Origin of the sequence: Marinilactibacillus sp. Marseille-P9653, assembly GCF_916618885.1 — a bacterium.
Classification (GTDB): domain Bacteria; phylum Bacillota; class Bacilli; order Lactobacillales; family Carnobacteriaceae_A; genus Marinilactibacillus.
In genome coordinates this window covers 57,672-288,357 of record NZ_CAKAKH010000002.1, presented here as the reverse complement: position 1 = coordinate 288,357, position 230,686 = coordinate 57,672, and the positions used below count along the sequence as shown (strand labels likewise).

Sequence of the window (230,686 nt, the reverse complement as noted above, 5' to 3'; positions counted from 1 at the left end):
ATCTTTTGCGTATATCGCAGCGATGCAAGTGGCCATTGAGCAAATGGGCGGAGATATTAGTGCCGCTCAGACTGGTATCGTCATGGTTGGTCTTGTCTACATCGTGATAGCGGGTGTAGTAAAAGTGATTGGAACGAACTGGATTGATAGACTCCTTCCACCAATCGTTATTGGACCCATGATTATGGTGATCGGTCTAGGATTGGCTTCTAATGCTGTTTCAAACGCTGGACTCGTAGCCGATTCGGATTGGAAAACGATTCTTGTAGCCGTTTCTACATTTTTGATCACAGCTTTTATCAATACAAAAGCTACCGGCTTCTTTAAAATCATTCCCTTTTTAACTGGGATTATCTTCGGTTACCTTGTAGCAATCATGTTAGGTCTAGTCGACTTTATGCCTATCATTGAAGCGAACTGGCTGGCAGTACCGGAATTTTACGTGCCTTTTGAAAATAATTTATTTAATTCTTATACGTTCTACTTCGGACCAGAAACATGGGCCATTTTACCAATCGTCCTTGTGACTGTAGCGGAACACATCGGAGATCATACAGTGCTTGGAAAAATCGTCGGACGTCCATTCCTGAAAAATCCTGGCCTTTCTAGAACATTAATTGGAGATGGAGCGGCAACAGTCGTGTCTGCATTTTTCGGAGGACCGGCGAATACAACCTATGGTGAAAACACTGGCGTTATTGGCATGACGAGAATTGCCTCGGTCTCAGTGATTCGAAACGCGGCGTTCATTGCTATCGGATTGAGCTTTTTCGGGAAATTCACGGCACTGATTTCGACAATCCCCAATGCTGTACTAGGAGGGATGTCCATTCTTCTTTATGGAGTTATTGCCAGTAATGGGCTGAAAGTTATGATTGAAGATAAAGTGGACTTCAATCAGTCACGTAATTTAATCATAGCAAGCTCGATGCTTGTTATCGGTCTGGGTGGAGCAGTGCTGGATATTGCTGGATTCGTCACTTTGTCTGGAACGGCGTTAAGTGCGCTGACCGGTATTGTGCTGAACTTGATTTTGCCACGCGAAAAACCGTTCAAAGCGGAAGTATAAGTTTCTTCTAAAATAAACATGCTTGAAATAAAAGAGGTGCGAAAGCGCCTCTTTTTGTTGTTTCAAACAAAATTTGAGAATATTTTTTGATTATTTTTTTTATTACGGTAAAATATAAAGTGGTTTGAAAATAAAACTGATAGAAAAAAAGAAAACAATCAGGAAATGATGACCTTAACCCAACCAATATACTAGAAAGTGTGTAAATAAATGAACCAGAGAACTGAAAGAGACGCAATCGGAACGGTGAACATTGCTGCTGAGAAAAAGTGGGGCGCACAAACACAGCGAAGTCTGGAAAATTTCCCAATCGGAAATGAGAAGATACCGATCGAAGTGATTCAAGCTTTGGGACTAGTAAAAAAAGCGGCGGCTTTGACGAACGAAGAAATCAGCCTTCTGGATACGAATAAAGCAGAAGCTATTTCTGAAGTGTGTGATGAGTTAGTATGGGGAATGTTTAATGAAGAGTTCCCTTTGTCTGTCTGGCAGACAGGTAGCGGGACACAAACCAATATGAACCTGAATGAAGTCATCTCCCATATTGCCAACGAGAAAAGAACATCTAATTTAATCCATCCCAATGATGATGTCAATAAAAGTCAGAGTTCGAATGATACATTTCCGACGGCAATGCAGATAGCGGTTGTTTTGAAAGTTAAAGAACGTCTTCTGCCTATACTGGTAGAAGTTAAACAGACGTTAAAAAAACTTGCGGAGACATACAAAGATACAATTAAAATCGGACGGACACATCTCCAGGATGCAACGCCGCTAACGTTTGGACAAGAGATTAGTGGATGGATCGGTATGATTGAACGAAACGAAAAAATGATTGAAGAATCTACGGAGATGATGTATGCATTACCTCTTGGAGGAACAGCTGTAGGAACGGGATTGAATGCTGAGCCGACTTTTTCTGGAAAAGCAATCCAAAAAATTATGCGTTGGACAAATGAACCTTTTACTCAAATGGAAAACAAGTTTCATGGATTATCCAGTAAAGATAACTTTGTCTTTTTCCACGGTGCCCTTAAATCACTTGCAGCAAACGTGATGAAAATGGCAAACGATATCAGATGGTTAGCTAGCGGGCCACGATCAGGTTTTTCTGAAATCACTATACCAGCGAACGAACCAGGTAGCTCGATCATGCCGGGGAAAGTTAATCCAACGCAAGTAGAAGCATTGACGATGGTTTGCGTACAAGTTATGGGAAATGATACAACGGTTGGCATAGCTGCATCGCAAGGAAACTTTGAATTGAACGTCTATATGCCTGTCATTATCTATAACACGATCCAGTCCATTACGCTTTTAGCGGATGGTCTGCAAAGTTTCAACAAAAGGTGTCTGGCTGGTCTGACAGCAAACGAAGAGCAAATGCGTACTTACGTCGATCAATCGTTAATGCTGGTAACGGCACTGGCACCGGTGCTAGGATACGACACAGCTAGTGCTTTAGCGAAACAAGCATACGAAGAAAACAAAACATTAAAAGAGGTTGTCATGTCTGCTGAACTCATGAGTGAGCAAGACTTTGATAACTATACAGATCCTAGAAAGATGGTTTAATCATGAGCGATCACTATTATACAAATGACCCACAATCAAAAAGCGATCAACAATCCTGGACGACACAACTGAAAGGATTCGACTTTACGTTTCACACGGATTCTGGAGTATTTTCAAAAGAAAAAGTTGATTATGGTTCCAAGGTATTGCTTGATGCAGTCTATTTAACAGAATTTCCAGAAGGTTCGCTACTAGATGTTGGGTGTGGGTATGGCCCAATCGGATTAACGCTGGCAAAACTTGATCGCGATAGAGTAGTTGAAATGGTAGACATCAATGAACGTGCCCTTTCACTTGCGAAGAAGAATGCTGCAACCAACGGTGTGAATAACGTTTCGATTCATGCATCTTCTTTGTATGAAACCGTAACGCATAAGGTATTTGCAGGAATTTTTTCAAACCCGCCAATAAGAGCAGGCAAAGAAACAGTTCATAAAGTGCTGGAAGAAGCGGTCAATCATCTGGCGGTTGGAGGTTACTTGGTTATTGTTATCCAGAAGAAACAGGGGGCACCGAGTGCACAGAAGAAAATGGCCGAAGTATTTGGAAATGTAGAACGAATTGCGCTAGACAGAGGGTACTGGATTTTAAGATCTCAAAAGGTCTCTTCATAGATAAATCCACTATAAAACGGGCGTTTAGAAGAAGGATGTTTAAAGTATAAAAATATGCTTGACACCCTTCTATTTGTCGTGTAAACTAAGTAGACGCTAAACAATGTATACAGTGGAGCGCTATGCGAAATATTGTCCGTATAGGGTTTTGAATGCTAAACAAAAGAACGTGAGAATGAAATCTATCGATTCTTCACATATCTTTTGTATTTTTTTTGGTCTAAAACAGGAAAACATGAGATGATTTAAACGAATCGTCATCATTGTAATCTAAATGTAATATTTAGATCAGGTTAACTAATTAGTCTATACATTGAATATTAACGAGGGGTGAAGAGGTTGGCAGGCCATAATGTGAATTACGGTAAACACCGTATAAGAAAAAGTTTTTCACGAATCAACGAAGTGCTGGAACTCCCGAATTTGATCGAAATACAGACAGATTCATACGAATGGTTTTTAGAAGACGGATTGAGAGAGATGTTTAAAGACATTTCACCAATCGAGGATTTTTCTGGAAATCTTTCACTGGAGTTTACAGATTACAAACTACAACAACCAAAATATACAGTGGATGAAGCAAGACAACATGATTCAAACTACTCTGCTCCACTGTACGTTAAATTACGCTTGATCAACAAAGAAACAGGAGAAGTTAAAGAGCAAGAAGTATTCTTTGGCGATTTCCCGCTAATGACAGAACAAGGTACATTTATCATCAATGGTGCGGAACGTGTTATCGTTTCTCAATTAGTTCGTTCGCCAGGTGTTTATTTCAGCCCTAAAGTTGAAAAGAACGGTATGGAAGGCTTTGGAACAACTGTTATTCCTAACCGTGGAGCTTGGTTAGAATATGAAACGGATTCTAAAGGTTTGTCTAACGTCCGTATTGACCGTACACGTAAGATTCCGTTAAGTGTCTTAGTACGTGCATTAGGATTTGGATCAGATGATGAAATCATGGATCTTTTCGGAGCCAACGAAAGCCTTAAAGCTACATTAGAAAAAGATATTCACAAAAACAGTGCAGATTCTCGAGTAGAAGAAGCCTTGAAAGATGTTTACGAACGTCTACGTCCAGGTGAGCCGAAAACAGCAGACTCATCAAGAAGTTTACTGACAACTCGTTTCTTTGATCCTAAGCGTTACGATCTAGCTCGAGTAGGACGTTATAAAATCAATAAAAAACTAGATCTTAAAATTCGTTTGATGGGACTGACTTTAGCAGAAACATTGGTAGACCCTGAAACAGGTGAAATTCTAGCTAAAGAAGGTACAATCGTTACACGTGATGTAATGGATAATCTTGGAGAGCACATTGATAACGGACTTGGTGGCATTACAATTCACCCTTCAGATGAAGGGGTTGTACCAGAGCCAATCGATCTTCAAGTTGTCAAAGTATACTCACCAATCGATTCTGACCGTATAATCAACATCATTGGAAATGCGACGCCAGATCGTGAAATCAAATACGTGATTCCTGCGGATATGATTGCTTCAATGAGTTATTTCTTCAACCTTCAAGAAGGTGTTGGCGAAACAGATGATATTGATCACCTGGGTAACCGTCGTATCCGTTCTGTTGGAGAATTACTACAAAATCAATTCCGTATTGGACTATCTCGTATGGAACGTGTTGTACGTGAACGTATGTCTATTCAAGACACGTCTACAACAACACCTCAACAACTGGTTAATATTCGTCCAGTCGTTGCGTCGATCAAAGAATTCTTTGGATCTTCACAACTATCACAATTCATGGATCAAACGAACCCACTTGGAGAGTTGACACATAAGAGACGTCTATCTGCACTTGGACCCGGTGGTTTGACACGTGACCGTGCTGGATACGAAGTTCGAGATGTTCACTATTCCCACTATGGCCGTATGTGCCCGATTGAAACGCCTGAGGGACCGAATATCGGTCTGATCAATAGTTTGTCGACATACGCTAAAATCAATGAGTATGGATTTATCGAAACACCTTACCGTAAAGTAGACCGTGAAAACTTGCGAGTAACAGATGAAATTCATTATCTGACAGCAGATGTGGAAGATTTATATGTAGTAGCTCAGGCTAATGCACCACTTAATGCGGATGGCACATTCACAAATGACATCGTGCTTGCGCGTACGAAAAACAAAAACGAAGAAATCGATGTAACAAAAGTTGATTACATGGATGTATCTCCTAAACAGGTTGTTTCTGTAGCGACTGCAAGTATTCCTTTCTTGGAAAACGATGACTCCAACCGTGCTTTGATGGGTGCAAACATGCAACGTCAAGCAGTGCCATTGATGCAACCGGAAGCACCACTTGTTGGTACAGGTATCGAACACCTTGCCGCGCGTGATTCTGGAGCTGCGATCATTGCAAAACATGACGGAGTCGTTGAGTATGTTGATGCAAAACAAGTTCGTGTTCGTAGAGAAGACGGAACGTTAGATCAGTACAATATTGCGAAATTCAAACGCTCAAATGCTGGAACATCTTACAACCAGCGTGCCTTAGTGAGTAAGGACGAAAAAGTAGACAAGGGAGACATTTTAGCGGATGGCCCGTCTATGGAAAATGGAGAAATGGCTCTTGGCCGTAACCCACTGATTGCCTTTACAACATTCGACGGTTATAACTTTGAAGATGCGATCATCATGAGTGAGCGTCTGGTTAAAGATGATGTCTACACATCTATTCATATTGAAGAATTTGAATCAGAAGCACGTGATACAAAACTCGGACCTGAAGAAATCACACGTGAATTACCAAACGTCGGAGAAGATGCTTTAAAACATCTTGATGACCGCGGAATTATTCGTATCGGTGCAGAAGTAAAAGACGGAGACATCCTAGTTGGTAAAGTAACGCCTAAAGGTGTATCTGAATTATCTGCAGAAGAAAAACTGTTGCATGCAATCTTTGGAGAAAAAGCACGTGAAGTTCGTGATACATCTCTACGCGTGCCACACGGTGGCGGCGGAATTGTACACGACGTTAAGATCTTCACTCGTGAAGCTGGAGACGAATTATCACCAGGCGTTAACTTCTTGGTACGTGTATTCATCGTTCAAAAACGTAAAATCAACGTTGGAGATAAAATGGCGGGTCGTCACGGAAACAAAGGGGTTATCTCTTTGATCCTTCCTGAAGAAGATATGCCATTCATGCCAGATGGAACACCAGTAGATATCATGCTGAACCCACTAGGTGTACCATCACGTATGAATATCGGTCAAGTTATCGAACTTCATATGGGTATGGCTGCACGTAAACTTGGTATCCACATTGCCTCTCCAGTATTTGATGGGGCGCATGAGGAAGATATCTGGGAAACAATCAAAGAAGCTGGCATGGACGACGATGCAAAAACGGTCTTATATGATGGACGTACAGGAGAAGAGTTTGACAATAAAGTATCTGTCGGCGTTATGTACTACATCAAACTGGCTCACATGGTCGATGATAAACTTCATGCTCGTTCAACTGGACCCTACTCTTTAGTTACACAACAACCGCTGGGTGGTAAAGCTCAGTTCGGTGGACAACGTTTCGGAGAGATGGAAGTTTGGGCACTGGAAGCATATGGTGCAGCTTATACCCTACAAGAGATTCTGACATATAAATCAGATGATGTAGTGGGTCGTGTGAAAACTTATGAAGCGATCGTTAAAGGCGAGCCAATTCCACGTCCAGGTGTACCAGAATCATTCCGAGTACTTGTAAAAGAGTTACAGTCACTAGGACTGGATCTTAAAGTACTTGATAAAGAGAGCTTAGCAATCGATCTTCAAGACACAGAAGAAGACGATGACTACGGCAATGTAGATTCTTTAGAAGAAATGAAAAAAGAACAAGACATCAAACGTGCTGAAGAAGCGCAGCAACGCGCTGACGAAGAAGCATTAACTGAAACACAAGAACAAGAAACAGAGTAAGCAGTTTTAACAGAAACACCATAGAAGGGTAAGACAAGCTGAGCAGTTTGGATACGGGGAGGCCACCTTTGAGATGATACGCATCATCTTGAGCTGGTCTTGCCTCGTTCTCTCAACTGCCCGGCGCCGTCTTGTTCTGGAGCTTTAGGGCAGCTCACAATCTAATAAAGGGAGGTCGCCCCTTTGATCGATGTTAATAATTTTGAAAGTATTCAAATTGGATTAGCTTCACCAGATAAGATCCGCAGCTGGTCTTTTGGAGAAGTTAAAAAACCAGAAACAATCAACTACCGAACACTTAAACCTGAAAAAGATGGACTATTCTGTGAGAGAATCTTTGGACCAACTAAAGATTATGAATGTTCTTGTGGTAAATACAAACGAGTGCACTATAAAGGCATCGTCTGTGACCGCTGTGGCGTAGAAGTAACTAAGTCTAAAGTACGTCGTGAACGTATGGGACATTTAGAACTTGCTGCACCAGTAACACACATCTGGTACTTTAAAGGTATTCCAAGTCGTATGGGTCTTGTGCTTGATATGAGTCCTCGTGCGCTGGAAGAAATTATCTATTTTGCATCTTACGTTGTAACAGATGCGGGTGATACACCACTTGAGAAAAAACAATTGATGACAGAACGCGAATACCGTGAGCGTCGTGCACAGTACGGAAATGATTTCCGCGCTGAAATCGGAGCTGAAGCAATCAAAACATTATTAAATGATGTTGACCTTGTGGAAGAAGTCGCAGAACTTAAAGAACTATTACAGTCTGCAACTGGACAAAAACGTACAAGAGCGGTTCGTCGTCTAGATATTCTAGAAGCTTTCCGTAACTCTGGTAACCACCCATCATGGATGGTTATGGATGTTGTTCCTGTTATCCCTCCTGAACTTAGACCAATGGTTCAACTTGAAGGTGGACGTTTTGCAACAAGTGATTTAAATGACCTTTATAGACGTGTAATCAACCGTAACAATCGTCTGAAAAGATTATTGGACTTGAATGCACCGCACATCATCGTTCAAAACGAGAAACGCATGCTACAAGAAGCGGTAGATGCTTTAGTAGATAATGGTCGTCGTGGACGTGCTGTAACTGGACCAGGTAACCGTCCGCTTAAATCTCTTTCGCATATGCTTAAAGGGAAACAAGGACGTTTCCGTCAGAATCTACTGGGTAAACGTGTAGATTATTCTGGACGTTCCGTTATCGTAGTAGGACCAAGCCTTAAGATGTATCAATGTGGTCTTCCAAAAGAAATGGCCATTGAGCTCTTCAAGCCTTTTGTAATGAGAGAACTTGTTGCAAGAGATATTGCAAACAATATCAAAAACGCTAAACGTAAAGTAGAGCGTTTGGATGAAGAAATCTGGGAAGTTCTTGAAGACGTTATTCGTGAACATCCAGTTCTTCTTAACCGAGCACCTACATTACACCGTTTAGGTATTCAAGCATTTGAACCGATCTTAGTAGAAGGAAAAGCGATCCGTCTTCACCCATTAGTATGTGAGGCATACAATGCCGATTTCGATGGGGACCAAATGGCGGTTCACGTGCCTCTAAGTGACGAAGCTCAAGCAGAAGCACGTATCTTAATGCTTGGTGCGCAAAATATCTTGAACCCTAAAGATGGTAAACCAGTTGTTACACCTTCTCAGGATATGGTTTTGGGTAACTACTACCTGACTATGGAAGATGCAGAACGTGAAGGCGAAGGTATGATCTTCTCAAGCACTTCTGAAGCGATTCAAGCTTACCAAAGCGGTTATGTACACTTGCATTCACGTGTAGGAATCCATACATCGGCAATTCCAAACAAACCATTTACAGAATGGCAAAAAGACAAGTATTTGATTACAACTGTCGGAAAATTAATCTTCAACGAGATTATGCCTGCAGAATTCCCTTACTTGAATGAACCAACTCAAGCGAACCTAGAAAAACAAACACCAGATCATTACTTTGTTGCTTACGGTACAAACATTCCTGAGTACATTAAAAATCAAGAAATCGTTAAACCGTTCAAGAAAAATAACTTAGGAAATGTTATCGCGGAAGTCTTCAAGAGATTCCACGTTACAGAAACGTCTAAGATGCTCGATCTTATGAAAAACCTTGGATATAAATATTCAACTAAATCAGGGATCACTGTAGGGATCGCGGATATTTCTAACCTAAAAGAAAAAGAAGAAATTCTTGAAAAAGCACATGAGCAAGTAGATCGTATCGATGCTTCTCACAGACGTGGTCTGATCACTGAAGAAGAGCGTTACACTTCAGTTATCAATGTCTGGACGAAAACAAAAGATTTGATTCAAGATCACTTGATGAACTCTTTAGATGCACGTAACAATATCTTTATGATGAGTGATTCAGGAGCTCGTGGTAACATCTCCAACTTTACCCAATTAGCGGGTATGCGTGGACTAATGGCGGCTCCAAGTGGACGTATCATGGAACTTCCAATCACTTCAAACTTCCGTGAAGGACTTTCAGTTCTTGAGATGTTCATCTCTACCCACGGTGCTCGTAAAGGTATGACGGATACGGCCCTTAAAACAGCCGATTCTGGTTACTTGACTCGTCGTCTAGTAGACGTTGCGCAAGATGTCATCATCCGTGAAGACGATTGTGGAACAAAACGTGGACTTCTTGTTACAGCCATCAAAGATGGAAACGAAGAAATCGAGCCGCTTGAAGATCGTATCATCGGACGTTACGCTCGTAAAACGGTTAAGCATCCTGAAACTGGTGCAGTAATGGTTGCAGAAAACGAACTGATCACAGAAGATCTTACAAAAGAAATTATTGAAGCTGGTATCGAAGAAGTTACGATTCGTTCCGTATTCAACTGTAATACAAATCACGGTGTATGTAAGAAATGTTATGGTCGTAACTTAGCAACTGGCCGTCAAGTAGAAGTTGGAGAAGCAGTTGGAACAATTGCTGCTCAATCTATCGGACAACCAGGTACTCAGTTGACAATGCGTACATTCCATACCGGTGGGGTTGCCGGAGACGATATTACACAAGGTTTACCTCGTGTACAAGAGATCTTTGAAGCACGTCACCCTAAAGGGCAAGCGATGATTACTGAGGTTACAGGAGAAATTGCATCAATCGATGAAAATCCATCTGAACGTACTAAAGATATCGTAGTTAAGGGTGCAACAGATACACGTACCTATACACTTCCAATCAATGCGCGTCTGCGTGTTAAAGAAGGAAGCTTTATCGAACGTGGAGATGCATTTAATGATGGTTCAGTAGATCCTAAAGAACTGTTAGCGGTCAGTAATGTACTCAAATTACAAAACTACCTGTTACAAGAAGTTCAAAGAGCTTACCGTAGCCAAGGGGTAGAAATTGGAGATAAACACGTTGAAGTTATGGTTCGTCAAATGCTCCGTAAAGTACGCGTGCTGGATCCGGGGGATACAACGATCCTTCCAGGTAACTTGATGGATATTCATGATTTCAAAAATCAAAATAAAGCAACTTTACTATCTGGTGGATTACCAGCAACTGCTCGTCCTGTTTTACTGGGTATTACAAAAGCATCACTTGAAACGAATAGTTTCTTGTCAGCTGCTTCATTCCAAGAAACAACTCGAGTGTTAACAGATGCTGCCATTCGTGGTAAAAACGATAAACTGATCGGATTGAAAGAGAATGTTATCATTGGTAAGACGATTCCTGCCGGAACAGGTATGAAAGTCTATAACCAAATGAAACCAAAAAGCGTCGGTGTTGTAAGTGAGAATGTTTACAGCATCAACGATGAAGTCAATTCGTCTCCAGAATAATTGAACACTGATAAGACGAGCGGGGGAAGCTTTCTCCGCTCGCAACTTATCATTATATAAAAAAAGATCGACCGGGATGTTGACAGCTCATTCTAGACGTGGTACTATGCTAGAGGTGCTTTTGTGTACAGATTCCTGTTCTAGATCGTTTAAGCTCGATAGAGTCAACAGTCGTTCAGACTGGAATACAAGAGCCATTAATGTGCCACACGGTTAGGTACAGTTCCTCGTATTAGAGTTTAGATGTTCAGTCTAAAAGCTGATATAAGGCAAACGGAATACCATCGCTAACGAGCGATACTTTCTTTTGTCTAACGAAGAACCGCCTGGATGTGTGGGTCTAGAAAAACCATTATTTATAAGAAAAGACGGAAGGAGGAAACAGAAAATGCCTACTATTAATCAATTGATTCGTAAACCTCGTAAATCAAAAATCGTTAAATCTGAATCACCAGCATTAAACAGAGGATATAACACTCAGAAACGTAAACAAACGACTGTATATTCTCCACAAAAACGTGGTGTTTGTACTCGTGTAGGAACAATGACTCCTAAGAAACCAAACTCTGCGTTACGTAAATATGCTCGTGTTCGTTTATCTAACATGATTGAAGTAACTGCATACATTCCAGGAGAAGGACACAACTTGCAAGAACACAGTGTTGTCTTGCTTCGTGGAGGACGTGTTAAAGATTTACCGGGAGTTCGTTACCACATCGTTCGTGGTGCGCTTGATACTGCTGGAGTTACTGATCGTAAACAAGGCCGTTCTAAATACGGTACTAAAAAACCTAGCTAAAACAGGTTAACTAAAAAATGAAACTTAAATAATATTCTGTGAAAGGAGGAATTTACATGCCTCGTAAAGGTCCTGTTACAAAACGTGACGTGTTACCAGATCCAATTTATAATTCTAAATTAGTTTCTCGTTTGATCAACCGTTTAATGGTTGACGGAAAACGTGGAAAAGCTTCTACAATCTTATATGATGCATTCGCTGCTATCAAAGAACAAACTGGAAATGATCCAATCGAAGTGTTTGAAGAAGCATTGAAGAACATTATGCCAGTTCTTGAAGTTAAAGCTCGCCGTGTTGGGGGTTCTAATTACCAAGTACCAGTAGAAGTACGTCCTGATCGTCGTACAACACTAGCATTACGCTGGTTAGTAAGCTACGCGCGTCTTCGTGGAGAAAATACCATGGAAGATCGTTTAGCTAAAGAAATCATGGATGCAGCTAACAACACTGGAGCATCTGTTCGTAAACGCGAAGAAATGCACCGTATGGCTGAAGCTAATAAAGCTTTCGCTCACTACCGTTGGTAATATAAATCAGGAATGTGTTCAGCAGAGGTTGTTTCTTGTTTTCAAGAAACAATACTTACTGGCTCATTCTTTTATGCTGTATAACCGATTCATGTATATGCATGAACTGAATGAATTAAAGAGAGGTGTAGAGACAAGTGGCTAAAAGAAAGTTCCCTCTAGAAAGAACACGTAATATTGGTATCATGGCCCACATCGATGCGGGTAAAACAACTACTACAGAGCGTATTCTTTATTATACTGGTCGTATCCACAAAATTGGTGAAACACACGAAGGTGCTTCACAAATGGACTGGATGGAACAGGAACAAGAACGTGGTATTACAATCACTTCAGCAGCTACAACTGCTCAGTGGAATGACCACCGCGTAAACATCATTGATACACCTGGTCACGTGGATTTTACCGTTGAGGTAGAACGTTCACTTCGTGTACTTGATGGTGCCGTTGCAGTACTAGATGCACAATCTGGTGTAGAGCCGCAAACTGAAACAGTTTGGCGTCAAGCTACAACTTATGGTGTTCCTCGTATCGTATTCGTAAACAAAATGGATAAACTAGGTGCCAACTTCCTAGATGCTAACCATTCTATGCATGACCGTCTTATGGCAAATGCTCACCCAATCCAATTACCAATTGGTGCTGAAGATGACTTCTCTGGAATCATCGACTTGGTTCGCATGAAAGCTTTCATGTATGGTAATGACTTGGGAACTGAAATTTCTGAAGAAGAAATTCCAGCTGACCATATGGAATTAGCAGAAGAATGGCGTACTAAATTAGTTGAAGCTGTTGCTGAGATGGATGAAGATCTAATGATGCAATACCTTGAAGGAGAAGAAATCTCTGAAGAGCAACTAAAAGAAGGTATCCGTAAAGCAACATTAAGCGTTGAATTCTACCCAGTATTAGTAGGATCAGCATTTAAAAATAAAGGTGTACAATTGCTATTAGACGCGGTTGTTGACTACCTTCCATCTCCACTTGACGTACCTGCAATTCAAGGACACGCTCAAAGAGATCCAGAAGAAGTCATCGAACGTACTGCTGGCGACGACAAACCTTTCTCAGCATTAGCATTTAAAGTTATGACTGACCCTTATGTAGGTCGTTTGACATTCTTCCGTGTATACTCTGGTACTCTTGAGTCTGGATCTTACATCTTGAATGCAACAAAAGACTCTCGTGAGCGTGTAGGTCGTATCCTACAAATGCACGCAAACTCTCGTGAAGAGATTCCTGAAGTATTCTCTGGAGATATCGCTGCAGCAGTTGGGTTGAAAGACACAACTACTGGTGACACTTTATGTGACACTGACAGCCCGGTAATCCTTGAATCTATGGACTTCCCTGAACCAGTTATCCAAGTAGCGATTGAACCTAAATCAAAAGCTGACCAAGATAAAATGGGTATTGCGTTACAAAAATTAGCGGAAGAAGATCCTACTTTCCGTGCTGAAACTGATCAAGAAACTGGAGAAACACTAATCTCTGGTATGGGTGAGTTACACTTAGACATCATCGTTGACCGTATGAAACGCGAATTCAAAGTTGAAGCTAACGTTGGAGCTCCTCAAGTATCTTACCGTGAAACATTCACTAAACAGGTACAATCAGAAGGTAAATTTGTTCGTCAGTCTGGTGGTAAAGGTCAATTCGGTCACGTATGGATTGAATTTACTCCAAACGAAGAAGGAGCAGGTTTCGAATTTGAAGATGCAGTTGTTGGTGGGGTTGTTCCACGTGAATACATTCCTGCAGTTAAAGCTGGACTAGAAGCTTCTCTAGATAACGGAGTTTTAGCTGGATATCCATTAGTGGATGTTAAAGCAAAACTTTATGATGGTTCTTACCACGATGTCGATTCGAATGAGACGGCATTTAAAGTAGCGGCTTCTCTTGCACTTAAAAATGCAGCTCAAAAAGCCGGTGCAGTAATTCTTGAACCAGTAATGGCTGTAGATGTTACAGTTCCTGAAGATTACATGGGTGATATCATGGGTCACATTTCTGCACGTCGTGGAAATATTGAAGGATCTGAACAACGTGGTAACTCAATGATCGTTAGAGGAATGATTCCTTTAGCTGAGATGTTCGGTTACGCAACTACACTACGTTCTGCTACTCAAGGTCGTGGAACATTCTCTATGCAATTTGACCACTATGATCAAGTTCCTAAGAGTATTGCTGAAGAAATTATCAAGAAAAATGGCGGATCTGACTCAGAATAATTTATTCTGAGCAACCGCTCAAACTGATTGATTAATGTAATAGTAATCGGTATAATTATATGTGATAAAATGGTTTGAAAACTAAGTTTTCTTACCAATTAAAGGAACACAATCTAAGGAGGAAATGTTTAAAATGGCTAAACAAAAATTTGACCGTACAAAACAACACATGAACATTGGTACAATCGGACACGTTGACCACGGTAAAACTACTTTAACTGCTGCAATCACTACTGTATTATCTAAAAAAGGATATGCAGAAGCACAAGCATACGACAGCATTGACGGAGCTGCAGAAGAAAAAGAACGTGGAATCACTATCTCTACTTCTCACGTTGAGTATGAAACTGATACTCGTCACTATGCACACGTTGACTGCCCAGGTCACGCGGATTACGTTAAAAACATGATCACTGGTGCTGCTCAAATGGACGGAGCTATCTTGGTAGTTTCTGCTGCTGATGGCCCAATGCCTCAAACTCGTGAGCACATCTTGCTTTCACGTCAAGTAGGTGTTCCATACATCGTTGTTTTCTTAAACAAAGTTGATATGGTTGATGATGAAGAATTACTAGAATTAGTTGAAATGGAAGTTCGTGACTTATTATCTGAATACGAATTCCCAGGCGACGACATTCCTGTAGTTGCTGGATCAGCACTTAAAGCTCTAGAAGGCGACGACGCTTACGAGCAAAAAATTCTTGATCTTATGGAAGAAGTAGATAACTACATTCCAGCTCCAGAACGTGACGCTGACAGACCATTCATGATGCCAGTTGAGGATGTATTCTCAATTACTGGACGTGGAACGGTTGCAACTGGACGTGTTGAGTCTGGTAAAGTTTCTGTTGGTGACGAGATTGAAGTTATCGGTATCAAAGATACTGCTAAAACAACTGTTACTGGTGTTGAAATGTTCCGTAAATTGTTAGATTACGCTGAAGCGGGAGATAACATTGGAGCACTTTTACGTGGTATGTCACGTGATGACATCGAACGTGGACAAGTACTAGCTAAACCAGGTTCAATTACTCCACATACTGTTTTTGACGCTGAAGTTTATGTTCTTTCAAAAGAAGAGGGTGGACGTCACACTCCATTCTTCACTAACTACCGTCCTCAGTTCTACTTCCGTACAACTGACGTAACTGGTATCGTTGAATTGAACGAAGGTACTGAAATGGTTATGCCTGGAGACAACACAACTATGAAAGTTAGCCTTATTGCACCAATCGCTGTAGAGGACGGAACTAAATTCACTATTCGTGAAGGTGGCCGTACTGTTGGAGCGGGCGTTGTAACTAAGATCGTAGAATAATTTTTATTCTTTCGATATTCGCTTAACAATTAAATGGAGCGTCATTTCGGAATCGTCCGAAGTGACGCTTTTTTAATTTATTAATGATAAAGAGCGTGAGTATATTCTATAGAAGAAACACGTCAAAACGGTATGTTAGAAAAGAAAAAAGTCTCGTAAAAAAGAAATTTCCCTTTTTTTGAAAATGTTTTAAAAAAGGCTTGCTTCTTTATTGTATTGTATGTATACTTGTATAGGTGTCTGCGAGGTACTTATTTTTGTGTAAATCAGAAAGATTTAGTGCAAGAGGGGTAATAACTTCAGATCCAGGGCTTTGAAGCGAGAGGTTGCGACACACCCGGGTGCATTGCCATGGTGGGTGAGTTGGAAAAATTTTCGTGGAGCTAGGTTTATTTTTTAAATAAGCGAAGGAGGGAAAAACATGGCAAAACAAAAGATTCGTATTCGTTTGAAAGCATATGAACACCGTGTGCTTGATCAATCTGCTGACAAAATTGTAGAAACGGCAAAAAGAACTGGGGCAACTGTTTCAGGTCCAATTCCATTACCTACAGAACGTAAATTGTATACAATTATCCGTTCACCGCATAAATACAAAGATTCACGTGAGCAATTCGAAATGCGCACACACAAACGTCTAATCGACATCGTGAACCCAACACCGAAAACAGTTGATGCTTTAACTAAGCTAGACTTACCATCAGGTGTGGACATCGAAATCAAATTATAATACTAAAAAAATCATATAACGGAGGTGTACTCATGACCAAAGGAATCTTAGGTAAAAAAGTCGGAATGACACAAATCTTTAGCGAAACAGGAGAATTAGTTCCTGTAACAGTAATCGAAGCAGCTCCTAACGTAGTTTTACAAGTTAAAACAATGGCAACTGACGGTTATAACTCAGTTCAATTAGGATTCGACGACAAACGCGAAGTACTATCAAACAAACCGGCACAAGGTCATGTTAAGAAAGCTAACACGACTCCTAAGCGCTTCATTAGAGAATTACGAGATGCTGAGCTTGGAGACGTCGAAGTAGGAAACGAAATTACAGTAGCAACATTCGCAGAAGGCGACATTGTGGATGTTACTGGGACTTCAAAAGGTAAAGGATTCCAAGGTGTTATCAAACGCCACGGACAATCACGTGGGCCTGAAACTCACGGATCTCGTTATCACCGTCGTCCTGGTTCAATGGGTGGCGCATCTGATCCATCACGCGTATTCCCTGGTAAGAAATTAGCAGGACGTATGGGTGGGGACACAGTAACTGTTCAAAACCTTGAAATTGTACGTGTTGACGCTGAGCGTAACGTATTATTAATTAAAGGTAATGTACCAGGAGCTAAAAAATCACTTATTCAAATCCAATCTGCACTTAAAGCAGGAAACAAGTAATAGATTAGGAAGGGAGGACAAGCAGAATGCCAACTGTAGCGTTATACAAACAAGATGGAACGCAAAATGGTGAAGTAACATTAAATGATGCAGTCTTTGGTATCGAACCAAACGAAAGTGTCGTATTTGATGCAATTACCATGCAACGCGCTTCTTTAAGACAAGGAACACACGCGGTTAAAAACCGTAGTGCAGTACGAGGCGGTGGACGTAAACCGTGGCGTCAAAAAGGAACTGGACGTGCTCGTCAAGGGTCTATCCGTTCACCACAATGGCGTGGAGGTGGAGTAGTCTTCGGACCAACACCACGTTCATATGGCTATAAATTACCGAAAAAAGTTCGTCGTTTAGCGATTAGATCAGTACTTTCAACTAAAGTAACAGATCAAGAGTTAGTCGTAGTAGATGGTTTGAACTTTGACGCACCAAAAACTAAAGAGTTCAGAGCTGTTCTAACAAACTTAGATGCTGGCAAAAAGGTCTTAGTAGTGTTGGAAAACGACAATGAATTTGCAGCGCTGTCAGCTCGCAACCTTCCAGGGGTAAAAGTTGTTGCACCAAACAACGTATCTGTACTGGACGTAGTTGCTCATGACAAGCTCATCTTAACGAAGGCTGCTCTGGAAAAAGTAGAGGAGGCACTTCAATAATGAATGCACGTGACGTAATTTTACGCCCGATCATCACTGAAGCTTCTATGAATGCTATGGACGATAAAAAGTACACATTCGAAGTAGATGTTCGCGCTAAGAAAACTACAGTAAAACAAGCAATCGAAGAAATCTTCGATGTTAAAGTTAAAAAAGTAAACATCATAAATACTGCTCCAAAACCAAAACGTATGGGTCGTTACATGGGCTATACTAAAAAACGTCGTAAAGCGATCGTTACTTTAACGACTGAGTCGAATGATATTACTATCTTCGGAGAAGAAAACGAATAAGCACTTACTTCTGAAAAAGTAAGGTATATGATTATTACAAGGAGGGAATTTGCGTGGCGATTAAAAAGTACAAACCTACCACAAACGGACGTCGTAACATGACTGGGTCAGATTTCGCTGAAATCACAACTAGCACACCAGAAAAAACTTTGCTAGCTCCAAGCCCAAAACGTGCTGGACGTAACAATAAAGGTAGAATCACTGTCCGTCATCAAGGCGGCGGCCACAAGCAAAGATACCGTATAATTGATTTCAAACGTCAAAAAGATGGCGTTCGCGGTATTGTAAAAACAGTTGAGTATGATCCAAACCGCTCAGCAAACATTTCATTGATCCAATACGAAGATGGTGTTAAAACTTACATTTTAGCTCCTAAAGGTATCGAAGTTGGACAAAGCATTATGTCTGGTGAAGATGTAGATATCAAAGTTGGTAATGCACTTCCACTAGCAAACATTCCTGTTGGTTCTGTTATCCACAACATCGAGTTGAAACCTGGTAAAGGTGGACAATTAGCTCGTTCAGCTGGAACTTCTGCTCAAATCCTTGGTAAAGAAGGAAAATACGTATTAGTACGTTTGAGATCTGGAGAAAGCCGTCTGATTCTTGCTAGCTGCCGTGCAACACTTGGTTCAGTTGGTAACGAACAACACGAATTAATTAACATTGGTAAAGCCGGTCGTAACCGTTGGAAAGGCAAACGTCCTTCAGTTCGTGGATCTGTAATGAACCCGAATGATCACCCACACGGTGGTGGTGAAGGTAAAGCTCCAATCGGACGTCCAAGTCCAATGACTCCATGGGGTAAACCTACTCTTGGTAAGAAAACACGTAATGGTAAGAATCGTTCAGATAAACTTATCGTTCGTCGTCGTAAAAAATAATTTAAAACTTAAATGAAGAAAATTCAGGATTTATCCTGGAAGGAGGGCAATACATGAGCCGTAGTTTGAAAAAGGGACCTTTCGTCGATGCTCATTTGATGAAAAAAGTTCGTGAACTTGGTGAAGACAACAAACGTGTTATCAAAACATGGTCACGTCGCTCAACGATCTTCCCGAACTTTGTAGGTCACACCATTGCCGTATATGATGGAAGAAAACACGTGCCAGTTTATGTTCAAGAGGACATGGTTGGTCACAAACTTGGTGAATTCGCACCAACAAGAACATACCGTGGACACGGTAAAGATGATCGCACAACTAAACGTTAATAGCGAAGGGAGGAAATTTCCATGGCAGAAACAGTAACAGCCGCAAAAGCAACTGCTCGTACAGTTCGTATTGCACCTCGTAAAGCTAGATTAGTAGTCGATACTATTCGTGGTAAAAGTGCTGCAGAAGCTATTTCTATCCTTCGCTTCACTAACCGCGGAGCATCTGAAGAGGTAGAAAAAGTTTTAATGTCAGCAATTGCGAACGCTGAGCATAATTATGATATGGATATAGAAGAATTATTTGTAAGTGAAGCCTATGTCAACGAAGGAGCTACTTTAAAAAGATTCCGTCCGCGCGCAAAAGGTGCAGCTTCAAGAATCAACAAACGTACTAGCCACATTACAGTAGTGGTATCAGAGAAGAAGGAGGGGTAATCTGTGGGACAAAAAATAAACCCTAATGGTATGCGTGTTGGCGTCATCCGTGATTGGGACGCTAAATGGTATGCAGAAAAAGACTTTGCGGACACATTGCTAGAAGACTTAGCTGTTCGTGAATATATTGCAGAAAAATTAAGCACTGCTTCAGTTTCACGTGTTGAAATCGAACGTGCTGCAAACAGAATCAACTTGTCAATTCATACTGCTAAACCAGGTATGGTAATTGGTAAAGGTGGATCAGAAGTTGACTCATTAAGAAATAAATTAAACAGTATGACTGGCAAACGTGTTCACGTCAATATTGTTGAAATTAAAAGACCTGATATGGATGCTACTTTGGTAGCTAAAAGTATCGCTGAACAACTTGAAAACCGTATCTCATTCCGTCGTGCTCAGAAACAAGCAATTCAACGTACAATGCGTTCTGGCGCTAAAGGAATCCGTACTATGGTTTCAGGTCGTTTAAATGGGGCAGACATGGCCCGTAACGAAAGCTTTTCTGAAGGAACAGTTCCATTGCACACTATCCGTGCTGATATCGATTTTGCTAACGAAGAAGCAGATACAACTTACGGTAAAATCGGCGTAAAAGTATGGATTTACAAAGGAGAAGTTCTTCCAGGAAAGACTCAGAACATGAAAGGAGGAAAATAATCAATGTTAGTACCAAAACGTGTAAAACACCGTCGTGAATTCCGTGGTAAAATGCGAGGAGAAGCGAAAGGTGGAAAAGAAATTGCTTACGGTCAATACGGCTTACAAGCAGTTGACTCAACTTGGATCACAAGTCGTCAGATAGAGTCTGCTCGTATCGCTATGACACGTTACATGAAACGTGGTGGGAAAGTATGGATTAAAATCTTCCCTCACAAACCGGTGACAGCTAAAGCAATTGGTGTACGTATGGGTTCCGGTAAAGGAGCTCCTGAGGGCTGGGTAGCACCCGTAAAACGTGGTAAAATCATGTTTGAAATCGGTGGCGTATCTGAAGAAGTAGCCCGCGAAGCATTGCGTTTAGCTTCACACAAACTACCCGTTAAAACTAAGGTAGTAACTCGTGAAGAAAGTGGTGACTCACATGAAGGCTAATGAATTAAAAGGCTTATCCACTACTGAATTAATTGAAAAAGAAGCAGAGTACAAAGAAGAATTATTCAACTTGCGCTTTCAGTTAGCAACAGGACAACTAGAAAACACATCGCGCATCAAAGATGTCCGTAAAAACATCGCACGTGTCAAAACAGTTTTGCGTCAAGCTGAATTAGTTAAGTAATCGTGCCTGATCTGTATTCAAAGGAGGCTGGAAAATGGCTGAACGTAATAACCGTAAAGTGTATCAAGGTAGAGTTGTTTCTGACAAGATGGATAAAACTATCGTTGTAGAAATTTCTACGCAAAAACAACACCAAAAATACCAAAAACGTATGAAATATTCAACAAAATTCAAAGCTCATGACGAAAACAATGTTGCTAAAACAGGCGATATCGTTAGTATCATGGAAACTCGTCCATTATCTAAAGATAAACGATTCCGTTTACTAGATGTGGTTGAAGAAGCAATAGTATTATAGAAATAAAATGTAGTGCTAGCCTAACAGGCTACGCAGCGAAGAATATATCTTCGTGAGTTTGAAAGGAGGATCCTAACGTGATTCAAACAGAAAGTCGAATGAAAGTTGCTGACAACTCTGGTGCACGCGAAGTACTTGTAATTAAAGTATTAGGCGGATCAGGTGCAAAGACTGCTAATATCGGAGACGAAGTAGTTGTAACTGTTAAACATGCAACACCAGGCGGCGTTGTTAAAAAAGGTGAAGTTGTTCGTGCGGTTATCGTTCGTACAAAATCAGGAGCTCGTCGTTCAGACGGTTCATATATTAAATTTGACGAAAATGCTTGTGTTATTATTCGTGAAGACAAAGCACCACGTGGAACACGTATCTTCGGACCAGTTGCTCGTGAATTGCGTGAGAATGACTTTATGAGAATTGTTTCGTTAGCTCCGGAAGTTCTTTAATTCCGACAAATGTCATAAGGAGGTGCGCTAGAGAATGTTTGTAAAATCAGGAGATAAAGTTAAAATTTTAGCTGGTAAAGACAAAGGTAAGCAAGGTACGATCAAAACTGCTTTACCAAAGCAAAACAAAGTAATCGTTGAAGGTATCAATATCATGAAGAAACATACCCGTCCTACAGGTATGGGCCAAGAAGGCGGAATAGTCGAGATTGAAGCGCCTATTCACGTATCTAACGTTCAATTGATTGATCCTAAAACAGATGAACCTACAAGAGTAGGATATAAATTCGAAGATGGTAAGAAAGTACGTTACGCTAAGAAATCAGGCGAAACACTTTAATATAGTAGGGAAGGAGGGCATTCATAAATGACACGCCTTAAAGATAAATATCTTAATGATGTACGTCCATCATTAGTTGAAAAATTTGAGTATAATTCAGTTATGCAAGCACCAGTTGTAGACAAAATCGTCTTAAACATCGGTGTTGGTGACGCTGTATCAAATACTAAAAATCTAGACAAAGCTGTAGAAGAATTAACGCTTATTTCAGGACAGAAACCAATTGTTACTCATGCTAAAAAATCTATCGCTGCTTTTCGTTTACGTGAAGGTATGCCAATTGGTACTAAAGTAACTTTACGTGGTGAACGTATGTATGATTTCTTGGACAAATTAGTAACTGTTTCTCTACCTCGTGTACGTGACTTCCGTGGAGTTAGCAAAAATGCTTTCGACGGACGTGGAAACTACACGCTAGGTGTTAAAGAGCAACTGATCTTCCCAGAGATCGACTATGATGATGTTGATAAAGTTCGCGGAATGGACATCGTTATCGTTACAACGGCTAATACAGATGAAGAAGCTCGTGAATTACTTGGACAATTGGGAATGCCGTTCCAAAAATAACCACGACACCTTATTAGGAGGGAAAATGTAGAAATGGCTAAAAAATCGATGATTCAAAAGAATAAAAAACCAGCCAAGTTTTCGACTCGTGAGTATACTCGTTGTGAACGTTGTGGACGCCCACATTCAGTATATCAACAATTTAAATTGTGCCGTATTTGCTTGCGTGAGCTAGCTTATAAAGGACAAATTCCAGGCTTGAAAAAAGCAAGCTGGTAAAAATAGAAAACTTGTCACAAAGGAGGATATAACGAATGGTCATGACAGATCCTATCGCAGATTTCTTGACTCGTGTACGTAATGCTAATAATGCTCGTCATACGAAAGTAGAAATTCCTGCTTCAAACATTAAAAAAGGTATGGCCCAAATCCTGAAAAATGAAGGATTCGTAAAAGATATCGAATTCGTGGAAGATGACAAACAAGGAATCGTCCGCATTTTCTTGAAATATGGTCAAAATGACGAACGCGTTATTACTGGCTTGAAACGTATTTCAAAACCAGGATTACGTGTCTACGTAAAAGCAGAAGAAATGCCAAAAGTATTGAACGGTTTAGGAGTTGCGCTTGTTTCTACGTCTGAAGGCGTTGTAACTGATAAAACTGCTCGTTCTAAAAACATCGGTGGAGAAGTCCTCGCGTACGTTTGGTAATAAACATAAAGAATGAAGGAGGTGCCGTACTTTGAGTCGTATCGGAAATAAACCTATTACTATTCCAGAAGGTGTAGAAATCGACCTTAACGGAACAGAAATCACAGTTAAAGGTAAAAATGGCGAGTTATCACGTACATTAAGCCCAGTTATTTCAATTAACATTGAAGATAACGTAATGACATTTACAAGACCTGATGAATCTAAAGGAAGCCGTACTATCCATGGAACTACACGCGCTGTCGTGAACAACATGGTAGAAGGTGTTACTGAAGGATTCCAGAAAACACTTGAGTTAATCGGTGTTGGTTACCGTGCACAATTGCAAGGTAAAACATTAGTATTAAACGTTGGTCTTTCACACACAGTTGAATTCGAAGAAATCGAAGGCTTAACTGTTGAAGTTCCATCAAATACTACTGTAGTAGTTAAAGGTGCTAACAAAGAAAAAGTTGGCGCATTAGCTGCAAACATTAGAGCTATTCGTCCCCCTGAGCCATATAAAGGTAAAGGAATTCGTTACCAAGGCGAGCAAGTTCGTCGTAAAGAAGGTAAAACAGGTAAATAATGCATTCAAGTCGAACATAAACTTGGAATGTCTAAAATCAGTTGCAGATCATACCCTGCGTATGATCTTACTGCTCGGTTTGAAACTATTCCGACGTATTTCTGTGTCAGTTAGCTGACATCAGTCATTAAATCGTTCGACTTAACTTTGCGTTGACCTGAAGAACACAATACTCAATTTGAACTGAGTAATTAACTATGAAGAGGTGACAATTGTGATTACAAAACCAGATAAAAATAAGTTACGCCAAAAAAGACACAAACGTGTCCGTAGAAATCTTTCTGGTACTGCAGCGCGCCCACGTTTGAACGTATTCCGTTCTAATAAACACATCTATGCTCAAGTAATTGATGACGTAGAGGGTGTAACGCTCGCAAGTGCATCTACTTTGGATACTAATGTTTCAGGAGATTCTAAAGTTGCTTTAGCAGCATCTGTTGGAAAATTAGTAGCTGAACGTGCAAGTGAGAAAAACGTTACAGAAGTAGTATTTGATCGTGGTGGATATCAATATCACGGGCGCGTTAAAGCATTAGCTGACGCAGCTCGCGAAAACGGACTAACATTCTAGAGTAAAGGAGGAGTTAAGGTACATGACAACTCATATTGATGCAGCAAAATTAGACATTGAAGATCGCGTAGTAGAAATTAACCGCGTAACTAAAGTTGTTAAAGGTGGACGTCGTCTACGTTTCGCAGCGCTAGTAGTCGTTGGAGACAAAAATGGACATGTAGGATTCGGTACTGGTAAAGCACAAGAAGTTCCTGAAGCAATCCGTAAAGCGATTGAAGCAGCTAAAACTAACCTTGTAGAAGTACCAATGGTCGGAACTACATTACCTCACGAAGTTATCGGACGCCACGGTGGCGGAAATATCATCATGAAACCAGCCGTAGCCGGTTCTGGGATTTCTGCTGGTGGACCTGTTCGTGCCGTACTGGAATTAGCTGGTGTACAAGATGTTTCATCTAAATCAGTTGGATCTAGTTCTCCAATCAACATGGTTCGTGCAACTATCGATGGTATTAGTCAATTAAAACGCGCTGAAGAAGTTGCAAAACTTCGTGGCAAATCTGTAGAAGAATTACTTGGATAAGGAGGGATGACACAATGGCAAATCTAGAAATTACTTTAAAGCGTAGTTTAATTGGTCGTCCTCAAAACCAACATCAGGTAGTTAAATCTTTAGGTCTTAGAAAAACAAACTCTTCTGTTGTAAGACCAGATAATGATGCAGTCAGAGGCGCAATCAAGAAAATCGCTCATTTAATTGACGTAAAAGAAGTTTAGTAAGTCTAAGTTTAACTAAAGGAGGTGCCAAGATTTATGAAACTTCATGAATTAAAACCTGCAGAAGGTTCTCGTAAAACACGTAATCGTGTTGGACGTGGTTCGTCTTCTGGTAATGGTAAAACATCAGGTCGTGGTCAAAAAGGACAAAAAGCTCGTTCAGGTGGTGGAACTCGTCTAGGGTTCGAAGGTGGACAAACTCCATTATTCCAAACATTACCAAAACGTGGGTTCACAAACTACAACCGTAAAGAATTCGCGATCGTTAACTTAGATTCATTGAATCGTTTTGACGCAGATACAGAAGTAACTCCAGAATTATTGATTGAAACAGGTGTTGTTAAAAACAAAAAATCCGGTGTGAAAGTATTGGCGAAAGGAAACGTTGATCGCAAACTTACTGTTAAAGCACACAAGTTTTCAACTGCTGCGAAAGAAGCGATTGAAGCTGCCGGTGGATCAGTAGAGGTGATCTAATTTATGATCGAGCTGATTAAAGGTGCTATTAAAGAAAAAGATGTTCGAACACGAGTGTTGTTCACTCTTGGAATTTTAGTTGTATTTCGTTTAGGTACCCATATAACGGTCCCTGGCGTAAATGCAAATGCACTTAACGATTTGTCTTCAACAGGTTTGTTTAACTTGTTGGATACATTCGGTGGGGGAGCCTTAGGGAGTTACTCAGTTTTCGCTCTAGGTGTTTCACCATACATCACGGCTTCGATCGTGGTTCAGCTTCTTCAAATGGATGTCCTTCCGAAATTCAAGGAATGGGCAGAACAAGGAGAAGTTGGTAGAAAGAAGCTTAATCAGGTAACTCGCTATTTAACAATTGTATTAGCTTTCTTCCAAGCTATGGGGATCTCTTACGGGTTCAATGCATTGACTGAATTTGGATTGGTAAACAATCCAGGACCGTCAACATACATTGCTATCGCAATTATGCTGACTGCAGGAACGATGCTTGTAATGTGGCTGGGTGAAATGATTACAGTGCATGGTTTCGGAAACGGAACATCGCTGATCATTTTCTCAGGTATCGTTGCACGTCTTCCAGAAGATATGGTTCAATTCTACAATATTCAAATCCGTAATGCTGGTGATGAAATCGTTCAAAGTCTCTTGTTTACTCTTGGAGTAATCATAGCTATGATCGTGCTCGTTATCGCTGTAACCTATATGGAGAATGCTAAACGCAATATACCTGTACGTTATTCTAAACGTGCAAGTGAAACAAAAGACGGTGCAGTATTGCCGCTTAAAGTCAACTCAGCAGGTGTTATCCCGGTTATCTTTGCGAGTTCATTCTTATCAACTCCTCAGATTATCCTAGGATATTTTGCCTCAAGTCATCAAAATGCTGGATGGTTCAAATTCTTGAATGGTATATTCAATCTACAAGAACCAGCTGGAGCTGCTTTGTATCTTCTGTTGATCGTCATATTCACGTATTTCTATGCGTTTATTCAGGTAAATCCTGAAAAAGCTGCTGAAAATCTTCAGAAACAAAATGGTTATATCCCTAGTATTCGTCCTGGTAAAGCCACGGAAGAATATCTTGGATACATGTTGATCAGACTGAGCACGGTTGGTGCTTTGTATTTAGGCGTCATATCTATACTTCCTATAATAGCTTCAGCGCTTTGGAATCTTCCTAGCTCACTTGCTCTTGGTGGTACAAGTCTACTAATCGTAGTCGGTGTAGCACTGGATTCAATGAGACAACTAGAAGGACTACTCAGTAAAAAAAGCTATCAAGGATTTATTCAAAGATAAAGTTGAATCTTTTATCCTTTGTACGAAAATAGACGATTTGCCCCATAGGTATTTATAGCCTCATCGATGGGTAAATCGATCTTTTTTTCCTAAGAATGAAAAAGTTAGGAATTAGTCAAGGAGGAAACAACCATGAATCTGATTCTTTTAGGCCTTCCAGGCGCAGGGAAAGGAACTCAAGCTTCACGTATTACAGAAACCTACGGGATACCTCATATATCCACAGGCGATATGTTCCGTGCAGCGATGAAAAACGAAACACCCTTAGGTAAGGAAGCTAAAAAGTTTATAGATGCTGGAGACCTCGTACCTGACGAAGTTACCAATGGTATCGTGAAAGAGCGTCTTGAAGAAGCAGATGCTCAGAACGGATTCTTATTGGATGGCTACCCGCGTACGTTGAATCAAGCAGATGCTTTGAAAAAAGCACTTAGCAGCTCTGGTCGTACCTTGGATAATGTGTTGTACATCAAAGTCGACAGAGATATCCTAATGGAACGTCTAACCGGTCGCTTCATCTGCTCTAATTGCGGAGCAACGTATCACAAACTGTTCAACTCAACGAAGGTTGAAGGAACATGTGATCAATGTGGCGGTCATGATTTTTATCAGCGTGAAGATGATAAACCAGAGACTGTTGAAAGACGTATCGAAGTAAATGAAGCACAGACAAAAGAACTTGCTGCATATTACGAAGAAGAAGGAATCGTAAGAAATATCAACGGAGAACAAAATCCGGATTCTGTATTTGAAGATATTCGAAATATTTTGAAATAGTCATATAAAAAGAGCTTGCAACAGCTTTTTTTGCGTGGTATAATATTTCGAGCGTCGTGTTGGCATGACGGTTAAACAAAACATTTATAATCAAGAAAATGTGAGAGCAGTCTGCCCTCACAATTTCATGCGTACAAAAGAGAGTCATTGAAGGAGGAAACTCGACATGGCAAAAGACGATGTTATTGAGATTGAAGGAAAAGTACTAGAAACCCTGCCAAATGCAAGTTTTAAAGTTGAACTTGAAAATGGTCACGAAATTCTAGCACATGTTTCGGGCAAAATTCGTATGAATTATATCCGTATTCTACCTGGAGATAAAGTAACTGTTGAAATGTCTCCATATGATCTAACTCGTGGACGCATTACGTATCGATTCAAATAACTTAAGACTCCGTAAAACCAAGGAGGGAAAGTTTCATGAAAGTAAGACCATCAGTCAAAAAAATGTGTGACAAATGTAAAGTGATTCGTCGTAACGGCCGTGTAATGGTTATCTGCGAGAATCCTAAACACAAGCAACGTCAAGGTTAATAAAAGAGGAGGTGCTCATATATGGCTCGTGTAGCAGGAGTAGATATTCCACGTGATAAACATGTGGTAATTTCATTAACTTATATTTATGGTATTGGTAAAACAACTTCTAAAGGTATTTTAGAAGCTGCAGGTGTTCCAGAAGAAACTCGCGTACGTGAATTGACAAATGATCAATTGGACGCGATCCGTGCTGAAGTAGACAAACTTAAAATTGAAGGTGACCTTCGTCGTGAAGTAAACCAAAACATTAAACGTTTGATTGAAATCGGATCATACCGTGGTATTCGTCACCGTCGTGGTTTGCCAGTTCGTGGACAAAACACTAAAAACAACGCTCGTACTCGTAAGGGTAAAGCAGTAGCAATCGCTGGGAAGAAAAAATAATTACCTAAAGTTAGGAGGTCAATATACGTATGGCTAAAGCAAATAGACCCGCAGCACGTTCTCGTAAAAAAAGAGCTAAAAAGAATATTGAACACGGAGTGGCTCACATCCGTTCAACATTCAACAACACAATCGTAATGATTACTGATGTTCATGGTAATGCAATTTCATGGTCTTCAGCAGGATCTTTAGGATTCAGAGGTTCTAAGAAATCAACTCCATTTGCTGCTCAAATGGCTGCAGAAGCAGCTGCAAAAGGCTCAATGGAAAATGGCATGAAATCAGTTGAGGTTACTGTTAAAGGACCTGGTTCTGGTCGTGAAGCTGCAATTCGTTCATTACAAGCAACAGGTTTAGACGTAACTGCAATTCGTGACGTAACTCCGGTACCACACAACGGATGTCGTCCTCCAAAACGCCGTCGCGTTTAATAGTAGTGACATTTAAAAAATATTGCGTGAACTGAACGTTTTGAAAGGGGTAAACGACTAGATGATCGAAATTGAAAAACCGGTAATAGAGACAGTTGAGATCAGTGAGGATGGAAAATTCGGTAAGTTTATTGTAGAACCACTTGAACGTGGCTATGGTACAACTCTAGGGAACTCTTTACGTAGAATTCTTTTATCATCCTTACCAGGTGCTGCCGTCACAAACATTCAGATCGATAGTGTTTTACATGAATTCACAGCGATCGATGGGGTAGTAGAAGATGTGACTGCCATCATCTTGAACTTGAAAAAACTTGCACTTAAGTTGTATTCTGATGAAACGAAAACGATTGAAATAGATGTTGAAGGACCAGCAACTGTAACAGCAGCTGACATTATTTATGACAGTGATGTTGAAATAATGAACCCAGACCTTTACATTTGTACAGTTTCCGAAGGCGGACATTTACATGCTCGTATGGAAGCTCAAAAAGGTAGAGGATATGTTCGCGCTGAACACAACAAACATGAAGATATGCCAATTGGTGTACTGCCGGTTGATTCGATTTATACCCCAATCAGCCGTGTGAATTATCATGTAGAAGATACTCGTGTAGGAGAGAAAAACCAGTTCGACAAGTTAACGCTTGACGTATGGACTGATGGATCGATCTCACCTGAGGATGGCGTGAGTTTAGCGGCGAAAATCATGACAGAACATTTAAATATCTTTGTTAACTTGACAGAAGAAGCTCGCGAAGCTGAAATTATGGTTGAAAAAGAAGAAACTCAGATGGAAAAAATGCTTGAGATGACTATCGAAGAGCTTGACTTATCTGTACGTTCTTACAACTGTTTGAAGCGCGCTGGTATTAATACTGTTCAAGAGCTGACAAATAAAACAGAACCAGAAATGATGAAGGTTCGTAACTTAGGACGTAAATCACTGGAAGAAGTAAAATATAAACTGGGTGAGCTTGATTTAGGCTTACGCGAAGAAGAATAATCTTGTAGTTAAGGAGGGTTTCGACTAATGGGCTATCGTAAATTAGGACGCACTAGTTCTCAACGTAAAGCATTGCTACGTGATCTAACGTCTGACTTAATTATTAACGAGCGTATCACTACGACTGAAACTCGTGCAAAAGAAGTATCTAAAATGACTGATAAAATGGTTACTTTGGGTAAACGTGGAGACTTGCACGCGCGTCGTCAAGCAGCAGCGTTTGTTCGTAATGAATTAGCAACTGTTTCAGAAACTGATGAAGAAATCGTAGTACAAACAGTTTTACAAAAATTGTTTAATGATTTAGCTCCTCGTTTCGCTGAGCGTAACGGTGGATATACTCGTGTTTTAAAAACAGAACCTCGTAGAGGAGATGGCGCTCCAATGGCTATCTTAGAATTCGTGGTTAAAGCAGAAACTGCTGAAACTGAAGCAGAAGAAGCTTAATTTAATTCATAAAAAAGAATTAAACCAAATTCACTTTTGGATGTATGATGGGCGTTATGATGATGGAACTTGTTTCCAAGTGTCTAGCTCAAGTTTCTCCCTTAGGACGTGTGCCTTTGGGAGGACCATATATCGTTTAAAGTGTTTTTTTTATATTCTTTTTTAAAAGTGCGCTTCTGTAGACTTACATAGTACGGACAGATCTATATTCATACATAGAATCAGGAACTAGGTTTGTTTGAATCACCGATTTTTGTTATCCTTATAACGTCGAAGTCTGTCAAGACACCTTTAAATAAGGTATAATAATCAAGTGTGTCTGATATTAAAAGAGTTTAACTTAACTCGAACTCACTACTCAAAGATAGAGGTTAAAACAATGAGTGAAATCATAAAAATAAATCATATTTCATATAAATATACCGATGAACAGACTCAAAATGCTTTAAATGATGTATCATTTACCATTGGTAAAGGTGAATGGATTGCGGTCATTGGGCCGAACGGTTCTGGTAAGTCGACACTTGCGAAGACGATCAATGGATTGATTGAACCGATGAGTGGAGATGTCCTTGTGGGCAATCTGGAATTAAATGAGCAGAATATCTGGTCGATTCGTGAAATGGTTGGTATGGTCTTTCAAAATCCAGATAATCAGTTTGTTGGATCGACTGTCCAGGATGATGTTGCCTTTGGATTAGAAAATCTAGGTGTTCCTAGAGAAGAGATGGTCGAACGTGTACTGGACGCATTAGACAAGGTCAATATGCTGGAGTTTGCTGAACGTGAGCCGGCTCGTCTTTCTGGGGGGCAGAAACAGCGTGTAGCGATTGCTGGGATTGTGGCTTTACGTCCGGATATTATGATATTAGATGAAGCGACAAGTATGCTGGATCCTAAGGGACGCGATGAAGTGCTAAGAACAGTTAAAGAAGTGAAAGAAAAAGAGAATTTAACAGTGATTTCTATTACACATGATATTGATGAGGCAGCATCTGCTAATCGTATTCTGGTGATGAAAGCTGGAGAATTGATCAAAGAAGGTACTCCAGAAGAGATTTTTTCTTATGGAGATCAGCTGATTGAGATGGGACTGGATCTTCCGTTTCCGGAAAAACTGAAGTCTTCTCTTAAAGACATTGGAATTACAGTACCGACAGATTATCTAACGGAGGAAGGCATGGTGGACTGGTTATGGACATACGGTTTGAAGAAGTAGGCTATACGTATCAGAAAGGGACACCTTTTCAAAGCCGTGCTTTGTACGATATCAATCTGTCTATAAATGATGGAAGTTTTACTGCATTAGTCGGTCATACCGGTAGTGGAAAATCGACAGTGCTTCAGCACCTGAATGCGTTGAAGAAACCAACTGAAGGATCCATTACCATCGGGGATAGAGTTGTTACGCCAACGACCGATAATAAAGGGTTGAAAGCTTTGCGTAAAAAGGTAGGAATCGTGTTTCAGTTTCCCGAGGCTCAGTTATTTGAAGAGACGATTGCAAAAGACATTGCCTTCGGCCCAAAGAATTTCGGGGTTAGTGAAGAAGAGGCCATTGAACGCGCACGAGTGCTTCTACCTCAAGTAGGTTTAAATGAAAGTTTTATGGAACGCTCGCCCTTTGATTTATCTGGCGGACAGATGCGCCGGGTAGCAATTGCTGGTGTGCTGGCGTTAGAGCCTGAAGTTCTGGTTTTAGATGAGCCGACTGCTGGCCTGGATCCTCAGGGACGTAAAGAAGTGATGGATATGTTTTATAATTTGTATAAGACGCAGGGGCTGACGATTGTTCTGGTCACGCATCAGATGGACGATGTAGCGCAATACGCGGATCATATGGTCGTGCTTGAAAAAGGAACCGTTAAAAAAGAAGGATCGCCTAGAGAGCTGTTTAAAGAGTCTGAGTGGTTGACGAGTATGCAGCTTGGGGTACCATCTACGGTTGCGTTTACGCATCAACTAGAATCTCGCTTCGGCTGGACATTTGAGTCACTACCGATGACGACAGATGAACTCGCTGCTCAAATCAAAGAGAAATTAGATGGAAATGATGGTGAAGAGCTGTGATGGATAAACTGATTTTCGGTCGGTATATTCCCGGCGATTCACTGATCCACCGATTAGATCCTAGAACGAAGTTGATGAGTGCGATGTTTTTCATCATTATCATCTTTCTGGCCAATAATCTTTGGACTTATCTGGCGCTGGCTATTTTCGTAGGCTTGGCTGTTAGTTTGTCGCAGATTTCTCTGAAGTTCTTTATCAATGGTATCAAGCCGCTTTTATGGCTGATTCTGTTTACTGTGATCTTGCAGGTACTCTTTACGAGTGGGCAGACGATCTTCTTTAGATGGGGACCGATTATCTTGTCTCAAGAAGGTCTGATCAATGGTGGATTCATCTTTATGAGATTTGTATTGATCATCTTTATGTCGACATTACTGACATTAACGACGATGCCCTTATCTTTATCAGATGCGATTGAGTATCTATTGAGACCTTTTGGTAAAGTCGGTGTTCCTGTTCATGAGATTGCACTGATGTTGTCGATTGCCTTACGTTTCGTACCGACACTGATGGATGAGACAGAGAAGATCATGAATGCACAGCGCGCACGTGGAATTGATTTTGGTGAAGGCAGTATCTATCAACAAATGAAATCAATCGTACCGTTGCTGATCCCGCTATTTGTGAGCTCATTTAACCGCGCTGAGGAACTTGCAACAGCGATGGAGGCTAGAGGATACAAGGGTGGCGAAGGGCGTACAAAGTACCGTCAATTGAACTGGCAGACAAAAGACTCGCTTGCTATGGGCACAATTGGCTTGCTTGTTGTTGTTTTGATATTATTTAGAACTTAAGGTGGGAAAGGATAAGGATGAAGGTCTTTATCCTTTTTCTGTATAGAAAAGTAAAGGAAGCTGTTGGATTTGGAAAATACAAGATACAGACTAAAACTGGCCTATGATGGTACACATTTTTCAGGGTTTCAAGTGCAGCCAAATAAAAGAACGGTGCAGGGAGAAATTGAAAAGGCGCTGAACACCATGTCTAAAGGGACTTTCATTCGCATCAAAGGAGCCGGAAGAACCGATGCAGGGGTCCATGCTAGAGGACAAGTCATTCATTTCGACTATCCAAAAGCTATTCCAGCTGAAGGGATGCTGCGTGCATTGAATGCACTGAGTCCAGATGATATCGTAGTATTTGAGTCGGATATCGTTGATGATCAGTTTCATTCTCAGTATCTGGCTAAGGGGAAAACGTATCAGTACCGTGTAGACAATCATAAACTGGAAGATCCATTTACACGCTTATACGCGCATCACCATCCTTTTGAAATGAATCTGGAGCGGACACAGCAAGCCTTGAAGTACTTAGAAGGAACGCACGATTTTACGAGTTTTGCTTCTGCCCAGTCAGATAAGGAAGACAAAACCAGAACCATTTATGAAGCAAGTGTTGAAATCGATGAGCGGACGGAGGAATGGGTCTTTACGTTCCGTGGAAATGGCTTTCTCTACAATATGATTCGGATTATTGTCGGAACGGTCCTGCAAGTTGCGGATGGTAGAAGACCGGTAGAGGATATCCCTAAAATCCTTGAAGCGAAGGACCGTACAGTCGCAGGACCAACCGTTGCCCCAAAAGGTTTATGTATGATGGAAGTTTACTACGAAGCCTGAACGAATCTAGTAGAAAGGGAGTACGAGGCAATGAAAATGAAGATCAATGGTCTTGAAGTCGATGTACAGTATACAACTAGTGAACAAAAAGATGTGCTATTGCCTTTACTAAATCAACTTGTGGCTTTAAGAGAAAAGAAAGATAGGCGGATTGTCGTTTATTTGGCGGCACCTCCTGGAACAGGGAAGACAACGGTGAGTCAGTATCTGGAAAAACTACATAAAGATCGAGCTTATCCTTTTACCTTTCAATCAATTTCTATTGACGGGTTTCATTTTGACGGTGCTTATTTAGCCGAGCACACGATTTTGATAGATGGAGTAGACGTATTTTTAAAAGAGGTTAAAGGTAGTCCAGAGTCATTTGATCTGAAATCACTCAAAAAGTCGCTGTCATTGCTTAAACAGTCTGAAGTGATTAAGTGGCCGATCTATGACAGAAAGCTACATGACGTCAGTTTTGAGCATTTGAGCGTGGATGCTGATATTGTGCTTATCGAAGGGAATTGGCTGCTTCTGGATGAACCAGGCTGGCGGGACCTAAAACAATTAGCAGATTTATCGATATTTATAAAGGCAAGAGAAGCCGTACTGGAACCACGCTTAATCCAGCGGAAAATGATGGGTGGATTGGGTAAAGAAGCCGCAGTTGCCTTCTATAAAAACAGCGATCAAAAGAATGTGAGAAGAGTGCTAAAGCATCACAGTGAACCAGATATATACTGGCGGATGCAAAAAGATGGCACGCTAAAGGGGTAAGTAGAGAGCTTTCATGAGACTTTAGAGACGTTAACCTGTTACCATAGTAGTGAAAAAGAACGAGTCTAAGTGATCGGAAAGGAATCTTACTATGAGAGAATGGATCAATCAATATGCCGAAGCTTATCCATTGATTGCTAACATCCTAATCTTTGCAGTGATCATCGTGTGTCTATTAATAATCAGAAAATTTGCATTGAATCGGTTATACAAACGATTCAATGAATCAGAGAACTAGTATGTGACTCGAAAAGTAGCTAAATGGTTGACCAATGCCATATTGGTTATTGCTTTTGTTTATATATTTGGAACGGATCTTAGTGGATTTACGACAGCGATAGGGCTTGCTGGAGCGGGGATTACGTATGCGTTAAGAGAAGTCATCGTGAGTTTTGCCGGATGGTTTGCGATTATGTTCGGTGATTTCTTTAAAACAGGAGATCGTGTACTGCTGGGCGGAACCAAAGGTGATGTTGTCGATATCGGTCTTTTGCGGACAACTTTGATGGAAATGGGTGAGTGGGTAGAAGGAGATCAGTATACTGGACGAATTGTTCGAGTAGCCAACAGTTATATCTTCACGTCTCCCGTCTACAACTATACTGCTGATTTCAAGTTCTTATGGGATGAAATTCATATTCTCATTCGCTTCAAGTCAGATATCAAACTCGCTAGAAAACTGGTGTTAGAGATAGCGGAAAAAGAAATTGGAACCTACAACGCTAAGGCCGAGGAAGACTGGGGAAATATGAAGCGTAGATACCGTATCGAAAATGCTTCACTTGAGCCACAAGTCTTTATTTCTTTTGATGATAACTGGATCACATTAAGTTTGCGGTACATTGTAGATACAAGAAAGAGACGGATTAGCAGAGATCATATTTTTATGTCGATTCTTGAGCGTTTTGGAGAATATGAAGATAGAATTGAACTCGCTTCTGAGACATTTGAAATTGTTCATGAGGAAACACCTAAAGAAGACCGAAATAGCTAGTCTCAAGTTTCGGTCACAGAATATAAATAAAGCGATTTGGGAGGCGAGAAATCCGCAGCTTCTAGGTCGCTTTTTTAGGCTTCGTTAAATGACCCGTTCTATACTTTTGCACCATAAAAACAGAAACAATATTTCTTTTTTCGGTGTACTTGTAAGAACTTAAACTCTGTAGGATTGGACACTACCATTTTTATTAAAGTGATATATACTGTATGTATCATAAATTTGTTAAAGGTGGTTCAAAGATGAAAATGCTTATAGGGATGTCAACGAGTAGCAATAGCAATCTGTCAGAGCTTGGTATTGTCTTGATCTTACTAGCAGCAGTAGTGGGATTCAATCTGCTGTACAGTGTGTTTTTAAAGAATAAAGTTAAATCAGAGACGTATCTTTTATTGAATTCCTTTTTATTAGTGATCGCAGCTGGCACACTACTCTTTCAGAGCGGAGTACTCATTGACAGATTCGGGATATCGGGTGACGGGTGGTCATCATTGGTATTTCTACTTGTTTTTATTTTGGGTGTAATTCATTTATTTGTGCACGAACATCAAGCAAAGCGTAAGCGACAGCGGCAAGAGACTAATTGATCTGATTGACTTTGTAATAGCGAGAATAAATATTTACGAAAGAAAACATCACTAGAAGTATTGCCAGAATAAACATAGTAGTGAAAGAGCGTTTGAAAGGTTTATGCATGATTAAACGCCATTCTGTAAAAGCAATCATTTGATTTTATGTATATCGTTAGTATACTCGAAGGGTATAGGAGAAGCCTATGATTTTTTTAATAGAATGAACTAAATCGTTTGAGAAGAAAGTGTGTACTCAAACAAATTCGTCTAGTTTAAGAAAGAACCTGTTTAGTAAGATACAAGGAGGATATTAAAATCTAAAAGGAGAGCTTATCAATGAAGTATGGAGAGGATTATAAAAAGATTCCGGTTTACAGTAAAGATTCTGGAAAAGGGACAGAATTCTTACCTGACGTCTATGTCTATGTCGATCAAATCGTTAATGTGCTTTTTATTGGAGATCCAAAAGAAGACTCATTTGTCATTGTGGACACAGGTATGTATGGTCGCTCCGACAAAATCATTGAAGCAGCTCAAGAACGGTTCGGGTCTGATGCAAAGCCTAAAGCGATTATACTGACTCATGGACATTTTGATCATGTTGGAACGGTTATTGATTTGATTGAGAAATGGGGTGCACCAGTATATGCAGCTGAACAGGAACTGCCTTACCTAACCGGTAAAAAAAGTTACCCTGAACCAGATTATCAGGCAGAAGGCGGATTAGTTTTAAAAACATCTAAATTCTTCCCGACAGATCCTATTGAATTAGATGACCGAATTCAATCGTTGCCGAAAGATGGAACCGTACCGTTTTTGCCGGAATTCAGATGGCTCTCAGTACCAGGGCATACTGAAGGGCAAGTCGCTTTATTTAGAGAAAGAGACAGCTTTTTAATTGCAGCTGATGCGTTTGTCACGACCAAACAAGAAAATTTGTATGATGTTTTGACCCAGAAAGAAATCGTCAGCGGACCGCCGCGCTATTTAACACCGGACTGGACGGCTGCTAAGGAATCAGTTATTAAATTGAAAGATCTCAGACCAGAGCATGCCGTGACAGGACATGGACATCCAATGAGTGGACAAAAATTGACTGACGGATTAAAAAATCTAGTTGATCATTGGGAAGAAGAAGCGCTACCGAGTCATGGCAAGTTCGTAGAGGATACAGAAAAATATTAAACAAAGTAATCAAGGAGCAGGGGTTAATCCTGTTCCTTTTTTTATGCCTGAATAGATTGGATAAATAAAGGAAACTAAAAATGCTCAATAAGTATGCCCTTGAAAAATCATACTTAAGACTGATTTAATATCAACGGCGACATTTTATACTAAGATGGTGCGAAAAAAATTGGAAATGAGAACCAAGAAAAAAATATAAAATGGAGTGTTGATAAATGAAACGTTTTAAAAAACAAAGAATGACGCCCATGACACAGATCAAACCTCTGGTAACTTCATTATTTGATACGAAAATAGAAAAAAGAAAGAAATGGATCGTACTCGGGATTCTCCTTTATATCATCAGTCCCATCGATATAGTTCCAGATTTTATTCCGGTGGTAGGATATGCAGATGATATTCTGATTCCGATTTTATTAATCATCGCAGAAAGAGTCCTTTCAAAAAATCAGAAGAGTATCGTTGAACGTGCAGAAAACGAAGCAGAACGATTTGATTCATAACGACTTGTAGACTATGAAAGAAGTCTTTTCTATTGGAGAAAGGGCTTCTTTTTTTTATCTATAGGTGCTCAATAATCTATCTACTAAAACTTTGACAATTTTATTGGAAAAAGATTGATATGGAGTTGACTTATCTATCCATTCGCGGTATTATGTTAAATGGTATTGTTTGCCACCATGATAAGCCCCGGAAACTTGTTAGGTCACAAACAAAACGAAGCTCTGATCAAGAAAGTTCTGGTACTATTCACAAGACTAAATACATTAGAGCAAGATTGAAATCACAATAACTGAAATCGAAAATGAATTTATGGAGGTCAAGATCGTGCGTACAACTTTTATGGCGAATGAAAGCAACATTGAGCGTAGATGGTTTGTAGTTGACGCTACAGATATCCCATTGGGACGTCTTTCAGCAGTCGTTGCATCTATTCTTCGCGGAAAAAACAAACCTACGTATACACCACACGTCGACACTGGCGATAACGTAATCGTAGTAAATGCTGAGAAAATCAAATTGACAGGTAACAAAGCTAGTGACAAGATCTATTCTCGTCACTCAGGATTCCCAGGTGGATTGAAACAAGTATCTGCTGGAACTCTACGTGCTGAAAAACCTGAAAGACTTATTGAATTGTCTATTAAAGGAATGCTTCCGCATAACTCTTTAGGACGTACTCAAGTTAAAAAATTACATGTATACGCTGGACCTGAGCACAAACACCAAGCTCAACTTCCAGAAACACTAGACATCACGAACTTAATTTAAGGAGGGACATTCATTGGCTCAAGTACAATATTTCGGAACTGGCCGTCGTAAAAACTCTACAGCTCGAGTAATCATGACTCCAGGTTCTGGTAAAATCACATTCAACGGTAAAGATATTACTGAATATTTAAACTTTGAACACTTGCACCTAATCGTAAGACAACCACTTGCTCTTACTGATACAGTTGAAAGCTATGACATTAAAGTCAACGTTCATGGTGGAGGATTTGCAGGACAAGCAGGCGCTGCTCGTCACGGAATCTCTCGTGCACTATTAACAGTAGACCCAGATTTCCGCGGAGCTCTTAAAGCGGCTGGACTATTAACGCGTGACCCTCGTATGGTTGAGCGTAAAAAACCAGGTCGTAAAAAAGCCCGTAAATCACCACAATTCTCAAAACGTTAATTTTTGGACCTGTTGCGAACTTGTTCGTTTACAGATACAATACAGAACGAAGAAAAAGCATTGGCATCTTGCTGATGCTTTTTTCTTTTATCAATAAAGGCGGTGGAAACAATGAGTCCAAAGGAAAAAATGTTAGAAATTATCAAGAACAAAAAAAGTGGCGGAAAAGCCGAGTACAACCGTACACCTAAAAACGACCAAAAATATATGCGAAAAGCTCCAGTTATTCATAAGAAATAACGGAGCAAGTTAGAGTTCGATCTATTATAGGACGCTTTCCTTTTGGGAAGTGTCTTTTTTGTAGGGTATGAAACCAAAATTTGTTAGTAACAGTTTATTCTTTGAACCAGGTCATCACATATTCTTCTTCAGAAGTTTGTTGGTCGATAGATTGTTCTTTAATAGAAAAATGATTCTTCAAATAGAAATCTACAGCATTCTGATTCTTTTTATAAACGGTTAATTGGATAAAATCTCTTTGATCTTTAACAAAATTGAGTAATGCTTTCCCATATCCCTCGCCTTGAACATTCAGATCAATAAACAGTGCAGCCAAATAATCGTCTACCAAGGAGACAAATCCTACAATGCCGTTCCCTTCTGATATAACATACGTTTCAGATAGCGGTAGGTACTTCTCTTTCATTACGACCTGCTGTTCTCTCCAGTAATCTGGTGCAATGAAATCATGGGCGTCAATCGAAGCCTCGTACCAGATATTTACTAGGTAATCTAGATCTGCTTGATAGTTTTCTCTAATATGCATAAGATGATTAAAGTCCTCTCTAAAATTTAAATTAGGTGCTTTACAAATAGTATAGCAAGTTAAGCGATGATTGAGTATACTAAAGAAAAAATACTGCGAGGTTAGAGATAATGATAGAATATGAGATAACAGAAGAAGATTACATAAATTTTAATTTACATCATGTACAAAACTCTCCTTCTCAAAAGAAACTCTTTAATTTAGTTGCATATATACTACCAGTACTGCTTGTACCAGGGGTTTATTTTCTTGGAACTGAAATATTTGAACAATCAGGTTTGTATTGGGCGATAATGGCAGTAGGGATTTATGTGTTATGGATATATGTTTATCCAAAAATTTATAGGAAAACACTTAAAAATCAATCTTTAAAGTTACTGAAAGAAGGAGATAATTCTTCACTTTTTGGGAAAAAGAAACTGAATATTATGGAAGACCCATGGCTTGTCATAGAAGAAGATATGACATCATCATTACCTAAATCTAGAATCAAAGAAGTTAAAGAATATGACGACATGATTCTGCTTTATTTAAGTGCTGTTTCTGTGCATATCATTCCTAAAAGATATTTAAGTGAAAAAGATATAAGTAATATACGTACTATTTTAGAATAAACATTGAGGAATCCTATCTGTTGATTACCCTAAATTCGTTGAAGCGCAAGGTTTTACAGTTAAAGAAATCAGTGAGTTATAAGAACGTTATGAAGCACAAGACCTTATTCCTTTCAGCCAATTCCTAGAAGAAGGATTAGAGGCTAAAGTATACGAGCGTGGAGGAAAGTCGATACAAGACGATTCAATCGTTAATACGGAAGGTCAAATTTAAGGAAAGTCTTTAAAGAACCTCACTCGTTGGGGTTCTTTTCTTATAATTAGAGCACATGTTTATACTGAAGAAAACTTTTGAGTGTAATTACAAAATAATAAATCATTAAATTTCACTTCTATTTTTTGAATCCGTTAAGTTTAGCGTGCACTTTTCCACGCAGCCGTTGAAAAAGCAAAAACTGACGGCGTGATTGTTCCATACTTTTATATCGTTTACGATTCTTTTTATAGAATTGCTGGTGATAGTTTTCTGCAGGCCAGAAGGTACTGGCTGGTTCAATTGCAGTAACGATTGGCTTCGTATATTTGTTCGAGTCGATTACACGTTTTTTGGATTCCGTTGCAATTTTGTGTTGTGCTTCATTGCGGTAAAATATAATTGGACGGTAACGTTCACCACGGTCTGCGAACTGGCCATGTGCGTCGGTAGGGTCTGTTAGCTGCCAGTAAAGGTCCACAAGATCGGCGTACTGAATCATGCGTGTATCAAAAATAATTTCCACAGCTTCTACATGTCCTGTATAATCACCGCTGACTTGGTCATAAGTAGGGTGGTCAACGTTTCCACCGGTATAGCCAGACAATACGGATAGTATACCCTCACGTGTTTCAAATGGTTCTACCATACACCAGAAACAACCACCAGCAAAAATGGCACTGTCCTGATTATTTTTATCGTCAACGGTGTGTTTATCTATATCAAACAAAGTATCTGTTTTTAAATTACCAGTGATCAGGTTATAAAAATCCATCACGTCAGGTGTAAGGTTACTTCTCAGCGCTAAGGGACGTAGATCGGCTTCAATTTGTGAAAGATGACTCTCCACACTTCTTCCATCATCCAGGCGATCTTTTGTTTCTGACAGCAAGGAACGTTCCCAATCACGTGTCGCTGGATTAAGGATCAGGTTATAAAGAGTAGTAATTAAATCATTAGTAGTTATTTTCATAGAGAAATGCTCCTTGTTATGAGATGAAGTATTTTCTTATTTAGGTAATTTATATACCTTTATAAAGTTATTAAATAATTCTATAATTTTAGTCAAGTCCAGACTTCTGTGTAAAATGTACGATACTTTGTTTTAGTCCGATCAGTTTGATTCAAACTGGATATATTTTCTCGGAGAACTGATCCAGTTTTCATGCACGTCCATCAGGACGGCTCCAATTAAACGATTAGCTGAAGCCCTGTTGGGGAAATACGGATGACTTTTTCTCTCCGTCTGACTTCCTCATTCAATCGTTCGAGTAGATTCGTGCTCTTCAATCGGTTGTGGCTTTTGCCTAAAACAGTGTACTGGAAGGCATCTTCGAAACCTTCATCTAGTGTTCTACAGGCCTTTTGATACTTTACTTGATCAGCGTATTCTTCAATCAACGCATTTTTAGCCTTACGGGCTAAATGAATATCTGAGAATTTGAAGATCGTTTTGACTGCTTCTCGAAAGGGTTTAGAACCTTTCTTAGGAACGGTACTTAAAATGTTTCGCATAAAGTGAACCTGACATCTCTGCCATGAAGCGTGAGTGAAGGAAGTTTGAATAGCGGACACAAGTCCTTTATGCGCATCAGAAATCACGAGCTTGATTCCTGATAGTCCTCTATTTTTCAGATAGTCGAAAAAATTCGACCAGGTTTCATGACTTTCTTCATTTTGAAGCATAAAGCCAATGATCTGGCGATCACCTTCTTCTGTAATCCCTATAGCGATATGGCAGCTTTGAGATAGGACACGCTGTTCTACTCGTGCTTTTATGTAGAGAACGTCTACCATGAGGTAAGGGAACTTCGTTCCTGTCAGTGTTCGATTCTGCCATTCTTTAACGATCGGATCTAATTGAGTGGTCAGAGAAGAAACAAAAGACTTAGAGACTGATTTTCCACACAATTCTTCTACGATCTGAGAGACTTCTGACACATACATCTCTAGCATAGAAGCTAGCAAGGCCTTTTCATTCCGTTGATACCGCTCAAAAACAGTCGGAGAAAAGACACCGTCTCTTGTCCTTGGAACCTTAAGTTCCAATGTTCCTACGCGTGTTGTCAATGCTCTTTCGTAGTAGCCATTTCGCTGTCCCGTTCGATTCTCGGATCGTTCGTAACCCTCAGCCTGAATAAATTCCGTTCGTTGGTGCTCCATTAATTGATTAAAGACGGTCGTTAAAATCAGCTTTGAAGCATCGTCTTTCACACTACTGTCAATTAATGCTTGTATCTGTTTCGGTTCTAGGTTAATCTGTAGATGTTGGGTCATATGATTGCCTCCAGGTATGTTTTTAGTGGTTAAAAACATTGTACCGTACAGGCGATCATATGGCCTTTCTTTTTACACAATTATATGGACTTTATCATAATTTTGAAACACTATTTAAATTTAGCAATTACTAGATAGTTAAAATTTAAAAATCAGGAAAAGCGTTTGTTTGTGTATCGCAATATGCTAGTATTAAAAATAAAATAGTTGATGGGAGAGTGTTTTATGGATGAAAAATTAAAAGAAACGGAAGAGCTTTTTTTAACTAACTATTTTACGTCTAATGACAAAAAATTATTTCAAGGTTCTCATATGGTATTTTATGAAGATGACATTACCAATAGACTAGTTGACCCCGAAACTAACGAAAATATCTCACAGATTGAATTTAATGAAAAAATAAAATTAGAAGTAAGTAAATTTATGAATGAACCTTTTGAAAATGTAGTAGTACTAGCTGGAGCAGGGGCATCTGTTGTTAGCAATGATACAGGAATTGACTCTGATTTCGGGAAAACTGTAGCAATGATTGCAGAAGATATTGCTGGAAAACTAAATGTGGAAGATGATCTTTTTTCGCTACAAGAATTAGCTTTTATGAGTAACTACAAGGAAGCTGTTTTTTGTGAAGAATGTGGGCAATTCAATAACAAGTTTGACTTAGAAGAATTTCTGTCTAATTTGTTGACGTTTGAGCAATTTGTTGATAAAAAAGATGAAGATAAATTAATTAGCTCCAAAAACAAGATTTTTGACTGCATAATTGAAAACACTAACTATGGATATGATAATGAAAAGATGAGACATGCTGCATTGCTAAAAGTCCTATCTAAAAGGGTAAAAGATTCTAATAAACTTACAGTTGTTACTACCAATTATGATACGCTGTTTGAAGAGGCATCTGAGTATTTGGGATTTACAGTAATTGACGGGTTCACTTTTTCATATAACCCTTACTTCGATAGTGACATATTTGAGTGGAATTTGGTGAAAAGTATACCACATAAGAAAACAAACGAGTTAGAATATAAAAAAAATATTATAAATTTGTTAAAAATTCATGGGTCTCTTACTTGGGAATACTCCGAATATGAAACAAGAATAAATAGAAAAGATAAGTTAGAGGTTAAAACTCCTATAATGATATTTCCTAGTTCTAATAAATACATGCAAAGTTACGAAAATCCATATTTTGAATTGTTCTCCAAATTTCAAGAATTACTTAGAAGACCTAATACTTTACTTGTAACTACAGGGTTCAGCTTTGCTGATAATCATATTGCTAAAATGGTTATCCAAGCACTCAAGCATAACACAGGCTTAACAGTTTTGGTTAGTGACTACGATATTCAACAAAATCACCAGAATTGGAAGGATCTAGATGGATTAAGAAGAGAGCATTTTCGTATTGCATTTTTAAAGGCGAGTTTGAACGATAAATTGGATGAATATCTGAAGTAGAAAGGAGGGTAAATCAATGATAATTGATAACTTTTACACAGAGTTTGATAAAAGTCACTTTTATATGGGAATGGTATCTCAAGTTTATAGGGATAGTAGTATTATTCAAGTTGAAAATTTATCTTGGCTAGAGTATAGAAAGACTAAACTAGAAACCTTAGTTCCAAATACAATCAATTTTCTTGTACTAGTAGATTCACCGCAAGGTTTATTCATAGGTGAAATCTATCAATCAAGAGTTTCGAATTCTGACAGTGTACATAATTCAATGAACAATGGGATAAATGAAAAAGTTTATCCAGAGATAGGGATTGATGTAGTTGGACTCATGGAACAAGGAGAAGACAGATTTAAATTGCCAGGATTTAAAACAGTAGGGATAACTGACAAAGTTTATATTGCAAATAAAAAGACAATTAAACAATATTTAAACTCTTTAGAGCTTCAAAAAGAGTTAAATGAAAAAGTATTATCATCTTTTGCAACTTTCTCTAACTTAGAAAATCATGAAGTTAATTTATACCCGAGTACACTATTTGATAGACATTTGCTGACAGTTGGAACTACAAATAGTGGGAAATCAACTTCTGCCTTATCCATTATAGATAAATTATTATTAGATCAAAAAAAAGTAATGATTGTAGATCCTACGGGAGAGTATAGCGAGTCCTTCAATGACCATGAGGTTATTAAATTGAAATTGGGAACAGATACTGCAATTTCAGTAGGTGACTTATCTATGCAACAGTGGTGTTTATTATTTGAGACGAATGATGCTACGCAACCGGCAGTATTGTCAGATGCTATAAGAAGCTTAAGGTATCAGAAAAAAAATATGTCATCCGGTATTTACGAAAAAGTCAATAAATCTGTCTCAGATGTTGCTTCGGATATGGCTAGTTTACTGCCAGCAGATAAAGATTTTATAATAGACGATTTACCTCAGCAAATAGCGTCGGAAACCAACCAAGTGAGTAACAAAGAAGTATACGTTAAAAATATTTTTCAATTTAATTCTCAACAATGGCTTGTTCAAAAAGTTCAAAATAAACTAGAAAATACTAGTTTTAGAAATTTTTTTAATAACGAAGAAGATCTGAATGAATTAATGGACAAATTAGATCAATTCATTACAACCCCTAATCAAAGTATATACATTGATACTTCCCAGATTGGAACGAATGATGGCATTGGAGGTATGATTATAGATCTGGCAAGTAACTATATAATCAATAAAGATAGGAAAGTAATTGAGCCATTTGTAATGTTTATTGATGAAGTTCATAGATATACAAAGATACTGGGGAGAGAAAGTGACTACTATACAGGGTTAACAACAATTGCAAGAGAAGGTCGTAAAAAAGGAATTTTCCTCTTCCTAACTACACAAAATCCTCAAGATGTTTCAGCTATTCTTTTGGGTCAAGTTGGGACATTTTTGGTACACAGATTGACTCATATGGAAGAATTAAGATCTCTTCAAAATCATTTAAGTACAAATAATTTGAAGCAAGTAAAAAATCTAAACAAGGGAGAAGCAATATTGACAAGTATAAATTTATTGCAAGATATACATCTTAAAATCAAAAAAAGTAAGAGGTTACATTCAAATAGTACTCCTAGTCTGTAAGTCTGAAGAGAATTCTTTAGTAGTTTAACAACTTATTATATTAGGATAAATTGGATTCAATTATCTGTTTTTTTAAATTCTCTTTCAATGAGTCATAGTTTTCCCAAATGACGAACTGAGTTTGCTTGATATCAAAATGTATATTTTCGAAATGTTTACGACTACATGTGAATATCACAGTTTTTCCTAATGCTTTCGCGTATCCAGCTTCATAATAAACACCATTATTCTGATAAGAAAACTCTGCGACAAGAAATTTACAATCTCGAATCTCTTGTAACATTTTTATACTAATATTATCATTGTGAGGATCTTTATCTAAAAAATAAGGAATGTTGTTAGTGTTTTTTACAGCCTCGTTTATGGAATTGCGAATATCTTCAACATCATTATATAAAGTTTTGTTCATAGGCATCGATATAAATACTTTCTCGCTTGATTGGCTTTCTATTGAAGGCTCTGGTATCTTCGTACCCTTCGTTGTTATTTGACTAATATATGCTAGTTGTTCGTCACTGGCATTATTGTCAATAAAATATTCCAACTTCCGTAGGTTGTTAAGATGCATTTCATTAATAAAATGACTTAGTTCGAAGTCAAGACCGAAGTAAGCCAATAATTTTTCTATTTCTCCTACTGGAGATGGTTTTCCCCATTTGTAGTAGTCAGAATTCGATTGCACTTTTTCTACAAAATTAACGTACACCATTTTTTTATTCATCTTATACACCCTCTCCGAAATTGATGGTAAACAAAGTTGTTAAGCTACTTGATTCTACGTATTGAGTGAAAATTTAAGTATCTATAACCATAAGATAGCAATTCTAACATGTATAAGTCAATAAAATTCGTGGTATCTAAAACGAATTCATTTTTCACTAATAACTAAACAACTTTTAGAAATATAAAAATGGAAAATTTTAAATGTTTAGAGTTAATTTCAAAAAATTAATTCCTTGTAGTCCCATCAAAAAAAGTGTGCTATACTCTAATCAATTGAAAAGAACATTTGGGGTGCTATTTAGCTGAGATTATACCCATTGAACCTGATACAGTTAGGACTGGCGCAGGGAAATGTAGTTGTAGACTGATTTTATGCAATCGTTTTTGGATTGTATGACTTTGTCTGTCTCAGACCGCACTCCTTTTGCTTTTCGCAGAAAGGAGTTTTTTTACGTGGAAAAAAATCGAATCCACAGATTGACCTTACTAGCATTGATGATTGCGTTGGACGTGGTGTTATCACCATTGATGCGAATCGAAGGAATGGCGCCTATGTCTAGCGTTATGAATATTATCGCGGGTGTTTTACTCGGGCCGCTCTATGGAACGCTGATGGCGCTGATTTGCGGCCTGATCCGTATGTTACTTTTAGGCATTCCTCCACTTGCTTTAACGGGTGCCGTGTTTGGGGCTTTCTTAGCGGGACTATTTTATAAATTCGGCCGAAATATGTACTGGTCGATGGCAGGAGAGATTGTCGGAACAGGCATCATTGGTTCACTACTTTCTTATCCCGTGATGGTTTGGTTTACCGGTAGCCAACAGAGTTTGTACTGGTTTATTTACACGCCAAGATTTGTTGGGGCGACTTTGATTGGTTCTGTGATGGCATTCTTAGTACTGGTCAAATTAAAAGAAACGTCTACTTTCAAACGCACTCAGAAATTGTTTATGGGAGGTTCGCTTCATGGCGTTAAATCATGACCTTTCGAATCAGTTTCCATTAAAACAATCTCCATTAGTACAATGTATTACCAATGAAATTACTTGTGAATCGATGGCGAATGCTCTGCTTTACGTAGGCGCTAAACCAATCATGGCAGATGACCCGAGAGAGTTTAAACAGCTTTTCACTCAAACGGATGCTTTGCTTTTAAACCTTGGTCATCTTTCAGAAAAACGTCAGATTAGTCTGCTGGAAGCAAGCCGCTATGCGAATGAAACGAAGAAGCCGACAGTTGTTGATCTAGTTGGTTACGGCGTTAGTGATATCCGTAATCAAGTGAGCCTTGCGCTAGTTGAGAATCATCCAACTATCGTAAAAGGAAACACTTCAGAACTCAGAAACTTCTGCGAACTAACGAGCCACGGACGAGGGGTTGACGGTAACGAACTGGATCAGGGAGAAGAAAGCATGAATGAATTGGCCGATGCCTTGAAAGGGATGAGTCAATACTATCCCTATACGACTTTCTTAGCGACCGGACCAAAAGATATCGTCGTATCGCATGACCGCACTGTGATGCTTTCTAATGGTGTCGAAGAACTCGATCGATTTACAGGAACCGGTGATATTGTTGGAGCACTGATCGCGGCACTTTTAGGAGACGGTCAGGATCCATTCGATGCCGCAGTCGGCGCAGTCAACTACTTCAATCTTTGTGGTGAAAAAGCCAAAACAAAAAGCAAAGGACTAGCCGATTTCCGCTTTCAAACATTAAACCATCTATCGCTATTGATGGAAGAAGACTGGCATGAATTCGTGAAAGGATGGGAAACATGAAAGAACTAACCCTTTACCTTGTAACTGGAAGATACGATTTTGACGAAGCATCCTTTTTAACTGTAATCAAAACCGCCTGTGAAAATGGCGTAACACTTGTACAGCTGCGTGAAAAGGAAGCAACAACAAACGATTTTTATAGACTGGCTCAAAAAGTGAAAGACCTAACAGATCAATTTGCAGTACCCTTGATCATCAACGACCGAGTCGATGTCTGCCTAGCGGTTGATGCTGCGGGCGTTCACATTGGTGACGACGAATTGCCAGTAGAAGTCGTTCGCAGACTGATTGGGAAAGACAGAATACTAGGTGTTTCTGCAAAAGATGTTGAACGTGCAAAAGAAGCAGAAAAAGCTGGCGCAGATTACTTAGGGGTTGGTGCAATCTATCCAACTAAGACAAAGAAAAATCCAGAACGTACATCTATTGAGACACTAAAAACAATCGTTTCATCCGTCAACATTCCGATCGTAGCGATTGGTGGACTCAAGGAAAATAATATTGATTCACTGCGTCACACAGGTATTGCCGGGGTCTCTGTTGTCACAGAACTGATGCTGGCCGAAGACGTCGCTCAGAAAACACAACGACTTAAAAAAGCGGTAGTAGAAATCACAGAGTCCTAATAGAAGCGAGTAGTCTAAATAGTACATCACTGGAGGTTTCTTATGTCTTTTACACTCAATGCCAAAAAAGCCGCTTCTGCCTCATGGGAAGGGAGTTTTAACCATCCTTTCATCACAGAATTACAAGCGGGAACCTGGATTCAGAGATCTTTCGTTATTATCTAATTCAAGATCATTATTACTTGAAGCATTTCAGCGAACTCTACGCACTGATTGCTGAGAAAACAATGCCTCCAGCATTAAAAGCTTTACTTGTGGAAAATGCGGAGAATCTGGTTTTAGGAGAGATTGCGATTCGAGAAACGTTCTTCTCTGAACTCGGTATCACAGACGAAGAAGTCTGTGATACACCGATTGCACCAACTGCCGAACAAGCCCAGATGATGGAAGCTTTTGTCCTCAGCAGTGAGATGGAATATGCTTTTTGGGAAATGGCATATAGAAAAGAAACATGGTTGAAAAAAGATTGGTGATTTAACATATAAGTCAGGTTGAATATATACTTCTGAAAATAGCAAATGCCCCTCTCCGGTAGTCGGAGAGGGGCATTTCTAATAGCTAGGATTAAGCCGTTTGTAGTCTTGTTTTAAATGCTCGAGATACTTGCAGACCGTACTGTGTAACGGTCCATAAACAAAACAATGTAAAAGGTACAAAGAACAAAATAGAACCTCTAATAGGTGCTAATGAAGCAACGTGATAATAAACCAAAGTCGTTCCACCCACCATCAAGCCGTTTACATATAAAGTGAGCTGTGACAGGAAACGTACTTTGCTGACGACATAAGCTGCACCAGCTAGTAAGAAAGCACCGATAGCAGCGTATCCGAATGGATTAGTTACACCAGATACTCCTATAGAAGAGAATAAACGAGCTTCAATAAGGATATGAGTTAATACAAAACCTAGAGTAGTAATAAGGCCAGCTTCTCCTAATTGTTCGTTTTTGAATGAAGAAAGAATGACTATACCACCCATAGTGATGTATGCTAGTGTACCAACAACCATTGAACGACCATGATCTGCATAAGTAGGTAAGATATCTTTTAAAAGTGCAATCAGCATCATCGAAGCAAGTGCTGTAAAGATAAGTGCAAGTAAAGCGGAATTTGATTTTTTCATATATACCAATCTCCTTAAATTTATTTTAAAACAAAAGTATATAACTTTAAGTTAACATATGTTTGTAGTCAATTCAATACAAATAGAAAATCAAAGTAACTTTTAAATCTACGGTTGCATTTCCTAGATTATATCTCTTATAATATAAAAGTTAGTAAAAAGTAGGGAGAGATACATAGTGATAGAACGCAACAATAAATTAACAACTTCTACTGGTGCTCCGGTTGGAGATAATCAAAACTCAATAACAGCTGGTAACAATGGACCTGTTTTAATTCAAGATATTCACTTATTGGAAAAATTAGCTCACTTCAATCGTGAACGTGTTCCTGAGCGTGTCGTACATGCTAAAGGTGCGGGAGCGCATGGTCGATTTACCGTGACAAACCCAGATATTGCCCAATATACTAAAGCTGATTTTCTTGCTGAAAAAGGCAAAGAGACACCAATGTTTATTCGTTTTTCTACAGTGGCTGGGGAATTAGGATCATCAGATACAGTACGTGACCCACGTGGTTTTGCCGTTAAGTTTTATACGGACGAAGGAAACTACGATATCGTAGGAAACAATACACCGATATTCTTTATTCGAGACGCAATAAAGTTCCCTGATTTTATCCATACGCAAAAACGAAATCCACAAACAAACTTAAAAGATGCAAATATGGTCTGGGACTTTTGGTCATTATCACCAGAATCGCTACATCAAATCACCATACTGCACACTGACCGCGGTATTCCTGCTACCTTGCGCCATATGCATTGATACGGTAGTCATACCTTTAAGTGGGTAAACGCTGAAGGAGAATCTTTCTGGGTGAAATATCACTTTAGATCAGACCAAGGGGTTAAAAACATGGACCCTGAAGTTGCCGGAAAAATTGCCGGAGAGCATCCGGATTACCATACGGAAGACTTATTTAATGCGATTGCTGAAGGAGATTATCCTTCTTGGACATTAAAAGTACAAATCATGCCTGAAGAAGAAGCTGCTCAATATGCTTATGATCCGTTCGATATTACCAAAGTCTGGTCTCATAAAGATTATCCGTTGATTGAAGTAGGTAAAATGGTATTGGACCGTAATCCAGAAAATTATTTTGCGGAAGTAGAGCAGTCAGCATTCTCACCAGGAAACTTTGTACCGGGAGTCGAAGCTTCTCCAGATAAAATGCTTCAAGGAAGACTGTTTGCGTACTCGGATGCGCACCGTTACCGTATAGGTGCAAATCATAACCAACTACCGATTAACGCGCCAAAAGAAGAGGTTAAAAACCACCAGCGTGGAGGAAATATGGCCTATACAAATGGTGGAAGTGCAGTGAACTATGAGCCAAATAGTTACGACAATATAAAAGAATCTAGAGAAGATAACATGAAGCCTTTTAAAGTTTCAGGAGAAGCGAATAGTGTTCCTTACGATAATGATGATCATTATTCACAACCAAGACAACTGATTATGGATGTATTAGATGAGGAAGAACGTAGCCGTTTGTATAAAAACTTTGCAGACCATTTAAGTGGCGTACGAGATCAGCAGATCGTTGAACGTCAGCTGAAGTTGTTTGAGCAAGTTACACCTGAATTAGCAAAAGGTGTTGCAAAGCATTTAGATATAGACGTTTCAACACTTTAAGTAAAACTTTTAAAATTTAAAAGTTCCTTATCCATAAAACAGTTTAGCACTGAAAGAACTAGTCATTCATGAAACGTTCTTTAATGATTTGACCATCACAAATGTTGAAATCTTTTGTCCTTAGTGGTGAGATGGAATATATTTTTTGGGAAATAGTTTACCAAAAATAACAGTGGCAAAAAAATTAATAATTAATCAAGACAGCGATCCTTTTAACCATCAAAGGGTCGTTTTTTTGTACAAGCCAGTAGCAGAATCGGTATGATAGGTATACTTAAAGTGATTTAAAGAAAAGTTGAACTAGGACTTTGGTCTGAGGTTAAATAAAAAAGAATCGCGTATGCTATAAAAGGAACGGTGTTTACTAGTTTGGTGTACATAAGGAGAAGATGGAATGGCTGAAAAAGTAGAATATGTAGGATTGAGTTATGCAGAAGTAGAAACACGAAAAGTACGCGGAGAAAGCAATGAAGCCTTACCACCTATGACACGAAGTTTCAAACAAATCTTCTTGGAAAATAGCCTAACACTATTTAACCTCATTAATATTATTATCGCCGGATTCGTTATTTATACCGGTAGCTACAAGAACTTGCTCTTTCTTGGCGTCATCCTCGTCAATACTGCAGTGGGAGTTTTTCAAGAATTACGCGCAAAGAAAAACACCGATGAACTGACCCTGCTAAACCAAGCCAAAGCGACCGTTATTAGAAATGGTCAGCAAGAAGAGATCTTACAAGAAGAAATCGTGAAAAATGATTTAATTGTCATCAAACGTGGCCAACAGATTGTTGTCGATGGAATGGTGATTCAAACAAGCGGTATCGAGTGCGATGAGTCTCAATTAACAGGAGAAGCTGATCCAATATTGAAACAGACTGGAGATACGGTTTATTCAGGCAGTTTTGTGGTCAGTGGACAAGCCTTGGTGGAAGCGACAAAAGTCGGAAGAGAAAGCTATAGTTCTAAACTAACATTAGAAGCAAAAGGTGAAAAAAGTATCTACAGCGAATTACTCCAGACGATGAAAAAAGTGATTCGAATTTTGACTTTTGGCATTATCCCAATAGGTACGGCGCTGTTTATGTCCAGTCTACTTAGTGATATGTCTGTGAATCAAGCGATTCTGGGATCGACTGCAGCAATGATCGGCATGATTCCCGAAGGACTGATCTTGCTGACCACAGTCGCTCTAGCGGTCGGTGTGATTCGCTTATCTCGAAAAAAGGTCTTAGTGAAGACAATGGGGTCAATTGAAACTTTGGCTCGAGTAGATATTTTGTGTCTAGATAAAACGGGCACGTTGACGAGTGGAGAGTTAAAAGTCATTCAAACCAACGTGACTGGTGGACGAACTGAAAAAGCGTTCAAAGAACTGGTGGGTCGGTTTGCTCATGACTTGAAAGAAGACAACGCAACAGGGCTTGCTTTGATGGAATCATTCCCGGAAGTGGACGAATCCTATCCTATTACAAAAACGATTCCCTTTTCTTCTGTTCGTAAATGGAGTGCCGTAGAGTATGACCAAAAAGGCACGGTTGTCATGGGCGCACCAGAATACTTATTTGATACCTTTACACCTGAACTGACAGAAAGTATGCATCTAGCAACAACACAAGGACTGCGCGTATTAGCGATTGCTTCAAGTGAAGCGCCGCTGATTGATCAATCCTTACCGAGTGGGCTTAGACTTGAAGGGATCTTATTTTTGGAAGATGAGATCCGTGAGAATGCACCACAAACCTTACAGTATTTCAGAGAACAAGACGTTGAAATCTGCATCATTTCAGGAGATCATCCACAAACCGTGGCCCAGATTGCAAAACGAGCAGGGGTGAAAGGTAGTGATCAGCTAATCGATATGAGTAAGGTAGAAGATACCGCTGATTATCAGTTATTAGTGCAGGAGAACCGCATATTTGGACGCGTTAGTCCGGAACAAAAACGTGCATTAGTAGAAGCCCTTCAGGCGAACGGACGAACCGTTGGGATGACAGGCGACGGAGTCAATGATATTCTCGCGCTCAAAAAAGCGGATTGTAGTATCGTTATGGCAAACGGAAGTGATGCAACAAAAGGGATAGCCGATTTTGTTTTACTTGATTCTAATTTTGATTCCATGGTGGGTGTCGTTTTAGAAGGGCGTAAAGTCGTAAACAATATCCAGCGTGTGGCTTCTTTATATTTAACCAAAACCGTTTATTCTATCTTGTTGGCAGCCCTGTTCATTTTTATTAGTTCACCTTACCCATTTCAACCGATTCAACTTAGTCCAATCAGTACGTTGACTGTAGGAATTCCGTCATTCTTTTTAGCGTTGAGACCGAACGTTTCACCGATTAAAGGTCGTTTTTTCCAGAATATTCTAGAGCCGGCTCTAGCTAGTGGGTTAAGCGTTGTGTTATTCGCGTTAACAATTCTATTTTTCGGTACTCGATTGAACTGGAGCTATGAAGAAACCTCAACGATTACTGTCTGGATGACCGGTATCGTCTGCTTTGTTGTACTTTACCATATTTCCAAGCCCAGCAACTGGAAGATCTTACTCATGATTGGTGTTCTTTCCGGAATCTTCTTGATTCTCTTCCTTTTCTTCGGACAAATTTTCTCACTAGTCAGCTTATTCCAATGGCATCTGGCACTGGTATACGTTCCATTGATGTTAAGTGTGATCCCGCTGTTCTATGGACTAAAGCAAGTCATGCACCGACTTCTGGGGAATCATCGACATGCGAGTGACTGATCAGAGCAAAACTGACGAGGATAGTAAACAAGTAGTAGTGAAATTTACTTACTAAAAATGAGAAAACACCTTTTTTTTATTTATTGTAAGTGAAACATGATAAAATAAAGAAATCACATCTATAAGGAGATCATGAGTAAATGACATACGCACTAGAAATAAAAGACTTGAAAAAAGTCTATGGTACAGGTGTTGAAGCCTTACGTGGAATCGATCTGACAGTAGAAGAAGGCGACTTCTATGCTTTGCTAGGTCCAAACGGTGCCGGTAAATCAACGACGATTGGGATTATTACATCACTAGTCAATAAAACCTCTGGTAAAGTAAATGTCTTTGGCTATGATATTGACACAGACCTTGTTCGCGCCAAGCAACAAATTGGACTTGTTCCTCAAGAATTCAACTTTAATCCCTTTGAAACGGTTCAGCAAATTGTTGTTAATCAGGCTGGTTATTATGGTGTTTCTCGTAAAGAAGCATTAAAACGAAGTGAAAAATACTTGAAGCAATCTGATTTATGGGAAAAACGCGATGTTCGTGCCCGTATGCTTTCAGGTGGGATGAAGCGTCGACTGATGATTGCACGTGCTTTGATGCACGAACCGCGTTTATTGATTTTGGATGAACCGACTGCAGGCGTAGATATCGAATTGCGACGCGAAATGTGGACATTCTTGAGAGAGTTAAACGAAAACGGTACGACCATCATCTTGACAACGCATTATCTAGAAGAAGCAGAGATGCTTTGCCGAAACATCGGAATCATTCAAACCGGTGAACTGATAGAAAATACTAGCATGAAGTCATTGCTTTCGAAACTTCAGTTTGAAACGTTTATCTTTGACCTAGACCCTTCTGATAAGAAACCGGAAATCACTGGATACCAAAGCCAGCTTGTGGACGAATCAACGTTAACAGTAGAAGTTGAACGAAATCAAGGTGTGAATGACTTATTTGAACAACTCAGCAGACAAGGAATCAAAGTATTGTCTATGCGCAATAAGTCTAACCGCCTAGAAGAACTATTCCTGAAAGTTACGGAAGAAAAACTTCAAGTGGAGGAAACCAATGTTTAATCTTTATTTTACAGCCTTAAAAAGTCTGGCAGTCAAAGAAACAAATCGGTATCTGCGTATCTGGGTACAGACTTTAGTACCACCTGTTATTACGACGTCCTTATACTTTGTTATTTTTGGAAATCTGATTGGAGATCGCATCGGAGAGATGGAAGGATTCTCTTATATGGAATTCATCGTTCCTGGTCTAATCATGATGTCCATCATCACCAGTTCTTATTCCAATGTATCGTCTTCTTTCTTTTCGCAGAAATTTCAAAAGAATATTGAAGAAATCTTGATTGCACCTGTACCAACCCATGTAATCGTGTGGGGATTCTTAATTGGTGGACTTGGAAGGAGTATTTTAGTAGGGATACTCGTTACCGTTATTTCTCTATTCTTTGTGCCACTTCAAGTGTATTCTTGGGCTATTGTCATCATTACATTGTTCATGACCTCTACGCTATTTTCACTGGCAGGATTATTGAACGGGATTTTTGCTCAATCGTTCGATGATGTTTCAATTGTACCAACATTTGTTTTACAACCATTGACTTACCTTGGTGGGGTATTCTATTCAATCTCTATGTTGCCACCATTCTGGCAAGGCGTATCTAAAGTGAATCCAATCGTTTATATGATTTCAGGATTCCGCTATGGTTTCCTTGGCGTCATCGATGTACCGATCATGTTATCTATGGGGGTTCTGGTTGCGTTTGTCGTTGTATTATATGCAATTTGCTGGTATCTCATTGAAAAAGGTCGCGGATTAAGAAGTTAAGTTATAATAAAAAAGCTGGTTCAGGACAATTAATTGTCTTGCACCAGCTTTTTTAGTTTATCCTCGGAAATAAATAGCTTTGAATATTAGTTGACTAGTGTTTTTTAATACAATTTGATAGTCTTTACTACCTATCAAGTATATCATAGCGTGGTGGCTTTGCTTTCAGGACGGTCAATCAGCGGCTGAAGTCTTTTGATAATGATGCCTAACAAAGGTGCAAAAATCAGCATACCAATAATGGTTCCTTCCCTAACTGTCAAAGGGATATCTAATGTAAACGTGAGGGTCAGTGTCAAGATAACGGCAAGAATATCAACTGACTGTCGAATAATCGAAAAACGGGTTCCTATTTTCACGGCAAAAGCCATACAAAAAGCTTCTAAAGGAAAGGTCACGACATTTACGACCATCACCATACTCACGGCAAAAGCAGCTAAAAGCGTACCTAAAAAGAAAAGAATGGAAGCCATAAAATAATTTGGTAAAACCAATGTATCAAAAAGAGTGTAGTAAAAATAATTAACCAATACACCAATAAGGACGCTGGCAGGAATCTGAAGTAGCTGTCTGATTGGGAATTCTTTTCTCAAAAGAACTAATTGTCCGAAAACACATGAAATATTCAGTATCATTCCGATGGTCCCAACTTTAATCATTGAAATATGAGATAGAGACTGAGCGATAGCATCCCATGGAGAAAGTCCGATGGCTGCTTTTATAGTCATTGAAGCGGATAACGATACAAGTGTCATGGATAGAACCATCAATGCAATTCTTTTAAACTTATGCACACGCAAATCTCCTATAGTTAGTGGTTGAAAATCAGTTTAATGTAGTGAATAAAAAATTGAATTTATTTGATTAAAAATAGTATATCAAAGATAAGCGCTAAATAAATCGTTTCTGAGCAATAAATATGCAGATACTTTAAAAAAATATAGCCTCTTCAACATTAAACGGATAACACTAATGAAAAATATTTACTTATTTTTGTATAGTAGGTTTACAAATAAATTGTTTTCGTTTATAGTTGACTAATCAATGATTGATGAGTCAACTATTCAGAAGGAGGATGGAAATGGATCTTAAAGGATGTAGCAAGCTCTATTATCAGATCAAAATCGCAAATCAGGTGATGGTGTCCAGATTTGAGAAAAAAGTTGGATTTAGTCTGACTAGGTACGAATTAATGGCGTTTCTTAAAGAAACTGGAAAATGCTCGCAGAAAAAAATACAGTCTGAACTGTGTATAGACAGTGCCGCTGTTACGAGACATTTAAAGATTCTAGAAGAAAAAGGATACGTGATTCGTGAAAGAAACAAAGACAATAACCGCGAAGTCTTCGTAGAGATCACTGAAAAGGCGAAAAAGGAACTGATGAATTGCGAAAAACAATTTGATGCTTCGCAAAATGCTTCATGCCATTCACTGACTCCGGAAGAAGAAGAACAGTTAGCAACGTTGCTTCAAAAAATAATTAAACAAGAAGAGGATTAAGAATGACAAAGAATAATGATTTTTCAGATATCACTTATAACAGAAAATCCATCCGAGTTTACGATGAGAATGTGAAGATTCCTCACGAAGAAATGCTTGAAATGCTTCAGAAAGCAACGATTGCTCCCTCATCTGTTAATATGCAGCCTTGGCGTTTTGTAGTGGTTGAGAGCGATGAAGAAAAAGCGAAATTAAAACCATTAATCCGTTTTAATACTAGACAAAATGATACATCTTCAGCAATGGTGCTTATCTTTGGTGATATGGAATGTTATGAGTACGGAGAAGAAATTTACGATCAAGCAGTAGCCGAAGGCAAAATGTCTCAAGAAGTCAGAGATGAGCAAATTTCTGCCATCATCCCTTATTACAAAAATTTGACTAAAGCAGAAATGAACGATGTTGTAAAAATCGATTCAAGTCTAGCTGCTATGCAATTTATGCTGGTTGCACGTTCTTATGGGTACGATACAAACCCAATTGGTGGATTTGAAGCCGATCAGTTAGCAGAAGCATTTGTCTTAAGCAAAGACCGTTATGTACCTGTTATGATCTTATCTGTTGGAAAAGCAGTAGAAACTGGTTATAATTCTATCCGATTAAATGTAAAAGAATTTACTACTTTTAAATAAGAGAGGAAGATCATCAGATGAAAGTCATTAATGCGCAATTTTTTATTAAAGAAGATAAGCGCGAAGTATTTATAGAAGATACAAAAGCGTTAATTGCAGAAACTAGAAAAGAAGAAGGGTGTTTAGAATACCACCTTTATGAATCACTAGAAGAAAGAAATCTATTCATCATGGTAGAAGTTTGGGCAGATGATGCAGCAATCGAAATCCACAACCAAAGCCCTCTACTACAGAAATTATTTGGCAATGTAGCAGATTTCAGTGCAAAAGCCCCTGTATTAAGAGTTTCAGACTTGATTGAGAACGCCTAAACGATTGATCTTCAGTAGACTACTTCGATTTTAGAAGTAGTCTCTTTGTTTATTCGTTTTTTTAGTGAAATATCATTTTAAAAAGGATGAATTTTGAGAATAAGTTAGAAGAAACGAACTCTAAAAGTAGATTATACTAAAAACATCTGTTAATCGGCCCATGAATCTGTTATGATAATCTTTAAAAATATCATGAGGACAGCGAACTCGCTGGCTAGATTACTAGGAGGAAAAAGATGAATAGAACGCTGATACATAAACTTCCTAAAGTCGAACTGCATTGCCATTTAGATGGATCTGTTCCAATCAATCTGTTAAAAGAAATGGCTCTTGAACAAGGGATGGACGAAAAAATCATGGACAATGTTAGGGCGCCAGAAGATTGCGAAGATTTAAAAGACTATCTTTCTTGCTTTGATGTGATTTTATCCGTCTTACAGACTGAAGAAAACTTGAAGAGAGCCGTTTATGCGGTCATCGAAGAAGCCCATAAAGAAAATGTACGATACTTGGAAATCCGTTTTGCGCCACTACTTCATCTAGCAAAAAAAATGACACCAAAACAAGCCATCACAGCAGTCAGTGAAGGTGTAGCCAAAGCACAAGAAGACTTTCCGATTCATGTCAATATTCTTATATGCGGACTCCGAAAAGATTCAGAAGAAGAGAACACGCAGCTCTTTGAAGCCGTATATGAACTGAAAGCTGCGCACGTTGTAGGGGTGGATATCGCAGGAGATGAAGCACAGTATCCAAATGAGTATGTTGAGAAATCAATCGGATATGCAGGCGAAAACCACTTTCAGATCACCATGCATTCTGGAGAATGTGGATGTGCCCGAAATGTATTAACAGCCATGCACTTAGGAGCGACCAGAATCGGCCATGGTGTAGCTATCCAAAACGATCTCGAAGTGTTAAAAGAAGTTAGAGACAGAAATGTCTTACTCGAAATGTGTCCTACGAGTAATGTTCAAACACGAGCCGTAAAAAGCTGGGCTGACTATCCGCTCAGGTTCTTTCTTGACCAAGGTATCCCCGTTAGTATCAATACGGATAACCGAACCGTATCTAATACAACCTTGACGGACGAATTTATGCTATGTGTAAAACATTGTCAACTGACCCATCAGGAAATGAAAAAAATTACCTTAAACAGTGTTGAGCATTCATTCGCGAGTCTTGATTTGAAGAAAAAATTAATCGAGCAGGTAGAAAGTCAATACAATTAAAAAAGCATCCGATTCTAGAATCGGATGCTTTTTGACCACTTTTTATTACAAGGTTACAATGACAGGACCGTCTTTAGACACGATGATGGTATGCTCAATTTGAGCAACTTTACTTTGTTCAACGGCCAAAGTCCAGTCATCATCTTTTTGATAAATTTCTTCTTCAAAAGAGGAGATAAAGGGTTCAAAAGCAATAACCATGCCTTCTTTTAACTTTACATTATCCCATTTGTTTTTATAGTTGAAGATATGTTTTGGTGATTCATGGATGGAACGTCCCACTCCATGACCAGTTAGATTCATAATAACCGTCAAATCGTTTTGCTTAGCGGTTTTATATACGGCTTCTCCAAGATCACTTGTCGTAGATCCAGGCATCGCTTTTTTAAGACCAGCTTCAAAAGCAGCTTTTGCCACTTCACAGACTTTAGTGGATAATTCAGAGCCCTTTCCGACTACGAAAGATAAACCAGTATCCGCAAAATAGCCGTTTTTCGATCCGGAAACATCAATATTTACTAAATCGCCTTCTTGTATCACGCGGTCTCCAGGAATGCCGTGAGCCACTTCTTCATTAACACTGATACAAGAAAAGCCTGGAAAATCATAGACGCCTTTTGGTGCAGACACAGCGCCCGCTTCTTCAAATCGCTTACCTGCTATTTCGTCCAGTTCTTTTGTTGTGATGCCTGCTTTTGTTTGTTCGATCAGTTCATCTCGAATCGCTCCGCAAATTTTTCCAATCTCTTTTAATCCATTATAATCTTCTTCTGTTTTTGCAATCATTTTATAGCCTCATTTCTTCTATTCAAAAAGTGTAAGTAGTTATTCTACCTTAATCATACTCCCTTTTGCCACTTTAAGGAACTCCATTTCCTTAATAAGTGACAGAGTTAAGTAGAGGAGAGTGTGACTGCTCTGCTGGCAACGGAAGTAGCCGGAGGATTTACTGGAAACGTCTTTGGCTCTATTTATTTGTAAAACAAATTGATTCCATCAAGGCCACTTGTTCTAAAGAGAGCATCGAGTAAGCAATTTATGATGTTTATTTTCAAGAAATACATAAAGAGTATTTGACAAAATCTCTGTAAAAGATAAAATAGATAAAGTTAGTTTAAATGAGTTTCCAATAACTCATTTGATGCATAGGAACTGGATCGAGGACCTGATCAAGGAAGGAATTAAAGATTCAATATGGAAAATAACTTTTGGAATGAATTGCCGAAACCATTTTTTGTTTTGGCACCTATGGAAGATGTAACAGACGTTGTATTCAGACACGTTATCAGCGAAGCAGGTAGACCCGATGTTTTCTTCACAGAGTTTACGAATACAGTTAGTTATTGTCACCCAGAAGGACGTAATAGCGTACGCGGACGTTTGACCTTCACTGAAGATGAGCAGCCGATCGTGGCACATATTTGGGGAGATCAACCTGAACATTTCCGCGAGATGAGTATTGATATGGCTAAAGAAGGTTTCAAAGGCATTGATATCAATATGGGTTGCCCTGTACCCAATGTAGCTAAAAAAGGGAAAGGAAGCGGGTTGATCCTTCGCCCAGAAGTTGCGGCTGAATTGATTGAAGCAGCTAAAGCCGGTGGGCTACCGGTCAGCGTGAAGACAAGACTAGGTTACGCAAAACTGGATGAATGGCGCGACTGGCTAACACATTTATTGAAGCAGGATATCGCTAATTTGTCTATTCACTTACGTACTAGAAATGAAATGAGTAAATACGATGCACACTGGGATATGATTGCGGGAATCAAGGAATTGCGTGATGAGATCGCACCCAATACATTGCTGACGATCAATGGAGATATTCCTGACCGTAAAACTGGCTTAGAGCTTGTAGAAAAATACGGGGTCGACGGTGTTATGATTGGGCGTGGTGTATTCACAAATCCTTATGCTTTTGAAAAAGAACCAAGAGAGCATAGCGGTGCTGAACTACTGGGACTTTTAAGAATGCACTTGGATCTGTTCGATCAATATTCAGTTGGAGACGGTCGATCATTCAAACCGCTTCGTCGTTTCTTTAAGATTTATGTTCGTGGAATGAAAGGTGCCAGTGACTTGAGAGTTCAGTTGATGGAAACGACAACGACTGATCAAGTACGTGCACTACTGGATGCCTATGAAGAAGCCCATCAAGACGTATTAGAAGATGAAACAAATAGTGTTACTGTAGAACAATAAAAATAGACTTCGCCTTAATGATGAACTGGCGAAGTCTATTTTTTTGCTTTTCATCATTCAACATCTGGATGCAGAAGATCAGCTAGTTCGCCTTTTTCAATAATACGCTGCTTTTGTTTTAAGTTCATAAGATTCTTCTGATAGTCTTTAGCATAAAGAACGGAAAACACAGTATCTAAAATGTATTCAAAAGCGACTTGAGAAGAAAAGGTACCAACTTTCAGAAAATCATATTCATCTTGAGTAGCAACAATCGATAAATCAACTATTTTATGTAAAGAAGAAGTTGGATTGCCTGTCAAAAGAATGGTTGGAACACCTTCTTTTGCAAAGTACTTAATATATTGATCGTACTGAGGAATTTTTGCACTATAGGTAATAAAAACAGCACAATCATTCTTGGAAAGATTTGCGGCATTCCAAGCCTGATCGGCATAGTCTTCTGCAATCACTAAAAAACGGTTGAGCTTGACCATTTTATTTTGAAAGCTACGGGCTCTGATTTGAGAATCGCCTTGTGCAAACAGAAAAATCCGATCGGCTTTCATCAGTATTTCTGCAGCAGTATCCAATTTGCTGGGCGTTAGTTGCTCAGAAGCTCTTCGAATGGCTTCTATCGAAAGGTCCGCCATTTTCTGAGAAATTTGACTTGTTGTATCCGTTGAGTCAAAAGGGAAATTTGCATCGACTTTTCCCAGTTGATGTAAGTCTTTGTAGACTGTTTCAGAGAGTGCTAGCCGAAATTGTTTGTACCCGTCAAAACCTAACTTTTTGGACAGTCGAACAATGGCTGAGTGAGAGGAATAGGTCTGTTTAGCGAGTACCTCGATTCCAGTAGATGGAATTGAAGTGATATGTTCTAAAATATAATTTGCAATTTGTTTATCAGTAGGCGTTAAGCCTTCTTGGCGTTTCAATTTATCGATTAATAACATACGTTCACCTTTTTATCAGAATGATTTGGCTACCTTAAGTATACTATATAAGAAACTTGCGCCGCATACAAAGAAGTTCTAAACAAAATGTTCAACGCTTTTTTGAAAATAGCCGCTTTAATGGCAAAAAAAACCAGAATAGAAAAGAATCATACGAATCTAGTTTGAATCCTTTATAATGAAGATAACGATTATAGAGGAGGCAAAACATGCTAACGATTGCATATATAGGAAACGGTAAAAGTACGAACCGATATCATTTACCTTTTTCTACAAAATTAAAAGATAGAATTCATATCAAAACGATCTATTCCCCTTCTGGTAAAAAAGAATGGACACCACTTGAAGGCGTTCATTATACAACCGATATCAAAGATATTTACGATGATCCTGAGATTCAATTAGTGGTCCTTTCTACTCCAGTGACGACGCATTTCAAATTAGCTACCGAAGCTTTAGAAAATGGAAAGCATGTACTCGTTGAAAAGCCATTCACTGAAACGGCTGAGGAAGCTCGTACGTTGTTTGCACTGGCAAAAGAAAAAGGACTAGTGATTCAGTGCTATCAGAACAGACGGTACGATTCCGACTTTTTGACAACTCAAAAAGTAATTGAAAGTGGCGTACTCGGAGACATACTGGAAGTGGAGATGCATTATGACTACTACAGACCAGAAGTGCCTGAGCGTACGACTTTTTCTAAAGAAGAAAGCTACCTTTACGGGCATGCATGCCACACGTTGGACCAAGTTTTATCCTACTTTGGTGAGCCAGAAAACGTCCACTATGACGTTCGTCAACTTTTAGGCGAAGGCAGAATGAACGATTACTTTGATTTGGATCTTTATTATGACAAGCTGAAAGTATCTGTAAAATCTAGTTACTTCCGTTTAAAAGAACGACCAAGCTTTGTGGTCTACGGGAAAAAAGGTGTGTTCGTTAAACAGACAAAAGATAGACAAGAAGAGCACCTAAAGGTCTTTTACATGCCAGATCATGCAGACTTTGGAATAGACTTGCCCGAACATTATGGTGTATTGACGTATATGGATGATCAAGGACACTACCACGAAGAAAAAGTGATTTCAGAAATTGGCGATTACAGCCAAGTTTACGCAGATCTTTATGAAACGATTGTAAATGGGAAAGAAAAAGTCATCAAAGACAGAGAGACGATTCTACAGATGGAAATGCTAGAGGATGGTATAGAGCAGTTAAAGTAGTCCATCATAGCAATAGATCAGAAGAAAAGTGGGAGGCTCAGTATGAAATTAGGGATATTAGGTTCAGGGATGATTGTGAAAGACTTTTTGAGTATGGTCGTAGATTTACCACAAATTGAGCTCAAAGGAATCTTTGGCACGGAAAGAAGCTTAAAGGTTATGGAAGAGTTAAAAGAAACGTATAAAATTGAGCAAGTATATACAGATATCGATAATTGTTTATCAAACGATGCGATTGATACTATTTATGTTGCTCTGCCCAACCATTTGCATTATTCATTTACAAAAAAAGCGTTAGAAGCAAACAAACACGTGATCTGTGAAAAACCTTTTACATTAAGCTATGACCAGTTGGTTGAACTAGAAATGCTTGCCTCAAGTAAAAATCTGGTCCTAATAGAAGCCATCACGAATCAATATTTAACAAATTACAAAAAAATTAAAGAAGAATTGAAAACACTCGGCAAAATCAAACTGGTAGAGTGCAATTATTCTCAGTATTCTTCAAGATATGATGCATTCAAAGAAGGAACCATTCTTCCAGCATTCAATCCTAAAATGGGTGGAGGCGCCTTAATGGATATCAATATCTATAACATCCATTTTGTTGTTGGACTATTTGGGGAGCCAGAAGCTGTTCATTATTTTGCAAATGTTGAACGAGATATTGACACATCGGGCACACTCATACTCGAATATCCAGATACTAAAGTCGTTTGTATTGGAGCGAAAGATTCTACATCCGAGATCCAGTCTACGATTCAAGGAACAGACGGATCGATTATCGTTAAAGGCGCGACAAATGTTGTGGATGCTTACAAGAAAATCCTGAATAAAAAAGAAACAGAACTCGTTAACCACAATAGCCATCCACATAGAATGTATGAAGAATTTAAAGTGTTTGACGAAGTGATAAAAAACCGAGACACTGAGTTTGCAAAAAAACAACTGAACCATAGTAAAACGGTGATGAGTATCGTTGAAAAAGCACTACAACATGCGGGTATTTCACTAGGTTAAACCCAGATCAGCATAAAAAAAGCCATTTTTATCTGCTCTTGATTCAATCGAATCAGGAATGAGATTGGAATGGCTTTTTTCTTTTTGGATAAATAGGTAAAAACAGTCTAAACGTGATATTATATTCTGGAATCAAGCTATGTTATGCTATAGAAAATGAGAGGAGACTATCTAGTTAAATGACCATATTTGATGAAATCAAACAAGAAATTATGGAAGATCCATTGAATAGAGCATTCACGGATAGAGGGGTTCCACCTTTATTTAAAGCTTCTACCGAGGCAATAATCGCAATCGTGGGTCAAGCTCCGGGCCGAAAAGCTGAAGAAACACAATTGTTCTGGAATGATCCTAGTGGAGACCGTCTGCGTGAGTGGATGGGGATAACGAGAGAACAATTTTATACAACAGACAAAATTGCGCATCTACCAATGGACTTTTATTATCCAGGCAAGGCAAAGTCAGGAGATGTGCCGCCGCGCAAAGGATTTGCTGAAAAATGGCATCCCCGTCTATTAGAAGAGATGCCACAGCTGGAGACGATTATTCTAATTGGAACGTATGCCCAGAAATATTATTTAGGAAAACGACGTGAAAAAACACTGACAGAAACGGTCAGAAACTTTGAACACTATTTACCTGAATACTTACCACTAGTTCATCCTTCCCCACTGAATCATGGATGGCTAAAAAGGAACCCGTGGTTTGTGGAAGAAGTCGTACCAGAGCTCAGAAAGCTCGTAGCTATTGAATTATAAAGCTGTTAAACTCAGTTCTTTTAGTGTAGCGTCAATGAATTTCCGACGCATCAAGAAGTCGCTTCCGTGTTTTTTGACAGCTGTGACCGTTCCTTCATCTGAATAGACACCGGCATAAATTTCAGGATGTTCAACAGCTGAGATCACTGATTGGCTGCCTTGTTCGATCGTTACGAAAAAAGGTGCTAACAGGCCAAAAACTAAATCCCCAACTCTTTGGCCTACGTTGTTTTTCCCGATATTTGTTGAGACCATCCCCGGGTGAACCGCAGTCACTTTAAGACCTTTCTTGGCGTACATTTCGTGCAATTCTTGTGCCAGATAAAGGGTGCCCAGTTTAGAGCGACCATAACCGGTAATCGGATCAAAGTGTTTAGGATTAAAGAAAGGTTCTTTCATTGGAACAAATTTATAGGCTCCGGATGAGACAATCACAATCTGTTTTCGTAGACTATTCTCTACTAAGGGTAATAGTTCGTGTGTTAGTAGGAAAGGACCTAAATAATTTGTGGCCATCATCAATTCGTAGCCATCTACACTTTTCTTTCTACTTGTAGAAACCATACCAGCATTATTGATGAGACAGTCAATATAAGTATAACGATCACGAATCGTTGCCGCAGCCCCTTTGACAGAAGCTAAGTCGCTCAGGTCACATTCAATGAGTTCTACATATACCGAGGCATTGACCTCATTTAGTTCTTTTTTCAAACGTTCTCCTTTTTCCAGATTCCGACAAAGCAGAAGTATGCGATCAAATTTTGATGCGAGAACTTTGACCGTGCCTCGACCAATACCTGAAGTTGGACCTGTAATGGCTAAGATAGATTCAGACATACGATTCCTCCTATAAATTCATTAAAGACTTACTGTACTCGATAACTCTTCTAGTGCTTTGTAATCCAGAATCGTATAATGATTTTTGTGTTTCTCTATAATCTGCGCTTCTCGAAAGCTTGTAATGGTGCGCAGTAGATGGCGATAACTGACGTTCAAAATAACTGCACAAGTGGTTAATTGATAAGCGAAGGTGTGGTCTTTTTCATGTTCTAAAATGAATTTTGCAAGACGCGTTTCTACTGGCTCGGTTAGAGAGTTGGCCAGATTAACCCCAGAATTCAATCGGAAACTCAATATCTGACAGATGCTTTGAAGAAATTTGATGTCGTTTTGAAGAGTGTGACGATGCTGTTTCAAACTGACTGCCAAGCAAACGCAAGGCGTCATCGCTTTTACATTACTTTGAGGTGTCATTTCCCATAGAGAGGACGCTTCTCCAAGCAAGGTAGCTGGATGAGAGTAATCGATACAGATGTTTTGTGTATCAGAGGAATAAGAATAAATCATCACGGTTCCTTCGACCAGAAAATAAAGATAATCTGAACGACTATCCGTTTGAATTAAGTGTTCGTCCTTATCGAACGAATAGAGTGCAGCAATCGATAAAAGATCCGTGTCCATGTAGGACTGCAAGTCATGTTCTTTAATATAGTTCAGTAATTGTTCATCAAGATTCAGTTTAATCATTGAGATGAGAACTCCTCAAAGTGGTTTTATTTTTATTATAAAGGATTCGGTTATGCACCACAATGCGAACGAAGATAGATTACAGGTGTTAAATGTATGTTAAAATAGTGTAAATGTGACATGCGTCACTTCCAGATTAATCAACAATTGTTATGATAGAACAGTACTAGATACTAGTTCAAGCAGGAGGAGAAAAGAATGGCGTTCAAGCGATTAGCACAAGGGTTAGTTGGTTTGTCATTATTAGCAGTATTGTCAGCATGTGGAAACTCAGCGGATGAAACACTCATGGTTCAATTCGTACCGACAAATAACGATGGGACGATGGAAGCAAAGTCGGAACCATTTGCGGAGTATCTTTCCGAAAAACTAGATCGTGATGTCGAAGTAACGGTAGCGACAGATTATTCTTCTATTGTAGAAGCAATGGATGCAGGGCAAGTAGATATTGGCATCATGCCACCAGCTGCTTATGTTCAAGCGAGAGAAACGGATGGCGCTGAAGCAATTTTGACGTCGCAATTAGGGGATTATGATCAAGAAACCGGCCTTCCATTAGAAGGAGAGCTAACGAACACGTTTAAAGGGGAAATTTTAGTTCGTACGGATAGTGATATAGAATCTCTAGAAGATCTAAAAGGAAAGAACATCATTACCTTAAGTCCGACTTCCGCAAGTGGTTATATTTATCCAATTGCAGAGATGAGAGAAGCCGGAATCGATCCGACGAATGAAGTGACCATGACGCCAGTCAGTGATATTCCAAGCGAACTTTCAGCTGTACTAAGCGAACAAGCCGATGCTGCTTTTGTATTTGAAGGCGCTCGAAATGTGTTTGCCTCTTTCTTTACGGAAGATGATTTGTTTGAGGATTTAAGAGTTCTTTATTTAACTGAAGGAGATATTCCAAACGATGCAATCGCTGTGCAACCGGAAATGGACGCAGATCTGAAAGAAGAGATCAAAGCAGTCTTCTTGAACATGAAAGATGATGAAGAAGGCTCGGAAGCTATGGCAATATGGGGACACCAAGGGTATGAGGAAGCGGCTGATTCAGCGTATGATACCATTCGTGAATACACCGAAAAAGCCAGTCAATAAAAGTAATGATAGATAGTAGAGGATCGTTCGTTACTAGATTCAAGAAGGATCATTGAGAGGATTCTTTTTGAATCATCAGCCAGAGTAGAGGCTGGTCTGATTGTATATAAACATAAGGTAGAGTGTGCAACTGAAAGGCTTTTTGAGAGAAGTTTTTTAGTTGCCGTGCAAACGTAGACTAGAATAAATACCGTCTTGATGGAGATCATGGCGGTATTTATAGTTATTTCTAGCTACGTAATTTGAGGAAAGAAAATGAGTATAAATGAATATAGTACACCTATCTGATATCCACTTCAGAAAAACCTATGAACAAAGCAGTGAAGGATACAAAGGAATGTTGGCGAATATGCGAAGTCCCCTTATTCCGCTTAAAGAGTGTCTGGAAGAAATACGAAACAAACAGGAAATTGATCTTCTAATCATCAGTGGAGATTTAACAGATGATGGAGAGGCAGAAGATTATCGATTCCTGAAAAAAGCGATTAGAGAAGTCATCGGTGACACAAAAGTGATTGTTACATTAGGAAATCACGACATCAAAAGACAATTTCGAGAAGGCTGGTTAAACGAATCACCGTCTGACGAACCGTATAATCTTATCGAAACTTTTGAAGACTTTCATGTTATTTCGTTTGATAGTGCCGTTTACGAGAATTCCAATGGACACGTCTGTGATAACCAACTAAAATGGTTAGACCAGGCGCTAGAGCGTACACAGGATAAGCCAGTAATGTTGGTGACACATCACCACTTAATAGAGCAGCAAAGCTCTATCCCAAGTCTGCCAGAAGGTAAGCAAGTATTAGAAAGATTACAAGGCAACAATATATTGTGTATTCTAAGTGGACATACGCATCATGCTTATAAAACAAAACTGGAAAACGTACCGTATTTCACAGTTGTAGGGATGTCTTTTGTAGGAGAAGATATTGGGGAGTATCAGATCCAGTTTGAAGAAAAATATGGATACAATGTTTATCAGATTGAAAACGGTCAGTTCAAAGATGCGGAACACAAAACAGTCTCAACAGGCAAACAATTGAAAACAGTCAATATGAAACAATAAACGAATGAATCATTAAATAACCTAGTCGGTCAGCTTATATAGCTGTTGGCTAGGTTATTTGTTTTGAGTCGGTGTAGCTAATTAAATAGTATTCATTATTAACCGATTTATATACATTTATACAGTTTGTTTTTGTATGATAATAGAATATAATTGTGATTAAATTGTATATATGCTACGCTGATATTCGACTAAAATAGGAGGTTCCAACGAAATGGCCACTAAACTGAAATTTATTTTGTTATCATTGCTTGGTTTTATATTTTTTTTAGTACCGTTTACGATTAATGGTGAGAGTAGTATACTGATCTCTCATATCGTTACCTTTGTAAATACTCAGATTTTTGACGCATTTATCTTGTTTACAGTAGCTTGCTCATGGATTGTTCTACTTGGAACAATCATCTTTACTTTCTACACTTCGAAAAGTGAGTACTTGAATTCTGTTTTCAAAGCTTCTCCACTGAACATATTTTTGAGAATCGTAGGATCGTTTCTTTACTTAATGGTCATCAATGGATGGTTTGAACAATCCGCTATCGGGCAGGCAATTTTAGACGGTGGAACTGGAGGAACGATGGCTGGTGACGGTGGTTTACTGACCACACTCTATATTACGTTCTTTGTCGGAATCCTAGCTCTTCCATTATTAACGCATTTTGGAATCGTGGAATTTATGGGTGTCTTACTTGGACCGATCATGGAGAAAGTATTTAAGATCCCTGGGTATTCTACTATTGATGCCATTGCTTCTTTTGTTGGGGACGGGACGATTGGGATTGTTGTGACCGACACGCAATATCAAAGAGGATATTATAGTCAAAGAGAAGCATACATCATTTCAACGAGTTTTTCCATCGTAGGAATCGCTTTTGCGGCAGCAGTTGCGCAAGAGTTAGGTTTCGGATCGATCTTTCCAATATTTTATGGATCAATCATCATAGTGACGCTTATTATTGCATTCATTACGGCGCGTTTACCACTCAAAAAATTCAAAAGAACGTATTATGAGAACCAAGAACCCAAAGCAGCGGATGTTCCCGAAGGCAAATCTACCTTCAAACATGCCTATGACTCAGCCCTTGAACAAGCGGAATCTACTAAAATCGGAGAGGCTATTGTAGAAGCCTTGAAGCATGTAATCAGTATATTTGTTGGATTTTTACCCATCATCATGGCTGTTGGGACATTTTCTCTAATATTAGCTGAGTATACACCGATCTTTGATATTATCAGTGCACCACTTGTTTACGTATATGACTTCATTGGATACAGCACGGAAGTCGCAAGACAAATGGCACCTGCTTCTCTAGCAGGATTTGCAGACATGTACTTGCCCGCTTTATTTATTACAGATTCACCATCTGAGGCTTCTAGATTCTTTATTGGTGTACTTGCCTTTACACAACTTGTTTTTATGTCAGAGACTGGTATGATTCTAGTGAAAACAAAAATTGGTCTAAACTTTTTAGATATTTTGAAAATCTTCTTATTCAGAACGATTATTTCATTACCATTATTAGTCCTATTAACCAATATTCTGGCAGCGATGAATATCATTTCGTTTTAAATAGATTAAATTAAAAGCAAGCATGACTGAACGGTATTTTACGATACCAATCAGCTATGCTTGATTTTTTATTGTCTGAGATATTTTTTTATGTTACCGTTTTTTAAGAGGAGGGTTAGTATTAATAAAAATCGTAGACTGTTTATCACACTGATGAGTGTGGTTATGGGGTTCATGCTGTTTAGCATCACAGGACGTAACTACTTAAAGATGGATCGTCCATTATTCCTGAAATATGACCGTGATGAAACTCATTATAAATCAGAAGAAGCATACAGAGAGTATCGATTTAAATTAGAATACATAACGAACGATGATACCGATACTGTCGTTGAACAAATCGAATTTCCAGAGCACCCTGATCTTCAAGCGGTTGTTTCGGAAGTGAATTATCGGGACAATTTAAGTCAAGGCACGTATGATCGAATACATAATGGATCAACATAATTATCAAAGTGTTTTGATGTTGTTGGAGTTTACTACAGTCCACTACGTGTTTGTAATGGGGATAAACGAACTAGAAAGAAAACAGTTGGATGAGGCTGTTGAAAAATTTGTAAGAAAAGATAAAGTGTTTTTATGGTTGATGGGCTTAGGGATTTGTGGTGTGACGATTGGTGTAACAGCTAATACAAATTACTTTCAAATCGTGAGACTGGTAGGAAATACGCTAGCTTTAATAGCGGGAATGGTGCTTCTTTTTGCACTGAGCGATTTCAAGAAAACATTTTTGGAAAACGAAAGATAACCGTTAAGTGGCAAGTGTCGATTTGAAGCTTTCTTGTCGCTAGTTAAGAAGGTATACTAATACTAATGTACGAAAAGTTTCAGGTAATAGGAGAAACATCGCAGACAAGAGACATTGGAGGAAATAATGAATAATAATGATAGATTGGTTCGATTAAGATACGCTTTGGATATTAAAGACAATGATATGGTAGAAATCTTCAAATTAGGAGACAAAGTTGTAACGGTTAAAGATGTCCAACAACTCTTAACAAAAATAAAACAAAATCAAGAGGAAAGCGAAGAAGAGCACACAGCGAATGAATACGTCAAAGCTTGTGACAATCAGACATTGGAGTCTTTTCTTAATGGATTGATCGTATTCAAACGCGGTAAAAAAGAAGAAAGCTCAGGCGAGACGAAAAAACATCAAAGTATGATTAAGAATGATCGTAGTGTAAACAACGTTTTGCTAAAAAAAGTGAAAATTGCTTTAACACTAACAAGTGATGATATGCTAGATATTTTAGATGAAGCCGGAGTTTACATTTCAAATAGTGAACTGAGTGCCGTTCTTCGAAAAGAAGGACAGCGAAACTACAAAGAATGTGGCGACCGTTATGCTAGAAACTTTTTGAAAGGTCTAGCTTTAAGGTATAGAGGATAAACCACTAAAAATAGGCAGTCTCGATGTGCACATTGAGACTGCCTATTTTTATATAAACATTTTAGAATAAACTAGCTTAACTTTTTAGGGGCAGGTAAACTTTGAATTTTGAACCACGTTGTTTTGTACTTTCAACTTCGATAGAGCCTTCATTGATATCTATAATTCTCTTTACAATGGATAAGCCTAACCCCAGACCTTTTTGTGACTGATCTGATCCAACTTGATAGTATTGACGAAAAATCTGATCCACTTCTTCGTTAGTCATTCCTTTGCCAGTATCGGATATTTCTACAATAATATGTTGTTCATTTGAAGTTAGGGTTACTGAGATGCTTCCTTTTTCAGGTGTGAATTTAAAAGCGTTGTTCAAAAGGTTAATCCAAACATGCTTCATCAACTCTTCGCTACCATAGTAGTTGAGTTTTTCTAAATTATTTTCTAAGTGAATATTCTTATTGGCAGCCTCGTTCAGAAACAATATGACACATTTCCTTAACTGCTCATCAAGAGCATATTGCTTTTTATCTCTTACGATTTCTTGGGTATTCAATTGAGATAAAAGAATGGTTGTACTGGTCATATCGGACAAACGAGAAGCTTCTTCAACAATGATATTCAAATATTCTCTTTGCTGATCAAAATCAAGTTCATCTTCCAAAAGGAGTTCGGCAAATCCTTTGATTGATGAAATAGGTGTTTTAAATTCATGAGAATAGTGATCAACGAAATTGGTTTTCAATAATTCATTATTGGACAATTCTGCTGCAGCTTTATTTATATTGGAATAGACTACTGAAAATGGCCCCGCTTTTTTTGGGTTCAAACGAATAGAAAAATTACCGTCCGCAATTTCTTTTAAAGCATCTGCAACTGTTCCAATATATCTATAAACAATCTTTGTTAATGCATTGTTTAACATGCCCAAAAAAATGGCCATTGGAATAATCGTCCCACCGGATCGGAAAAGCATCTGAAAAAAATTAAAGGGTGAGTCTGTTTTATTGAAAAAGAAGTTTGAAATAACTTCTACAAATAAGTATGAAAGGATAGCTGCCGACATGATAATGAGTGTTTGCGCAACAATCCACGTTACAAGTTTACGTCTAGTAATGACATCGATATCTTCTATTTTATTGGTCCCCATTTATAATCACCGCTTTGTAGCCCAAACCTTTTACTGTAACAATTTCGAAATCATCTATTTGTTTCAGTTTATTCCTGATTTTGCTAATATGCGTTTTGATTGTGTCTTCACCACTATTAGAATCGTAACCCCAGATGTCGTCCAACAGTTGTGTCTTAGTAAAAACGATGTTCGGGTAAGAGAGTAGCTTGAAAATCAGGTTAAACTCTTTTTTTGAAAAATCGATTTCCTCATGATTATGAGTTACTTTTAGTGTTTGAGAATCTATTACTGTATGCGTAAGAACAATCTGATTATCGGAAGTGATTTTCGATCTCCTGAGCAAAGCCTGAATACGCCAAATCAATTCTTCATAGTTAATGGGTTTTGTTAGATAGTCATCAGTTCCTAGGGAAAATCCTAACCGTTTGTCATTTAATTCGTGCTTTGCAGTTAGTAATAGTATAGGTATTGAAAAAGCTTCGGCTCTTAAGGTTTTTAATAGTTCATAACCATCCATTTTTGGCATCATAATATCCGATACAATCAAATCAACTTTAGAACGATATAAAATCTCTAATGCTTCTTCTCCGTTCTGACAAGCGAGTACTCCATATTCTTTTTTTAACCTTGAAACTAATAATAGCTGTGTATTTGGATCATCTTCAACAACCAATATAGTTGCCATCTTATCCACCTCTTTTTGCTTTTATAAAATTAGTTTAACACGGAAGCGTGAAATAAAAGTAAACATTTTACGTCTATTTTACTTTAGAAAAGTATATTAAGGACACGAAGAGCAACAAAGAACAAAAGAGAGGAGAGTATTCCTATGAAAACCCCTCAGATTAATAGTTTTTCTAAAATAAAAAATATCAAAAGTTTAACAGTGGTAGCGTTATCTCTACTTATGATACAAATGATTGGTCTATTTATGATTGGATGTATAGCAATTTTAGCCATAACTTCTGTAACTATTTGTGTACTCCTTTTAGGTGTATTAGGTATATGGTTATTTGTTGTAAATCTTTCAAATAGTTCGGGCGCAATCTTGATCATACTCTCGATGATCTTTTTCAGTATTGGAATGACGTATCCATTGTTCTGTATATTAACAGACTTTTTTAAATCGTTTAGGATTTTTTGCCAAGAGGGTTTTCGTTGGTTAATTAAAAAGGTGAAGGAGACTTTTAAATGAGAAATAAAATGAAATATGTATCATTTGGTTTTATAGTTCTTTGTATAGTTTGCTTAGGTGCAGGAATCATCAGCAAAGGATTAGAAAATATAAATTATTACTACTGGTAGAAATAAAATAAAAAGTTTACGGTTATTTTACTTGGTAACGGTATAGTAAAGAATGTAAAGAGAGGAAGAGAAATATGTTACTTGAAAGTATCTTTGTCTTAGGTATGCTTGCGCTGATTATTTACGGATAACTCCATTTAGACCTGACAATTGAAAGGAGCGTGGGAAATGAAAAAAAGAATGAGAAATGTAGGGATATGTGTAGTTGGTCTAGTAACCTTACTTATCTACAAAGTGAAAACTAGATAATTGAAGTCCTCAAAACCATTGTGAAATTTCTGATGGAAGAGTTAAGCTAAAAAAATAATATTAAAATAAAAAAACATAAACAAATAGGAGAGATAAATTATGGGAAAACTAGAAAATAAAGTCGCGATTGTAACAGGTGCTGCATCAGGAATGGGTAAGTCTATTGCTGAGTTATACGCCAAAGAAGGCGCAACAGTCATGTTGGCTGATTATAATATTGACGGAGCTCTAGCTGTATCCGATGAACTAAATAGTCAGGGATTCACTACAAAAGCTGTAGGCGTCAATGTAGCGAATGCAGAAGATATCAATGAAATGTTCAAGGCAACAATTAACTCATTTGGAACTTACGACATCCTCGTTAATAATGCTGGAGTAATGGATAACTTCGAACCAGTTGGAGAAGTAACAGACTAAAACTGGGATAGAATTTTTAATATTAATACCAAAAGTGTAATGAGATCAATGCGTCAAGCTGTTAATTATTGGCTAGAAGAAGATAAAAAAGGGAACATTGTTAATACAATTTCTACTGGTGGATTAAATGGTGCTCACGCAGGAGCTGTTTACGGTGCTTCTAAACATGCTGTTACAGCATTAACAAAAAATACCGCATTCATGTACGCACAAAAAGGTATTAGAGTAAACGGAATTGCTCCAGGTGCGGTCGCAACAAATATTCAGTCTTCTATGACAGGCAAGAGTGAATTAGGTATGTCTAGAGCACGTCTAGCTCAATCATTAGTACCTAAAGTTGGACAAGCAGAAGATATCGGAAAAGTAGCTGTATTTCTTGGTTCCGATGAGTCTGATTTTATAAATGGAACAATTGTTGTTGCAGATGGTGGATGGACTGCCGCGTTTTAGTAAAGGCGTATCATTAAATCGTTTTTAAGACCCAATTGAAGATTAATTAAAGCGAAGCAAGTTTACTTATTAGAAAAGTAAACTTGCTTTTTTATCTTTAAACTAACAGAAAGAGCATTGAGAGAAAGTTATTTCAAAGGATTTGAAATTGCTCTAGAAGAGATAAGTCCGCCGCAAATGAATGTGCTCCTAATAAAGTAGTAGAGAGAATAAACTCTATTACTTTATTAGGAGCTTTTTTTTGCGCTATGAACGTGGAAGTATATCTTTATACTGCTTACGTAATTCGTGTAGTTTATCCAGCTGGTTCAAGTTGGTTTCTTTTTCATAGGAACTGATGGCGATAATGAGCATTTCGATCATCAAAGTAGGGGCAACCATCGAGTGGAATTCCCAAGGTTCTCCGCGGCTCCCAAATAAGGTGATATCTGCTTGATCTGAAATAGAAGAAACAAGCTGATCGGTCACAGCGATGACTTTATAGCCAACCTTTTTAGCTTCAGAAAAAATAACAGCCTCTTCAGGAAGGACCTTTCGACCGAAAGCTAACAAAATCACGACATCCTCTTTTTTTAAATGAATCATATCTTCAAGGAGTTCACTTCCACTATGAACCATCTTATGTAAAGATAATCCGTAGCGCGCCAGTCTGAAATACAAAAGATCCTGAAGACCGACTGAAGAACCTTGGGCGTAAATATAAACTTTATTGGATTGACTGACTAGTTGGGCAGCTTCATTTAATGTTTCTTCTGAAAACTGCTTTGCCGTGAATTCTAGATGATTCATGACCGTGTGAAAGTTTTTAGATAAGCCCTCCGCTTCAGAGGACTGAGATAAAATCGTCTCGATTTTTTTGGCAGGTGTCGGTGTCATCTCTTGGGTTGTTTTCTTTTTAAAGTCTTTCATATTCTTGAAGCCAGTAGAACGCCAGAAGCGTGAGATGGAAGCAATACTCAAACTCAGCGTATCTGCTAGTTCTTGTTCGGTAGAAAGTAAAACCGTCTGTAAATTGCGCTCTACATACTCAGCGATTTTCTGCTGGGAAGTCGTCATTTCCACTGTATTCCAATCAAATTTCAAATGTTTATCCTCCTAGTACATCAGCTTGTAATGTAAGTATAGCACTAAAATGTAAGAAAAATTACATTTTATATTAACTGATATAATTTTTACAATCAATTTACACGATTTAGGTTTTAAGTTAACAATCGAACGGTATAGTGTGGTTAGAACTTAAATTGGAGGGATAAAAAATGGGTCAATTGAAAAAGCGATACGTACTGACAGAACAACAGAAAATGATGGTGTTTATTTTATCGATGTCACTATTTGGCATGGCAACAATGGTATCAGAACTACTTCCAGAACTGAAATTTGGATTAGTAGAATTCAAAGTTGAATATTTCTTATTTATTCCATTATCATTAGCAATCTTGTTCCATCCATTACATGCAGCTGTAGGTGCAGCACTTGGCAGAATCATCTTCGGTGAAATTATGCTAGGACAGTTTGAAGCACTTGGAGAAATTGAAAGCTTTTTAGGACTTGTTTTGGCATTATATGTAGCCGGTATTATCGTTAGAGATCCATCCAACAAATTCATGGTTGGATTCGCAGCACTACTTGCCGTGATCATTGACCAATTTATCAGTATGGCTGTTGATATCGGTAAAGTCTGGATTGGCGTTGAAGAACTTGAAGCTGTTCCAGGATTGATTGAAAGTATTGTAGCCATCGAAGGGTTCGCCTTCTTGAATGATGTCTTGTTCTCTGGAATCTTGTTCGCAATGATCCCAACCATGTATCTCGTACCTAAATTATACGGCAAAATCGAACCCCTACTTGGCATGAAACCAAAAACCAAAGACCTACACGTTCCAATCAGTGATATCATCACACCAAGATTTATGGTCGGCGCAGTCGTAATCGCGGTTATCGCCTTTGTAGCTGAAGCTTTCTCCGAATCGGAATTCGCGCCATCTTTTGAGTGGGCCTTTGCCGTCGAAAACGAAATCTTGTTTATGATGATCAGCCTGATCGTCGCGTCTTTAATCTCCATCCTCATTATCTGGAAAATCATGAGTAACCGAGAAAATAGAAATACCGTAAACTAGACGATCTGCAGTAACGGAATTAGAAAGGACAGTATATGAGCTTAATCGAAATCAATCATGTGACATTTCAATATCCCGGAGCAACCCAGCCATCGCTGACGGACGTTTCCTTGAACATTGAAAAAGGAGACTTTATCGCCATCATGGGCGGGAACGGATCCGGAAAAACAACCTTATGCAAACTACTCAACGGCCTGATTCCCCACTATTATGTGGGCGACATCGAAGGCGAAGTGATCGTTGATGAAATGAAAACCTTAGAGAGCAAAGTGACCGATTTAAGCGGTTCTGTGGGGTATGTTTACCAGGACTTTGAGAATCAGTTGGTGAGAGCCAAGGTCATTGAAGACGCAAGTTACAGTCCACTGAATTTTGGTTATCCAGATTATCTGGAGCGCGGTAAGAAGGCGCTGGAAAAAGTGGGCTTGATTGGAAAAGACAATGAGTACATTTGGGAACTAAGTGGTGGACAAAAGCACTTGCTGGCGCTGGCAGGCGCGATTTCTTTGGAACCAGGGATTCTGATTGTAGATGAGCCAGTTGCACAACTGGATCCGCAACATGCAAAAGAATTATATGAAGTACTGAAGTTACTGAATGAAAAAGAAAACACAACAGTCATTGTAATCGAACACCATACAGAATTTATTTCTGAGTATTGTAAAAATGTAGTGCTAATGGCTGATAGTCGGATTCTATGGAAGAAAAGCGTACGAGATGGATTGACACGCATTCAGGAATTGAGAGACAGACAGATTTTCCCTCCTCAGATCACACAAGCTGCTTACGCATTAACTGGAGAAGAAGATACGACGCTACCGATTAATTTGAGTGAAGCCGTTGAGTATTTCAAGACATTCAACTTAACAGAACACTATCAGCCGTACTTGAATCCTGTTCCAGACCGTACAGGTGAGAAAATTGTAGACATCCAGCAAGTCGATTTCTCTTACAAAATGATTTCCAGACAGAAAAAGAAAATTTTAAACGATATCAGCTTGACCATTCATAAAGGGGACCGAATCGCACTCGTTGGAAATAACGGAGCTGGGAAGTCCACACTGATGAAACTGATGACAGGTATCGACAAGCCTGAATTTGGAGACGTCTTACTCAAAGACAAGAATACAAAAGACTTTTCTCCAGAAACCTTTGCGGATACTGTCACTTATATCTATCAGAATCCGGAAGAGATGTTTATCGAAGACTCGATTCAAGCAGATATTGAATACTTCTTGAAAGCGAGAAAGGTCAAGGACTATCCAGAAACCGTAGAAAAGATCATCGATTTGTTTCAATTAAGAGAAATCAAAGACCGCGATGGTCGACTGTTAAGTGGTGGACAGCAAAGAAGAGCGTCTCTAGCGATTGGTGTTGCGATGCAACCTTCTTTGATACTCCTTGATGAACCAACGGCGAATCTGGATATTGGAACTAGAAAACATATTTCAAAATTCATTCAGTCTCTCAAAGACGAAGCAGAAGCAGTTATTATTGCCACACATGATATGCAACTCGTTTCAGAATGGGCTAACCGAATCATTGTGATGAAAGATGGCCAGATTATTCATGATGGGGATAGAGCGTCAGTGTTTTCCAATGCTGAGTTATTGGAAAGTGCGGGACTAACGCCACCACAAATTATGGAGTTGAGTCGGACATTGGGAACTAAACTGGCATATTCAGTAGAAGAATTCGTAGCCTACGCACAAGACTGTAAGGAGGAAATGGCGTTCAATGGACATTACAAAGAAGCTGCAAGAGTTTATTAGTGTAGAACAACTTAAGATTGAAGTATTGAACGCTGCTTACGGGAATACAGAAACCACGATCGCAAAACTTGATTCAAGAACGATCTTTATGTGGTATTTCTTTTACGCAATTTTTCCATGGTTAACGCACAGCTGGATCGTACTGATTGGAATGTTTTTGATGCTCGTTGCGATGATTTACTTGGCTAAAGTGAGTTACCTATTACTGTTCTTGTTTGTATTTGGACTCGTCGGGCAAGGAAGTATGGTGTTAGGCGTTTCCTTATTCTTTGGCGGAAGTCTAGCGACCCTTCTTCCCATACTGATGTTTGAACTGAAGCTGGCCATTATATCGCTAGCTGGTCTGATCGCTTTTTCAACGATGGAACCAGAAAAACTCAGTGATGGACTGCTGAAAATTGGCGTTCCAGGACAAGTATCTTTTAGTATTTCTTATGGGTACCGAATGCTACCAACATTGATTGAAGAGTATCACCACGTCTTTATGTCTTTCCGCCTCAGAGGAAAAGCTCCTGAAAAGCACGGCTTTCTGTACTGGCGATCGGTCATTTATTTTATGACACTAGTCGTGAAGTCCTTTTATCCGCTCATGCTCAGTTCAGCGAAGCGGGCACGAACAACAGTGGAGTCTCTAGAATCAAGAGGCAGCTTATACTCTTTCAAAAATCCAGCAGTTAAAAAGGTAAAACTGGGGTATATGAAATTTTCTTATAAAGACAGCTTGTTTGGGCTATTCAACGTCTTGTACGTTGTAATGTTATTTATGCTCGCAGTTGCATTAACTTAAAAGGGAGTCATTAGATGAATATAGATTTTCACACGCACATCAAAATTGCCAAAATCTCTCGCTTTATGCCGGAGTATTTTGAAGATATGGTGGAAGAAGCAAAGGTTGCTGGCTTAACAGCCATTTGTATCACAGAACATTTCAATACGTTTCAGTCAATGGATACGTATGACTATTTAAAGGAACATTACACTTACGAAAAAGAATACTATAACGTGAGGGGCTTGAAAGTATTCACGGGTATGGAAGTGGATGTGCAAGAAGTCGGACATATTCTGATTATCGGTCAGCGAGACGAAATCGTCAGTATGAGACAACAGCTCACAGGCTTTGAACAGAAGCCAGATTTTATGCCGTTTAAAGCATTGATGGACTTGGCAGATCAATATAACGTACTCAGAATTGGTGGACATCCTTTGAGAACCAGTACACCACTGACACATCATGAACCAGAACAATTAAAACGACTGGATGCACTCGACTTGAACGGTAGAGACTTGTACGCTCAAGGACAACATCCTTACAGAGAAGAACTAGAAGCACTTGCAGATTCTCTAGGGCTTCCGATCGTCGGGGGTAGCGATACACATCAATACTTGCAATATGGATCTGTCTATAACGAAAGTAAACAAGAATGCGAAACGATTGAAGAGTTGAAATCAATGATCAAAACAAGAGATTACGAAACAAAAGTCTCAAGGGAACTTGATCTTAAAGTTAAATCCGCAAGCCTCGTTAAAAAACTAATCAAGACGTCTCTAGATGAGAATGGAATTGCGACAGGCTACAGTAATGTGGCTTTGAAAAGAGTCTCTACAGAAGTAATGAGTTAATCTACACAAAGAAGCGATCTGAGCGTAGCTCAGGTCGTTTTTGCGTAGTTAAACAGACACAAAAGTGTTCATTTGAGGATAGTTGATGAAACTTGTATACTTTGAATAACAATATGAGAAAGAAGAGGTGTAAAATGAATAGAAAACCAATGGGAATCTTTCAAATTATAGGTATAATAGCATTAATTTTTCTAGCGCTGTTTGCTTTGTCAGCTTGTCAGTCAAATGAATTTTTTGACGAGGAGGCTACAATTGTCAAAATTGAAGTTATCGAAGATCAGACGGAAGAACCTGTGGCAACCATTACAGATCAAGTCTTTATTTCATCACTTACAGAAGAGCTAGAGTCTGCTCGAACAAGTTCGACAGCCAATCTGGACATGGTGAATCCAGATTACAAATTGTTGTTCTTGAATAAAACAGACAAGGTTGTCCGTGAGATGAGTTACTACATTGAAGAAAAAACCTTTGGTGTGATTGGTCGATATCATTATGATGGAGAATTGATAGCTGTGGTAACAGAATTACCGATAGAATAATTGTGGGAGGAAAATAATGACAGAATACATATATATGGCGAGTGACCAGCCGCTAATTTTAGGTGATTTGGGCGATAGAGGTGTTCACGTTGGGAGTCATAGTTTTTATCTTACTCATGATCATATGCCACCTTTTTATTTTGAAGAAGTTGATATTGACTATATTTATCCAATCAATAAAGGAAAGACATTTGAAGTTAGTTCGATGGGCACAGACTTACCTGATAAAGGAACAGAAATAATCAATAAGAATCAAAAGATTGCTGTAAAACTCTTGTACGATTATATTCAAGAGCTCTTCAAAGAGAAAAAAGCTCGATTTGTAATCATCGTATTCGTTCTCAATGGTCCTAAAATAAAGGGTCCCTTCAAGCAAAAAGCCTGTAAGATTAATTCGTTAGCTTTGGAAGACTTGTACTATGAAGAGCAGTCCGCTTTAGAAATTACAAGGTAATTAGATAGTCCAATTAAAACTTCTTCTTAGGATGCTTGTCGATGATTTCAGGATATTTTCCAAGCAAAGAAAGACCGATTGACGTTAACATATAGCCGCGGACGTTGAACAGCGTTTCAAGTTCGTCTTCAAGATAGGCACTTCTGACACGGTCCATCAATTGTCCCTTAGTCAAAGTAGAATAGCCAGTTGCATTTTTATCTTTCAGTAAAGCTTTTAATTGAGCAGCATTTAGATACGTCAGGGACTCCATTGCGGATAATTCTTTAGCGTATTGTTTTTCTAATACTTCTTCAAGTGCTTGTTCAGCATTGATTCCATATGTATATTCAAAGTATTTTGGAAAACCACTTTCGTTTGTAAATGTTGAAAAGCTGATTCTCCAAAGCAAGATTAAATGACCAGGCAGGATACCTTCTTCTAAACGAATCATGTTTCTTTTCGGTACAAGTGAGGCTGAGCCAATCTCAACGTCTTGTAACCAAGCATCCAAGTCACGATCCGGAGATAAGTATGGCGCTTCATCATGCTGGTCATATAACGATAAAAATTTCTGCACGTTCTCGTCACTTTGATCCAAATGCTGGTTTTGTAGTTCAATGTTACGTGTATTCATGATGAGTCTCCCCCTTGATGAAATAACTGATTGGATTCCATCATACCAGATGAGATACATAGAGACAAAAAGTAAATACATATGTTATCAGAAGTTTGATAAACGAAGCTCTAGCATCCTAGCTTCATTAATATAAGGACATAAAAAATTACAAAGAGGTTTCGTTATTCCCTATAAATGCTGGATAAATAGATTTTAGTCATTCAGATAAAGCGACATACCTACTTCAGTATCTTGCACGCGAATATCTCCGCCTTGCCTAGAAATCAAATAGACCCAGTAAAAGTCTCCGACACAACTAGCCGCATGGCAAGATGCTAGAAAAATCAACGGAATGGACGTATTTAAAGAAAATAGCGCGTAACCCATGAGTGCTGAAGAAATCAATACAAAAGGTGCCAGACAGATCAGGACAAACTGACTTCTCGTATAAAAAGAATGGGGACTCGTTGCATAAGCTAGTCCGTTCTTGAATCCAAATTTTACTTTACCTTCTGGATTGAATAACTTAAAAAAGGCACCATGAATCAGTTCGTGCACTACGATCAATAAAAAAAAGAATACTAAAAACAAAATGAAATCCATTAGACCAAAATTCATTGATACACCAAAATCTTTGTTTCCATAAAAGACATATAATAGGGTTGTAAATAAAAAGATAAACAAAAAAATCAAAGGGATAGAAAGAACATTCAGCCAGAAAATCACTTTCTTATTTTCCATCAGGTTGTAAGCTTTTATCAAGGTCATGCAGAATCATCTCTTTTCTCTTAGTTTTTATATGTACAGGTCACTTGGACCTTATACATAAAAGTATAGAGGAATGAAAAACATTGAGCAATATAGAATGTGTACGGATAATTAAACAAATCATTAGTAGACGTCTTATTTGGAAAAGTGCTATCTATCTCGGAGTCCTTTTGATAAAATCGTATTAAGTGATACATAGTCTATCTAAGGAGGAAGTCTCATGTTCAAAAAGAAGTGGCTTGTGTCAGGGATAGGATTAGGAATTTTATTGGCGGGTTGTTCGGGGGGGACGGATCAGTCAGAGAGCGATATGTCTACGGAAGTAGCTGTGACGAGCGATGAGTCAGGAGAGGTTTGGGATTCTGAAACAGAAGAAAGTACAACGAATACTGATGTTGAAGGAAATCTGATTGGAGAGAAAGTTATCAGATCCGTTTATCGAGATTATGAAACACTGGACTTTGAAGAAAGCAATACGTATATCATGGATAGGGTGGCAGAGTTCAGCGGATTTGTTGAACAGTCCAATCAGTCTACTGGAAATTATATGGATGATTCGAACCGCATATACCGCGATGGGTACTATACTTTGCGCATTCCAACCGAATCGCTTGAAGGGTTTTTAGAACAGTTAGACGGTATCGATGCTATTAAACTAAACGAAAATGTGGGCACGGAAGATGTAACGCAAAACTATACGGATACAGAATCCCGAGTCAATGTACTTAGAAACAAAGAAGAACGACTGAATAGTTTGCTAGAACAAGCGGAATCGATTGAAGATATTATTCAGATTGAAAACAGTCTTTCAGAAACGATTGCAGAAAGAGAATCTTTACAGACAGTATTAGATAACTACGATAGTTTAACCGATTATACAAGAGTTGAGATCAGTCTTTCAGAACGTCCACGGATTTCTGGAGAAAGAGAAAGTAGGCCATTCCTTGAACGCATTCAGGAAGCGCTAGTTGATTCCGCGTATGCCTTTTACTATGTGTTACAAAGTCTGATCATCGGCTTGATTTATGCCCTACCGTTTTTGATTGGAATTGGTCTGATTATCTGGATTGGCTACTACATTCATAAAAAGAGAACAAACAAGGATAAATAGATAAAACCATAAACCGAAGACGATACCGCAAAAAAGCGGGACATGTCTTCGGTTTTTCTATGTATGAGAACTGATGAAAACAGCAAAGTTGAATCAAACAGTGAATTAAAGTAGGGTAGAAATAGGAGAAGTTTCATGAACGGATTACATAAAAACAACGAGGTGAAGAGAATGGCATTTGACTATGACTTGGATTTCGATACAATTGATTTCCGCGAACAACCAGAACTCTATAGAGTGGGTAGAGGTGAGCAAGGCGTATTGATGGTAGAGCCTTATAAAGGCGAGATTCTTCCTCATTGGCGCTTTAAAACGCCTGAGATTGCCAAAGAGTCTTCTGAGAAAATTTATCAAATGTATCTGGATTATAAAGAAGCTGGAGACTTTGTTGGAATGGATATGGCAAGGAAATTCATCCAAATGGGCTATACGCGTGCTCGTCGTTACGCGAATTACAAAGGCGGCAGAAAGTACGACAAAGACGGTGAAGTCAATGAAAGAGATATTGATGAAGAAAAGGCAGAGTCAGCTGCTATCTTTGAAAAGAAATGGATTATCGTTCGAGAAGACGAAGACTATCTGAAACTTAAAAAAGCGCATCAGAAAAAATACGGCTAAATTTTTAAATGACACCTTCGAATCCCTGTGCTACGAGGATTCAAAGGTGTCATTTTTATAAAATTCCAATTGGTAAATAAACTACACGATTTTAGCGGTAAAAAGAAGAATCACCCCTGTCTTGTTCTATCAGACGGCTATTTGTATAATGAACAAAAGCCTACCAGAAACAGACAGCCAAAAAGGAGCCCGATATGATAAAAATTATGATTGTAGAAGATGACCAGACCATCGCAGAATCTTTGAAATCAGAATTAGAAAAATGGCAGTATGAAGCCTTTTATGTTACAAATTTTCAGTCTGTTTTAGAAACATTTATGGCCGAACAGCCACAACTCGTTTTAATGGATATCAATTTGCCCGCCTTTAACGGCTACCACTGGACACAGGAAATCAGAAGACGCTCCGACGTGCCCATTATCTTTATCTCATCACGAACAGATGATATGGATATGGTCATGGCCATTCAAATGGGTGCGGATGACTTTATTCAAAAACCCTTCAGTCTGACCGTTGTGATCGCCAAAGTCCAAGCCATGCTGAGACGGACCTACGACTACGCTGAAAATGAAAATTATCTTACAGTAGAAGACATCATCCTAAAACCAGCAGAATCTTCCATCACACTAGGAGACCAATCCATCGAACTCACCAAAAACGAAACGCAAATTTTGGAACTCCTTTTTAGAAATAAAGGCACCTTCGTCACCAGAGAAACCATTATCACCAGACTCTGGGAAAACGAATCTTTTATCGACGACAACACACTAGCGGTCAATATCTCAAGACTCCGGAAAAAATTCAAAGAACTAGAAAAAGAAGACCTAATCAAAACCAAGAAAGGAGCCGGCTATGGCGTCTGATAAAATAGCTTTGACACGCGGCTTCCTGAACTATCTACGTCCACAGATATTACTATTTTTACTGCAGACACTGGTCTTTGGAGCGGTCTATTTCTTGACCCGACAAGAGTCTAGAGTATTCACGACAGCTTTTCAAATCTGTCTGTTGTTATTTATCCTATCGAGTGGGATCCAGTTTTACCTCTACACAGCGAAAGCCAAAAGAGCCAAATCCACCCAATATGCAGAAACCGATGCATTCTTATCCAGTGACTATATCCACGAAATTTATGAAGAGAACTATATGAAGCTGGAAGAGACCTTGTTGCGTAAAAAGCAAGCGGACATAGAAAAACAATCTGAATTGATGGATTACTTTTCCTTATGGATCCACCAGATCAAGACCCCACTTTCTGCGATGAGTCTAGTTTTACAGCGTCAAGATGAACAGACACCCCAGCAGCGTAAACTGGAACAAGAACTGATTCACGTCAATGATTACATCCACCTTGCCCTGAACTATCTGAAGCTAGAAGAGACCGGTAAGGAACTCGAAATCGAACCAGTCGATGTCGACGCCATTATTCGCTCCGTCCTGAAAAAATATGCCATCCTCTTTATCTATAACAAAATCAGTCTGGACTTTGAACCAACAAACCTTGTGATTCAGTCAGACAAAAAATGGGTTCAAGTTTTGATTGAACAGATTATATCCAACAGCCTAAAGTACACAGAAACCGGTACGATCAAAATCACAGCCACACCAGACCAGAAACTGATTATAGAAGATACCGGAAGCGGCATCAGCAAAGAAGACCTTCCTAAAATCTTTGAAAAAGGCTATACCGGATTGAACGGTAGACTTCACGATAAATCAACAGGCATTGGCCTGTTTATCTCTAGAAAGATCACTCAACGATTGAATATCACTTTGACCATCGATTCTGAACTAGGCAGAGGAACTCAAGCCATCATTGACTTCTCCAGAAAAAAAACAACCCTCTTTGAATAAGCGTTGATTTCGAACCTTACAGTTCTGTAAGGTTGCGCGAGAAATCGTAAGAATAGATAAATGCTCCAGCTCGCAGAAGATTATATGATGGGTATAACAAAAGAGAGGGGCAAATCACAATGGGATTTTTAGAAGTTAAACATATTAAAAAAGTTTATACAGGACGATTAGGCGCTAAAGAGACAACCGCATTAAAAGATGTGCATTTTTCAGTAAACGAAGGAGAATTCGTTTCAGTCATGGGGGAATCCGGTTCGGGTAAGACGACCTTACTGAATCTACTATCGACACTCGATAAACCAACTGAAGGCGAAATCACTTTGGCGGGAACACCACTGACGACAATCAAAGAAAAAGAATTGTCTAAATTCAGAAGAGAACAACTAGGATTCGTATTTCAGGATTTCAACTTACTGGATAATTTTTCACTTAAAGACAATATCTTACTGCCACTTGTACTGGAACAGATGCCGGTAAAAGAAATGGAAGACAGGCTGAAACCACTTGTTGAAAAACTAGGCATCAGTCAATTGATCAACAACTACCCTTACGAGGTCTCAGGTGGACAGAAACAAAGAGCGGCAGTCGCCAGAGCATTGATCACGAAACCCAAACTCATACTGGCTGATGAACCGACAGGGGCGCTGGATTCGAAAGCATCCGAAGTATTGATGAATCTGTTCTCAGATATTCATGCAATGAACCAGACAATTCTGATGGTGACGCACAGTGCTCGAGCAGCGAGTTACTCAAACCGCGTCTTGTTCATTCGCGACGGCGAAGTCTATCACGAGATTTACCGTGGAGATCAGTCGACTGAAGTCTTTATGGATAGAATTTCAAAAGCCTTACTGTTTTCATTCGATAGAGGTGAGCAAGATGAAGTTTAACCTTGCCTTAAAACTAGCTACTCGAAATATGAAGTCCAACAAACAGGTTTATATTCCTTTTGTTGTATCTTCTACGCTAACCGTGTCCATGTTTTATATGATTGCTTCATTGATTACAAACTCCTTCGTCACTGAGCGAGGAGAATCTTTATCCCCACTTTTTCGACTTGGAGCCACCGTTGTAGCGATTTTTTCTCTCGTATTTATTCTTTACGCAAATAGTTTCTTGATGAAAAGACGGAAAAAAGAAATCGGACTATTTAATATTCTGGGACTGGAAAAAAGACATATTGCTAAAATTATCGCGATTGAAACAATTATAACTTTTGCAGTCAGCTTAATAACAGGATTGATTATAGGGTCACTACTAGGCCAGCTGATGTTTTATGCCATTGATTTCATTCTGATTTTACCGCAGAATTTTATCTTCACAGTAGGGATCTTGCCGATACTATTGACGGCAGTATTATTTGGAGTCATTTTTATCGTCACTTACTCGATCAACGTAGTGAACATTCAATTTTCGAACCCGATTGAATTGCTGAAAGGTGGACAATCAGGAGAAAAAGAACCAAAAAGTTCTCCGATTTTATTTGTCCTTGGACTGATTTCAATGGGCGCAGGTTATTACCTTTCTTTAACCATCAAGGATCCGATTCAGGCTATATTATTATTTACAGTAGCCGTAGTATTAGTGATGCTTGGAACGTACCTCTTATTCAATGCAGGAACGATCATTATTCTAAAAGCTTTAAAGAAAAGAAAAAACTTTTACTATCAACCAGGTCCATTTATCTCGATTTCCGGAATGCTATATCGTATGAAACAGCACGCGACCGGTCTGGCAAATCTTTGTCTGTTATCTGCGATGGTACTCATTACAGTCTCTACAACGACAGCACTTTATGCTAGTGCAGAAAATCTGGTTAAGTTAGCCATTCCAGTAGAAAATAGGTTAAATATTTCAAATGTAGATGATTTAAGTGAATCCGAGTTTGAAGAGACCAAAGTAGAACCGTTAATCAATATCGTGAGAGAAGAAACAGAGAATAGCGCGGTGGACATTGAAGACTTGAAGTCGTACTCAAATATGACACTTTTCGATAGTCAAATCATCAATGATGAGTTCATTTATCGCTATTCAGACAAGGCAGTAGAAAGTGATGCTGTTGAGAACGTTAATACCGTCATGATTCCGCTACAAGATTATAATGAACTAACCGGTCAGTCTCTGACGCTTGAAAATGGCGCTATCTATGTAGATGATCCTTCAGAAATGATCTCAGGTAATACTTTAGATATTGAAGGGGTGGAGTATAGCATCAATCAACTGGATGATGTACCGGATTATCTAGTTACGACAGGTCCAAATATGAATCAACTTCTAGTCGTTTTGCCAGACATGGATACCTTGATGTCTATCCGTAATGTCATAAATGGCTATTTAACGGACTTCACGGAAAGTGTCAGTAAAGAAATTATATGGTCAACGACAGGTTCACAAACAGAAGAACTGGCCTACGCTGAACATATGACAGAAGTTTTCAGAGATAGAAGCCTTGGCTTTCCTTTTTATCAAAATAGAGAACAGTTCCGAATCGGTTATTATGATATCACAGGAGGTTTCCTGTTCCTTGGAGTTTATCTAGGGTTCTTATTCATTATTGGGACCGTATTGATCACTTACTTCAAGCAGATCTCTGAAGGATATGAAGATAGAGCAAGGATTCAGGCCATGCAGAAAGTTGGGCTGGATAAGAAAATGACAAGAAAAGCAACTCGCTCTCAAGTAGTCTGGATGTTCTTGTTGCCACTTGTGGTAGCCATCATCCACACAATTGTTGCGTATCCGATTTTGTTCCAGATGCTTTCTGCTATCGGACTCATCACACATACGCTGCTAGCGGGGACAGTTGCAATTGTAGCTCTGGCATTCAGTCTGATTTATGGTATTGTCTACCTGATCACCTCGAAAATTTACTTAAAAATCGTTGAATAAGATTAAAAGCGACACCTCCTCAAAACATCAGCTAATTTGCTGAGTGAAAAGAGGAGGTGTTTTTTCTACTTGTCAATCAATGATTGTTCATTGCATAGGCTATTTGTATAATAGGTGAGAATGATGCAAGGATGCTTATAGATAAATTTCATAAATTAAGAGGTGACTTATGCAATTATTGATCGTTGAAGACGACACTACAATCGCTACTGGTCTAGAATATGCGCTTCAAGGAGAAGGATTCAGTACCGTTCTCTGCCAAAATGTCGCTGCTGGAAAGAGAGCAATCGAAACAACTGACTTTGATTTATGTCTGCTGGATATTACCTTACCCGAAGGTACGGGATATGAATTGTGCAAGCAAATCAGAGAAAAAAGCAATTGTCCGGTTATTTTTCTGACAGCACTGGAAGAAGAAGTGAATGTTGTGATGGGACTGGATATGGGTGCGGATGATTATATCACAAAACCCTTCAGACTAAGAGAACTGATTTCTAGAATCCATTCCGTCTTAAGACGATATCAGAAACCACAGGAAGCGTTAAGTGGGTACAAGGTCGGTCAGATTAGAGTGAATATGCAAGAAGCGAAAGTGTATAAAAACAATCAAGAAGTCGCATTGACGGCACTGGAATACAAATTGTTATTAACCTTTATTCAAAATGAAGGTCAAGTTTTGTCTCGGGCACAGCTGCTGGAAGGCATCTGGGATGTTGCCGGAGATTTTGTAAATGATAATACGCTAACGGTTTATATTAAGAGAATCCGGGATAAACTGGAAGACGATCCTCAAAAACCACAGATCATCAAAACCGTCAGGGGACTCGGTTACAAGTTGGGAGACTAATATGTTCAGAAACAGAGGAATCAGTAAAATGTTAGTGATTATGGTGGGGATGGCTTTGATTGGTTTCCTCGTCATTTCTTGGATCAACCTATTGGCAGGAATTGTGGCATTTTTTGGTATGAGTAGTTTGATTGGTATCAGCCTGTATTTTGACCGTCAGCGTTACAAGGAGATTGAAAAGCTATCCGGCTACTTGAGAACGATCAGTAATGGTCAATATTCTCTTGATATAAGAGACAACGAAGAAGGCGAACTGAGTATCTTGAAAAATGAGATTTATAAAGTTACCTTGATGTTGTCCAAACAAAGTGACTATTTGAATCAAGATAAAAAGCATCTTGCAGATGCCTTATCAGATATATCGCATCAATTGAAAACGCCTCTGACCTCGATGCTGGTTATGATTGATCTCTTGAGTCAACAGAATCTTACAGAAGAAAAGCGAATAGAATTTACCGGGAATATTGAAAAACAGCTGGAAAGAATGGACTGGCTACTCAGTTCTTTATTGAAATTATCCAAGATCGATGCTGGCACGGCCATCTTTAAAAAGGAAAACGTAGTCGTAGAAGATTTAATTCGAGAGGCGCTCACACCGCTACGGATTCCAATCGAATTAAAAAATCAGGAACTTTTGCTTACGGGTGAAAAAGAGGTGACTTTTTTAGGTGACCAGCAGTGGACCAGTGAAGCCCTTATCAATATCTTGAAGAACTGTATCGAACATACACCTGAGGAAGGCCGCATCGGTATTCACTACAAAGAGAATCCACTGTATACAGAAATATTAATTGGAGATACGGGGAATGGCATTTCAAGAGAAGATCTTCCCAATGTTTTCAGGCGGTTCTATAGAGGCAAGAATGCATCAGAAAACAGTATCGGAATCGGACTGGCGATGGCGCATACGATTGTTGAGAGTCAAAAGGGGTCGCTGGATGTGAAAAGTGAACAAGGCAGGGGAACGCAGTTTACGATCCGATTTCATAAAAGCTAAAATGACTAAACTGTCATAATGGAGTCACGGACGAGTCATGTTAGACAGGTATAGTTAATATATAGATTAAAGGAGGGTATAAAATGGCTATTGTAAGAGTAGAAAACCTGTCTAAAGTATACGGAAGTGGAGAAACAGCCGTTAAAGCACTGGATGATGTATCCTTAACGATTGAAAAAGGAGAATTTGTTGCCATCGTTGGCGCATCAGGATCCGGTAAATCGACGCTGATGCATATGCTTGGAGGCGTCGATCATCCAACAAGTGGAAAAGTATGGATCGAGGAGACTGGCATTTATGAATTAAATGAGACGCAATTAGCGATTTTTAGAAGAAGACAAATCGGATTGATTTATCAGTTTTTCAACTTGATTCCGGTATTGAATGTTAAAGAAAATATGACCTTGCCCTTGCTGTTGGATGGACACGAAGTAGACCAGAAGAAGTTTGAGCAAATCATCCAATCACTTAAGTTGGAAGAGAGGCAAACGCATTTACCGAATCAACTATCCGGTGGTCAGCAGCAGCGCGTCTCAATTGGTCGCGCCTTGGTTAGTAACCCGGCGATTATGCTAGCGGATGAGCCCACAGGGAATCTGGATAGCAAGAACAGCGAAGAGATTATGTCACTACTTAAACATTTCAACAAGACATTCAGCCAGACATTGGTCATGATCACACATGACGAAGAGATTGCGTTGATGGCGGATCGGATCATCGCGATCGAGGATGGACGGGTCATCAGAGACGAGAGGATCCGCTCATGACAATCGTTCAAAAATTAGCGATAAAACAATTATGGTTAAATAAAAAGCGCTCTTTGATTACGGTGATTGGTGTCGTGATTTCAGTGGCTATGATCACGGGCGTGATTACATTAGTTTTGTCTTTCATGAATCTCTTGCAGCGTCAGGTGATTGCGAATGAAGGCGAATGGCACTTTTCCTACTCGGACATCAATGCTACTCAGTTGGAAGCCATCGAACAAGATCCAAACCAAAGAGATATTCTGATCAGTCAAGACGAAGGCTTTGCGGAATTTGAAGGTAGCACAAATCCTGATCGTCCTTATTTCCTGGTACGCAATTACAATAAAACAGCCTTTGAAACCTTTCCGATTCAGTTAAAAGAAGGCAGACTACCTACGCAGTCAAATGAATTACTGATCTCTGATTCTATTAGCAATCAAGATGCTTTCACTTATGAAATTGGCGATACAATCGAAATGGAACTGGGTCAGAGACAACCATCAGATGACCCTTCTAGAATCCTAACGCAAGAAGATGCACTAGTAAACTTCGATGGCGTAACAGAGTCTTTGACAATCGAAGAAACCGTTGTGTACACGATTGTGGGTACAATGGAAACACCTTTTTTTGAGAATAGCTGGAATCCGGGCTATGTATTTTTATCCTACAAAGATGAACAGATGATAACCGGTGACCAGAAAACAGACGCTTATATTGTGATGGATCATCTAGATCAATCTTCTCCGGAATACGTTACAACATTTGCAGAAACCAATGGTATTGGAGCAGTTGGTTCACATGGAAATTTACTCAGGTATTATGGCATTCTTTCTCAGGATCGAACGCGCAATATGCTCATCAGTTTGTCAGCAATCGTGATTGTTATCATTGTCATTGGTTCTGTATCACTGATTTACAATGCCTTTGCGATTTCTGTTTCAGAGCGGGCAAGACAACTTGGAATGTTGTCTAGTATTGGCGCAACCAAGCGTCAGAAACGCAATGTAGTCTTTTTCGAAGGTGCTCTGATCGGAGCGGTCAGTATACCAATTGGAATTATCATTGGCTTTACAGGCATTGCATTGACCTTTTTGATCTTCAATTCATTGATTCAACAAGCAATTGATACCACAGAAAGTTTACGTGTCGTCTTTTCTCTTTGGACAATCTTGATTGCTTTGATTATTTCGATTAGTACGCTGTTTCTTTCAACCTATTTACCGGCAAAGAAAGCCTCTGAAGTAACTGCTATTGAAGCGATTCGTCAGACTCAGACAATCAAGTTATCCAATAAAACCGTTCGTACGCCTAAACTTGTACGCAAGCTATTTGGGATCGAAGGAGACCTTGCTTCGAAAAATATTAGAAGAAACCGTTCTGGTTACCGAGCGATTGTTTTCTCTTTGAGTATTAGCGTCGTACTATTCCTGACAATCTCTTATTTTGCATCGAGCTTGGCTAAGTCAAATGAACTACTGGAGCAGGGTGAAAATTATGATGTTGCTGTCACTTTGAATCGAAGCGGAAAGGAAGCATTAGATCCAGAACTACTTTCTAAACTGACAGCATTAGATGAAATTGATCAAGTCACAGCAATCAGTTGGATTTCGGGCACTTCATGGATTGAAGAAGATAAAATCGCTGAAGAACTTGTTGGATATGGGCAGCTAGAAGACGGGAAATATCCTTACAGTCTAACGATCCATGGACTAGACACTGAAACGATGAAAAGCTATGCCGCAGCTAACGGTGGGGCATACGAATCGATGATCAATACAGAAAATCCAATGATGATTGTTCAGGAAACCATCCAATATTTAACAGAAGATGGCGAAGAAAATATCGTCGAAACAAAAGCGTTGAACGCAGAAGTAAATGACGAAATCGTACCGGAAATGTACGATCTTGAAACAGAAAGCTACTTCAGTCTACCTGCTTTAAAAATTGCGGCTTTAGCAGATACATCTCCGATAGGCATTTCGAACAATATTCCACTGGGTACGTTAAACGTATTTGTTTCAGAAGAAGTCTTCAATGTACTAGTAGATAATGAACAAGTTAAAGATGAATTTATCGAACGAGCAGTCTATTATCAAAGTAATCAGGCACAGCTACTGGAAAATAAATTAGAAGATATTCAAAAAGACTCAGGAGACACGGGGGTTTCTATCTACAATAGACAAAGAGCCAAACAAAGAGGCGAACAAGTTATTCTCTTAGGCTATGTTTTCTCAAATGCCTTTGTGATTCTGATTACTTTGATCTGTATCGCAACGATCTTCAATACGATCTCCACAAGCATTTCCCTCAGAAAGAGAGAGTTTGCGATGCTGAGATCGATGGGAATGACACCGAAAAGTTTTACTAAAATGATTCAACTGGAAAGTATATTCTATGGATTAAAAGCACTCCTTTATGGACTGCCGATCAGTTTCCTGATGATTTACGCAATTTATAGAGTATGGCGTACCAGATTCCAATTCGCATTTGAAATGCCCTGGGGTGCAATCGTCATAGCTGTCATCAGTGTGTTTGTGATTGTTGGACTAGCCATGATCTATTCCAGCAATAAAATCAAAAATGACACCATTATCGATGGATTGAAACAAGAGAATATTTAATCGAATAGTCAATAGAAAAGTCGTTCAATGGAGTAGTACTCGATTGAACGACTTTTTGTTTTAATTAAACATTGTTGCTTGTTTTCTTGAATGGTATAGTTTTATAAGAGTTTGAAAAAATAGAAGATATTTAACTATGCATTATCAGTTAAATTGAATAGTAATAGAAAGGAGTGTACGAACAATGAAACTATTTGGAATAGAAATGAACCCCAAACGAGTTTTGATGGCTGCAATAAGTGCCCTATTTTTAACTGTGTTTATATTTAATTACTCAGAAATATTTGCGACTATATATGAAACGGGTCGAGATTTTGGTAGAAGCCTCGTCAGTCTGTTTATGTCTTAAAAGATATACATACTTACATAGCATTTTAGGATATTCTGTAGCCCGTTTGAATGAATTCTATCTTACTAATAACTTAAAAAGCAAGAGACACCACTCAGGTATCTCTTTCTTTTTATAACTGTTCTTTATTGGAATATGTACGATACTCTTTGCTTTCCACTGAATTTGCAATTCGATCCAGTGATCTTGATATTTTGTAAACCATAACACCAAAATATATGACAATAAGTGGCGTGACCAATAAAGGTATCAATGAAAGTAAACTAAAATAATTTATAAAATCCATAAGTTTTACACCTCCTATTTCGAATTACGTTATTCACGGGAATCTATTTAGGTACTTTTATCCTCTAATAAAATCATAGAGGAAACAAATACTCATATCAATTGATAACGGTTTTTGTATTTGATCTGCAGGTGTTATAATAACCAAAACTATACTATACAGATTTGAGTTAGAGAAGGAGCGGCTTGAACATGATGCCTACAAGAGATAACGGGTACACCAATATAGTGATGCTAGTGGCAACGGTCGTAGGTGCGATTAGTGGAACAATCATTGGGCTGTTTTTTGGTCGAATGTTACTTGGTACATTTATCGGCGGAGGACTAGGATATGCAGTTGGAACATTGATTTATTTCTTGAAAGTAAAAGAAGATATCAACAAGCATAAATAGAACAGGTTTAAAGTAAAAGTATCATAATAGAACTCGAAGACTTCACAACATGTATGTGAAAGCTTCGGGTTCTTTCTGATTTTATAGACGAAACAAACAGTACGATTCTGTTCACATTTCAAACAAAAAGCGGTTACGTAACAGTAAGCTTTTTTGATAGAATAGAGAAAAGATAAAATCGTACTATTTTTTTCAGCTTTTACTATAGGGGGAGAAAGTGTGGAGAAACTTAAAAATGAGTTAAATATCGCAATTAGGGGAATCGTGTTTATATTTATACCAGTAACGGCATTGATCTATGTGCTTTACGGACTTGTATTTAAAACGGAACTTAATATCTTTACCTTTGAATTGGCTGCATCTCTATTTTTATTTTCAAACTGGATGACTGATAAATACAAACAAAATAAAATTGAAATACAGCTGGAAAATCTAAGAGAACTGGAAGACGTCATTCAAGAAGGAAAGTGGGAGCTTTTGGATAGGCGCCAAGACCAGCTCTTGATTAGACCGAGCTTTGATTATCCATTCAGTCTTGTCATACCGGACCAAATCACGATTCACTATACATATAAAAGAGCCACCATCGAAGGACCTAATCACTACATCAGCTTATTAAGCGAGCATTTTAAAGGCGATCAAACAGTCTGGTCCAGAAAGTGGTCAAGGTTCAAAATCCTAGCCTCAGGATTTGTCTTATTTTTACCCTTGTTTCTAGATTCAGGCATCCTCTGGGAAAGCAAGGTCCTTTATCACAATGTCTTCGCAACGACTCACGAACCAGTCGAAGGTGTCGATGAACGTACACAGGGTAATTTGGTAGAGAATATCAAAAATTCGGGCATCGGCGTAGAGAGTGAAGCCTACATCTTTTACGTAGAAAATGACAATTAGATCGTTAGAACAGATAAAGACTTCCAGAACAAGGAATACCTGACAGAAGTAGGTACCTATTTTGATAACAGGGACTTGAACATTGTTGGGGACTGGTTGTATTACGTAGATGGTAGATCCATCAAAAGAATTCAGTTTGATGGAACAGACAAAGAAACGATTTTCGATATAGATTATCCATATAACATGCAGATCCAAGGGAACTGGATTTACTTCATCAGTATAAATGCTCATTCAAATATCTACCGAATGAATCTGGATGGAAAAAATCTTGAACGGTACTTGGATGTGTTCGCAACAGAATTCACCTTGTACGATGATCATATGCTGTTCAGTCATGGAGCAGATGAATATGACTACCGCCAGACAGTTGAAAAAATAGACTTGAATGATCAATCTCGAACCGTTTTATTTCACGGAAACAACTCTGGTTTAATCGAGTGGGATGGTTACTATTATTATACAAACGATAATTCAAAACTGATTCGAAGAAAAATTTCGGAGCCAGCAGAACCAGAAGTGGTTACGAAGGCATTGATTTCAAGCTTTACCATCACTGATAGTGGAATCTACTACGGACTTGACCGAACTTATCAATCAGGAATGTACAGAATCGACTTAGATGGACAAAACGAAGAAAAACTCAATGTGAAATCTAACTTGATTGATGGACTGAATAAAGTCGAAGACTCCGTGATCTTTCGAATCAACAACATGAACCGACCATCAGAAAACTAGACCCAAAAACAGGAGAGATCACAGATATAGAAGCTTAAAACTTTGGGAGAATAGTGAAAGGAGCATCAAAAGATGAAAAAAACAAAAAGCCAATACTGGAATTGGATCGATATTGCACTAAGAAGTACGCTTTTTTTAATCTTACCTGGATTCTTAATGATCTACGTATTTTACCAAGTGTTATTCAATGTAGAGCTAAACCTGTATTGGCTAACTTTATTCCTTACATGGACTAGTGTCGTCAAGTTGATGATTGAGAAATACGAACACCAATCATTAAATGAACCCTTGCCAACCTTTGAGGGAATCGAAAGACTATTGACCACTGAAAACTGGGAAATCCTAGATAGAACGACAAACAGTATGGTCATCAGGCCTACATTCGACTTCCCATTCAACCTTCTGTTAAACGACAAAGTAACCGTCAATTACGCAGACGGTCGTGTAATCGTTGAAGGTCCACTTCAGTACTTAAATGTCTTTCTCCAAGAAATACGTGGAGACAAGAAGATAGAGAAAAAGAAAAACTGGACAGTTTCAGGTATCATTCTACCGGTCTTTGCGATTTCTTTGCCAATTTTATTAGATGGAGGCTTGTGGCGAGAAATGAGAATCTTCTATCATAATGCATTTGCTAGTGCAGAAGTTCAAATAGAAATACCAGAAGAAGGATTCTTAGGGAATTCCGCTGAAAACATCTTAAGCAACGGTTTCGGAGCAGAAAACGAGGAATTCGTCTTTTATATTGAAAACAATGAAATCATTAAAGCCAACAAAAACTTTGAAGAAAGAGAAGTTTTACTAGATTCCCAAGGGGCTACCCGAATGAATCTGAACGTCGTAGGCGATTACTTGTATTTTACAAACTATGATGAATTGATCCGGGTGCCAATTGATGGTGGAGAAACGGAAACGATTTATGACATGGAAGTTTTGACAGAAGTCCAGATCAAAGATGACTGGATCTACTTTACCAGTTACGAAGACAACAGTAACCTTTATAGAATGGATCTGAACGGTGGGCAAATCAAAAGACTTTTAAATGAATACGTCAGTAAATTCAGTGTATATGAAGATAAAATCCTGGTCAGTTATGAAAAAGATCATGCGCTTCGAACAGATAAGCTCAGTTTAGATGGTAGCGATCAAACACGACTGCTAAACGAAGATACCTTCAAGCTGTTGGAGTGGGAAGGCTATTACTACTACCTAGATCCCGGCAGCATACTTTACCGCAAAAAAGTAGATGGTTCAGGTAAAGCAGAACAGATCCTCTACGAAAACGTTCGAAACTACACCATCACAGATCAAGGAATCTTTTATTCCATCTACCAGTCAGACCTAACCAATACCGAAAACGGCGTCTACCTGACCGATCACGAAGGAAAAGAAAGCGAAAAACTCTTCACCGCAACCAACATCACAAACTTCGCCACAACAGAAAACGGCGTCCTATTACAATCCAGTGGCTCCTCAGGAAGACCGAGAGTGTATGAGTATTCAACTGGGGAAGTTCGATTTATGGAATAGCCCATTCAAATACTAATCAACTATTAAAAAGTAAACAGTATAAAGAATGGCTCAATCTTAATAAATTTCAAAAGGACGTGAGTCACATCAATAAACGTTTAGAAAGTGATGAATTATACGTTTTAAATTTAATTGCAGATATTATAGGTGAGAACTACAAAGGGCAGATGAGGTTTGATACACTTCTTGGTGACTCAGGAAAAAGTGGAAGACGTGTTAAGCTTCCAGTAGATGCTTTTTTTCCAGCAGCTAACCTTATAGTTGAATATAGAGAAAAACAGCACTCACAACCGGTTGGAATTATGGACAAACGAATGACAATAAGCGGTGTTTCAAGAGGAGAACAAAGAAGGCTTTACGATTTACGCAAAGAGCAATGGGCTTTGGATAATAAAGTTGACCTTCTTGTTATATCATACTTTGATTTAGCACATAAAAAACTTGGGAAATTAAAAAGAGATTCAGATCATGATAGGGTAGTCTTGAAGAATTTCCTGGATTTCATCTAAAAAAAACAAGCCTATGATTAGAAAATTTAATGAGAAACGAGTAAAAGTATATGAATACGTTACTGGAGAAATTTGGGCGTTAGACTAAATATCTAAATCATTAAATAAACCAATATTGTATAGAACTGTATATTCTCAAGAAAGAATGTGGCGAGATGAAAATAAAACCCAGAAAACCTAGTATAAAGAGATCGATCAAAGCCAAGACAACTGGTAAAGCGAAGAGAGCTATTAAAAAATCAATTAACCCTACTTATGGTAAAAAAGGTGCTGGATGGGTAAAAGATCCCAAAAGAGCAGCAAAAAATAAAATCTATCATGCGACGACTTTTGATACTAGAAAAGTACTTGCTCCTAAGAAGCATTCAAATAAAAAAGCTATAAAAAAACCAATTCAATCATATAAAAAAACAACAACTAAACTAAAAGGTAAAAGTAATCACGATACGTTACTTTTCTGGATCTTGGTGACCTTAGCTTTTGTAGGATTTTTTAGTGGTAGTTTAAGTGGTTTTGTATTTGCGATCGTTATGGGATATCTGGCTAATAAAGTATTTAAACGTAAAGCGATAGAAGAAGAGTATACTAGTATAGCTAAGATGGATAATGTCCCTATAGATTCTTCGTTTAATATCAATGATCGCTCTGAAGAAATAGGATACTATTGTGGAAAACATTACACAGAGTATGTGGATCAGATCAAACAATTGAAAAGAGAAAAGAAAAACCAAGAAGCCATAAACTTGTTAAACGAATTGGTACTAGTTGTAGAATCCGAATCGGCAATCAACCAAGCAGGGATACCACCCTTTTATTATGAGCAATTGGCTATACTTTATAGAAAAGAAAAGCAATCAGATAAAGAAGTTAAAATATTGGAAAGATACATCGAAGTCACAAGTCAGTATGGAGACCCGAGCAAGAAGTTAGTAGAAAGATTGAATAAATTAGTAGTTAATAATACTTAATTTATATTAAAAACGATTACGGTTGCCAAAACTAATAAAATAAACATATAGAAAAGGCTATTTGAACAGTAATGGTTCTTTAAATAGCCTTTTAAATTTAAATTTGTAGAAAACTTGTTCCCAAAACTTCTTTTATAAATGAGTATGAATAGTTTATAATAGAATATACAAGTATTCATAATATTCACGTAATTGAAGGAGGAAAATAAAATGGCTAACCAGAATCCGAAAACGATTTATCAATCTTTATGGAATAGTGCAGATATACTACGTTCTAAAATGGATGCAAGCGAATATAAAAACTATACATTAGGCTTAATTTTCTATAAGTACTTATCAGATAGCATGCTTCACCATGCGGCGGAATTGTTAGAAGAAGAAGTGACAGACCTTAAAGAGGCACAAGAAGTATACACAAATGCATTTAACGATCCAGAAATTAAAGAAGACTTAATCGATGAATTGAAATTTGATTTTTCTTATGTATTAGAACCTAATTTAACCTTTACAGCATTAATGGAGTCTATCTATAAAGGTAAATTTCAGTTAGAAGATTTAGCTCAAGGATTTCGAAATATTGAACAAAGTAGTGAGTTGTTTGAGAATTTATTTGAAGATGTAGATTTATACTCTAAAAGACTAGGTGAGACGGTACAGAAACAGAATCAAACGATTGCGGCTGTTATGAAAGAATTGGCTACACTAGACATGGCTTACCAAGGAGACGTCTTAGGAGATGCTTATGAATACCTTATCGGTCAATTCGCTTCAGACTCTGGTAAAAAGGCAGGAGAATTCTATACACCGCAACCTGTTTCTAGTTTGATGACACAAATTGTTCTTCATGGGAAAAAGATCAAAAAGGTTTCTCAGTGTATGACCCTACTATGGGATCAGGCTCGCTGTTATTAAACGTAAAAAAATATACAAATGAACCCGGGACGGTTAATTATTTTGGTCAAGAACTAAATACATCTACTTATAACCTAGCGCGAATGAATATGTTCTTGCATGGGGTAGATATAGCCAATCAACATCTGAGAAATGCAGATACCTTGGATGCGGATTGGCCAGATGAAGAACCGACAAACTTTGATGCAGTTCTAATGAATCCGCCGTATAGTGCTAAATGGTCAGCGGATAAAGGATTTCTAGATGAACCACGCTTTTCAATGTATGGCGTTCTAGCACCAAAATCGAAAGCAGATTTTGCTTTTCTATTACACGGATATTATCATTTAAAAGATTCTGGCGTAATGGCGATCGTCTTACCTCATGGGGTTCTGTTTAGAGGGGCAGCTGAAGGGAAAATCCGTAAGATGTTGCTTGAAAATGGTGCGATTGATACAGTGATTGGTCTACCAGCAAATATTTTCTTTAATACAAGTATTCCGACAACTGTTATTATCTTGAAGAAAAATCGTGAGAATAAAGATGTGCTATTTATTGATGCAGCTAATGGGTTTACTAAAGCTAAAAACCAAAATAAACTAGAAGACCATCACATTGGTAAGATACTAAACAGCTACATGGAGAGAAAAAACGTTGAAAAATATTCGTACGTCGCAACGTATGAAGAAATTATAGAAAATGACTTCAACCTTAATATTCCAAGATATGTAGATACTTTCGAAGAAGAAGAGCCGATTTCATTAGCTGAAGTAGCAAAAGATATGAAAGAAACTCAACAAGCGATCGCAGAATCAAATGCTGCTTTAGCACAAATGGTGAAAGAACTATCTGGATCAACAGAGGAAGCACAACAAGAACTAGACCAGTTTATTGAATTACTAGGATTTAGTAATATACAAGGTGGTGAGGAAAGTGAGTAGTAAAATACCTGAAATTCGTTTTAATGGATTCACTGTAGATTGGGAACAGCGTAAGTTGGGTGAATTAGGATCTGTTGCAATGAATAAGCGCATATTTAAAGAACAAACATTTAATACAGGAGATATACCTTTTTATAAAATAGGAACCTTTGGTGGCAAACCAGATGCTTATATATCTCGAAAAATATTTGAAGACTATAAACAAAAATATCCTTATCCGAAAAAGGGAGATATTTTAATTTCTGCATCAGGCAGTATTGGAAGAACTGTGGAGTATAGAGGAAAAGATGAGTATTTTCAAGACTCTAATATAGTATGGTTAAAACATGATGAAAGACTTGTGAATTCGTTTTTAAAGCAATTTTATAAAATTGTAAAATGGCAAGGCTTAGAAGGCAGTACCATAAAAAGACTCTATAACAAAAATATTTTGAATACATCTATATTTATTCCTTCTGCCGAAGAACAAGATAGAATTGGTGCTTTCTTTAATCAACTAGACGACGCTATCGCTCTTCATCAGCGTGAGCTAGAAAATTTTAAAAAAAGTAAAAAAGCTTTCTTACAAAAAATGTTTCCAAAAAATGGTGAGACTGTTCCAGAAATTCGTTTTGATGGATTTGCTGATGATTGGGAACAGCGTAGATTAGGGGACTATGCCATTTATCGTCGTGGTTCATTTCCTCAACCTTACGGAAATAAAGAGTGGTATGATGGAGATGGAGCGATGCCGTTTGTTCAAGTCGTAGATGTAACTAAACATTTAACGTTAGTTGATGACACTAAACAAAAAATAAGCAAACTCGCACAACTTAAGAGCGTATTTGTCCCCAAAGGAAAAGTTGTAGTAACTCTTCAAGGTAGTATAGGTCGTGTTGCTATCACGCAATATGATACTTTTGTTGATAGAACATTACTTATTTTTGAAGATTATAAAAATTCAACAGATGCACACTTTTGGGCTTATGTAATTCAGAAAAAATTTGAGATTGAAAAGCAAAAAGCACCGGGAGGGACTATAAAGACCATTACAAAAGAATCTTTATCATCATTTGAGGTTTCACTACCAGAATATCAAGAACAAAAGAGAATTGGTTTATTCTTCAAACAATTAGATGATACTATCACTATGCATCAGAGACAACTAGAAAACCTGAAACAAACTAAAAAAGCATTCCTACAAAAAATGTTTGTATAACTATTTCTTGAAAGAAAAGAGGTGAAATAATGGCTAAATTTACAGCTGAACAAGTACTAGAAAATGATTTAATCCAGAAACTGATTACGGGTAAATCGCAATGGACGTATCGAGAAGATTTACGCACTGAGGCAGACTTGTGGGCGAATTTTCGGAATAAGCTGGAAGTGAACAATAAAGATACCTTAAATGATGTCCCGCTTACTGAACAAGAATTTCGTCAGATTCAAAATCAACTCAATTTCCCAAGTTTCTATGCAGCGGCTAAGTGGTTAGCGGGAGAAAATGGTGTTGCAAAGGTTCAAGTTCAAAGAGAAGATGCTGCTTTGGGAACGATTCGACTGAATGTCATTAAACGGCAAGATATTGCTGGAGGTATGTCTTCTTATGAGGTAATCAATCAATTCAAGTCAGATAAGCGCACAGTAGAAGATTTGAATCGCCGCTTTGATGTGACGCTTTTGATTAATGGTTTACCGATGATTCATATTGAATTAAAAAATCGTGCCCATCCTTATATGGATGCTTTTCGCCAAATCAAAAAGTATTTAAAAGAAAGCAAGTTTACCGGTATTTATTCAACGTTACAAATGTTTGTAATGACAAATGGAACAGATACGCGCTATATTGCAGCGGCACCAGATACGAAACTCAATGAACAGTTTTTAACGAAATGGGTGGATCATGAGAATCAGCCAGTTAATAACTACTTAGAGTTTACGGAAGCCGTTTTATCCATCCCTATGGCCCATAAAATGGTGACGCAATACACCGTTATTGATGATGATAAAAGAGCCCTTATTTTGCTGCGACCGTATCAGATTCACGCGATTGAATCAGTTAAAGAGGCTTCTAGAAACCAGCAATCTGGATATGTCTGGCACACGACAGGATCTGGTAAGACCTTGACGTCGTATAAAGTAGCTAGAAATTTACTTCAAATTCCTTCCATACAAAAAACGATCTTTATTGTTGACCGTGTGGATTTAGATCAACAAACAACGGCTTCTTTTACCTCATATGCTGAAAATGATGTCATTGATATTGACGAAACAGATAATGTTTCAGACTTGATTAAAAAGCTGTTGTCAGAAGATCAAAAGGTGATCATCACAACGATTCAAAAACTAAACTTTGTGATGAAACGGTTTGCTCATCAAGAAGGGTCGAAAAAATACATACAATTGACCCAATCAAAAATCGCTTTTGTAGTAGATGAGTGTCACCGTGCTGTAAGTGCAGCGAAGAAAAAAGAAATAGAAGAATTCTTTGTACAGTCTTTATGGTACGGGTTCACTGGAACACCAATCTTTAAAGAAAATGCTAAGAAAGTTGTGGGTAATTTACCGAGCACCACAGCGCAACTTTATGGAGACCGCCTGCACGAATATACGGTCAAAGAAGCGATTAATGACCATGCAGTGCTGGGATTCCAAGTTGAATACAAGTCTACATTCTCTGAAGAAGAGTTAGATAAAGCAGTCGTCGCTTTATCAGGGAAAGATCAATCAGTGATAGACGACATGGGCTCAGAAGACAAAGAAGCTTGGTTACCTAAGTCCGTTTATGAAGAAGAAAACCATATGCTAGAAGTTGTTGATTCTATTATAAATAAATCTCGAAAAAAATTAGGGTTTCAAAAAGGATCTGGACAAACCTATAATGCCATTTTAACGACACCTTCTATAGCCCAAGCTCAGCGTTATTATGATTTATTTAAAAGTGTAAAAGCCGGGGACACGACCGTTAAAGTAGATGAAGAAACCAAGCGTGTACTTCCGGACTTTCCGAAGGTTGCCATTACTTATTCAATTAGTGAAAATGAAGAAGCTTCGATTACGAATCAAGATAAAATGAAAGAAGCACTAAGAGAGTATAATAACGAATTCGGTAGCAATTACACAATCGAAACAATGCGAGCCTATAATCGAAATGTTAATGACCGATTGGCTAGAAAAAAAGAAAAATATTTAGCACGTGCGGAGCAATTAGACTTAGTCATTGTAGTGGATCGATTGCTGACAGGATTTGATGCACCTTCATTATCTACTTTATTTATTGACCGAGCACCTATGAAACCACATGATTTGATTCAAGCATTTTCTCGAACCAATCGTTTATTTGACAAATCAAAAAAATATGGTCAAATCGTTACTTTCCAAGTGCCACAGACTTTTGAACAAAGAGTAAAGGAAGCATTGATACTATATTCAAATGGTGGAGAAAGTGACGTGCTAGCACCAAGTTGGGAAGAAGCGAAAGAAGCCTTTATTGAAGCAGTCTTAGAATTAAAAGAATTTGTCGCTACTCCCTCTGACGTAGATGGACTAAATCGTGCCCAACTTAAACAGTTTGTTAAAGCTTTCCAAAAGCTTGATCGAAACTTTGCTGCTGTACAAGTTTATAGCGACTATGAAGTAGAACAACTAGGGACTATTTTTCCAATAATGAATCAAGAAATTGAAGAATTTAATGGAAAGTATGTAAATGCACTAGAGGAATTAAAAGTAGACCGAGAAGATGATGAGCCTATCGAAATTGATATTGCTTACGAATTAGAGTCGGTTAAAACAGAAGAAATCAATTACGAATACATTCTAATGTTGATTCAAGCCTTTGTACCAAGTGGCAACGATGAATATGAATTACTTGCCAAAGAAGACGCAAAAGCAACCGCTGAAGTAGAACGGTATATCAATGATTTAGCAAAGAACAATACAAAACTAGCTGACATTATGAAAGAGCTATGGGGAAGTATTCGACAAGATCCAGAGAAGTATCGTGATCAAAATATCTCTAATGTACTTGAAGATCGTATACTAGACGAGCAACAAGAAGTCATTCAAAACTTCTCCAACAAGTGGCAAGTCCCTCAGCCAGAATTAACCTATGTAGTGGCGAATTATAGTCCGAAAAAAGACAAGCAAAATGGCGAAAGCGAACTAAAAGAATCTTCTGATTATTATGCTTATAAAGATAAATCAGAAAAACCAGTATCTAAACTTAAATACTGGAAATCCGTACGATCTGATTTTGAAGAAGTTATGAAGAGTGAAATTTTACCGTTGCAGAGACGTTAGACATTAAGTAGTTCATCGAAGATATGATAATTTAGGCGATCACATCAGAATAAAAATGTTTAATGATCGAGTGAAAATTTATAGCCCAGGTGCTTTACCGGCTTCAGTAAACCTAGAAAATATCAAAGAAGAACGTTATTCTAGAAATCCCAAGCTTGCTGCAGCCTTAACCCAATATAAGTGGGTTAGGGAATCGAATGAAGGAGTGGGACGTATCTTTTAAGAGATGCAAGAATACTTTCTGGAAGAACCAAAGTATGAAGAACCTAATGGTACTGCTGTACAGTTGACATTAAACAATAATATAATAGCTCGTAGAGATAGAGAAACTGGACGTGTAAGTGATCTCGTTACTCCTGAATCTTTCAAAACTTAGGCGAGCTAGAAGAAATCGTTGTGTACCATCTTTATAATAGCAGACCTCTAACGCCCAGTTAGGCTGCCAAATTGATTAACAAAAGCGCTGTACCGACGCATAGAATTTTAAGTAACTTAGTGCGTAGTGGTATAATAGAAGTGCATCAATCGCATTCGAATGACCCTAATAAATACTATACGTTAGTTGGGTTTCAGTAAATCTGGAGCACTATCGACTACCTATTAGTCTATAGGTGCTGGGTGGAAAAAGACAAAGAAGATGACGCTAGTGATTGCTCACTAGTATCATCTTCTTTATTGAGTTATAACAATAATAGAAAATCTCTTATTTATACTGATACATAAAGCGTTCCATATAATAGATCAGTGTTTGACTGTAAAAGCCAGGGTAGTACAAGTCACTAGCGTGTTCTCCGTAGGGTGTGCGGATGATCGCGATTTCTGAGTTGTTGTTTTCCAAATAAGCATTTCTAAAGTTCTCTGATACTTGTGGGTCAACAATTGTGTCGTGTTGCCCTTGATAAACTAATGCAGGTGGGCTATCTTCCGTTACGAGCAAGTCAGGATCAACGAGCGCATCTTCTCCTGTGATCTCCTGATATCCAGCTAGTCCGTTTGCAGGGTAAATAGGGATGATCCCATTAACCGTCAGTCGCTCATCTAACAGATCCGTGTACTGGCCACTAGCTAGTCCTAGGGCGACAGCGTTAGCTAAATGTCCACCAGCTGAACCGCCTGAAACAAATACAGAATCGATATTCGCTCCGTACTCTTCATGATGATCCGCCAAGAAAGTCGTAAAGATACCTAGATGGCGAACCATATCATCGATTGAAAAATCACCAGAAACTTCGTCGGGAACAGTAGAAAACTCGACAAATTGGTCTTGATCATTCAAACCATACTGGACATCGAATACCACGTAACCCTGTGCAGCGAAATGCTTATTCACTTGGGCATAGTTTTCGGATCCGTTGCTGCCCGTGTTCCAACCACCACCGTGAATCCGTATCAAAGTAGATCCTTCTCCTGGAAGTTGAGTAGCATCTGTTGTAGGTGTATAGACATCAAAGCGTAATTCTAGTCCATCATCGACCCCTTCTGTTCCTTCGTAAAATAGAACATTTTCAGTCACACTATATTCTGTTGAGGATGTGCCAAAGAAGTAGTCAGGAATCGAGATTGGGCTGCTCATAAATAAGGGATCATCTTCACCAATCGTTTTCCATTGCTCGCCAAAGGCTTCAGAGTAAGATTCTTCCGCTTCGTGTAATACGGACTGAATCGTCGTCAACGGCAAGCTTAAAAAGGCGAATAAAGACAAGCCGAAAAAGGATAAAAGCATCCTGGCATTGAACGTATATTGATACTTAAAACTTTCAACAATAAACCTGTCAGACTAAGAAAGATGAAGCCATAAAACAAGCTATACTGAGATAGGACAACTTGTAGTAAGCCTACATCTCTGTTTGTCACCATAATGAATGCTAAAAAAGTACCGACTAGTAGGCATAGTGCAATGATTACAGCTAGAATCCATTTTAAAACTCTCTTTGTTTTCTTTTTGGACTGATTATTCAGGGAGTAGGCCCTGTGAACAGGACGAACAGAATAGAGTTGCGGTTTACTCGTGATGATCATTCCTAAAATCATCATCAGAAAAAGCATCCCAATCGACACCAAACTTCTAGACGATTCATTAGTAGGAGATATTGAAGCAACTGTATTTAAAAGCATTACAGCAACAAATCCGATACTGGATAATAGTAGGTAGATAATATCCAAAGGTTTGTAACGACTTCCAATCGTACTAGCAATGACATTGCTAATCAGCGTCGCAATTAATAGAATCCCATAACCATTCGCCAGAATAGAGTTCATAGGAATGATCAGATAAATAATACTAAGTAAAAACGAGACAATGTTCAAAATAAAGACTGACTTAAAAAAAGGTTTCATATACTCACTCCATGTTTTAGTGACGACTATATCATTGCCACCAATAAGATTTTCCACTCCTTCTATTGTATGCAATAAAAAGGTCAGTTGCAAAGTATACGTGAGTAAAATATAGTAGTGAAAATGAATCAGTTAGGAGAAAACAGATGAGTTCCTATCAATTTATCGCCAGTAACAAGCCGCTACCAGAAGTAAAGAATCCTTATGAAGAATATTTATCCATTAACGATATGATCAAGCGGAAGATGAAAGTGGACAAGAGCCTGTTGAAAGGAAAGGCTGTTGATAGAAATGAGAAAGTTGTTTTATATTATCCTACAGAAGAATCTTTCGACGAACTAGTTTTGTATAGAGATCAATCACCTAGTGATTATGCTGAAGAATATTCTAATAAGCTTTTCTTAACAGGTATTGAATGGAAATATACAGAAAAAAGAGCAGCACAGTTACTAGACTATTTGAAGGAACAACTTAAGCACAATGACGAGTTAGAAGTTTGGGATATTTGGTTAAATGTGCGCGATGAGGCTGAAATAAAAACCGTTAAAGCAAGTCGGTTATCCATAGCGGATCTAGCTTTCTTACACTGGGATAAAGCTTATGACAAACCGCAGTGTTTGCTTATCAAGAGATAACGCGCATATAAGATCAAATAAGAAGCAGGTGCGCACATTTGCGTACCTGCTTCTTAACGTTTTACTCTGTTAAATGTTTTTTATCATCTAGTTCTTTTATCAGTTCAAGAGCACTTTCTACTTTAGGTAGCACCTCTTCAAACCAGACTAATCTCTTTCTTCGCTGAAAAACACCGACTGCGTGTGGCCGAGGGTCGAGTTTCTCCCAATAGGCTTGCTTTTCAAGCAGTTCTTTCTTGTGGTCCTCAAAATAGTGTCTGACTTTCTTTAACGTTACTTCCATTACCTTAACATCTCCTTTTATTTTGCAATAAAAAAAAGCGTCACTTAATTAATGAGAAGTGTGCGCCTGAATACGGGTCTTATTTTCCAAGTGTACACTTGTTGGATTTAGCACCGTGCCTTAAGGTCGGTTGCTGAAGCTTCATCGGGCCAATTCCCTCCACTTGCTCTTAATAAGCGATGCTATTCTATTGTAGGAAAAGTATAGCACAAAAACTCAAGAGTCACTACTTCGTTATAAATCTGTATCTGTTTAATTGTTGAATTTTATTCTAAATTGACAAATATTTATGATATGCTAGTAAAAGGTGCTTTTCTACTGGTGGTTATTTATTGAAAAGGAGGGATAAGATGATTCAAAGAGGTACGGACTTCATTCTTGAAAGAGGTAACCCATTTAAATGGGTGAAATTTTCAATTTTAACGCATACTGTATTTGCTATTGTTAAGATACTGACTAGTGTTGTCAGCTTCTCTGTCTTTCTTTTTATCCATTCTTTTTATAACATTATGATCGTTAGAGCTAAATTTTTAGTTTTCAATACCCATAAAGACGAAAGTCAGCAGTCTTTAGATGCAGAGAAAGTGTATCAAATTATCGGCTATTCTATTATTGCAATCAGCTTCATTTTTACCATTTATTGTGTGCGGCTGTTTCATCCGAATTACAATATGATTGTTTATCCCAAATTTGTAGGGATTTTAGTTGCACTGTTTACAGTATTCGAGTTGATTATCTCCTTTTCCGGAATCGTGACCGCTAGAATGGAGCGCGACATACTGGCAGAGGCACTAAAGTTCATTAATATGACTTCATCACTGATTTCCATACATTTGACCCAACTGACATTAGTATCGTTTACGAATGCTGATTACCGCATATCCCTCTATATAGGCATTTCAGGATATATCATTGGGCTAGTTATTTTAGGAATGGGAATATTTATGATCAAAAGAGGACGATAGTTTAATCTGGTATATATTTTTTATCAAAGAGTCGCTATAGATTAATCTATAGTAGGCTCTTTTTTGTTAACAATGTAACTTAAATGTAGTTTTATGCAGCTCGCCTAAATTCGATTGAAATAGACTCTCGGGCTAGGTAGACTGAAATTATAGAAAAGAGGGAAGTTGTTATGAAGCTGAAGTTAGTCGAAGATAAAAGCTTGAAAGAAACACTCGTGAATATTACATATGGCGTCTTTGATAAACGCGTCCAGAAAATTATAGATGTCATAGAAGAAAGTGATTTGCAACTAAAAGGTGTGATGGATGATCACGAATATGTAGTAGAGAGTAACGATATTTATTACTTGGAGACAGTGGAGAATAAAACATTTCTTTATACTGAATCAAAGGTGCTTGAAAACAAAGAAAAGCTATACCAGTTAGAAAAACGACTACAAGAAACATCGTTTGTACGCATCAGTAAAAGTGTTTTACTGAATATGGATCATCTAGAAAGTGTTCGTCCATTGCCTAATTACCGCTTAGAAGCACACCTGAAAAATCATGAAAAGCTAGTGATCAATCGCCATTATATCAAAGATGTTAAGGCATATCTGAATCTATAAAAGGAGAGAGTGTAATGAGCAAACAATTTTTATCTTATTATTTGAATACAATGACATTTGTTTTTAGCGTGATTGTTCTTTCGGTGACTCTACTGAGCGTGATGAATGTACTTGAAGTGGGAGATATGACTATTTTCATTCTCACAACAGCTATTTTTACGCTAGGACTTTCTTTAATTTCTTACGGGATATCGCATTTTAACTTTAAATCTAGTTTTGCTTTCCACGTAGCTAACTGCGCTACGCAATTTGGTGGCTTACTTTTAATCGGTAGATTATTGGGATACATGCCTACACTGGAAGTTGTGCTATTCAATATCGTGATTTTCTCTAGTGTGTATGCCTTAAGTATTCGAAAAAAGAAATTTGAACTGGAGCAATTGGCAGCTGCGATAAATGAACGGTTAGGAGAATGAAAAGAATATTACGAATTTAACTTTTATCAGCGAAAAATAGAGAATAAGTAAAAAGTCTCCTGTTATTAAAGTTGAGGAGACTTTTTATTATAATTATTGAATTAAATCACTGTTGCACCAAGCGTATTTTCAAAATGTCTAAGTGCCCATTCGTGACCAGGTTGATCAAAGCTTGCGACTGCATCTTGATGTACGACGATCGAAAAGCCTTTATTATAAGCATCTACTGCAGTGTGCAGAACACAAATATCTGTACAGACACCAACTAAGTGAACTTCTGTGATATTGCGTTCTCTTAGCTTTGTTTCTAAATCGGTACCGTTGAAGGCGCTGTAGCGTCTTTTATCTGTGTAATAAACAGTTTTTTTGTCTTTGATTTGTTGATAATAAGCTTCTAGATCACCATAAAGAAGACGTCCATCAGTTCCTTCAATGTTGTGAGGTGGAAACAAGTTGGTTTCAGGGTGATAAGGATCGTTTTCAGTATGCTTATCAATTGTAAAAGCAACAAAATCCCCAGCTTCGTAAAATTCTTTTGTTAGAGACAGAACTTTATCGTGAATCGCCTGTCCAGGTTCGCCACTTGTTAAGGCGCCGTCTTTAGCGACAAAGTCATTTGTGTAATCAATATTGATCAATGCTCTCATTTATAATCTATTCCTTTCCAGTGAATTCTAAGATTTTAATAATGCGATCGACTAAATTCGGTGAAAATTAGTTGTACTTATTTTACCATAATACGAAGAGCTAAAATAGAAACGTATCTTGTATTAGACGATCTATATAGACCATTAGTTGGATTGTTTATAACAGGAGTAGAGGTAACGAAAATCTATTGATTGAATACGACGAAAGTCTAATACTTTTAAAATCATAAATAATAAATCTCTATTTGACAATTTTTTCGCCACCTGTTACTATTATGAAAATGAACAAATGATTAGAGTATTATTAAAATGTAGGTCACATTGAAGAGAAGAGTACATGCTGGAGTATGATCAAAGAGAGCCTCTGTTGGTGAGATGAGGTATCAGAAAAGGAATGGAAGATGGTCTTGGAGTGAAATGGTCGAAGGTTCAGTGAATGTCAGACCATTACGGGTGCGCCCGATAAAGCGCCACAGTATCAGTAAGCCTTTAAGGCTGAACGCACTGGTTAAGGTAGTCACTGAGAAGTGACTATGAATCAAGGTGGTAACGCGAAAGAATTTTATCTTCCGCCCTTGCACAAAGTTTATTTGTGCGAGGGCGGATTTTTTTGTTTTCAAAAGCTGGGAGGACGTTGAAATGTCATTAGTCGTTAGAACAGGACCGCAAGAATATGAATGTCGAGTTGGGGTGCTAGAGACCATTACAGATCGTTTAACTACGCATCACTATAAGAAAGTCGTTTTGATTCATGGTACACAGTCTTGGAATGTCGCAAAACCTTACTTGGATACCTTATTTGAAAGTGAGATTGACTATGAGTTGAGTCTCTTTAATGGGGAATGTACCTATGCAGAAGTGGACCGTATCGCGGAACTTGCTCAAGAAATAGATGCAGATGTCATCATTGGAGTAGGTGGTGGAAAGCTTTGTGACACAGTCAAATACGCAGCGGCCAAGGTTTCTGGCGTGCAGTCAATTCTCCTACCAACACTAGCGAGTAACTGTGCACCATGGACGCCACTGAGTGTGATGTACGATGACGAAGGCGTTTGTCTCGGTTTTGATATCCATAACGAACAAGTCGGGATTTTATTGATTGAACCGGAACTGATTCTGAATTCTCCTGTGAATTACTTTATCGCAGGTGTGGCAGACACACTTGCGAAGTGGTACGAGTCGGACGTAATCTTGTCTCAGCCAGAACATCAGACCAATGCCTTCTTGCTGATGGCACGAGCAGCTGCGTTGAATTGTAGAGACAATATCGTTCAGCACGGACTTCAAGCGGTAGAAGATATCCAGACACAATCACTGACACCGGCATTCACACAAATCGTTGAAACAATCATCGCGATCAGTGGATTAGTTGGCGGACTCGGGGACAGCTATGCCAGAACTACAATCGGGCACGCAGTCCATGATAAAATCACCATCTTTCCAGAATCACATGCGTATCTCCACGGCGAAAAAGTGGCTTATGGCGTACTGGTTCAATTAGCCGTTGAGCATAAATGGGATGAAATTGACCAATTGAGCACTTTTTATACAGAACTAAACTTACCGAAATCACTCAAGGACTTAAAACTAGGACATTTAACGGATGAGCAAATCAATACATTCGCCCGTCAAATCAAGCAAGACGAGACACTGGTTAGCTCCGGCTATCCGGTTACCCAAGACGAACTGCATCAAGCGATGACAGCACTGGAAGCCTACATGAAATTAAGAACGGAGGTCTAACTATGGTGAATTTTGAACCATCAGAAACTCTGAAACGACTACCCAGACAATACTTTTCCTACCTAGCGGAAAGAAAAAATGAAATCAAAAATCAATACGAAGACGTAATAGATTTGGGCGTTGGAAATCCGGATCTGCCCGCACCGGGATTTATCGTTGATGAACTCAAAGACGCAGCCAGCGACCCAGTCAACGATCAATACGGACCGGCAAGAGGATTCGACTACTTGAAAGAAGCCGTAGCAGAGTATTACAAAAGAGAATACAAGATCACCCTGGATCCCCAAACAGAAGTCGCCATCTTACATGGCTCAAAAGCCGGCATCGTCGAAATCAGCCAGTGCCTCTTAAACCCAGGAGACACCGTCCTCTTACCGAATCCTTCTTATCCAGATTATCTGTCTGGCATCGGACTCGCAGACGCCAAGATCAAAGAACTGCCTTTACTTCAGGAAAATGCGTTTCTACCTAGGTATGATTCGATTGACGAAGAGAGCGCTGAGGCAGCCAAGCTAATGTTTCTGAATTATCCCAATAATCCAACAGCTGCAGTGGCTACGGCGGATTTCTTTTCAGAGACAGTAGACTTCGCCAAACAACATGGTATCTGCGTGGCACACGACTTCGCTTACGGAACGATCGGTTTTGACGGAGAAATACCATTGAGCTTTTTACAGACGCCGGGTGCAAAAGACACCGGGATTGAATTTTTCACTTTATCAAAGTCACACAATATGGCTGGCTGGCGTATGGGCTTTGCGGTCGGAAATGCTTCAGTGATTGAAGGGATCAATCTTCTGCAGGATCACACAGGATGTGGCTATTACGGAGGCATCCAAAGAGCCGCAGCCAAAGCACTAACGGGAGATCAGTCTTCTGTACGAGAATTAACAGCCATTTATGAAAGGCGCCGAAATTTCTTCTTAGAAGCCTTAAGGGATACCGGACTAGAACTCAATAAGCCAAAAGGATCATTTTATATCTGGCTGAAAGTACCTGACGGATTAACTTCAGAGGCGTTTATGGATTATCTGGCACACAATGCACGCGTACTTGTGGCACCTGGAGATGGATTCGGCAGTCTAGGTGAAGGCTATGTGCGCATCGGCTTATCACAATCGGATGAAACTTTAAAAGAAGCTGCAAAACGCATCAGAGAGCTCGCACCATTTATCAATATCAATCAACAGAATATAAGCGACTAAAAAATAGGGGGATAATAAAATGAGAAAAACATGGGGTATTTTAACAACAGTAGCAATCGGAGCCATTTTAACAGGATGCGGTGGACAAGAATCAGGATCTGCAGAATCGGAAGGCTTACTTGATGATGGGGTCCTGACAGTTGGTGTAACGGCTGGACCGCATGAGGATATCGTGAATGAAGTGAAAAAGCTAGCCGCAGAAGATAACTTTGAAATCGACATCGTTTCTTTTACAGATTTCGTGAAGCCAAACGCAGCACTAGCAGATGGTGAAATAGATTTAAACTCTTTTCAAACTGGCATCTTTTTAGATACTGTAGTAGAAGAAAGTGGCTATGATCTAGCAAAAATCGAACCAACATTAACCATTCCAATGGGAATTTACTCAGAAAAATATGATGACGTCAGCGAAATCCAAGAAGGGGACGTGATTGGTATTCCGAACTCACCAACCCAAGAAGGACGTGCCCTACAGTTATTTAACGCAGCAGGTCTGATTACATTACCAGAAGGATCAGGTGTCGAAGTAACGACAAGTGATATCGTAGAGAACCCGTTGAACTTAGATTTCGTCACATCAGAAGCCGCGCAACTTCCGTCTCAACTACAGGATGTTGGCGCAGCAGGGATCAATTCCAACTTTATCTTGGATGCCGGAATCGATCCACAAGAATTTGGTATTTTCATGGAAGACGTTGATGACCTTGTACAAGTGAATTACATCGTTTCTCGTACAGAAGACCAAGATGATGAAGCTCTCGCACAATTCGTTGAATACTACAAAACACCAGAGATCAAGCAGTACATCGAAGAAACCTTCAAAGGCGCGTTGGTACCTGCTTGGTAGAGTAGAAAATATTTCAAAAAAGATAACTATGCAAAACCCTCCAAAAGCTGAGTGAAGACTCTGACTTTTGGAGGGTTTTGTAGTTAATTTAGAAAATCGGACTTTAAAAGATAATATTCATTCATATCTCTATACTGATCATACATAATCATATCTTGTACCTTGACCCCAACCAATTTGAAGCCTGATTTTAAAGCGACTTTGTTACTAGCAATATTTTCGACATCAGCAAAGATGACTAATTTATTTAAATCGAGTGCCTCGAAGGCATAAGTACAGATTCTATTTACCGCTTTAGACATAATATTTTGACCAGCCTGACTTGAGTGGATCCAATATCCGATTTCTGCTTTTTTATTAGTGAGGTCCATTCGGTGTAAATCAATACATCCGATGATTTTATTGTCTTTGAAGATAAGAAATAATTTGTCCGTTCCATTAGCTGCGCCGGTCAGTTTTAGTTTGATATAGTCTGTCTGGTTGCTTACATCAACAGTACTGTCTACAAAACTCAAGAAAGACCTGATATGCTCTCTGTCAGAATCAACTAACTGGAAAAGTTCATCCGCCATACTTAATTCTGGAACAATTAAATCCAAGTTCTCTTCAATAGTTAATCCAATATACTTTGTCATAATAATCTCCTTAAACGTTTGTTTAGTGTGCATGTTTATGTATGCTAGTTCCATTCATAAACTTTTATAATATTGATAACTACCATTTAATCTTAAAGTCCGTTTAATTGCAAATAGTGTTCAGTAATTGTTTTTGAGATCAATGATATACCATAATGAATCAGTTGATCTTGATTAAGCTTCTTCCGTCGTTAAAGACTGAGAAGAGCGAATGAGTGTTAACATTTTATAATGCTGTTTTACTGTATTCTATTAAAAGAGAACATCAATGAAAGATATCTGACAATAATAACTATAAAATGTAAACGTGATCTTTTATATTTTAGTGAAATTGCCCAACACCAACGGTCTATAATGTGGTATTATTATGAATTATAAATGAGAATGATGTTAAAGGGGTTTGGGTATGGAAGGGTTTATGGAACAGGTTATGAAGGTGAACGAGTTCGTGAACAACCTTGTTTGGGGATGGCCGTTTTTACTATTGATTTTTGGAACAGGGATTTTCTTGACGGCTTTTACAGGATTTATTTCTTTTAGAAAATTTGGATATATCATCCGACAGACATTTTTCAAAATCTTCAGTAAAGACCAAGTTGGTGAAGGAGAAATTACAGCGTTTCAAGCTGTTTCAACGGCTTTAGCTGCGACAGTTGGTACAGGAAATATTGCCGGTGTCGGAACAGCCATTGCAATCGGTGGACCAGGTGCGGTTTTCTGGATGTGGATCGCTGCCTTGTTTGGAATGACAACGAAATATGGGGAAGTTGTCTTGTCTATCAAGTACCGTGAAAAGACAGAAGATGGTCGCTTCGTTGGGGGGCCGATGTACTACCTAACGAAAGGTGCCAACATGAAATGGCTCGCGATTGTTTTTGCGGCATTTGGAACACTCGCAACCTTTGGGATTGGAAATATGGTTCAATCGAATTCCGTTGCGGATTCATTGAATGCGACTTTTGGAATCAATCCGTTGATTACTGGAGTCGTGTTAGCTGTTTTAGTAGCACTGGTAATTCTAGGTGGTATTCAGTCAATCGGGAAGGTTACTGAAATCATTGTACCTTTCATGGCTGCCATTTATATTATTGGTGGGGTCAGTATCATTTTACTGAATATCACATTAGTACCTGAAGCATTTAGAATTATTTTCCATGATGCTTTCACAGGTTCAGCAGCAACAGGAGGATTCGTTGGATCTTCTATTATGTTATCTGTCCGCTATGGTGTAGCTAGAGGAGTCTTCACAAATGAAGCTGGACTTGGTAGCGCACCGATTGCGCATGCGGCTGCGACAACAGATCATCCTGTTAGACAAGGGCTGTGGGGCGTCTTTGAAGTCTTTGCAGACACGCTTGTCTTATGTACGATCACAGCACTTGTTATCGTGATGACAGGAGCTTATGATACAGGACTAGACGGTGCACCACTAACTACTGCGGCCTTTGAAGAAGGACTGGCGTACGGCGGATATGTTGTAACGTTTGGCCTGATTTTCTTTGCTTTCTCAACGCTACTAGGCTGGTCCTATTACGGAGAACGTTGTATGGAATTCTTGTTTGGACCGAAATCGATCATTGTTTATCGTCTCGTTTACTTGCCATTGATTGTTGTAGGATCAGTTGGCGGTCTGCGTGCAGTATGGGCGCTAGCAGATACCTTGAATGGTTTGATGGCTCTACCAAACTTGATTGGTCTTCTTATTTTGAGTCCGGTTATTGTTAAACTGACCAAAGAGTATTTCGGCAAGGGCGGAATCTACGAAAAAGAAGAGACGCAGAAATAATTTAATAAGAAATTGACGGAGAACCTCTAATTTAGGGGTTCTTTTTTTCTGTAGAAGGGTACAATAAGACTATCAAAAGGATATGATTGAAACTTTGTATTATGTGAGTGATACTATTACAGTAGTTAGTCATTCAATTAAAATTAGGAGTGGTAGCTTATCAATACGGAAATTATCAGAAGTAAAGCAAACGAAATCGTGAAAAAGAACCGTTTGGTTACATACGGTTCAGTCATCATACCACCGATTCTTATATACGTAGTATTACTTGGTGCAATTATCATTCCCATTTTATTTGAACGTTTCATTTCGGCCTATACACTTGCAATTTTGATTGGCTTAATCGCTGGAATCGTTCCTTTTTTAGTAGCCAGTATGCATTTAAAACTTGTGCGAGACGAAAAAATATCTATTAGAGCATACGTGATTGATGAAATCAGAAATAATGGTATCCGCTATTTCGCAGGTTCTTTGCTTATACAAGTATTTATTTTTCTCTGGGCACTCTTGTTTACGATTCCTGGTATCATCAAACAGTATTCTTATGCGATGACACCTTATATAATGAAAGACGACGCTTTTATTAGACCCATTGATGCGATTACGGAAAGTCGTAGAATGATGGACGGGCATAAGAAATCTCTATTCTTCCTTTTTTTAACTTACGCATTACCGCCTGCTTTGTTGTATATACTAGTATTGACTATCGCGATAGTTGGTACTGCTTTCTTGCCTGATGGTGCCTATGAAGGTGGTACTGCAATGTTTATTTCTTTGGTTGCCCTAGTAATGTTCACTATTACAGTAGTGGGCCCGCTTATCTTAGCTATCAGAAATATTCCGCGCTATAATGTTGCAGCTGCGCTTTTCTACGAAGAAATTCGTGCAGAAAATCATTACGTCTTTGAAGAAACGCAACCTGAGTGGGATGAAGAATTTTAATCTATAAGGGTAGAGTCGGTATTGAAAAGTGAAACCTTGTAGTAGTAAAGTCGATTACCTATGTAATATACGCTTTCATTTCCTGACAGATAAATCAAAACGGATAGGAGAGAATGATCATGAAACTATTGATGGCTTTATTTGGATTGATAGTGCTGAGTGGATGTGCTGGAAATGAAGAAGGAGAGTTCTTATACAGTTTCAATCAAATTGATCATTCAAAAATCGTTACGGATACAGTGATTGAGAATTGTTTGGACGTATCCATAAAGGAAGATGGGATGGTCTTGAAAGAAGAAGAACTCGATGAATTTCTCTTAAACATTAAGATTACAAATCAATCCAGTGAAGAGTTAGTTGTAGGTAGCGAATGGAGTCTTGAGAAATATAGATTATTATCTGATATTTAGCACGCCTATCTTGTCTATATTAATGGGTGTTTTTTTAAGTTTGAGTATATCTACGAAATAAAACAATTGAGTCATTCAAGGATTGAATACAAAAAATACCAGAAGTTAGCAGTTAAGCTGACTTCTGGTATTTTAGTTTTTTATTGATCTTTATTTAACTCTTCTTGTTCTTTTTCGCTAACAGTCACTGATGATTTTCCTGATTTAGATCGTTCTTCTTCAGCTAATTTTTCAGCAACTGCTTCGACAAGCGCTTCGTCTTGAACGCGTGTTTGAATGACTTCATTGATGATGTGATCATCTGTAACTCTTTGTAGTTTTTGGTTAACTGCTCGTTCAATCAAGAATTCCTGTCTTAGACCTAAATAGAGAGAATAGATCATTGCGAGCAAGATAAAGGTGAACGGCAAGCCGGTAATCACCGAAGCTGTCTGTAAAGCGGATAATCCACCACCAACAAGTAGTGTAGCTGCGATAACCCCTGCAATAGCAGTCCAGAAAATACGTTGCGGAATTGGAGAATCCAATTTACCACCAGAAGTTAAGTGATCGACAACCAATGAACCAGAATCTGCGGAAGTAACGAAGAAAACAATAACCAATACAATTCCGACAAATGATAGAATTTGAGGGTAAGGTAAGCTTTCAACCATTGCGAATAAGGCAAGTGACTCATCAATAGCAACAGCGGATGCTAAATCAGCGATACCATTCATTTCTTGGAAGATGGCTGTTCCACCGAATACGCTCATCCAGACGAAAGAGATGGCCGTTGGAATCAAAACAACCCCAACAATAAATTCTTTAACCGTACGTCCTTTTGAAACGCGTGCGATAAACATACCAACGAATGGTGACCATGAAATCCACCAAGACCAGTAGAATATCGTCCAGGTACTTTGCCAGTTACTGTCCCTGAAGGTTTCAGTCCAAGTACTCATTTCGATAAAGTTTGCCGCGAAGTAGCCAATATTTTGAGTGAACCCACTTAAGATATAAACAGTGGGACCTGTGATCAATACGAATAGCAAGAAAACACCAGCTAGAACCATATTGATTTCGCTTAGACGTTTAACACCGCCATCTAATCCCATAATAACGGAAATCGTGGCAAAACCAGTAATCACAACGATCAAAATAACTTGGACAGTCGTATTAATACTGATTCCAAACAAATTGTTTAGCCCAGCATTCACTTGAGAAACACCAAGACCAAGTGATGTTGCGAGTCCCATCAATGTAGCGAGCACTGAAAGGATATCGATAATATTTCCCCAGAATCCGTAGATTTTATTTCCAATCAACGGATAGAAAAGAGAGCGAATCGTTAAGGGTAAGCCTTTATTATAAGAAAAGAAGGCTAGTCCGAGTCCAACGACAGCGTAGATCGCCCAAGGGTGAATACCCCAGTGGAAGAATGTAGAAGCCATAGCTGACTGAGCAGCAGGCGAATTCGGAGCCACAGAGTCAAACATTGGAGAAGGGTTACCTAGGTGATTAATCGGTTCTGCAACACTCCAGAACAGTAACCCGATTCCCATACCAGCGCTTAGTAGCATGTCGTACCAGGCAAAACGAGAGAACTCTGGTTTTGCTTTTTTTCCACCAATGACGATGGATCCGTAACGACTGAATGCAAAGTACAATCCTGCGACAATGAAAATATTAGCTGCGAAAATCATAAACCATCCCATGTTACTAGAAATAACATCGAGTGTATTTACAAAAAATGTTTCAGCCTGTTGAGGGAATAATAGCGTTATTGCAATAAAAATAGCGAGTATGATTGCCGAAGGAATCGTAACTTCAGGATGGATATCAAATCCATAGCCTTTCCAGTTTCTTTCTCCAACTTCTTCTCGACCTTCTTTATCAAATAAAGAAACAGTCGGTCTGATTTGAAGACCTTTGAATCGTTCTCTGTTCTTGATCGCGTCTTTGCGCGCTTCTATTTCTTCTTTACGAAGCTTCTTGGCTAGAAGTCGTTCTGATTCGAGTTTTTGTCGAATTCAGTTTGCTCTCTCGGTGGCCTCTTTTTTCTTTCGGGTTTCTTTTTCTTGTTTTTTCTTTGTCCATTGTTATCAACCTTTCTTAGTTTGTGGTAAGAAGGATACAACAACACTCAATAGTCAACCAAGTCATTACTATTGAATCATGTTGATTTACACTCTTCTCGTAAGTAATGTCCTTTAACTATATATCTAAATCATTTTAACATGTTGAAGGCTATCTTTCACTAAAGAATAACTTGGATTTTGGATCTATACTTTTTAAATAATAATAGTTATAAATATAGAATGGTAGCTTCCTAGATAAGTGAAAAAACTCTACCCATGCACTTAGCTTCACTAAGTGCATGGGTAGAATTCGAGAGTATAGGGTATTGAATTTTGTTCGGGGAGTTAGGTTTCAAGATTTGTTCTTTTTCCTGAATAAATAAAAGAAGTCATATCAAATTTTGTAGAAGCTTTGATAGAGTAGGTTTTTTCTGCGATTCTGTCTAGTCCTTTATGTTCGTAAAAACCATAATTACAGTTTGTATCCGTATAAAGGAAGAAATGATTGAGGTTTCTTTTTTTCATTTGTTCCAAGAATCGATTGAATAGTCCAGAACCGATCCCTAAGCCTTGTGCTTTTTCTCCAACAGCAAATAAGGTAACTTCTCCTTCAAAAGTTTCGTCTAACTGATCAAATAGCTGCTGGTCATTTGAAAGAACTTCTCTTTGAATCCTTAGACTGGCTCTGCCTTCTTTGGATAGCAATAAAGGAATACCGTGCACCAAAACATTCAGTAAATACAGTCTGCTACTTAGAGGGACTTTACCAAAACTACTTGCTAGCATACCGACTACTTCTCCATCAACTTCAGCGACTTCCGTATAAGATGATTTAGCTAGTTCATAATTTAGAAAAGAGGTTCCCATATGGTAAGCATTCTTTTCAGAAAGAGTTTGATCAAACTTCCAGTTTTTGATTAGAATAGAAACCAGTGACGGAATATCTCCTTTTTCTAATACTCTATATACAACTTTTTTCATCATAACACCTTTCTTCGTCCTAGTTTATTGATTACTATAAGTATAAACGCTACAGTTACTGTAAGGTCAAGGGGGAAGAGGATGAAAAAGTACAGATTTAAAGTTTCGGAATTGGCTAGTCTGTTAGGTATCAACAAGAGAACGTTACATTACTATGATGAGATCGGATTGTTTTCTCCTGACTTTAAGGATGATAACGGTTATCGATACTATTCAGTTGAGAAGTCAATGGACCTAGCTGTTATTTTATCTTTGAAAGAACTGGAAATTCCTCTGGAGGATATTAAAAAAATTATTGATGGGGACATGTCTCATTCCAAAACGATTCTTGAAAGTAAAATTGATGAATTAGACAAGCAAATTGAATCTTTAAAAGAAATCAGACAACTAGCCACTAGAAAATTAAAACAAATCAAGATGACTGAAAGAGGATTCTTTAATATTGAAGAGATTGAATTGCAGGAAGAATACCTGACGTTAAGTGAAGTATTGGAAACAGATGACCTTTTGACAACGTTTAATGCTGTATATCAGTTATTGAATGATGAAGGGAAATATTTATTTACCAATAATCGCTATGGCTATATGATTCACACCCGAAAGAAAATCCAAAATAGTAAAGATGAATTCTACGATTACTTTTACCTTGAAAAAGGTCAGGTAACTCAGGGGGCCTTTGTTAAGCCAGCTGGGAACTATTTAAGCATGCTTTATACTGGGGCAGAAGCGGGTTTATACAAAGCGTATGAGGATATCTTGAAATTTGCTTCGAAAAATCAGTATGAACTAACGGGTTACTTCTACGAATTTCCGATTCATCAAAGTGTGCATGAAAATCCTGAGGCGTTTATTACGGAAATACAAGTTAAATTCGCCAAAAAAATATAAAACATAAGAGACTAGTGAGGGAAGCTGCGGATTCTTGCAGTTTTCCCACTAGTCTTTTTATGCATTAATTCATTGTTTTGAGTGAACGGTTTTTTACGATCGTGTTCAGTCGTTCATTATAGATGAACATGATGATTGTAAAGAAGCAAAGGTATACGGGATATAATTGAATACTCAAGATTGAAGCAACCCATCCGAATAATGGCGGCATGAAGGTTGTTCCAAAATAAGCTACCGCCATTTGAATACCGATAATGGACTGAGAATAAGCTTTTCCAAAGTTTACTGGTGTACTATGAATAACCGAGGGATAGATTGGAGCACAGCCGATCCCAATAATCACGAGCCCTGAGAGGGCAAAGCCAGTGAAAGTTGTTGGAATAAATAGTAAAAGAATTCCAATGAATAAGATACCTGTTCCAATTCTAATTAACTTTGTATCTCCTAATCGATTGGCTATAAACCCACAAATAAATCGACCAAAAGTAATCCCTAAAAAGAAGAACGAAGCGAATTGAGCAGCCGTTTCAGGATCGACTGATCTGGCTTCAACAAGATAAGTACTTGCCCATAGTCCTGTAGTTTGTTCAATTGCCTGATATGCAAAAAATGCGATCAAAAGGGGAACGATACCGCTCAGTCTGAAAATTTCTTTGAAAGTCAGTGATTTGGATTCTGCAATCTCAGAGTCCTCGATACTTTTGTATCCACCTCTCCACAAAGGTAAACTGAAAAGTAGAATAAGAGAAATGACAACTTGAATGATCCCCACAGTTTGGTAGCCGCTAGACCAACTGTCTCCTCTTGTTAAGTAAAATCCCATGATGTAAGGGCTAATCGAAGCGCCAACACCCCAGAAACAATGAAGCCAGTTCATATGTTTTGGACCATAATAGAGTGCCACGTAATTGTTTAAAGCCGCATCAACTGCACCGGCACCAAGACCATAAGGGATAGCCCATAAAATTAAGGAGACGAACGTACTCGAAATTGAAAAACCGAAAAGCGCAATAGCTGTAGTCAGAACACTCAAAAAAGTTACTAAACCAGCACCAAGTCTTTTAGTCAGTTTGTCTGAAAATAAACTGGAAATAATGGTTCCACCAGCTATCGTCATGGTGATAAGCCCAGCGTACGAAACGGGGACATTGAGCTCTCCTTGCATAACAGGCCAAGCTGAACCAAGCAAAGAATCGGGTAATCCGAGACTGATAAAGGCGATATAAATAATCAGTAAAAGTAATGAATACATAAAAGCTCCTATACGAAATATTTTGAAAGCGGATCAAATTTAACTTACGAAGAAAACTGTAACACAATTCAATCCAGATAGCAGTAAAAACTTTGTTTTAAATTACGTAAAAAAGAAGCTTTCAGAGTTACGGAAAGCTTCTTTTCAACAAGTTAAAATTCATAGAACTTTATAATGCAATTCGACAAACTGATTAAAAGTCTGTGTGCCAATCAACGTAAGGTCTACATGATAAGAGCCAGGGTTGAAGAGTGGAATACCTGTAACAATAATTTTTGGAGCGACCGTGACATAAAGTTCATCGACAAGTTTATTTTTCAGAAAATAAGTAAAAAGTTGTCCGCCACCAACTAACCAGATAGTTTTACCATTGTTCTTTTTCAGCTGATTTATAAACTGTGGAATATCGTTTTTTATAAACTGAACATCATCAGTGTTTTTGTGTTCAAGTTTTGAAAAAACAAAACTTTGCTTATCTTTATAGGGGTATTCCGTGAATTGATGATTATTTAAGATCCAATCATAAGTTTTTTTGCCCATCAAAACTGTATCAATCGTATCGTAAAAGGCTGAATACCCATTATCGCCTTCTCCCTCCACTTCAAATAACCATTCTAACGTTTCTTCTTCTGTAGCAATAAAACCATCCAGACTGGTAGCGATAAACAAAACGACTTTTCTTTTTCCACTCATGGAGCATACATTTTTTCAAAGTAGTTTAGTCAATATCATGGAACGAATGATTCATTGTGACTGTTCGTGAGTTTTTGGAAGTCTTCTAGTGAGTAAACTTCTTTATTATTCCATAACCATCTAGGACGAATGTCGTCGCTAAGGTGATAGCGATTATCTTCAAAAATTGTATCTGTATTTCCTGTATATTCATGACTGATAAACAAACCAGAAGAAGCTGTCAGTTCATTGGACTCGATTATATTTGAATCAGAATAGTACTGAAATAAGATCTGTCCACCTTCAAGACCAATCATATCATTATCAGTCAATGTATTTCCTGAAATCAGTGAGTTGGTTGTTCGCCCTCTATCGGCATCATAACCACCAATGGAAATACCTGCATAAGTATTTTCGTAAACGTCATTATTCAGTATTTTTATATGATTGGCTGATCGATCCTTGTGTTCTGAAGTCGCTTCGATACCGATATCGTTTTGGTGAACGGTATTGTTTTCAATTGTGATATCTTGCCCACCATCTATATAAATTCCGCCAGCACTATAATCGTTCTGGTAACTTGAATTGTGATAACTGGAGTTGTTGTGGACTAAATTTTCACTGATAATTCCGTCTCGAGCATAATCTTCATTGGTATCATCTGCAATACCTTCATATCCGATAGCATCGATAGCGATATTATCTGTTTCATAGATATGGTTTTCCTTAATAGAAAAATCACTGACATTTCCATTAACCACAAGTGCTTCGCTCAGTCCAAGTTTAAGGTTGGTCAAAGTGTTTTTATGAATCTCAATATTTTGAATAGATGCGTTACCGTACACAGCGATTCCATGTGCGTTTCCTTCAAATGCAGTGGTCACAATATTTTCAATCCAATTATCAGTGAGTTTGATATGTTGACTGGGTCCAGTGATTAACATACCTATGACCGTTTTGTCAGGATCATCTGTGGAGAGATTTTCAAGTGTCAGTCCTTTTATTGAGATATGATTGTATCCATCAATTTTAACTAATGCACGGTCATCAGGGGTATCTTCAAATCGTTCACCACTTAAATGAACCTCTTCGCCAGAGTACGCTTGAAATACGATTGGACCTGAGGCAGTACCGCTATGTTGGACAATAAGGGATTCAAAGTAGGTGCCTTCTCGAATAGACACAGTCGTCCCGGCAACAGCTTGATCTGCGGCAGCTTCTAAAGTTTTTAACGGTTCGTCAATGGTTCCTGGATTCTCGTCATCGCCGTTTGAGGCAACAAAGAGTTCAGATACATTGTCCGCAGGTGTTTGGAAATCACGTAGATTAAACCAAAAGAACCCTGAAACAACGAGGACCAATCCGACTACAGATAAAGCTTTCTTCAAAGTATCTCTTCCTTTCCAAGTAAAATGCTTTTTAAGAGAGTATAAGCTAAATAAATGTAAAATCTTATCTCATTTTATAAGAAAATATCTTATAAGTTTTTCGTGAGATCCATTTTATTTCTTTGTAGTTTGCGATTAATCAAATCGCTATAATGAGGGTGAAGATCGGTTTTTAGATTCTACTATTTATCTTTTTGAAAATCTTAAACCGATATTCGACGAAAAGTGTTATCGATTTTCAGTCGATCATAATCTAAAATCCAATCATTAAAGGTCGTATAAGCTTCTTTCAAAGCATCTGGAGAACGAGCGATTACATCACAGCCACGGTCATCATACACTTGGAAAATGGTTTTCTTGTTTATATTAATGAAGTAAACAAAGTGAGACAAGCTCGGTTGTATGCTGAAATCCTGATTGCAGAGTGCTTTAAGCATAGGAGCATACTGGAGTTCAGCCGTTTGACAACGTAAGGTGAATCTGTGAACTGGGAACGGGTCGATATCATCCTCTAAATCGGTAGAGTGAAGCTGCTGATACTGTATCTTGAATAATAGATGTTTGTCTACATAAGGAGCAAAATTCTTAAGTTGACGTTCGAATGGTTTCCCGGTTTCCTTATCTGAGACATCTATTACAATAAGTATAGTATCGTCAGGCTGATGGAGAAATTCAAAAAGGGTCTTCGCTCGTTTATAGGCATCGTATAAATAAGACTCTAGTGAATCATTTTTCTCTTGCCCAAGTTCATATCGAATCCCAATTCCCCATTTATAAAATAAGGAGGGATAAAGTTCTAGATTAGGAAAATGCTGTTGCATGAAATCATCTAAATACATCAAAACACCTCGTAAGTTTGATTCGTACGTTAGTTTAGTATACCGTATTAAGACAAAAGATTGTTTAATGGAGAGGAGAAATGTGAATTGCATAATTCATTTGAAGAAGAGAATGAAAAGCAATTGTATAAAGGTAAGGGATATTCCTGTTTTGGTGTGTTTTCCTTGCTGTTTATCGTGGTAATCATCTTGATTCTAGGATTTATTGGTTTCTTGCTTTATAGCTTTGTGAATACGCCGTAGATTGAATTGAAATTTTAAAAAATCGTTCTTTAATAATGCTACTAAGATTATTTATAAAAAAAGGAGCGTATACATATGGAAAATGTCATATCAGGAGAAAAAGTTGCCTTTACACACTTTGAGGAAGAAGATTTCGGGATGCTGACGCAATACCAGTGGGACAATGAATTTTTACGCAATATTAGCTGGGATACCTTTCATCCTTGGAATGAAGAAGCATGGAAAACCTTTCAGGGAGATAGTGACAGTAATGAACGCTTTCTGTTTGCCATCAGAGAACGATTTTCTAGCGAATTTGTAGGCTGGGTATCCTTATCTGATGTACAATTCAAAAATAGAGGAGCTGAACTAGGACTCGCAATCGTTCCGGCATCTAACAGAGGAAAAGGATACGCAACAGATGCCGTGCATACCATCTGTAAGTTTGCCTTTTATGAGTTAGGACTTCACAAAATACGATTAAGCGTACACAGTAACAACGAACCAGCAATCAAAGTTTACGAAAAAATTGGATTCCAAAGAGAAGGCGTCGACCGCGAAGGTCTGTTTCAAGACGGTAAATGGCTAGATGTTTACAATTACGGGCTATTATTTGAGGAATGGAAAAAAGTTTAGAATAAAAAAGATCTCGAAGTAGGATGACAACCTAAATCCTTCGAGATTTTTTTTCGATTAATGGGGCAATTTGAAATGAATAAAACTCAATCGAAACCCATTCGTCAAATCACCAAACTTTTCGCCTTCTGACACAATGATCTGCTGGTCGAGTAAGGCCATCAATAACTGTTCCACTTCTTCTTTTGAACGACCAGGGAAGCGACAATAAAGATGAAAACCGCCTCTGGCAGGTTCGAAAGCGATCGTGTCCCCAAACTGTTCACGCAACCAGTCTTCCATTGCTCGAGCTCTTTTCGCCAGCTCAACTCTAACAAATTGTAAATGATCTTCAAGTTCATTTCTCAAAAAAGCATCTGCCATAAATTGAGGAAGAAAACTGACCTCAGAATCAATTTGCAATCGAATATCTGCCAGTTCCTTTAGTACAGCTTGCGGACCCACCATCCAGCCAACACGCAAATGATGTCCAGCCAGTTTAGACATCGTTCCCAAATAAATAACCTGCTGCGCCGTATCGAGTTGCTTTAGCGGAAGATAATCCATATCTTCGTCAAACGCCAATCCACCATAAGCATCGTCTTCAACAATTGGAATCCGCTTCAATAAACAATAATCCAGTATCTCAGCCTTTCTCTTCGCACTCATAACCAAACCTGTCGGATTTTGGAAAATAGGATTCAAAAAGACCATCTTCAAAGAATGATTCAAAGAAGCCTCCTGCAGTCCCTTAATCGTCATCCCTTCGCGATCCATCTTGATCGGCACGATCCGAAGACCCGCAGCTTGAAATAGGCGCAGAGAGTAGAAGTAAGAAGGTGCCTCTATTCCGATTGTATCTCCCGGTTTCAGAAGTCCTTGCGTAATCAGAAACAAGGCATTTTGCGTACCAGAAGTAATTAGGATCTCTTCGAGCGGGACATCGATTTGATAAGTGCGCTTCAGATGACGCTGCACGCTTTCTCGTAAGCTTTTTATACCATGAGCGACGGCTAATTGGGCTTTTTCCTGCTCAACAAGTTCTTTCCAAGATAAACTTGGTGCGTGAAGTTCAGGAAGAAGATCAGAACGTAAGCTACCGTTTGAGAGGTCTAGCACTGTTTCTGGAAACTGAACTTTCATACGTTCTGCGGCCTGCTGATAAGGAGAGGTTCTTTTTAGATGTGCAGTGGTCAGTGCTGTACCCCAATTGATCATCGGACGCATTTGTAAGCCCCATTTATCTGGATTTACAAACGTACCGCTCCCTTTTTTTCTCGTCAAAACACCTTGAGCAGTCAATTCTTCCATTGCACGAATCACTGTTGACCGGTTTACATCTAATGCTTCAGCCAGTTTGCGTTCGGCTGGCAATCGTTCTCCAGCTGCTAACTGACCGGACCGAATCTTTTCTTCTATCAATAACATGATTTCTTGATACAGTGGCTTGGTTTTTGTTTCTGGAAGAGACCAGTTTTCCATAATAAAAGTTCCTTTCTGATTTTTTATTATTCTACCACAAAATTGGATGGGTTAATTATCGTCCAATTGGATGTAGGGAGAGGCTTCCTCTTTTTGTATACTGACAATCATTAAGAAAGATAAAAAATTGGGGGACATGGAACATGAATGAAAAAGTAATCGGTAGTGAACGAGTGAAACGTGGCATGGCACAAATGCAAAAGGGTGGTGTCATTATGGATGTCATCAATGCAGAACAAGCACGCATCGCAGAAGCAGCGGGTGCGGTAGCTGTTATGGCATTGGAACGTGTACCATCTGATATTCGTAAAGCAGGTGGGGTTGCGCGCATGGCGGATCCAACTATCGTTGAAGAAGTGATGAATGCGGTCAGCATACCGGTCATGGCGAAAGCAAGAATTGGACACATTTCAGAAGCGAGAATCCTAGAAGCAATGGGTGTCGACTATATTGACGAAAGTGAAGTACTCACGCCAGCCGATGAAGAATTCCACTTACTGAAATCAGACTATGTTGTGCCTTTCGTCTGCGGTTGTCGAGACTTAGGCGAAGCACTGAGAAGAATTGGTGAAGGCGCATCTATGCTGAGAACCAAAGGAGAACCCGGTACCGGAAATATTGTTGAAGCGGTTCGTCACATGAGACAAGTGAATAGCCAAATTCGTTTGTTATCGACAAAATCTGATGATGAATTGATGACATTCGCTAGAGACTTGGGCGCGCCGTATCAATTGGTAAAAGAAATCAAAGAATTAGGAAAGTTACCAGTCGTAAACTTTGCGGCAGGTGGTGTAGCGACACCAGCAGATGCGGCACTGATGATGAGTCTGGGAGCGGACGGCGTCTTTGTCGGGTCCGGTATCTTCAAATCAGAATCGCCAGAAAAATTTGCACGCGCAATCGTTCAAGCAACGACAAATTATGAAGACTATGCATTGCTTGCGGAACTGTCTAAAGACTTGGGCGAGCCGATGAAAGGGATCGAAATCAGCCACCTACAAGAAAGCGAACGGATGCAAGAAAGAGGCAGATAACTATGACGAAAAGAATCGGGGTTTTAAGTTTACAAGGCGCTGTCACAGAGCACCTTGAAGCGCTAAAAAGGTCAGGGGTTCAAGCTGTTTCCGTCAAAACGGAAAAGGATTTCGATCAGTTGGATGGCCTTATTATTCCAGGAGGAGAATCAACCGCTATCGGACGCCTGATTCGGGAACAAGGACTGGAAAAACGATTACGACAGGTCTATCAAGAAGGAAAAGCGATATTTGGAACGTGCGCCGGACTGATTTTATGCAGTACAGACAACAGTCACGAAACAACCGATCTTCGCTTGGGCTTTATCGAGATGGAAGTGGAGCGTAATGGTTTCGGTAGACAAGTGGCCAGCTTTGAAACGTTACTATATTTCAAAGGCATCGAACAACCAGTAGAAGCCGTTTTTATTCGAGCACCTTATATCCAGTCAGTGGGATCAAATGTTAAAGTCCTAGCAAGGATAGACGATAAAATCGTTGCAGCTGAACAAGATAATGTACTGGTAACGGCGCATCATCCTGAATTAACAGAAGACGATACGGTTTTGGCTTATTTCTTGAAGAAGTGTTGATTGGCTTCGGACCTTTTAAAAATTTCATTAAAGTTATTTGTTTATTTCGATTTCGAGACTTATACTAGAAGTAGAACGATTTTAAAACGGTATAACTCTTGAAAGGGGTCGCTTATGGGACTATTAGTTAAAGGGAAATGGTACGACAAATGGGATTACAATAATGACGAAGGCGAATTTATTCGGGAGGAGTCACAATTTAGAAACTGGATTACAAAGGACGGTAGCGCAGGTCCGACTGGAGAAGCTGGATTTAAAGCAGAACCAGGTCGTTATCACTTATATGTTTCACTCGCTTGTCCATGGGCTAGTCGCGCATTAATCATGCGCAGTCTAAAAGGACTAGAAGACATGATTTCAATTTCTGTTGTCAATACGTTGATGGGAGAAAATGGATGGACATTTGAGGAAGAAGAAGGTGTCATCCAAGATCCGGTTATCCATGCAGATTATCTGTATCAGATTTATACACATGTTGAACCTGAATACAGTGGTCGCGTAACTGTACCTGTATTATACGATTTAAAACAAAATAAAATCGTCAATAACGAATCCGCAGATATCATGCGCATGTTGAATTCAGCTTTCGACGAAGTGGGTGCAAATGATAAAGACTTTCTTCCAGAAAACAAAATGACAGAGATTGATGAAATCAACGAAAAAGTTTATGGCACAATCAACAACGGTGTCTACAAAGCTGGCTTCGCCACAACTCAAGAGGTTTATGAAAAAGAAGTCACAACATTATTTGATGCCTTAGATGATATTGAAGAACGACTAGAACATAGCCGCTACCTAGTAGGAGACGAAATCACGGAAGCAGACTGGCGTTTATTTACGACTTTGATCCGTTTCGATAGTGCTTATCACGGTCACTTCAAATGTAACATCAAAAGAATCGTAGACTATAAAAACTTATGGCGTTACACAAGAGAATTGTACAATGAACCTGGTGTAAAAGAGACGGTCAACTTTGACCATATCAAAAAGCACTATTACCGTAGTCATAAACAAATCAATCCAAATGGCATTGTACCAAAAGGACCAGAACTGGACTTCAGTTTAGACAAATAAGATACTAATCAAAAAGCTGTCTTTCTTCGGAAAGATAGCTTTTTGCGTTATACTGCTGACGAGAATAAAACAGAGAAAGAGATGATAATGATGATTAAAACGGTCTTATTTGATATGAACGAAACGTTATTAAACCTAAATTTACTGAAAGAGAAATTCGACCAGCACTTTGACGGAGACTTTGCGATGGCTTACTGGTTCAAAACGGTTCTTCATTCCTCAACGGTACTAGGTGGACTGAACGAGTATGAAGACTTCAGTAAATTAACAAAAGCAGCTCTTGAAAGTCTGTTTATGGAAAATGGTAAAGAGCTAACAGAAGATATTAAAAACGATATCCTCGATGCATTTCAAGAACTACCGGCCTATGATGATGTAGAAGAAGCGTTGAAGTTGCTAAAAGATAACGAATTAACTGTTATTGCCGTCACGAATTCATCAGAAGAGATGGTCGAGAAGCAATTAACCAATGCTGGAATTATTAACCAAGTAGATCATTACTACTCAGTAGACGCTGTGAAACGATATAAACCCTATAAAGAAATTTATAATTATGTATTGAATGAACAAGCTTTAGTTGCGCAAGAAACAGTGATGGTAGCGACTCATGACTGGGATCTGTTTGGTGCTAAAAAAGCCGGACTCAAAACAGCTTATATCAAACGAAAAGATACGCAATTCAATCCTTATTACCCAGATCCTGACTTTTCAAACGATAACCTCGTGAAGCTTGTAGAAGAAATTCTTCAGAACCAAAAATAGTCAATAGAAATACTTTATTCAAACAAAGTAAAATAAAAAGCATCCAAAATCTATCATTTAGATGCTTTTTATTTTTGGAAAAATGACTTTTAAAAGAAAGAAAACAACGTTGCAAAGATGTAAGTAACTACCAGCACTGTAAAGATAAAAGACATTATTTGCGTATAACGTGTATATACATTCCAGTTTTTTCTGAATCCATTTAAATGACTGACCAACAGTGAGCTGACGATTAGCAGCGTAATGAAATCTCCTCTTGGGATACCAACAAAGATATAACCAGAAAATATTACAATATTTAAAAATGTTAGAAAATAGGGGTTTTTAAACATTAAAACATACCTCTTTTCTTTCAGTTATTAGCTAGTCTGCGGAGAATATTTGTAGTAACAATTTCCGTCTTTAAAAACACCAAAAGGATCTTGAGAATAAGCAGGAATTTCACCGTACAAAACAAATCCTTCCGATTGATAAAGAGCATTTGCGGGTCCTTCTTTTTCTGTGTCTAATAGCAGTAAAGTTCTCTTTTCCTTTTCAGCTACTTTTAAGACGTGTTGCAAAATGGTTCTGGCAACACCTTTCCGTTGTGCTTTTGGATGGGTCATCAACTTAGCGATTTCGGCGCGATGAGGAGCATTTTCTTTGTCGCTCATCTGTAATTGAACCGTGCCTACGATTTCTTCGTCTAATAAAGCAACGAACAATCGAACATGCTCTGATAGTACACCGTTCCAGTATTTAATAGCCGTCTCTTCGCTCATTGGGTGTAGAAAGTTCATCGCCGCGCCAGAAGCTACGACTTCTTGAAACAAGTCCACTAATTCTGCTTGTTCAGTTGTGATGTTTGTAATCTCTTTAATCGTTATCATAATATCCTCCTCTTCCCACTATAGATTATAAACTAAAATACGGTCAAAAAAATAATTAGAGGAAAATTTTCTGATACAAATGTTATTATACTTAATAAGGAAGTCCGTAACGTAAATATGAACGAGTAGAAAGGAGAGAAAACAATGAAAAATTATAACAAACTTGTAAGAGACAATATTCCTCAAATTCTTGAAAACAATGGACAAATAGGCCATTTTAAAGTCTTGAACGAGAATGAATATAGGTTGAAACTTAGGCAAAAACTAAAAGAAGAAGTAAATGAATATCTGTTAGCTGAAAATGATGATTCATGTATTGAGGAACTTTCAGATATTATAGAAGTGATTCATAGTTTGGCAGGTGTACATAAGCAATCAGTAGAAAGTCTAGAAAAAAGGCGGTTAGAAAAGCTAACAGAGCGTGGTGGATTCAAAAACAGAATTATGCTGATTGCTACTGAATAAATACAAAGGGGCACATGAAATGTATATCAAAAACATCACATTTCCAGATCATGAAGTAGAAAGTTTGTACTTCATTTGCAAAGTAAAAAGGAAAGTCTATTCCTCCTATTATCCTTTTCAAGTGCTAGCGAAAAGAGGATTGGAGCGTTTAGACTTTGAGCCGATTACGATTCTTTACGGTGGAAACGGCTCAGGGAAAACGACTGCCTTGAATATCATTGCAGAAAAGATAGAAGCAGAAAGAGATGCACTTTACAATAAATCTTCTTTTTTTCCAAAGTACTTAGAATTTTGTGAAACTGAGGAGACTTTTGAGCAGCCTGATTTCAAGAGAATCATTACAAGTGATGACGTTTTTGATTTTATTCTGACGCTTCGTTCTGTGAATGAAGCAGTAGATGAAAAAAGATCGGAAATGTTTGAAGAGTATTTAGATATCAAACGTGCTAACTTTCAACTCCGTTCACTGGAGGACTACGATCAGTTAAAGAAAATGAATGAAGCGAGAAGAAAGACGCAATCAAAATACATTCGAGATAATTTAATGAAAAACGTACGAGAACAATCAAATGGTGAAAGTGCCTTTCGATATTTTATAGAAAAAATTGAAGAGAACGGACTTTATCTTCTAGATGAACCAGAGAATAGTTTGTCACCTACGAAGCAGTTAGAATTAAAACAATATATTGAAGATGCCGCACGCTTCTTTAACTGCCAATTTATTATTTCAACGCATTCTCCATTTTTTCTCGCGATGAATCATGCTAAAATTTATGATTTAGATCAAGATCCAGTTGAAACAAGAAAATGGACAGAGTTGGAGCAAGTAAGGGTCTATCGGTCTTTTTTTAAGAAACATGAGGATGCATTCAAAGAAAATGATTAACGCTTATAAGAAGAGCTTAAGAATCATTGCGATTCTTAAGCTCTTCTAAAAAAGATTGAGCTACACTGGACAACGGATGATCTTTCTTCCAAATTACACTCAACGATGAATAAAGATTAGGATATAAGGGAATAAACTTTAAAGTAGAAGAATCTTGTAAAATGCCTTCTAAGCATAGTGCGCTGCCAATTTCTGCTTCCACCATAAGCGAAGCGTTGTATAAGAGGTTATAATTACCTACGATACTAAGATAATCATTATTCCCACCAAGCCATTCAGTAATCTGATCATCAACTAGAGATTGACGAGAAACGAATAAAGGATGATCAATCAAATCATCTGAAAGAATCTTCTTCTTTTGAGAAAGTGCATGGAGTTTATGGATTAATAGACCCCATCGATCTTTCTCAGGCAAAACGATAGAATGATATAACCGTTTGTCGGTTGGATTAATGACGATTCCAAAATCCAGTACACCGTTATTTAATTTATCCATAACATCATCTGCGTTACCGCTATAGAAATGTAGCTTAATCGCTGGATGGTTTTGTAAGAGCTTTTTTAGGGTATGAGCTATAAGTTTCATTACTCTTGTTTCTCCAGCTCCAATATATAGATCTCCAGTAAGTTCTTTTCCTTGTTTTAAATTGCTAGTTGTTTTGTCGACTAAAGAAAGGATATTTTTCCCTTGGTTATACAAAAAAATTCCATCATCAGTAAGTTTGATTTCACGATTTCCTCTTTCAAAAAGAACGACCCCCAGCTCGTTTTCCAGTCCTTTTAATTGTTTAGATAAAGTTGGTTGAGACAAATGTAAACTCTTCGCAGCTTTACTAATATTTTTTTCTCTCGCCACGGCCATAAAGTAACTCAAGACGCGAAACTCCATTATATAATCCTCCTACTTTTCTATAACTATTCATCTAATTCTGTTTAGTATAACTAAATGCTATATCTATCTATTGTATATAAGTATTATACATATTTTAAAATGTAGGATACACTGAAGATAACTTATTGGAAAAGGAGACCTACAAATGGACTCATTATTAAAACAAGTATCAGGTAAGGAAATAAGAGTAAATCATGCGCTTTTTAGGACAATTGATAGAATACAGGATGAAAATCAAAAACACGTTATGGAACTCAATACACACCATCGCTCGAAAGAAAGTACAAATAGATTACTCGGGAAAATAATGGGTAAAGAAATAGATGAGTCGGTAACAGTATTACTCCCATTCTATACAGATTTTGGAAAACATATTAAATTAGGTAAAAATGTTTTTATCAATCAGAATGCAACATTTGTGGATTTAGGTGGAATTACAATAGAAGATGATGTGCTGATTGGTTCGAGAGTAAATTTATTGACTGTTAATCATATAAAAGATCCTAATCATCGCAGAGGCATTATTACATCCCCTATAAAAATAGAGAGAAACGTTTGGATAGGTGCTGCAGCAACCATTTTACCGGGTATAACGATTGGGGAGAATGCAATCATTGCTGCTAATGCAACAGTTACCAAAGATGTTCCGGCGAATACAACTGTGGGTGGTACTCCAGCTAAAATAATTAAATAGATGACATGCCTACTTGCCTTAAAGGCAACTTTAAGGTGTAAAGTATAAACGTACTTTAGAATTTTAAGGAGGTAGCCAGCTTGTTAAAACAATATCTCGTTATATTATTAACAACAAAAAATTCACCTGGGAGCAGTAAACTGAAGAGATTGTGCGAAAATTATAATCAGAACATGTATAAGAATACTATTCAATTATCTTACATTGAGTTGGAAGATCAAAATGTCTATGAACTTATTGAATCAGATATCGTACTTGCGGATTACTTTTTGATTGAATCAATCGACTATATTAAGCGTAGGATAAGTAAACATGCGATTTTAGATTTCGTTAACATTGGTAGTTTGAGCTTGCAAGACGAAGAGCTGCTCGAAGACCAATTAGAGTCTATTATCAATTTAGATAAGGAACAAAAGAAACGATTGAACCAGAAAGATTGGACACTGGAAGAATATATACTAACAAGAACTTTGTGGAATAAATATTAATTATGACTAGCAAGATAATGTGTCTAACAATGAAATGATTCTTCAATACAACAGTAATAGGCAAATAACAACCAAAGTCTTTCTTTTTGCTTTAGTAGTGGGAACTTGATAGTCTTGGAGTTGATTAAATAAAACCTGTTATAGGAGTGGAAAGATGAATCAGGAACAATTGGACGTCATAGTGATTGGCGCTGGACTAGCTGGCCTATCCGCTGCTAGATCTTTAAAAGAAAAAGGATTATCGTATAAACTTCTTGAAGCAACTGATCGAGCTGGGGGAAAAGTACAGTCGAAAGTCTCAGAAGATCGCTCAAGTTACGTTGAACTGGGTGCTCAGTTTGTTAATGATGATATGACTGAGATGGTTCAGCTAATCAAAGAATCGGGTATGAAACTAGACGATACGTATATAGTAGAAGACGCTATTATTATCAATGAAACAAAAGATGAAGTCGGTCATATTGATTTTGATCATCACGCAAAATTATTGGAAGATCGTTCATTCAGAAAAAACCATACTTTATCTGAAGTCGTGGATGAGGCTATCGAAGATGAAGTTGAAGCGAAAGCAATGAAGAGTTTAGTGGCTTCGGAATTTACAGTAAGTAGCGATTACATTAATCCAAAAGCACTGAAGCGGTTAATTGGAAATATCACGCTGGAAGAAGATGAAGTGAAATATCAAGCTTCGGGTCCTTTGAGTCAGGTGATTGACCATCTAGTAGATATATCAAAGGCGAATCTTTTGTTTGAAGAGCCTGTCAAAGAAATTAGCGAAGTGGAAGATGGCTATGCTGTCTTATCGAAAACAGGACAGACCTTTAAAACAAAAGCTGTGATTGTCGCTGTTCCACCTACTGTAGCACGTCGTATTCAGTTTAGTGAAAGACTTAAAGAGAAATTTCAGCCTGCACTGAATAGTTTTATAGATGGGGCAGTTATCAAGTTAACCTTTACCTATGAAGAGCCCTTCTGGCGTGAAATCACAATCAATGGTGAAAAGAAGAAGTTGTTTGGGGTTTTGTTTGGAGAAGAAGAAGGCGTCAATGTAATGGAATCTTCTAAGAAACTAGGAGAAAATCGCTTGACCATGTTTGTTGGTGGCGATAAAGCGATTGAACTTACGCGCGTATCACATGATGAAAGAATAGAATTTGCAGTCAATCGTTTAGCGCAAGTTTTGGGCGAGCGTGTCGAGGATTACAAGTCGATAGAAGAGAAAGTATGGGTGGATTCGCCTTACTATGGTGGAGGTTATGGTGGTATCACGCATTATGGAGGAGCTCTCGATGCAAAACATACACTGAAAGAACCCTACCAAAACATCGTATTTGCCAGTACCGAATTAGCCCCAGCGTTTCCTCAATTTATGGAAGGCGCTGTTCTATCAGGAAAATATGCAGTTAGACAATTACTAAAAGAGCTTATTGAGTAAAAAATATAATAGAAGAACCCGAGTTGTGTAAATACACGCAACTCGGGTTCTTCTATTATAAATCCGATTTATCTGAAAATCGCTTTGATTTCGAAGTAGTCTTCAACGCCGTAAAGGCCGTTTTCTCGACCGAAACCAGACTGTTTGTAACCACCAAATGGTGCTTTAGGTGAGCGTTCTGCGTCGTTAATTGCGATGTTACCTGTACGCAACTGACGAGCGACTTTAACAGCTTCTTCTTCGGGTCCAACAACTCCACCGGATAATCCGTAGATAGAATCGTTAGCAAGCTCGATCGCTTCCTCAACGGAATCATAGGTAATCACAACGAGTACAGGTCCAAAGATTTCTTCTTGGGCTATTGTCATATCGTTGGTAACATTAACGAAGACCGTGGGTTCAACGTAATACCCTTTACGGTCCATTTTGTTGCCACCAATTAGGACTTCTGCGCCTTCTTTTTTACCTTTTTCGATATAATCCAATACCGTTTCCATTTGACCTTCTGAAACTAATGGCCCAACGATGGTATCCTCTTCTGCTGGATCTCCAATTTTGATGTCCTTATAGTAGTCTTTGATGACTTCTTTTGTACGTTCAAGTTCATCTTTAGGTACAAAAAGTCGTGTTAATGCAGAACACGTTTGACCTTGGTTATGCAGTACAGTGTCCGCTGCATTTTTAACAGCCAATTCAAGGTCTCCACCTTTAAGATAAACCATAGGAGACTTACCGCCTAGTTCGAGGACCAATTTTTTGATATTGGTTTTAGCTTTTTCATACAAGCTTGATCCGACTTTAGTTGACCCAGTGAACGAGATCACAGAAACGTCAGGGTGACCTGTAAGGTAATCGCCTGTTTCACTCCCGTTTCCTGTGATCAAGTTGAATACACCTTTAGGGAAACCAACCTCATGCGCGATATCTGCTAGAAGTAAAGCCGTCATTGGCGTTAAGTTTGGTGGCTTAACAACTACCGTATTTCCTGCAAGCAAGGCAGGAGTAATTTTTCTTTGAATTTGATTTAGTGGATAATTCCATGGTGTAATACAAGCAACGACACCAAAACCTTCTTTGATGACAGTGGCATTGTCTACATCTTCTTCAAAATCATAATTTCTGATTTCTTCAATAGTTGCTGACATTTCTGCGACAGCTAAACCAACTTGAGTGCTATCAGCAAAGACATGAGAAGTACCTAATTCTTTGATCATAATATCCATAAGATCTTGTTTACGTTCTTTTATACCATTCAACAATTTTTCTACATAATCTGCTCTAACATCAGGATTCGTCTGATTCCATTCTTTGAACGCGAATTTAGCTGAAGCAACAGCCAAATCAACGTCCTTCTGGTTAGCGTTAACGACTTTTCCAATCGTTTCTTCAGTTGTTGGGTTGATAACTTCTGTATAATCGGTTGATTGGGCTTTTTGCCAATCTCCATTATAATAAAGGGTTTGTTCTTTCACTTAAAATCAGCTCCTTAGTACTATTATGTAAAAAGTTGTCTAAAAAACCAACCGAAAGACCTTGTGAAATTAAATTGTTTACATGGAACTAGGATAGAATACTAAACGAGCGTGCTAAAAAAGGCCTAGTGAGTATGTTCACTAGGCCTTCTCGATTAAATAAGATTATTCTTCTACATATGCGGGTAAATCTTCTATAGAATCGATATCCATATAAGCAGGGACAATGTAACCAACTTGAGTACCATGAAGGTTAACACCCAAGTCATCCAATTGACCGGCATACTCTTTGATTAAAGGCGCTTGAGTCGTTGGTAACCAGACAGCGACCGTTGCATCTGTTTCTCCAGCAGCGAGAGCCTTGAACATGATCGCGGGATCAACATTAGTCGTCGTAACCTTGTAACCTAATTCTTCTAGGACAGCTTCGACAACATGACTGGAAGCGCGCTCTGTATCCCAAGGGAAAGAGACAAGATTAAAAGACTCTCCATCTACATGATCGATGCCTTCAGTCCAGCTTTCCACCATGTCTCGATTCTCTTCAATCCAAGTTTCAGATGCTTCCTCAAATTCTACGTCGATAGCGTCGACCATAACAGCCTGCATATCTTCAACGGTCCAGTTGAAGTTTTCCAGAAAAGCATAAGCTTCTGGTTTGTCTTCTTTTAAACCAAGGCGTGCCATCGTATGGATATCCTCGGCATCTCCAAGAACATTTTTTGGATCTTCTAAGAACTTGATGTCATAAGTTTCAAATATAAAATGTGGTGCCCACCCCGTAATAATTACAGGCTCCTTGCGTTTCGTAGCCTGATCTAATGCAATAAGCATACCTGCAGTTGAGCTTTCATGAATTTCCCAGCCCTCTAAGTTATCGTATGCTGCTAGTGCTTTTCGAGATGTTTCAGCGATACCGGATCCAGGTTCCATTCCAGTAATCGTAAAGTCCATTTGTTCTCCAAGATTCATTTCTTCTCGGGGTTTTCTATCTCCACAGGCAGCCATAAGTAAGGAAAGAGCCGTAAGAGAGAGAAACCTGAATGATGCTTTTTTCATCGTTTCCTCCAGTGAGTTGTGCTTCGTTAAACTAAGGATGTTGAATCCTCAGGAAAGTCGCTTTTTTATCGTACATCTGATAAGTGGTTACACAGATTTTACTAGCCTATCATAAATAATTACCCACATCAAAATATATTCTATGAATTTTAGTTAGAGTGAGGAGTTTCTCATACAAGTATAAAAAAACTTTGGATTTTAGAACGCTAAACTGTTCTAAGCCAATTGTTTACTGTATTCTTATAATCGAGGTGGAACAATATGAAATTGATGATCAGAAAAAGAAGTATCGGAAATGTTCCAATACTTGAAGTTGTAGAAAGAGAGAAAAGAAACCAATTACGGCCATTAATCATTTATTACCATGGATGGCAGTCATCCAAAGAATTGGTCCTAACGCAAGGACGTAAATTAGCAGAAGCGGGGTTTAGAGTATTATTGCCGGACGCAGCAAATCATGGAGAGCGGAAACAGCCTATCATTCAAGTGCCTTCGTTGACTTTCTGGCAGAGTATTCAAGCGAATCTCTTTGAGTTTGGATCTCTGATTAATCATTTCAAAAAACTAGGATTAGCGGATGATCGAATTGGGGTAGGTGGTGTTTCTATGGGGGGGATTACGACTTGTGCATTGATGACGAATCATCCAGAAATTAAAACAGCTGCTTGTGTAATGGGTTCTCCCAAACCCGTTCATTATCGAGAACGAATTTATGAGTATGCTACTGAAGCAGGTAGATATGTTCCAGAAGACTATAAAAATTTGTTAGCATGGATTCCGTTTTATGATCTGTCTTTAAGACCCGAAACGTTAGCCGGTAGACCAATGTTGTTTTGGCACGGAATAGAAGATAAAGTCGTACCGTATAGCGATGCGGCAGAATTTGTTGCGGAGAATCCAGATGCAAATCTGACGTTTGTAAATGAAGATGAAAAACATCTTGTCAAAGTGACTACAATGGAAATGATCACAGCGTTTTTTGTAGATGAAATGAGCTTAAGTAACTGATCAATTTAATGGATTGGTTATAAGAGGAAATCCTTTTTCTAATAAATCTACTCCTGGTTCTTACGTGAGTCTAATCCATTCCCTATGAATGATCCTTCATTTGATGGTATACTAAAAGTAAGTAAAAAGAGAGGTTGTTTAAAAGAATGAGATTAAGTGTATTGGACCAAGCACCAATTACAGGTGGGAAAATGCCACAAAACGCGCTAGAGTATGCTGTAGAACTTGCACAAGTTGCGGAAGAACTAGGCTATGACCGTATGTGGCTTGCAGAACACCATGGAAGTGATGCATTTGCAAGTTCAGCACCAGAAATCATCACGGCTTATATCGCAGCTAAAACAAATCGCATCCGCTTAGGTACTGGTGGCACGATGATTATGCATTATTCACCTTTAAAAATGGCAGAAGTATTTAAAACCTTGAGCGCACTTGCACCAGGTAGAATTGATTTCGGAGTAGGCCGTGCGCCAGGTGGGGATCAGCGATCCATTTACGCTTTATCTCAAGGAAATAATCCGAATTTTGATCATTTATATGAAAAACTGGATACAACGTTGACGTTAATGAAAGACGAAGTACCAGAAGAGTTATTATATAAGCATACGATTGCGACGCCTCAAAAGGTTGTATTGCCAGAGTCATGGTTACTGGGATCTAGTGGGAACAGTGCGATTGAAGCAGGACGTAGAGGTATGGGGTATTCATTTGCTCAATTCTTTATGCTGGGATCTATGCGTAAAGAAATCTTTGAGTTATATAGATATCACTTCAAACCTTCCGCTTTTATGGAAAAACCTGAAATCAATGTAGCCTATCTAGTGACGGTAGCTGAAACAAAAGAAGAAGCAGAATATCAGGCAAAACCTCAAGATATTGCGCGCATTCATTTAGCTCAAGGTAGAATGGAACAGTTGATGTCACCTGAAGAAGCGAAAGATTATCAATTGTCTGAAGAAGAAAAAGTTGGGATTCAAACGAATCGTCAGATTCATCTGGTCGGAACAGCAAAAGAAGTAGCAGATAAGTTACGTCAGGATGCAGAAGAATATGGATTCCAAGAAGCAATGATCTGCAGTATTGCGCATTCTCAAGAACAAAGATTAAATGCGTACCGATTGTTAGCTAAGGAAATGCTTTAAAAGAATTAGAGCTGAAAAAGGAAGGAGACGTATTCAAGTCTCCTTCCTTTTTTCTATTTTCAAAATACGTAAAAAAACTGAAGCAGTAAGATTACTGCTTCAGTCAAAATTGATTGTTTTATGGACGGTTGTTAAATCCGTCATTTTTTTCGTCTTCAACATCAACGTTTCCATCTGTGTTGATGTCAACATCTTCTTTACGAACAGTTTCAGATACTTGTTTAGTATCTTCTTTTGTTTCTTTGTTGATGACGACTTCGTCTGTAACGACAGGATGTTTAGTGACTTCGATTTGTTCTTCTGTAACTGGGATTGAAATGTCTTCGTTATCATCTAAAGTGTTTTCTGCAGGTTTACCATCTGTTACAGCATGTTTTTCAACAGTAACTTCTTCATGTTTAACGGGAACTTCAATCGTTTTTGTATCTTCCGTTACGTTTTTCTGAACATGTACTTCGCCAGTTTGTACTTCGTTTGTATCTACATCTACTTGCTCTTCTTGAAGTTGAATTTTTTCTTTACTTGAGTCAGTACTTGTAGCATCCACTTCAGGTGTGCGATCTACTGAATTCAGAGCTGCTTCATTTGTTGTGTCGAGCGTTGGATCTACGGTAGGGTCTATTGCTGGGTCAGTTGTTGATCCAACGATAACATCTGAGCTATCCATAGTTGGATCTACGGTAGTATCTCCAACTGGTTCAAGAGAAGCTTCATCTGATACTCTATCCACATCTGAATTTTCTTCTACTAAAACAACGATTCGGCCATTATTGATTTCATCAGTGTAACGGTTCAATACATCGTTTTCAGAGTCTGTCGTATTGTTTGAAGAATCATTTGTTTCACCGGTGAACACATCTTTTACTTTGTCCATGAAAGATTCATCTTCAGTATCACTTTTACCATATACTTTAGAATGAACATTTGTTGATAAGTTACTGTTTGTAGTACCATTAGATACTAAAGTAATATCACTACTATCATATCCTTGAGCAATCAGTGAATCTACCGCGGTATTTGCTTCTTCTGCTGTTACGTAAGTTCCTTGAACATATTTAGTCATGATTTGTTTCCTCCTATTAATTTTATATAGATATATGATTAATTTGAGTACGCCATCAGTATATGAACTAGGCTGAATAGATTCAAATAAAACGCTTGTTGATTGATCTCTATTATAAATTATATGGAAATCGTCAGTGATTAGCGGCCAGAATGGTTAGGATCATCTACAGAAGAGTCTCTTGAAGCTTTGCCTGGTTCAACAGATATATGATCTTGACTCGGAGTTCCATGATCAGGACGAGTATCTGCCTTAGGGTTATTACTCGTTCCACTATTATGAGCGGGATCTGTTGGATCAATATCCGGATGATCCGCAGGAGTAATGGAATGATTTGGAGAAGTATGTTCATCTTCATCCACAACGATATCCGCGCCTTGATTGACTGTGTCAACGACTGGAGCATCTGATGAATTTGTTGAATTTGTTTTGTTAGAAGTTTCGCGAACCACATTGTCATTTTCTTCTACTAGTAAAATTAAACGTCCATTATTAAGTTCAGTTTCATAATTACTTAGCATTTTCTGGTCAGCATCGTCTGTATGCTTTTCATCTGAACTAGAAAAGACGTCTTTGATTTTATCCATTATGGATTCTTCTTTCTCTCCATCTCCGTATACGCTAACAGGAATGTCTGTGTCTAATCCATCTTTAGTGTCATGACTAGCAACGATTGTCATATCCTTTTTATCGTATCCTTGTGTAAGCAAAGTGTCGACTGTTTTTTCTAATTCTTGTACGGTTAAATAGACTCCTTCGATAAAATGACTCATTTGTAATTCCTCCTATTGATAGTTGCAATATTTGGTTATATGGCAAGTATAAGGAGCATAGAGATTTTATACAAACTATATGCCTTCTATTGAATGTTTGTTATTTTTATTACATTTTTAGGACATTTAATAGAAATAATTTTAATATTAATTCAACAAACTGAGTAGAGACGGAGGATAGTTAAGGAATAGTAATCATTGAAAAGCGCTATCAGATTTGCTATTCTAGAAATAATGAAAGTGGGGAGGGAAGAAGAATGGCTTCGATAAGATTGCGCACTGTGGCTTTGAATCGTTAATTAAATAACAATTCAAGGTCCTGTTTTTTACGACAGATACAAGGGAGCAGTCTGCACATTTTTCTTCCATCTGGAAAATATAGTTACTTTGAAGAGGTAGTGAGCTATCTCTTTTTTGTGTACATTGATGTAAGGGATCAGACCTCCCTCTGTAGTATAGAACACGACTTTAAAAAAGGAGTGTTTATCTATGGAAAAATTAGTTTTAGAAATGAAAGATGTAATGAAAAGTTACAACAGCAGAGAGGTGGTTTCGATTAATCACCTCACCGTATATGAGAATGAGAAGATTGGAATAATTGGGAGAAATGGTCAGGGAAAAAGTACTTTAGTCAAAATGATTGCTGGAGAAATAGAACAAGACAGTGGAAAAATTGAGAAATCTATTGAGTTCCAGTACTTTGCCCAAATAGAAAAAGGAACGAGAATCGATTTTGAAATGACGGATCCTGAGTTACTTGGCAAGTTAAACATACCTACTCATTCCTCGGATTTTTACAGCGGAGGAGAAGTATCTCGTTTGAAGTTAGTAAATTTATTCTCTCGTTATACTGGCGGACTCTTACTGGATGAACCGACGACTCATTTAGATACAAAAGGAAGAAGATTCTTGATAGAAGAACTTCAATACTTTTATGGAACAGCATTGATTGTTAGCCACGATAGAGCCTTTCTAGATGCTACGGTTACATCGATATGGGAAGTAGAGTCAGGAAAAGTAACAGTCTATAAAGGAAATTTTAGCCAATATGAAGTTCAAAAAGAAGCGGAATTAGAAGAACAGAAACAAAAGCATAATCTTTACGTAAAAGAAAAAAATCGATTAGAGCGTACAGTAGATAAAAAGCAAAGACAAGCAACCAAGTTGAACCAAGTTAGTGAAAAGCAGAAAAATAGACGAATCAAACCTAGTCGTTTGTCTTCCTCAAAGCAAAAAGATACTGTTCAGAAGTCAGCCCATAAAACGGTAAAAGCAATCAATAGTAGAATCGAAAAATTAGAGGAAGTTGAGAAGCCGAGTGCTTACCGAGCTTTGCAATTTCCAGTATTAGAAAATTTGAAAATGTATAATCGGTTTCCAATTAGAGGAGAAGCGGTAACGATAGTCAAAGGGAATCAGGTTTTATTAGAAAAGATCAATTTTCAATTTCCTCTAGGTAAAAGAATTGGGATTACAGGAAATAATGGATCTGGCAAAACAAGTTTGATTCAGTATATCTTGGCAAATGGTTCTGGAATTGTCATGTCTCCAAAAGCTGAAATATCTACGTACAATCAGATGGACTATTATCTAGAGAAACAGGAAACTCTTTTCCAGTATCTATCAAAAGATTCAGATTATTCAGAAGCGCTCGTAAGAGCTATTGCCCATAACCTAGGCTTTCTAGATAATCAGTTGCAACAACCTGTCCAGTCGTTAAGTGGAGGAGAAGCAACAAAATTGGTTCTTGCCAAAATGTTTTCGATTTCTAGTAATATTTTGATACTAGATGAACCAACAAATTTTATTGATCTTGAAACGATAGAAGCGCTAGAGAAATTGATGATTGCTTATCCTGGAACAATTGTTTTCACTAGTCACGATCAACGATTTATGGATCATATGGCCGATCAGATTTGGAAGATCGAAAACAGAAAACTGAATCTTGAGGTCGTAAATAAAAGGGGAGAGTAATTTGCAGACAATTATAACAATCCAACATACTGAATCTGTTCATCACACAAATGGGATGATTGGATCATGGACAGATTGGGACTTAACAGAAAAAGGAAAGACTGAAGCGAAAACTATCGCAGATGCTTTAACTAAAGAAATAGATCTGACGGGATTTGATTTATATTCTTCGGACTTGAAAAGAGCAATCCAAACAGCGGCCCCCCTAGCAGAAATTCTAGAGATTACAATACAAAAGGAAAAACGATTAAGAGAACGGAATTTAGGAGAAGCTTGTGGAAAATCTGTTAAGTGGCTAAAAGACAATATCATTAAGCATGAAGAATCCGTGGAAGATAAGCTCTTTCCATCAGCGGAGTCTAAGCGAGACTCATGGGAGCGACTGTCACCCTTTTATAACGAGCTTATTGAAAAAGGGGATGCACTTATTGTTGCGCATGGAGATATTCTGACACAGTTTCACTCTATGTTCTTAGGATACGAAGTAGAGCATTTGGATCAGTTGACGTTTTCTGGGAAAACAGGTGGCGTTTCTCAAATCACAATCATGGATTCAGGGAAAGTTGTCATCAACAAGATCAACGACGGAAGCTATAAAAAGAATTGAGCAATAAGACAGAGAGTGAAGCATACACTTTCTGTCTTTTTCTTATTTTATGTTGATAGTAAAGTGTCCTCATTCTGTCAAATTATTAAAAAAACTTTTAAGTTTGTCGATTAACGATAATTATCTGTTGTTATTCAGTTATATGAATGATATAGTTTTCAGTAAATCACTAAAGAAAGAAGATGAATCATGAAAATCAGGACGATCGTATTAAAAATTACGTTAGGAATTTTGGCTTTAGGAACGATTGGATTTAACTTTCTCGTCTTACCCTGGGTTACGAATTTACTTCAGTTCACTCTGCCACACATGACGATTTTACACCCATTGACACAAGGAGCTTTAATCATTACAGGCGTTTGCTTTTTGTTCATGCTAGCTCAATCTTTCAAATTGATCGTACATATAGATGAAAACGAAGCGTTTTCCGTGAGCACCATTAGCTGCTTGAAGAACATAAGAAATGCGGCCTCTATTATGACAGGAATTTACTTATTGCTACTGCCAATCGTGTATTTAGTAGCGGATCGAGACGATGCACCGGGACTCATTCTAGTAGGACTGTTCTTTTTATTTTTTTCTGCGGTTATTGTAGCGTTTGCGGATGTCTTGAATATTCTGTTTTCGAATGCAAGAGCGTACAAACTAGAAAATGACTTAACGATATGAGGAGAATATAATGGGAATTATCGTAAACTTAGATGTAGTATTAGCAAAAAGAAAAATGTCCGTTACAGAGCTTTCAGAAAAAGTAGGTATCACCATGGCGAATATCTCGAACTTAAAAAATGGAAAAGCAAAAGCTATCCGTTTTTCTACTCTGGAAAAGCTCTGTGAAGTATTAGAATGCCAGCCAGGAGATATACTTGAATATGGACTGACGAGTATCAAATAAAGCACAAGTAACAGGTATCTATGTCTTTAATTTAATTTGATTCTGTAAAAAATCAGCGGACAAGATATAGGAATAGTATAAAGAATATAAAAGAATACAGAAAGTACAAAAGAACGTACACGCAAGTTCACTGGGAACTGTGTGGACGTTCTTTTAAATAATCAATTAAAGTCCGTTTGTCAGATCGTGGTCTTCGTCGACGGGGACACTTCCGGGAGCATCGTCATCATCTCCAACTGGAACATCACCTGGTGTGGGGTTATCACGCATCGTGTCTGAGTTTGTACCTGTAGTTAGATTAGAATTCGGGTTAGGGTCTTCTGCCGGACTATCCGCCTCATCGTTCGTAGTCCCAGTTTTCTGATCGTTATCAATACTTGGATCCTCTTTTACTAACGCAACAAGCTGACCCTGTTCAATGTCTTCCTTGTATGAAGCTAAAGCTTCGTGAGATGTGTCTGTTGAAATATTGATGTCCAAATCTGCAGAAAGCTCCGACTTTTTGGATTCACTTGTTACAAAAGTGATATCCTCTCTTGAATAGCCACGAGTCACCATGGCATTTGTAGCTTGAACCGCTTCTTTCATAGAGGCGTAACTGTCTTCTACAAAATGAGTCATAATATATTCCTCCTAAAATTTACATTTGCTTCTAGTATTATGGTCGATGAAATAGATCGTTATTATCAATATGAATGTCTTGGTCTTGATCTTTCTTGAAGCCGTCAGTTGTTTGAGGGATAGGGTTAATATCCGGATCTTCTATCGAACTGTGGTTATCGTACCCACTCGTTGGATCCGTTGTAGGGTCTCGGTCTACATCAGAATTGAGTTCTGCCAAAACGATGGTGTTGCCTTGTTCAATGTCTGTTTCGTAATCTGTTAACAAATCAGATACTTTTTTCCCTTCTGAATGATCGTAATCAGATTGAGGTGTTAAGGTATCTTTGATTTTTTCCATCGTTGACTGCTCTGCATCATTCTCATCTTGCATCAGTAAGTCTTTGGTCGTCACTTTGACTTCTGTTTTTGAAGAAAGTTCTTCTTTTTTGGAATCATGGGTAACAAGTAATAAATCTTCCTTTGCATAGCCTTGAGTATAAAGCGCAATTACCGCTTTAAGAGCGTCGTCAATTGTTGCATAACTACCATCAATAAATTTATCCATTGAATAAAGTTCCCCCTTTATATAAGAAACAAAAATTTTAAAATAACCGTTTAATCGTTTGTCAATTTTTTAGGGCTGCCTAGATTACTGTAGAGGTCGACCGGCACCGATATCATGATCGTCGATTTTGACGGTATCACTTGAAGAATCTTGATCATCTTCTGCTGAAACGTGCTCTGAGTCGCTATTACCGATATCATCTGTTGAAGAAGCCGTAGAGTCTAAATCTGGGTCTGGTGCATTATCTTTAACTGAGCGGTTCGGTTCATCAGTATGGTCTCCAGCGACTAAGTCATCATTAAGACTGGAATCTTCGTCGTAAAGTAAAACCAGTTGCCCTGAATCAATTTTATCTTTGTGGTCACTTAATAGCTCTTTGTAAGAAGTAGATTCGTAATCTTCAATATTTACCGCAACTTCTTCTGAATGATTTTCTTTGAGCGTTGAAGTGTTACCCACTAAAACCATTTCTTCTTTTGAATATCCGTCTGTAACGAGCCCGTTGATTGCTATGATCGCTTCTTTTATTGATGAATATGTTCCGTCTACATATTTGCTCATTAAAAATTCCTCCTTAAAGCTATATAATGCTTCTTTGATTTCCAGTATATAAACCATAAAAAGGATTTACAATTCATATGCACTCAATAAAGTGTTGGAGTAACTATATTTTATAAGTCTTTGAATTGTGTAAAATAAACACACCCAAAGTGTAGCAAAGCAAATGTTCTATACGTTATACTGACGTAGAGGTGAAAAAATGAACTGGACAATTGCACTCGTGGATGATGAAAAAATTCAGCAAGATTTAATCAAAAAATTACTGGCAGAGTACGAAGCTATGCATTCTCTGCAATTGAATATTTCGACTTTTGAATCGGCAGAAGCTTTTTTGTTTCACTTCGAAGAAGACAAGTCAGTGGAATTATTGATTTTAGATATTGAAATGGGCAAAATGAATGGAATGGAACTAGCACACTATTTAAGAAATCAACGGCATGATCTTAAAATTTTATTCGTTACGGGATACTCTGAATATTCATTGGATGGATACAAAGTAGATGCAGTAGATTACTTATTGAAACCAATTGACAGAGAAAAACTATTTCAAGTGCTCGACCGAATAAAAGCGCTACGACCTAAAAAAAATGAGTTTTTAATTGTTGAGACGACGGATGGTTCTATTCGAATCAATCAGAGAGAGTTGATTAGTCTGGAAGCGTTAGGACATGAAACGAATATCCAGACTGTTGAGGAACCGATTGAAATCAAACAAGGGCTGGGTACGATTCAAGCAGAACTTCCAAAAGAAATTTTTGTAAAAACTCATCGTTCTTACCTAATCAACATAGAACATGTGAAAAAAATCAGTAAAACAGAAGTCTATTTGACAAATGGCGTAACGGTTCCAATCTCCAGACGGTTATATAAGAAAGTAAATGAATCATTCATCCGATACTTCAAAGGAAGTGAGTAGTTAAATGTGGTATTACATATTGGGTAGTATAGTACTGTTGACCGTAATCACTTATAGTATTCGTTATGTTGTACGAAACTATTACGAAAAGAAAATTGTTGAAACGAACGCAGCTATCATTCATTCGCACGTCGAAGAGGTTGAAAGTATTTATAGACAGATGCGAGGCTGGCGACATGACTACAAAAATCATATTCAGGCAATGAAAGCTTATCTTGAAATGAACCAAATTGACCAGATTAAAGGGTACTTAAACGAGTTAGATGAAGACCTAATGTCGGTCGATACTTTGATCAAGTCTGGAAATGTCACTGTTGATGCTGTCTTGAACAGTAAACTAACACTTGCACAGTCCAAAGAAATTGTATTGAATGCGAAAGCTCAAGTACCTAAGTCAATTCAAATATTAGATGTTGATTTAGGGGTTGTTTTAGGAAATTTACTGAACAACGCCGTAGAAGGGTGTCTAACAGTTGATAATCCACAAGACCGATTTATCCGAGTGTATATTCAAGTCATGAAAGAACAACTATATATCAGTGTGACCAATTCGATGAACAGACAAGTCAGAAAAATTGGCAAACAGTATATCACAACTAAATCCGGTAAAGATCACGGATTTGGATTACTTAGAATTGATAATACAGTCGAAAAATACGGTGGATATATTAACCGTCAGTCAGAAGAAGGCGTGTTTGCAACGGAAGTGATGCTTCCGTTGTAAACACTTCTTTTTTATAGAACCACTCATGAGAAAAAATGAACCACTCGTGAAAGAAATAACCAGACGCGATTTTTTTCAGTAAGATGAAATAGAGGTGAAGGATATGACAGAAAATAACAGCAAACAGTCTACTATTCAAAATATTGGATACTTACTTAAGCGCATAGCGAGCTATGATAAAAAACTGATTATGTACATGATTGTTGCAGGTATCGCAGAAATGATTTTACCCTTAGCGACATTAGGACTAACGGCTGTATTGCTTGATACATTTAGCCGCGGGCAAAGCTTACCATATTTACTAAGTAGATTTGCAATACTATTAGTCGTTATTTTAGGGAGCACCGTTCTATCAAAATGCTTTATCAATCTATTAAATAACAAAGGGAACGATTTCAGAGTCTCACTATTTATTGAATTGGGTACGAAGCTGACGAAAGTAGATTATAGTTTGTTTGATGGGAGCAAAGGACAAGAAACGATTAATAAAGGGTTAGATTCAGTAATGAATCCATATTACGGCATCCAGCGTTTCTTTATGGTAGGAGAATCATTCGTGAAAAACGTTTTGGGGTTGATTCTATATGGAACAATTTTAGGAAGTATTCATTTCGCATTTGTTATCGTTATACTAATTTCCTCAATCGCGAATTTTTTATACGGATTATATGTGAACATAAAAGAAGATCAATACAAAGAAAAACTTGCACCATTAAATCAGAAATTACGCTATTTTAATGATAAATCGACCGAGTTCAAAGCGACAAAAGATATGCGCTTATACAAAATGAGTCACTGGTTCGGTCATGTATTTAAAGTCGTTATAGAGGAAAAACAACTAAACTTGTTCAAACTAGATAGAATAAAGTTCAGTGGGGATATTATAAGTGCAATAGGCAGTCTAATCGTGGACTTGAGTGCATATATTTATCTTATTAATTTGCTAAGCGATGGACAGATTGGGATAGCGGAATTCACGATTTATTTTGGATCCATTGCTACTTTATCTCAATGGGTCAATGGGGTATTCAGAAGTGCTGTTGAGTTCCATAAAGTAGGATTAGCTGTAGAGGACTTCAATCGTTTAATGCATATCAAAAGTAAACTAAATCATGGGGAAGGATTAGATAGTTCAACTGAAATCGGTAAACAGTTATCGATAGAGTTTCGAAACCTATTTTATCGTTACTCGGAAGCAGACGAAGATACCTTTAAAAATTTCAACCTAAAAATTGCCTCTGGAGAAAAGGTAGCATTAGTAGGCATTAATGGAGCAGGAAAAACAACATTAGTTAAATTGTTAAGTGGTCTTTACTTGCCAGACCAAGGAGAGATCTGGATTAATGATCGTAAAATGACTGATTATGAAATTGAAGAATACTATCGCTTGTTTTCAGTTGTTTTCCAGGATTATTTTGAATTGCCATTAACATTGGAGGAAACAATCTTACAAGGTCAGACAAAGGATCCAAGAAGATTAGAAGAAGTTATGCGCCTCAGCGGAATGGATCAAGTCATTCAGGGACTAAAAGACAAAGAGAAGTCTAAACTTGTTAAAAGAATTCACGAAGATGCAGTCGATCTTTCAGGTGGACAAAAGCAAAAGCTTCAACTAGCAAAGGCATTGTACAAAGATGGGCCAATACTGATACTAGATGAGCCAACGGCGGCACTAGATCCAATAGCAGAAAACGAAATTTATAAACAATACGAAGCATTATCAAATGGGAAAACTTCTATTTTTATTTCCCATCGACTGTCTTCCACTCGTTTTTGCGACAGAATTCTATTTATGGAAAATGGGGAGATTGTTGAAGAAGGTTCTCATAGTCAGCTGATGAAGCAAAGAGGTAAGTATTTTGAAATGTTTGAAACACAAAGCCACTATTACAAAAAGAAGGTAGGGGAAGTCAGTCATGAAGCGATATAATAAAAGGATAGAAATGATTTTAAAAGGATTCAAAGAAGTTTATACTATTGAACCCAGAATGCCTTATATTATGGTTATAGATGGTCTAATGACGGCGATTTTCCCTTTTATTTCTTTGATTTTTACAGCAATCGTATTAAACCAGCTAATAAAGGGTGCTTCTTTTGAATCACTCATACCAACGATTAGTTTAGCTTTAGCTACTGGATTTATCATATCCTTGATTTCAAGCGGTATGATGCACTACAAAGATTCTGTACGTAAGATTGCTTTGGATAAAAAAAGTATGAGAATCAATCAGGAAAGTATTTTTATGGATTATGAGTATATAGAAAATCAAAAGGTACATGATTTACGTAGTCACTTGGAGTTAGCAGAAATGACTGGTGGGAGAGGTTTGTATGCATTATTCTTTGTGGAAGACTTAGTTCAACAATTTGTAACACTACTAACTTCAATGGTGTTACTTATAAGCTTGTTTCTTACCCAAGTTGATAACGACAGTCCCTATGCATTCATAGATAGTCCTATAATAGTTTTATTTCTATTGATTATGTTTGTTGCTTATTATATGTATAGCTCTAAACTTTACCAAGATATAATGGCTGCTTTTTCTAAATATATGAAAGACGTAGAAAAAGGGAATAACATGTTTGGATTTATCTATGGTCAACTTCTAAATTATCAGTCTGGGAAAGAAATTAGGCTGTACCATCAGCAGCAATTGTACGAGAAAACCTTTAAAGAAATGGGTATTGCTGTAGATGAGTCGACTACCTTTATGGGGAAAAGTGAAAATAAAAATACGATCATTTTACAATCGCTCATTCATCTACTCTTAGGTTTAGGATTTTTATTTGTTGGAATAAAAGTTTTAGGAGGCGCTATTCAACCAGGGGCAATTGTCATTTATTTAGGTGCAATATCCAATTTCATTAATGGCTTTTCAGAATTTTCTTCGAACATATCTAGAGTATTAGGGAATAGTGAATTGCTAGAAAAATATTTTGAATTTATGAACCTAAAAGATGTTAAACCAGTTGGAACATTGCCTGTCGAAAAAAGAGTTGATAATGAATATGAACTAGAAGTAAGAGACGTTTCGTTCAAATATCCAGGAACGAAGGAGTACGCGCTGAAAAATGTGAGCCTTAAGTTGTCGATTGGAAAGAAAGTCGCCATTGTTGGAATGAATGGAAGTGGAAAGACGACTTTAATTAAGTTGCTTTCTAGATTATATGACCCCACAGAAGGGCAGATACTGTTAAATGGCATCGATATAAAAAAATACAATTATGATGAATATTTAGATCTTTTTTCGGTTGTCTTTCAGGATTTTTCTCTTTTCTCTTTCGACCTTGCTCAGAATGTTGCGGCAAGTACAGAGTACAATGAAAAGAATATACATGTCGCGCTTGAACAGGCAGGTTTCTCTGAGCGTTATGACAAATTTAAGAAGGGACTTAAAACTTCCTTATATCAAGATTTTGATAAAGAAGGTGTAGAAATTTCAGGTGGAGAAGCACAGAAAATCGCAATGGCAAGAGCTCTATATAAAGATGCACCTATTATCATCCTTGATGAACCAACAGCAGCACTAGATCCGATTTCTGAATTCAAGATATACGCCAATTTTAATGAAATCGTCGGGAACAAAACAGCTATTTATATTTCTCATAGGCTCTCTAGTTGTCGTTTCTGCGATGAAATTATTGTATTTGATAATGGAGAAATGATTCAAAGAGGCGCTCATGACCACCTTGTAAAAGATTTAAATGGAAAATACTACGAGCTCTGGAACGCTCAAGCACAATATTACGCTGAAGAAGAAGTTGAAGAATGGATACTAACCTAAAAAAAGGTGTCGGCTTTAAATAGCCAACACCTTTTTGATTGAATGGTTAATCTTCTTGATTGCGAACAGCACCTTTTAGTAATTCTGAAGATGCAGGAGGGTTATCAATCAGCTCACGAACTTTATCAAGATCTGGTTCAACATTCCAGGTCAGAATTCCGACAGGTTTGTCTTCTTTAAGGTAATAAACGACTTTTCCACCATCTACTTCATCAATGAGTAAATCTAATGATAAATCGAGTGTTCCAATTGCTTTCCAAGAAATATCAAAGATCATAGAATAGAAGTATGGAGTATGGTCATAAGGTTTATTAATGCCAGCCATAATTTTACCTACTGCAGTACCTGAATTTCTAGCATGGTCCACATGTTCGATACGCTGTCTTCCGAGAATCGGGTCAGGATAAGAAGCGATGTCACCTGCTGAATAGATATCGGGATCTGATGTGCGAAGGTACTCGTCAACGATTACGCCATCATCTATATCAAGGCCAGCATCTTTTGCTAAGTCCAGTACAGGGGTTACGCCTAATCCTAAAACAATAGAGTCTGCCTCTACAGTGTTTCCGTTATCTAAATGAAGAACCAGCTTGTCGCCTTCTTTTGTATATTTTTCTGCACGTGTCTTACTGATCATTTCGATACCATGATCTTTATAAGTCTGTTCATATTCTTTAGCAATCTCTTCTGGGAACCGGTTGTCGCCTAAAGTACTTTGTGGATAAATCAATGTGACTTTTGTATTATTTAGAGCTAGATTGGCAGCAAGTTCTGTACCAATATAACTACCACCCACAACGGCAACATGTTGATGATCTCCCGAAAGGCTACGTAGTTTAGTGTAGTCTTCAAATGATCTGAACGCAAAAACTTGATCATCTTCAGGGCCATCGATCATTTGAGGCTCGCCTCCAGTAACGAGTAGTAATTTTTTATATTTAAAGACATCACCATTATGCGTTGTCACGGTATGAGATTCTTTATCGATAGAAGTCACTTCTGTTTCAAGCATGAGTGTCGCTTGATGCTCTTCACGGACGTTGTAGAAAATTTGATCTGTTGTGAAAGTGTCGTCTGTCCATAATTTTTTAGATAACGCAGGACGCTCGTATGGTCTGTCAGAATCAGCAGAAATGATGCCGATTGTTCCAGCTTTGTCGACTTCACGAATTCCAGCTACAGCGTTCCCGGCTGCAATCCCACCACCGACGATTACATAATCAAAATAAATTTTTTCTTTTTCCATAAATGAATCTCTCCTTAGTTGATTGTAGCTACTGAACCAGCATCTACTCTATAATTTGAACCGTTAACGAACGAAGCTCTGTCTGAACATAAGAATGAAATTACTGCCGCAACTTCTTCGGCTTTACCGCGACGTTTCAATTCAAGATGCGGTCTTTCTTCGTCTAAGAAAGACTCCACGGCTTCGTCAAATGAAACACCCATTTTCTCTGAGCGTTTTTCCATCATTTCATCCGTCATTGGGGTTTCAATAAAGGCAGGAGATACGACATTTACAAGTAAGCCTTCTTTTGCATAAGAACGAGATAACCCCTTGGCAAAGGAAAGAACGCCAGCTTTTGCGGAGTCATAAGGTAATTCGTCTTTATAAGGTTGTACAGCATTTTCAGAAGCTAGGTAAACGATACGTCCCCAACCACCATTTCTCAGGTCAGGTAAAAATTCTCTCGTTACACGTACAGGTCCAAGCAAATCGACTTCAATGGTTTCTACCCATCCAGCATCGTCGATCTCGTGGAACAAACCTTGAACGCCAGAAGTCCCAGCATTTTGAACTAGAATATCAATCTCTCCAACGGCTTCTTTTATATAGTCGTGCAGTGCTTTTATACTATCAATCTCCGTAATATCTGCCGGATAAGCGTAGACAGTACCTAAATCTTTTAATTCTTCAGCGACTTTTTTTAGCTGATCTTCTTGTTTATCCGTCAAAATAACAATTGCCCCTTCGGACAGCAATTGTTTTGCTGTTGCTTTTCCGATACCTGAATCGGAACCCGTAACCAGTGCAATTTTACCTTTGATGCCTAAATCCATTAAGAACGCCTCCGTTTATAATATGCATTAAAAAGTTAAATAGGACTTGTTACTTTTCAGATTACTATTAAAAAAATAAAACTGCAATTAATCGGCTTGTACAGACAAAATACAAAAAACAAGTACCTCCCATGGTAGATAGGGAAGATACTTGCTTAAAAATTGATTTATTAAGTGAATTGTACATAAATATCGATATCATAAGGCTCAAATACCTCGATAATTTTTTCTTCTGTGGTGTCGTACTCTTTATAATAACCACCAACCACATAAGCATAAGCTGTCAACAAAAATTGATCATAATACTCGCTGAGCTTACCACTAATTGATTCAGGAAGTGTGCCTATAGAAATACCTTCTAAAGAAACGGTAAAAGTGTCATTTTGAGGAACCAAATCCACGTTTACTGTCGTAATTGCATCGTATTTATATACACGCTTTGACATGGGTGTAAAATAGGCATCTTTTTTGCCTGTATAAAAGTTCTTAAAAGGATCTTCTTTGACCATTTTGGAAACAATCATTTCAATCACTTCTTGACTACTTGTAATTTTTTTTGCAGGGATTTTAGTTTCATACTGGATTTTCTGGCATTTATTGTCTTGAGTTTTTTCGGATCTACGAGAGGAAATAGATGGTTTTGATTTGAAAATATCAAATAGTTTCATAACTGCGCCTTTCTATATAAGCATTGTTCCATTCAAGTCGTGGGCTATTTTGTCTATATCTACCTTATCCAAGAATACTCAAAAAGAAAAATTTTGTCAAACCTTACCTTGTATTCTTGTAAAAATATTAATATAATCAAGAGGTAAGATGGTATATTTGAAATAGAAGTTCCATGATGAGACACTAGATGAAACGACGGAAAAGGGGATAGTGAAATGATACAACAAATCCTTCTTGAAGAGAATCAACTTTATCCTAATAATGGTCTGCCAGTATTAGTTTATCCTGAGGGCTTTAAAGACTTAGTCAATCAAAATCACCCAGCACAGGCTGTAATAGACCAGTTGGCGGAACATCAGTATACAAATTCATGGGTAAACGGTATTTTTGATTACCATCACTTTCATTCAAATACCCACGAAGTATTAGTTTGTCTGTCGGGAGAAGCAACTGTCCAACTCGGAGGACCTAGCAGCAAAACCATTATGCTCACTCAAGGAGACGTGATTCTACTACCAGCTGGAACTGCTCATAAAAGACTGAAAGCTTCTAAAGATTTTAGTATTGTGGGTGCCTATCCAAATGGCAAAGAGTTCAATACGTACAAAGAGAAGGACGTTCAATCTGAAGAACAGTTTTGGAAAATCAAAAGAGAAGTGAAGAAAGTTGACTTACCTCAAAGAGATCCTGTTCAAGGTAAGAACGGTGCTGTTCAAAAATACTGGGGCTAGAAAAAAGACTATTCCTTCTTATCCGTTTAAACGTTTAGCCAAATAAAGCGGTCGTAACTCCTGCAAAGGAATTACGATCGCTTTTTCTACTAGTCATTAAAAGTCTAAATCGTCTTCTTCTTTTTTCGTTTTATAACTCTCATCTGGTTGTCCCGCTTCTTTGTCTTTCTTCAAAATGTTTCTCCACCAAACGAATAGGAGACCCACGAGAACAGCACCACCGGCAATGATAGCTGGCGTTATCCAAGGACTTTGCGTTGTTGTCATCATCCGATCAGCCGTTGCTTGGAAGCTTTTAGCAAAGAATTCATCTTCTTCTAAATTATTATCATAGTAATATCGACCCAAATAGTCATAAAAGATATCTTGTGCTTCCCGATCCATAACGCTTCTAGCCTGAGAACCGATTTCAGTACCGACGTAGTAATCACCTAAAGAAAAATTGTCACTTTCAAAGAACAGAACAAGCATATGTGCTTCATCCGTGAATAATTCATCATATAGGTCACTTTTGAATGCATCTAATTCAGCTTCGGTAGGGTTCGTACCACCATTAATTTCTTCTGTGATATAAAGATAAGGTTGTATACCAGTCTCGCTATAAAAATGACGCATACCATTTTCTAGTGTCGTTGCATTACCGATCCAGCTCGCATTATCAGTATAGTAATCTGTTTCGTTCACCAGTCCTGCTTCTAAAGGTGTGCGTTCTCTTGAAGAGGTTTGAATCGAACCACTGTTAGAATTGGAATTAGAATAGTTAGACCCTCCAAACATGCCGACACCACCAATAAAGTTCATCATGATGATAAAGAATATAAATGGACCAAGACAACCAAAAAGACCACAGCCACCACCAGGACCGCCACCATAGTATCTTCTTCGACCCCAGCCACGACCGTAACCCCAGCCGCCACCATAGCCATATCCTCTGTTAAAACCACCGCCGCCGAAGCCACCACCGAAACCGCCGCCAGATCTTCCGCCGCCCATAGAACCGCCACCGCGGCGTCCGCTAGAACCGCCTACACGACTAGAACCGCCACGGCTACCTCCAAATGAGCCGCCACCAGAACGGCCACCGCCGCCTCCACCTCGTCTACCCATAACATTCACTCCCTCATTTGTTTTATGATAGTTTTATCGTATCACACTTACTAATTGACTTACATCGTACTAGAGTAGGATGTTTGAGTGTGATTATCAGTCAGCTACTAGGATTAATACTTCTCTTGGATTGATAATCAATTCTTGTCCAACTTGTACTCCTAAAGATTCTGTTCCAGCGGTATGCCTGTTCGCAATGATTGTCCATTCTTCTGGTAAAGGAAGAGAAGAATGGAGTTGAATGGTTTCAGGCGTTAAGCTCGTATTCATGATAACGGCCATTTGTGACCATACAGGGTTTTCTTCTAACGTATTTGGAATGGTATAAGCAATCAGATTTTCTCTAAGTTCTGTGAAATGCATTTTCTCAGCAGTCTGGTTTGTTCTATCTCTTAATGGAGCGTAAGCCTTTCTGATCTGGATCATCCCTTTGTAGTAATCCAGTAAATCTTTGTTTTCTTCCACTTGAGACCAGTTTAGTTGATTCGTTTCTATAGGAGAATTAAAACTATTTTCGTCACCAAATTTCGTACGTCCGAACTCTTCGCCGGCTTGCATGAAAATACCACCTTGAGCAGTAAATAGTAAAGCCGCGTTCAGTTTATTTACTTGAATCACTTCTTCGTGGCGATCAAAGTTTTCATCGTCTCTCAGTGTTAGTACGAGTTTGTCATATAAAGGTAAATTATCATGTGCAGAAGAGTAGTTGACGACTTGATTCGGATTTTTAGCCCAAGCTTTTTCTTCCGGAAGAGAAAAGTCACCTACGACACTTTGAGTATTTGCTAGTAAGCCACCAATCAAATCACCGTTCATATAGGCACTGTCTTCATATCCATTAGCGCCTTGAAGAAATGAGCCTTTGTGCTCGTCAAATACTGGCCCTTTGATAGAGTCACGAAAATCATCATTAAATATCGCGATGCCATCAGCAAGCTGCTGGACATGAAATTTATCAGCAGGCACATTAGGCTCATGGATTTCCACGCTACCAGCATTCCAAGGTTCCCCGTAAAGAAGGAGATCTTCCATACCGGCTTCATTGAATGCTTTTCGGATATCGTTCATCGTATCCACATCATGTAAGCCCATAAGGTCAAATCTGAATCCATCTAAATGATATTCTTTAGCCCAGAAAAGGAGCGAATCAATCATGTATTTACGCATCATTTTTCGTTCACTAGCCGTTTCATTGCCACAACCAGATCCATTCGTGATGTTGCCTTGTTCATCTTGACGGTAGTAATAATCAGGAACAGTGGACTGGAAACAAGAATCGTCATAAGTAAAGGTGTGATTATAAACGACATCTAGTACAACTCCGATATCTTGCTTGTGCAGGCTCTGAACCATTTGTTTGAATTCATTGATGCGTGAAGCTGGATCGCTAGGATTTAAACTATATTTGCCTTCGGGAACCATATAATTCTTTGGATCATAGCCCCAGTTGTATTGTGAGCTCATTTCATCATTATCAAAATCGAAAGCGGGAAGGAGGTGCACATAATTCACGCCAAGAGATTTCAGATATTGAACACCTGTTGGAGCTTCTGAAGAGGGGTCATGATTCAAATAAGTGTCTGTTTCAGTAAAGGCTAAATACTTTCCTCGATAGTCTTCTGAAAACCCAGCCTGTTCATAACTGGAAAAATCTTCCACATGTACTTCCCAAATCATCGCTTCTGTGATTGAAGATTGTCTAACAGGACGATCGTTAGACCAATCTGTTGGATCAGTAGCGGATAAATCTAAGATTGCGGACCGATTGCCATTAAGGCCAACTGCTTTACTATAGATATCTTGAGTTTCCGTCTGTGTTCCTGAACTATGCTGGAATTGATAAGTGTAAAATTGTCCAGCTAGATCTCGATCAATCGTGACTGTCCAAACATTATCTTTTTCAACCATTTCAATCTGTTCAATCAAAGTTTCATCATCGACATTTCCAGTTTGATAGAGGTTCAAGGTTACAGATACTGCAAGTGGAGACCATACTTTGAAAGTGGATGTTTCTTTGGAATACGTTAAACCAAGATCAGCTTGGTCATATGCCTGTTCTTCTAAGTAGACAATTTTCTGTTGAATAGAATCAAATGTTTTTTTCAAGTGTTTTTCCTCCGTTAAATACCAATATAATCGGTCAAAAAAGAAAAACTGACCGTGAATAGGATGATCAATACCGTCATTGGCAGTGAATCTCCTTTCATTAACTATAGCAATCTTGAAAAATAAAAGCTTGTAAAAACATTTCGAAATTGATCAAGAGCCCATAGACTCAACAGGATTTTAAGGAAAAAGATACAAAAAAAGTGAGTGTCATAAAGACCGCTCACTAATGATATGGTTAAGATTAGGATACTATTTTTACGAGTATTTTAAAGGCTGCTTTATGACTGATAATGGTCTCTAGACCCTCAGTAGACTGCAAGGTCAATGGACCTTCGTATGGTTCAATTTCCTTTAAAACATATTCGTTTCCTAGCTGAACATTTTTATGCAGTAGATATTCCAGGAACTCTTGCTGATCATTGACTTCTTTGATGACAAAGTGGGTGCCTGTCTTGATCTCGACAAGTGGTGTATGATCCATTTTTTCAGTCGTTCCATCTTTATTTGGAATCACGCCACCGTGAGGATCATATTGTGGTTCACCTAAAAAGAGATCGAGCCTTTCAATCAAGGCATCAGATGAAGCATGTTCCAGTAGATCTGCATCTGCATGGACTTCATTCCAGTCATAGCCCAATTTTTCTGACAAGAAAACTTCCCAGAGACGGTGCTTACGAATGAGTTTATGGGCGATTTGTAGTCCTTCAGGAGTGAGTCGCACGCCTTGGTAGGGTGTATGCGTCAGCAAACCCTCTTTTAAGAGTCGACCATTCATTTCAGTTACAGAAGCTGCTGAGACCGATAGAGCCTTCACTAGGCTTTTATTTGTAACGACATCACTCTCGCCGCCGTGCTCATAGATTGCTTTAATATAGTCTTCTTTGTTTGGTGTCATGGATGTTACTCCTTATATAAGCTTTATGATAGGTATAATCGACTGCATCTTGTATAGAGAATCGAGAAATTACTTGCTGCAAAAAATTCATTTTACATTCTTTTACGTCAGTTGACAAGAAAGTGAATAGCATTTTTGTCTAATGACAGTATAACGTATGAAGAGGGAAACAGACAAACGCAATTTAAAAGAGTAGACAATCATTTAAGATATTATTCAGTTGACTATAAAATATTTTTAGGGTAAGCTAAAAATTGTAAATTAAGCATAGTCTAAAATTAGAAAGAGTGCAAATTGAGATGAAAAAACTAATCGGATTTATGATGTTCATGAGCATGCTGCTACTGACAGCGTGTTCGAGTGAGCAAGAAGTACAAAAAACAAGTGAAGAACCAATCAATGTGGTCGCAACAACTACGATGATCGCAGACCTGGTTCGAAATATTGGTGGAGAATATGTAGATGTTACTGGGCTCATGGGTCCAGGAGTTGATCCACACACTTATCAACCTTCCGCTTCAGATGTTTATACAATGGACGAGGCAGACATGATCGTTTATAACGGATTGCATCTTGAAGCGCAATTCATCGAAATGTTTGAACAGTTTGAATCTAGAGGCGTGCCTACAGCCGTTATTTCCGAAGGTATTCCAAGTAGCGAGTATCAAACGGTCGGTGGCGAAGGTAGCACGGAGTACGATCCGCATATCTGGTTCAGCGTAAATAATTGGATCGATGCTTCAGAATATGTCGCAGAACAACTTGCTGAATATGATCCGGAACATGCAACAATCTACGGAGCAAATGCTCAAGCATACGTCAGTGAGCTGACAGAGTTATCAGACTATATTAAGACAAGAATTGAAGAAGTTCCAGAACAGTCTCGCTACCTGGTTACCGCGCATGATGCGTTCCAGTACTTTGGCCGAGAATTCCATTTTGAAGTCGTAGGACTTCAAGGGGTGAATACCCAGACCGAAGCAGGGACTGGCGATATCAGTGGTTTAGCAAACTTCATTGCAGAGCATGAAATTAGTGCGGTGTTTGTAGAAAGCTCCGTTTCTTCTAGAAACATTGAAGCGCTGATTGAAGCGGTTAGCAGTAGAGGGCAAGAACTGCATAACGCAGGAGAACTGTATTCGGATGCGCTAGGTGATGAACAGCACGGTACAGAAACCTATATTAAAATGTACCGCTCCAATATTGATACAATCGTAGATGCTTTGAACGGCTCAGAAAATTAAAGTTTAAAAGATGATGAAAGAAGGACATAGAAATGAAACAGCAGAACGCTATCGAAATTAGTCAATTGACCGTTGCTTATGATGCGAAACCAGTACTTTGGAATACATCGGTTGGGTTCAGAACGGGGAAATTAACGGCTATCGTAGGTCCAAACGGTGCCGGTAAATCGACCTTGATCAAAACGATGCTCGACTTTATCAAGCCGGTCACAGGAGAAGTTGCTTATGCTATAGAAGAGCAAGCATATGCCTATAAAGAAGTGAAAAATCATATTGCCTATGTTCCGCAGAACAGTTCCGTAGACTGGGATTTTCCAGCCACTGTTTTAGATGTTGTATTGATGGGAAGATACGGTAAACTCGGATGGTTCAGACGTCCTGGTAAAAAAGATAAAGCGATTGCTAAGGACATGCTGAATAAAGTGGGTATGCCAACATTTGCGAATAGACAGATCAGTCAGCTTTCAGGTGGTCAGCGCCAAAGAGTCTTTTTAGCGCGTGCACTTGCTCAGGAAGCGGACATCTACATTCTAGATGAGCCACTTGCAGGAGTCGATATCAAAACTGAACGCATTATCATGGATCTTTTACGTGAACTGTCTAAACAAAATAAAACAGTCATCGTTGTACATCATGATCTACAGACTGTGGAAGAATATTTTGACGATGTTGTGTTCATTAACCAAGAAGTGCTGAGCAGTGGACCGATTGACCAAGTCTTCTCAAAAGAGACGATTGAAGAAACGTATCGTCAGGATCGGAACCTTGGAGAAGGGGATGAAGTGTGATGTGGGACCAGATCATTGCCTTATTCAGTGACTACACATTTCAAATCGTGGCACTCGGAACAGGGTTTCTTGGACTGTTGAGCGGAGTGATCGGAACATTTGTAACATTGAAAAAAGAAAGTCTCCTAGGAGACGCTTTGAGTCACTCTGCTCTACCGGGTATCGGTATTGGGTTTCTACTGATTCAAAGCAAGGAACTGATCGTGTTACTACTAGGAGCCGCAGTATCAGGATTACTGGCTACAGGTCTGATTCATCTGATGAGCAAAAAGACTACTATTAAATTTGACAGTGCTCTGTCCTTGGTTCTATCGAGCTTTTTCGGATTAGGGCTTGTCATCATGACCTATATCCAAGGAAGTCCAAACGCGCAGCAAGCTGGGCTGGACAACTTTATTTTCGGACAAGCTAGCGCTATGCTGATTCGCGATGTTCGTCTAATAGCAATTGTAGGAATCATCATCTTACTTCTAATCGGTCTATTCTGGAAGGAATTCAAATTATTCACCTTTGACAGCGACTTTGGTAAGACAATGGGCTATTCAGAACGATTCGTTGAAATGCTTCTGTCTACAATGGTTGTTTTAACGATTATTTTAGGGTTAGAATCAGTTGGCGTCATTCTAGTGAGTGCCTTGCTAATCGGTCCAGCAGTAGCAGCTAGACAGTGGTCAGATAGATTGAATATCGTCGTTATCCTAGCAGGGATCGTTGGATTCGTATCTGGAATTTCAGGAACACTCATCAGTTCAATCGGTAATCGGATTCCTACGGGGCCTTCGATTGTGGTCGTGCTGAGTGTATTCGTGTTAAGCAGTTTATTTTTCTCTCCTAAAAGAGGCATTATCGCAAAACGTTCCTCTTATCGTAAGCAGAAAAGAATGATTGAACAAAAGCTACAAGCAATGAAAGAAGGTCAGGGTAAATGAGTATTATAACTGAAATCACACTGATCGCAGTCGTCGTATCTATTGCCTGCGCACTACCAGGTGTTTTTCTGGTTTTAAGAGGGACAACAATGGTATCGGATGCCATTACTCATACAGTTCTTTTAGGAATCGTTATCGCTTTTTTCATTACTAGAGATTTGAATTCACCTTTACTACTCATTGGTGCAACATTAACGGGTGTATTTACTGTATGGGCAATAGAAGCTTTGCAGAGAACTAAGTTACTTGGAGACGATGCAGCAATTGGTGTTGTTTTTCCATTATTCTTTAGTATCGCGATTATTTTGATCACACGCTTTACAGGAGATATTCATTTGGATCAGGATACTGTGTTAATGGGTGAACTTGCTTTCGCCCCCTTTAGAAGACTGACCGTGTTCGGAATCGACATCGGAGCGAGAGCATTCGTCACCATGCTCGTCATTTTATTGATCAACACTGGGTTCATTGCTTTGTTCTATAAAGAGCTGAAAGTGACCACCTTTGACGCTGCTTTTGCAGCTGCGCTCGGCTTTTCACCAGCGCTGATCTATTATGGTCTGATGACATTAGTTTCGTTGACAGCTGTTGGTGCATATGACTCAGTAGGATCCATTCTTGTGGTTGGTTTTATGGTAGGTCCTGGACTGACAGCTTACTTGCTGACACATGAATTAAAGAAAATGATTGGACTCGCAGTAGTATTCGCGGTGATCAATAGTGTGATAGGCGTGAGACTGGCTTTTGCACTGGATAGTTCAATCGCTGGAATGATTGCTGTTGTAACAGGAATCACTTGTCTAATCGCTTTTATCTTTTCACCTAAAAAAGGTTTAATCACAAGTACCATCACAAGAAAACGAGAACAAAAGATTTTCGATGATAAAATTAAAAACATTGGATGATCACGATGCACAAAAAGGATGTTTCAAATTAGTTGTCTAATTTGAAACATCCTTTTTTGTCTGTCATTTTAAGTGGTTTCACGTTTAATCAATTTGAAGTCCAGCGGATAAAGATCCACAGATTCTTTTTTTAGACCATTGAGTAGTAATCTGCAGGCGTTTTTGCCTTGTTCATCAATGGCATAATCAATCGTCGTAATGTTCATAAAATCACTGATTTCCAGATTGTCAAATCCGACGATCGCAACATCTTCGGGGATACGATAACCGAGAGACTTCAGTCTGGACACCATAACAGCTGCAATCGTATCGGAATGGGCAACGATCGCATCCGGTTTGTCAAAGGACGTGTGGTACCAGGATACAATCTCCTCAGCCTGTTCCGTTCTTAAAATATCCAAATACGGTTCAAAAGGGTGGGGCGTTATGTCGTGTGTACGACAAAAATCTTGATACGCCTGAATTCTACGTTTCGTATTGAGACCATATGCCGTACTGTATAAATTTAAAATGTTTCGGTACCCCTCATTCCAGAGGTACTCCAAAGTTTTCATATATCCATCATAATGATCGATAAAGACAGATGGAATTGTTGCAGAGTCTATATTATGCAAGGTAACGATTGGACCGTAATGCGCGTATTCTTCTAATACATCCCATTCGTTTGCACGATAAACCAGAAAGATACCGTCCAGCTGTTTAGACTTTAGCATATCAAAAGCTTCCAGTTCACGTTTGCGGTCGCTTTTAGTAATAAACAAGGTAGAAGTATACCCAGACTCGTGGGCAAGTTCCATAAACGGATTGATACGAGCAATGGCGGTATCATTGAATTGCGTACTGATAATTCCAAGGTTCTTAGTAGCACCTTTTCTCAAATACTGAGCATTTCGATTCGGCGTATATCTAAGGTCTTTTACAGCCCTTTCCACTTTGATTCTAGTTTCTTTTCCTACGTAACCACTTGAGTTCATCACTCGAGAAACCGTTGCAGAAGAAACGCCTGCAAGCTTTGCAATATCTTGAATAGTCGTCAATCTGATTCCTCCTTCAGCACTACCAGTATAGCAGATATTTACTAAAGGCAGTATATAATCAAGAGGCTTAATTTGATCCTAAAAATAATGCATGAGTTGATTTTGAGAACTGATGGCTTTTCTACCTTCAGGGGTTCTTTTAACGTAAGTAGCGTCTGGACCAAGAACCCAAGCTTTTGTATTGTCATACAAGTACAGTTTCATGATGTTGATCACATGTTGTTTCCATTTTTCATCGAGAATCGGAAAAGCGAGTTCGATTCGTTTGGTCATATTACGTGTCATCATATCGGCAGAAGAAAGATAAAGTTTATGGTTGCCATTATTGTTAAAAAAGTAAACGCGACTGTGTTCAAGGAAACGTCCGACAATACTGTGGACACGAATATGCTCACTCACACCCTTGATGCCAGGAATCAGGCAACAAATTCCTCTGATAATTAGGTCTACTTTTACGCCAGCTTGACTTGCTTCAAAGAGTTTCATGATCATCTTTTTATCGGTCAGTGAGTTCATTTTGGCGACGATATGACCATTACCATATTGTTTGTGTAAAGCAATTTCGTTATCAATTCTATCGATAAAGGTGTCTCGCATTTCAAAAGGAGACACGTGTAGATATTGATAATCGACTTGATTGGAGTAACCGCTCAGATAGTTAAAGAAATCTGCTACATCCTGAGTTAATATTGGATTAGTCGTAATGATACCCATATCTGTATAGAATTTAGCTGTCTGTTCATTATAATTCCCAGTCCCTAGATGTGCATATCGCTTGAAGCCATTATGATCTTTTTTGACGATAAGTATAGCTTTACTATGTGTTTTGAGATTTTTCATTCCATAAATGATATGAGCACCGGCTTCTTCCAGTTCTTTGGCCCAATGTACATTATTGGCCTCATCAAACCGTGCTTTTAGTTCGACGAGAACCGTTACTTGAATGTCTCTCTTAGCAGCTCTTTTCAGTGCTTCAATGAAGGGAGAAGCACTACTGACACGGTATAAAGTCTGCTTGATGGCAATAGTATTAGGATCTTCAACAGCGTTTCGAACCAGGTCAATAACCGGTTTAAAAGAATCGAACGGGTGATGCAGAAAGAAGTCTTGTTTTTCAGCTGTCTTAACAATATTATTATTTTTTAAGATATTCGGGTAATCAGGTGTGAAGCGTGGAAAAACGGCATCAGGTAATACATTCTGTAAATTTGAAGCGATAGAAGTTAACACGGTTAGATCCAGTGGACCTTCAACGTTATAAACATCGCGTTCCAATATATCTAATTCATCCATCAAATAAGCAACGTCTTCTTTAAATGTAGCTGAAATCGAACGAGCGTCAATTTCTAATCTTACGACCATACCCGCTTTTCTTTTCTCAAGATAATCTTCAATAACAGAAAGTAAATCTTCAGCACCACTTTCCTGTATTTCCAGATCAGCATTACGAGTAATTCGAAAAGTGAAAGAATAATCGAGGTCGTACCCTATAAATAATTCATCAAGAAAGTGAAACAGAATATCCTCAGTGAAGAGTACGACACGACGATCTTCGCATTCTAGAACGTGATATCGTTCAATCAGAGGTGGGACCGGTAAAATAGCGATAAAAGGACCTTCTTGTGTTTTTAGCCGCACAAAAAGATGGATAACCCCGTCATTCAAGTGGGGGAATGGACGATAAGCATCCACTCCAAAAGGTGTAATAGCCGGCTTGATATGGTTTCGAAAAATTTCTGCGGCTTCTTCTAGTTGATCAGGAGTTAACTCAGCAGGTAACTTAAAGTCAACCTTTTTTTCTTCTAATTCAACCTTCAACTGATCAAAGGACAGATATTGATCAGAAACAAACCTTCGATTTTTCTTCGCAATTTCTTCTAATTGTTTTTCAGGACCCCATTGTTTTTTGGAGTCTGGTTCAAGAAAGCCTAACTTTAACTGGTCTTGAAGACCAGCTACGCGTACTTTAAAGAATTCATCTAAATTAGAACTACTAATAGAAATAAATTTAAGCTTTTCTAGTAAGGGGTTAGTAGGATCAGTTGCTTCTGCAAGAACACGAGCATTAAAGTCTAACCAGGATAATTCTCTATTTTGATAGTAAGACGGATTGTGTAAATCAATGGACGAGTGCTGCATGGAATTCCCTCCGAATAACTTGATTAATAATGATTAATTACCTGTTTCACTTTTGAACGTAATATGAACGGTGTCGCCTAAAACCCGTTCAAAATGATTCTTATGCTTATTGGCACGATACTTTTCTGCGATGACTTCGCCGTTATAGGTTACGATCAATTCATATTTATCTTCTGAATCTTTGTCTTTATTTTTAGATAACTGAATATCTTTGACCATATTGACATGAGAATCGTTCAGAGCTTCTGCAAATTTAATCACACTTCCAAGGCTAAGCAGTAGATTTGCTTCGTCGTCACTGAACCAATCGTTTACAGTATGGATATACTGATTGAACAAAGATCGGTTTTTGTAACTTGCTAACAAAGCCAAACGAACGCGATCATAGTGATTGAATCCGTGAAGGTTACTATTAGAGATAATGTAAAACGTATGTTGAGACTTGGAATCGTCTTCGATATAGCTTCCTAAGTTATAAAGAGAAGCTGCGTAATGAACAAGGATGAGATGTTCTTCATCTATATCAATGATTTCTTTATCTTTTAGCAAATTCAACAGGCGGTCTGCAAGTAAAATACGCTGGTAGGCCCCAATTGTGCGAATATTATAGCGTTTACTCATGCGCTCAACAGTTTGACGCTTGATATCATATAGCTCGTAAGGCTGATTGTCTGTACGATTAATATAATCGATTATCAAACCTTCTCGTAAACCGCGACTACTGATCGCAAAATCTGTTGAATCCATGAAGTCAAATAATTCGAGAAAGACTAGACCAGCAGGTATGATAATATCTTTGCGATCTTCGCTTAATCCATCTAGTTTGGATAATTGTTGAAAAGAGGTATCTACAATTAGATCAAATGTTTCTTCTAATTCGTCTCCTGTCATCATATAACCGTGAATGCCCGCGATAGGATAATCATGTTGACGCTGATGGATGTCTGCGAGATTTCGCGCAGATCCTCCAATTCCAATTAGAGGCACTTTGACATCGGGTAACCACTTCAAAGAGGTGAACTGTTCATTGACCCATTTTCGTGCTTTACCAATGGCTTTTTTATCGTTATGATCTTTACCATCAAAAAACTGTTTTTTCAAGCTAACAACACCAAACGGAAAACTATGAGAATCAACGACTTGTTTGTCTTTAAATAAAGTGAGCTCCGTACTACCCCCACCAATATCTATGGTTACACCGTTTTTAAGATCCATCGTATGTCTAACAGCATAATTTCCGTAAAAAGCTTCTTCTTCTTCTTTTAAGATGCGTAACTTAAGGCCAGTTTTCTCTTTTACAGTCTTCAAAATGGATTTAGCATTCGTTGATTGTCTAATCGCTGCAGTAGCTACTGGAATCATGGTTTCAATATGATATCTTTCGGCAATCTCAGTGAAACTTTCAAGAGCTGTAACCAGTACAGAGATTCCTTTTTTACTCATCGTACCGTCTTTTTCCAGATATTGAACAAGCCTAGCAGGTGTTTTGATATTTTGTAATTCAGTGATTGTTTGATTCTGATCGATTTCAAATATGACTAATCTGATTGTATTCGATCCGACATCAATTAATCCGATTCTTTGATTTGTCATGTAAGCGGTCTCCTTTATACTCTATAATCTTAGTTCTTCTTTTATCATACAGAAAAAAAGAGGTATTTGTCGAAAAATACACGATATATTACAAAAACATTACATTAGCGGCAGAAAGCGTTACTATCTACTCCTAGGTTACAGAATTTATGTGAGATCACTTGTTCTGAATCAGAAATAAGAAAGGTTTGTAATAAATTGTAAGATAATCGAAATGTTCGCGAAGGGTATTCTATGTATAATTGCAAAGCAAAGTGCAATTATATGGAATTTATGATTCATCAAAAATTTTAACAAAGAAAGGTTGTTCTTACACGCCATGAAAAAATGGATAACAGGGTTTGCTGTATTAGCATTAGGGTTAACGCAATTATTGACGACTCAAGTTGTATCAGCTGACTCATTAGATGACATCCGTCAGCAGCAAGAACAGAAAAAAAGTGATATCAGTACCATACAAAGAGATATCGCTAAAGCATTAGAAGAAACCAGTACATTAAGTGAAGAAATTGAAAAACTGAATGAGGAAATTTCTGAAAAAGAAGTAACCATTCAAAACAAAGAAGTCGAAATCGGCGAACAAGAGAAGCTTGTAGAAGCAAGATTAGAACAAGCAGGCGCAAGATTACAATCTCTTCAAAAAAGCGAAGCTACCAACAACGTTGTTAAAGCAATATTAGAAGCAGAAAGCCTTGCAGATTTGTTTAATCGTACATTAGTCGTTATGCAGTTAACAGATGCTGGTAACCAACAAATCGAAGAAGCGCAAATAGAAGCTGATACGTTAGCAGAGATGCAAGTACAACTGGTCACAGAAAAAGAAGCATTGAATGAGAACTTAACTTTAGTATCAGAACAAAAATCCTCATATGATGAAAAGTTATCTGCTCTAGAAACACTGGTTAAAGACAATCAGTCGCAATTAACTCAGTTAGAAAACAAAGAAGCTGATGAACTGGCCAAAATCGAAGAAGCGCGTCAAGCTGCGCGAGAAGAAGCGATGAAAGCAGCTGAAGAACTTGCAGCGAAAGAAGCAGAAGCCCAGGAAGAAGCCATTGTTTCTACTTCTTCAAGCAAACCAGAAACGACAAAAGAAGAAACTGTAGAAGCTGCTGAAGTTAAACCAGAAGTAAAAGAAGAAGCGAAAACAGAAAAACCAGCTGAAAGTACAAGCTCAAATGGACGTACTGTTCAAGTGAGTGCAACTGGATATTCTACACAACAAGCTAACTTGAGTACACATACAGCTACTGGAATTGACTTGAGAGTGAATCCAAGAGTCATTGCAGTAGATCCATCCGTTATTCCATTAGGTTCAACAGTAGAAATTCCTGGAAAAGGGATTTATATTGCTGGAGATACAGGTGGCGCGATTAAAGGAAATAAAATCGATATTCACTTCTCAACTGTTTCAGAAGCATTCGCATGGGGAAGAAAAAATATCACAGTTAAAATTTTGAACTAATCTATTCTTATAATCAGAAAAGCAGCTGCTCTCAAAAGTAGCTGCTTTTTTAATGGTCAAATTTTGAAAATATAGTGCTTGGGATGAATTGACAAACTCGTGAAAGAAGAAATAGAGACGCATCTGATCCTGTTTCATATACCTGACAAACGTTCCCATTTCTGCTAAAATAACAGTATTGACTTCAAAAATTAGATGAAACTCAACCTGAAAAGAGGAAACAATATGCCATCCAACGAAATCGAGTTTTACAAAGGAAAAGATGAAGAATTATTTTTAGCCGCTTGGGAGAAAAAGCATGGCGTACTATCAGATGACGCCCAAGAAAAATTATATTTAGCAATTGGAGACGAAATAGACCGTCAAATTAAAGAAGGCGAACACAAATTTGGAGAAGTATTTAGCTATAAAGGCGTTGAAGTTGGAAAATCTGACTACAATCATTTCCACGAACTGTATTTGTTTGACGAGAAATAGTCAGTGTTTTTGTAAAAGGAGGTGTTTCTTTGTCTAAGGAACTGATTGACAATAAATTGAGTCTGCTTCCAGACCTGCCTGGTTGTTATATTATGAAAGATAAGAACGATCATATTATTTATATCGGGAAAGCAAAAAACTTAAAGAATCGCGTTCGTTCCTACTTCAGAGGCACTCATGAAGGGAAAACAGAACGTCTTGTTCAGGATATCGAAGATTTCGAAACGATCATTACTGGATCAGATAAAGAAGCACTACTTCTGGAAGTTACACTGATTCAGAAACATCAGCCTAAGTACAACATTCGGTTAAAAAGAGGCACGAGCTATCCTTATCTTAAAATCACAAATGAGAAGGATCCTAAACTGATTATCACTTCAGACGTTCTAAAAGATGGCGGCCATTACTTTGGGCCGTATCCGGATGTTTATGCTGCTTCTGAGACGCAGCAGCTGATTATGAAAATCTATCCTCTGAGAAAATGTAACGGACATCAGAAAAGAGCTTGTCTGTATTATCATATTGGCCAATGTATTGGACCTTGTGATCACGAGGTTCCTAAAGAAGAATACGATCAGCAAATTCGCAAGATTCGTTCATTCTTAAATGGAAACGTGCATGACATTAAAAGAGATTTGAAGCAAAAAATGGATGAAGCGGCTGAAGAGATGAACTACGAGCGTGCTGCAGAATTTAGAGATCAAATTGCGTATATCGAAAAGACTGTAGAAAAACAGTCAATTATTTCAAATAACTTTATGCCACGTGACTTTTTCAACTATTACATGGATAAAGGCTGGATCTCTATCCAAGTATTTTTTGTCAGACAAGCGACACTGATCAAAAGAGATGCCACAATGTTTCCTTGTTATGGCCCACCTGAAGAAGAACTGATGAGCTTTATCTTACAATACTACAATAATGGAAATAATATTATGCCAAGTGAGATATACGTTCCTGAGGCGGTAGATACTGATATGTTATCTCAAGCCATTGAAGCCAAAGTGGTGAACCCGAAACAAGGACGAAAAAAAGAATTATTAGATCTTACAGGGAAAAATAGCGAGATGGCATTAAAGGAAAAATTCAGACTGATTGAGATGAATCAGGCTAAAACAACCGGAGCCATTCAAGAATTATCTGAAGCGATGGGACTACCTTATATTGAAAGAATTGAGTCTTTTGACCATTCCAATATTCAAGGATCGAATCCCGTATCGGCGATGGTCTCATTTAAAGATGGTAAACCAGACAAAAATAACTACCGTAAATATAAAATCAAAACGGTTGTAGGTAGTAATGAGGCTGCAACCACACAGGAAGTTATTAGAAGAAGATATAGCCGCCTATTGAAGGAAGGGAAACCTTTGCCTGATTTGATTCTTATGGATGGTGGTAAAGTTCAAGTGAATGCTGCTGTAGATGTACTAGTAAACGAACTTGGGTTGGATATTCCTGTAGCTGGGATGGTCAAAGATAACAAACACCGTACAGCCAGCTTGATATTTGGAGAAGTTTTGGAAACCGTTGTGTTGAATCCTCGGAGCCAGGCTTTCCATCTCGTTCAGAGAATCCAAGAAGAAGTGCATAGATTTGCCATTACTTTCCACCGGAATGTTCGTAGTAAAAACAGCTTCACATCGAGACTAGATGATGTAGAAGGTGTTGGTCCGAAAACTCGAACCAAAATATTGAGACATTTCAAATCGATGAAAAGGCTGAAAGAAGCAGAGCTTGCAGAGATTACCAAGCTGGGTATTTCAGAAACCGTTGCAGAACGAATTAAAGAAACCCTAGCAAATTACCAGGGATGATTTTTTGAAATTTACAAAATAGTAATCAAAAGCTGCTAGAAGACTAAAAATAAATTAGTACTAAAAAAGCGGTACACAGAGTATTTACCTTCTGTGTACCGCTTTTGTTTTAATTATGAAAATAAATTTAAAAGTTAAAAGCTATAAATAATCACACCCAAAACGCCAGTAGTTAGCATGACTTGGATGGGACTCAGCTTGTACTTTGTTATTAAAAATAATCCTAATGAGAATAAGGCTACAGAGATCCAGTTGAGATTTGCAAAATCGATCCCACTTGTTTCTCCAAAGAATGCCGTCAGTAAAATAGTAAGACCGGCTGAAGCGATCAGGGCAACAACGGCTGGGCGTAACCCCATGATGACACCTTGCACCATCTTTATGTTACGGTATTTGAAGTAGATGTACGCTAAAGTCAGTACGATAATAATAGAGGGTACCGTAACCCCGAGTGTAGCGATGATTCCTCCAAATATACCGCCAACTTGGTTTCCTACGAAGGTAGCTGCATTAATGGCAATAGAGCCGGGAGTCATTTCAGAGATAGTTAATACGTCTATAAACTCTTGAGTGGTCATCCAACCTCTGTTGTCAATGATCTGCTGTTCAATCAAAGGTAAAGCGGCATAACCGCCACCGAAACTAAAAAGGCCAATCTGAAAGAAGCTAATAAACAATTCAATATAAAGCATCTAATTAGGCTCCTTTCTTTTCTGATTGAATTTGGTAATAAGTTGTGAGTCCGCCTATGATCGCACTGAACGATAAAAGATAGAGGATATTAACATCAAAAATGATTCCGGCAATTAAAGCAATAATCATAACGATGACAGGAATCACTTCTTTTTTTCTGATGATTCTCATCGCCATACTATAAACTACATGCACAATGATCGCAGCGACACCCGCTTGCATGCCAAGTAGCAAGTTTGCGACAAGAGGATTATCTCTAACGATATTATAAACAAAAGATAATAGTGTAATAATGGTGAGGGGAGCAAGTATCGTTCCAAGAACCGTTGTCAACGCACCTAGAAATCCAGCCATTCGGTAGCCAATCAATATAGATGCATTGACGGCAAGAGAGCCGGGGGAGGACTGACTAATAGAAATCAAATCTAGCATTTCATCTTCGTCAATCCAGTTGAGTTCTTGAACAAATTTCTTTTCCATTAATGGTACAATGACATATCCACCGCCGAATGTAAAAGAGCTTAGATATAAAGTGGATGTAAATAATTTCCAATAAATGTTTGATTTTTTCATAATGCCTCCTAAAATTCTCTGAATGTTAAAGTTTCTTATGTGAATGGACAGTTATCACTTACATTAGTTATACACTAATCTGGACTTAAGTTCAACACGGAATGGAATTTAGTCCTAAATAACTCTTTCAATTTTAATAACAATTGGATTATAATATAAAAAAGAGGTGTTTCAGTGGATCCGATAGCTGTAATTAAATCAAATTTAGAAATGTTTACTAAATCAGAAAAGCGAATAGCACTGTTTATTTTGAACGATCCTATTCGTATTGTGCAATATTCGGCTGAAGAAATTGCGAAAGCAGCAGGTTCTTCTAAGTCTGCTTTTATACGATTATGTCAAAAAGTAGGATATAGAGGATACTCGGAGTTTAGATTTTCATTATCGAAATATTTGATTTCTCATAAGGCAAAGGAAAACAAAGAAGAGACGATTGCTCAATCAATTACGACCGTTTATAGCGAAAATATCAGACAAATTGCTCAAAATATTACGGATAGTACGATTGAAAAAGTCTGCCGAACTATGACAAATTCTAGTAAGATAAAAATCTTAGGGAACAACAGAACAGGACTTGCTGCGCATCAGTTGCGCATGCGTATGGCAAAAATTGGAATGGATAGTGAGTTTGTATCAGACACTATTTTAATGAATGATATTGTAAGTTCGCTAACCAAAGAAGATTTGGTTATTGTCTTTTCAATCAAAGGAATGTCTTATTATGAAGAAGTTGTTAAACAAATAGAGGCGAACGGTATAGAAAGTATTTTGATTACAATGACGCCGAACAGTCCTCTGAATAAGTACTTTGATACAATTATTACGTTACCGTTGGTATCAAGAGCGACTAGTCGTTTTTTAGATGATCAAGCGATATTTTTTGTATTTATCGAAATTTTATTAGCTGAATTAGCTGAAACTGATGATAGTAGTAAAGAATAGGCGAGTATTTCAAAAGAGTACAGTGATAAAGCAAAATATACCAAGAGAGAAAGTATAGCCTTCCTCTCTTGGTATATTTTTTAATATTTCTATTTTTAATCCGTCACAACGCGTAAATTATCTAATAGCAATCCAGAACGACCTTTAAGTTGGAAAGTATTCATGTCTTCTCTAAAGTCAATAGAGGGATCCTCATCTAGGAATTGTTTGTTTTCTGGCTCTACATAAATAGGTCCTAAGTGAGTATCCAATGATTCAACAGTTTCTGAGATATTTTCAGTTATTTTAAGCTGAAATACTCCTCGAATACTACAAGCATATGAACCTTGAAAATCTTCATGATAGTGAAGAGACAATTTACCTGAATGGTTCTCTAATATATTTGTCAGTTTTTTCTGCGCAGATGGTGTAATAACTAGTTCCATTAATTTAGCCTCCTAAGGATTTCTTACTATTATCTTCTCATAAATAAAATGATCAAGCAAAAATCTAATATCTTTTGCTTATTTTAAAAAGGTAAAGGGATGCATAAAACCTAGACTATATTTTTCTTTTTTGTATTGTTTCCAAGGCGTATCTCTTTTAGCAGAATAGTGATCAATAATGACAGCGAGTACGCAACAGAGAGGAGCGTATTCTTCTTTTTCAATCGTTAGTGCATAAAAGTCTCCTTGAAAGGAATAGTTCTTTTCAAGACGCATGATGACTCCAGAGGCACTTCTGACAACATATTTTTGCTCAACGAAATCACCAGTAATAATCCAGTTCAGCTGGCTAACGACATAATAAGGTTTTTTTAGCCCTTGAATGCCTGGAATTTTTTTAACAGTAACTTTTTTCTGATCCTCTATATAAAAATCGAATTTTGGAAATAGAGATAGCAAAGTCTGCTTTGCCTCTACTAACCGGTCACCACTCATAGAATAAAGTGAGAGTGCGTCTTTTGCACGACCCCATTTTCCTACAATCAAATAGGTGTTTTGTCCAGATGCAGATTTGACGATCATGCGATTCTGCATAGACATGTAAGCATGATTAATGAATAGACGAATCATTTTCTTTCACCTCTGTGTTCGTTTGGCTTTTACTACTAGTGATTACTCACATTATACCACCGATATCATAAAAATCGAATAGGCTAAAAATAAGGAATGTTTTCAAAGGTCAGTCTTTCTTTACAAAAAAACCACAATCATAAGATTGTGGTTTTTATGAGTTTACAGGTTCTTTTGAGTGAGCACAGCTGCTAGCTGATTAACAGCTTGCACGACCGCATTCAGTTTCGCTTCCATACGATGCAGTAGAAATAATGAGATGAAAATTGGAAATCCAACATTTTCTATCATTTCTATGATTGTAATGAAGATATCTGCTCTTGGTTCCATTGGTTCGTCCTTTCTGCTATCCCTTACCTATAATAACGTTTTGAAAGGAAGATCTGTTACCTTCTGTTGTTGTTTAAATAAAAAAGCAGCGACGCCTTCCTAAGAAAGAGTCACTGCAAGTTCTAATACTATTAAATTCCTTTTTGCTGATCGAGTCTGTATCCACTATGGAAAACAGAACCAACAAATTGATTGTATTCGAATCCATTTTTGATTGCAGCAGTTACAAAGTCTTTAGCTTTGAGAACGGCTTCTTTAGGCTCGAGACCTTGCGCAAGACCTGAAGTGATAGCTGCAGCAAATGTACAACCCGCACCGTGATTTGTCGCTTTCTCTATTTTATCCGCTTCTAATATTGAGAAGTCAGATCCATCGTAGAAGATGTCGATTGCTTTATCGCCATCTAGTGCTTTTCCACCTTTGACGACAACATATTGAGCACCTTTTTGATGAATCAGTTCAGCGGCTTTCTTCATATCATCTACTGTTTTAAGCGTGCCTAAGCCAGATAGCTGACCGGCTTCAAACAAATTAGGTGTGACGATCGTCGCAAGGGGTACGAGCAAATCTCTTAAGGCTTCTGCGTTTTCCGGATTGAGAACTTCCGTTTCTCCTTTGCAGACCATAACTGGATCAACGACTAAATTTTCAAGTTTCTTTTCTTCAATTGTTTCGGCAATGACCTTGATAACAGGGACATTTGGAAGCATACCTGTTTTTAAAGCATCTATTTTCGGTCCAGCTGTTGCAGTCACGAGTTGAGTTCTGACAATTTCAGCATCGATAGGTGTTACGCCATGGCTCCAGTTATTTTCAGGATCCATTGTAGCGATAACAGTTAAGGCAGCAATACCATAGGTTCCGTATTCTGCGAAAGTTTTTAAGTCAGCACCAATACCAGCACCACCGCTAGCATCGTTACCTGCGATCGTTAATGTAATCTTAGGTTGAGTCAATTTGATTTCCTCCAGTGAACAGATAAGATTAAAACTCTTTATTCTTTTCATTTTATCATATATCACAAAAAAAGAAACCACTAAGCGCACAATCGAAAATGTACCGACCCCCAAAAGTTAGAGTAACATTCTAACTTTTGGGGGTCAGCACCAAACAGAGTTTTTGAATAAAATTTAGAAAAAAGCTTACAGAACAAAGGAGCTGTTCGGTAAGCCTGTTACATTATTCTTTGTAGATTTTTCCACTCAAAACTCTTGATATTGCTTCGGCGACCCCATTTTGAGAGTTGCTGGATGTTGAATAGGTAGCAGATTCTTTGGCTTCCGATACCGCGTTTGCAACGGCAGTACCATATTTAGCCCATTCCAACATAGACAAGTCGTTGATATTATCTCCAATCGTCATGACCTCGTCAGCTTTAATACCTAGTTTTTTAGCATATTGCGCAACGGCGGTTCCTTTTTGAGCAGACTCGTGGTTAATTTCAATATTCTTTTTGCTAGAAGCCGTGATGGCTAATTTTGGAACTTCATTCATTAATTGTTCTTTTAAAGGATCAAGTATAGGTGCGCCTTCTTCTGTATGAGCAGATAGTTTTAAAATAACAATGCTGTCATCTTCTAGAACTGTGTCAAAACTTTCCACAAATTTTACATTATTTTCTTCAGCGTGACTAATCGCGTTTTGCATGGCTTCTTCATAAGAAATATCCGGATTCAAATCAGCAAGCATAGAAGCAATTGTATCCAGTCTTTTTTCTTGATTATTAGAATAAATGCCCTCATTGGTCATCAATTCTTCATGAAGGTCAGGATATTGGGACAAAATACTTCTAATTTTTCTAACAGTACTTTTCTCAAGACCCTTATTGTATAGATTATTTCCTTCTACATCGAAAAGCTGAGCTCCATTTAAGGCAATAATTGGGCATTCAATATTGTGTGTTTCCAAAGGACGTGCTGCCATTGGATAGTCACGTCCAGTAGCGATAATGAAGTGGATGCCTTGTGATTGCGCTCGTTTGATAGCTTGAGCATTTGACAGTGAAACATCGATATGGTCGTTTAATAAAGTCCCGTCCATATCTGAAGCGATTAATTTAATCATAATAGTTTTCCTCCAATAGTAGATTCCTCTCTAAGTCTAACAGATTGGTGTAAAAAATAAATAGATTTACAGTGTTTACTTAGAAAAGATCCTGTAAGGTTTGTTACAATAAAAATAGAGAATTTATGATATTCTAGTAAAAAGGAGTGGCTCTATTGCCTATACCGGTAAAGAATGACTGGAAACCTATTTTAGAAAAAGTAGAAAAAACTGAATCCTATCAGCAACTTACAGAATTTCTAGTTGAAGAGTACAATACAGAAACAATTTATCCCAAAAAAGAAGCAATCTGGCAAGCCTTTGAATGGACGCCTTATCATAAAGTTAAAGCAGTTATTCTTGGGCAAGACCCATATCACGGTGCGCATCAAGCACATGGATTAGCCTTTTCTGTTCAGCCTCAAGTTAAGTTACCACCATCCTTGAGAAACATTTATAAAGAGTTACAGAGCGATTTAGGTATTGAGCCTGTGACACATGGCTATCTTGAAAGTTGGGCCAAGCAAGGGGTCCTACTTTTGAATACCGTTTTAACCGTTCGAGCAAAAGAAGCACATTCTCACAAAAATAAAGGATGGGAAATGTTGACAGACGAAGTGATCAAATCTTTGAATGAAAGAGAAGAGCCGATCGTCTTTATCTTATGGGGATCGCCGGCGCAGAAAAAAAGAACGCTGATTGATGAAAGTAAGCACCATGTGTTAACAGCTGTACACCCAAGCCCATTAGCTGCATACAGAGGATTCTTTGGGTCGAAGCCTTTTTCAAAAACCAACGAACTTCTGATTGAGAGCGGACAAGCACCAATAGACTGGAAACTTCCAGAGAACCCTACAATGGAATAAGACATTTTCTGTAAAAAAAAGAGAATAAGTGTTATGATAAAGAGCGTAAAAACAAACTTTGGAGGGAATTAGTAGTGGAATTATTTGAAAGTTTGAAAGAGAAGATTCAAGGAAAAGAATTGAAAATCGTCTTTCCAGAAGCGAATGACGAACGTATCTTAGGAGCAGCTGTTCGTTTACAGTCAGAAAAGATTTTGAACCCGGTCTTGTTAGGAAACAAGGAAGAAGTAGCAAAATCAGCTAAAGATCACGGATTCGATTTAGGTACTATCGAAATCATCGACCCTCACAATTATGAAAAATACGATGAAATGGTTGCTACGTTCGTTGAACGTCGTAAAGGTAAAGCAACAGAAGAACAAGCAGTCGAGCAGTTGAGAAATGTAAACTACTTTGGAACAATGCTTGTCTATATGGATCTAGCAGATGGTCTTGTTAGTGGAGCAATCCATTCAACAGGAGACACTGTTCGTCCAGCACTTCAAATTATTAAAACACGTCCTGGTGTGAGCCGTACTTCTGGTGCGTTCATCATGTTACGTGGTAGAGAACAAGAAAAATACTTGTTTGCAGATTGTGCAATCAATCCGAATCCAGATGAGAAAGTACTTGCTGAAATCGCAGTTGAAAGTGCTCGTACAGCTAAAATGTTCGACATCGAACCGAAAGTTGCAATGTTAAGCTTCTCTTCTAAAGGTTCAGCTAATGCACCAGAAGTAGAAAAAGTTCAAAGAGCAACGAAACTTGCACAAGAAATGGCACCTGAGTTTGAAATTGACGGTGAATTACAATTTGATTCTGCATTCGTACCAGCAGTAGCGCAACAAAAAGCGCCTGGTTCAAATGTTGCTGGAGAAGCGACTGTATTTGTCTTCCCAGAATTACAATCAGGAAATATTGGTTACAAAATGGCACAACGTTTAGGTGGATTTGAAGCCGTTGGACCAATCTTACAAGGTTTGAACAAACCGGTTTCCGATTTATCTCGTGGATGTGTTGAAGAAGATGTCTATAAGACAGCCATCATTACCGCCAACCAATCTATTATGGGGTAATTGAAAAAATTATAATGAAATAAGCGTATGAAATCTTCTTCCTTTACTATTTTATAGTAAAAGGAGAAGGTTTTTTTGTATAGTTTGATAGATGTGACCGAAGTTTAAGTAAATCATTTCACTTATCATTAATAAGTGCTCTTGTTAGAATCTTTAAATCATGAATGTTATAATATTCATGGTGATAGTAAGCCTTTACAATGAAATGCAGAGGAGAATGCAAATATGTCTAAATATATTTTATCAATTGATCAGGGAACAACAAGTACGCGAGCAATTATCTTTGACGAAAAAGGAGACCCAAGATGGAGTTCTCAAAAAGAAATTGAACAGTATTTTCCGGAACCGGGTTGGGTAGAACATGATGCAAATGAGATCTGGTTAAAAACCTTACAAGTGATCGCAAATGTCATGATTGAATCGGGTCTTGAACCGAAAAATCTGGACAGTATCGGAATTACAAATCAACGCGAAACAGCCGTTGTGTGGGATAAAGAAACTGGAAGACCTATTTATCATGCTGTTGTATGGCAATCCAAGCAAACTTCTGGAATCGCCGATCAACTGATAAATGATGGACATAAAGAAAGTATTCATAAGAAGACCGGTCTAATCATTGATTCTTACTTCTCTGCAACTAAAGTTAAATGGATACTCGATAAAGTAGAAGGATCAAGAGAACGTGCTGAAAATGGTGAGCTTTTATTTGGGACAATCGATACTTGGTTGTTATGGAAATTGACAGGTGGAGAAGTTCACGCGACGGATTACTCGAATGCAAGTCGTACAATGTTGTATAATATATATGATTTGGAATGGGATAAAGACATCCTTGAGTTACTAAATATTCCAGAATCTATGTTACCAGAAGTTTTGCCTTCATCAGGGATCTTTGGTGAGACAATGGAAGCAGTTTTCCACGGTACGAAAGTCCCAGTTGCTGGTATCGCGGGGGACCAACAAGCAGCATTATTCGGCCAGACTGCCTTTGAAAAGGGAATGGTCAAAAACACTTATGGTACCGGGGCTTTCATTATCATGAACACGGGTAAAGAACCGATCCAATCTAGCAACGGACTTTTAACGACATTAGCTTATGGACTAAACGGCGAAGTTTACTATGCTCTGGAAGGCTCAATATTTGTTGCCGGTTCTGCGCTTCAATGGTTGCGTGACGGTATGGATATGTTTAGAGAGTCACCTGAATCAGAAGAAATTGCTAAAAAAGTTGATACGACTGACGGTGTCTATGTTGTACCTGCCTTTACAGGTTTAGGCGCTCCTTATTGGGATCAAGAGGTTAGAGGATCTGTATTTGGATTGACTAGAGGAACAACGAAGAGCCACTTTGTACGGGCAACTCTTGAGTCACTTGCGTATCAAACCAGAGATGTTGTGGATGCAATGAATGAAGATGCAGGTCTGAAAACAGAAACCATGCGTGTGGATGGTGGAGCAAGTATGAACGATTTCTTGATGCAGTTCCAGTCAGACATTTCAGATGTTCATATCGAACGTTCTAAAGTTATGGAAACCACCGCTTTAGGAGCCGCTTACCTTGCAGGTCTTGCAACTGGATTCTTTAAAGATCAAGAAGAGATCAAAGCAAAATGGGAAAAAGCGAGTTCATTTGAACCGAAAATGGATGAAGAAAAAAGAGAGGATTTATATGCAGGTTGGCAAGCTGCTGTAGCGGCTGCCCAATCATTTAAATTCAAACCGAAAAAAATTAACCAAGAAGATTAACTTATATAAGGAAGGGCTGAGTGCAGTATGACTTTTTCGGCTCAAACGCGAAAAGATAATATTGACAAACTGAAACAAACAAAACTAGATTTATTGATTATTGGTGGAGGCATTACTGGGGCTGGGCTTGCGCTTCAAGCAGGAGCAAGAGAAATGAAAGCTGGACTAGTTGAAATGCAGGATTTTGCGGCTGGAACATCTAGTCGCTCAACGAAACTGGTTCACGGGGGACTGCGTTACTTGAAGCAGTTCGATGTTGAACTAGTCTCAGATGTAGCACAAGAACGTGCTGTTATTGGCAAAAACGTTCCTCATGTTGTACAACCTAGCTATATGCTTATGCCAGTCTATGATGAGCCAGGAGCTTCATTCAATGAATTTTCTGCAGAAGTCGTATTACATTTATACGATTACCTTGCACATGTGGAAGACGAATGGGCACACTACATGGTCGAAAAAGAAGCGGTCATGGAAGAAGAGTCGGGTTTGAGAACAGAAGGGTTGCTTGGTGGAGGCTACTATCTCGATTATACAAACGATGATTCGAGATTAACAACCGAAATCATTAAAAAGGCACATGACTTAGGAACTTTGATTACCAATTACGTTAAAGCTATTGATTTTATTTATGATGATGCTGATAAAATTGTTGGGATTAAAGCTGAAGATACCCTTAGTGGAGAAGTGTTTGAAATCCACGCTTCCGTTGTCGTTAATGCGGCTGGTCCATGGTCAGATGAAGTACGTAAGCATTCGAAATTCGATACAAAGAAAAAACTATTCCCGACAAAAGGTGTTCACTTTGTTGTTGATCACAGCAGACTCCCAGTTGGACGGACTATTTATGCAGATACGGGAATGGATGACAATCGTATGATGTTCTTTGTTCCTCGTAGTGGGAAAACGTACTTTGGAACAACAGATACACCATTTGAAGGTGAGTATAAAGAGCCTGATATTACTCAAGAAGACATTGACTATCTTTTAGAAGCAGTGAACTACCGTTTTCCAGAGGCAAATATCACACTAGATGATATTGAATCAAGCTGGGCAGGTTTAAGACCACTAATACAAGATGAAGACAATTCAGATCCTTCAGGAATCTCTAGGGGACATGACGTGTTCGTTTCGAAGGGCGGTCTGGTAACTGTTGCCGGCGGAAAATTAACTGATTATAGAAGAATGGCTAATGATACGTTTGAAACGATTGATAAAGAATTAGAACAGTTAGATCAGTCATTTAAGCAAGTGGATACAGCGGATATCCGTTTATCTGGTGGAGATCTTCCGGATGGCATGTCCTTCAGCGATTATGCAGATCAGCAGACATCAAAAGGGATGGAAATCGGACTGAAAGAAGACGAAGCAAGAGCTTTAGTAAATTGGTACGGAACAAATGTAGAAATTGTTTGCGGATTGAAAGACCAAGTTACAGATAGCGAACTACCACTAAAAGATGCGCTTCAGTTAGAATATGCAATTCAATATGAAATGACCTTATTACCAGAAGACTTTTTATCACGTCGTACGGAAACATTGTTATTTGATGTTCCTCGTATAAAAGAATTGAAGCAGCCGTTAGTAGATCATTTTGCTAAACAGTTCAATTGGACGGAAGAAGAAAAACACAAACGTGCTGGAGAAATCGACCAGCGTGTATCAGAAACAACGTTAAGTCAGTTTAGATAAAGTGAGATAACAAGAGTAGGAAGGGAAGAGACAATCTTTCCTTCCTCACTTATTGTTAAATTAGATTTTCTAAAGTTTCAGAATCAAAAATACACTTTACTCTATGTATGATTTAGTACATAATATTTAAATGAGATAAGTGTATGAGTTATTTCAAATGAATCAAGCATTTATTCAGATAGATTATTCAAAAAACGAGAGGGGAAATGATTTTGGACACAACTTTATGGCAACAATTGATTGGAGAATTTTTAGGGACGATGGTTCTTGTTCTCTTAGGAGACGGTGTTGTAGCGGGTAATGTTTTGAAAAAAACAAAATCCACTGATACTGGATGGGTATTAATTACACTTGGATGGGGGCTTGCGGTAACAATAGCTGTATATTCTGTAGGTTGGTTATCGCCCGCACACCTTAATCCAGCCGTGACGGTTGGAATGGCAATCACTGGTAATGTGGGATGGGGCGTAGTCGTACCTTATATTATTGCTCAAGTAGCAGGAGGTTTTGCTGGAGCAACATTAGTATGGATTCATTACATGCCACACTTTGGAGCTACAGATGATCAAGAAGCTATTTTAGCTGTATTCTCTACAGGCCCTGCTATTCGCCGTAATGCTTATAACTTGGTTTCTGAAGCCATTGCAACAACTGTATTGGTTTATGGATTACTTGCCTTTACTCAAGGAGAATTCACAGATGGATTAAATCCTGTTGTTGTCGGTTTTCTAATCGCTTCAATTGGTATCTCTCTAGGAGGAACGACTGGATATGCAATCAACCCAGCTCGTGACTTAGGACCAAGAATCGCTCACCAGATCCTTCCAATCGAAAACAAGGGAACTTCTGACTGGGGATATGCTTGGATTCCAATTGTAGGACCATTTATCGGTGGTATTGTTGGTGCCTTACTGTTTGTACTCGTTACAAATTAAACCTTAGAATATAAAGTTTGAAGAGCAATGAACCGTGTTCATAACGGATCATTGCTCTTTTTTGTAGGAATATTTTATAATCGCAAAATAAGTAATGTGTTTGAATATAATGTGTAATAAAATAGTTGAAATACCTTTTTTATTTAAAAATTCTAATAAAGCGGAGAGTGAGATATGAACATTAAAAAAGTGAACTTAGGACTTGTTCCTAAGCTACTTCTAGCAATTCTATTAGGCGTCATCGTTGGGCAATTATCTTTTATTCCTACAGTATTAATGAGAATACCCGTAACCTTTTCTAATTTATTCAGTAGTTTATTAGCCTTCATTATTCCATTGATGATCATTGGGTTCATCGTTAAAGGTATATCAGACTTAACAGAGGGTGCAGGGAAACTGCTGGGATTAGCTACAGTGATTTCATACGGTTCAACGATTCTCGGGGGTCTCGTTGCGTATTTCGTAGCCTCTGCAATTTTCCCGCTATTTATAAGCGCTCAAGGTCAAACAGATGTGCAAGAAGCGGGAGCAGGATTGACGACGCTTTTTGAAATTCCATTGGAACCGATGTTAGACGTGACAGCTGCGATTGCTTTTTCCTTTATTATGGGTATGAGTATTTCATGGTTAAAATCCCATAACAAAGGGGAAACCCTGTATCACGTATTCGATGAATTCAATTTGATTATCGTAAAGGTATTGAACACAGCCATTATTCCATTATTACCATTCTTTATCTTCGGAAATTTCGTTAGTTTAAGTTATTCAGGAGAAGTATTTGAGATTCTATCGATCTTCTGGAGAGTCTTTTTAATTGTTATTGCACTTCACTTAACTTTGATTGCACTTTGGTTTACGGTAGCAGGTCTATACCGTAAAAAGAATCCAATAGAGCTTTTAAAAAATCAAATTCCTGGGTACTTTACGGCTATAGGAACACAATCTTCCGCAGCAACAATTCCAATCAATATAGAATGTGCGCGAAAAAATGGTGTATCTAGAAAGATTCGCGAATTCATGATTCCACTTTGCGCAACGATTCATTTATTGGGAAGTATGGTCACGATTGTTTCATGTGTGTATGCGGTACTGACACTTTACGGTATGCCAGTTAATTTAGGAATGATGACGAGCTTTATCGCTACATTGGGTATCGCTATGGTTGCAGCACCGGGCGCACCAGGTGGCGCAATCATGTCAGCTTTACCGTTCTTGACAATTGTGGGAATTGATCCTACGGGAATATTGGGTAATTTGCTGATTACACTTTATCTGACTCAAGACAGCTTTGGAACAGCAGCGAATGTATCTTGCGATAATGCCATCACGCTGGTTGTTGAGAAATTATACTTTAAGTATATTGCAAAAGAAGAAGCGAGTGAGCTTGTCGAAGAAGGATAAGGAGTAGATAAAAAGCTGGATAACGGATGGAAAAGTCCGCTTATTCAGCTTTTTTATTTGAATTGTACGATAGATTAGGAAAAGGGACTTAATGGAACGGGAAATTGTGCTAAAATAATGAAATACGAATAAGTTCAAAGGAGACAATATTTTGAAAAACTGGCAGCACCGCGTGCAATATTACGAAACAGATCAAATGGGCATCGTGCACCATTCCAATTCCATCCGCTGGTTTGAAGAAGCGAGAACGTGGATGTTGGATGAAATGGGCTTTCCTTATAAAGAAATGGAAAGTCAAGGCATACTGATTCCTGTATTGGAAGCTTCGGCAAAATACATCAGTATGGTGAAATTTGGAGAAACTGTTGAGATTTCTACTAAAATGGCGCAATTCACAGGAGTCAAGATGATACTTGATTATGAAATCAGAGATAGCGTCACAAAAGAACTCAGAACAACAGGACAGACAAAACATGCTTTCTTGGACAAAGAAACCTACCGCCCACTATCACTTAAAAGAAACCACAAAGAACTATATGAACTGTTCAAAAATTCTATTGAAAACAAATAAGCGAAAGTAGGGATGATATGGATCTGATTCTACTAGTAGGTCCGCAGGCTGTTGGTAAAATGACTGTAGGGAAAGCTTTGGAAAATAAAATTGATGCCAAGCTTTTGTTCAATCACGAAACGCTGGATATCTTCGCGAGGTTTTTAGGATATACCAAAGAAACATTCGAGTTATCCGACTGGATGCGTAAGCAATTATTTAAGGCATTTATAGAAAACGAAAAAACCAATCAAACAAAAGGCATAATTTTTACTGTCGTTGTGGGATTTGACGTAGAAGAAGATTTTGATTTCTTGCGAGAAATAACGGATATGTTCACCAATCAAAACGGGCAGGTCTATTTCGTGGAATTAGAAGCCAATATAGAAGAAAGACTGAAAAGAAATAAAACGGAATTGAGACTTCAAGAAAAACCGTCTAAAAGAAATCTTGTCTTCTCAGAAAACGAATTGAAATCGAGTATGGAAAAGCATCGATTGAATTCTTTCGATGGGGAAGTAGAAGCCCAATTAAAACAGGTGCATTATCTGAAGATCAACAATTCAACTCTATCTCCAGAAGTTGTAGCTGAAAATATACAACAATGGATTTCAAGTAAGAAAGCACAAAAATAAGCCATCCGAATTTTCGGATGGCTTATTTTCTATTTACTCTTTGATTTTTAATTCATCAAGTTGGGCAACAATGGCATCTTCTCCAACATCAGCTTGAATCAATGAAGCAGCTGTGTAGGCACTTTCGATGAAGGCTGTATCGAATAGTCTGACTTCTTTATCAGATGATTCCATGGCCATTTCAAGATTCATCTTAGCACTACCCAAATCGTAGAATGCCCAAACTTTATCTTCTTCAAATGAATCCATCGCTTCTTGAATACGAGCGTAGTCTGTTCCGACTTCTCCATCATTTCCACCGACTGCTTTGATCGTTACATGTTGAGCGACTTGGTCAAGCAATGTAGATAAACCCGTCGCGATTTCATTGACGTGTGAAACGACTAACATACCGATTTCTTTACCCATTTACAACACCCGCTTTCAATAGAGTTTCGAACAGATACGCGCTAGATTGAGCTCCTGGGTCTAAGTGTCCAACAGAGCGATCACCAAGATAAGAAGCTCTACCTTTAGTGGCTTTCATGTCTTTAGTTTTCTGTAGACTTTCTTGGATCACTTCTGAAGTCAAAGCGTCTCCTTTTATGGCCTCAAGAACTGGTGCCCATTCATCGATCATGGTTTTCTCACCAGGTTCAGCTTTACCACGTTTTTGAATCCCTTCAAGACCCGCTTCAATGAGTTCTGCTAGGTCATCAGAGTCTTTTGCGACTTTCGCCATAGAGATGAAGGCAGATCCATATAAGGGTCCTGAAGCCCCACCGACTTTACTGACCAATGTCATTCCAACGTCTTTGAAAAAATCAGTTAAGTTGTCATACTCAGAACCATCTATTTTTTCTTTAACAGCAGTAACGCCACGGACCATATTACTACCATGATCACCGTCACCAATATCAGAATCTAGTTTATTTAGTGTTTCTTTGTTTTCTGTTACTTCTTGTGCAAATAATTCTATCCATTTTTTTAGTGTAGTTAATTCAACCATGTTTTTCTTCCTTTCTTGTTTTTGATCTTACCAACCGATAACATTCACGGGAGCATCTAAATAGTCTACCCACTTAGGATCTTCTAACTTCAATACTGTAAGGGAAACACCTTCCATATCGATTGCTGTCATATAGTCTCCAACTTTACGGAACTCTAGGTTCAAGCTTTCTTGATCCACAAGTAATTTTTTCACATCATTCATAAATACAAATTGTTCCATTAATGGTGTTGCACCCATACCGTTCACTAAAACAGCATATGAGTCTCCAGGAGACCAGTCGCATGTTTTTTTCAGTTGCGTCACCAGTTCTTTTGCCAACTCTTTAGAAGGCTGCAGTTTTTCACGACGGTAACCAGGTTCTCCGTGTATACCGATACCAAATTCAATTTCATCAGCCGCTAGTTCAAAACCAGGGTTTCCGACTTCTGGATTTGTAGCTGGATTTAATGCCAGTCCAATTGAAACGATATTTGGAACGACTTTGTCAGCAAGTTCTTTGATTTCTTTTAAAGACATGCCTTGTTCAGCGGCAGCCCCTAAAATCTTATGCACAAGGACCGTTCCGGCTACACCACGTTTACCAGCTGTGAAGGTACTATCTTCTACGGCGATATCGTCATCTACAACAACTGATTCTACTTCAATGTCTTCTAACTCGGCCAAATCTTTTGCCATGTCGAAGTTCATAACGTCTCCAGTATAGTTTTTAATGACTAAAAAGACGCCTTCGCCTTCGTCAGCGGCCTTAATACCTTCTAACACTTGGTCTGGTGTAGGAGATGTAAAGACTTGTCCAGCCACTGCTGAAGACAGCATACCTTGTCCTACAAAACCAGCGTGTGCAGGTTCGTGACCGCTACCGCCACCACTGACGAGGCCAACTTTACCACTTTTTTCATGTTTCCGATGGACAACCATCGTTTCTGGAATCCGTTCTACAATTGAATCATACGCAAAGACTAAACCATTTAGCATTTCATCTACTATCTGGTCCGGATTATTGATGATTTTCTTCATTGTCATTTTTTACTTCCTCCTTCTTCATGATCATTTTCATTGTAATTCATTTATACTATAAGTTCTAATAATAAGGTGTTATAAAAAGGAATTTGTTATACTATTAACGGGAAGATCATCAAATAAAATAGATTTATCAATTATTTAAAGGAGCATACAAGTGAAGACATTAGTCATTATTTCACATCCAGAATTAGATGAATCGAGTAGTCAACAATTTCTGGTTCAATCATTTCCAGAGTCAGAAAATGTGACGTTACATCATCTAGAAAAAACCTATCCAGACGGTAAAATCGACAAACAAAGAGAACAAACCTTATTGAAAGCACATGACAAAATCTTATTTCAGTTTCCATTTTACTGGTATTCTTCACCGCCACTGTTGAAATACTGGCAGGATGAAGTGTTAGAAGAACACTTTGCCTTCGGTCACAGAGGACATCAGTTAAAAGGAAAAGAATTTGGCTTAGTACTGGTTATCGGGGTAGGAGAAAAAGAATATCAAACAGGTGGGCAAGAAGGATTCAGCATTAGTGAATTGACCAAGCCTTATCAAGCACTTGCTAGAAAAACGGGAATGAATTACTTGAAGCCGCTGGAGATTTTCCAGTTTTCCTATATGACAGAAGACGAAAAAATGAAACTCTTGATCAGGTACCAGCAATGGTTGACGATTGACCGACCGGATTCTTTGCGGTCACGAGAAGAATGGATAATTCAGGAACTGGAAACCATTGATCATCAAACGCTTGACTCTGACGACAGTTCTTTTGTAATCGAGAAAGCAATCGAATTATTAGAAGATAATCGGATTGAATTAGATGAGCTTGCGATGCATATTGATCAAATGCATCAGTAAAAGGTGAATAATAAAACGTAAAGGAGATTGAATGCATGGAAGAACAAGAATGGCTACTGAACAAGTTGACAAACTTATTCAAAACTAGCAGAGATTATAAACAGAAAGCACTCATTCAAGCGACCATCGAGACGATAGAAGAACAAGAAAAACGAAAAACACAGTTACAGGGAGAACTTGATGGAACATTGTGGAGCCCTGGAAACTGGAATGGATAATAATCGTAAAAACAGTACAAAAAATACTGAATATTAGTTAAGATGATCCGAAAAATCAGTCTTAGGTCCGTATGAAAGGGATATTTCTTTTGGTAAGATGAAATCAGAAAACAAAAGAAAGGAAAAAGAGATGAGAAAACTAGTGGGTTGTTTTATAGGTTTAGTCGGGTTTGGTGTAGTTGTTGGAGGACAAACTGTACATGCAGCAGAAGATGAAAATACAATGCCGTCAATGGAAATCGAAGTTGAACTTCAAGAAGATGGCTCAGGTATTATAACAGAGCATAGAAAAATGAATATGGTAGAAGGAACAGAGTTATTCATCAATATGGAAAACTTGAATGATTCAGAAGTCAAAGACTTTTACGTGGAAGGATATACGTACAATCCAGATTGGGATTTTGATAATAGTCGTGAAGAAAAAGCAGGCACCTACGGAATGAGCACGGAAAATGGATTAGAACTCATTTGGGGAATCGGAGAATACGGCTTGAATGATTATGAATTAACCTATACAGTGACTGATTTGGTTCGTCAACTAGATGACGGACAAGCGCTAAATTGGGATTTCAATACGTTTGGTGATATCCCGCCAGAAGCAGTCAGTATAACGATTGATGGACCATTTGAATTCAACCAAGAGAACACGCTGATTTGGGGATTTGGTTACGATGGAATTGTGGAATTAGATAACGGGCAACTGGTTTCTTCCGCTAGAACAGGACTGAACTCAAATGACGCACTGGTCGTTTTGATGCAGTTTCCCGAATCTCCATTTACGGTAGATTTAACAATGGATCAGACGCTTGAAGAGCAACTGGAGCGTTCACAAGATGGTGCGACATATAACGAAGCAGAAAGTATCAATACAGGTGCGTTAATTGCCATATTTGGATTCGTGGCAGCGATTATTGCTGCAATCGGAGGATCATTGTTTGCTGTAGAATCTCGCAAAAAGAAAGCTGGAAAAATCGTTACGGGCTATGCACGTAAGAGCCAGAATAAAGGTCAAACATATGCAGATATCCCATACGAAGATGGAGACATTTTTGATATAGCCTATTTTTTAAATGAACTTCAACACGGATCTTTCGAAGATTACTTTTTTGCCTATCTATTGAAATGGTCAAAAGAAGAAAAAATCAAAATCCATAACGTACAAAAAAATAATTGGATCAGTAAAGAAATGACGGTCATTGAATTGGTAGAACAATATACAGAAGACATGGCGCCATTTGAAAAAAGAGTCTGGGAAATTCTGGAATCAGCATCAGATCTCAGTGGTAAGATTACAGAAGATGATATGAAGCACTGGTCTAAAAAGCATGTTAGAAAGCTAAGAGATCTTGCGAATGATATTAAAGAGGATTCCAAACAAATCTTGATTGAAAAAGGTTATCTTCAAACGGATTCTATTCAGTTTATGGGAGGTGAGTCTTCTTTTATAAAAGCAAGTAGAGAAGGCGACCAACTATTTGATCGAATCACTCAGTTTGGAAATCATCTAGATGATCTAGAGTCGGATGATTCACTGGCCTACAGACAAACCTTACCTTGGGTAGATTTTATTATCTGGGCCACATTGTATGGTAAAGGATCAGATATTGTAGAAAGCCTGGAAGAACTTTATCCAGAACAATTCCAGGAATGGGTAGCACACTATCCGGTCTTCTATGGTGGTTATCATAGAATGTATGGATTCTCCAACAGTATGTCATCAGGTATGCAAAGTGGTGGCTATAATGCTTCTGGAGGGGCTGGAGGTTCTACTTCTATCGGTGGCGGTGGTGGCGCTATGGGTGGAGGCGGAGGTGGTGCGAGATAATCGCATCCTCAGTCTAGAGTTTTATAAAAGGTTCGACGTGGTTTATTATGCGTCGAACCTTTTTTATGCTTTGCTTTAACAATATTAAAGAATATAATCATTTTATTAAATAAAAAATTAATTAAATTCAAATTTTATTAAAGGAGTGAACGGTGATGGACATCATCCCGCAATGGATCAGTAAGCTGGACGATGAAGATATCCAGTTTATCAGACGATTTCTGCTTGCATCAGGGTCACTGAAACAAGTCGCAGCGGAATATAGTGTGACCTATCCGACAGTCAGGTTGAGACTGGATCGATTGATCCAAAAAATCAAACTGAATGAAGAACAGCAGGCAGATACTTACATTTCCACAATAAAGCAACTGGCATTAGAAGATAAACTGGATTTCAATACAGCAAAACTATTGATTTCAGAATACCGTAAAACGAAGGAGGAAAATGAACAGGGGTCTTAATTCTATTGTGGCATTACTTTTATTAGCAGGAGGTATTTGGCTACAGATTTTTTTATCGAAATCAGAGAAAAAATGGCCAGGGTTAGTGATTCCTGTTATGTTTTTCATATGCTCGTTTTTACCTATTTTGTCTATGGGTGGCTATAGTATAGAAGAATCGAGTGTAATTTACATAGATGATGAAGGGAATGAAGTGACTGAGGTATACGAAAGTGAACCTATCTATGACGACACATCCACAGGAGAATATATAGCCATGGGTGTATCTTCTCTCCTTATTTTTAACATTCCAACAGCGATCTGTCTGGCTATCTATTATAGTGTAAGAGAAAAACAGAAAAAATCAGACCAAGTTAATAAGACGAGAATACAAGATTTGTAAATTACATATAAAAGGAGAAAATTCAATGACGAATATTATAGCGGTATTAGCACCAAACGTAGTTTTATTGATTGTATTTGGAGTCATAATAATGCTGCAAGTGCTGTTTTCAAAAACCGAAAGTAAATTTCCAGGATTAATTTTACCAATTGTCAGTCTAATGATGTCTTTTTTAATAACGCTGGGAATAGCAGCTTGGGTTAATCCCGAATCATCGAATGACTATGCAGATACCATGGATTCTGTAATTGTTGAATCAACTGACCCAGAAGAAACAGATGAGGCCGACGAGGTAGGAGTTAGTGTTTTTGGTAATAGTATGGAAAACAAAAATCAAGAGGAGATAGGTAGCCCAATCTTATTAATCGTTCTTATATTTATATTTTCTAATATACCTACTATTGTATTATCGATTGTTTATGTCAGTATTCGTAAACGAATGAACAAAGAAAAACATGTGAACCGAACGAGGATTCAGGATCTATAAAATAATATAAGTTGATTTCAAAGAAGCTGCTGTAAAATTTAAATATACAGTAGCTTTTTTATGTTCTAATTCCTCACTATGTGATTCAAATTCTTATAGTAATGAGTACTTTGAATAAAAAAAGTAAGTTGATACTGTTATAATTAAAAAGAGTCTTTTATATCATCATATAGGAGGGAAATTGGTATGGAAAAAGAGAATGACTATCCGACAGTATTTATTGCTGGAGATTCCACAGCAGCAGTCAAAGAAGAACATGAAAAACCGATGACGGGTTGGGGAGCGTATATACATAAGTTTTTGCAAAAAGAAGTGAATATCCGCAATCACGCAATCAATGGAAGAAGTACGAAGTCGTTTATTGATGAAGGTCGCTTAAATAAATTATCAAATGAATTGAAAGCCGGTGATTTTTTATTGATTCAGTTTGGGCATAATGATCAAAAAAAGGAAGATCCAAAAAGGTATGCCGCTTTCGATAAGGAGTATAAAGAAAACTTAACTCAGTTTGTGGAAACAGCTAGAAAAAAAGGGGCTTCTCCTGTGCTTTTGACATCCGTTACGCGAAGGGTCTTTTTGGAAGAGTATAAAATAGACCCAAACTCCTTAGGGAAATATCCAGAATCTACTAGAGACGTTGCAGATGAATTACAAGTGCCATTACTGGATATTCATCATTCCTCAATGATCCGTTTTCAAAGTATGGGCGAAGAGGAATCAAAAGAATGCTTTTTACATTTAGATAAAAATATCTATTCAAATTATCCTGATGGTTTAATAGATGATACTCATTTCAGTGAAAAAGGTGCCGAATTAGTAGCGAATCTAGTAGCTGAACAGTTAAAAGAGTCTATTAGTCCATTAGGAAAGTATTTAATTGATAAAAGCAAGTGAACATGATCTACTATAAAGAGTTAGATTCAAGCAGTGTTCTATGCGATTTAGAATCATGCTTGAATAATAGAACGAACAAAAAGGCTGGTATGATATGAGAGAAAACAAGTACTTGGAATTATTAAATGAAAAATTTGAACATCCAGAAGCCATTTACACTGAACTGATCAATCTGGAAGCTATACAGAACTTACCTAAAGGAACGGAGCTCTATCTGTCTGATGTTCATGGTGCAGATCAGGCGTTTAATCACATCTTGAAAACAGGTGCCGGAAATTTAAGAGAGAAAATTGGAAGTTTTTTTAGTGAAGACTGGACCGTAGAAAAAATGGACTGGTTCAACTTGTTTATCAGTTATCCCGAACAAGCATTAAAAAATAGCAAACACGCGCAACAAAAAGATAAAGGCTGGTACATGCAAATGATCAGAGATCTGATCGATTTCATGCAATTCTGTGCCGTTAAATATACGCGCTCCAAGCTCAGAAAAGCCTTACCGGAAGAATATAGTTATGTAATTGAAGAATTGCTTTACACGGATTTATCACAAAATGAAAAAGATCTTTACTACAATAATATCCTTTACAGACTCATCAGCTTAGGACAAGCAGAAACCTTTATGATTAAGCTTTGCCAAGTGATTCAAAGACTGGTTATCGACCATTTGCATCTTGTCGGAGATATCTTTGACCGAGCGAGCGGGGAAAAAGTCGTCATGGAGAGGCTGATGACGCATCATTCTATTGATATTCAGTGGGGAAACCATGATATTCTCTGGATAGGTGCGATGTACGGATCTAAAGCGAACTTGATCACGATGCTTCGAATCGCTGCACGGTATGGCTATTTATTCGAATTAGAAAAGACCTATGGATTAAATCTCAGACCGCTTTTCCTGTTTGCGGAAGAACAGTATGGGATTCACGAAAACTTCAAGCCAAAAGTCGTTGAACCAACCAATACGTTTCAAGAAGAAAGTGAAGAATTATTAACGAAAGTTCATCAGGCACTTGCCATCATTCAATTCAAACTTGAAGGACAAATTATCAAACGAAGACCGGATTTTGATATGAATGATCGACTACTGTTAGACAAGATTAATTTGGATAAAGAAACCATCACACTTGATGGTGAACAATATCCTTTGAATCATTTTCCAGTGAATCAAATTCAAGAAGACGATCCTTATCAATTGAATCCAGAAGAAGAACATATTGTTCAAACACTACTGGAAAGTTTTCAACAGTCCGAAAAACTAGTCAGATATATGAAGTTTCTTTTGAAAAAAGGCAGTATGTATTTAGTCTATAACGGCCAGTTACTTTATCATGGCTGTATTCCTTTGACAGAGTCTGGAGAGTTAGATTCATTTACTTTTGAAGGGGTGTCTTTAAAAGGGAAAGACATGCTCGATAAGTTTGAAGAGTATATTCGAACGGCTGCTTCTTCTAGACATGAAACAGAAGACTACGCTACAGATCTTCTTTGGTATTCATGGACAGGGAAAAAATCTCCTTTGTATGGAAGGGACCGTATGACGACTTTTGAAAGATACTATATCGAGGATGAATCGGTTGCTCAGGAGAATCGCAATCCATATTTTAAACTTCGAGATGATGAAAAAGTCATGACAGACATTTTAAATACATTTGATCTTGATTCAGCGGATGCAAAAGTGATTAATGGACACACTCCTGTTAAAGCCAAAAAAGGAGAATTACCAGTCAAAGCAAACGGAAGACTTGTTGTGATTGATGGGGGAATGAGTGCTGCTTATCAGGAATCAACCGGTATCGCAGGGTATTCCTTGATCAACAATTCTTATGGATTTCAGATTGTAACGCACCAGCCATTCGAATCGGTTCAGGCGCTATTTGAAAGAGGAAAAGACGAAACAAGTCTGAAGCATATCATCGACGGTAAACTTGAAAGAAAGCTCATTAAAGATACGACAATTGGAGAAAGCCTCCAAGAACAAATCAATGATCTTCAAAAATTGCTTTATTATTTGAAACGCAAATCTTCTAGTAGTATATAAAGTAAGAAAAATTGGATTGGTTTTTTGTCCCTTTAAGAGACCAATCTTTATTGAGTGAGTATACCGAGTAAGGTATACTAGATATTAAGAAAACGCTAACTATTAGGAGGCAATTATGACTAAGAAACAAGCAATATTATCACAATTAAAAGAAAATTATTTATTTGCAGTCATCAGAGGGAACTCTGCTACTGAAGCAACAGAAATTTCTGAAGCGGTATACGAGGGTGGCATTAAAAATATTGAAGTAACGTTTACGACACCACAAGCGGACGAATCTATCAGAGACCTTTCGAAGAAATACGAAGGGACAGATATGGTTATCGGAGCGGGAACCGTTATGGACGACATTACAGCGCGTATCGCCATTATTGCCGGTGCAGAATTTATTGTGAGTCCTAACTTTGTTCCTGAAATCTCCAAAGTTTGTAATACTTATGCCGTACCGTACTTGCCAGGTTGTGCTTCTGTCACAGAAATCACAAGTGCTATGGCAACAGGTGTTGAAGTTGTTAAAGTCTTCCCGGGTGGCATACTTGGACCCGCATTTATTAAAAATGTTCATGGACCGATTCCGCAAGTTGAAATGATGCCTTCAGGCGGCGTCAGTTTAGAAAACATGCATGAATGGGCTGCAAATGGTGCTTGGGCAGTAGGGATTGGTAGTGCATTGACACAAAACCTTGCAAGCGATGGCTATACCAGTGTTACTGACATATCTAAGAAATTTGTAGATAAATATAACGAAATCAAATAAGGTGGTGGACTGAATGACAGACGTACTATTACTAGGAGAACCGATGGGGTTGTTTTCTGCAACAGAATACGGGTCATTGAAAGAAGCCACTTCTTTTAACAAATCGGTTGCTGGTGCAGAGATCAATGTAGGGATCGGTCTTTCGAGATTGGGACACACAGTCCAATATATTTCAAAACTGGGTAAAGACCCAATTGGTGAGTATATCTATGAAGCACTTGAAAAAGAAAAGATCGGCACGGATTATGTCACGTTTGATGAAATTTATCGAACAGGGTTAATGTTGAAAAACAAAGTCAAAGGTGATGATCCTGATACAGCTTACTATAGAAAAGGGAGTGCCTTTTCTACCTTGTCAGTTGATGATGTAAATCAAATCGATTTTGACCAAATCAAAGTCCTTCATGTGACAGGTATTCCGCCGGCATTGAGCGCATCTGTCAGAGAAGTGACCGAACATTTGATGATTAAAGCAAAAGAAGCTGGCACTTTTATCACATTTGATCCAAATTTAAGACCTGCACTCTGGGCTTCAACAGAAGAGATGCTAGAAGTCTTGAATACTCTAGCAACTTATGCAGATGTTGTTCTGCCAGGTGTTTCCGAGGGTGAAACGTTGATGGGCTCTTCAGGAATTGAAGATATTGCACGTTTCTATCATGAAAAAGGTGCTAAAATTGTGATTACGAAGAGTGGAAGTCAAGGAGCTTTCGTTTCTGAAAAAGGGAACGAAACAGTGAATGTACCAGGATTCAAAGTAGAAGAAGTTGTTGATACCGTTGGAGCTGGAGATGGGTTCGCAGTCGGTATTCTTCATGCTTATTTAGAAGGATTGAGCTGGAAAGAAGCGGCAAAGCATGCGAATGCAATCGGTTCTCTGCAAGTTCAACATGCTGGAGATAATGAAGGATTACCTACAAAAATGGCTTTAACAACTTATATAACTAACCATAGTTAACATAGAATAAGCTTAGCTGTCCCAATCATGTGGATAGCTAAGCTTTTTTTCGATAAAAAATATGTGTCCTTTTTACTCTCAATTAAAAAGGACACATATTGGTGAATCAATTATTTAGATGCTTCAGTTGTTTTTGGTACAAGCATATAAGTGATCGCAAACGAAACGGACAATGCGATGATCATACCGATAATGATAAAGATGAAATATTCTCCGACATAAGCCGGTAAGCTGAATACACTAGATAGAATATAACCGTAGATTCTAACTCCAAAGAAGCTGATGAAAGCAGAAGCGATAGAACTACCTATAGTAGCTGCAATAAATGCTTTAGCATTTTTAGTCAGAATACCGAATAATGCAGGTTCTGTAATTCCAAGGAATCCAGAAACGACTGCTGACAGTGCGATACTCTTTTCTTCTTTGGTGTTTAGTTTTACATACATTGCCGCAGTAGCACCAGTGATAGCCATGTTTGCCATGAACATCATTGGCATAAGCATGTCGTATCCTTGGTTGGCGAAGTTTTGAAGTGCGATAGGCGTCATTGCATGATGGAGACCAGTGAAGACTGCAATTGGTCGAATACCACCAACGACGATTCCTGCCAAAATGGGAGAAACACCAAACAGCCATTCAACACCAGCTGCTAGCCAGTTCCCTAAATAAATACCAGCAGGACCGATAACCACAAGTGTTAAAATACCTCCTACAAATAGAGATAAAGTGGGTGTAAAGACAGTTCTGAGAACTTCTGGAAGAAGATTATCAATGAATCGGTGGATATGACTCAACGCCCAGATGGCAATAATGATTGGAATGACCGTTCCAGCATAACTAAAGACTGGAACAGGTAAAAATCCAAACAAATTGAATTGATCAATGACACCTTCAGCTACGGCGTTTGTCATAGCCGGTACTTGCAGACTTGCCGCTATGGCAATCGCCAAGTACTGATTGGTTTTGAATATTCTTGCAGCAGATGCAGCTACAAAGAATGGTAAGAAGGTAAAGACACCTTTTGAGATCATATCAATAACAATATAAGTGTGAGATTCATTGCTGATAATATTTAATGCACTTAACCCTGACATCAATCCCATAATCATACCGGCACCAGCAATAGCTGGAACGATTGGTCCAAATACGCCTGATACGATATCCATGAAAGTAGAAATCAGTCCCTTGCGTTCCGCAGGCCCATTTGAACCAGCGTCAGCTGATGATTCTTCTGTGTCCATTCCTAAAAGTGACGCAACCGTTTCGTAGTACTCGGTTACATTTGTTCCGATGACAACTTGCAGTTGTTCATTTTTATGATTTGTACCAACAACTGCTTGTTCTTTTAGTAAGGCGTCATGGTCTACGATATCGTAGTTCTTTAGCTTGAACCTCAATCTCGTCATACAGTGCCAGACGTTTTGGATATTTTCTTTTCCCCCTACATTTTCAATGATGCGTTTCGCAACATCATGATGTTTCATATACCTCTTCCTTTCCCTATTGGATGTGTCCGTTTACAGTTAGAATCATAACAAATAAAAAACCATCCGTAAACCAGTCCTAAACTGAATGCATTTGTTAGTAAACGTTGATATATAGAGATTTTTAAAGAGTGGTAGCGTTAATTGGAATGGTATTAATGGTGTAATGGACTGTTTATCAGTCCAAATTGACAGCGTTCTATCCTTCATGTTCTAATACTATTAGATCAAAGATTAGCAGGAGAGGAAGTAGTGATTTGAAACCCACTATTATTACCGATATCAAAAGTTACGGTATTAGACCGGACAGACACAATCTCGTCATTGTAAAAGTTGAAACTGACAAAGGTGTTTCTGGTTTTGGATGCGCAACTTTCCAATTTAGACCAAAAGCCGTTCAATCAATCGTGGACGAATATTTGAAACCTTTACTAGTAGGAAAAGATGCCAATGAAATTGAAGATATTTGGCAGTTGATGTACGTGAATGCGTACTGGCGCAATGGGCCTGTTTTAAATAATGCCATTTCTGGAGTGGATATGGCGCTTTGGGACATTAAAGGAAAACTGGCTGATATGCCTCTTTACCAATTACTTGGAGGACGCTCTAGAACAGCGATTCCAGCATATACACATGCAGTGGCAGATACAATGGAAAATTTAACAGAACAAATCGACCAGTACATGGCAGAAGGCTACCGTTATATTCGTTGTCAATTAGGATTTTATGGTGGAACAGCAGAAAGTATTCAAGCACCAGATCAAGCCATTGATGGCAGTTACTTTGATCAGCAAGACTATATGGATACAACCCTTAAGATGTTCGAAGAAGTTTATGAAAAATACGGGCATTCGTTCCAAATGCTACATGATGTCCATGAAAGACTACATCCAAACCAAGCTGTTCAATTCGCCAAGAAATCTGAACCGTATAATCTTTATTTTTTGGAAGATATTTTGCCTCCCGACCAGACAGATTGGTTAAGTCAGGTAAGAAGTCAGACTGCTACACCAATCGCAATTGGTGAGTTATTCAATAATCCAATGGAATGGAAATCCATTATTCAAAATCATCAGTTGGATTACTTGAGAGTTCATATCTCGCAAATTGGGGGGATTACACCAGCACTTAAATTGGCACATTTATGTGATGCATATGGAATCAGAGTGGCTTGGCATACACCATCTGACATTTCTCCTATTGGACTGGCCGTTAATACACATTTGAATATTCACTTACACAATGCAGCGATTCAAGAAAATATTGAATTAAAAGATAACACAAAAGCATTATTCAAAGATGCTCCAGAACCGGTTAAAGGGTATTTCTATCCGATTGATCGTCCAGGAATTGGTGTTGGATTTGACGAGGAACTAGCAGCGTCATTCCCCGTCGTTTACCGTCCACATGAATGGACTCAAAGCCGTTTGCCGGATGGTACGTTGTTTACGCCGTAAGTCAGATATTTGTTCTACGAGCTTGATGACCCTTTTTATCAAACGGCGTAATATAAGTACAAGTATAATCGATTGCGGTGAGCTCGCTGTACTCATAAACTTTTCCATCGTTCAGCAGGCACCTGTTCTCGATTTTCATAGCTGGAGTATTGCGTTTGCACATCAGTAACTCTGCTTGTTTTTTGGAAAGGGTCACTGGACTATAACTGGTAATATAATGGGAGATAGCGAACTTTTTGCTTAATACGTATTCCTGAATCGACTGTTCAATAATCTCTTCCGTCAAATCAGGGAACATTGAAACTGGCATTTTAGAACGCTCGATCTGTTCGATTTTGTAATCAACAATCCGAACCCGTTCAAATGTCCAAATTTCTTCAGAATCCGTTAGTTGAAAAATCTGCTCCTCTTCAGGGGTGGATTTTTTCTTTTGGAGTGAAATGACACGTGAAGTAATTCGTTCGTAAGGCGTTCTAGTCAATGTATTAAAAATCAAGGGGTTCATCTGAAATTGCTTTTTCACATACATACCAGATCCTTGAATCGTCTGAACGATTCCAATTTCTTCTAACGTTTTGATGGCCTCTTGTATCGTGTATCTTGAAACTTGATAAGTCTCAGCCATGGTGCGCTGGTTCGGTAATTTTCCGTCTTTGAATTGTTCCTGATAGATTTTACTTAATAAATCTTGAATCACGAATTCTCTTTTTTTCATTTCAGCACCTCTTTAAATGGTTTTAGGTTAAATTCGTTTAGAAAAAAAGACCGGTGCTCTTTTTCAGCTCTCTAACAGATTATATAAGCTGGTTTGGGAAAAAGAAAGGAGTTTGAAAGTCAAGGACCTGAATGCTTGGCATATATCTTGACACTACAACTTGTGAATGCTATAACTAAGTTGCAAGTGATAATCATTCTCACTATGGAACAACTCAGAAAAAGGAGTGTTAGATCATGACAGTCAAGGACATAACGATTATTGGTGGAGGTCCAGCTGGATTATACGCAGCTTTTTATGCAGGGATGCGTGATTTAACGGTACGGATTATCGATACTCAAAAATCTCTTGGCGGGAAGGTACATTTCTATCCTGAAAAGTTAATCTGGGATGTTGGTGCGTTACCAGCACTTACTGGTGCTAAACTCATTGATCAAATGGTTGAACAAGGTCTGACGTTTGATCCAGAAATTGTGTTAAACACCAGAATCATTACATTTGAAAAAACAGAAGATCAGTTATTTGAAACGGTTAGTGATTCAGGAGAAATTTTTTTAAGCAAGCAAATCATTGTTGCTACAGGTGGAGGGTTATTTAATCCCAAAAGGTTGCCTCTACAATATGATAGTCATTTTGAAGAAGCAAATTTACATCATAACGTATACAGATTAAACCATTTCAAAGATAAAAAAGTGGTAATTGTTGGTGGAGGAAATTCAGCAGTGGACTGGGCAAATGATTTGCTTGAGGTAGCTGGAGAAGTACATTTGATTCATAGAAGTGAAACGTTCAGAGCTCATGAATTCAATGCTAGAAAGCTTCAAAATTCTGATGCAATGATACATACACATACTTTAGTTAAAGAATTGATTCCGGATCCTTCTGGGAAATATATTCACTCAGTTCGCATCAGAAATCATCACACCAATCATGATGAACAGATTGAGTTAGATGAACTAATTGTGAATATTGGATTCGATAATGAACTGAATTTTCATCATGATCCTGCTCTGAAATTCAATCTGAAAGATGATTACTATATCGAGGGTTCTTCTAAAGCTGAGACGGCTGTTGAAGGCGTTTATGCAATTGGCGATATATTAGATTATGAGGGGAAAGTTCGCTTAATAGCTGGTGCCTATAATGATGCTGCGAATGCCGTTAATCAAATCAAGCTTGCTCTAGATCCAACGGCAGAAGAAAAAGCGCAAGTCTCTTCTCATAACGACAAATTCAAGGACAAAAATCAGGGAAAGAAAAACCGATATTACTCATAATTGTCTACACCACAGAAAAGGAATGGCTATGGAACAAATCAGAAAAAGACAATTGAACAAGAAAGCAACAAAACAAAGGATTCTTAAAAGATTTCAATCTAAATCTGCGGCTACGTATTTTGCGATCAGTCTTACGATACTTTTAGTTACGATGATTCTTTCTGTTTCTTATGGAGCAGTGCAGATCAACTGGACAGTGATCACAGAATCACTGCTGCGTTTTGACGTACAAAATACACAGCATTTGATTCTATATGATTTAAGATTTCCTAGAGTACTGGCGGCTGCTTTGATTGGGGCATTTCTTGCAATATCTGGAGTTATTATGCAAGGGTTAACCCGTAATCCTTTAGCTTCTCCTTCAATAATGGGGGTTAGTTCAGGGGCGGGCTTTATGATTGCGCTCGCTTTAGCACTGTTTCCTCATACTAGTCAAATTGGTTTGATTTTATGGGCGTTTACCGGTGCCGGTCTAGGTGCAAGTATGGTTTTCTCTGTAGGGTTATTTTCTAAAAGAGGACTGACACCTGTTAAATTGGCATTAGCAGGTGCTGCTGTCAGTGCACTGTTACAGTCTGCTTCTACAATGCTTGCGATGTATTTTAATGTAACCCGTGATATCAGCTTTTGGTATGCAGGAAATATAGCGGGAATATCAACTAGTAGTGTGCGTCTCGCGTTAATCATAGCTGTAATTGGGTTTATATCAGCTGGTTTACTATCTCGTTCTTTAACGCTGATGAGTCTAGGGGATGAAGTGGCGAAAGGTCTTGGACAAAGAACCGGTCTCGTCAGAGTTTGGGGAATTTTGATTGTTTTATTACTAACAGGGACGGCTGTATCCATCTCCGGTACAATTGGATTTATAGGATTAATCATTCCACACATAACTAAAAAAATGATAGGAATGGATTACCGGTGGTTGATACCGTTCTCAGCGGTTATTGGAGCCTGGTTACTGGTTACAGCAGATATTGTTGCACGTATGGTCAACCCACCATATGAAACACCCGTTGGCGCTTTAACTGCGTTGATTGGTGTACCATTCTTCCTTTTCTTGGCCAGAAAAGAAGGAGGTGGACTCATCTGAATACACACAAGATCATCTTTAAAAATATCCACTACTTAATACTAGCTCTGATCGGTATAATTTTTCTAATGGGGCTGCTCAGTTTAGCTACAGGGCATTTGTCCATATCACCGAGCGAATTAGTGGAAACGGCTCTTGGAAGAGGTAGTAGACGTAACGAGCTGTTACTTTTTGAATTCAGGCTGCCCCGCCTTTTTATCGCTATCTTAGCAGGGGCTGCATTAGGCGTAGCGGGAAGCTTGCTTCAAGGGATCACTCAAAACGAGTTAGCGGATCCAGGAATTCTTGGTATCAATGCCGGTGCCGGATTGTCTGTTGTTCTTTATTTGACTTATGTTTCTAACCGAGCAACCACTTCACCGTTAGCACAAATGATGACGCTACCCTTTGCTGCGTTTTTAGGCGGACTATTAGCGGCCTGTTGTATCTATATTGTCGCTTGGAAAAATGGGGTTACTCCAATTCGGTTGATTCTAGTAGGAATCGGGGTAAATGCCGGATTTGGTGCTGTACTAACGCTGTTTCAGTTGAGAATGAACCAGAGTGCCTTTAATCAGGTCACTGTCTGGCTATCTGGATCGATCTGGAACGCCCATTGGTCAGCTGTAATGAGTTTACTACCTTGGGTATTGATTTTGATTCCATTAAGTTTGTATAAATCCAGAACCTTGAATTTACTTCAGCTGGGAGATGAGATGGCAACAGGGCTTGGTGTAAATACAGAACAGGAAAGAATCAAGCTGGTTGCGATAGCAGTTGCCCTTACTGGTGCAAGTGTATCGGTTGCTGGTGGGATTTCATTTCTCGGATTAGGTGCACCGCACATTGCAAGAAAACTAGTTGGAAACAAATATCAGAGACTTGTGCCAACTGCAGCATGCATAGGAGCCATGATATTACTCATTTCCGATATGATTGCAAGGAATCTCTTTGCACCATCTGAATTGCCGGTCGGCTTGATCGTAGCTTTTCTAGGAGCGCCGTATTTTATCTATCTTTTAATCACAACAGAAGCATAAAAAATGGAGGAATTTGAAATGAAAACATTATGGACAACTAGTATCGTTCTCAGTGCAGGCTTTATGTTAGCGGCATGCGGAAACAGTGAGGTTGAAGCACCCGAAGAAGAGACAACTGAAACACCAACAGTAGATGAAGCAGCGCAAGGGCCGAAAACACTTGTAGATGGATTAGGAAATGAAGTCGAGATTCCCAGTAATCCTGAAAATATCCTCGGTTCGTACCTTGAAGATTATCTTGTTTCTTTAGACATAACACCTGTAGCTCAATGGTCTGTTTATGACGGTGAAAGCATTCAAGATTACCTTCAAGATGATTTATCTGGAGTACCACTGATTCCTCATGATTTACCTTACGAGTCTGTACTGGAGTATGAACCCGACTTGATGATTGTACGTGATGCTATTGAGCAAGATATGTATGAACAGTATACACAGATTACACCAACTTATGTATTGAAGTCCAGCCCAACTGAATGGCGCGAGACATTGACTGAAGTTGGAGAAGTACTGGGAATGGAAGACAAAGCAGAGTCCGTTCTAGAAACTTACGATGCAAAAGCTCAAGAGAAAGCAGAAGAACTGTCAACTGTCGCGGCAGGTGAATCAGCCGCTGCGGTGTGGATGGTCAATAATAGTTTGTTTGTTGTGCACCCTGAGCGTTCTAGTGGCGCTGTTATGTATGGAGATCTTGGTCTGGAAATTCCAGAAGTTGTATCTAGTTTATCCAGTGATGCTGACTGGGCTTCGATTTCTCTTGAAGAACTGGCGCAAATGGATGTGGATCATTTATTTTTTGTAAACAGTGATGGGCCTGAAGCAGAACTGTTCGAAGATAGACTATGGCAAAATATTCCTGCAGTCGAACAAAATCAAGTCTATCAGTTTGGTCCAGAAACCTCTTGGCTTTACTATGGTCCAATTGCAAGTGACCAAGTTCTAGATAATGTAGTCGATAGCATCACAAAGTAAAAAGCCGCATGAAGAGTAAAGGAGGATAGAGGATGTCAGAAATCCGAACAAAGGCAATGACAGTAGCGTACGGAAAACAAGAGATTATTTCAGAACTTTCGGTTACGATACCTAAATCTAAAATCACCTGTATAATCGGGCCAAATGGTTGTGGTAAGTCTACTTTATTGAAGACCGTTGCGCGCCTCCTTAAGCCATCAAGTGGAACAGCTATGATAGACGGGAAAAGCATCCACAAAGAATCCACTAAAGCAATCGCCCAGGAGATTGCGATATTGACACAAGCACCTCAAACCCCAGAAGATATCACAGTCAAAGAACTCGTATCTTACGGTCGTGCCCCTTATCAAAAAGGATTTGGGCAATTAAAAGCACACGACTGGGAAAAGATCCATTGGGCGCTAGATCAGACACACCTTTTAAATCAAGCTGATCGTTCAGTCAGTTCACTTTCAGGTGGACAAAAACAACGCGTTTGGATTGCAATGGCGCTCGCGCAAGATACGGATTGCCTCCTGTTGGATGAACCAACGACTTATTTGGATATGGCTCACCAGCTGGAAGTTCTTCAAGTGCTGGAGTCACTGAACCAAACGTTAAATCGGACGATCGTAATGGTCTTACATGACTTGAACCACGCAGCAAGATTCGCAGATCATTTGATTGCGATCAGAAAAGGAAAGATTATCCAAACAGGCTCGCCTGAAGAAGTTATGAAAACGGAAGTGCTCCGTAAAGTTTTTGATATTGAAGCTAGTATCATCACAGATCCACATACAGGGAAACCAACACTGTTAAGTTATCAATTGAGTCATTAAAAGTAGTCGCTTTGAGACACCTTGAGGGAACTGCTGTTGTTAGAATAGTAAGCCTCAAATGGGCTTTTTTTAAACACTATTAAACCAAGTGTAAAAGAATGCTTATCATTAGTCGTTATCAATGATAAGGTGTAATCGTTGGTTTTTGTTTTTAACTTTGTTAAAGTAAGTATAGACAAAAATTGAAGGAGCGATCATTGATGCAAGTATTAGTCGTTGGAGCAAACGGTCAGATCGGAACGCACCTCGTTGAACAGCTAAAAGAAGAGGGGAATCATACTCCGATTGCATTCGTTAGAAAACAAGAACAAGTAGATAAATTCAAAGAAAAAGGGATCGAAGCACGTCTCGGTAACTTGGAAAGCTCAGTACAAGATATCAAAGATCAAATGGATAATATCGATGCCATTGTATTCGCAGCCGGATCTGGCGGAAGTACGGGCGTAGATAAAACGGTTATGATCGATTTAGATGGAGCAGTAAAAGTGATGGAAGCTGCAGAAGATATGAATATCAAACGATTCATCATGATCAGTGCTTTCCAGGCAGATGTTAGAGATAACTGGAATGAAGATATGAAACCTTATTACGCTGCTAAACATTATGCAGATAAGTTCTTATTGAACAGTGACTTGAACTACACGATTGTTCGTCCGGGTATGCTTGAAAATGAACCGGCAATTGGTAAAGTCGCGTTAACTAGAGCTATGAACGAATTTACAGATCCAGTAACGATCCCAAGAAAAGATGTGGCGGATCTGATTGCTCAATCATTAGATCACGAACGCACTTATCGTCAATCATTTGACGTAACAACAGGAGATCAAAGTATTAAAGAAGCGTTGAACCAACTGTAAGATTCGCTTTTATTTAAACGTTATTAAAAAGTTGAAGAGTCCTTCCAATTATTATTTGGAAAGGACTCTTTTTCTATATGGATTAAGATAAAAGGTCAATTTAAATGAGTGGAAACTTTAAGAAACGCTATAGATTTGCCTAAATCAGTGCAAATCTATAGCAGAGTCGATATAATAATAAAGTAACTCAATTAAAACAATTTTGAAAGGAAGCTTAATAGATGAAACAGTTAAAAAGAACTCTTCTAAAAGCAATGGCACTATTAACGACAATGACTTCTGTTGCAGCATTCAACATGGTTCCACCTGTTGAAGCAGCTGGAATCGATACAAGTGTAGTAAACGAAGCATGGGGATTACCAACGTTTGTTTACGGTGGTGGATTAAATCAGGATCAAGTACAGGAAACAGCTGATATATTAGGAATAGATAATATGGATAATGTGGCTAGCGTAGATGTTACGGGAGAAGATTTGCAGCAATACTTAGGAACTGGATCGGGAAATACAGCGAGTATGATTTCTTCCGTGCTCGTTCAAAGAGAAAATGAAGGTTCTGGTGTAGAGGTACTGATTGAAACGCCAGATGATATCACTCAAATTACGCAGGAACAGTATGCAAATGCGGCTATCACGGCAGGTGTAGAAGATGTGACGATCATGGTAGCGAGTATTCGTCCTGTAACCGGTGAAAGTGCCTTGACTGGAATTTATAAAGCGTTCGACGTGAACGGTGAAGAATTAGATCAGGATCGTATGGAAGTAGCGCAAGAAGAGCTTGAGACAACCAATCAGATTGCACAGGAAAACAATGCTGAATCTGACTTTGATACCTCTCGTTTTGATCAGGCAATCGTTGAAATCAAACAGCAATTAGCAGATTTGAAAGAACGCCAAGGAGAACTGGCTACCAGAGAAGATATTGAGCAAATTATCAACGATGCCCTAGCAAATAACAATCTGCAAAATGTCATTTCACAAGACCAGTTGGATCGTTTGCTGGCTTTCTTTGAAAGATATCAACAGACAGGTGCAATCGATTCAGCGCAAGTAAAAGAACAACTAGAGCAATTATCTAGTAATATCCGTGACCGATTCGGAGATGCGATTCAGCAAGCTGAAGAAAGTGGACTATTTGATCAAATTGGAAATTTCTTCCGTTCAATCTGGGAAGCTATAACAGGATTCTTTAACTAAAAGAAAAACGACTGACTCGATAAACAATAGACGAGTCAGTCGTTTTTTTAATCTTCCAGATTCACTAAGAAGTATTTTTTCTTGCCACGTCGAACGATCACGAATTGGTTCTCGAAGCTATCTTTTTCAGACAACTCGTAATCAACGTCTTGGATTTTTTCTCCTTTGATCGTGATTGCACCATTCTTGATATCTTCACGAGCTTGTCGACGAGAAGGTTCGATTCCTGTAATATCAACCAGGAACTCCACTAAATTGTGGACGCCTTTTTTGGCTTGAGAAGAAGGTACGTCCTTAAAGGTTGTTGCGATTTGATCAGCTGTAAGATCTTGAATTTCTCCAGAAAATAAGGCTTTTGAAATTTGAAGGGCTTCGTCTAGAGCACCTTGTCCATGAACAAATGTTGTCATTTCTTCAGCCAACGCTTTTTGAGCAGCCCGTTTATGTGGTTCTGTTTCTACCTGTTCCGCTAGCGTATTGATTTCTTTCTTAGATAAGAAAGTAAAGTATTTCAAGTATTTCACAATATCACGGTCATCCTGATTGAACCAGAATTGGTAAAATTCGTAAGGCGTTGTTTTTTCAGGATCAAGCCAGATTGCACCTTCTGCTGATTTACCAAATTTAGTACCGTCTGCTTTGAGTAGAAGTGGAATTGTTAGGCCAAAGGCTTTCGCTTCAGCGCCTTCTTTTTTACGAATCAAGTCTAGGCCTGCCGTAATATTTCCCCATTGGTCAGATCCACCAATCTGCAGTCTAACCTCTTCATTCTGGAATAAGTGTAGAAAGTCGACTGACTGGATGATTTGGTAGCTAAACTCAGTAAATGAAATACCTGTATCCATACGGTTCGCTACAACATCTTTTGCCAACATTGTATTGATATTGAATTCTTTACCAAAGTCTCTCAAGAAATCAAGGAAGCTCAAACCACTCAACCAGTCGTAATTGTTCACGAGTTTAATACCTGACTGCTCAGATCCAGCTTCAAATAACTGGCGCATTTGTCCGCTAAGTTTTTCTGCATTGGCAACGATTTGATCCATTGTTTGAAGGATACGTTCAGAGTTACGTCCACTCGGGTCACCGATTGATCCAGTACCGCCACCAATTAGAATCACAGGTTTATGACCGGCAAGCTGAAATCTTTTCAAGATCATAAAGGGAATCAAATGTCCAACGTGCATACTATCTCCAGAAGGATCGATTCCGCAGTATAAAGCGATACTTTCTTCATCCGTTAATTTCTTTAGGCCTTCTTCATCTGTTTGCTGGTTAATAGCTCCGCGCCATTCCAGTTCTTCTAAAATATTCATTCTTCATCTCCTATAGTCGTTTGGTTTCAAATGCTGTTCGAACATTCCAATTAATGAAATGCATTTTATTCAATAAAAAAGGTTCTTTTCTTTGTTCCTCAAGGACTTTTAAAATCAGTGGGGAAGCGTTCTCTGTTGTCAGTTCTTCTAAAGGAATCCAACGGGCACCTTCTGAATCATTCAAACCATCTACCACAATTTTTGGTAATGCTTCAACTGTCTCGCCAACCAGTATCGTATATAATGCGAAAACGTGATGTGTAGAAAAATCCAATTCTTCGGACTGAACAAACGCATCATATATCCTAGGGTGATCATACTGTAAGACTTTCTGTCCTGTTTCTTCAAGAACTTCTCTGACAAGGGTCTCCGTTAGCCCTTCACCAGATTCTTGGCTACCACCAGGCAAATCATAACGGTACTGGTAAGGACCGGAGTTTTTTAGAATACAGAGCAATTCGTGCTGCTTTATACAGACGCCATAAACGCCAAAGTGTGTCTTATATTCATTCAGTATAACCATCCCCTTAATAAAAAAGTCAAAATTTGAACACAAAAAAATCCCCATAAAAAGTTTATACTTTTTACCGGGACGAACATAGCCGTGGTACCACCCTGATTGAAACAGATCATTACATCTATTTCCACTCATACCCATAACGCTGGGTAGCGCCTCTAAAGGTTCGCTCCAAGGTGTAATTCATTCAATCTGTATGTGCGAATTTTCAGCATCTATTCGCTTCCTGAGACAGTGACAGTCAAACTACTTAGCCTATTCATAGCTGTTTGCATTCTATATAGGATTTAGTATAATTTATCTAAATTAGATAGTCAATACGTTTCAATTAAATCCATTGAAGTGATGTAATCGAAAGAACAGGCTACGTGTCACCAAATCAATAAAAAAAGACAAAGCAGTTCTATCATACTATTAGATATGATAAACTGAACTACAATAGTTATTCGCAGAAAGGAAGACGATCATTTGGTAACCAAAAGAAAAGAAACATTTAAAATCGAAGTAGAACCAGTGGCCCCTGAGGAATCTCAAATTATTTGGGGGAATTATCGCTTTTCTGTATTAACATCAGCGATGATTCGAGTAGAATATGACCCGAGCTCAGAATTTGAGGATTCTGCTACTCAAACAGTATTGAACCGAAATTTTGAAACACCTGAATTTAAGTTAAAAGAAACAGATGATTATATTGAAATTATCACGTCTCATGTTCATTTGAATTTCCATAAGGAGAGAGGCGGTTTCACTAAAAATAATTTACACATTGAAGCTTTAGGTAATTACAGTCTATACCATAGTAGTTGGTATTTCGGAGATAAGCCGGATACGTTAAAAGGAACAGCTAGAACCTTAGATTTTTCAGATGGTGAAATTGAACTTGAAGAAGGTCTAATGAGTAAAAATGGTTATTCTATTATTGATGATAGTAGCTCAATGCGTCTTACGGATGATGGTTGGGTTGAGAAAAGACCAGGAGATATCGTGGATATTTATTTCTTAGGATATGGGCGAGATTATTTAGGAACACTAAGAGATTATCACCAATTGACAGGACATACTCCTATGCTACCTAGGTATGCTTTAGGAAACTGGTGGAGTCGTTATTATGCCTACTCAGAGTCTGGTTATAAAAAACTCATTCGAAAATTTGAAGAAAAGAACATTCCGTTTTCTGTAGCGGTGCTTGATATGGACTGGCATGTAACAGATATTCCACCAGAATATGGATCAGGATGGACTGGTTACACTTGGAACAAAGAATTATTCCCGGAACCGAAAGAGTTTTTGAACTGGCTCCATAAACATGGAATGAGAACAACTTTGAATTTACATCCGGCAAACGGTGTTCAGCCATTTGAAGAAATGTATGAACCAATGGCTAAAGAACTCAACGTAGATGTCGAAAACAATGAGCCAATAAGCTTTGATATTGCAGATACGGAGTTTCTAAATGCTTATTTTGAATATCTTCATCATCCCCACGAAGAAATTGGTGTTGATTTCTGGTGGATAGATTGGCAGCAAGGAAGCGTCACAAAAGTGGAAGGCTTGGATCCGCTTTGGATGTTAAATCATTATCACTTTCTTGATCATGGAAGAGGAAACGATCGTCCACTGATCTTTTCACGCTATGCAGGGCTAGGTTCTCACCGTTATCCAATCGGTTTTTCTGGAGACACAGCTTCAACATGGAATGCACTAGGTTTTCAACCATACTTTACATCCACTGCATCAAATGTAGGCTACAATTGGTGGAGTCACGATATCGGCGGGCATCTTGGAGGTGTCAAAGACAGTGAGTTATTTATCCGATGGGTTCAGTTTGGCGTATTTTCACCTATCAACAGACTTCACAGTCAAGATGGTGAATTCAGTGGAAAAGAACCTTGGAGATACGGTGCGAAAGCCGAAAAAATCGTTACGGATTTCATGCAGTTAAGACATAAACTGATTCCTTATCTGTACACGATGAATGTCTTAACACATAAAGATAACTTCCCATTGATACGTCCGATGTACTATCATCACCCATGGGAAAATGAGGCATATGAAGTGCCAAACCAATACTACTTTGGTACGCAATTGCTGGTTGCACCAATCACATCACCAATCAAGGGAGACTTGAGATTAGCACGTGTCAAAACCTGGTTGCCAGAAGGTATGTGGATTGATTTCTTTAACGGTAGAGTCTACGAAGGTGGTAGAGTCCTTGATGTATATAGACCATCTTCAACTATGCCGGTATTTGCTAAAGCCGGCGGGATTGTTCCGATGGATCAAAGATGTGAAAATGGAACAGATAATCCTGAGAATATGGATATCAAAATCTTTGCAGGAGCAGATGGCAGCTTCTCTATGTACGAAGATGATGGGTTTGCAAAAAATACAGAATACGGGACAACGAAAATGTCCTTGAAGTGGCATGAAAAAGATACCGATTGGTCTATATTCCAGATTCAGCAGCCTGAAGGTCATCTAGACTGCCTACCAGAAAAGAGACAATTCAATTTAACGTTCGTAGGCTTCTCATATGACGGCGAACCGGAAGTGTACGTGAAAGATCAGAAAGTGGATGTTAACATTGCGAAAAAAGGTCGATTCACGACAATCGAGATTCCGGAACAAGATATCGATGCTTGGTACTTTGTGAGATTCAAAGGCGTTTCAGCCAAGAAAAATGATATGCTTGGAGAAGTCTTCAGTTTTCTAGACCGAGCACAGTTATCGACGAATTTAAAAGAAAAAATTTATACAACAGTACGTAAAAGTAGAAATAGTGCCAGAGTCATCAGTGGTTTACTGGCACTGGATATTGACCCTGATTTACTTGAAGCATTGAGTGAACTCATCTGGGCAAATCCAGGAGATACTGATTAATAGAAAGAATGAACATATAATAAGTGGGAAGAAGGGGCTAGAGAATATTCTAGGCCCCTTTTCATTTAGTATGATTAGAGTGAAGAGAATGGTACAATAGAGAATAGAAAAATTCTACAAATAAACTATTACGAGATATTTGAAAGATCATAAAAATTTAGCATTACAAAAATTTTTAGGAAGCGAGTTTGTCTATGAAGAAAGTCGTATTTTTTGATATCGACGGTACACTGGTATCAAGTCAGAATCACGTTCCTGAATCCACTAAAAGAGCTATAAAAGCTCTAAAACATCAAGGGATTTTACCGGTCATTGCAACAGGTAGAGCAACAGTCTTGTTAGAAGAAGTTAGAAAAGAACTGGAAATCGACAGCTATATCGCAATGAATGGCCAGTTGGTTGTCTTAGAAGGGGTACCAATATTTACAAATCCTTTACCACAAGATGTGTTGAGTCGTCTAATGGAAAAGGCTGCACAAGATCGTAAAGGAATTGTGCTGTGTGGAACAGAAGATATTTATAGTAATTCCTTCGTTTCTCTAGTTAAAAGGAGTTCTGTTTTGAGTGTTTTGAAACACATTGGTAAATTGATTCCAAACCGTATCCAGATGTCATTGTTTAGTCGTTTGATTCGAAAACCACCGAAACCAGAAGACTTCGAAGGTGAAGATATTTGTCAGGTTCTTTTAGAATTAGACAAAAAAGAGGAAGTAGCCTATAAAAATCAGTTTCAAGAACTGCACTTTACAAGATCAAATGATTATACTGCTGATGTAATAAGTGCGGGGATTTCAAAAGCTACGGGAATTGATCGGATCATTCAAGAATTAGGAATTGATATCCAAGATACGTATGCTTTTGGCGATAGTTTGAATGATCTCGAAATGATTCAGCATGTCGGAACAGGTGTCTCAATGGGAAATGGTTGGCAAGAATTAAAGCAAGTTGCTGATATGATCACAGAAGATGTCTCTGAAGACGGTATTGAAATTGCTCTAAAAAAACTGAACTTGATTCCTTAAATCTTTTGTAACTGCTTCGTTTTTTTGAGGCAGTTATTTTGTTATCAACGGATGGGGGTAAAAAACAGTTTGATTAGTTAATCTCAATAGTTTATAGTCGATTTTTGATACAATACAACTTGAAAATTGGATGTAAAGCAAGTTAAGCTCATCTGTTTACCAACCTAAGGCAGGCTTATGGTTCTCGTCTTCAAACTACTGTTGTTGTATGCTATACTATTCAAGTATTCAATTAAAGAATGATAGACGATCGAATAAGGTGTGCGCATCTTTATAAATAAGTATCAATTATCTAGGAGGACACGAATTTGTCTGGAGAAAATTCATTTTATATTACTACACCTATCTATTATCCGAGTGGAAAGTTGCATATCGGTAATGCTTATACAACGATTGCTTGTGACGTTGTAGCGCGTTATAAAAGACTACAAGGATTCGACACGTTCTATTTAACTGGAACAGACGAACATGGACAGAAAATTGAAACAAAAGCAAAAGATTTAGGTCAGACACCGCAAGAATATGTGGACGGTATGGCAGAAGGCATCCAGGATTTATGGAAAACCCTTCAGATCTCAAACGATCAGTTTATTCGTACAACGGATAAACAGCACAAAGAAGTGGTTGCGAAAATATTTGAAAAACTACTTGAACAAGGAGATATTTATCTAGGAGATTACGCTGGATGGTACTCTGTTTCTGATGAAGAATTCTTTACAGAAACACAACTTGAAGAAGTATACCGCGATGAAGAAGGAAATGTAACAGGCGGGATCGCTCCAAGCGGACACGAAGTAGAATGGGTAAAAGAAGAATCGTATTTCTTCAAGATGAGTAAATACGCGGATCGATTACTGGATTACTACGAAAATCACCCTGAATTTATTCTTCCAGAATCTAGAAAAAATGAAATGATCAATAATTTTATCAAGCCAGGTCTAGAGGACTTAGCTGTATCTCGTACAACATTTGATTGGGGCGTTCCAATCCAATCGAATCCTGAACATGTGATTTATGTATGGATCGATGCACTATCTAATTATATTACAGCGCTAGGGTATGATCCTGATTTAGGTGGGTTTGAAAATCAACCTGAACAATTCAGAAAATACTGGCCAGCAGATGTGCATATGGTCGGTAAGGAAATCGTTCGTTTCCATACCATTTATTGGCCAATCATGTTGATGGCTCTTGACTTGCCATTACCTAAACAAATTTTTGCACATGGCTGGTTATTGATGAAAGATGGAAAAATGTCCAAATCTAAAGGAAATGTCGTTTATCCTGAGTTCCTTGTTGAACGTTATGGTTTGGATGCCTTAAGATACTATCTAATGCGTGAAGTCACGTTCGGAAGTGATGGTATTTTCACTCCAGAAGAATTCGTAAACCGTATGAACTTTGACTTAGCGAATGACCTTGGAAATTTATTAAACCGTACGGTAGCGATGATCAACAAATATTTTGACGGTCAAGTACCTGAATATAAAGGCGACGTAACAGCATTTGATGAAACTCTACGTCAGACTGCTACCGAATCGATAAAAGCATACAACGAACATATGGACACGATGCAATTCAGTTCAGCATTGTCTTCAGTGTGGACGTTGATTTCTCGTACAAATAAATACATTGATGAAACACAGCCGTGGGTACTTGCAAAAGAAGAATCCAGCAAAGAAGATCTAGCTAGTGTGATGGTTCATTTGGCTGAAAGCCTAAGAATCGTAGGCATTTTACTTCAGCCGGTACTCGTTGAAACACCTGCTAGAATCTTTGAACAATTGGGTATTACTGAGCAAAGCACTGCCTGGGAAACAGTTGTATTCGGACAATTCCCTGAAAATACTTCTGTTGTTAAGAAAGGGGAACCGATTTTCCCAAGATTGGATAAAGAGGAAGAAATTGAAGCCATACAAGAGGCAATGGCTTCAACTAGCCCAATTCAAGAGGAAGAAGACGAAGAAGATTGGAATCCAGAAGAGGTTCAACTATCTTCGGTTAAAGAAAAAGAAATCAAATACGATGTGTTTGATAAGGTGGAACTAAAAGTAGCTGAAATCATTTCTTGTAAAAGAGTTGAGAATGCAGACAAATTACTGAAGTTCCGACTAGATGCAAACGATGAAGGTGGACACCGTCAAATCCTTTCTGGCATTGCAGAATATTATCCAGAATTTGATCAATTGATCGGCAAAAAAGTTGTGATCGTTTCGAATCTGAAACCACGTAAGATGCGTGGGGAAATCAGTCAGGGTATGATTCTTTCTGCAGAAGATGAAAAAGGGAATTTGACAGTTGTCGAGGCGCCTATGCATATGCCTAACGGATCGATCGTAGCATAGTGTGGACAATCGATTAAATGTAATCAGTAAAGAGCTAGGGATCGTCCTGGCTCTTTCGTTTTGACTGGTTCTAGAATAAGAAAAGAAAGGAAGACTAGGTTATATGTTTTTTGATACACATACACATCTGAATGTCGATAAGTTCAAAGGCGAAGAAGCTGAACTGATTGAAGAAGCTAGAAAACAGAATGTTAAAAAGATGGCCATCGTAGGATTTGATACGCCAACAATTGAAAAAGCATTACAGCTTAGCCAAGATCACGAAGGGGTTTACTCCATTATCGGCTGGCATCCTACAGACTCAGAAACCTATACAGATCAAGTTGAAGAAAAGTTGATTCAGCAGTTACAGCTTCCAAAAGTCGTTGCAATGGGTGAGATGGGACTGGATTATTACTGGGACACCGCTTCAAAAAAATCTCAACACGAAGCCTTTAAGAGACAAATCAAAGTCGCTAAAGAATTAAATTTACCCATTAGTATTCACAATCGTGATGCGACCGAAGATACTTATAACATTTTAAAAGAAGCACAGATTCAGGATATTGGTGGAATCATGCATAGTTTTAACGTCGATACGTATTGGATGGAAAAATTCCTTGATTTAGGAATGCATATCTCCTTAAGTGGGGTTGTAACATTCAAGAATGCTCCGGAAGTAAAAGAGGTGGCTCAAGCAGTGCCGTTTGATCGATTACTGATTGAGACCGATGCTCCTTATTTAACACCGATGCCTTATCGCGGAAAAAGAAATGAACCGAGTTACGTAAGGTTCGTTGCAGAAGAAATTGCGCGCTTAAGAGCGTGTTCGGTTGAAGAAGTTGCTACTCAAACCACGAAGAATGCTGATAAGCTGTTCAGACTGACTTAAGACAGGAGTCGTGAGTTGAAAAAAATAAAAGAAATGATCGTCGTTGAAGGAAGAGATGATACTAAAAGAATTCAACTAGCCGTTAACGCGGATACGATCGAAACGAATGGTTCTGCTATAAATGAAGAAATCCTGGAGAGAATCGTGCTTGCACAAGAAACGCGAGGCGTCATTGTCTTTACAGATCCTGACGTGCCAGGAGAAAAAATCCGCAAGATCATTTCCAGAAACATACCTGGCGTAAAGCATGCTTTTTTAAATCGGGATGAAGCTCGACCAAACAAAAAAGGTAGCTTGGGCATTGAGCATGCTTCAGTTGAAACCATCCAAAAAGCATTAGATGGATTATATAGTGAACGTATAGATAGACTCCCAGCTATTGAAAAGAAGTTTCTTTTAAGCGAAGGTTTGATTGGGAAACCACACTCAAAAGAGCTCAGAATTAAACTAGGTAATGAATTAAGAATTGGGTATACTAACGGTAAACAGCTAGAAAAAAGGTTGAACATGTTTGGTATTACTCAGGAAGAAGTCGAAAAAACACTGATGAAAATACGAAAGGAGGAAGCAAATGGAGGAATATAAAGAAATTGCCACACCCGCTAGAACAAAGGCGATACTGGATAAATACCGTTTAGCTGCCAAGAAAAGTCTCGGACAAAATTTTATTGTTGATACAAATATTTTGGAAAAAATTGTCCACGCTGGTGAAGTTGATGAACGTACAACTGTAATAGAGATAGGACCTGGGATTGGCGCTCTGACTGAACAAATTGCTAAACAGGCAAAAGAAGTCATCGCTTTTGAGATTGATCATCGTCTGCTTCCAGTTCTGAAAGATACATTGTCTCCATATTCAAATATCAAAGTGATTAATCAAGATATTTTGAAAGTAGATTTGAAAACCTTTCAAGAAGAATATTTAAAAGATGTAGAAAAAGTGGTCGTAATTGCTAATCTACCTTATTACATCACTACACCGATTATCATGAATTTTTTAGAATCATCATTGCCAATCGATGGTCTAGTCCTGATGATGCAAAAAGAAGTAGCGAATCGTTTATCCGCAAGTCCGGGAACAAAAGCTTACGGCTCCCTTTCGATTGCTGTTCAATATTATATGGATGCCGAAGTAGCGCTTATCGTACCCAAAACAGTGTTTACGCCTCAGCCAAATGTAGAGTCAGCAGTCATTAAATTGACGCGTAAAAAAGATGCAGAAGTTATTGTAAAAGACGAAACCGTCTTTTTCCAAGTAGCTCGTTCTGCTTTTGTTCAAAGAAGAAAAACCTTGTGGAACAATCTTCAAGTAGCTTATGGAAAAGAACCGGAAATTAAAGAAAAACTTCAAGTCGCATTGGACCAAGCTGAAATTGATCCTAAAAGACGAGGAGAAACGTTGTCATTGAAAGAATTTGGGAAACTTGCGGATGCGCTCGTTGAACAGAATCTAGTGATGCAAAACAATCAAAAGAATTAATCATACCTACTCATCTCACAATATGGACATCATTGTCTAAAAGTGAGGTGGGTATTTTTGTCTATCATACCCGAACGAACGGAACCAAAGGCTTTTTCATGCGATTAAAGTAAGTAATGTTCGGATTTTTTAGTTTAGCGTGAAATTCTTAAGAAGAAGAATAGAAGTATGATAAGGAATTTAGAGGTTAGAATCATAAAATAGTCAAAAAATATGAACTACAGACTTCTAAATTCAAACCGACCATATTAACTAGAAAAAATTAAAAGATGACTGTAAATTTTAAGTGAAAAGTATAAGATTATCGTAAAGAGCTTATAAAATAGGATAATAAATTATGAATAAGGTGATAGTAAGAAATTTACCGTAATAGTCTATGCTAAAATAATACGGAATAGCGAGATGGGAAACAGAGAATAAGAGTAGTTAATATAACAAAAAGATTAGATTATTAAAGAATCATCATATTTTAACATATGATTTGAATTTGATCTTTATTTTCAAATGTTCTTTTAATTTTCGTGTTTGTATGGTATACTATTGTTATAACTTTGTGAGGTGAGTCGATTATGCCAATTACTATAGCAAGTATAAAGCAAAATCTTGACGGTCAATTAGGGAAAGAAATTAAATTGACAGCTCAAGCCGGACGGAAAAAGACGACGGAACGCAAAGGAATACTGACAGATACATTTCCTGCCGTGTTCATTGTTGAATTAAACAAAGAAGAAAATGCTTATGAACGTGTTTCATATAGTTATGCCGATGTTTTGACACAAACAGTTGAACTAGAATTTTTAGGTAGCGAACTTTAAAGTAAATTAGTTTGATGAAAGTAAGTCTCATTTTGACTTGCTTTTTTTTATAAGCTAAGCAGCAACTCGTACATATCTCAATCAATATAAAGCCATCAGCTTTCAGGGAATATCCTGAAAGCGGATGGTTTTTTTTATGGCGCTATAATTTCAACTTTTATTCTATCGGGATCTTCAAAATAAACGGCGTAATGTGATTCCCCTCCTGCGAATGGGTGCTTTTTTGAATAAAGAACAGGAATCTGTTTTTCTTTTAATTTTTGTGTAAGTTGATCAACGTGTTCTCTTGATTGGGCATGAAAGGCTAAGTGGTTCAGTCCTACTCGGCACCTATGGTAAGGAATATCTAAAAACCGTTCTTCTACTTGTACAAAAACGAGATAAGAATCTGCTAGCTTCCAGCTTTGTCCTTGTGCCCATTTCTGATATGGTGCATATCCTAATTCCTCTAGTAGCCATCCCCAAAACTGAACGGATTGTTCCAAGTTTGATACATACAGTTCCAAGTGGTGTAGTAAACCACGATTCATATCATCCAGCTCCTTAAATATTTTAGTTAATAGTTTATCAGAAACGAAGGGATACAGAAAGCCTATAATAGGCGGTCAATAAATAAATTAGAAAAAGAGCTAATATGTGAAAGTGAAACTTTTTAAATTTTAGAATAAATCCTTTAAGATAGAGGTAACTAGATTATCCGCCATATTAAAAAGGAGGGAGAACTTGGAAATCACAGAAAAAGCACCTGCAAAAATAAACTTAACTTTGAATGTGATTGATAAAAGAAAAGATGGATTCCACGAAATGCGACTAATCATGACATCAATTGATTTATCAGATCGACTGACATTCACTAAGCTGAGTGAAGACATCATTTCTTTATCTTCCAATTCGGCCTTTATTCCTTTAAATAAAAAAAATATTGTTTACAAAGCTGTAAAATTACTGAAAGAACGCTATGGAATTAAAAGAGGCGTTCATATCGGAATTGAAAAAAATATACCCATTGCAGCGGGTTTAGGTGGCGGAAGTAGCGATGCGGCAGCAACCTTGAGAGGGCTAAACAAACTTTGGGATTTGAGGCTATCCTTAGAAGAACTGTCAGATATCGGCAAAGAACTTGGGTCAGATGTACCATTTTGTATCTATGGTAAAACAGCTTACGCAACAGGTAAAGGAGAAGTAATTCAGCTTATTGGTGATTTTCCTCAGTGTTGGGTCATCGTGGTCAAGCCGCCTAAAGGGATTTCAAGTTGGACCGTCTTTGAAGAACTGGATCTTTCTGCTATCCCTACTTATGATCATCATAAAATGATTGAAGCAATCAATGCTGACTGTTACGGAGAAGTTGTACAACTTGCTGGTAACGCTTTAGAAGAAGTCTCTGCTAAGAGACACCCGATGATTAAAAGAATCAAAGAGAAGATGGAATCTTTTGGAGCGGATGTTGCAGTGATGAGTGGGACGGGCCCAACTGTATATGGATTGACACAGCAAAGGTCTAAAGCAAAGAGGATTGTAAATGGACTTAAAGGGTTCTGCAAGGAAGTCTATTTAGTCAGAACTTTAAAATAATAGAGCTTAGAAATTGAACTTCAATAGAGGTTCAATTTTTTTGTTTAAAAAAGACTATTGACAGGTTAAGTAAAATACTATAACGTTGTATATCGTAATGATTACGATTTAAAAAAGAAAAGGATGAGTACATAAATGAATAAGATTTTGAAAATATCTGGCATCGTCTCTCTAGGAATGCTACTGGCAGCATGCCAAGATAATACGAGCGTAGACTCTGCAGAAGAGCACACTGAAGCGAAAGCAGAAGAAAATGAAACTAAGCCAAGCTCAGTCGTAATAGAAGGACTAGCGCACCATTACCATACTGGAGACGAAATAGAATTAACAGCTGTACCGGACGAAGAAACCACTGTGGACAATTGGCAATGGTATATGAAAGATGCTGAAACGAGTGATTGGGCACCTGTTGCTGGACTCACATCTGATACGTTTTCAAGAGAAGCAACAGAATCAGGCGTACAGATTAAAGTGGAACTTTTAGATTCTAGTGATGAGTTACTGGTTGAATCGGAAGCAGTGGAAGTTGAGATTGATGATCATGGTGCTAATGACGAAGTAGGTAGAAGGATTTATAGTGGTTTCTTCTATAATGCTGAAGTCGGAGACCGTCCGTTATCAGATTGGGCAGGAGACTGGCAATCTGTTTATCCTTATTTAGAATCAGGCGCTTTGGATGAAGTATTTGAGGCTAAAGCAGATAAGAGTGATTCAATGAATGCTGAAGAATATAAAGAGTATTACACAGAAGGGTATATTACTGATATAGATCGTATGGTCATTGACGAAGATAGCTTTACGTTCTATCAAGAAGATGGAACAGAAATGACTGCAGATTATGATTATGATGGTTATGAAATCTTAACATACGAAAAAGGTAACCGAGGCGTACGATTCGTTTTCAATAAAGTGAATGGTTCTGACGAAATGCCTGAATACATTCAATTCAGTGATCACGATATTTCTTCTAAAAAAGCACACCACTATCACCTATATTGGGGAGATGACCGTGCAGAGTTACTGGAAGAGATGGAACACTGGCCAACGTACTACCCTTCAGAGCTAGATGAAGCAGGTATTGTACAAGATATGTTGGCACACTAAAAAGAGTTCAATATAAAATTGACTTATGGTATCTATATATGATATCTTTTAAATCGTAATGTATACGATTATTAAAACTAGTAGATAAAAGTCAGCTGCTTTCAAGAAGGTTTTGAAAGTGGCTTTCTATTTGAACAAAAAGGAATTCAAACGATAACGATTAAAGGAGATTTTCATATGAAACACAAACGCCTAGCTTCTGCAATGATTGGGCTGACAGCAGCGACTACGCTTTTTGCCTGCACGCCGCAAGGGTCTGGTCAGAATTCGAATGAAGATACAAATGAAGAAGCAGAAGTATCTATCGTTACATCTTTTTATCCAATGTATGAGTTCACTAAACAAGTAGCAGGAGATCGTGCAGACATTCGTCTGATGGTTGGTGGTGGAGATGATGCACATCACTACGAGCCGAGTGCTCAAGATGTCGCAGCGGTAAATGAAGCTGATTTATTTGTTTATAGTAGTGATAGTATGGAAAGCTGGACAGAGAGTCTATTTGATACGATCGACAATGATGACTTAATGATTCTAAGTGCGTCTGATGGGGCTGTTTTAGATACTGAAGACCAGAACAGTGAAGATACTGAGCAATCCGGAAAAGTAACGATTGAAGGTGCTTCTGGACATTATCATACTGGAGATAGTATTGAGTTAACAGCAACTCTAGAAGAAGAGACTACTCTAGATCATTGGCACTGGTATACACGTGAAGATGAAAACGCAGAGTGGGAAACGATTTCTGATGAATTCGGTTCAGAATTGATTTATGAAGTACCAGGAGAGAGTTTTGAAGTCCAAGCAATTTTGTTTGGAGATGACCATGATGTGTTTGCTGAATCTGAACCAGTTATGATAGAAGTAGATAATCATGGTGAAGATCACAGTGAAGGTGAAGCGCACGACCATGAACATGGAGAAGACGACGCAGATGATCACGAACACAGTGAAGGTGAAGCACACGACCATGAACATGGAGAAGACGACGCGGACGACCACGAACACAGTGAAGGCGAAGCACACGACCATGGACATGGAGAAGTAAGTGGGGGTTCAGAAGGTCTTGAAGTTGCTGGGTTAGCTGGACATTATCACACTGGAGATGCGGTTACCTTAAAAGTAGAAACACAAGAAGATATTGCAGAATGGCAATGGTCAACACGTCAAGACGAATCAACTGAATGGGCAGTTGACGCAGCCCAAACAACAGAAGCATTTGATGCTACTGCTGAAAGTGAAAACTTTGAAGTTCAAGGCGTTGGACTTGATGCAGACGGTAACGAAGTTGTAAGCACAGGAACGATTAGTGTTATTGTAGATAACCACGAAAATGAAGATCCACATAGCTGGTTAGATCCAGTGTTTGTACAAGAACAAGTGAACGGAATTAGAGACGCGTTGATTGAAATCGATCCTGATGGCGAATCAGTGTACACTGAAAATGCAGCGAATTTTAATGCAGAACTTCAAGAGTTAGACCAAGAATTCCATGAGGCATTTGAAGGTGCTGAAAATCGCGTGTTTGTTGTTCAACATCAAGCGTTCGGATATATCGCTGAAAGATACGACTTAGAGCAAGTGGCTATTGGTGGGCTGTCTACAGAAGTAGAACCAAGTCCTGCTAGAATTGCTGAAATTGGTGACTTAGTTAAGGAAGAAAATGTACCCGTGATTTATTACCAGCAAGGTGCAAATTCTTCTATTGCTCAAACGGTAGCAACAGAAACAGGAACTGAAACAGCTGTACTACATGATTTGGAAAGTTTATCCGAAGAACTTCAATCAGAAGATTTAGGATATATCGATGCCATGAGAGAAAATATTGAATCATTAAAATTAAGTATCAACTAATAGAAACAGGACAAGACAGGACAACGCTTTTAGTCAGCTGACTTTGAGGCGTTTGTCCTTTTGTTCCGTTTAGATTAGTATTGCATTGATGCAAGGATTAAAGTAGAATACCGAAGAGAACTTAGGCGTTTGTAGAGAGGGTGTAAAGATGCATTATATAGAAGTAGATAATCTCGCTTTCCATTATGAAAATGAACCAGTACTAGATAATATTTCATTTCAAGTAAA

General features: G+C 38.4%; 236 protein-coding genes, 6 pseudogenes, 2 riboswitches and 2 other annotated features (2 of these 246 only partly in view). Of the genes and pseudogenes, 182 read left to right on the top strand and 60 right to left on the bottom strand.

The annotated features are described in order from the left end of the window. The 51 genes from LG377_RS11920 to LG377_RS12480 all read left to right on the top strand — a co-directional run. On the top strand, positions 1-1,069 hold the 3' portion of the coding sequence (locus LG377_RS11920; RefSeq protein WP_225744936.1) for a uracil-xanthine permease family protein. It extends 224 nt beyond the left edge of the window; the window shows 1,069 of its 1,293 coding nt (coding positions 225-1,293); its start codon lies off the left edge, out of view; it ends in the stop codon at positions 1,067-1,069. Between the two features lie 210 nt (positions 1,070-1,279). Beyond that, positions 1,280-2,644: a class II fumarate hydratase gene (gene fumC, locus LG377_RS11915; protein WP_225744935.1), complete on the top strand. Its 1,365-nt coding sequence runs from the start codon at positions 1,280-1,282 to the stop codon at positions 2,642-2,644. Positions 2,645-2,646: 2 nt separating this feature from the next. Beyond that, a complete protein-coding gene (locus LG377_RS11910; protein ID WP_225744934.1) occupies positions 2,647-3,258 on the top strand; it encodes a class I SAM-dependent methyltransferase in 612 nt (203 codons plus the stop codon). A 330-nt stretch (positions 3,259-3,588) separates the two neighbouring features. Continuing rightward, a complete protein-coding gene (gene rpoB, locus LG377_RS11905; protein WP_225744933.1) occupies positions 3,589-7,194 on the top strand; it encodes a DNA-directed RNA polymerase subunit beta in 3,606 nt (1,201 codons plus the stop codon). A gap of 183 nt (positions 7,195-7,377) precedes the next feature. Then, positions 7,378-11,004, top strand: coding sequence for a DNA-directed RNA polymerase subunit beta' (rpoC, locus tag LG377_RS11900; RefSeq protein WP_225744932.1), 3,627 nt, complete (start codon positions 7,378-7,380; stop codon positions 11,002-11,004). A gap of 388 nt (positions 11,005-11,392) precedes the next feature. Beyond that, positions 11,393-11,803 carry a 30S ribosomal protein S12 gene (rpsL, locus tag LG377_RS11895; RefSeq protein ID WP_225744931.1) on the top strand — a complete coding sequence of 137 codons (411 nt, stop codon included), beginning with the start codon at positions 11,393-11,395 and terminating at the stop codon, positions 11,801-11,803. Positions 11,804-11,859: 56 nt separating this feature from the next. Next, positions 11,860-12,330 (top strand): 30S ribosomal protein S7, encoded by a 471-nt coding sequence (gene rpsG, locus LG377_RS11890; protein ID WP_225744930.1) that lies wholly within the window; start codon positions 11,860-11,862, stop codon positions 12,328-12,330. Between the two features lie 137 nt (positions 12,331-12,467). Beyond that, the gene (gene fusA / locus LG377_RS11885) at positions 12,468-14,561 is read left to right on the top strand and encodes an elongation factor G (protein WP_225744929.1); all 2,094 of its coding nucleotides are present in this window, start codon (positions 12,468-12,470) and stop codon (positions 14,559-14,561) included. 133 nt (positions 14,562-14,694) lie between these two features. Next, on the top strand, positions 14,695-15,879 hold the full coding sequence (gene tuf, locus LG377_RS11880; RefSeq protein ID WP_225744928.1) for an elongation factor Tu: 1,185 nt from the start codon (positions 14,695-14,697) through the stop codon (positions 15,877-15,879). Positions 15,880-16,300: 421 nt separating this feature from the next. Next, positions 16,301-16,609, top strand: coding sequence for a 30S ribosomal protein S10 (gene rpsJ / locus LG377_RS11875; RefSeq protein WP_072693478.1), 309 nt, complete (start codon positions 16,301-16,303; stop codon positions 16,607-16,609). Between the two features lie 32 nt (positions 16,610-16,641). Next, a complete protein-coding gene (rplC, locus tag LG377_RS11870) occupies positions 16,642-17,280 on the top strand; it encodes a 50S ribosomal protein L3 (RefSeq protein ID WP_225744927.1) in 639 nt (212 codons plus the stop codon). 26 nt (positions 17,281-17,306) lie between these two features. Next, on the top strand, positions 17,307-17,930 hold the full coding sequence (gene rplD, locus LG377_RS11865; RefSeq protein ID WP_225744926.1) for a 50S ribosomal protein L4: 624 nt from the start codon (positions 17,307-17,309) through the stop codon (positions 17,928-17,930). After that, positions 17,930-18,223 (top strand): 50S ribosomal protein L23, encoded by a 294-nt coding sequence (gene rplW / locus LG377_RS11860; protein WP_225744925.1) that lies wholly within the window; start codon positions 17,930-17,932, stop codon positions 18,221-18,223. Before rplD ends, rplW begins: the two co-directional genes overlap by 1 nt. Positions 18,224-18,276: 53 nt before the next feature. Beyond that, on the top strand, positions 18,277-19,107 hold the full coding sequence (gene rplB, locus LG377_RS11855; protein ID WP_225744924.1) for a 50S ribosomal protein L2: 831 nt from the start codon (positions 18,277-18,279) through the stop codon (positions 19,105-19,107). A gap of 53 nt (positions 19,108-19,160) precedes the next feature. Beyond that, positions 19,161-19,436 carry a 30S ribosomal protein S19 gene (gene rpsS, locus LG377_RS11850; protein ID WP_225744923.1) on the top strand — a complete coding sequence of 92 codons (276 nt, stop codon included), beginning with the start codon at positions 19,161-19,163 and terminating at the stop codon, positions 19,434-19,436. A gap of 21 nt (positions 19,437-19,457) precedes the next feature. Continuing rightward, entirely contained in the window at positions 19,458-19,814 is a 357-nt protein-coding gene (gene rplV, locus LG377_RS11845; protein WP_208559786.1) for a 50S ribosomal protein L22, read from the top strand. A gap of 3 nt (positions 19,815-19,817) precedes the next feature. Further along, on the top strand, positions 19,818-20,474 hold the full coding sequence (gene rpsC / locus LG377_RS11840) for a 30S ribosomal protein S3 (RefSeq protein WP_225744922.1): 657 nt from the start codon (positions 19,818-19,820) through the stop codon (positions 20,472-20,474). Between the two features lie 3 nt (positions 20,475-20,477). Then, positions 20,478-20,909 (top strand): 50S ribosomal protein L16, encoded by a 432-nt coding sequence (rplP, locus tag LG377_RS11835; RefSeq protein ID WP_225744921.1) that lies wholly within the window; start codon positions 20,478-20,480, stop codon positions 20,907-20,909. Next, positions 20,899-21,093: a 50S ribosomal protein L29 gene (gene rpmC / locus LG377_RS11830; RefSeq protein ID WP_208559780.1), complete on the top strand. Its 195-nt coding sequence runs from the start codon at positions 20,899-20,901 to the stop codon at positions 21,091-21,093. The genes rplP and rpmC overlap by 11 nt, the downstream gene beginning before the upstream one ends. Before the next feature lie 34 nt (positions 21,094-21,127). After that, the gene (rpsQ, locus tag LG377_RS11825; RefSeq protein WP_225744920.1) at positions 21,128-21,391 is read left to right on the top strand and encodes a 30S ribosomal protein S17; all 264 of its coding nucleotides are present in this window, start codon (positions 21,128-21,130) and stop codon (positions 21,389-21,391) included. Positions 21,392-21,468: 77 nt separating this feature from the next. Continuing rightward, the gene (gene rplN / locus LG377_RS11820; RefSeq protein WP_225744919.1) at positions 21,469-21,837 is read left to right on the top strand and encodes a 50S ribosomal protein L14; all 369 of its coding nucleotides are present in this window, start codon (positions 21,469-21,471) and stop codon (positions 21,835-21,837) included. Between the two features lie 34 nt (positions 21,838-21,871). Further along, on the top strand, positions 21,872-22,177 hold the full coding sequence (gene rplX, locus LG377_RS11815) for a 50S ribosomal protein L24 (protein WP_225744918.1): 306 nt from the start codon (positions 21,872-21,874) through the stop codon (positions 22,175-22,177). A gap of 27 nt (positions 22,178-22,204) precedes the next feature. Further along, the gene (gene rplE / locus LG377_RS11810) at positions 22,205-22,744 is read left to right on the top strand and encodes a 50S ribosomal protein L5 (protein ID WP_225744917.1); all 540 of its coding nucleotides are present in this window, start codon (positions 22,205-22,207) and stop codon (positions 22,742-22,744) included. 33 nt (positions 22,745-22,777) lie between these two features. After that, positions 22,778-22,963: a type Z 30S ribosomal protein S14 gene (locus LG377_RS11805; RefSeq protein ID WP_208559775.1), complete on the top strand. Its 186-nt coding sequence runs from the start codon at positions 22,778-22,780 to the stop codon at positions 22,961-22,963. A 35-nt stretch (positions 22,964-22,998) separates the two neighbouring features. After that, on the top strand, positions 22,999-23,397 hold the full coding sequence (gene rpsH / locus LG377_RS11800; RefSeq protein WP_225744916.1) for a 30S ribosomal protein S8: 399 nt from the start codon (positions 22,999-23,001) through the stop codon (positions 23,395-23,397). A gap of 31 nt (positions 23,398-23,428) precedes the next feature. After that, positions 23,429-23,965 carry a 50S ribosomal protein L6 gene (rplF, locus tag LG377_RS11795; protein WP_225744915.1) on the top strand — a complete coding sequence of 179 codons (537 nt, stop codon included), beginning with the start codon at positions 23,429-23,431 and terminating at the stop codon, positions 23,963-23,965. A gap of 205 nt (positions 23,966-24,170) precedes the next feature. Continuing rightward, positions 24,171-24,536, top strand: coding sequence for a 50S ribosomal protein L18 (rplR, locus tag LG377_RS11790; RefSeq protein WP_305067568.1), 366 nt, complete (start codon positions 24,171-24,173; stop codon positions 24,534-24,536). A gap of 22 nt (positions 24,537-24,558) precedes the next feature. After that, positions 24,559-25,062 (top strand): 30S ribosomal protein S5, encoded by a 504-nt coding sequence (gene rpsE, locus LG377_RS11785; RefSeq protein ID WP_225744913.1) that lies wholly within the window; start codon positions 24,559-24,561, stop codon positions 25,060-25,062. A gap of 14 nt (positions 25,063-25,076) precedes the next feature. Further along, entirely contained in the window at positions 25,077-25,256 is a 180-nt protein-coding gene (gene rpmD, locus LG377_RS11780) for a 50S ribosomal protein L30 (protein ID WP_208559770.1), read from the top strand. Positions 25,257-25,292: 36 nt separating this feature from the next. Beyond that, a complete protein-coding gene (rplO, locus tag LG377_RS11775; RefSeq protein ID WP_225744912.1) occupies positions 25,293-25,733 on the top strand; it encodes a 50S ribosomal protein L15 in 441 nt (146 codons plus the stop codon). A gap of 3 nt (positions 25,734-25,736) precedes the next feature. After that, on the top strand, positions 25,737-27,032 hold the full coding sequence (secY, locus tag LG377_RS11770; RefSeq protein WP_225744911.1) for a preprotein translocase subunit SecY: 1,296 nt from the start codon (positions 25,737-25,739) through the stop codon (positions 27,030-27,032). Positions 27,033-27,164: 132 nt separating this feature from the next. Continuing rightward, positions 27,165-27,809, top strand: a complete 645-nt coding sequence (locus LG377_RS11765; RefSeq protein ID WP_225744910.1) for an adenylate kinase — start codon at positions 27,165-27,167, stop codon at positions 27,807-27,809. Positions 27,810-27,975: 166 nt separating this feature from the next. Continuing rightward, positions 27,976-28,194 carry a translation initiation factor IF-1 gene (gene infA, locus LG377_RS11760; protein WP_072693455.1) on the top strand — a complete coding sequence of 73 codons (219 nt, stop codon included), beginning with the start codon at positions 27,976-27,978 and terminating at the stop codon, positions 28,192-28,194. A gap of 35 nt (positions 28,195-28,229) precedes the next feature. Next, positions 28,230-28,343 carry a 50S ribosomal protein L36 gene (rpmJ, locus tag LG377_RS11755; protein WP_034299928.1) on the top strand — a complete coding sequence of 38 codons (114 nt, stop codon included), beginning with the start codon at positions 28,230-28,232 and terminating at the stop codon, positions 28,341-28,343. A gap of 21 nt (positions 28,344-28,364) precedes the next feature. Beyond that, positions 28,365-28,730 (top strand): 30S ribosomal protein S13, encoded by a 366-nt coding sequence (gene rpsM, locus LG377_RS11750; protein ID WP_220727144.1) that lies wholly within the window; start codon positions 28,365-28,367, stop codon positions 28,728-28,730. Between the two features lie 29 nt (positions 28,731-28,759). Then, positions 28,760-29,161, top strand: coding sequence for a 30S ribosomal protein S11 (gene rpsK, locus LG377_RS11745; protein ID WP_225744909.1), 402 nt, complete (start codon positions 28,760-28,762; stop codon positions 29,159-29,161). A gap of 61 nt (positions 29,162-29,222) precedes the next feature. Further along, positions 29,223-30,167, top strand: a complete 945-nt coding sequence (locus LG377_RS11740; protein WP_225744908.1) for a DNA-directed RNA polymerase subunit alpha — start codon at positions 29,223-29,225, stop codon at positions 30,165-30,167. 27 nt (positions 30,168-30,194) lie between these two features. After that, entirely contained in the window at positions 30,195-30,614 is a 420-nt protein-coding gene (rplQ, locus tag LG377_RS11735) for a 50S ribosomal protein L17 (RefSeq protein ID WP_225744907.1), read from the top strand. 379 nt (positions 30,615-30,993) lie between these two features. Further along, positions 30,994-31,833, top strand: a complete 840-nt coding sequence (locus LG377_RS11730; RefSeq protein WP_225744906.1) for an energy-coupling factor ABC transporter ATP-binding protein — start codon at positions 30,994-30,996, stop codon at positions 31,831-31,833. Next, the gene (locus tag LG377_RS11725) at positions 31,809-32,684 is read left to right on the top strand and encodes an energy-coupling factor ABC transporter ATP-binding protein (RefSeq protein WP_225744905.1); all 876 of its coding nucleotides are present in this window, start codon (positions 31,809-31,811) and stop codon (positions 32,682-32,684) included. Before LG377_RS11730 ends, LG377_RS11725 begins: the two co-directional genes overlap by 25 nt. Next, on the top strand, positions 32,681-33,478 hold the full coding sequence (locus LG377_RS11720) for an energy-coupling factor transporter transmembrane protein EcfT (RefSeq protein WP_225744904.1): 798 nt from the start codon (positions 32,681-32,683) through the stop codon (positions 33,476-33,478). The genes LG377_RS11725 and LG377_RS11720 overlap by 4 nt, the downstream gene beginning before the upstream one ends. A gap of 69 nt (positions 33,479-33,547) precedes the next feature. Next, positions 33,548-34,303 carry a tRNA pseudouridine(38-40) synthase TruA gene (truA, locus tag LG377_RS11715; protein WP_225744903.1) on the top strand — a complete coding sequence of 252 codons (756 nt, stop codon included), beginning with the start codon at positions 33,548-33,550 and terminating at the stop codon, positions 34,301-34,303. Positions 34,304-34,333: 30 nt separating this feature from the next. After that, the gene (locus LG377_RS11710) at positions 34,334-35,062 is read left to right on the top strand and encodes a nucleoside/nucleotide kinase family protein (RefSeq protein WP_225744902.1); all 729 of its coding nucleotides are present in this window, start codon (positions 34,334-34,336) and stop codon (positions 35,060-35,062) included. 91 nt (positions 35,063-35,153) lie between these two features. Then, positions 35,154-35,300, top strand: coding sequence for a hypothetical protein (locus tag LG377_RS11705; protein WP_225744901.1), 147 nt, complete (start codon positions 35,154-35,156; stop codon positions 35,298-35,300). A 3-nt stretch (positions 35,301-35,303) separates the two neighbouring features. After that, a complete protein-coding gene (locus LG377_RS11700; protein ID WP_225744900.1) occupies positions 35,304-36,056 on the top strand; it encodes a mechanosensitive ion channel family protein in 753 nt (250 codons plus the stop codon). A 245-nt stretch (positions 36,057-36,301) separates the two neighbouring features. Further along, positions 36,302-36,646 carry a hypothetical protein gene (locus tag LG377_RS11695; protein ID WP_225744899.1) on the top strand — a complete coding sequence of 115 codons (345 nt, stop codon included), beginning with the start codon at positions 36,302-36,304 and terminating at the stop codon, positions 36,644-36,646. A gap of 321 nt (positions 36,647-36,967) precedes the next feature. After that, the gene (locus LG377_RS11690; RefSeq protein ID WP_225744898.1) at positions 36,968-37,816 is read left to right on the top strand and encodes an MBL fold metallo-hydrolase; all 849 of its coding nucleotides are present in this window, start codon (positions 36,968-36,970) and stop codon (positions 37,814-37,816) included. A gap of 215 nt (positions 37,817-38,031) precedes the next feature. Next, positions 38,032-38,319, top strand: coding sequence for a YkvA family protein (locus LG377_RS11685; protein ID WP_225744897.1), 288 nt, complete (start codon positions 38,032-38,034; stop codon positions 38,317-38,319). 325 nt (positions 38,320-38,644) lie between these two features. Further along, the gene (gene rplM / locus LG377_RS11680) at positions 38,645-39,088 is read left to right on the top strand and encodes a 50S ribosomal protein L13 (RefSeq protein WP_305067567.1); all 444 of its coding nucleotides are present in this window, start codon (positions 38,645-38,647) and stop codon (positions 39,086-39,088) included. A 13-nt stretch (positions 39,089-39,101) separates the two neighbouring features. Beyond that, positions 39,102-39,494, top strand: a complete 393-nt coding sequence (rpsI, locus tag LG377_RS11675; RefSeq protein WP_208559754.1) for a 30S ribosomal protein S9 — start codon at positions 39,102-39,104, stop codon at positions 39,492-39,494. Between the two features lie 111 nt (positions 39,495-39,605). Then, the gene (locus LG377_RS12480) at positions 39,606-39,734 is read left to right on the top strand and encodes a hypothetical protein (RefSeq protein ID WP_255612830.1); all 129 of its coding nucleotides are present in this window, start codon (positions 39,606-39,608) and stop codon (positions 39,732-39,734) included. 94 nt (positions 39,735-39,828) lie between these two features. Here LG377_RS12480 and LG377_RS11670 read toward each other — a convergent pair whose 3' ends face one another. Continuing rightward, on the bottom strand, positions 39,829-40,260 hold the full coding sequence (locus LG377_RS11670) for an N-acetyltransferase (RefSeq protein WP_225744895.1): 432 nt from the start codon (positions 40,258-40,260) through the stop codon (positions 39,829-39,831). A gap of 110 nt (positions 40,261-40,370) precedes the next feature. Between LG377_RS11670 and LG377_RS11665 the strand changes: the two genes are divergently transcribed. Further along, positions 40,371-40,874 (top strand): YcxB family protein, encoded by a 504-nt coding sequence (locus tag LG377_RS11665; protein ID WP_225744894.1) that lies wholly within the window; start codon positions 40,371-40,373, stop codon positions 40,872-40,874. A gap of 332 nt (positions 40,875-41,206) precedes the next feature. Here the strand turns inward: LG377_RS11665 and msrA are convergent, their stop codons facing one another. Both msrA and LG377_RS11655 read right to left on the bottom strand, forming a co-directional pair. Beyond that, positions 41,207-42,040: a peptide-methionine (S)-S-oxide reductase MsrA gene (msrA, locus tag LG377_RS11660; RefSeq protein WP_225744893.1), complete on the bottom strand. Its 834-nt coding sequence runs from the start codon at positions 42,038-42,040 to the stop codon at positions 41,207-41,209. A gap of 141 nt (positions 42,041-42,181) precedes the next feature. Further along, positions 42,182-43,344: pseudogene (locus tag LG377_RS11655) on the bottom strand (IS256 family transposase). Between the two features lie 225 nt (positions 43,345-43,569). Between LG377_RS11655 and LG377_RS11650 the strand changes: the two are divergent. Together LG377_RS11650 and LG377_RS11645 are read left to right on the top strand one after the other, a co-directional pair. Beyond that, positions 43,570-44,805 (top strand): SIR2 family protein, encoded by a 1,236-nt coding sequence (locus tag LG377_RS11650; protein WP_225744892.1) that lies wholly within the window; start codon positions 43,570-43,572, stop codon positions 44,803-44,805. Positions 44,806-44,821: 16 nt separating this feature from the next. Continuing rightward, entirely contained in the window at positions 44,822-46,435 is a 1,614-nt protein-coding gene (locus LG377_RS11645; protein WP_225744891.1) for an ATP-binding protein, read from the top strand. 40 nt (positions 46,436-46,475) lie between these two features. On the opposite strand, the gene LG377_RS11640 is transcribed toward LG377_RS11645, so the two are convergent. Then, positions 46,476-47,156: a hypothetical protein gene (locus LG377_RS11640; RefSeq protein ID WP_225744890.1), complete on the bottom strand. Its 681-nt coding sequence runs from the start codon at positions 47,154-47,156 to the stop codon at positions 46,476-46,478. A 279-nt stretch (positions 47,157-47,435) separates the two neighbouring features. Beyond that, positions 47,436-47,525: riboswitch (TPP riboswitch) on the top strand. Positions 47,526-47,653: 128 nt separating this feature from the next. On the opposite strand from LG377_RS11640, the gene thiW reads away from it, so the two are divergent. From thiW to LG377_RS11620, 4 genes and pseudogenes are all read left to right on the top strand, one after another. Beyond that, complete coding sequence (gene thiW, locus LG377_RS11635; protein ID WP_255612834.1) at positions 47,654-48,142, top strand: energy coupling factor transporter S component ThiW; 489 nt, start codon at positions 47,654-47,656, stop codon at positions 48,140-48,142. Beyond that, on the top strand, positions 48,126-48,941 hold the full coding sequence (locus tag LG377_RS11630) for a hydroxyethylthiazole kinase (protein ID WP_225744888.1): 816 nt from the start codon (positions 48,126-48,128) through the stop codon (positions 48,939-48,941). The genes thiW and LG377_RS11630 overlap by 17 nt, the downstream gene beginning before the upstream one ends. Further along, a complete protein-coding gene (gene thiE, locus LG377_RS11625; RefSeq protein ID WP_370632578.1) occupies positions 48,929-49,567 on the top strand; it encodes a thiamine phosphate synthase in 639 nt (212 codons plus the stop codon). Before LG377_RS11630 ends, thiE begins: the two co-directional genes overlap by 13 nt. A gap of 42 nt (positions 49,568-49,609) precedes the next feature. Further along, positions 49,610-50,040: pseudogene (locus LG377_RS11620) on the top strand (hypothetical protein). A gap of 91 nt (positions 50,041-50,131) precedes the next feature. On the opposite strand, the gene LG377_RS11615 reads toward LG377_RS11620, so the two are convergent. Next, positions 50,132-50,689, bottom strand: coding sequence for a hypothetical protein (locus LG377_RS11615; protein ID WP_225744886.1), 558 nt, complete (start codon positions 50,687-50,689; stop codon positions 50,132-50,134). Positions 50,690-50,870: 181 nt separating this feature from the next. On the opposite strand from LG377_RS11615, the pseudogene LG377_RS11610 reads away from it, so the two are divergent. The 4 genes and pseudogenes from LG377_RS11610 (at position 50,871) to LG377_RS11595 (ending at position 56,907) form a co-directional block, all read left to right on the top strand. Then, positions 50,871-52,325 (top strand): annotated as a pseudogene (locus LG377_RS11610) (catalase). Positions 52,326-52,719: 394 nt separating this feature from the next. Next, complete coding sequence (locus LG377_RS11605; protein WP_225744885.1) at positions 52,720-55,068, top strand: cation-translocating P-type ATPase; 2,349 nt, start codon at positions 52,720-52,722, stop codon at positions 55,066-55,068. A 140-nt stretch (positions 55,069-55,208) separates the two neighbouring features. After that, a complete protein-coding gene (locus LG377_RS11600) occupies positions 55,209-56,144 on the top strand; it encodes an ABC transporter ATP-binding protein (protein WP_225744884.1) in 936 nt (311 codons plus the stop codon). After that, positions 56,137-56,907 carry an ABC transporter permease gene (locus LG377_RS11595; RefSeq protein WP_225744883.1) on the top strand — a complete coding sequence of 257 codons (771 nt, stop codon included), beginning with the start codon at positions 56,137-56,139 and terminating at the stop codon, positions 56,905-56,907. The genes LG377_RS11600 and LG377_RS11595 overlap by 8 nt, the downstream gene beginning before the upstream one ends. Before the next feature lie 143 nt (positions 56,908-57,050). Here the strand turns inward: LG377_RS11595 and LG377_RS11590 are convergent, their stop codons facing one another. After that, positions 57,051-57,701 (bottom strand): YitT family protein, encoded by a 651-nt coding sequence (locus LG377_RS11590; RefSeq protein ID WP_225744882.1) that lies wholly within the window; start codon positions 57,699-57,701, stop codon positions 57,051-57,053. 287 nt (positions 57,702-57,988) lie between these two features. Here LG377_RS11590 and LG377_RS11585 point away from each other — a divergent pair, with 287 nt between their 5' ends. The 4 genes from LG377_RS11585 to add all read left to right on the top strand — a co-directional run bounded on the left by LG377_RS11585 (position 57,989) and on the right by add (position 60,583). Next, the gene (locus tag LG377_RS11585; RefSeq protein ID WP_225744881.1) at positions 57,989-58,408 is read left to right on the top strand and encodes a MarR family winged helix-turn-helix transcriptional regulator; all 420 of its coding nucleotides are present in this window, start codon (positions 57,989-57,991) and stop codon (positions 58,406-58,408) included. Positions 58,409-58,410: 2 nt separating this feature from the next. Further along, complete coding sequence (locus tag LG377_RS11580; RefSeq protein ID WP_225744880.1) at positions 58,411-59,040, top strand: nitroreductase family protein; 630 nt, start codon at positions 58,411-58,413, stop codon at positions 59,038-59,040. Between the two features lie 17 nt (positions 59,041-59,057). Then, positions 59,058-59,351, top strand: a complete 294-nt coding sequence (locus LG377_RS11575) for a putative quinol monooxygenase (RefSeq protein WP_225744879.1) — start codon at positions 59,058-59,060, stop codon at positions 59,349-59,351. A 236-nt stretch (positions 59,352-59,587) separates the two neighbouring features. Further along, positions 59,588-60,583: an adenosine deaminase gene (gene add, locus LG377_RS11570; protein ID WP_225744878.1), complete on the top strand. Its 996-nt coding sequence runs from the start codon at positions 59,588-59,590 to the stop codon at positions 60,581-60,583. Positions 60,584-60,628: 45 nt separating this feature from the next. Here the strand turns inward: add and map are convergent, their stop codons facing one another. Continuing rightward, positions 60,629-61,369 (bottom strand): type I methionyl aminopeptidase, encoded by a 741-nt coding sequence (gene map / locus LG377_RS11565; RefSeq protein ID WP_225744877.1) that lies wholly within the window; start codon positions 61,367-61,369, stop codon positions 60,629-60,631. A 408-nt stretch (positions 61,370-61,777) separates the two neighbouring features. Between map and LG377_RS11560 the strand changes: the two genes are divergently transcribed. Beyond that, the gene (locus tag LG377_RS11560; protein WP_225744876.1) at positions 61,778-62,785 is read left to right on the top strand and encodes a tRNA-dihydrouridine synthase; all 1,008 of its coding nucleotides are present in this window, start codon (positions 61,778-61,780) and stop codon (positions 62,783-62,785) included. A gap of 53 nt (positions 62,786-62,838) precedes the next feature. Here LG377_RS11560 and LG377_RS11555 read toward each other — a convergent pair whose 3' ends face one another. Beyond that, positions 62,839-63,720, bottom strand: a complete 882-nt coding sequence (locus tag LG377_RS11555; protein WP_225744875.1) for a MurR/RpiR family transcriptional regulator — start codon at positions 63,718-63,720, stop codon at positions 62,839-62,841. A gap of 209 nt (positions 63,721-63,929) precedes the next feature. Between LG377_RS11555 and LG377_RS11550 the strand changes: the two genes are divergently transcribed. The 3 genes from LG377_RS11550 (at position 63,930) to LG377_RS11540 (ending at position 66,721) form a co-directional block, all read left to right on the top strand. Next, on the top strand, positions 63,930-64,943 hold the full coding sequence (locus LG377_RS11550) for a Gfo/Idh/MocA family oxidoreductase (RefSeq protein ID WP_225744874.1): 1,014 nt from the start codon (positions 63,930-63,932) through the stop codon (positions 64,941-64,943). A gap of 42 nt (positions 64,944-64,985) precedes the next feature. Continuing rightward, positions 64,986-65,963, top strand: a complete 978-nt coding sequence (locus tag LG377_RS11545) for a Gfo/Idh/MocA family protein (RefSeq protein ID WP_225744873.1) — start codon at positions 64,986-64,988, stop codon at positions 65,961-65,963. A 179-nt stretch (positions 65,964-66,142) separates the two neighbouring features. Further along, positions 66,143-66,721: a uracil-DNA glycosylase family protein gene (locus tag LG377_RS11540; protein WP_225744872.1), complete on the top strand. Its 579-nt coding sequence runs from the start codon at positions 66,143-66,145 to the stop codon at positions 66,719-66,721. Here LG377_RS11540 and LG377_RS11535 read toward each other — a convergent pair. Both LG377_RS11535 and LG377_RS11530 read right to left on the bottom strand, forming a co-directional pair. Beyond that, positions 66,716-67,558 carry an SDR family NAD(P)-dependent oxidoreductase gene (locus tag LG377_RS11535; protein WP_225744871.1) on the bottom strand — a complete coding sequence of 281 codons (843 nt, stop codon included), beginning with the start codon at positions 67,556-67,558 and terminating at the stop codon, positions 66,716-66,718. The two genes, LG377_RS11540 and LG377_RS11535, sit on opposite strands and share 6 nt — an antisense overlap. A gap of 21 nt (positions 67,559-67,579) precedes the next feature. Beyond that, entirely contained in the window at positions 67,580-68,248 is a 669-nt protein-coding gene (locus tag LG377_RS11530) for a cyclic nucleotide-binding domain-containing protein (protein WP_225744870.1), read from the bottom strand. Positions 68,249-68,446: 198 nt separating this feature from the next. Here LG377_RS11530 and LG377_RS11525 point away from each other — a divergent pair, with 198 nt between their 5' ends. From LG377_RS11525 to LG377_RS11500, 6 genes are all read left to right on the top strand, one after another. Then, positions 68,447-69,349, top strand: coding sequence for a phosphate/phosphite/phosphonate ABC transporter substrate-binding protein (locus tag LG377_RS11525; protein ID WP_225744869.1), 903 nt, complete (start codon positions 68,447-68,449; stop codon positions 69,347-69,349). Positions 69,350-69,614: 265 nt separating this feature from the next. After that, a complete protein-coding gene (locus LG377_RS11520; protein ID WP_225744868.1) occupies positions 69,615-70,418 on the top strand; it encodes a metallophosphoesterase in 804 nt (267 codons plus the stop codon). A 214-nt stretch (positions 70,419-70,632) separates the two neighbouring features. Beyond that, positions 70,633-71,988: a YjiH family protein gene (locus tag LG377_RS11515; RefSeq protein WP_225744867.1), complete on the top strand. Its 1,356-nt coding sequence runs from the start codon at positions 70,633-70,635 to the stop codon at positions 71,986-71,988. Positions 71,989-72,153: 165 nt separating this feature from the next. Further along, entirely contained in the window at positions 72,154-72,435 is a 282-nt protein-coding gene (locus LG377_RS11510; protein ID WP_225744866.1) for a hypothetical protein, read from the top strand. Then, positions 72,422-72,736 (top strand): hypothetical protein, encoded by a 315-nt coding sequence (locus LG377_RS11505; protein WP_225744865.1) that lies wholly within the window; start codon positions 72,422-72,424, stop codon positions 72,734-72,736. The genes LG377_RS11510 and LG377_RS11505 overlap by 14 nt, the downstream gene beginning before the upstream one ends. A 126-nt stretch (positions 72,737-72,862) precedes the next feature. Beyond that, complete coding sequence (locus LG377_RS11500) at positions 72,863-73,381, top strand: DUF1456 family protein (RefSeq protein WP_225744864.1); 519 nt, start codon at positions 72,863-72,865, stop codon at positions 73,379-73,381. A gap of 76 nt (positions 73,382-73,457) precedes the next feature. On the opposite strand, the gene LG377_RS11495 is transcribed toward LG377_RS11500, so the two are convergent. Both LG377_RS11495 and LG377_RS11490 read right to left on the bottom strand, forming a co-directional pair. Beyond that, positions 73,458-74,528 carry a sensor histidine kinase KdpD gene (locus LG377_RS11495; RefSeq protein WP_225744863.1) on the bottom strand — a complete coding sequence of 357 codons (1,071 nt, stop codon included), beginning with the start codon at positions 74,526-74,528 and terminating at the stop codon, positions 73,458-73,460. Beyond that, the gene (locus LG377_RS11490; RefSeq protein ID WP_225744862.1) at positions 74,515-75,195 is read right to left on the bottom strand and encodes a response regulator transcription factor; all 681 of its coding nucleotides are present in this window, start codon (positions 75,193-75,195) and stop codon (positions 74,515-74,517) included. Before LG377_RS11490 ends, LG377_RS11495 begins: the two co-directional genes overlap by 14 nt. Before the next feature lie 968 nt (positions 75,196-76,163). Here LG377_RS11490 and LG377_RS11485 point away from each other — a divergent pair. After that, a pseudogene (locus LG377_RS11485) lies at positions 76,164-76,931 on the top strand (glucose 1-dehydrogenase). Between the two features lie 246 nt (positions 76,932-77,177). On the opposite strand, the gene LG377_RS11480 reads toward LG377_RS11485, so the two are convergent. Then, entirely contained in the window at positions 77,178-78,014 is an 837-nt protein-coding gene (locus tag LG377_RS11480) for a MurR/RpiR family transcriptional regulator (RefSeq protein WP_225744861.1), read from the bottom strand. A gap of 173 nt (positions 78,015-78,187) precedes the next feature. On the opposite strand from LG377_RS11480, the gene LG377_RS11475 reads away from it, so the two are divergent. From LG377_RS11475 to LG377_RS11450, 6 genes are all read left to right on the top strand, one after another. Next, positions 78,188-79,048: a hypothetical protein gene (locus LG377_RS11475; RefSeq protein ID WP_225744860.1), complete on the top strand. Its 861-nt coding sequence runs from the start codon at positions 78,188-78,190 to the stop codon at positions 79,046-79,048. Between the two features lie 35 nt (positions 79,049-79,083). Beyond that, positions 79,084-80,820: an ABC transporter ATP-binding protein gene (locus LG377_RS11470; protein ID WP_225744859.1), complete on the top strand. Its 1,737-nt coding sequence runs from the start codon at positions 79,084-79,086 to the stop codon at positions 80,818-80,820. Then, positions 80,786-81,607 (top strand): energy-coupling factor transporter transmembrane protein EcfT, encoded by an 822-nt coding sequence (locus LG377_RS11465; protein ID WP_225744858.1) that lies wholly within the window; start codon positions 80,786-80,788, stop codon positions 81,605-81,607. Before LG377_RS11470 ends, LG377_RS11465 begins: the two co-directional genes overlap by 35 nt. 14 nt (positions 81,608-81,621) lie before the next feature. Beyond that, positions 81,622-82,440 carry a PHP domain-containing protein gene (locus LG377_RS11460; protein ID WP_225744857.1) on the top strand — a complete coding sequence of 273 codons (819 nt, stop codon included), beginning with the start codon at positions 81,622-81,624 and terminating at the stop codon, positions 82,438-82,440. Between the two features lie 134 nt (positions 82,441-82,574). Continuing rightward, positions 82,575-82,979, top strand: coding sequence for a hypothetical protein (locus tag LG377_RS11455; protein WP_225744856.1), 405 nt, complete (start codon positions 82,575-82,577; stop codon positions 82,977-82,979). 16 nt (positions 82,980-82,995) lie between these two features. Next, a complete protein-coding gene (locus tag LG377_RS11450; RefSeq protein ID WP_225744855.1) occupies positions 82,996-83,433 on the top strand; it encodes a hypothetical protein in 438 nt (145 codons plus the stop codon). Between the two features lie 13 nt (positions 83,434-83,446). Here LG377_RS11450 and LG377_RS11445 read toward each other — a convergent pair whose 3' ends face one another. Beyond that, positions 83,447-84,049: a hypothetical protein gene (locus LG377_RS11445; RefSeq protein WP_225744854.1), complete on the bottom strand. Its 603-nt coding sequence runs from the start codon at positions 84,047-84,049 to the stop codon at positions 83,447-83,449. 195 nt (positions 84,050-84,244) lie between these two features. Next, entirely contained in the window at positions 84,245-84,799 is a 555-nt protein-coding gene (locus LG377_RS11440; RefSeq protein ID WP_225744853.1) for a DUF3267 domain-containing protein, read from the bottom strand. 220 nt (positions 84,800-85,019) lie between these two features. On the opposite strand from LG377_RS11440, the gene LG377_RS11435 reads away from it, so the two are divergent. The 21 genes and pseudogenes from LG377_RS11435 to LG377_RS11335 all read left to right on the top strand — a co-directional run bounded on the left by LG377_RS11435 (position 85,020) and on the right by LG377_RS11335 (position 108,637). Next, the gene (locus LG377_RS11435; protein ID WP_225744852.1) at positions 85,020-85,910 is read left to right on the top strand and encodes a DUF4349 domain-containing protein; all 891 of its coding nucleotides are present in this window, start codon (positions 85,020-85,022) and stop codon (positions 85,908-85,910) included. A gap of 135 nt (positions 85,911-86,045) precedes the next feature. Next, entirely contained in the window at positions 86,046-86,528 is a 483-nt protein-coding gene (locus LG377_RS11430; RefSeq protein ID WP_225744851.1) for a DUF4385 domain-containing protein, read from the top strand. Positions 86,529-86,722: 194 nt separating this feature from the next. Next, a complete protein-coding gene (locus LG377_RS11425) occupies positions 86,723-87,391 on the top strand; it encodes a response regulator transcription factor (protein ID WP_225744850.1) in 669 nt (222 codons plus the stop codon). Then, a complete protein-coding gene (locus LG377_RS11420; protein WP_225744849.1) occupies positions 87,381-88,382 on the top strand; it encodes a HAMP domain-containing sensor histidine kinase in 1,002 nt (333 codons plus the stop codon). The genes LG377_RS11425 and LG377_RS11420 overlap by 11 nt, the downstream gene beginning before the upstream one ends. A 119-nt stretch (positions 88,383-88,501) precedes the next feature. Then, on the top strand, positions 88,502-89,272 hold the full coding sequence (locus LG377_RS11415; protein ID WP_225744848.1) for an ABC transporter ATP-binding protein: 771 nt from the start codon (positions 88,502-88,504) through the stop codon (positions 89,270-89,272). Further along, positions 89,262-91,271 carry an FtsX-like permease family protein gene (locus LG377_RS11410; protein ID WP_225744847.1) on the top strand — a complete coding sequence of 670 codons (2,010 nt, stop codon included), beginning with the start codon at positions 89,262-89,264 and terminating at the stop codon, positions 91,269-91,271. Before LG377_RS11415 ends, LG377_RS11410 begins: the two co-directional genes overlap by 11 nt. A 169-nt stretch (positions 91,272-91,440) precedes the next feature. Next, the gene (locus tag LG377_RS11405) at positions 91,441-92,118 is read left to right on the top strand and encodes a response regulator transcription factor (protein ID WP_225744846.1); all 678 of its coding nucleotides are present in this window, start codon (positions 91,441-91,443) and stop codon (positions 92,116-92,118) included. A 1-nt stretch (position 92,119) separates the two neighbouring features. Next, positions 92,120-93,115 carry a sensor histidine kinase KdpD gene (locus LG377_RS11400; RefSeq protein ID WP_225744845.1) on the top strand — a complete coding sequence of 332 codons (996 nt, stop codon included), beginning with the start codon at positions 92,120-92,122 and terminating at the stop codon, positions 93,113-93,115. 83 nt (positions 93,116-93,198) lie between these two features. Continuing rightward, positions 93,199-93,882 (top strand): ABC transporter ATP-binding protein, encoded by a 684-nt coding sequence (locus tag LG377_RS11395; RefSeq protein WP_225744844.1) that lies wholly within the window; start codon positions 93,199-93,201, stop codon positions 93,880-93,882. Continuing rightward, positions 93,879-96,485, top strand: coding sequence for an ABC transporter permease (locus LG377_RS11390; RefSeq protein WP_225744843.1), 2,607 nt, complete (start codon positions 93,879-93,881; stop codon positions 96,483-96,485). The genes LG377_RS11395 and LG377_RS11390 overlap by 4 nt, the downstream gene beginning before the upstream one ends. Before the next feature lie 826 nt (positions 96,486-97,311). Then, positions 97,312-97,512 (top strand): hypothetical protein, encoded by a 201-nt coding sequence (locus LG377_RS11385; RefSeq protein ID WP_225744842.1) that lies wholly within the window; start codon positions 97,312-97,314, stop codon positions 97,510-97,512. Positions 97,513-97,731: 219 nt separating this feature from the next. Next, on the top strand, positions 97,732-98,406 hold the full coding sequence (locus LG377_RS11380; RefSeq protein WP_225744841.1) for a hypothetical protein: 675 nt from the start codon (positions 97,732-97,734) through the stop codon (positions 98,404-98,406). After that, positions 98,407-99,144 (top strand): DUF5050 domain-containing protein, encoded by a 738-nt coding sequence (locus tag LG377_RS11375; protein ID WP_225744968.1) that lies wholly within the window; start codon positions 98,407-98,409, stop codon positions 99,142-99,144. 72 nt (positions 99,145-99,216) lie between these two features. Further along, entirely contained in the window at positions 99,217-100,674 is a 1,458-nt protein-coding gene (locus LG377_RS11370; RefSeq protein WP_225744840.1) for a DUF5050 domain-containing protein, read from the top strand. Between the two features lie 77 nt (positions 100,675-100,751). Further along, on the top strand, positions 100,752-101,183 hold the full coding sequence (locus LG377_RS11365) for a hypothetical protein (RefSeq protein ID WP_225744839.1): 432 nt from the start codon (positions 100,752-100,754) through the stop codon (positions 101,181-101,183). 155 nt (positions 101,184-101,338) lie between these two features. Further along, a complete protein-coding gene (locus LG377_RS11360) occupies positions 101,339-102,151 on the top strand; it encodes a hypothetical protein (protein ID WP_225744838.1) in 813 nt (270 codons plus the stop codon). Between the two features lie 210 nt (positions 102,152-102,361). Further along, a pseudogene (locus LG377_RS11355) lies at positions 102,362-103,983 on the top strand (type I restriction-modification system subunit M). Beyond that, positions 103,976-105,181, top strand: a complete 1,206-nt coding sequence (locus tag LG377_RS11350; protein ID WP_225744837.1) for a restriction endonuclease subunit S — start codon at positions 103,976-103,978, stop codon at positions 105,179-105,181. The pseudogene LG377_RS11355 and the gene LG377_RS11350 overlap by 8 nt, the downstream one beginning before the upstream one ends. A gap of 29 nt (positions 105,182-105,210) precedes the next feature. Next, positions 105,211-108,261: a type I restriction endonuclease subunit R gene (locus LG377_RS11345; protein ID WP_225744836.1), complete on the top strand. Its 3,051-nt coding sequence runs from the start codon at positions 105,211-105,213 to the stop codon at positions 108,259-108,261. Positions 108,262-108,316: 55 nt separating this feature from the next. Continuing rightward, on the top strand, positions 108,317-108,484 hold the full coding sequence (locus LG377_RS11340) for an ATP-binding protein (RefSeq protein WP_370632575.1): 168 nt from the start codon (positions 108,317-108,319) through the stop codon (positions 108,482-108,484). 3 nt (positions 108,485-108,487) lie between these two features. Next, complete coding sequence (locus LG377_RS11335; protein ID WP_225744835.1) at positions 108,488-108,637, top strand: hypothetical protein; 150 nt, start codon at positions 108,488-108,490, stop codon at positions 108,635-108,637. A 327-nt stretch (positions 108,638-108,964) separates the two neighbouring features. Here the strand turns inward: LG377_RS11335 and LG377_RS11330 are convergent, their stop codons facing one another. Next, positions 108,965-109,933 (bottom strand): alpha/beta hydrolase, encoded by a 969-nt coding sequence (locus LG377_RS11330; RefSeq protein WP_225744834.1) that lies wholly within the window; start codon positions 109,931-109,933, stop codon positions 108,965-108,967. Positions 109,934-109,941: 8 nt separating this feature from the next. Continuing rightward, on the bottom strand, positions 109,942-110,598 hold the full coding sequence (locus LG377_RS11325; protein WP_225744833.1) for a hypothetical protein: 657 nt from the start codon (positions 110,596-110,598) through the stop codon (positions 109,942-109,944). 146 nt (positions 110,599-110,744) lie between these two features. On the opposite strand from LG377_RS11325, the gene LG377_RS11320 reads away from it, so the two are divergent. Further along, complete coding sequence (locus LG377_RS11320) at positions 110,745-111,233, top strand: hypothetical protein (RefSeq protein WP_225744832.1); 489 nt, start codon at positions 110,745-110,747, stop codon at positions 111,231-111,233. 61 nt (positions 111,234-111,294) lie between these two features. Here LG377_RS11320 and LG377_RS11315 read toward each other — a convergent pair whose 3' ends face one another. Continuing rightward, positions 111,295-111,516, bottom strand: a complete 222-nt coding sequence (locus LG377_RS11315; RefSeq protein ID WP_225744831.1) for a hypothetical protein — start codon at positions 111,514-111,516, stop codon at positions 111,295-111,297. Between the two features lie 76 nt (positions 111,517-111,592). Then, positions 111,593-111,695, bottom strand: a riboswitch (SAM riboswitch). Positions 111,696-111,866: 171 nt separating this feature from the next. On the opposite strand from LG377_RS11315, the gene LG377_RS11310 reads away from it, so the two are divergent. From LG377_RS11310 to LG377_RS11300, 3 genes are all read left to right on the top strand, one after another. After that, positions 111,867-112,481 (top strand): hypothetical protein, encoded by a 615-nt coding sequence (locus LG377_RS11310; RefSeq protein ID WP_225744830.1) that lies wholly within the window; start codon positions 111,867-111,869, stop codon positions 112,479-112,481. Between the two features lie 170 nt (positions 112,482-112,651). After that, positions 112,652-113,089 carry a LytTR family DNA-binding domain-containing protein gene (locus LG377_RS11305; protein ID WP_225744829.1) on the top strand — a complete coding sequence of 146 codons (438 nt, stop codon included), beginning with the start codon at positions 112,652-112,654 and terminating at the stop codon, positions 113,087-113,089. Positions 113,090-113,103: 14 nt separating this feature from the next. After that, a complete protein-coding gene (locus tag LG377_RS11300; protein WP_225744828.1) occupies positions 113,104-113,505 on the top strand; it encodes a hypothetical protein in 402 nt (133 codons plus the stop codon). A 101-nt stretch (positions 113,506-113,606) separates the two neighbouring features. On the opposite strand, the gene LG377_RS11295 is transcribed toward LG377_RS11300, so the two are convergent. Next, on the bottom strand, positions 113,607-114,152 hold the full coding sequence (locus tag LG377_RS11295; protein WP_225744827.1) for a cysteine hydrolase family protein: 546 nt from the start codon (positions 114,150-114,152) through the stop codon (positions 113,607-113,609). Between the two features lie 312 nt (positions 114,153-114,464). Next, positions 114,465-114,732, top strand: a binding site (T-box leader). Positions 114,733-114,791: 59 nt separating this feature from the next. On the opposite strand from LG377_RS11295, the gene LG377_RS11290 reads away from it, so the two are divergent. The 3 genes from LG377_RS11290 to LG377_RS11280 are packed head-to-tail and all read left to right on the top strand — an operon-like array spanning position 114,792 to position 117,947. Further along, positions 114,792-115,895 carry an iron-containing alcohol dehydrogenase family protein gene (locus tag LG377_RS11290; protein WP_225744826.1) on the top strand — a complete coding sequence of 368 codons (1,104 nt, stop codon included), beginning with the start codon at positions 114,792-114,794 and terminating at the stop codon, positions 115,893-115,895. A 5-nt stretch (positions 115,896-115,900) separates the two neighbouring features. Further along, positions 115,901-117,100 (top strand): aminotransferase class I/II-fold pyridoxal phosphate-dependent enzyme, encoded by a 1,200-nt coding sequence (locus tag LG377_RS11285; protein WP_225744966.1) that lies wholly within the window; start codon positions 115,901-115,903, stop codon positions 117,098-117,100. A 19-nt stretch (positions 117,101-117,119) separates the two neighbouring features. Beyond that, the gene (locus tag LG377_RS11280; RefSeq protein WP_225744825.1) at positions 117,120-117,947 is read left to right on the top strand and encodes a MetQ/NlpA family ABC transporter substrate-binding protein; all 828 of its coding nucleotides are present in this window, start codon (positions 117,120-117,122) and stop codon (positions 117,945-117,947) included. Positions 117,948-118,030: 83 nt separating this feature from the next. On the opposite strand, the gene LG377_RS11275 is transcribed toward LG377_RS11280, so the two are convergent. Continuing rightward, on the bottom strand, positions 118,031-118,582 hold the full coding sequence (locus tag LG377_RS11275) for a GNAT family N-acetyltransferase (RefSeq protein WP_225744824.1): 552 nt from the start codon (positions 118,580-118,582) through the stop codon (positions 118,031-118,033). A 406-nt stretch (positions 118,583-118,988) separates the two neighbouring features. On the opposite strand from LG377_RS11275, the gene LG377_RS11270 reads away from it, so the two are divergent. The 3 genes from LG377_RS11270 (at position 118,989) to LG377_RS11260 (ending at position 121,720) form a co-directional block, all read left to right on the top strand. After that, on the top strand, positions 118,989-120,368 hold the full coding sequence (locus LG377_RS11270; protein ID WP_225744823.1) for a sodium:alanine symporter family protein: 1,380 nt from the start codon (positions 118,989-118,991) through the stop codon (positions 120,366-120,368). Between the two features lie 198 nt (positions 120,369-120,566). Continuing rightward, complete coding sequence (locus tag LG377_RS11265; protein WP_225744822.1) at positions 120,567-121,310, top strand: DUF975 family protein; 744 nt, start codon at positions 120,567-120,569, stop codon at positions 121,308-121,310. 119 nt (positions 121,311-121,429) lie between these two features. After that, positions 121,430-121,720: a hypothetical protein gene (locus LG377_RS11260; protein ID WP_225744821.1), complete on the top strand. Its 291-nt coding sequence runs from the start codon at positions 121,430-121,432 to the stop codon at positions 121,718-121,720. A gap of 140 nt (positions 121,721-121,860) precedes the next feature. On the opposite strand, the gene LG377_RS11255 is transcribed toward LG377_RS11260, so the two are convergent. After that, the gene (locus LG377_RS11255; protein WP_370632581.1) at positions 121,861-123,483 is read right to left on the bottom strand and encodes a BCCT family transporter; all 1,623 of its coding nucleotides are present in this window, start codon (positions 123,481-123,483) and stop codon (positions 121,861-121,863) included. 639 nt (positions 123,484-124,122) lie between these two features. Continuing rightward, complete coding sequence (locus LG377_RS11250; RefSeq protein WP_225744820.1) at positions 124,123-124,758, bottom strand: GNAT family N-acetyltransferase; 636 nt, start codon at positions 124,756-124,758, stop codon at positions 124,123-124,125. An 81-nt stretch (positions 124,759-124,839) separates the two neighbouring features. On the opposite strand from LG377_RS11250, the gene LG377_RS11245 reads away from it, so the two are divergent. Further along, positions 124,840-125,646, top strand: a complete 807-nt coding sequence (locus LG377_RS11245) for a MerR family transcriptional regulator (protein ID WP_225744819.1) — start codon at positions 124,840-124,842, stop codon at positions 125,644-125,646. A 64-nt stretch (positions 125,647-125,710) separates the two neighbouring features. Here LG377_RS11245 and LG377_RS11240 read toward each other — a convergent pair whose 3' ends face one another. From LG377_RS11240 to LG377_RS11225, 4 genes are all read right to left on the bottom strand, one after another. After that, positions 125,711-126,898 carry a sugar MFS transporter gene (locus LG377_RS11240; RefSeq protein WP_225744818.1) on the bottom strand — a complete coding sequence of 396 codons (1,188 nt, stop codon included), beginning with the start codon at positions 126,896-126,898 and terminating at the stop codon, positions 125,711-125,713. Between the two features lie 159 nt (positions 126,899-127,057). Further along, positions 127,058-127,591, bottom strand: coding sequence for a dihydrofolate reductase family protein (locus tag LG377_RS11235; protein ID WP_225744817.1), 534 nt, complete (start codon positions 127,589-127,591; stop codon positions 127,058-127,060). Positions 127,592-127,626: 35 nt separating this feature from the next. Then, positions 127,627-128,958 carry a right-handed parallel beta-helix repeat-containing protein gene (locus LG377_RS11230; protein WP_225744816.1) on the bottom strand — a complete coding sequence of 444 codons (1,332 nt, stop codon included), beginning with the start codon at positions 128,956-128,958 and terminating at the stop codon, positions 127,627-127,629. Positions 128,959-129,161: 203 nt separating this feature from the next. Then, positions 129,162-129,797, bottom strand: a complete 636-nt coding sequence (locus LG377_RS11225; protein ID WP_225744815.1) for a DUF3885 domain-containing protein — start codon at positions 129,795-129,797, stop codon at positions 129,162-129,164. Between the two features lie 87 nt (positions 129,798-129,884). Here LG377_RS11225 and LG377_RS11220 point away from each other — a divergent pair, with 87 nt between their 5' ends. Continuing rightward, the gene (locus LG377_RS11220; RefSeq protein WP_225744814.1) at positions 129,885-130,040 is read left to right on the top strand and encodes a hypothetical protein; all 156 of its coding nucleotides are present in this window, start codon (positions 129,885-129,887) and stop codon (positions 130,038-130,040) included. A 75-nt stretch (positions 130,041-130,115) separates the two neighbouring features. After that, entirely contained in the window at positions 130,116-130,655 is a 540-nt protein-coding gene (locus LG377_RS11215; protein WP_225744813.1) for a GNAT family N-acetyltransferase, read from the top strand. Between the two features lie 57 nt (positions 130,656-130,712). Here the strand turns inward: LG377_RS11215 and LG377_RS11210 are convergent, their stop codons facing one another. Next, positions 130,713-132,116: a PLP-dependent aminotransferase family protein gene (locus LG377_RS11210; protein WP_225744812.1), complete on the bottom strand. Its 1,404-nt coding sequence runs from the start codon at positions 132,114-132,116 to the stop codon at positions 130,713-130,715. Positions 132,117-132,259: 143 nt separating this feature from the next. On the opposite strand from LG377_RS11210, the gene pdxS reads away from it, so the two are divergent. The 4 genes from pdxS to LG377_RS11190 all read left to right on the top strand — a co-directional run bounded on the left by pdxS (position 132,260) and on the right by LG377_RS11190 (position 135,558). After that, the gene (pdxS, locus tag LG377_RS11205; protein WP_225744811.1) at positions 132,260-133,150 is read left to right on the top strand and encodes a pyridoxal 5'-phosphate synthase lyase subunit PdxS; all 891 of its coding nucleotides are present in this window, start codon (positions 132,260-132,262) and stop codon (positions 133,148-133,150) included. Positions 133,151-133,152: 2 nt separating this feature from the next. Next, the gene (gene pdxT, locus LG377_RS11200; protein WP_225744810.1) at positions 133,153-133,722 is read left to right on the top strand and encodes a pyridoxal 5'-phosphate synthase glutaminase subunit PdxT; all 570 of its coding nucleotides are present in this window, start codon (positions 133,153-133,155) and stop codon (positions 133,720-133,722) included. A gap of 114 nt (positions 133,723-133,836) precedes the next feature. Beyond that, positions 133,837-134,796 carry a glutathione S-transferase family protein gene (locus LG377_RS11195; RefSeq protein WP_225744809.1) on the top strand — a complete coding sequence of 320 codons (960 nt, stop codon included), beginning with the start codon at positions 133,837-133,839 and terminating at the stop codon, positions 134,794-134,796. Positions 134,797-134,883: 87 nt separating this feature from the next. Further along, a complete protein-coding gene (locus LG377_RS11190) occupies positions 134,884-135,558 on the top strand; it encodes a haloacid dehalogenase type II (RefSeq protein ID WP_225744808.1) in 675 nt (224 codons plus the stop codon). A gap of 359 nt (positions 135,559-135,917) precedes the next feature. Here the strand turns inward: LG377_RS11190 and LG377_RS11185 are convergent, their stop codons facing one another. Continuing rightward, the gene (locus LG377_RS11185) at positions 135,918-136,427 is read right to left on the bottom strand and encodes a GNAT family N-acetyltransferase (RefSeq protein WP_225744807.1); all 510 of its coding nucleotides are present in this window, start codon (positions 136,425-136,427) and stop codon (positions 135,918-135,920) included. A gap of 144 nt (positions 136,428-136,571) precedes the next feature. On the opposite strand from LG377_RS11185, the gene LG377_RS11180 reads away from it, so the two are divergent. Together LG377_RS11180 and LG377_RS11175 are read left to right on the top strand one after the other, a co-directional pair. After that, positions 136,572-136,892 carry a nucleoside triphosphate pyrophosphohydrolase gene (locus LG377_RS11180; protein WP_225744806.1) on the top strand — a complete coding sequence of 107 codons (321 nt, stop codon included), beginning with the start codon at positions 136,572-136,574 and terminating at the stop codon, positions 136,890-136,892. A 19-nt stretch (positions 136,893-136,911) separates the two neighbouring features. After that, complete coding sequence (locus tag LG377_RS11175) at positions 136,912-137,778, top strand: AAA family ATPase (protein ID WP_225744805.1); 867 nt, start codon at positions 136,912-136,914, stop codon at positions 137,776-137,778. Positions 137,779-137,794: 16 nt separating this feature from the next. Here LG377_RS11175 and LG377_RS11170 read toward each other — a convergent pair whose 3' ends face one another. Beyond that, positions 137,795-138,667, bottom strand: a complete 873-nt coding sequence (locus tag LG377_RS11170) for a LysR family transcriptional regulator (RefSeq protein ID WP_225744804.1) — start codon at positions 138,665-138,667, stop codon at positions 137,795-137,797. Positions 138,668-138,815: 148 nt separating this feature from the next. On the opposite strand from LG377_RS11170, the gene LG377_RS11165 reads away from it, so the two are divergent. The 3 genes from LG377_RS11165 (at position 138,816) to LG377_RS11155 (ending at position 141,287) form a co-directional block, all read left to right on the top strand. Then, a complete protein-coding gene (locus LG377_RS11165; protein WP_225744803.1) occupies positions 138,816-139,364 on the top strand; it encodes a DapH/DapD/GlmU-related protein in 549 nt (182 codons plus the stop codon). Between the two features lie 80 nt (positions 139,365-139,444). Then, on the top strand, positions 139,445-139,852 hold the full coding sequence (locus tag LG377_RS11160; RefSeq protein WP_225744802.1) for a hypothetical protein: 408 nt from the start codon (positions 139,445-139,447) through the stop codon (positions 139,850-139,852). Between the two features lie 154 nt (positions 139,853-140,006). Then, entirely contained in the window at positions 140,007-141,287 is a 1,281-nt protein-coding gene (locus tag LG377_RS11155) for an NAD(P)/FAD-dependent oxidoreductase (RefSeq protein WP_225744801.1), read from the top strand. Positions 141,288-141,355: 68 nt separating this feature from the next. On the opposite strand, the gene LG377_RS11150 is transcribed toward LG377_RS11155, so the two are convergent. Both LG377_RS11150 and LG377_RS11145 read right to left on the bottom strand, forming a co-directional pair. Then, positions 141,356-142,759 carry an aldehyde dehydrogenase family protein gene (locus LG377_RS11150; RefSeq protein ID WP_225744800.1) on the bottom strand — a complete coding sequence of 468 codons (1,404 nt, stop codon included), beginning with the start codon at positions 142,757-142,759 and terminating at the stop codon, positions 141,356-141,358. Positions 142,760-142,924: 165 nt separating this feature from the next. Then, positions 142,925-143,818, bottom strand: a complete 894-nt coding sequence (locus tag LG377_RS11145; protein WP_225744799.1) for a glycine betaine ABC transporter substrate-binding protein — start codon at positions 143,816-143,818, stop codon at positions 142,925-142,927. Positions 143,819-144,079: 261 nt separating this feature from the next. Here LG377_RS11145 and LG377_RS11140 point away from each other — a divergent pair, with 261 nt between their 5' ends. Further along, positions 144,080-144,826, top strand: coding sequence for an alpha/beta fold hydrolase (locus tag LG377_RS11140; RefSeq protein ID WP_225744798.1), 747 nt, complete (start codon positions 144,080-144,082; stop codon positions 144,824-144,826). Between the two features lie 146 nt (positions 144,827-144,972). Beyond that, the gene (locus LG377_RS11135; RefSeq protein ID WP_225744797.1) at positions 144,973-145,968 is read left to right on the top strand and encodes an LLM class flavin-dependent oxidoreductase; all 996 of its coding nucleotides are present in this window, start codon (positions 144,973-144,975) and stop codon (positions 145,966-145,968) included. A 118-nt stretch (positions 145,969-146,086) separates the two neighbouring features. On the opposite strand, the gene LG377_RS11130 is transcribed toward LG377_RS11135, so the two are convergent. Together LG377_RS11130 and LG377_RS11125 are read right to left on the bottom strand one after the other, a co-directional pair. Next, a complete protein-coding gene (locus LG377_RS11130) occupies positions 146,087-147,031 on the bottom strand; it encodes a YsnF/AvaK domain-containing protein (RefSeq protein ID WP_225744796.1) in 945 nt (314 codons plus the stop codon). Positions 147,032-147,171: 140 nt separating this feature from the next. Beyond that, positions 147,172-147,804 (bottom strand): general stress protein, encoded by a 633-nt coding sequence (locus LG377_RS11125; protein ID WP_225744795.1) that lies wholly within the window; start codon positions 147,802-147,804, stop codon positions 147,172-147,174. 489 nt (positions 147,805-148,293) lie between these two features. On the opposite strand from LG377_RS11125, the gene abc-f reads away from it, so the two are divergent. From abc-f to LG377_RS11105, 4 genes are all read left to right on the top strand, one after another. Next, complete coding sequence (gene abc-f, locus LG377_RS11120) at positions 148,294-149,778, top strand: ribosomal protection-like ABC-F family protein (protein WP_225744794.1); 1,485 nt, start codon at positions 148,294-148,296, stop codon at positions 149,776-149,778. 1 nt (position 149,779) lies between these two features. Then, a complete protein-coding gene (locus LG377_RS11115; protein ID WP_225744793.1) occupies positions 149,780-150,385 on the top strand; it encodes a histidine phosphatase family protein in 606 nt (201 codons plus the stop codon). 189 nt (positions 150,386-150,574) lie between these two features. Beyond that, on the top strand, positions 150,575-151,054 hold the full coding sequence (locus LG377_RS11110) for a DUF2975 domain-containing protein (RefSeq protein ID WP_225744792.1): 480 nt from the start codon (positions 150,575-150,577) through the stop codon (positions 151,052-151,054). A 10-nt stretch (positions 151,055-151,064) separates the two neighbouring features. Then, positions 151,065-151,280: a helix-turn-helix transcriptional regulator gene (locus LG377_RS11105; protein ID WP_208559065.1), complete on the top strand. Its 216-nt coding sequence runs from the start codon at positions 151,065-151,067 to the stop codon at positions 151,278-151,280. A 165-nt stretch (positions 151,281-151,445) separates the two neighbouring features. Here the strand turns inward: LG377_RS11105 and LG377_RS11100 are convergent, their stop codons facing one another. From LG377_RS11100 to LG377_RS11090, 3 genes are all read right to left on the bottom strand, one after another. Next, positions 151,446-151,901 (bottom strand): hypothetical protein, encoded by a 456-nt coding sequence (locus LG377_RS11100; protein WP_225744791.1) that lies wholly within the window; start codon positions 151,899-151,901, stop codon positions 151,446-151,448. Positions 151,902-151,938: 37 nt separating this feature from the next. Beyond that, entirely contained in the window at positions 151,939-152,448 is a 510-nt protein-coding gene (locus LG377_RS11095) for a general stress protein (protein WP_225744790.1), read from the bottom strand. An 84-nt stretch (positions 152,449-152,532) separates the two neighbouring features. Continuing rightward, positions 152,533-153,009: a hypothetical protein gene (locus LG377_RS11090; RefSeq protein ID WP_225744789.1), complete on the bottom strand. Its 477-nt coding sequence runs from the start codon at positions 153,007-153,009 to the stop codon at positions 152,533-152,535. Between the two features lie 199 nt (positions 153,010-153,208). Here LG377_RS11090 and LG377_RS11085 point away from each other — a divergent pair, with 199 nt between their 5' ends. From LG377_RS11085 to LG377_RS11070, 4 genes are all read left to right on the top strand, one after another. After that, entirely contained in the window at positions 153,209-153,925 is a 717-nt protein-coding gene (locus LG377_RS11085; protein WP_225744788.1) for a LytTR family DNA-binding domain-containing protein, read from the top strand. Between the two features lie 19 nt (positions 153,926-153,944). After that, complete coding sequence (locus LG377_RS11080; protein WP_225744787.1) at positions 153,945-154,649, top strand: sensor histidine kinase; 705 nt, start codon at positions 153,945-153,947, stop codon at positions 154,647-154,649. A gap of 103 nt (positions 154,650-154,752) precedes the next feature. Further along, a complete protein-coding gene (locus LG377_RS11075; protein ID WP_225744786.1) occupies positions 154,753-156,579 on the top strand; it encodes an ABC transporter ATP-binding protein in 1,827 nt (608 codons plus the stop codon). After that, positions 156,566-158,434: an ABC transporter ATP-binding protein gene (locus tag LG377_RS11070; protein ID WP_225744785.1), complete on the top strand. Its 1,869-nt coding sequence runs from the start codon at positions 156,566-156,568 to the stop codon at positions 158,432-158,434. Before LG377_RS11075 ends, LG377_RS11070 begins: the two co-directional genes overlap by 14 nt. Before the next feature lie 46 nt (positions 158,435-158,480). On the opposite strand, the gene LG377_RS11065 is transcribed toward LG377_RS11070, so the two are convergent. The 3 genes from LG377_RS11065 to LG377_RS11055 all read right to left on the bottom strand — a co-directional run bounded on the left by LG377_RS11065 (position 158,481) and on the right by LG377_RS11055 (position 161,163). Then, positions 158,481-159,680: an NAD(P)/FAD-dependent oxidoreductase gene (locus tag LG377_RS11065; protein WP_225744784.1), complete on the bottom strand. Its 1,200-nt coding sequence runs from the start codon at positions 159,678-159,680 to the stop codon at positions 158,481-158,483. A 14-nt stretch (positions 159,681-159,694) separates the two neighbouring features. After that, entirely contained in the window at positions 159,695-160,495 is an 801-nt protein-coding gene (locus tag LG377_RS11060; protein ID WP_225744783.1) for an SDR family NAD(P)-dependent oxidoreductase, read from the bottom strand. A 170-nt stretch (positions 160,496-160,665) separates the two neighbouring features. Next, positions 160,666-161,163 carry a hypothetical protein gene (locus LG377_RS11055; RefSeq protein WP_225744782.1) on the bottom strand — a complete coding sequence of 166 codons (498 nt, stop codon included), beginning with the start codon at positions 161,161-161,163 and terminating at the stop codon, positions 160,666-160,668. A gap of 216 nt (positions 161,164-161,379) precedes the next feature. On the opposite strand from LG377_RS11055, the gene LG377_RS11050 reads away from it, so the two are divergent. Next, a complete protein-coding gene (locus LG377_RS11050) occupies positions 161,380-161,895 on the top strand; it encodes a cupin domain-containing protein (RefSeq protein WP_225744781.1) in 516 nt (171 codons plus the stop codon). A 96-nt stretch (positions 161,896-161,991) separates the two neighbouring features. On the opposite strand, the gene LG377_RS11045 is transcribed toward LG377_RS11050, so the two are convergent. The 3 genes from LG377_RS11045 to LG377_RS11035 all read right to left on the bottom strand — a co-directional run bounded on the left by LG377_RS11045 (position 161,992) and on the right by LG377_RS11035 (position 166,006). Beyond that, a complete protein-coding gene (locus tag LG377_RS11045) occupies positions 161,992-163,002 on the bottom strand; it encodes a hypothetical protein (protein WP_225744780.1) in 1,011 nt (336 codons plus the stop codon). Between the two features lie 96 nt (positions 163,003-163,098). Then, entirely contained in the window at positions 163,099-165,108 is a 2,010-nt protein-coding gene (pulA, locus tag LG377_RS11040; protein ID WP_225744779.1) for a type I pullulanase, read from the bottom strand. Between the two features lie 244 nt (positions 165,109-165,352). Continuing rightward, positions 165,353-166,006: a metal-dependent transcriptional regulator gene (locus LG377_RS11035; RefSeq protein WP_225744778.1), complete on the bottom strand. Its 654-nt coding sequence runs from the start codon at positions 166,004-166,006 to the stop codon at positions 165,353-165,355. A 299-nt stretch (positions 166,007-166,305) separates the two neighbouring features. Here LG377_RS11035 and LG377_RS11030 point away from each other — a divergent pair, with 299 nt between their 5' ends. The 4 genes from LG377_RS11030 to LG377_RS11015 are packed head-to-tail and all read left to right on the top strand — an operon-like array spanning position 166,306 to position 169,872. Continuing rightward, entirely contained in the window at positions 166,306-167,250 is a 945-nt protein-coding gene (locus LG377_RS11030; protein WP_225744777.1) for a metal ABC transporter solute-binding protein, Zn/Mn family, read from the top strand. Between the two features lie 32 nt (positions 167,251-167,282). Further along, a complete protein-coding gene (locus LG377_RS11025) occupies positions 167,283-168,038 on the top strand; it encodes a metal ABC transporter ATP-binding protein (RefSeq protein ID WP_225744776.1) in 756 nt (251 codons plus the stop codon). Continuing rightward, positions 168,038-168,967 (top strand): metal ABC transporter permease, encoded by a 930-nt coding sequence (locus tag LG377_RS11020; RefSeq protein WP_225744775.1) that lies wholly within the window; start codon positions 168,038-168,040, stop codon positions 168,965-168,967. Before LG377_RS11025 ends, LG377_RS11020 begins: the two co-directional genes overlap by 1 nt. Further along, positions 168,964-169,872, top strand: coding sequence for a metal ABC transporter permease (locus tag LG377_RS11015; protein WP_225744774.1), 909 nt, complete (start codon positions 168,964-168,966; stop codon positions 169,870-169,872). The genes LG377_RS11020 and LG377_RS11015 overlap by 4 nt, the downstream gene beginning before the upstream one ends. A gap of 68 nt (positions 169,873-169,940) precedes the next feature. On the opposite strand, the gene LG377_RS11010 is transcribed toward LG377_RS11015, so the two are convergent. From LG377_RS11010 to ppx, 3 genes are all read right to left on the bottom strand, one after another. Beyond that, positions 169,941-170,909 (bottom strand): LacI family DNA-binding transcriptional regulator, encoded by a 969-nt coding sequence (locus tag LG377_RS11010; protein WP_225744773.1) that lies wholly within the window; start codon positions 170,907-170,909, stop codon positions 169,941-169,943. A 78-nt stretch (positions 170,910-170,987) separates the two neighbouring features. Next, positions 170,988-173,048: a polyphosphate kinase 1 gene (gene ppk1, locus LG377_RS11005; protein ID WP_225744772.1), complete on the bottom strand. Its 2,061-nt coding sequence runs from the start codon at positions 173,046-173,048 to the stop codon at positions 170,988-170,990. Positions 173,049-173,081: 33 nt separating this feature from the next. Beyond that, positions 173,082-174,641: an exopolyphosphatase gene (ppx, locus tag LG377_RS11000; RefSeq protein WP_225744771.1), complete on the bottom strand. Its 1,560-nt coding sequence runs from the start codon at positions 174,639-174,641 to the stop codon at positions 173,082-173,084. Positions 174,642-174,960: 319 nt separating this feature from the next. Between ppx and LG377_RS10995 the strand changes: the two genes are divergently transcribed. The 3 genes from LG377_RS10995 to uvrC all read left to right on the top strand — a co-directional run bounded on the left by LG377_RS10995 (position 174,961) and on the right by uvrC (position 178,397). Then, a complete protein-coding gene (locus LG377_RS10995) occupies positions 174,961-176,106 on the top strand; it encodes a 3D domain-containing protein (protein WP_225744770.1) in 1,146 nt (381 codons plus the stop codon). Positions 176,107-176,331: 225 nt separating this feature from the next. Further along, entirely contained in the window at positions 176,332-176,583 is a 252-nt protein-coding gene (locus LG377_RS10990; RefSeq protein ID WP_225744769.1) for a hypothetical protein, read from the top strand. Positions 176,584-176,612: 29 nt separating this feature from the next. After that, a complete protein-coding gene (uvrC, locus tag LG377_RS10985; protein ID WP_225744768.1) occupies positions 176,613-178,397 on the top strand; it encodes an excinuclease ABC subunit UvrC in 1,785 nt (594 codons plus the stop codon). A gap of 134 nt (positions 178,398-178,531) precedes the next feature. On the opposite strand, the gene LG377_RS10980 is transcribed toward uvrC, so the two are convergent. Together LG377_RS10980 and LG377_RS10975 are read right to left on the bottom strand one after the other, a co-directional pair. Continuing rightward, positions 178,532-179,089: a chromate transporter gene (locus LG377_RS10980; protein ID WP_225744767.1), complete on the bottom strand. Its 558-nt coding sequence runs from the start codon at positions 179,087-179,089 to the stop codon at positions 178,532-178,534. A 4-nt stretch (positions 179,090-179,093) separates the two neighbouring features. Next, positions 179,094-179,663 (bottom strand): chromate transporter, encoded by a 570-nt coding sequence (locus LG377_RS10975; RefSeq protein ID WP_225744766.1) that lies wholly within the window; start codon positions 179,661-179,663, stop codon positions 179,094-179,096. A gap of 174 nt (positions 179,664-179,837) precedes the next feature. Here LG377_RS10975 and LG377_RS10970 point away from each other — a divergent pair, with 174 nt between their 5' ends. Beyond that, positions 179,838-180,605 (top strand): MurR/RpiR family transcriptional regulator, encoded by a 768-nt coding sequence (locus LG377_RS10970; protein WP_225744765.1) that lies wholly within the window; start codon positions 179,838-179,840, stop codon positions 180,603-180,605. A 95-nt stretch (positions 180,606-180,700) separates the two neighbouring features. On the opposite strand, the gene LG377_RS10965 is transcribed toward LG377_RS10970, so the two are convergent. The 5 genes from LG377_RS10965 to LG377_RS10945 form a co-directional block, all read right to left on the bottom strand. Next, positions 180,701-181,030, bottom strand: a complete 330-nt coding sequence (locus tag LG377_RS10965; RefSeq protein WP_225744764.1) for an iron-sulfur cluster biosynthesis family protein — start codon at positions 181,028-181,030, stop codon at positions 180,701-180,703. 78 nt (positions 181,031-181,108) lie between these two features. Then, positions 181,109-181,660 carry an LURP-one-related/scramblase family protein gene (locus LG377_RS10960; RefSeq protein ID WP_225744763.1) on the bottom strand — a complete coding sequence of 184 codons (552 nt, stop codon included), beginning with the start codon at positions 181,658-181,660 and terminating at the stop codon, positions 181,109-181,111. Between the two features lie 162 nt (positions 181,661-181,822). After that, positions 181,823-181,990: a YvrJ family protein gene (locus LG377_RS10955; protein ID WP_225744762.1), complete on the bottom strand. Its 168-nt coding sequence runs from the start codon at positions 181,988-181,990 to the stop codon at positions 181,823-181,825. Positions 181,991-182,121: 131 nt separating this feature from the next. Then, positions 182,122-182,946, bottom strand: a complete 825-nt coding sequence (gene thiD / locus LG377_RS10950; RefSeq protein WP_225744761.1) for a bifunctional hydroxymethylpyrimidine kinase/phosphomethylpyrimidine kinase — start codon at positions 182,944-182,946, stop codon at positions 182,122-182,124. Between the two features lie 223 nt (positions 182,947-183,169). Beyond that, on the bottom strand, positions 183,170-184,054 hold the full coding sequence (locus LG377_RS10945; protein ID WP_225744760.1) for a Cof-type HAD-IIB family hydrolase: 885 nt from the start codon (positions 184,052-184,054) through the stop codon (positions 183,170-183,172). A gap of 155 nt (positions 184,055-184,209) precedes the next feature. On the opposite strand from LG377_RS10945, the gene LG377_RS10940 reads away from it, so the two are divergent. The 8 genes from LG377_RS10940 to LG377_RS10905 all read left to right on the top strand — a co-directional run bounded on the left by LG377_RS10940 (position 184,210) and on the right by LG377_RS10905 (position 192,910). Then, positions 184,210-184,899 (top strand): uracil-DNA glycosylase, encoded by a 690-nt coding sequence (locus tag LG377_RS10940; RefSeq protein WP_225744759.1) that lies wholly within the window; start codon positions 184,210-184,212, stop codon positions 184,897-184,899. A 74-nt stretch (positions 184,900-184,973) separates the two neighbouring features. Continuing rightward, positions 184,974-185,954: a phosphate acetyltransferase gene (gene pta, locus LG377_RS10935; protein ID WP_225744758.1), complete on the top strand. Its 981-nt coding sequence runs from the start codon at positions 184,974-184,976 to the stop codon at positions 185,952-185,954. Positions 185,955-186,179: 225 nt separating this feature from the next. Further along, on the top strand, positions 186,180-187,700 hold the full coding sequence (gene glpK, locus LG377_RS10930; protein WP_225744757.1) for a glycerol kinase GlpK: 1,521 nt from the start codon (positions 186,180-186,182) through the stop codon (positions 187,698-187,700). Positions 187,701-187,727: 27 nt separating this feature from the next. Then, positions 187,728-189,389 (top strand): FAD-dependent oxidoreductase, encoded by a 1,662-nt coding sequence (locus LG377_RS10925; RefSeq protein ID WP_225744756.1) that lies wholly within the window; start codon positions 187,728-187,730, stop codon positions 189,387-189,389. Positions 189,390-189,595: 206 nt separating this feature from the next. Beyond that, entirely contained in the window at positions 189,596-190,324 is a 729-nt protein-coding gene (locus tag LG377_RS10920) for an MIP/aquaporin family protein (protein WP_370632573.1), read from the top strand. A 174-nt stretch (positions 190,325-190,498) separates the two neighbouring features. Then, positions 190,499-191,725, top strand: coding sequence for a dicarboxylate/amino acid:cation symporter (locus tag LG377_RS10915; protein ID WP_225744754.1), 1,227 nt, complete (start codon positions 190,499-190,501; stop codon positions 191,723-191,725). A gap of 151 nt (positions 191,726-191,876) precedes the next feature. After that, the gene (locus tag LG377_RS10910; RefSeq protein ID WP_225744753.1) at positions 191,877-192,296 is read left to right on the top strand and encodes a thioesterase family protein; all 420 of its coding nucleotides are present in this window, start codon (positions 191,877-191,879) and stop codon (positions 192,294-192,296) included. A gap of 17 nt (positions 192,297-192,313) precedes the next feature. Then, positions 192,314-192,910 (top strand): AAA family ATPase, encoded by a 597-nt coding sequence (locus tag LG377_RS10905; protein ID WP_225744752.1) that lies wholly within the window; start codon positions 192,314-192,316, stop codon positions 192,908-192,910. Between the two features lie 33 nt (positions 192,911-192,943). Here LG377_RS10905 and LG377_RS10900 read toward each other — a convergent pair whose 3' ends face one another. Genes LG377_RS10900 through dhaK form a run of 3 tightly spaced genes read right to left on the bottom strand, consistent with a single transcriptional unit; the run spans position 192,944 to position 194,918 of the window. After that, positions 192,944-193,318, bottom strand: coding sequence for a PTS-dependent dihydroxyacetone kinase phosphotransferase subunit DhaM (locus LG377_RS10900; protein WP_225744751.1), 375 nt, complete (start codon positions 193,316-193,318; stop codon positions 192,944-192,946). Next, positions 193,311-193,898, bottom strand: coding sequence for a dihydroxyacetone kinase subunit DhaL (gene dhaL, locus LG377_RS10895; RefSeq protein ID WP_225744750.1), 588 nt, complete (start codon positions 193,896-193,898; stop codon positions 193,311-193,313). Before dhaL ends, LG377_RS10900 begins: the two co-directional genes overlap by 8 nt. A gap of 27 nt (positions 193,899-193,925) precedes the next feature. Beyond that, positions 193,926-194,918, bottom strand: a complete 993-nt coding sequence (dhaK, locus tag LG377_RS10890; RefSeq protein WP_225744964.1) for a dihydroxyacetone kinase subunit DhaK — start codon at positions 194,916-194,918, stop codon at positions 193,926-193,928. 160 nt (positions 194,919-195,078) lie between these two features. Here dhaK and LG377_RS10885 point away from each other — a divergent pair, with 160 nt between their 5' ends. The 10 genes from LG377_RS10885 to LG377_RS10840 all read left to right on the top strand — a co-directional run bounded on the left by LG377_RS10885 (position 195,079) and on the right by LG377_RS10840 (position 203,797). Next, positions 195,079-195,777, top strand: a complete 699-nt coding sequence (locus LG377_RS10885) for an NAD(P)H-dependent oxidoreductase (protein ID WP_225744749.1) — start codon at positions 195,079-195,081, stop codon at positions 195,775-195,777. 35 nt (positions 195,778-195,812) lie between these two features. After that, positions 195,813-195,995 carry a hypothetical protein gene (locus tag LG377_RS10880; RefSeq protein WP_225744748.1) on the top strand — a complete coding sequence of 61 codons (183 nt, stop codon included), beginning with the start codon at positions 195,813-195,815 and terminating at the stop codon, positions 195,993-195,995. A 130-nt stretch (positions 195,996-196,125) separates the two neighbouring features. Continuing rightward, positions 196,126-197,820: a DUF2207 domain-containing protein gene (locus tag LG377_RS10875; protein WP_225744747.1), complete on the top strand. Its 1,695-nt coding sequence runs from the start codon at positions 196,126-196,128 to the stop codon at positions 197,818-197,820. 155 nt (positions 197,821-197,975) lie between these two features. Then, the gene (locus LG377_RS10870; RefSeq protein WP_225744746.1) at positions 197,976-198,281 is read left to right on the top strand and encodes a DUF2089 family protein; all 306 of its coding nucleotides are present in this window, start codon (positions 197,976-197,978) and stop codon (positions 198,279-198,281) included. 7 nt (positions 198,282-198,288) lie between these two features. After that, a complete protein-coding gene (locus tag LG377_RS10865) occupies positions 198,289-198,663 on the top strand; it encodes a hypothetical protein (RefSeq protein WP_225744745.1) in 375 nt (124 codons plus the stop codon). 25 nt (positions 198,664-198,688) lie between these two features. Beyond that, on the top strand, positions 198,689-199,150 hold the full coding sequence (locus LG377_RS10860; protein WP_225744744.1) for a hypothetical protein: 462 nt from the start codon (positions 198,689-198,691) through the stop codon (positions 199,148-199,150). A 186-nt stretch (positions 199,151-199,336) separates the two neighbouring features. Then, complete coding sequence (locus LG377_RS10855) at positions 199,337-200,044, top strand: rhamnogalacturonan acetylesterase (protein WP_225744743.1); 708 nt, start codon at positions 199,337-199,339, stop codon at positions 200,042-200,044. A 94-nt stretch (positions 200,045-200,138) separates the two neighbouring features. Continuing rightward, a complete protein-coding gene (locus LG377_RS10850; RefSeq protein ID WP_225744742.1) occupies positions 200,139-202,082 on the top strand; it encodes a fructose-1,6-bisphosphatase in 1,944 nt (647 codons plus the stop codon). A gap of 115 nt (positions 202,083-202,197) precedes the next feature. Then, the gene (locus tag LG377_RS10845) at positions 202,198-202,839 is read left to right on the top strand and encodes a bifunctional 2-keto-4-hydroxyglutarate aldolase/2-keto-3-deoxy-6-phosphogluconate aldolase (protein ID WP_225744741.1); all 642 of its coding nucleotides are present in this window, start codon (positions 202,198-202,200) and stop codon (positions 202,837-202,839) included. Positions 202,840-202,852: 13 nt separating this feature from the next. Then, positions 202,853-203,797, top strand: a complete 945-nt coding sequence (locus LG377_RS10840) for a sugar kinase (protein WP_225744740.1) — start codon at positions 202,853-202,855, stop codon at positions 203,795-203,797. Between the two features lie 134 nt (positions 203,798-203,931). On the opposite strand, the pseudogene LG377_RS10835 reads toward LG377_RS10840, so the two are convergent. After that, positions 203,932-205,281, bottom strand: a pseudogene (locus tag LG377_RS10835) (PTS transporter subunit EIIC); the annotation flags it as partial. 257 nt (positions 205,282-205,538) lie between these two features. Between LG377_RS10835 and LG377_RS10830 the strand changes: the two are divergent. Continuing rightward, on the top strand, positions 205,539-206,738 hold the full coding sequence (locus LG377_RS10830; protein ID WP_225744739.1) for an enolase C-terminal domain-like protein: 1,200 nt from the start codon (positions 205,539-205,541) through the stop codon (positions 206,736-206,738). 1 nt (position 206,739) lies between these two features. Here LG377_RS10830 and LG377_RS10825 read toward each other — a convergent pair whose 3' ends face one another. After that, positions 206,740-207,453, bottom strand: a complete 714-nt coding sequence (locus LG377_RS10825; RefSeq protein ID WP_225744738.1) for a GntR family transcriptional regulator — start codon at positions 207,451-207,453, stop codon at positions 206,740-206,742. A 236-nt stretch (positions 207,454-207,689) separates the two neighbouring features. On the opposite strand from LG377_RS10825, the gene LG377_RS10820 reads away from it, so the two are divergent. From LG377_RS10820 to LG377_RS10790, 7 genes are all read left to right on the top strand, one after another. Continuing rightward, positions 207,690-208,730 carry an NAD(P)/FAD-dependent oxidoreductase gene (locus LG377_RS10820; protein WP_225744737.1) on the top strand — a complete coding sequence of 347 codons (1,041 nt, stop codon included), beginning with the start codon at positions 207,690-207,692 and terminating at the stop codon, positions 208,728-208,730. Positions 208,731-208,758: 28 nt separating this feature from the next. Continuing rightward, complete coding sequence (locus LG377_RS10815; RefSeq protein ID WP_225744736.1) at positions 208,759-209,820, top strand: iron ABC transporter permease; 1,062 nt, start codon at positions 208,759-208,761, stop codon at positions 209,818-209,820. A gap of 68 nt (positions 209,821-209,888) precedes the next feature. Then, positions 209,889-210,839, top strand: coding sequence for an iron ABC transporter permease (locus tag LG377_RS10810; RefSeq protein WP_225744735.1), 951 nt, complete (start codon positions 209,889-209,891; stop codon positions 210,837-210,839). An 18-nt stretch (positions 210,840-210,857) separates the two neighbouring features. Then, positions 210,858-211,811 carry an ABC transporter substrate-binding protein gene (locus tag LG377_RS10805; RefSeq protein ID WP_225744734.1) on the top strand — a complete coding sequence of 318 codons (954 nt, stop codon included), beginning with the start codon at positions 210,858-210,860 and terminating at the stop codon, positions 211,809-211,811. A gap of 32 nt (positions 211,812-211,843) precedes the next feature. After that, positions 211,844-212,629 (top strand): ABC transporter ATP-binding protein, encoded by a 786-nt coding sequence (locus LG377_RS10800; RefSeq protein ID WP_225744733.1) that lies wholly within the window; start codon positions 211,844-211,846, stop codon positions 212,627-212,629. Positions 212,630-212,829: 200 nt separating this feature from the next. Then, on the top strand, positions 212,830-213,486 hold the full coding sequence (locus LG377_RS10795; RefSeq protein ID WP_225744732.1) for an SDR family oxidoreductase: 657 nt from the start codon (positions 212,830-212,832) through the stop codon (positions 213,484-213,486). Positions 213,487-213,707: 221 nt separating this feature from the next. Continuing rightward, on the top strand, positions 213,708-214,682 hold the full coding sequence (locus LG377_RS10790) for a DUF1002 domain-containing protein (protein ID WP_225744731.1): 975 nt from the start codon (positions 213,708-213,710) through the stop codon (positions 214,680-214,682). A gap of 47 nt (positions 214,683-214,729) precedes the next feature. On the opposite strand, the gene tyrS is transcribed toward LG377_RS10790, so the two are convergent. Both tyrS and LG377_RS10780 read right to left on the bottom strand, forming a co-directional pair. Then, the gene (gene tyrS, locus LG377_RS10785) at positions 214,730-215,998 is read right to left on the bottom strand and encodes a tyrosine--tRNA ligase (RefSeq protein WP_225744730.1); all 1,269 of its coding nucleotides are present in this window, start codon (positions 215,996-215,998) and stop codon (positions 214,730-214,732) included. A gap of 10 nt (positions 215,999-216,008) precedes the next feature. Continuing rightward, positions 216,009-216,521 (bottom strand): NUDIX hydrolase, encoded by a 513-nt coding sequence (locus tag LG377_RS10780; RefSeq protein WP_225744729.1) that lies wholly within the window; start codon positions 216,519-216,521, stop codon positions 216,009-216,011. 62 nt (positions 216,522-216,583) lie between these two features. Next, positions 216,584-216,787 (bottom strand) — a binding site (T-box leader). Between the two features lie 196 nt (positions 216,788-216,983). Between LG377_RS10780 and LG377_RS10775 the strand changes: the two genes are divergently transcribed. The 7 genes from LG377_RS10775 (at position 216,984) to LG377_RS10745 (ending at position 225,928) form a co-directional block, all read left to right on the top strand. After that, a complete protein-coding gene (locus LG377_RS10775; protein ID WP_225744728.1) occupies positions 216,984-219,395 on the top strand; it encodes a glycoside hydrolase family 31 protein in 2,412 nt (803 codons plus the stop codon). Positions 219,396-219,589: 194 nt separating this feature from the next. Then, entirely contained in the window at positions 219,590-220,417 is an 828-nt protein-coding gene (locus tag LG377_RS10770) for a Cof-type HAD-IIB family hydrolase (RefSeq protein WP_225744727.1), read from the top strand. A gap of 308 nt (positions 220,418-220,725) precedes the next feature. Next, on the top strand, positions 220,726-222,762 hold the full coding sequence (gene metG, locus LG377_RS10765) for a methionine--tRNA ligase (RefSeq protein WP_225744726.1): 2,037 nt from the start codon (positions 220,726-220,728) through the stop codon (positions 222,760-222,762). Positions 222,763-222,865: 103 nt separating this feature from the next. After that, entirely contained in the window at positions 222,866-223,633 is a 768-nt protein-coding gene (locus tag LG377_RS10760; RefSeq protein WP_225744725.1) for a TatD family hydrolase, read from the top strand. A 33-nt stretch (positions 223,634-223,666) separates the two neighbouring features. Further along, on the top strand, positions 223,667-224,218 hold the full coding sequence (rnmV, locus tag LG377_RS10755) for a ribonuclease M5 (protein ID WP_225744963.1): 552 nt from the start codon (positions 223,667-223,669) through the stop codon (positions 224,216-224,218). Next, positions 224,205-225,113, top strand: coding sequence for a 16S rRNA (adenine(1518)-N(6)/adenine(1519)-N(6))-dimethyltransferase RsmA (gene rsmA, locus LG377_RS10750; RefSeq protein ID WP_225744724.1), 909 nt, complete (start codon positions 224,205-224,207; stop codon positions 225,111-225,113). Before rnmV ends, rsmA begins: the two co-directional genes overlap by 14 nt. Before the next feature lie 569 nt (positions 225,114-225,682). Then, the gene (locus LG377_RS10745) at positions 225,683-225,928 is read left to right on the top strand and encodes a Veg family protein (RefSeq protein WP_225744723.1); all 246 of its coding nucleotides are present in this window, start codon (positions 225,683-225,685) and stop codon (positions 225,926-225,928) included. A gap of 134 nt (positions 225,929-226,062) precedes the next feature. Here the strand turns inward: LG377_RS10745 and LG377_RS10740 are convergent, their stop codons facing one another. Continuing rightward, complete coding sequence (locus LG377_RS10740) at positions 226,063-226,458, bottom strand: VOC family protein (protein WP_225744722.1); 396 nt, start codon at positions 226,456-226,458, stop codon at positions 226,063-226,065. Between the two features lie 193 nt (positions 226,459-226,651). On the opposite strand from LG377_RS10740, the gene ispE reads away from it, so the two are divergent. The 4 genes from ispE to LG377_RS10720 form a co-directional block, all read left to right on the top strand. After that, entirely contained in the window at positions 226,652-227,503 is an 852-nt protein-coding gene (ispE, locus tag LG377_RS10735; RefSeq protein WP_225744721.1) for a 4-(cytidine 5'-diphospho)-2-C-methyl-D-erythritol kinase, read from the top strand. Between the two features lie 135 nt (positions 227,504-227,638). Beyond that, complete coding sequence (locus LG377_RS10730; RefSeq protein WP_225744720.1) at positions 227,639-228,607, top strand: metal-binding protein ZinT; 969 nt, start codon at positions 227,639-227,641, stop codon at positions 228,605-228,607. Between the two features lie 177 nt (positions 228,608-228,784). Continuing rightward, positions 228,785-230,458: a metal ABC transporter solute-binding protein, Zn/Mn family gene (locus LG377_RS10725; RefSeq protein ID WP_225744719.1), complete on the top strand. Its 1,674-nt coding sequence runs from the start codon at positions 228,785-228,787 to the stop codon at positions 230,456-230,458. 148 nt (positions 230,459-230,606) lie between these two features. After that, positions 230,607-230,686, top strand: the 5' end (the start) of a protein-coding gene (locus tag LG377_RS10720) for a metal ABC transporter ATP-binding protein (protein ID WP_225744718.1). 637 nt of this gene lie beyond the right edge of the window; only the first 80 of its 717 coding nucleotides appear in the window; the start codon lies at positions 230,607-230,609; its stop codon lies off the right edge, out of view.

What these genes read in the sequence shown, in the direction of transcription:
- LG377_RS11600 (WP_225744884.1), top strand. Translation starts at nt 55,209, where the DNA reads ATGACATACGCACTAGAAATAAAAGACTTGAAAAAAGTCTATGGTACA.
- LG377_RS11300 (WP_225744828.1), top strand. Translation starts at nt 113,104, where the DNA reads ATGAGCAAACAATTTTTATCTTATTATTTGAATACAATGACATTTGTT.
- LG377_RS10900 (WP_225744751.1), bottom strand. Translation starts at nt 193,318, where the DNA reads ATGGGTAAAGAAATCGGTATGTTAGTCGTTTCACACGTCAATGAAATC.
- LG377_RS11615 (WP_225744886.1), bottom strand. Translation starts at nt 50,689, where the DNA reads ATGAAAAAATCAAATTCCGCTTTACTTGCACTTATCTTTACAGCACTT.
- LG377_RS10725 (WP_225744719.1), top strand. Translation starts at nt 228,785, where the DNA reads ATGAAACACAAACGCCTAGCTTCTGCAATGATTGGGCTGACAGCAGCG.
- LG377_RS11740 (WP_225744908.1), top strand. Translation starts at nt 29,223, where the DNA reads ATGATCGAAATTGAAAAACCGGTAATAGAGACAGTTGAGATCAGTGAG.
- LG377_RS11310 (WP_225744830.1), top strand. Translation starts at nt 111,867, where the DNA reads ATGATTCAAAGAGGTACGGACTTCATTCTTGAAAGAGGTAACCCATTT.
- LG377_RS11155 (WP_225744801.1), top strand. Translation starts at nt 140,007, where the DNA reads ATGAATCAGGAACAATTGGACGTCATAGTGATTGGCGCTGGACTAGCT.
- rpsQ (WP_225744920.1), top strand. Translation starts at nt 21,128, where the DNA reads ATGGCTGAACGTAATAACCGTAAAGTGTATCAAGGTAGAGTTGTTTCT.
- LG377_RS11550 (WP_225744874.1), top strand. Translation starts at nt 63,930, where the DNA reads ATGCTAACGATTGCATATATAGGAAACGGTAAAAGTACGAACCGATAT.
- LG377_RS11420 (WP_225744849.1), top strand. Translation starts at nt 87,381, where the DNA reads ATGGCGTCTGATAAAATAGCTTTGACACGCGGCTTCCTGAACTATCTA.
- thiE (WP_370632578.1), top strand. Translation starts at nt 48,929, where the DNA reads ATGGGAAACATGAAAGAACTAACCCTTTACCTTGTAACTGGAAGATAC.
- LG377_RS11805 (WP_208559775.1), top strand. Translation starts at nt 22,778, where the DNA reads ATGGCTAAAAAATCGATGATTCAAAAGAATAAAAAACCAGCCAAGTTT.
- dhaK (WP_225744964.1), bottom strand. Translation starts at nt 194,918, where the DNA reads ATGAAGAAAATCATCAATAATCCGGACCAGATAGTAGATGAAATGCTA.
- LG377_RS11070 (WP_225744785.1), top strand. Translation starts at nt 156,566, where the DNA reads ATGAAGCGATATAATAAAAGGATAGAAATGATTTTAAAAGGATTCAAA.
- LG377_RS11685 (WP_225744897.1), top strand. Translation starts at nt 38,032, where the DNA reads ATGAAACGTTTTAAAAAACAAAGAATGACGCCCATGACACAGATCAAA.
- LG377_RS11580 (WP_225744880.1), top strand. Translation starts at nt 58,411, where the DNA reads ATGACAAAGAATAATGATTTTTCAGATATCACTTATAACAGAAAATCC.
- LG377_RS11595 (WP_225744883.1), top strand. Translation starts at nt 56,137, where the DNA reads ATGTTTAATCTTTATTTTACAGCCTTAAAAAGTCTGGCAGTCAAAGAA.
- LG377_RS11540 (WP_225744872.1), top strand. Translation starts at nt 66,143, where the DNA reads ATGACCATATTTGATGAAATCAAACAAGAAATTATGGAAGATCCATTG.
- LG377_RS10915 (WP_225744754.1), top strand. Translation starts at nt 190,499, where the DNA reads ATGAACATTAAAAAAGTGAACTTAGGACTTGTTCCTAAGCTACTTCTA.
- LG377_RS11470 (WP_225744859.1), top strand. Translation starts at nt 79,084, where the DNA reads ATGAGCTTAATCGAAATCAATCATGTGACATTTCAATATCCCGGAGCA.
- LG377_RS11190 (WP_225744808.1), top strand. Translation starts at nt 134,884, where the DNA reads ATGATGATTAAAACGGTCTTATTTGATATGAACGAAACGTTATTAAAC.
- LG377_RS11140 (WP_225744798.1), top strand. Translation starts at nt 144,080, where the DNA reads ATGAAATTGATGATCAGAAAAAGAAGTATCGGAAATGTTCCAATACTT.
- LG377_RS11165 (WP_225744803.1), top strand. Translation starts at nt 138,816, where the DNA reads ATGGACTCATTATTAAAACAAGTATCAGGTAAGGAAATAAGAGTAAAT.
- LG377_RS11515 (WP_225744867.1), top strand. Translation starts at nt 70,633, where the DNA reads ATGGCCACTAAACTGAAATTTATTTTGTTATCATTGCTTGGTTTTATA.
- LG377_RS10845 (WP_225744741.1), top strand. Translation starts at nt 202,198, where the DNA reads ATGACTAAGAAACAAGCAATATTATCACAATTAAAAGAAAATTATTTA.
- LG377_RS11360 (WP_225744838.1), top strand. Translation starts at nt 101,339, where the DNA reads ATGAAAATAAAACCCAGAAAACCTAGTATAAAGAGATCGATCAAAGCC.
- LG377_RS10980 (WP_225744767.1), bottom strand. Translation starts at nt 179,089, where the DNA reads ATGCTTTATATTGAATTGTTTATTAGCTTCTTTCAGATTGGCCTTTTT.
- LG377_RS10975 (WP_225744766.1), bottom strand. Translation starts at nt 179,663, where the DNA reads ATGAAAAAATCAAACATTTATTGGAAATTATTTACATCCACTTTATAT.
- LG377_RS11110 (WP_225744792.1), top strand. Translation starts at nt 150,575, where the DNA reads ATGAAAATCAGGACGATCGTATTAAAAATTACGTTAGGAATTTTGGCT.
- LG377_RS11710 (WP_225744902.1), top strand. Translation starts at nt 34,334, where the DNA reads ATGAAAATGAAGATCAATGGTCTTGAAGTCGATGTACAGTATACAACT.
- LG377_RS11400 (WP_225744845.1), top strand. Translation starts at nt 92,120, where the DNA reads ATGTTCAGAAACAGAGGAATCAGTAAAATGTTAGTGATTATGGTGGGG.
- LG377_RS10795 (WP_225744732.1), top strand. Translation starts at nt 212,830, where the DNA reads ATGCAAGTATTAGTCGTTGGAGCAAACGGTCAGATCGGAACGCACCTC.
- rplE (WP_225744917.1), top strand. Translation starts at nt 22,205, where the DNA reads ATGACACGCCTTAAAGATAAATATCTTAATGATGTACGTCCATCATTA.
- LG377_RS11460 (WP_225744857.1), top strand. Translation starts at nt 81,622, where the DNA reads ATGAATATAGATTTTCACACGCACATCAAAATTGCCAAAATCTCTCGC.
- LG377_RS11055 (WP_225744782.1), bottom strand. Translation starts at nt 161,163, where the DNA reads ATGAAACTATTTGATATTTTCAAATCAAAACCATCTATTTCCTCTCGT.
- LG377_RS11415 (WP_225744848.1), top strand. Translation starts at nt 88,502, where the DNA reads ATGGGATTTTTAGAAGTTAAACATATTAAAAAAGTTTATACAGGACGA.
- LG377_RS11490 (WP_225744862.1), bottom strand. Translation starts at nt 75,195, where the DNA reads ATGGCAACTATATTGGTTGTTGAAGATGATCCAAATACACAGCTATTA.
- LG377_RS11340 (WP_370632575.1), top strand. Translation starts at nt 108,317, where the DNA reads ATGTTTAATGATCGAGTGAAAATTTATAGCCCAGGTGCTTTACCGGCT.
- LG377_RS10960 (WP_225744763.1), bottom strand. Translation starts at nt 181,660, where the DNA reads ATGATTCGTCTATTCATTAATCATGCTTACATGTCTATGCAGAATCGC.
- ppk1 (WP_225744772.1), bottom strand. Translation starts at nt 173,048, where the DNA reads ATGCAGCACTCGTCCATTGATTTACACAATCCGTCTTACTATCAAAAT.
- LG377_RS11245 (WP_225744819.1), top strand. Translation starts at nt 124,840, where the DNA reads ATGAAAAAGTACAGATTTAAAGTTTCGGAATTGGCTAGTCTGTTAGGT.
- LG377_RS10745 (WP_225744723.1), top strand. Translation starts at nt 225,683, where the DNA reads ATGCCAATTACTATAGCAAGTATAAAGCAAAATCTTGACGGTCAATTA.
- LG377_RS10995 (WP_225744770.1), top strand. Translation starts at nt 174,961, where the DNA reads ATGAAAAAATGGATAACAGGGTTTGCTGTATTAGCATTAGGGTTAACG.
- rpsG (WP_225744930.1), top strand. Translation starts at nt 11,860, where the DNA reads ATGCCTCGTAAAGGTCCTGTTACAAAACGTGACGTGTTACCAGATCCA.
- rplO (WP_225744912.1), top strand. Translation starts at nt 25,293, where the DNA reads ATGAAACTTCATGAATTAAAACCTGCAGAAGGTTCTCGTAAAACACGT.
- LG377_RS11560 (WP_225744876.1), top strand. Translation starts at nt 61,778, where the DNA reads ATGGAAAATAACTTTTGGAATGAATTGCCGAAACCATTTTTTGTTTTG.
- LG377_RS11495 (WP_225744863.1), bottom strand. Translation starts at nt 74,528, where the DNA reads ATGGGGACCAATAAAATAGAAGATATCGATGTCATTACTAGACGTAAA.
- LG377_RS12480 (WP_255612830.1), top strand. Translation starts at nt 39,606, where the DNA reads ATGAGTCCAAAGGAAAAAATGTTAGAAATTATCAAGAACAAAAAAAGT.
- LG377_RS10770 (WP_225744727.1), top strand. Translation starts at nt 219,590, where the DNA reads ATGAAGAAAGTCGTATTTTTTGATATCGACGGTACACTGGTATCAAGT.
- LG377_RS11690 (WP_225744898.1), top strand. Translation starts at nt 36,968, where the DNA reads ATGAAGTATGGAGAGGATTATAAAAAGATTCCGGTTTACAGTAAAGAT.
- LG377_RS11585 (WP_225744881.1), top strand. Translation starts at nt 57,989, where the DNA reads ATGGATCTTAAAGGATGTAGCAAGCTCTATTATCAGATCAAAATCGCA.
- LG377_RS11050 (WP_225744781.1), top strand. Translation starts at nt 161,380, where the DNA reads ATGATACAACAAATCCTTCTTGAAGAGAATCAACTTTATCCTAATAAT.
- LG377_RS11510 (WP_225744866.1), top strand. Translation starts at nt 72,154, where the DNA reads ATGGGGTTCATGCTGTTTAGCATCACAGGACGTAACTACTTAAAGATG.
- rpsM (WP_220727144.1), top strand. Translation starts at nt 28,365, where the DNA reads ATGGCTCGTGTAGCAGGAGTAGATATTCCACGTGATAAACATGTGGTA.
- infA (WP_072693455.1), top strand. Translation starts at nt 27,976, where the DNA reads ATGGCAAAAGACGATGTTATTGAGATTGAAGGAAAAGTACTAGAAACC.
- LG377_RS11705 (WP_225744901.1), top strand. Translation starts at nt 35,154, where the DNA reads ATGAGAGAATGGATCAATCAATATGCCGAAGCTTATCCATTGATTGCT.
- LG377_RS11500 (WP_225744864.1), top strand. Translation starts at nt 72,863, where the DNA reads ATGAATAATAATGATAGATTGGTTCGATTAAGATACGCTTTGGATATT.
- LG377_RS11475 (WP_225744860.1), top strand. Translation starts at nt 78,188, where the DNA reads ATGGGTCAATTGAAAAAGCGATACGTACTGACAGAACAACAGAAAATG.
- LG377_RS11215 (WP_225744813.1), top strand. Translation starts at nt 130,116, where the DNA reads ATGGAAAATGTCATATCAGGAGAAAAAGTTGCCTTTACACACTTTGAG.
- ppx (WP_225744771.1), bottom strand. Translation starts at nt 174,641, where the DNA reads ATGACAAATCAAAGAATCGGATTAATTGATGTCGGATCGAATACAATC.
- LG377_RS11450 (WP_225744855.1), top strand. Translation starts at nt 82,996, where the DNA reads ATGACAGAATACATATATATGGCGAGTGACCAGCCGCTAATTTTAGGT.
- LG377_RS10905 (WP_225744752.1), top strand. Translation starts at nt 192,314, where the DNA reads ATGGATCTGATTCTACTAGTAGGTCCGCAGGCTGTTGGTAAAATGACT.
- add (WP_225744878.1), top strand. Translation starts at nt 59,588, where the DNA reads ATGAATAGAACGCTGATACATAAACTTCCTAAAGTCGAACTGCATTGC.
- dhaL (WP_225744750.1), bottom strand. Translation starts at nt 193,898, where the DNA reads ATGGTTGAATTAACTACACTAAAAAAATGGATAGAATTATTTGCACAA.
- LG377_RS11240 (WP_225744818.1), bottom strand. Translation starts at nt 126,898, where the DNA reads ATGTATTCATTACTTTTACTGATTATTTATATCGCCTTTATCAGTCTC.
- LG377_RS10790 (WP_225744731.1), top strand. Translation starts at nt 213,708, where the DNA reads ATGAAACAGTTAAAAAGAACTCTTCTAAAAGCAATGGCACTATTAACG.
- LG377_RS10925 (WP_225744756.1), top strand. Translation starts at nt 187,728, where the DNA reads ATGACTTTTTCGGCTCAAACGCGAAAAGATAATATTGACAAACTGAAA.
- LG377_RS11555 (WP_225744875.1), bottom strand. Translation starts at nt 63,720, where the DNA reads ATGTTATTAATCGATAAATTGAAACGCCAAGAAGGCTTAACGCCTACT.
- LG377_RS11530 (WP_225744870.1), bottom strand. Translation starts at nt 68,248, where the DNA reads ATGATTAAACTGAATCTTGATGAACAATTACTGAACTATATTAAAGAA.
- rplV (WP_208559786.1), top strand. Translation starts at nt 19,458, where the DNA reads ATGGCAGAAACAGTAACAGCCGCAAAAGCAACTGCTCGTACAGTTCGT.
- LG377_RS10780 (WP_225744729.1), bottom strand. Translation starts at nt 216,521, where the DNA reads ATGGTTATACTGAATGAATATAAGACACACTTTGGCGTTTATGGCGTC.
- LG377_RS10875 (WP_225744747.1), top strand. Translation starts at nt 196,126, where the DNA reads ATGAGAAAACTAGTGGGTTGTTTTATAGGTTTAGTCGGGTTTGGTGTA.
- LG377_RS11910 (WP_225744934.1), top strand. Translation starts at nt 2,647, where the DNA reads ATGAGCGATCACTATTATACAAATGACCCACAATCAAAAAGCGATCAA.
- LG377_RS11545 (WP_225744873.1), top strand. Translation starts at nt 64,986, where the DNA reads ATGAAATTAGGGATATTAGGTTCAGGGATGATTGTGAAAGACTTTTTG.
- LG377_RS10850 (WP_225744742.1), top strand. Translation starts at nt 200,139, where the DNA reads ATGAGAGAAAACAAGTACTTGGAATTATTAAATGAAAAATTTGAACAT.
- rplD (WP_225744926.1), top strand. Translation starts at nt 17,307, where the DNA reads ATGCCAACTGTAGCGTTATACAAACAAGATGGAACGCAAAATGGTGAA.
- LG377_RS11390 (WP_225744843.1), top strand. Translation starts at nt 93,879, where the DNA reads ATGACAATCGTTCAAAAATTAGCGATAAAACAATTATGGTTAAATAAA.
- LG377_RS11290 (WP_225744826.1), top strand. Translation starts at nt 114,792, where the DNA reads ATGTCATTAGTCGTTAGAACAGGACCGCAAGAATATGAATGTCGAGTT.
- rnmV (WP_225744963.1), top strand. Translation starts at nt 223,667, where the DNA reads ATGATCGTCGTTGAAGGAAGAGATGATACTAAAAGAATTCAACTAGCC.
- LG377_RS11130 (WP_225744796.1), bottom strand. Translation starts at nt 147,031, where the DNA reads ATGACTAAATATGTTCAAGGAACTTACGTAACAGCAGAAGAAGCAAAT.
- rpsE (WP_225744913.1), top strand. Translation starts at nt 24,559, where the DNA reads ATGACAACTCATATTGATGCAGCAAAATTAGACATTGAAGATCGCGTA.
- LG377_RS10870 (WP_225744746.1), top strand. Translation starts at nt 197,976, where the DNA reads ATGGACATCATCCCGCAATGGATCAGTAAGCTGGACGATGAAGATATC.
- LG377_RS11385 (WP_225744842.1), top strand. Translation starts at nt 97,312, where the DNA reads ATGATGCCTACAAGAGATAACGGGTACACCAATATAGTGATGCTAGTG.
- LG377_RS11455 (WP_225744856.1), top strand. Translation starts at nt 82,575, where the DNA reads ATGAATAGAAAACCAATGGGAATCTTTCAAATTATAGGTATAATAGCA.
- LG377_RS11695 (WP_225744899.1), top strand. Translation starts at nt 36,302, where the DNA reads ATGAAAATGCTTATAGGGATGTCAACGAGTAGCAATAGCAATCTGTCA.
- LG377_RS11630 (WP_225744888.1), top strand. Translation starts at nt 48,126, where the DNA reads ATGGCGTTAAATCATGACCTTTCGAATCAGTTTCCATTAAAACAATCT.
- rpmJ (WP_034299928.1), top strand. Translation starts at nt 28,230, where the DNA reads ATGAAAGTAAGACCATCAGTCAAAAAAATGTGTGACAAATGTAAAGTG.
- LG377_RS10825 (WP_225744738.1), bottom strand. Translation starts at nt 207,453, where the DNA reads ATGAAAAAAAGAGAATTCGTGATTCAAGATTTATTAAGTAAAATCTAT.
- LG377_RS11435 (WP_225744852.1), top strand. Translation starts at nt 85,020, where the DNA reads ATGTTCAAAAAGAAGTGGCTTGTGTCAGGGATAGGATTAGGAATTTTA.
- rpsJ (WP_072693478.1), top strand. Translation starts at nt 16,301, where the DNA reads ATGGCAAAACAAAAGATTCGTATTCGTTTGAAAGCATATGAACACCGT.
- LG377_RS11065 (WP_225744784.1), bottom strand. Translation starts at nt 159,680, where the DNA reads ATGGAAAAAGAAAAAATTTATTTTGATTATGTAATCGTCGGTGGTGGG.
- LG377_RS11430 (WP_225744851.1), top strand. Translation starts at nt 86,046, where the DNA reads ATGAACGGATTACATAAAAACAACGAGGTGAAGAGAATGGCATTTGAC.
- tuf (WP_225744928.1), top strand. Translation starts at nt 14,695, where the DNA reads ATGGCTAAACAAAAATTTGACCGTACAAAACAACACATGAACATTGGT.
- LG377_RS11260 (WP_225744821.1), top strand. Translation starts at nt 121,430, where the DNA reads ATGAAACTATTGATGGCTTTATTTGGATTGATAGTGCTGAGTGGATGT.
- LG377_RS10805 (WP_225744734.1), top strand. Translation starts at nt 210,858, where the DNA reads ATGAAAACATTATGGACAACTAGTATCGTTCTCAGTGCAGGCTTTATG.
- LG377_RS11765 (WP_225744910.1), top strand. Translation starts at nt 27,165, where the DNA reads ATGAATCTGATTCTTTTAGGCCTTCCAGGCGCAGGGAAAGGAACTCAA.
- LG377_RS11100 (WP_225744791.1), bottom strand. Translation starts at nt 151,901, where the DNA reads ATGACTCATTTTGTAGAAGACAGTTACGCCTCTATGAAAGAAGCGGTT.
- LG377_RS10820 (WP_225744737.1), top strand. Translation starts at nt 207,690, where the DNA reads ATGACAGTCAAGGACATAACGATTATTGGTGGAGGTCCAGCTGGATTA.
- LG377_RS11225 (WP_225744815.1), bottom strand. Translation starts at nt 129,797, where the DNA reads ATGTATTTAGATGATTTCATGCAACAGCATTTTCCTAATCTAGAACTT.
- LG377_RS10810 (WP_225744735.1), top strand. Translation starts at nt 209,889, where the DNA reads ATGGGGCTGCTCAGTTTAGCTACAGGGCATTTGTCCATATCACCGAGC.
- LG377_RS11730 (WP_225744906.1), top strand. Translation starts at nt 30,994, where the DNA reads ATGAGTGAAATCATAAAAATAAATCATATTTCATATAAATATACCGAT.
- LG377_RS11465 (WP_225744858.1), top strand. Translation starts at nt 80,786, where the DNA reads ATGGACATTACAAAGAAGCTGCAAGAGTTTATTAGTGTAGAACAACTT.
- LG377_RS11670 (WP_225744895.1), bottom strand. Translation starts at nt 40,260, where the DNA reads ATGCATATTAGAGAAAACTATCAAGCAGATCTAGATTACCTAGTAAAT.
- LG377_RS11440 (WP_225744853.1), bottom strand. Translation starts at nt 84,799, where the DNA reads ATGACCTTGATAAAAGCTTACAACCTGATGGAAAATAAGAAAGTGATT.
- LG377_RS11095 (WP_225744790.1), bottom strand. Translation starts at nt 152,448, where the DNA reads ATGGATAAATTTATTGATGGTAGTTATGCAACAATTGACGACGCTCTT.
- LG377_RS11315 (WP_225744831.1), bottom strand. Translation starts at nt 111,516, where the DNA reads ATGGAAGTAACGTTAAAGAAAGTCAGACACTATTTTGAGGACCACAAG.
- msrA (WP_225744893.1), bottom strand. Translation starts at nt 42,040, where the DNA reads ATGAAAATAACTACTAATGATTTAATTACTACTCTTTATAACCTGATC.
- LG377_RS10840 (WP_225744740.1), top strand. Translation starts at nt 202,853, where the DNA reads ATGACAGACGTACTATTACTAGGAGAACCGATGGGGTTGTTTTCTGCA.
- LG377_RS11250 (WP_225744820.1), bottom strand. Translation starts at nt 124,758, where the DNA reads ATGAAAAAAGTTGTATATAGAGTATTAGAAAAAGGAGATATTCCGTCA.
- LG377_RS11235 (WP_225744817.1), bottom strand. Translation starts at nt 127,591, where the DNA reads ATGAGTGGAAAAAGAAAAGTCGTTTTGTTTATCGCTACCAGTCTGGAT.
- LG377_RS11170 (WP_225744804.1), bottom strand. Translation starts at nt 138,667, where the DNA reads ATGGAGTTTCGCGTCTTGAGTTACTTTATGGCCGTGGCGAGAGAAAAA.
- LG377_RS11180 (WP_225744806.1), top strand. Translation starts at nt 136,572, where the DNA reads ATGAAAAATTATAACAAACTTGTAAGAGACAATATTCCTCAAATTCTT.
- rpmC (WP_208559780.1), top strand. Translation starts at nt 20,899, where the DNA reads ATGAAGGCTAATGAATTAAAAGGCTTATCCACTACTGAATTAATTGAA.
- LG377_RS11425 (WP_225744850.1), top strand. Translation starts at nt 86,723, where the DNA reads ATGATAAAAATTATGATTGTAGAAGATGACCAGACCATCGCAGAATCT.
- LG377_RS11280 (WP_225744825.1), top strand. Translation starts at nt 117,120, where the DNA reads ATGAGAAAAACATGGGGTATTTTAACAACAGTAGCAATCGGAGCCATT.
- LG377_RS10860 (WP_225744744.1), top strand. Translation starts at nt 198,689, where the DNA reads ATGACGAATATTATAGCGGTATTAGCACCAAACGTAGTTTTATTGATT.
- map (WP_225744877.1), bottom strand. Translation starts at nt 61,369, where the DNA reads ATGATTGCAAAAACAGAAGAAGATTATAATGGATTAAAAGAGATTGGA.
- rpsK (WP_225744909.1), top strand. Translation starts at nt 28,760, where the DNA reads ATGGCTAAAGCAAATAGACCCGCAGCACGTTCTCGTAAAAAAAGAGCT.
- rsmA (WP_225744724.1), top strand. Translation starts at nt 224,205, where the DNA reads ATGGAGGAATATAAAGAAATTGCCACACCCGCTAGAACAAAGGCGATA.
- LG377_RS11045 (WP_225744780.1), bottom strand. Translation starts at nt 163,002, where the DNA reads ATGGGTAGACGAGGTGGAGGCGGCGGTGGCCGTTCTGGTGGCGGCTCA.
- LG377_RS11395 (WP_225744844.1), top strand. Translation starts at nt 93,199, where the DNA reads ATGGCTATTGTAAGAGTAGAAAACCTGTCTAAAGTATACGGAAGTGGA.
- LG377_RS10740 (WP_225744722.1), bottom strand. Translation starts at nt 226,458, where the DNA reads ATGAATCGTGGTTTACTACACCACTTGGAACTGTATGTATCAAACTTG.
- LG377_RS11030 (WP_225744777.1), top strand. Translation starts at nt 166,306, where the DNA reads ATGAAAAAACTAATCGGATTTATGATGTTCATGAGCATGCTGCTACTG.
- LG377_RS11725 (WP_225744905.1), top strand. Translation starts at nt 31,809, where the DNA reads ATGGACATACGGTTTGAAGAAGTAGGCTATACGTATCAGAAAGGGACA.
- LG377_RS10855 (WP_225744743.1), top strand. Translation starts at nt 199,337, where the DNA reads ATGGAAAAAGAGAATGACTATCCGACAGTATTTATTGCTGGAGATTCC.
- LG377_RS11605 (WP_225744885.1), top strand. Translation starts at nt 52,720, where the DNA reads ATGGCTGAAAAAGTAGAATATGTAGGATTGAGTTATGCAGAAGTAGAA.
- rplQ (WP_225744907.1), top strand. Translation starts at nt 30,195, where the DNA reads ATGGGCTATCGTAAATTAGGACGCACTAGTTCTCAACGTAAAGCATTG.
- LG377_RS11085 (WP_225744788.1), top strand. Translation starts at nt 153,209, where the DNA reads ATGAACTGGACAATTGCACTCGTGGATGATGAAAAAATTCAGCAAGAT.
- LG377_RS11535 (WP_225744871.1), bottom strand. Translation starts at nt 67,558, where the DNA reads ATGTCTGAATCTATCTTAGCCATTACAGGTCCAACTTCAGGTATTGGT.
- rplP (WP_225744921.1), top strand. Translation starts at nt 20,478, where the DNA reads ATGTTAGTACCAAAACGTGTAAAACACCGTCGTGAATTCCGTGGTAAA.
- LG377_RS11090 (WP_225744789.1), bottom strand. Translation starts at nt 153,009, where the DNA reads ATGAGCAAATATGTAGACGGAACATATTCATCAATAAAAGAAGCGATC.
- thiW (WP_255612834.1), top strand. Translation starts at nt 47,654, where the DNA reads ATGATTGCGTTGGACGTGGTGTTATCACCATTGATGCGAATCGAAGGA.
- LG377_RS11195 (WP_225744809.1), top strand. Translation starts at nt 133,837, where the DNA reads ATGGGACTATTAGTTAAAGGGAAATGGTACGACAAATGGGATTACAAT.
- rplX (WP_225744918.1), top strand. Translation starts at nt 21,872, where the DNA reads ATGTTTGTAAAATCAGGAGATAAAGTTAAAATTTTAGCTGGTAAAGAC.
- LG377_RS11650 (WP_225744892.1), top strand. Translation starts at nt 43,570, where the DNA reads ATGGATGAAAAATTAAAAGAAACGGAAGAGCTTTTTTTAACTAACTAT.
- secY (WP_225744911.1), top strand. Translation starts at nt 25,737, where the DNA reads ATGATCGAGCTGATTAAAGGTGCTATTAAAGAAAAAGATGTTCGAACA.
- LG377_RS11305 (WP_225744829.1), top strand. Translation starts at nt 112,652, where the DNA reads ATGAAGCTGAAGTTAGTCGAAGATAAAAGCTTGAAAGAAACACTCGTG.
- LG377_RS10920 (WP_370632573.1), top strand. Translation starts at nt 189,596, where the DNA reads ATGATTTTGGACACAACTTTATGGCAACAATTGATTGGAGAATTTTTA.
- LG377_RS11275 (WP_225744824.1), bottom strand. Translation starts at nt 118,582, where the DNA reads ATGACAAAGTATATTGGATTAACTATTGAAGAGAACTTGGATTTAATT.
- LG377_RS11320 (WP_225744832.1), top strand. Translation starts at nt 110,745, where the DNA reads ATGAGTTCCTATCAATTTATCGCCAGTAACAAGCCGCTACCAGAAGTA.
- LG377_RS11175 (WP_225744805.1), top strand. Translation starts at nt 136,912, where the DNA reads ATGTATATCAAAAACATCACATTTCCAGATCATGAAGTAGAAAGTTTG.
- LG377_RS11060 (WP_225744783.1), bottom strand. Translation starts at nt 160,495, where the DNA reads ATGGATTTAGGCATCAAAGGTAAAATTGCACTGGTTACGGGTTCCGAT.
- LG377_RS11020 (WP_225744775.1), top strand. Translation starts at nt 168,038, where the DNA reads ATGTGGGACCAGATCATTGCCTTATTCAGTGACTACACATTTCAAATC.
- LG377_RS10815 (WP_225744736.1), top strand. Translation starts at nt 208,759, where the DNA reads ATGGAACAAATCAGAAAAAGACAATTGAACAAGAAAGCAACAAAACAA.
- LG377_RS11025 (WP_225744776.1), top strand. Translation starts at nt 167,283, where the DNA reads ATGAAACAGCAGAACGCTATCGAAATTAGTCAATTGACCGTTGCTTAT.
- LG377_RS10880 (WP_225744748.1), top strand. Translation starts at nt 195,813, where the DNA reads ATGGAAGAACAAGAATGGCTACTGAACAAGTTGACAAACTTATTCAAA.
- LG377_RS11445 (WP_225744854.1), bottom strand. Translation starts at nt 84,049, where the DNA reads ATGAATACACGTAACATTGAACTACAAAACCAGCATTTGGATCAAAGT.
- LG377_RS10990 (WP_225744769.1), top strand. Translation starts at nt 176,332, where the DNA reads ATGCCATCCAACGAAATCGAGTTTTACAAAGGAAAAGATGAAGAATTA.
- LG377_RS10730 (WP_225744720.1), top strand. Translation starts at nt 227,639, where the DNA reads ATGAATAAGATTTTGAAAATATCTGGCATCGTCTCTCTAGGAATGCTA.
- LG377_RS10760 (WP_225744725.1), top strand. Translation starts at nt 222,866, where the DNA reads ATGTTTTTTGATACACATACACATCTGAATGTCGATAAGTTCAAAGGC.
- LG377_RS11125 (WP_225744795.1), bottom strand. Translation starts at nt 147,804, where the DNA reads ATGAGTCATTTTATCGAAGGAGTCTATTTAACCGTACAAGAATTAGAA.
- pdxT (WP_225744810.1), top strand. Translation starts at nt 133,153, where the DNA reads ATGACGAAAAGAATCGGGGTTTTAAGTTTACAAGGCGCTGTCACAGAG.
- rpsL (WP_225744931.1), top strand. Translation starts at nt 11,393, where the DNA reads ATGCCTACTATTAATCAATTGATTCGTAAACCTCGTAAATCAAAAATC.
- LG377_RS11015 (WP_225744774.1), top strand. Translation starts at nt 168,964, where the DNA reads ATGAGTATTATAACTGAAATCACACTGATCGCAGTCGTCGTATCTATT.
- glpK (WP_225744757.1), top strand. Translation starts at nt 186,180, where the DNA reads ATGTCTAAATATATTTTATCAATTGATCAGGGAACAACAAGTACGCGA.
- LG377_RS11270 (WP_225744823.1), top strand. Translation starts at nt 118,989, where the DNA reads ATGGAAGGGTTTATGGAACAGGTTATGAAGGTGAACGAGTTCGTGAAC.
- rpsS (WP_225744923.1), top strand. Translation starts at nt 19,161, where the DNA reads ATGAGCCGTAGTTTGAAAAAGGGACCTTTCGTCGATGCTCATTTGATG.
- tyrS (WP_225744730.1), bottom strand. Translation starts at nt 215,998, where the DNA reads ATGAATATTTTAGAAGAACTGGAATGGCGCGGAGCTATTAACCAGCAA.
- LG377_RS11505 (WP_225744865.1), top strand. Translation starts at nt 72,422, where the DNA reads ATGGATCAACATAATTATCAAAGTGTTTTGATGTTGTTGGAGTTTACT.
- LG377_RS10945 (WP_225744760.1), bottom strand. Translation starts at nt 184,054, where the DNA reads ATGATTAAATTAATCGCTTCAGATATGGACGGGACTTTATTAAACGAC.
- LG377_RS11105 (WP_208559065.1), top strand. Translation starts at nt 151,065, where the DNA reads ATGGGAATTATCGTAAACTTAGATGTAGTATTAGCAAAAAGAAAAATG.
- LG377_RS11295 (WP_225744827.1), bottom strand. Translation starts at nt 114,152, where the DNA reads ATGAGAGCATTGATCAATATTGATTACACAAATGACTTTGTCGCTAAA.
- LG377_RS11410 (WP_225744847.1), top strand. Translation starts at nt 89,262, where the DNA reads ATGAAGTTTAACCTTGCCTTAAAACTAGCTACTCGAAATATGAAGTCC.
- LG377_RS10800 (WP_225744733.1), top strand. Translation starts at nt 211,844, where the DNA reads ATGTCAGAAATCCGAACAAAGGCAATGACAGTAGCGTACGGAAAACAA.
- LG377_RS11640 (WP_225744890.1), bottom strand. Translation starts at nt 47,156, where the DNA reads ATGAATAAAAAAATGGTGTACGTTAATTTTGTAGAAAAAGTGCAATCG.
- LG377_RS11665 (WP_225744894.1), top strand. Translation starts at nt 40,371, where the DNA reads ATGATAGAATATGAGATAACAGAAGAAGATTACATAAATTTTAATTTA.
- LG377_RS11525 (WP_225744869.1), top strand. Translation starts at nt 68,447, where the DNA reads ATGGCGTTCAAGCGATTAGCACAAGGGTTAGTTGGTTTGTCATTATTA.
- LG377_RS11645 (WP_225744891.1), top strand. Translation starts at nt 44,822, where the DNA reads ATGATAATTGATAACTTTTACACAGAGTTTGATAAAAGTCACTTTTAT.
- LG377_RS10955 (WP_225744762.1), bottom strand. Translation starts at nt 181,990, where the DNA reads ATGGAACCAAGAGCAGATATCTTCATTACAATCATAGAAATGATAGAA.
- rpmD (WP_208559770.1), top strand. Translation starts at nt 25,077, where the DNA reads ATGGCAAATCTAGAAATTACTTTAAAGCGTAGTTTAATTGGTCGTCCT.
- LG377_RS11075 (WP_225744786.1), top strand. Translation starts at nt 154,753, where the DNA reads ATGACAGAAAATAACAGCAAACAGTCTACTATTCAAAATATTGGATAC.
- LG377_RS11145 (WP_225744799.1), bottom strand. Translation starts at nt 143,818, where the DNA reads ATGAAAAAAGCATCATTCAGGTTTCTCTCTCTTACGGCTCTTTCCTTA.
- LG377_RS11370 (WP_225744840.1), top strand. Translation starts at nt 99,217, where the DNA reads ATGAAAAAAACAAAAAGCCAATACTGGAATTGGATCGATATTGCACTA.
- pdxS (WP_225744811.1), top strand. Translation starts at nt 132,260, where the DNA reads ATGAATGAAAAAGTAATCGGTAGTGAACGAGTGAAACGTGGCATGGCA.
- LG377_RS11575 (WP_225744879.1), top strand. Translation starts at nt 59,058, where the DNA reads ATGAAAGTCATTAATGCGCAATTTTTTATTAAAGAAGATAAGCGCGAA.
- fumC (WP_225744935.1), top strand. Translation starts at nt 1,280, where the DNA reads ATGAACCAGAGAACTGAAAGAGACGCAATCGGAACGGTGAACATTGCT.
- rplC (WP_225744927.1), top strand. Translation starts at nt 16,642, where the DNA reads ATGACCAAAGGAATCTTAGGTAAAAAAGTCGGAATGACACAAATCTTT.
- LG377_RS11405 (WP_225744846.1), top strand. Translation starts at nt 91,441, where the DNA reads ATGCAATTATTGATCGTTGAAGACGACACTACAATCGCTACTGGTCTA.
- LG377_RS10965 (WP_225744764.1), bottom strand. Translation starts at nt 181,030, where the DNA reads ATGGAACTAGTTATTACACCATCTGCGCAGAAAAAACTGACAAATATA.
- LG377_RS11345 (WP_225744836.1), top strand. Translation starts at nt 105,211, where the DNA reads ATGGCTAAATTTACAGCTGAACAAGTACTAGAAAATGATTTAATCCAG.
- rpsH (WP_225744916.1), top strand. Translation starts at nt 22,999, where the DNA reads ATGGTCATGACAGATCCTATCGCAGATTTCTTGACTCGTGTACGTAAT.
- LG377_RS11520 (WP_225744868.1), top strand. Translation starts at nt 69,615, where the DNA reads ATGAATATAGTACACCTATCTGATATCCACTTCAGAAAAACCTATGAA.
- LG377_RS11185 (WP_225744807.1), bottom strand. Translation starts at nt 136,427, where the DNA reads ATGATAACGATTAAAGAGATTACAAACATCACAACTGAACAAGCAGAA.
- LG377_RS11335 (WP_225744835.1), top strand. Translation starts at nt 108,488, where the DNA reads ATGCAAGAATACTTTCTGGAAGAACCAAAGTATGAAGAACCTAATGGT.
- LG377_RS11325 (WP_225744833.1), bottom strand. Translation starts at nt 110,598, where the DNA reads ATGAAACCTTTTTTTAAGTCAGTCTTTATTTTGAACATTGTCTCGTTT.
- LG377_RS11135 (WP_225744797.1), top strand. Translation starts at nt 144,973, where the DNA reads ATGAGATTAAGTGTATTGGACCAAGCACCAATTACAGGTGGGAAAATG.
- LG377_RS11035 (WP_225744778.1), bottom strand. Translation starts at nt 166,006, where the DNA reads ATGACACCAAACAAAGAAGACTATATTAAAGCAATCTATGAGCACGGC.
- LG377_RS11210 (WP_225744812.1), bottom strand. Translation starts at nt 132,116, where the DNA reads ATGGAAAACTGGTCTCTTCCAGAAACAAAAACCAAGCCACTGTATCAA.
- rplW (WP_225744925.1), top strand. Translation starts at nt 17,930, where the DNA reads ATGAATGCACGTGACGTAATTTTACGCCCGATCATCACTGAAGCTTCT.
- abc-f (WP_225744794.1), top strand. Translation starts at nt 148,294, where the DNA reads ATGGAAAAATTAGTTTTAGAAATGAAAGATGTAATGAAAAGTTACAAC.